The sequence below is a fragment of the Bacillus bingmayongensis genome, assembly GCF_000299035.1.
Lineage (GTDB): Bacteria > Bacillota > Bacilli > Bacillales > Bacillaceae_G > Bacillus_A > Bacillus_A bingmayongensis.
Genome location: NZ_JH921519.1, coordinates 184,089 through 395,012 on the forward strand (window position 1 = coordinate 184,089; position 210,924 = coordinate 395,012).

General features: G+C 37.1%; 195 protein-coding genes, 5 pseudogenes and 1 riboswitch. Of the genes and pseudogenes, 39 read left to right on the plus strand and 161 right to left on the minus strand.

Going from position 1 to position 210,924, the window contains the following annotated elements; all coding sequences use genetic code 11:
- Nucleotides 1–19 precede the first annotated feature (19 nt).
- The 18 genes and pseudogenes from Y7E_RS0122065 to Y7E_RS0122150 form a co-directional block, all read right to left on the minus strand.
- A complete protein-coding gene (locus Y7E_RS0122065) occupies nucleotides 20–331 on the minus strand; it encodes a heavy metal-binding domain-containing protein (protein WP_017153410.1) in 312 nt (103 codons plus the stop codon).
- 139 nt (nucleotides 332–470) lie between these two features.
- A complete protein-coding gene (locus tag Y7E_RS0122070) occupies nucleotides 471–2,186 on the minus strand; it encodes an ABC transporter ATP-binding protein (RefSeq protein ID WP_017153411.1) in 1,716 nt (571 codons plus the stop codon).
- A 235-nt stretch (nucleotides 2,187–2,421) separates the two neighbouring features.
- Nucleotides 2,422–2,826: a GtrA family protein gene (locus tag Y7E_RS0122075; protein ID WP_017153412.1), complete on the minus strand. Its 405-nt coding sequence runs from the start codon at nucleotides 2,824–2,826 to the stop codon at nucleotides 2,422–2,424.
- Between the two features lie 3 nt (nucleotides 2,827–2,829).
- Nucleotides 2,830–3,807, minus strand: coding sequence for a glycosyltransferase family 2 protein (locus tag Y7E_RS0122080; protein WP_017153413.1), 978 nt, complete (start codon nucleotides 3,805–3,807; stop codon nucleotides 2,830–2,832).
- A 246-nt stretch (nucleotides 3,808–4,053) separates the two neighbouring features.
- Nucleotides 4,054–5,256, minus strand: a complete 1,203-nt coding sequence (locus tag Y7E_RS0122085) for a PDZ domain-containing protein (protein WP_081584721.1) — start codon at nucleotides 5,254–5,256, stop codon at nucleotides 4,054–4,056.
- Nucleotides 5,257–5,352: 96 nt separating this feature from the next.
- Nucleotides 5,353–6,789, minus strand: a complete 1,437-nt coding sequence (locus Y7E_RS0122090) for a S41 family peptidase (RefSeq protein ID WP_017153415.1) — start codon at nucleotides 6,787–6,789, stop codon at nucleotides 5,353–5,355.
- A gap of 118 nt (nucleotides 6,790–6,907) precedes the next feature.
- The gene (gene ftsX / locus Y7E_RS0122095; protein WP_017153416.1) at nucleotides 6,908–7,801 is read right to left on the minus strand and encodes a permease-like cell division protein FtsX; all 894 of its coding nucleotides are present in this window, start codon (nucleotides 7,799–7,801) and stop codon (nucleotides 6,908–6,910) included.
- On the minus strand, nucleotides 7,791–8,477 hold the full coding sequence (gene ftsE, locus Y7E_RS0122100) for a cell division ATP-binding protein FtsE (RefSeq protein ID WP_017153417.1): 687 nt from the start codon (nucleotides 8,475–8,477) through the stop codon (nucleotides 7,791–7,793). Before ftsE ends, ftsX begins: the two co-directional genes overlap by 11 nt.
- 633 nt (nucleotides 8,478–9,110) lie before the next feature.
- Nucleotides 9,111–9,434, minus strand: coding sequence for a cytochrome c551 (cccB, locus tag Y7E_RS0122105; RefSeq protein ID WP_017153418.1), 324 nt, complete (start codon nucleotides 9,432–9,434; stop codon nucleotides 9,111–9,113).
- Between the two features lie 607 nt (nucleotides 9,435–10,041).
- Nucleotides 10,042–11,143, minus strand: a protein-coding gene (prfB, locus tag Y7E_RS0122110) for a peptide chain release factor 2 (protein ID WP_154652054.1) whose coding sequence is annotated in 2 segments (ribosomal slippage) — nucleotides 10,042–11,070 and nucleotides 11,072–11,143 — 1,101 coding nt in all. Because the reading frame shifts where the segments join, the coding sequence is not laid out codon by codon here.
- A 164-nt stretch (nucleotides 11,144–11,307) separates the two neighbouring features.
- Nucleotides 11,308–13,818, minus strand: a complete 2,511-nt coding sequence (gene secA / locus Y7E_RS0122115) for a preprotein translocase subunit SecA (RefSeq protein ID WP_017153420.1) — start codon at nucleotides 13,816–13,818, stop codon at nucleotides 11,308–11,310.
- A 450-nt stretch (nucleotides 13,819–14,268) separates the two neighbouring features.
- Entirely contained in the window at nucleotides 14,269–14,811 is a 543-nt protein-coding gene (hpf, locus tag Y7E_RS0122120) for a ribosome hibernation-promoting factor, HPF/YfiA family (protein ID WP_017153421.1), read from the minus strand.
- 513 nt (nucleotides 14,812–15,324) lie between these two features.
- Nucleotides 15,325–15,522 (minus strand): cold shock protein CspC, encoded by a 198-nt coding sequence (gene cspC, locus Y7E_RS0122125; RefSeq protein ID WP_017153422.1) that lies wholly within the window; start codon nucleotides 15,520–15,522, stop codon nucleotides 15,325–15,327.
- 127 nt (nucleotides 15,523–15,649) lie between these two features.
- On the minus strand, nucleotides 15,650–16,354 hold the full coding sequence (locus tag Y7E_RS0122130) for a ComF family protein (RefSeq protein ID WP_069302606.1): 705 nt from the start codon (nucleotides 16,352–16,354) through the stop codon (nucleotides 15,650–15,652).
- Nucleotides 16,354–17,700 carry an ATP-dependent helicase ComFA gene (locus Y7E_RS0122135; RefSeq protein ID WP_017153424.1) on the minus strand — a complete coding sequence of 449 codons (1,347 nt, stop codon included), beginning with the start codon at nucleotides 17,698–17,700 and terminating at the stop codon, nucleotides 16,354–16,356. Before Y7E_RS0122135 ends, Y7E_RS0122130 begins: the two co-directional genes overlap by 1 nt.
- A gap of 128 nt (nucleotides 17,701–17,828) precedes the next feature.
- Nucleotides 17,829–19,299, minus strand: a pseudogene (locus Y7E_RS0122140) (C40 family peptidase).
- Nucleotides 19,300–19,437: 138 nt separating this feature from the next.
- Nucleotides 19,438–19,752 carry a winged helix-turn-helix transcriptional regulator gene (locus tag Y7E_RS0122145; protein WP_016112543.1) on the minus strand — a complete coding sequence of 105 codons (315 nt, stop codon included), beginning with the start codon at nucleotides 19,750–19,752 and terminating at the stop codon, nucleotides 19,438–19,440.
- A 352-nt stretch (nucleotides 19,753–20,104) separates the two neighbouring features.
- On the minus strand, nucleotides 20,105–20,947 hold the full coding sequence (locus Y7E_RS0122150; protein ID WP_017153427.1) for a DegV family protein: 843 nt from the start codon (nucleotides 20,945–20,947) through the stop codon (nucleotides 20,105–20,107).
- 240 nt (nucleotides 20,948–21,187) lie between these two features.
- On the opposite strand from Y7E_RS0122150, the gene Y7E_RS0122155 reads away from it, so the two are divergent.
- Entirely contained in the window at nucleotides 21,188–21,829 is a 642-nt protein-coding gene (locus tag Y7E_RS0122155) for a YigZ family protein (protein WP_017153428.1), read from the plus strand.
- A 25-nt stretch (nucleotides 21,830–21,854) separates the two neighbouring features.
- Entirely contained in the window at nucleotides 21,855–22,967 is a 1,113-nt protein-coding gene (locus Y7E_RS0122160) for an LCP family protein (RefSeq protein WP_017153429.1), read from the plus strand.
- 60 nt (nucleotides 22,968–23,027) lie between these two features.
- Here Y7E_RS0122160 and wecB read toward each other — a convergent pair whose 3' ends face one another.
- Together wecB and Y7E_RS0122170 are read right to left on the minus strand one after the other, a co-directional pair.
- Nucleotides 23,028–24,146, minus strand: coding sequence for a non-hydrolyzing UDP-N-acetylglucosamine 2-epimerase (gene wecB, locus Y7E_RS0122165; protein WP_017153430.1), 1,119 nt, complete (start codon nucleotides 24,144–24,146; stop codon nucleotides 23,028–23,030).
- A 322-nt stretch (nucleotides 24,147–24,468) separates the two neighbouring features.
- Nucleotides 24,469–25,836 (minus strand): UDP-glucose dehydrogenase family protein, encoded by a 1,368-nt coding sequence (locus Y7E_RS0122170; protein ID WP_017153431.1) that lies wholly within the window; start codon nucleotides 25,834–25,836, stop codon nucleotides 24,469–24,471.
- 679 nt (nucleotides 25,837–26,515) lie between these two features.
- Between Y7E_RS0122170 and Y7E_RS0122175 the strand changes: the two genes are divergently transcribed.
- From Y7E_RS0122175 to Y7E_RS0122185, 3 genes are all read left to right on the plus strand, one after another.
- Nucleotides 26,516–27,589 carry a glycosyltransferase family 4 protein gene (locus Y7E_RS0122175; protein ID WP_017153432.1) on the plus strand — a complete coding sequence of 358 codons (1,074 nt, stop codon included), beginning with the start codon at nucleotides 26,516–26,518 and terminating at the stop codon, nucleotides 27,587–27,589.
- A gap of 193 nt (nucleotides 27,590–27,782) precedes the next feature.
- Complete coding sequence (locus tag Y7E_RS0122180) at nucleotides 27,783–28,520, plus strand: polysaccharide deacetylase family protein (protein WP_017153433.1); 738 nt, start codon at nucleotides 27,783–27,785, stop codon at nucleotides 28,518–28,520.
- 103 nt (nucleotides 28,521–28,623) lie between these two features.
- Nucleotides 28,624–31,299: a sigma-54-dependent transcriptional regulator gene (locus Y7E_RS0122185; RefSeq protein ID WP_017153434.1), complete on the plus strand. Its 2,676-nt coding sequence runs from the start codon at nucleotides 28,624–28,626 to the stop codon at nucleotides 31,297–31,299.
- Nucleotides 31,300–31,342: 43 nt separating this feature from the next.
- On the opposite strand, the gene Y7E_RS0122190 is transcribed toward Y7E_RS0122185, so the two are convergent.
- Nucleotides 31,343–31,768, minus strand: coding sequence for a CHRD domain-containing protein (locus Y7E_RS0122190; protein ID WP_017153435.1), 426 nt, complete (start codon nucleotides 31,766–31,768; stop codon nucleotides 31,343–31,345).
- Nucleotides 31,769–32,001: 233 nt separating this feature from the next.
- Here Y7E_RS0122190 and Y7E_RS0122195 point away from each other — a divergent pair, with 233 nt between their 5' ends.
- Complete coding sequence (locus tag Y7E_RS0122195; RefSeq protein WP_017153436.1) at nucleotides 32,002–33,183, plus strand: chromate transporter; 1,182 nt, start codon at nucleotides 32,002–32,004, stop codon at nucleotides 33,181–33,183.
- A 191-nt stretch (nucleotides 33,184–33,374) separates the two neighbouring features.
- On the opposite strand, the gene chbG is transcribed toward Y7E_RS0122195, so the two are convergent.
- From chbG to Y7E_RS0122220, 5 genes are all read right to left on the minus strand, one after another.
- Nucleotides 33,375–34,079, minus strand: coding sequence for a chitin disaccharide deacetylase (gene chbG / locus Y7E_RS0122200; protein WP_017153437.1), 705 nt, complete (start codon nucleotides 34,077–34,079; stop codon nucleotides 33,375–33,377).
- Between the two features lie 50 nt (nucleotides 34,080–34,129).
- Nucleotides 34,130–35,455, minus strand: a complete 1,326-nt coding sequence (gene celF, locus Y7E_RS0122205; protein WP_017153438.1) for a 6-phospho-beta-glucosidase — start codon at nucleotides 35,453–35,455, stop codon at nucleotides 34,130–34,132.
- 3 nt (nucleotides 35,456–35,458) lie between these two features.
- Nucleotides 35,459–35,782 (minus strand): PTS lactose/cellobiose transporter subunit IIA, encoded by a 324-nt coding sequence (locus tag Y7E_RS0122210; protein WP_017153439.1) that lies wholly within the window; start codon nucleotides 35,780–35,782, stop codon nucleotides 35,459–35,461.
- Between the two features lie 183 nt (nucleotides 35,783–35,965).
- Nucleotides 35,966–37,273 carry a PTS cellobiose transporter subunit IIC gene (celB, locus tag Y7E_RS0122215; protein ID WP_017153440.1) on the minus strand — a complete coding sequence of 436 codons (1,308 nt, stop codon included), beginning with the start codon at nucleotides 37,271–37,273 and terminating at the stop codon, nucleotides 35,966–35,968.
- A gap of 16 nt (nucleotides 37,274–37,289) precedes the next feature.
- Nucleotides 37,290–37,592 carry a PTS sugar transporter subunit IIB gene (locus Y7E_RS0122220; RefSeq protein ID WP_017153441.1) on the minus strand — a complete coding sequence of 101 codons (303 nt, stop codon included), beginning with the start codon at nucleotides 37,590–37,592 and terminating at the stop codon, nucleotides 37,290–37,292.
- Between the two features lie 289 nt (nucleotides 37,593–37,881).
- Here Y7E_RS0122220 and Y7E_RS32095 point away from each other — a divergent pair.
- Nucleotides 37,882–38,055 (plus strand): annotated as a pseudogene (locus Y7E_RS32095) (helix-turn-helix domain-containing protein); the annotation flags it as partial.
- 116 nt (nucleotides 38,056–38,171) lie between these two features.
- On the opposite strand, the gene Y7E_RS0122225 reads toward Y7E_RS32095, so the two are convergent.
- The 5 genes from Y7E_RS0122225 to Y7E_RS0122245 form a co-directional block, all read right to left on the minus strand.
- Nucleotides 38,172–38,585 (minus strand): DUF3021 domain-containing protein, encoded by a 414-nt coding sequence (locus Y7E_RS0122225; RefSeq protein ID WP_017153442.1) that lies wholly within the window; start codon nucleotides 38,583–38,585, stop codon nucleotides 38,172–38,174.
- Nucleotides 38,586–38,589: 4 nt separating this feature from the next.
- Nucleotides 38,590–39,039, minus strand: a complete 450-nt coding sequence (locus Y7E_RS0122230) for a LytTR family DNA-binding domain-containing protein (protein WP_017153443.1) — start codon at nucleotides 39,037–39,039, stop codon at nucleotides 38,590–38,592.
- 134 nt (nucleotides 39,040–39,173) lie between these two features.
- A complete protein-coding gene (locus Y7E_RS0122235) occupies nucleotides 39,174–39,491 on the minus strand; it encodes a PTS sugar transporter subunit IIA (protein ID WP_017153444.1) in 318 nt (105 codons plus the stop codon).
- A 9-nt stretch (nucleotides 39,492–39,500) separates the two neighbouring features.
- Entirely contained in the window at nucleotides 39,501–40,802 is a 1,302-nt protein-coding gene (gene celB / locus Y7E_RS0122240) for a PTS cellobiose transporter subunit IIC (protein WP_017153445.1), read from the minus strand.
- Between the two features lie 14 nt (nucleotides 40,803–40,816).
- Nucleotides 40,817–41,119, minus strand: coding sequence for a PTS sugar transporter subunit IIB (locus Y7E_RS0122245; protein ID WP_017153446.1), 303 nt, complete (start codon nucleotides 41,117–41,119; stop codon nucleotides 40,817–40,819).
- Between the two features lie 233 nt (nucleotides 41,120–41,352).
- On the opposite strand from Y7E_RS0122245, the gene Y7E_RS0122250 reads away from it, so the two are divergent.
- Together Y7E_RS0122250 and Y7E_RS0122255 are read left to right on the plus strand one after the other, a co-directional pair.
- Complete coding sequence (locus Y7E_RS0122250) at nucleotides 41,353–42,567, plus strand: dicarboxylate/amino acid:cation symporter (protein WP_017153447.1); 1,215 nt, start codon at nucleotides 41,353–41,355, stop codon at nucleotides 42,565–42,567.
- Between the two features lie 117 nt (nucleotides 42,568–42,684).
- Nucleotides 42,685–43,854, plus strand: a complete 1,170-nt coding sequence (locus Y7E_RS0122255; RefSeq protein WP_081584725.1) for an acyltransferase family protein — start codon at nucleotides 42,685–42,687, stop codon at nucleotides 43,852–43,854.
- A 33-nt stretch (nucleotides 43,855–43,887) separates the two neighbouring features.
- On the opposite strand, the gene Y7E_RS0122260 is transcribed toward Y7E_RS0122255, so the two are convergent.
- Nucleotides 43,888–44,973, minus strand: a complete 1,086-nt coding sequence (locus Y7E_RS0122260) for a hypothetical protein (RefSeq protein ID WP_017153449.1) — start codon at nucleotides 44,971–44,973, stop codon at nucleotides 43,888–43,890.
- A 107-nt stretch (nucleotides 44,974–45,080) separates the two neighbouring features.
- Nucleotides 45,081–45,224 carry a hypothetical protein gene (locus tag Y7E_RS33740; RefSeq protein WP_017153450.1) on the minus strand — a complete coding sequence of 48 codons (144 nt, stop codon included), beginning with the start codon at nucleotides 45,222–45,224 and terminating at the stop codon, nucleotides 45,081–45,083.
- Nucleotides 45,225–45,499: 275 nt separating this feature from the next.
- Between Y7E_RS33740 and Y7E_RS0122270 the strand changes: the two genes are divergently transcribed.
- Both Y7E_RS0122270 and Y7E_RS0122275 read left to right on the plus strand, forming a co-directional pair.
- Entirely contained in the window at nucleotides 45,500–46,855 is a 1,356-nt protein-coding gene (locus tag Y7E_RS0122270; RefSeq protein ID WP_017153451.1) for a cytochrome ubiquinol oxidase subunit I, read from the plus strand.
- Entirely contained in the window at nucleotides 46,848–47,873 is a 1,026-nt protein-coding gene (locus Y7E_RS0122275) for a cytochrome d ubiquinol oxidase subunit II (protein ID WP_017153452.1), read from the plus strand. The genes Y7E_RS0122270 and Y7E_RS0122275 overlap by 8 nt, the downstream gene beginning before the upstream one ends.
- Before the next feature lie 104 nt (nucleotides 47,874–47,977).
- On the opposite strand, the gene thiC is transcribed toward Y7E_RS0122275, so the two are convergent.
- From thiC to Y7E_RS0122360, 17 genes are all read right to left on the minus strand, one after another.
- Nucleotides 47,978–49,738, minus strand: a complete 1,761-nt coding sequence (gene thiC, locus Y7E_RS0122280) for a phosphomethylpyrimidine synthase ThiC (RefSeq protein ID WP_017153453.1) — start codon at nucleotides 49,736–49,738, stop codon at nucleotides 47,978–47,980.
- Between the two features lie 260 nt (nucleotides 49,739–49,998).
- Nucleotides 49,999–50,114, minus strand: a riboswitch (TPP riboswitch).
- 141 nt (nucleotides 50,115–50,255) lie between these two features.
- Nucleotides 50,256–51,107, minus strand: coding sequence for a MurR/RpiR family transcriptional regulator (locus tag Y7E_RS0122290; protein WP_017153455.1), 852 nt, complete (start codon nucleotides 51,105–51,107; stop codon nucleotides 50,256–50,258).
- A gap of 220 nt (nucleotides 51,108–51,327) precedes the next feature.
- On the minus strand, nucleotides 51,328–52,356 hold the full coding sequence (locus Y7E_RS0122295; RefSeq protein ID WP_017153456.1) for a MupG family TIM beta-alpha barrel fold protein: 1,029 nt from the start codon (nucleotides 52,354–52,356) through the stop codon (nucleotides 51,328–51,330).
- Nucleotides 52,357–52,530: 174 nt separating this feature from the next.
- Nucleotides 52,531–53,955, minus strand: coding sequence for a PTS transporter subunit EIIC (locus Y7E_RS0122300; protein ID WP_017153457.1), 1,425 nt, complete (start codon nucleotides 53,953–53,955; stop codon nucleotides 52,531–52,533).
- Nucleotides 53,956–54,056: 101 nt separating this feature from the next.
- Complete coding sequence (gene murQ, locus Y7E_RS0122305; RefSeq protein WP_260632137.1) at nucleotides 54,057–54,953, minus strand: N-acetylmuramic acid 6-phosphate etherase; 897 nt, start codon at nucleotides 54,951–54,953, stop codon at nucleotides 54,057–54,059.
- Between the two features lie 597 nt (nucleotides 54,954–55,550).
- Nucleotides 55,551–56,300 (minus strand): Panacea domain-containing protein, encoded by a 750-nt coding sequence (locus tag Y7E_RS0122310; RefSeq protein ID WP_017153459.1) that lies wholly within the window; start codon nucleotides 56,298–56,300, stop codon nucleotides 55,551–55,553.
- Entirely contained in the window at nucleotides 56,300–57,028 is a 729-nt protein-coding gene (locus Y7E_RS0122315) for a nucleotidyltransferase family protein (protein WP_237741408.1), read from the minus strand. The genes Y7E_RS0122310 and Y7E_RS0122315 overlap by 1 nt, the downstream gene beginning before the upstream one ends.
- Nucleotides 57,029–58,411: 1,383 nt before the next feature.
- Complete coding sequence (locus Y7E_RS0122320) at nucleotides 58,412–59,026, minus strand: hypothetical protein (RefSeq protein WP_017153461.1); 615 nt, start codon at nucleotides 59,024–59,026, stop codon at nucleotides 58,412–58,414.
- Between the two features lie 308 nt (nucleotides 59,027–59,334).
- Nucleotides 59,335–59,886: a hypothetical protein gene (locus tag Y7E_RS0122325; RefSeq protein WP_017153462.1), complete on the minus strand. Its 552-nt coding sequence runs from the start codon at nucleotides 59,884–59,886 to the stop codon at nucleotides 59,335–59,337.
- An 81-nt stretch (nucleotides 59,887–59,967) separates the two neighbouring features.
- Nucleotides 59,968–60,450, minus strand: a complete 483-nt coding sequence (locus Y7E_RS34560; protein ID WP_017153463.1) for a hypothetical protein — start codon at nucleotides 60,448–60,450, stop codon at nucleotides 59,968–59,970.
- A 57-nt stretch (nucleotides 60,451–60,507) separates the two neighbouring features.
- Nucleotides 60,508–60,765, minus strand: coding sequence for a hypothetical protein (locus Y7E_RS34565; RefSeq protein ID WP_017153464.1), 258 nt, complete (start codon nucleotides 60,763–60,765; stop codon nucleotides 60,508–60,510).
- An 82-nt stretch (nucleotides 60,766–60,847) separates the two neighbouring features.
- Complete coding sequence (locus Y7E_RS34830) at nucleotides 60,848–60,979, minus strand: hypothetical protein (RefSeq protein ID WP_017153465.1); 132 nt, start codon at nucleotides 60,977–60,979, stop codon at nucleotides 60,848–60,850.
- Nucleotides 60,976–61,182: a hypothetical protein gene (locus Y7E_RS0122340; RefSeq protein ID WP_017153466.1), complete on the minus strand. Its 207-nt coding sequence runs from the start codon at nucleotides 61,180–61,182 to the stop codon at nucleotides 60,976–60,978. The genes Y7E_RS34830 and Y7E_RS0122340 overlap by 4 nt, the downstream gene beginning before the upstream one ends.
- Before the next feature lie 55 nt (nucleotides 61,183–61,237).
- Entirely contained in the window at nucleotides 61,238–61,435 is a 198-nt protein-coding gene (locus Y7E_RS0122345; RefSeq protein WP_017153467.1) for a hypothetical protein, read from the minus strand.
- 96 nt (nucleotides 61,436–61,531) lie between these two features.
- Nucleotides 61,532–61,825 (minus strand): hypothetical protein, encoded by a 294-nt coding sequence (locus Y7E_RS0122350; protein WP_017153468.1) that lies wholly within the window; start codon nucleotides 61,823–61,825, stop codon nucleotides 61,532–61,534.
- A 270-nt stretch (nucleotides 61,826–62,095) separates the two neighbouring features.
- Nucleotides 62,096–63,664: a YfjI family protein gene (locus Y7E_RS0122355; protein ID WP_017153469.1), complete on the minus strand. Its 1,569-nt coding sequence runs from the start codon at nucleotides 63,662–63,664 to the stop codon at nucleotides 62,096–62,098.
- Nucleotides 63,665–64,270 (minus strand): CHC2 zinc finger domain-containing protein, encoded by a 606-nt coding sequence (locus Y7E_RS0122360; RefSeq protein WP_017153470.1) that lies wholly within the window; start codon nucleotides 64,268–64,270, stop codon nucleotides 63,665–63,667.
- A 177-nt stretch (nucleotides 64,271–64,447) separates the two neighbouring features.
- On the opposite strand from Y7E_RS0122360, the gene Y7E_RS31055 reads away from it, so the two are divergent.
- Nucleotides 64,448–64,660: a helix-turn-helix domain-containing protein gene (locus Y7E_RS31055; protein ID WP_081584727.1), complete on the plus strand. Its 213-nt coding sequence runs from the start codon at nucleotides 64,448–64,450 to the stop codon at nucleotides 64,658–64,660.
- Between the two features lie 206 nt (nucleotides 64,661–64,866).
- On the opposite strand, the gene Y7E_RS0122365 is transcribed toward Y7E_RS31055, so the two are convergent.
- The 3 genes from Y7E_RS0122365 to Y7E_RS0122375 are packed head-to-tail and all read right to left on the minus strand — an operon-like array spanning nucleotide 64,867 to nucleotide 65,680.
- The gene (locus Y7E_RS0122365; RefSeq protein ID WP_154652056.1) at nucleotides 64,867–65,280 is read right to left on the minus strand and encodes a hypothetical protein; all 414 of its coding nucleotides are present in this window, start codon (nucleotides 65,278–65,280) and stop codon (nucleotides 64,867–64,869) included.
- A 14-nt stretch (nucleotides 65,281–65,294) separates the two neighbouring features.
- Complete coding sequence (locus Y7E_RS0122370) at nucleotides 65,295–65,498, minus strand: excisionase family DNA-binding protein (RefSeq protein ID WP_000442411.1); 204 nt, start codon at nucleotides 65,496–65,498, stop codon at nucleotides 65,295–65,297.
- Complete coding sequence (locus tag Y7E_RS0122375; RefSeq protein ID WP_000988922.1) at nucleotides 65,498–65,680, minus strand: hypothetical protein; 183 nt, start codon at nucleotides 65,678–65,680, stop codon at nucleotides 65,498–65,500. The genes Y7E_RS0122370 and Y7E_RS0122375 overlap by 1 nt, the downstream gene beginning before the upstream one ends.
- A 158-nt stretch (nucleotides 65,681–65,838) precedes the next feature.
- Between Y7E_RS0122375 and Y7E_RS0122380 the strand changes: the two genes are divergently transcribed.
- Entirely contained in the window at nucleotides 65,839–66,750 is a 912-nt protein-coding gene (locus Y7E_RS0122380; protein ID WP_017153472.1) for a hypothetical protein, read from the plus strand.
- Nucleotide 66,751: 1 nt separating this feature from the next.
- Entirely contained in the window at nucleotides 66,752–67,894 is a 1,143-nt protein-coding gene (locus tag Y7E_RS0122385; RefSeq protein WP_000678770.1) for a tyrosine-type recombinase/integrase, read from the plus strand.
- Between the two features lie 174 nt (nucleotides 67,895–68,068).
- Here the strand turns inward: Y7E_RS0122385 and Y7E_RS0122390 are convergent, their stop codons facing one another.
- The 4 genes from Y7E_RS0122390 to Y7E_RS0122405 form a co-directional block, all read right to left on the minus strand.
- On the minus strand, nucleotides 68,069–70,066 hold the full coding sequence (locus Y7E_RS0122390; protein ID WP_237741409.1) for a hypothetical protein: 1,998 nt from the start codon (nucleotides 70,064–70,066) through the stop codon (nucleotides 68,069–68,071).
- A 476-nt stretch (nucleotides 70,067–70,542) separates the two neighbouring features.
- Entirely contained in the window at nucleotides 70,543–72,204 is a 1,662-nt protein-coding gene (locus tag Y7E_RS0122395) for a lactate permease LctP family transporter (protein ID WP_017153474.1), read from the minus strand.
- A gap of 445 nt (nucleotides 72,205–72,649) precedes the next feature.
- Nucleotides 72,650–73,147: a metal-binding protein gene (locus Y7E_RS0122400; RefSeq protein WP_017153475.1), complete on the minus strand. Its 498-nt coding sequence runs from the start codon at nucleotides 73,145–73,147 to the stop codon at nucleotides 72,650–72,652.
- A 49-nt stretch (nucleotides 73,148–73,196) separates the two neighbouring features.
- A complete protein-coding gene (locus Y7E_RS0122405) occupies nucleotides 73,197–73,562 on the minus strand; it encodes a YkvA family protein (RefSeq protein WP_016112579.1) in 366 nt (121 codons plus the stop codon).
- Nucleotides 73,563–74,274: 712 nt separating this feature from the next.
- On the opposite strand from Y7E_RS0122405, the gene Y7E_RS0122410 reads away from it, so the two are divergent.
- The 6 genes from Y7E_RS0122410 (at nucleotide 74,275) to Y7E_RS0122435 (ending at nucleotide 83,214) form a co-directional block, all read left to right on the plus strand.
- The gene (locus tag Y7E_RS0122410; protein WP_017153476.1) at nucleotides 74,275–76,203 is read left to right on the plus strand and encodes an LTA synthase family protein; all 1,929 of its coding nucleotides are present in this window, start codon (nucleotides 74,275–74,277) and stop codon (nucleotides 76,201–76,203) included.
- A gap of 533 nt (nucleotides 76,204–76,736) precedes the next feature.
- A complete protein-coding gene (locus tag Y7E_RS0122415; RefSeq protein WP_081584731.1) occupies nucleotides 76,737–77,621 on the plus strand; it encodes a D-amino-acid transaminase in 885 nt (294 codons plus the stop codon).
- A gap of 210 nt (nucleotides 77,622–77,831) precedes the next feature.
- The gene (locus Y7E_RS0122420; RefSeq protein WP_017153478.1) at nucleotides 77,832–79,520 is read left to right on the plus strand and encodes a C40 family peptidase; all 1,689 of its coding nucleotides are present in this window, start codon (nucleotides 77,832–77,834) and stop codon (nucleotides 79,518–79,520) included.
- A gap of 330 nt (nucleotides 79,521–79,850) precedes the next feature.
- Nucleotides 79,851–81,062 (plus strand): NupC/NupG family nucleoside CNT transporter, encoded by a 1,212-nt coding sequence (locus Y7E_RS0122425; RefSeq protein ID WP_017153479.1) that lies wholly within the window; start codon nucleotides 79,851–79,853, stop codon nucleotides 81,060–81,062.
- A gap of 107 nt (nucleotides 81,063–81,169) precedes the next feature.
- On the plus strand, nucleotides 81,170–81,922 hold the full coding sequence (locus Y7E_RS0122430; RefSeq protein ID WP_017153480.1) for an MreC domain-containing protein: 753 nt from the start codon (nucleotides 81,170–81,172) through the stop codon (nucleotides 81,920–81,922).
- On the plus strand, nucleotides 81,919–83,214 hold the full coding sequence (locus Y7E_RS0122435; protein WP_017153481.1) for a glycosyltransferase family 2 protein: 1,296 nt from the start codon (nucleotides 81,919–81,921) through the stop codon (nucleotides 83,212–83,214). Before Y7E_RS0122430 ends, Y7E_RS0122435 begins: the two co-directional genes overlap by 4 nt.
- Before the next feature lie 432 nt (nucleotides 83,215–83,646).
- Here the strand turns inward: Y7E_RS0122435 and Y7E_RS34835 are convergent, their stop codons facing one another.
- Nucleotides 83,647–83,781 carry a hypothetical protein gene (locus Y7E_RS34835; RefSeq protein ID WP_003205060.1) on the minus strand — a complete coding sequence of 45 codons (135 nt, stop codon included), beginning with the start codon at nucleotides 83,779–83,781 and terminating at the stop codon, nucleotides 83,647–83,649.
- A gap of 237 nt (nucleotides 83,782–84,018) precedes the next feature.
- Nucleotides 84,019–85,539: a glycine betaine transporter OpuD gene (gene opuD, locus Y7E_RS0122445; RefSeq protein ID WP_017153482.1), complete on the minus strand. Its 1,521-nt coding sequence runs from the start codon at nucleotides 85,537–85,539 to the stop codon at nucleotides 84,019–84,021.
- A gap of 667 nt (nucleotides 85,540–86,206) precedes the next feature.
- Here opuD and Y7E_RS0122450 point away from each other — a divergent pair.
- Nucleotides 86,207–87,091: a cell wall-binding protein EntA gene (locus Y7E_RS0122450; protein ID WP_017153483.1), complete on the plus strand. Its 885-nt coding sequence runs from the start codon at nucleotides 86,207–86,209 to the stop codon at nucleotides 87,089–87,091.
- 413 nt (nucleotides 87,092–87,504) lie between these two features.
- Nucleotides 87,505–87,777 (plus strand): DUF3910 family protein, encoded by a 273-nt coding sequence (locus tag Y7E_RS0122455; RefSeq protein WP_017153484.1) that lies wholly within the window; start codon nucleotides 87,505–87,507, stop codon nucleotides 87,775–87,777.
- Nucleotides 87,778–88,016: 239 nt separating this feature from the next.
- On the opposite strand, the gene Y7E_RS0122460 is transcribed toward Y7E_RS0122455, so the two are convergent.
- From Y7E_RS0122460 to Y7E_RS0122470, 3 genes are read right to left on the minus strand one after another with little or no spacing between them, the layout of a single operon-like run.
- Nucleotides 88,017–89,408, minus strand: a complete 1,392-nt coding sequence (locus tag Y7E_RS0122460; RefSeq protein WP_017153485.1) for a zinc ribbon domain-containing protein — start codon at nucleotides 89,406–89,408, stop codon at nucleotides 88,017–88,019.
- Nucleotides 89,409–89,421: 13 nt separating this feature from the next.
- Nucleotides 89,422–90,963 (minus strand): hypothetical protein, encoded by a 1,542-nt coding sequence (locus Y7E_RS0122465; protein WP_017153486.1) that lies wholly within the window; start codon nucleotides 90,961–90,963, stop codon nucleotides 89,422–89,424.
- Nucleotides 90,964–90,968: 5 nt separating this feature from the next.
- A complete protein-coding gene (locus Y7E_RS0122470; RefSeq protein WP_017153487.1) occupies nucleotides 90,969–91,460 on the minus strand; it encodes a zinc ribbon domain-containing protein in 492 nt (163 codons plus the stop codon).
- Nucleotides 91,461–91,614: 154 nt separating this feature from the next.
- Between Y7E_RS0122470 and Y7E_RS0122475 the strand changes: the two genes are divergently transcribed.
- Nucleotides 91,615–93,234: an SWIM zinc finger family protein gene (locus Y7E_RS0122475; protein ID WP_017153488.1), complete on the plus strand. Its 1,620-nt coding sequence runs from the start codon at nucleotides 91,615–91,617 to the stop codon at nucleotides 93,232–93,234.
- Nucleotides 93,218–95,974 carry a DEAD/DEAH box helicase gene (locus tag Y7E_RS0122480; protein ID WP_017153489.1) on the plus strand — a complete coding sequence of 919 codons (2,757 nt, stop codon included), beginning with the start codon at nucleotides 93,218–93,220 and terminating at the stop codon, nucleotides 95,972–95,974. The genes Y7E_RS0122475 and Y7E_RS0122480 overlap by 17 nt, the downstream gene beginning before the upstream one ends.
- A 100-nt stretch (nucleotides 95,975–96,074) precedes the next feature.
- On the opposite strand, the gene Y7E_RS0122485 is transcribed toward Y7E_RS0122480, so the two are convergent.
- Nucleotides 96,075–96,560 (minus strand): VanZ family protein, encoded by a 486-nt coding sequence (locus tag Y7E_RS0122485; protein WP_017153490.1) that lies wholly within the window; start codon nucleotides 96,558–96,560, stop codon nucleotides 96,075–96,077.
- Nucleotides 96,561–96,668: 108 nt separating this feature from the next.
- On the opposite strand from Y7E_RS0122485, the gene Y7E_RS0122490 reads away from it, so the two are divergent.
- Both Y7E_RS0122490 and Y7E_RS0122495 read left to right on the plus strand, forming a co-directional pair.
- The gene (locus Y7E_RS0122490) at nucleotides 96,669–96,893 is read left to right on the plus strand and encodes a DUF1659 domain-containing protein (protein WP_017153491.1); all 225 of its coding nucleotides are present in this window, start codon (nucleotides 96,669–96,671) and stop codon (nucleotides 96,891–96,893) included.
- A gap of 28 nt (nucleotides 96,894–96,921) precedes the next feature.
- Entirely contained in the window at nucleotides 96,922–97,137 is a 216-nt protein-coding gene (locus tag Y7E_RS0122495; protein ID WP_017153492.1) for a DUF2922 domain-containing protein, read from the plus strand.
- Between the two features lie 20 nt (nucleotides 97,138–97,157).
- Here the strand turns inward: Y7E_RS0122495 and Y7E_RS0122500 are convergent, their stop codons facing one another.
- A complete protein-coding gene (locus Y7E_RS0122500) occupies nucleotides 97,158–97,559 on the minus strand; it encodes a DUF4359 domain-containing protein (RefSeq protein ID WP_017153493.1) in 402 nt (133 codons plus the stop codon).
- A gap of 192 nt (nucleotides 97,560–97,751) precedes the next feature.
- On the opposite strand from Y7E_RS0122500, the gene Y7E_RS0122505 reads away from it, so the two are divergent.
- On the plus strand, nucleotides 97,752–98,231 hold the full coding sequence (locus tag Y7E_RS0122505; protein ID WP_017153494.1) for a competence protein ComK: 480 nt from the start codon (nucleotides 97,752–97,754) through the stop codon (nucleotides 98,229–98,231).
- A 51-nt stretch (nucleotides 98,232–98,282) separates the two neighbouring features.
- Here Y7E_RS0122505 and Y7E_RS0122510 read toward each other — a convergent pair whose 3' ends face one another.
- The 15 genes from Y7E_RS0122510 to galU form a co-directional block, all read right to left on the minus strand.
- Entirely contained in the window at nucleotides 98,283–98,753 is a 471-nt protein-coding gene (locus tag Y7E_RS0122510) for a sigma-70 family RNA polymerase sigma factor (RefSeq protein WP_017153495.1), read from the minus strand.
- A gap of 217 nt (nucleotides 98,754–98,970) precedes the next feature.
- Nucleotides 98,971–99,645 (minus strand): YknW family membrane protein, encoded by a 675-nt coding sequence (yknW, locus tag Y7E_RS0122515; RefSeq protein ID WP_017153496.1) that lies wholly within the window; start codon nucleotides 99,643–99,645, stop codon nucleotides 98,971–98,973.
- A gap of 132 nt (nucleotides 99,646–99,777) precedes the next feature.
- Nucleotides 99,778–100,977: an ABC transporter permease gene (locus Y7E_RS0122520; RefSeq protein WP_017153497.1), complete on the minus strand. Its 1,200-nt coding sequence runs from the start codon at nucleotides 100,975–100,977 to the stop codon at nucleotides 99,778–99,780.
- The gene (locus tag Y7E_RS0122525; protein ID WP_017153498.1) at nucleotides 100,974–101,654 is read right to left on the minus strand and encodes an ABC transporter ATP-binding protein; all 681 of its coding nucleotides are present in this window, start codon (nucleotides 101,652–101,654) and stop codon (nucleotides 100,974–100,976) included. Before Y7E_RS0122525 ends, Y7E_RS0122520 begins: the two co-directional genes overlap by 4 nt.
- Nucleotides 101,651–102,847 carry an efflux RND transporter periplasmic adaptor subunit gene (locus Y7E_RS0122530; RefSeq protein WP_017153499.1) on the minus strand — a complete coding sequence of 399 codons (1,197 nt, stop codon included), beginning with the start codon at nucleotides 102,845–102,847 and terminating at the stop codon, nucleotides 101,651–101,653. The genes Y7E_RS0122525 and Y7E_RS0122530 overlap by 4 nt, the downstream gene beginning before the upstream one ends.
- A 436-nt stretch (nucleotides 102,848–103,283) precedes the next feature.
- A complete protein-coding gene (locus Y7E_RS0122535) occupies nucleotides 103,284–103,730 on the minus strand; it encodes a hypothetical protein (RefSeq protein ID WP_017153500.1) in 447 nt (148 codons plus the stop codon).
- 196 nt (nucleotides 103,731–103,926) lie between these two features.
- Nucleotides 103,927–105,267 carry an MFS transporter gene (pgtP, locus tag Y7E_RS0122540; protein WP_017153501.1) on the minus strand — a complete coding sequence of 447 codons (1,341 nt, stop codon included), beginning with the start codon at nucleotides 105,265–105,267 and terminating at the stop codon, nucleotides 103,927–103,929.
- Between the two features lie 19 nt (nucleotides 105,268–105,286).
- Nucleotides 105,287–106,321 carry an ABC transporter substrate-binding protein gene (locus tag Y7E_RS0122545; protein ID WP_017153502.1) on the minus strand — a complete coding sequence of 345 codons (1,035 nt, stop codon included), beginning with the start codon at nucleotides 106,319–106,321 and terminating at the stop codon, nucleotides 105,287–105,289.
- Complete coding sequence (locus tag Y7E_RS0122550) at nucleotides 106,318–107,100, minus strand: DUF3919 family protein (RefSeq protein WP_017153503.1); 783 nt, start codon at nucleotides 107,098–107,100, stop codon at nucleotides 106,318–106,320. The genes Y7E_RS0122545 and Y7E_RS0122550 overlap by 4 nt, the downstream gene beginning before the upstream one ends.
- A gap of 66 nt (nucleotides 107,101–107,166) precedes the next feature.
- Nucleotides 107,167–108,597 (minus strand): sensor histidine kinase, encoded by a 1,431-nt coding sequence (locus Y7E_RS0122555; protein ID WP_017153504.1) that lies wholly within the window; start codon nucleotides 108,595–108,597, stop codon nucleotides 107,167–107,169.
- Between the two features lie 11 nt (nucleotides 108,598–108,608).
- Complete coding sequence (locus Y7E_RS0122560; protein WP_017153505.1) at nucleotides 108,609–109,277, minus strand: response regulator transcription factor; 669 nt, start codon at nucleotides 109,275–109,277, stop codon at nucleotides 108,609–108,611.
- A gap of 111 nt (nucleotides 109,278–109,388) precedes the next feature.
- Complete coding sequence (locus Y7E_RS34840) at nucleotides 109,389–109,520, minus strand: hypothetical protein (RefSeq protein WP_272942960.1); 132 nt, start codon at nucleotides 109,518–109,520, stop codon at nucleotides 109,389–109,391.
- 2 nt (nucleotides 109,521–109,522) lie between these two features.
- Nucleotides 109,523–110,431 carry a polyisoprenyl-teichoic acid--peptidoglycan teichoic acid transferase TagU gene (gene tagU / locus Y7E_RS0122565; RefSeq protein ID WP_017153507.1) on the minus strand — a complete coding sequence of 303 codons (909 nt, stop codon included), beginning with the start codon at nucleotides 110,429–110,431 and terminating at the stop codon, nucleotides 109,523–109,525.
- Between the two features lie 266 nt (nucleotides 110,432–110,697).
- Nucleotides 110,698–111,000, minus strand: a complete 303-nt coding sequence (locus Y7E_RS30235; RefSeq protein ID WP_390881312.1) for a sortase — start codon at nucleotides 110,998–111,000, stop codon at nucleotides 110,698–110,700.
- 121 nt (nucleotides 111,001–111,121) lie between these two features.
- Nucleotides 111,122–112,006, minus strand: a complete 885-nt coding sequence (gene galU / locus Y7E_RS0122575) for a UTP--glucose-1-phosphate uridylyltransferase GalU (protein ID WP_017153509.1) — start codon at nucleotides 112,004–112,006, stop codon at nucleotides 111,122–111,124.
- 226 nt (nucleotides 112,007–112,232) lie between these two features.
- Between galU and Y7E_RS32115 the strand changes: the two genes are divergently transcribed.
- A protein-coding gene (locus Y7E_RS32115; RefSeq protein ID WP_087958003.1) for an IS3 family transposase occupies nucleotides 112,233–113,794 on the plus strand; the annotation gives its coding sequence in 2 pieces (ribosomal slippage) (nucleotides 112,233–112,866 and nucleotides 112,866–113,794; 1,563 coding nt in all).
- A 72-nt stretch (nucleotides 113,795–113,866) separates the two neighbouring features.
- Here the strand turns inward: Y7E_RS32115 and tagU (Y7E_RS0122590) are convergent.
- Together tagU (Y7E_RS0122590) and fabZ are read right to left on the minus strand one after the other, a co-directional pair.
- On the minus strand, nucleotides 113,867–114,784 hold the full coding sequence (gene tagU, locus Y7E_RS0122590) for a polyisoprenyl-teichoic acid--peptidoglycan teichoic acid transferase TagU (protein WP_017153512.1): 918 nt from the start codon (nucleotides 114,782–114,784) through the stop codon (nucleotides 113,867–113,869).
- 307 nt (nucleotides 114,785–115,091) lie between these two features.
- Nucleotides 115,092–115,526, minus strand: a complete 435-nt coding sequence (fabZ, locus tag Y7E_RS0122595) for a 3-hydroxyacyl-ACP dehydratase FabZ (RefSeq protein ID WP_000884322.1) — start codon at nucleotides 115,524–115,526, stop codon at nucleotides 115,092–115,094.
- 651 nt (nucleotides 115,527–116,177) lie between these two features.
- On the opposite strand from fabZ, the gene Y7E_RS0122600 reads away from it, so the two are divergent.
- Complete coding sequence (locus Y7E_RS0122600) at nucleotides 116,178–116,975, plus strand: hypothetical protein (protein ID WP_017153513.1); 798 nt, start codon at nucleotides 116,178–116,180, stop codon at nucleotides 116,973–116,975.
- Nucleotides 116,976–117,162: 187 nt separating this feature from the next.
- Here the strand turns inward: Y7E_RS0122600 and Y7E_RS0122605 are convergent, their stop codons facing one another.
- The 32 genes from Y7E_RS0122605 to Y7E_RS0122765 all read right to left on the minus strand — a co-directional run bounded on the left by Y7E_RS0122605 (nucleotide 117,163) and on the right by Y7E_RS0122765 (nucleotide 153,645).
- Entirely contained in the window at nucleotides 117,163–118,374 is a 1,212-nt protein-coding gene (locus Y7E_RS0122605; protein WP_017153514.1) for a glycosyltransferase family 4 protein, read from the minus strand.
- Between the two features lie 14 nt (nucleotides 118,375–118,388).
- Nucleotides 118,389–121,655: a CDP-glycerol glycerophosphotransferase family protein gene (locus Y7E_RS0122610; protein WP_034278959.1), complete on the minus strand. Its 3,267-nt coding sequence runs from the start codon at nucleotides 121,653–121,655 to the stop codon at nucleotides 118,389–118,391.
- A 208-nt stretch (nucleotides 121,656–121,863) separates the two neighbouring features.
- Nucleotides 121,864–123,195, minus strand: a complete 1,332-nt coding sequence (locus Y7E_RS0122615) for a CDP-glycerol glycerophosphotransferase family protein (RefSeq protein ID WP_422666718.1) — start codon at nucleotides 123,193–123,195, stop codon at nucleotides 121,864–121,866.
- 420 nt (nucleotides 123,196–123,615) lie between these two features.
- Complete coding sequence (tagH, locus tag Y7E_RS0122620; RefSeq protein WP_017153517.1) at nucleotides 123,616–125,265, minus strand: teichoic acids export ABC transporter ATP-binding subunit TagH; 1,650 nt, start codon at nucleotides 125,263–125,265, stop codon at nucleotides 123,616–123,618.
- A 15-nt stretch (nucleotides 125,266–125,280) separates the two neighbouring features.
- Complete coding sequence (locus Y7E_RS0122625; protein ID WP_017153518.1) at nucleotides 125,281–126,084, minus strand: ABC transporter permease; 804 nt, start codon at nucleotides 126,082–126,084, stop codon at nucleotides 125,281–125,283.
- 1 nt (nucleotide 126,085) lies between these two features.
- Nucleotides 126,086–127,285, minus strand: coding sequence for a CDP-glycerol glycerophosphotransferase family protein (locus tag Y7E_RS0122630; protein WP_017153519.1), 1,200 nt, complete (start codon nucleotides 127,283–127,285; stop codon nucleotides 126,086–126,088).
- Between the two features lie 148 nt (nucleotides 127,286–127,433).
- Nucleotides 127,434–128,612 carry a CDP-glycerol glycerophosphotransferase family protein gene (locus Y7E_RS0122635; protein ID WP_017153520.1) on the minus strand — a complete coding sequence of 393 codons (1,179 nt, stop codon included), beginning with the start codon at nucleotides 128,610–128,612 and terminating at the stop codon, nucleotides 127,434–127,436.
- Nucleotides 128,613–128,618: 6 nt separating this feature from the next.
- The gene (gene tagD, locus Y7E_RS0122640) at nucleotides 128,619–129,014 is read right to left on the minus strand and encodes a glycerol-3-phosphate cytidylyltransferase (protein ID WP_017153521.1); all 396 of its coding nucleotides are present in this window, start codon (nucleotides 129,012–129,014) and stop codon (nucleotides 128,619–128,621) included.
- 360 nt (nucleotides 129,015–129,374) lie between these two features.
- On the minus strand, nucleotides 129,375–130,376 hold the full coding sequence (mreB, locus tag Y7E_RS0122645) for a rod shape-determining protein (RefSeq protein WP_017153522.1): 1,002 nt from the start codon (nucleotides 130,374–130,376) through the stop codon (nucleotides 129,375–129,377).
- A gap of 162 nt (nucleotides 130,377–130,538) precedes the next feature.
- Complete coding sequence (spoIIID, locus tag Y7E_RS30240; RefSeq protein ID WP_016112657.1) at nucleotides 130,539–130,811, minus strand: sporulation transcriptional regulator SpoIIID; 273 nt, start codon at nucleotides 130,809–130,811, stop codon at nucleotides 130,539–130,541.
- 331 nt (nucleotides 130,812–131,142) lie between these two features.
- The gene (locus Y7E_RS0122655; RefSeq protein WP_017153523.1) at nucleotides 131,143–131,982 is read right to left on the minus strand and encodes a polysaccharide deacetylase family protein; all 840 of its coding nucleotides are present in this window, start codon (nucleotides 131,980–131,982) and stop codon (nucleotides 131,143–131,145) included.
- Between the two features lie 165 nt (nucleotides 131,983–132,147).
- On the minus strand, nucleotides 132,148–132,282 hold the full coding sequence (locus Y7E_RS0122660) for a hypothetical protein (RefSeq protein ID WP_017153524.1): 135 nt from the start codon (nucleotides 132,280–132,282) through the stop codon (nucleotides 132,148–132,150).
- Between the two features lie 141 nt (nucleotides 132,283–132,423).
- Nucleotides 132,424–133,527, minus strand: a complete 1,104-nt coding sequence (locus Y7E_RS0122665; protein ID WP_017153525.1) for a stage II sporulation protein SpoIIQ — start codon at nucleotides 133,525–133,527, stop codon at nucleotides 132,424–132,426.
- A 162-nt stretch (nucleotides 133,528–133,689) separates the two neighbouring features.
- Nucleotides 133,690–134,397 (minus strand): ABC transporter permease, encoded by a 708-nt coding sequence (locus tag Y7E_RS0122670; protein WP_017153526.1) that lies wholly within the window; start codon nucleotides 134,395–134,397, stop codon nucleotides 133,690–133,692.
- The gene (locus tag Y7E_RS0122675; protein ID WP_017153527.1) at nucleotides 134,397–135,239 is read right to left on the minus strand and encodes an ABC transporter ATP-binding protein; all 843 of its coding nucleotides are present in this window, start codon (nucleotides 135,237–135,239) and stop codon (nucleotides 134,397–134,399) included. The genes Y7E_RS0122670 and Y7E_RS0122675 overlap by 1 nt, the downstream gene beginning before the upstream one ends.
- Before the next feature lie 190 nt (nucleotides 135,240–135,429).
- Complete coding sequence (locus Y7E_RS0122680) at nucleotides 135,430–136,437, minus strand: LytTR family transcriptional regulator DNA-binding domain-containing protein (protein ID WP_017153528.1); 1,008 nt, start codon at nucleotides 136,435–136,437, stop codon at nucleotides 135,430–135,432.
- Between the two features lie 158 nt (nucleotides 136,438–136,595).
- Nucleotides 136,596–138,212 carry a long-chain fatty acid--CoA ligase gene (locus Y7E_RS0122685; RefSeq protein WP_017153529.1) on the minus strand — a complete coding sequence of 539 codons (1,617 nt, stop codon included), beginning with the start codon at nucleotides 138,210–138,212 and terminating at the stop codon, nucleotides 136,596–136,598.
- 913 nt (nucleotides 138,213–139,125) lie between these two features.
- Nucleotides 139,126–140,139, minus strand: coding sequence for a stage II sporulation protein D (gene spoIID / locus Y7E_RS0122695; RefSeq protein WP_017153531.1), 1,014 nt, complete (start codon nucleotides 140,137–140,139; stop codon nucleotides 139,126–139,128).
- Between the two features lie 474 nt (nucleotides 140,140–140,613).
- Nucleotides 140,614–141,918 (minus strand): UDP-N-acetylglucosamine 1-carboxyvinyltransferase, encoded by a 1,305-nt coding sequence (gene murA / locus Y7E_RS0122700; protein ID WP_017153532.1) that lies wholly within the window; start codon nucleotides 141,916–141,918, stop codon nucleotides 140,614–140,616.
- A 35-nt stretch (nucleotides 141,919–141,953) separates the two neighbouring features.
- A complete protein-coding gene (locus Y7E_RS0122705) occupies nucleotides 141,954–142,661 on the minus strand; it encodes a YwmB family TATA-box binding protein (RefSeq protein ID WP_017153533.1) in 708 nt (235 codons plus the stop codon).
- 52 nt (nucleotides 142,662–142,713) lie between these two features.
- Nucleotides 142,714–142,950 (minus strand): DUF1146 family protein, encoded by a 237-nt coding sequence (locus Y7E_RS0122710; RefSeq protein WP_017153534.1) that lies wholly within the window; start codon nucleotides 142,948–142,950, stop codon nucleotides 142,714–142,716.
- A 218-nt stretch (nucleotides 142,951–143,168) separates the two neighbouring features.
- Nucleotides 143,169–144,683 carry an NADH-quinone oxidoreductase subunit NuoN gene (nuoN, locus tag Y7E_RS0122715; RefSeq protein WP_026049316.1) on the minus strand — a complete coding sequence of 505 codons (1,515 nt, stop codon included), beginning with the start codon at nucleotides 144,681–144,683 and terminating at the stop codon, nucleotides 143,169–143,171.
- 7 nt (nucleotides 144,684–144,690) lie between these two features.
- Complete coding sequence (locus tag Y7E_RS0122720) at nucleotides 144,691–146,193, minus strand: NADH-quinone oxidoreductase subunit M (protein ID WP_017153536.1); 1,503 nt, start codon at nucleotides 146,191–146,193, stop codon at nucleotides 144,691–144,693.
- Complete coding sequence (gene nuoL, locus Y7E_RS0122725; RefSeq protein WP_017153537.1) at nucleotides 146,190–148,052, minus strand: NADH-quinone oxidoreductase subunit L; 1,863 nt, start codon at nucleotides 148,050–148,052, stop codon at nucleotides 146,190–146,192. The genes Y7E_RS0122720 and nuoL overlap by 4 nt, the downstream gene beginning before the upstream one ends.
- A gap of 27 nt (nucleotides 148,053–148,079) precedes the next feature.
- The gene (nuoK, locus tag Y7E_RS0122730; protein WP_017153538.1) at nucleotides 148,080–148,394 is read right to left on the minus strand and encodes an NADH-quinone oxidoreductase subunit NuoK; all 315 of its coding nucleotides are present in this window, start codon (nucleotides 148,392–148,394) and stop codon (nucleotides 148,080–148,082) included.
- Nucleotides 148,387–148,911: an NADH-quinone oxidoreductase subunit J gene (locus tag Y7E_RS0122735; protein ID WP_017153539.1), complete on the minus strand. Its 525-nt coding sequence runs from the start codon at nucleotides 148,909–148,911 to the stop codon at nucleotides 148,387–148,389. The genes nuoK and Y7E_RS0122735 overlap by 8 nt, the downstream gene beginning before the upstream one ends.
- The gene (gene nuoI / locus Y7E_RS0122740; RefSeq protein WP_017153540.1) at nucleotides 148,908–149,327 is read right to left on the minus strand and encodes an NADH-quinone oxidoreductase subunit NuoI; all 420 of its coding nucleotides are present in this window, start codon (nucleotides 149,325–149,327) and stop codon (nucleotides 148,908–148,910) included. The genes Y7E_RS0122735 and nuoI overlap by 4 nt, the downstream gene beginning before the upstream one ends.
- A 24-nt stretch (nucleotides 149,328–149,351) precedes the next feature.
- The gene (nuoH, locus tag Y7E_RS0122745; RefSeq protein WP_017153541.1) at nucleotides 149,352–150,353 is read right to left on the minus strand and encodes an NADH-quinone oxidoreductase subunit NuoH; all 1,002 of its coding nucleotides are present in this window, start codon (nucleotides 150,351–150,353) and stop codon (nucleotides 149,352–149,354) included.
- Nucleotides 150,353–151,453, minus strand: coding sequence for an NADH-quinone oxidoreductase subunit NuoD (nuoD, locus tag Y7E_RS0122750; protein WP_017153542.1), 1,101 nt, complete (start codon nucleotides 151,451–151,453; stop codon nucleotides 150,353–150,355). Before nuoD ends, nuoH begins: the two co-directional genes overlap by 1 nt.
- A 4-nt stretch (nucleotides 151,454–151,457) precedes the next feature.
- Entirely contained in the window at nucleotides 151,458–152,771 is a 1,314-nt protein-coding gene (locus Y7E_RS0122755; protein ID WP_017153543.1) for an NADH-quinone oxidoreductase subunit C, read from the minus strand.
- Nucleotides 152,768–153,286: an NADH-quinone oxidoreductase subunit NuoB gene (nuoB, locus tag Y7E_RS0122760; protein ID WP_017153544.1), complete on the minus strand. Its 519-nt coding sequence runs from the start codon at nucleotides 153,284–153,286 to the stop codon at nucleotides 152,768–152,770. The genes Y7E_RS0122755 and nuoB overlap by 4 nt, the downstream gene beginning before the upstream one ends.
- Entirely contained in the window at nucleotides 153,277–153,645 is a 369-nt protein-coding gene (locus Y7E_RS0122765) for an NADH-quinone oxidoreductase subunit A (RefSeq protein WP_000024631.1), read from the minus strand. Before Y7E_RS0122765 ends, nuoB begins: the two co-directional genes overlap by 10 nt.
- Nucleotides 153,646–154,086: 441 nt before the next feature.
- On the opposite strand from Y7E_RS0122765, the gene Y7E_RS0122770 reads away from it, so the two are divergent.
- Complete coding sequence (locus Y7E_RS0122770; protein ID WP_051128680.1) at nucleotides 154,087–156,762, plus strand: putative bifunctional diguanylate cyclase/phosphodiesterase; 2,676 nt, start codon at nucleotides 154,087–154,089, stop codon at nucleotides 156,760–156,762.
- A gap of 74 nt (nucleotides 156,763–156,836) precedes the next feature.
- Here the strand turns inward: Y7E_RS0122770 and Y7E_RS0122775 are convergent, their stop codons facing one another.
- The 18 genes from Y7E_RS0122775 to Y7E_RS0122855 all read right to left on the minus strand — a co-directional run bounded on the left by Y7E_RS0122775 (nucleotide 156,837) and on the right by Y7E_RS0122855 (nucleotide 171,062).
- A complete protein-coding gene (locus tag Y7E_RS0122775) occupies nucleotides 156,837–157,628 on the minus strand; it encodes a DUF975 family protein (RefSeq protein WP_017153546.1) in 792 nt (263 codons plus the stop codon).
- Between the two features lie 265 nt (nucleotides 157,629–157,893).
- Nucleotides 157,894–158,295: a F0F1 ATP synthase subunit epsilon gene (gene atpC, locus Y7E_RS0122780; RefSeq protein ID WP_017153547.1), complete on the minus strand. Its 402-nt coding sequence runs from the start codon at nucleotides 158,293–158,295 to the stop codon at nucleotides 157,894–157,896.
- A gap of 20 nt (nucleotides 158,296–158,315) precedes the next feature.
- Nucleotides 158,316–159,710, minus strand: coding sequence for a F0F1 ATP synthase subunit beta (atpD, locus tag Y7E_RS0122785; protein ID WP_017153548.1), 1,395 nt, complete (start codon nucleotides 159,708–159,710; stop codon nucleotides 158,316–158,318).
- Nucleotides 159,711–160,069: 359 nt separating this feature from the next.
- On the minus strand, nucleotides 160,070–160,930 hold the full coding sequence (gene atpG, locus Y7E_RS0122790) for a F0F1 ATP synthase subunit gamma (RefSeq protein ID WP_017153549.1): 861 nt from the start codon (nucleotides 160,928–160,930) through the stop codon (nucleotides 160,070–160,072).
- Nucleotides 160,931–161,141: 211 nt separating this feature from the next.
- On the minus strand, nucleotides 161,142–162,653 hold the full coding sequence (gene atpA, locus Y7E_RS0122795) for a F0F1 ATP synthase subunit alpha (RefSeq protein ID WP_017153550.1): 1,512 nt from the start codon (nucleotides 162,651–162,653) through the stop codon (nucleotides 161,142–161,144).
- A gap of 11 nt (nucleotides 162,654–162,664) precedes the next feature.
- Nucleotides 162,665–163,207: a F0F1 ATP synthase subunit delta gene (locus tag Y7E_RS0122800; RefSeq protein WP_017153551.1), complete on the minus strand. Its 543-nt coding sequence runs from the start codon at nucleotides 163,205–163,207 to the stop codon at nucleotides 162,665–162,667.
- The gene (gene atpF / locus Y7E_RS0122805; RefSeq protein ID WP_017153552.1) at nucleotides 163,204–163,710 is read right to left on the minus strand and encodes a F0F1 ATP synthase subunit B; all 507 of its coding nucleotides are present in this window, start codon (nucleotides 163,708–163,710) and stop codon (nucleotides 163,204–163,206) included. The genes Y7E_RS0122800 and atpF overlap by 4 nt, the downstream gene beginning before the upstream one ends.
- Nucleotides 163,711–163,837: 127 nt before the next feature.
- Nucleotides 163,838–164,056: a F0F1 ATP synthase subunit C gene (gene atpE / locus Y7E_RS0122810; RefSeq protein ID WP_000052064.1), complete on the minus strand. Its 219-nt coding sequence runs from the start codon at nucleotides 164,054–164,056 to the stop codon at nucleotides 163,838–163,840.
- 61 nt (nucleotides 164,057–164,117) lie between these two features.
- Nucleotides 164,118–164,840, minus strand: a complete 723-nt coding sequence (gene atpB / locus Y7E_RS0122815) for a F0F1 ATP synthase subunit A (RefSeq protein WP_017153553.1) — start codon at nucleotides 164,838–164,840, stop codon at nucleotides 164,118–164,120.
- A 7-nt stretch (nucleotides 164,841–164,847) separates the two neighbouring features.
- Nucleotides 164,848–165,240, minus strand: a complete 393-nt coding sequence (locus tag Y7E_RS0122820) for an ATP synthase subunit I (protein ID WP_017153554.1) — start codon at nucleotides 165,238–165,240, stop codon at nucleotides 164,848–164,850.
- Nucleotides 165,240–165,464, minus strand: a complete 225-nt coding sequence (locus Y7E_RS0122825) for an AtpZ/AtpI family protein (RefSeq protein ID WP_001171217.1) — start codon at nucleotides 165,462–165,464, stop codon at nucleotides 165,240–165,242. The genes Y7E_RS0122820 and Y7E_RS0122825 overlap by 1 nt, the downstream gene beginning before the upstream one ends.
- Before the next feature lie 26 nt (nucleotides 165,465–165,490).
- The gene (locus tag Y7E_RS30250) at nucleotides 165,491–165,604 is read right to left on the minus strand and encodes a DUF4024 domain-containing protein (RefSeq protein ID WP_034278971.1); all 114 of its coding nucleotides are present in this window, start codon (nucleotides 165,602–165,604) and stop codon (nucleotides 165,491–165,493) included.
- Between the two features lie 393 nt (nucleotides 165,605–165,997).
- Nucleotides 165,998–166,627, minus strand: a complete 630-nt coding sequence (gene upp / locus Y7E_RS0122830; RefSeq protein ID WP_003202275.1) for a uracil phosphoribosyltransferase — start codon at nucleotides 166,625–166,627, stop codon at nucleotides 165,998–166,000.
- 462 nt (nucleotides 166,628–167,089) lie between these two features.
- Nucleotides 167,090–168,331, minus strand: a complete 1,242-nt coding sequence (gene glyA, locus Y7E_RS0122835) for a serine hydroxymethyltransferase (protein WP_017153555.1) — start codon at nucleotides 168,329–168,331, stop codon at nucleotides 167,090–167,092.
- Nucleotides 168,332–168,589: 258 nt separating this feature from the next.
- Nucleotides 168,590–169,162, minus strand: a complete 573-nt coding sequence (locus Y7E_RS0122840) for a TIGR01440 family protein (protein ID WP_017153556.1) — start codon at nucleotides 169,160–169,162, stop codon at nucleotides 168,590–168,592.
- Nucleotides 169,163–169,228: 66 nt separating this feature from the next.
- On the minus strand, nucleotides 169,229–169,672 hold the full coding sequence (gene rpiB / locus Y7E_RS0122845) for a ribose 5-phosphate isomerase B (RefSeq protein ID WP_017153557.1): 444 nt from the start codon (nucleotides 169,670–169,672) through the stop codon (nucleotides 169,229–169,231).
- A 137-nt stretch (nucleotides 169,673–169,809) separates the two neighbouring features.
- Nucleotides 169,810–170,250 carry a low molecular weight protein arginine phosphatase gene (locus Y7E_RS0122850; RefSeq protein WP_017153558.1) on the minus strand — a complete coding sequence of 147 codons (441 nt, stop codon included), beginning with the start codon at nucleotides 170,248–170,250 and terminating at the stop codon, nucleotides 169,810–169,812.
- A 314-nt stretch (nucleotides 170,251–170,564) separates the two neighbouring features.
- Nucleotides 170,565–171,062: a PTS sugar transporter subunit IIA gene (locus Y7E_RS0122855; protein WP_017153559.1), complete on the minus strand. Its 498-nt coding sequence runs from the start codon at nucleotides 171,060–171,062 to the stop codon at nucleotides 170,565–170,567.
- Nucleotides 171,063–171,452: 390 nt separating this feature from the next.
- Between Y7E_RS0122855 and Y7E_RS0122860 the strand changes: the two genes are divergently transcribed.
- Entirely contained in the window at nucleotides 171,453–171,830 is a 378-nt protein-coding gene (locus Y7E_RS0122860; RefSeq protein ID WP_017153560.1) for a DoxX family protein, read from the plus strand.
- Between the two features lie 185 nt (nucleotides 171,831–172,015).
- Nucleotides 172,016–172,627 carry a flavin reductase family protein gene (locus Y7E_RS0122865; protein ID WP_017153561.1) on the plus strand — a complete coding sequence of 204 codons (612 nt, stop codon included), beginning with the start codon at nucleotides 172,016–172,018 and terminating at the stop codon, nucleotides 172,625–172,627.
- Between the two features lie 651 nt (nucleotides 172,628–173,278).
- On the opposite strand, the pseudogene Y7E_RS30260 reads toward Y7E_RS0122865, so the two are convergent.
- The 15 genes and pseudogenes from Y7E_RS30260 to spo0F all read right to left on the minus strand — a co-directional run bounded on the left by Y7E_RS30260 (nucleotide 173,279) and on the right by spo0F (nucleotide 187,121).
- Nucleotides 173,279–173,554 (minus strand): annotated as a pseudogene (locus Y7E_RS30260) (DUF3935 domain-containing protein).
- Between the two features lie 257 nt (nucleotides 173,555–173,811).
- Complete coding sequence (locus tag Y7E_RS0122890; RefSeq protein ID WP_017153565.1) at nucleotides 173,812–174,360, minus strand: manganese efflux pump MntP; 549 nt, start codon at nucleotides 174,358–174,360, stop codon at nucleotides 173,812–173,814.
- A gap of 332 nt (nucleotides 174,361–174,692) precedes the next feature.
- Nucleotides 174,693–175,736, minus strand: a complete 1,044-nt coding sequence (locus tag Y7E_RS0122895; protein ID WP_017153566.1) for an L-threonylcarbamoyladenylate synthase — start codon at nucleotides 175,734–175,736, stop codon at nucleotides 174,693–174,695.
- 107 nt (nucleotides 175,737–175,843) lie between these two features.
- Nucleotides 175,844–176,302 (minus strand): GNAT family N-acetyltransferase, encoded by a 459-nt coding sequence (locus Y7E_RS0122900; RefSeq protein ID WP_017153567.1) that lies wholly within the window; start codon nucleotides 176,300–176,302, stop codon nucleotides 175,844–175,846.
- A gap of 50 nt (nucleotides 176,303–176,352) precedes the next feature.
- Nucleotides 176,353–177,222: a stage II sporulation protein R gene (spoIIR, locus tag Y7E_RS0122905; protein ID WP_026049318.1), complete on the minus strand. Its 870-nt coding sequence runs from the start codon at nucleotides 177,220–177,222 to the stop codon at nucleotides 176,353–176,355.
- A 293-nt stretch (nucleotides 177,223–177,515) separates the two neighbouring features.
- The gene (gene prmC, locus Y7E_RS0122910) at nucleotides 177,516–178,367 is read right to left on the minus strand and encodes a peptide chain release factor N(5)-glutamine methyltransferase (protein WP_017153570.1); all 852 of its coding nucleotides are present in this window, start codon (nucleotides 178,365–178,367) and stop codon (nucleotides 177,516–177,518) included.
- The gene (gene prfA / locus Y7E_RS0122915; RefSeq protein WP_026049319.1) at nucleotides 178,367–179,434 is read right to left on the minus strand and encodes a peptide chain release factor 1; all 1,068 of its coding nucleotides are present in this window, start codon (nucleotides 179,432–179,434) and stop codon (nucleotides 178,367–178,369) included. The genes prmC and prfA overlap by 1 nt, the downstream gene beginning before the upstream one ends.
- A 517-nt stretch (nucleotides 179,435–179,951) precedes the next feature.
- Nucleotides 179,952–180,536, minus strand: a complete 585-nt coding sequence (locus Y7E_RS0122920) for a thymidine kinase (protein WP_017153572.1) — start codon at nucleotides 180,534–180,536, stop codon at nucleotides 179,952–179,954.
- A gap of 109 nt (nucleotides 180,537–180,645) precedes the next feature.
- Complete coding sequence (locus Y7E_RS0122925; protein ID WP_000643436.1) at nucleotides 180,646–180,891, minus strand: type B 50S ribosomal protein L31; 246 nt, start codon at nucleotides 180,889–180,891, stop codon at nucleotides 180,646–180,648.
- 255 nt (nucleotides 180,892–181,146) lie between these two features.
- Complete coding sequence (rho, locus tag Y7E_RS0122930; RefSeq protein ID WP_017153573.1) at nucleotides 181,147–182,418, minus strand: transcription termination factor Rho; 1,272 nt, start codon at nucleotides 182,416–182,418, stop codon at nucleotides 181,147–181,149.
- A gap of 395 nt (nucleotides 182,419–182,813) precedes the next feature.
- Nucleotides 182,814–183,779 (minus strand): class II fructose-bisphosphatase, encoded by a 966-nt coding sequence (gene glpX, locus Y7E_RS0122940; RefSeq protein ID WP_003209232.1) that lies wholly within the window; start codon nucleotides 183,777–183,779, stop codon nucleotides 182,814–182,816.
- A 15-nt stretch (nucleotides 183,780–183,794) separates the two neighbouring features.
- On the minus strand, nucleotides 183,795–183,950 hold the full coding sequence (locus Y7E_RS34570) for a hypothetical protein (protein ID WP_237741410.1): 156 nt from the start codon (nucleotides 183,948–183,950) through the stop codon (nucleotides 183,795–183,797).
- A 6-nt stretch (nucleotides 183,951–183,956) separates the two neighbouring features.
- Nucleotides 183,957–185,246 (minus strand): UDP-N-acetylglucosamine 1-carboxyvinyltransferase, encoded by a 1,290-nt coding sequence (gene murA, locus Y7E_RS0122945; RefSeq protein ID WP_017153574.1) that lies wholly within the window; start codon nucleotides 185,244–185,246, stop codon nucleotides 183,957–183,959.
- Between the two features lie 437 nt (nucleotides 185,247–185,683).
- Nucleotides 185,684–186,541, minus strand: coding sequence for a class II fructose-bisphosphate aldolase (locus tag Y7E_RS0122950; protein WP_017153575.1), 858 nt, complete (start codon nucleotides 186,539–186,541; stop codon nucleotides 185,684–185,686).
- 211 nt (nucleotides 186,542–186,752) lie between these two features.
- Entirely contained in the window at nucleotides 186,753–187,121 is a 369-nt protein-coding gene (spo0F, locus tag Y7E_RS0122955; protein ID WP_000398590.1) for a sporulation initiation phosphotransferase Spo0F, read from the minus strand.
- A 207-nt stretch (nucleotides 187,122–187,328) separates the two neighbouring features.
- Between spo0F and Y7E_RS0122960 the strand changes: the two genes are divergently transcribed.
- Nucleotides 187,329–187,856, plus strand: a complete 528-nt coding sequence (locus Y7E_RS0122960; protein ID WP_017153576.1) for a DUF2529 domain-containing protein — start codon at nucleotides 187,329–187,331, stop codon at nucleotides 187,854–187,856.
- A 34-nt stretch (nucleotides 187,857–187,890) separates the two neighbouring features.
- On the opposite strand, the gene pyrG is transcribed toward Y7E_RS0122960, so the two are convergent.
- The 8 genes from pyrG to Y7E_RS0123000 all read right to left on the minus strand — a co-directional run bounded on the left by pyrG (nucleotide 187,891) and on the right by Y7E_RS0123000 (nucleotide 197,998).
- Nucleotides 187,891–189,498: a CTP synthase gene (gene pyrG, locus Y7E_RS0122965; RefSeq protein WP_017153577.1), complete on the minus strand. Its 1,608-nt coding sequence runs from the start codon at nucleotides 189,496–189,498 to the stop codon at nucleotides 187,891–187,893.
- Nucleotides 189,499–189,754: 256 nt separating this feature from the next.
- Nucleotides 189,755–190,267 (minus strand): DNA-directed RNA polymerase subunit delta, encoded by a 513-nt coding sequence (gene rpoE / locus Y7E_RS0122970; RefSeq protein ID WP_017153578.1) that lies wholly within the window; start codon nucleotides 190,265–190,267, stop codon nucleotides 189,755–189,757.
- Nucleotides 190,268–190,633: 366 nt separating this feature from the next.
- Nucleotides 190,634–191,263, minus strand: coding sequence for a TetR/AcrR family transcriptional regulator (locus Y7E_RS0122975; RefSeq protein ID WP_017153579.1), 630 nt, complete (start codon nucleotides 191,261–191,263; stop codon nucleotides 190,634–190,636).
- A 63-nt stretch (nucleotides 191,264–191,326) separates the two neighbouring features.
- The gene (gene acdA / locus Y7E_RS0122980) at nucleotides 191,327–192,466 is read right to left on the minus strand and encodes an acyl-CoA dehydrogenase AcdA (RefSeq protein ID WP_017153580.1); all 1,140 of its coding nucleotides are present in this window, start codon (nucleotides 192,464–192,466) and stop codon (nucleotides 191,327–191,329) included.
- Nucleotides 192,467–192,496: 30 nt separating this feature from the next.
- A complete protein-coding gene (locus Y7E_RS0122985) occupies nucleotides 192,497–193,627 on the minus strand; it encodes an acyl-CoA dehydrogenase (protein WP_017153581.1) in 1,131 nt (376 codons plus the stop codon).
- 93 nt (nucleotides 193,628–193,720) lie between these two features.
- The gene (locus Y7E_RS33890; RefSeq protein WP_017153582.1) at nucleotides 193,721–194,572 is read right to left on the minus strand and encodes a 3-hydroxybutyryl-CoA dehydrogenase; all 852 of its coding nucleotides are present in this window, start codon (nucleotides 194,570–194,572) and stop codon (nucleotides 193,721–193,723) included.
- Between the two features lie 18 nt (nucleotides 194,573–194,590).
- A complete protein-coding gene (locus tag Y7E_RS33895; RefSeq protein WP_193352123.1) occupies nucleotides 194,591–195,877 on the minus strand; it encodes an acetyl-CoA C-acetyltransferase in 1,287 nt (428 codons plus the stop codon).
- Between the two features lie 9 nt (nucleotides 195,878–195,886).
- Nucleotides 195,887–197,998, minus strand: coding sequence for a (Fe-S)-binding protein (locus tag Y7E_RS0123000; protein WP_017153584.1), 2,112 nt, complete (start codon nucleotides 197,996–197,998; stop codon nucleotides 195,887–195,889).
- Between the two features lie 204 nt (nucleotides 197,999–198,202).
- On the opposite strand from Y7E_RS0123000, the gene cls reads away from it, so the two are divergent.
- Both cls and uvsE read left to right on the plus strand, forming a co-directional pair.
- Nucleotides 198,203–199,396, plus strand: coding sequence for a cardiolipin synthase (cls, locus tag Y7E_RS0123005; protein ID WP_026049321.1), 1,194 nt, complete (start codon nucleotides 198,203–198,205; stop codon nucleotides 199,394–199,396).
- A gap of 32 nt (nucleotides 199,397–199,428) precedes the next feature.
- Nucleotides 199,429–200,382: a UV DNA damage repair endonuclease UvsE gene (gene uvsE / locus Y7E_RS0123010; protein ID WP_017153586.1), complete on the plus strand. Its 954-nt coding sequence runs from the start codon at nucleotides 199,429–199,431 to the stop codon at nucleotides 200,380–200,382.
- Nucleotides 200,383–200,458: 76 nt separating this feature from the next.
- On the opposite strand, the gene Y7E_RS0123015 is transcribed toward uvsE, so the two are convergent.
- A complete protein-coding gene (locus Y7E_RS0123015; RefSeq protein ID WP_017153587.1) occupies nucleotides 200,459–200,596 on the minus strand; it encodes a quorum-sensing peptide PapR in 138 nt (45 codons plus the stop codon).
- 264 nt (nucleotides 200,597–200,860) lie between these two features.
- On the minus strand, nucleotides 200,861–201,751 hold the full coding sequence (locus Y7E_RS0123020) for a helix-turn-helix domain-containing protein (RefSeq protein ID WP_017153588.1): 891 nt from the start codon (nucleotides 201,749–201,751) through the stop codon (nucleotides 200,861–200,863).
- A gap of 165 nt (nucleotides 201,752–201,916) precedes the next feature.
- Between Y7E_RS0123020 and Y7E_RS34900 the strand changes: the two are divergent.
- Nucleotides 201,917–202,387: pseudogene (locus Y7E_RS34900) on the plus strand (M4 family metallopeptidase); the annotation flags it as partial.
- Between the two features lie 68 nt (nucleotides 202,388–202,455).
- Here the strand turns inward: Y7E_RS34900 and Y7E_RS0123030 are convergent.
- The 4 genes from Y7E_RS0123030 to Y7E_RS0123045 are packed head-to-tail and all read right to left on the minus strand — an operon-like array spanning nucleotide 202,456 to nucleotide 205,820.
- Nucleotides 202,456–203,058: a response regulator transcription factor gene (locus Y7E_RS0123030; protein WP_017153590.1), complete on the minus strand. Its 603-nt coding sequence runs from the start codon at nucleotides 203,056–203,058 to the stop codon at nucleotides 202,456–202,458.
- On the minus strand, nucleotides 203,055–204,185 hold the full coding sequence (locus tag Y7E_RS0123035) for a sensor histidine kinase (protein WP_017153591.1): 1,131 nt from the start codon (nucleotides 204,183–204,185) through the stop codon (nucleotides 203,055–203,057). The genes Y7E_RS0123030 and Y7E_RS0123035 overlap by 4 nt, the downstream gene beginning before the upstream one ends.
- 1 nt (nucleotide 204,186) lies before the next feature.
- Nucleotides 204,187–204,921: an ABC transporter permease gene (locus tag Y7E_RS0123040; protein ID WP_017153592.1), complete on the minus strand. Its 735-nt coding sequence runs from the start codon at nucleotides 204,919–204,921 to the stop codon at nucleotides 204,187–204,189.
- Entirely contained in the window at nucleotides 204,918–205,820 is a 903-nt protein-coding gene (locus Y7E_RS0123045; RefSeq protein ID WP_017153593.1) for an ABC transporter ATP-binding protein, read from the minus strand. Before Y7E_RS0123045 ends, Y7E_RS0123040 begins: the two co-directional genes overlap by 4 nt.
- A 196-nt stretch (nucleotides 205,821–206,016) precedes the next feature.
- Here Y7E_RS0123045 and map point away from each other — a divergent pair, with 196 nt between their 5' ends.
- From map to Y7E_RS34575, 3 genes and pseudogenes are all read left to right on the plus strand, one after another.
- Entirely contained in the window at nucleotides 206,017–206,814 is a 798-nt protein-coding gene (gene map, locus Y7E_RS0123050) for a type I methionyl aminopeptidase (RefSeq protein WP_081584737.1), read from the plus strand.
- A 440-nt stretch (nucleotides 206,815–207,254) separates the two neighbouring features.
- Nucleotides 207,255–208,655, plus strand: coding sequence for a M28 family metallopeptidase (locus Y7E_RS0123055; protein WP_017153596.1), 1,401 nt, complete (start codon nucleotides 207,255–207,257; stop codon nucleotides 208,653–208,655).
- A gap of 247 nt (nucleotides 208,656–208,902) precedes the next feature.
- Nucleotides 208,903–209,059: pseudogene (locus tag Y7E_RS34575) on the plus strand (type I methionyl aminopeptidase); the annotation flags it as partial.
- A 188-nt stretch (nucleotides 209,060–209,247) separates the two neighbouring features.
- Here Y7E_RS34575 and Y7E_RS0123060 read toward each other — a convergent pair.
- Nucleotides 209,248–210,924, minus strand: a 1,677-nt coding sequence (locus tag Y7E_RS0123060; protein ID WP_017153597.1) for a Cna B-type domain-containing protein, incomplete at its 5' end; no start/stop codon positions are given.

The window sequence follows — 210,924 nt, forward strand, 5'->3', positions numbered from 1 at the left end:
GCACGGCTTTTTTGACGCTTTATACACGGACAGCTGTACCGCTGACCGCAACCATTAACATTCCTTCGCGAACTACTTCATAATCCACGTCAATGCCTACAATTGCATTCGCACCTTTTTGCTTCGCAAGAGATTTCATCTCTTCCATCGCAATGTCGCGTGCTTCTTTTAATTTACTTTCATATGCACCAGAACGGCCACCGACAACGTCACGAACAGAAGCGAATAAATCGCGGACGATATTTGCACCCATAATTGCTTCTCCGTTTACAATATCAATATACTCGATAATTTCTTTCCCTTGAATAACAGAAGTTGTTGTTACGATCATCTTTTACAGCCTCCTATATATGTATCTTTTTGTTACCTACCTATATGGTACGCTAATTCTTTTTAAATTACATATACAAGGTCTTTTTATTTGTGACAGCAACCGGAACATTCCGTTTTCTATTTGCCTTATTTCATTCTTAAGAACTAAACTGTGCTTCGTATAACCTGCTATATCCTCCGCTTTGTTCGATTAATTCTTCATGTGAACCTTGTTCCGCAATACCATCCTTATTTACAACGACGATGCGATCTGCATTTTTAATTGTTGCAAGTCTATGCGCGATTACTAATGTTGTGCGGCCAACTGATAATTCAGCAAGTGATTTCTGAATCGCTAGTTCCGTTTCTGTATCAAGCGCAGAAGTTGCTTCATCTAAGATTAATATTGGTGGGTTTTTCAGGAACATACGAGCAATTGCTAGACGTTGTTTTTGTCCTCCTGAAAGTTTCACGCCTCGCTCACCAATGACTGTATCTAACCCGTCTGGCTGCGAGTAAATCAAGTCTTCTAACTGTGCACGCTTGACCGCTTTCCAAATTTCAGCTTCTGAAGCTTGTAAATCTCCGTAAGCGATATTCTCTCGGATTGTTCCAGAGAATAAGAATACATCTTGCTGCACAATTCCAATTTGCTTACGAAGTGATGATAGTATCATGTCCTTTGTATCAATACCATCGATTGTGATGGAACCATCTGCAAGCTCATAGAAACGTGGCAATAAGCTACATAATGTTGTTTTCCCAGCACCCGATGGTCCAACAAAAGCAACCGTTTCTCCCGCATGGATTTTCAAATCAATATTTTTTAAGATCGGCTCTTGTTTGTCATATCCGAAAGTGATGTTCTTATATTCAATATCACCATGTACATGTTGTACTTCGATTGCATCCTTAGAATCTACAATATCAGGTTCTGTTTCAAGAAGTTCTACATATCTTTTAAAACCTGCAATCCCTTTTGGATAGCTTTCAATCACCGCATTAATCTTTTCAATTGGACGGAAGAAAATATTCGTTAATAATACAAAACCAATAAATCCGCCATATGTTAATTCTCCTTGCAATACAAACCAAGTCCCACAGATTAAGACAAACAATGTCACAAGACGCATCAGCATATAACTAATCGATGAATTTAAAGCCATGATTTTATACGCCATCAGCTTTGTCGTACGAAAACGAGCATTATTTACTGCAAATTGCTCTTTCTCAAACTTTTCGTTTCCGAATGCTTGGACAACACGAATTCCGCCAACATTATTTTCAATACACGCATTAAAATCAGCTACATCTGAGAATAAACGTCTAAACGTCCCTGTCATCTTACGATTGAAATAAAGTGCTAACCAAAGTAAGAATGGAATAACTAAGAACGTAAGAAGTGCTAACTTCCAGTTAATGATCATCATAAATGAAAAGGCCCCAATTAAAGTCATAATCGCAATAAATAAGTCCTCTGGTCCATGATGGGCAATTTCACCAATTTCCATTAAATCATTTGTAAGACGTGAAATTAAATGACCTGTCTTGTTATTATCAAAAAATCGAAATGATAGCTTTTGAATATGATTAAATAACTTTTGACGCATATCTGTTTCAATATTAACACCAAGCATATGGCCCCAATATGTAACAATATATTGCAGTCCTGCGTTTAACACATAGATTGCTAATAGACCTATACAAGCCCATAAAATAAGTGTCCAATCTTGTCCTGGCAATAATTTATCAATAAACTGATTCACAATAAGCGGAAACCCAAGTTCAAGTAACCCCGCAATTACAGCACAGGAAAAGTCGAGCACAAATAAGCCTTTATATGGCTTATAGTAAGAAAAAAATCGACGCAGCATAAAGTTCCTCCTTCATTCAAAATAAAAGAACTTTGCATAATAACAAAGCCCTAACAATTGATAAACATTATCAATTACATCATAACAACGTTCACGTTATCTGTCCACGATACTGCTCTTTAAGCAAACAGCTGGTTATTCGATCAGTGAAGTACTCTTACCTACGAATAGCTAAATAAAATAACAAAAAACGCACAGACTCTATACGAGTGCTGTACGCTTTTTGTTATTTACACTATGCTTGTTTAGAATTACTTGTTTGAAATACAATATATTTACTTGCAAAATAATTCATCACAATGACAATACCATTTGCAATAATTTTAGCAATTAAATCATTCCAACCTAACCATTCAATTAAAACAATCATACTCACAATATCAATCACATATGAAAGTCCACGGAAGAATGTAAAAGATGTAAATTCTTTTATTATAGAAATTGCACCTTTTTGTTTGCTATTAAAAACATATAATTTATTCGTGATAAAAGCAAAGATGACAGAAACAATCCAAGCAATTGTTGTTGCCATTTTATAATCCATTTGAAAAGCCTTTGTAAGAAAAGCATAACATCCAATATTAACAAGTGTAGTAAGAACACCAAAAACAAGATAGTTAATCAGTTCTTTTTTCTTCATAACTTATACTCCTCTTTTTTGGGATGCTACTCGCTCTACTTCATTCTGTACTTTTTCATTATTATATTCATTCACAAAGTATAAAGGACGCTTTTTCGTCTCATTGAAAATTCTTCCTAAATATTCTCCAATGATTCCTAATGAAATTAACTGAATACCACCTAAAAACAGGATAGCTGTCATAAGTGATGGATACCCTTGAACAGATTCACCAAATACTAATGTTTTCGTAATGATCCAAATCATATAAATGAATGCAAACACCGAAATCACACAACCAAAAAATGCAGATAGTCTTAAAGGTGCTGTTGTAAATGAAGTAATTCCTTCTATTGCTAAATCAAATAACTTTAAATAATTCCACTTTGTTTCTCCAGCCGCTCTTGGGTCTCGATCAAACAAAATCTCTTTTTTCTGATACCCAATCCAGCTAAACATTCCTTTTGTATATCTTTGTGTCTCACGTAATTGTTTTAAAGCTTCAACGCATCTTCTATCTAACAACCTAAAATCTCCGGTATTTTTTTGAATTTGAATTTTAGTTGTTTTTTGTAGGATTTTATAAAATGTATTGGCAGTCCACTTTTTAAACCATGTTTCTCCTGATCGACTACGACGTCTTGCAAAAACATCGTCATAACCCTCTTCCCAATATTTAATCATTTCTGGGATTAATTCAGGAGGGTCTTGCAAATCTGCATCAAGAATAATAACCGCATCACCTTGTGCATAATCTAAACCTGCAATCATAGCAGTTTCCTTACCGAAGTTTCTAGATAAATCTACATAAGAAATACGCTCATCAAATGCGCGTAAAGATTTAATAATCTGTACTGTATTGTCACGACTTCCGTCATTGACAAATAAAATCTCAAATTCATAATTTGAAATTGAGTTCATCACTTTATTTAATCTATTATAAAGCTGGTCAAGCACTTCTTGTTCATTATAAGCAGGAACGAGAATTGTTATCTTTTTCATACCTTTTCTCCTTTCTAAAAACCTTACTTATTAAACCATCATTACTGTCCACAACCTATACATTATAACAAATCCCGGTCTATCATTGTTATCCTTTTTCATTCTTGTTATATTTCGATTACATTTATTATTCAGTATTCAATAAGGCATTTATTTTCTTCTATACCTACATTCCAAAAAAAACACCCCCTTTCTTTTATCTGCGTAAAAACAAATAAAAATAGGGGATGCTTTTCTAATATCTATTTAAATCGCTTCCGTATCCCACTGATGTTCCTGCTGAACAAACACAATTCCTAATTCATGATGTCCCCCTGCGTACAGTGCATTCTGAACGAGACGAAGCTCACCTTTTGTATCCAGTACTTCTAATTTGCAAAATGCCCCTGTCGTCTTAGACTGCAATGCTTTATAAAACTCTTCTGTACTCCTCGGAATCACACCATTTACTTTCGTAATTACCTCTCCAGGCTTCAAATTCATTTCTGCACCGACTGTATTCGGAATTGTACCTAACACAACCAATCCATCATCGCGCGCTGCAAAGTACGCCGGACGCGTTTCATCAGCTATCCGTTCTCTGATCGCAATAGTAAAACGACCAAGCATTGCAACTCCCATCGCAATAATTGCTAAAACAGACCACCAATAACTGACTACACCTAAAATAAGAACAAGAGCCGCTAATCCAAATATGCGTCTTCCTGTAAATAATAATGCTGTCGTCGGCTCCTCACTTCTAATTGTTCGCATAAAACCAATTAAAAACGGAACAAGGAATAAGGAGTACATTTGTGAACCAACAGAAACGACTGGCCACCACGAAACAAATTGTGTAACAGCATCTCCCGGCACAAGAATAAAAATCGGAACGAGCCATAAACGCTTTGATTCATGCAATCCAATATTTAAACCGCGCTTCCCTTTGCGCATTTTTGGCGTTGAATATCGCACTGCATTTTTCGAAATTAATAATCCTTCTACTACTAACATTAAGCCAAGTAAAACTGCAAGTGATGCAATCGTACTTTCTTCTCCTTCTCCAAACTGTAAGAAAGAGATTGGAAGTTTAGAAGATAATACAGCTGCTACAATCGCTATCCCAAATGTGTAAGCGGCAGATAAATATCTATACCCAGCAGCTAGTCCAAATACTAGTGTCCAAATTAAAATCATCCATATACTCGCTTGCGACAGAACTAGTCCGGCTCCAACTGTTATGATAGATACAATGAATCCATATCCAACTCCTGCAAATAAGGATGTTCGTAATTCAAACAAAACATCATATACTTTAAAAGAAAAATCTTTTCGTTCTCGTAATATACGTAAGTATCCAACAAAAATGCTACTTATCAAAAATACATAGACAGCAGGGTGTAAGAAAAAACGCCCAACTGCTCGCATTATCTCAAAAGACCACGCCTCCACGAACCGATTCACCACCATTTATATAATCATTTCTTTTTATCTTATCACAACTAAACAAACGTTTGTTTAACACGTACAAAAAAAATACAGGCATGTTACTGCCTGTATTTCTTCTTATTTCGCCATTAATTTTAATGCAGCCTGTAATTGTAGATCATTTTCACCAGAGCGAATCTTTTCAATAATTTTATTTTGAATCGCTTCAGCTGTCTTTTTATCAAGCTGACCTGTTACTTCCATTTCATTTGCATTTTGGAATGCTTTTAGCGCTGATTCAGTTTCCTTACTGAAATATCCATCTTCACGTCCGGGTACGTATCCTAAACTTTTCAGCATTTCTTGTGCATGCTTCACTTGTACATCATTTGCATTATAAGAAAGTGTTTTCTCAATTTGAATTGGCGTTGCATGATAGTAATCTGGTTGCTTCACTTCCACTGTTGGAGCAATTCCTTTCTTATGAATCCAATTGCCATCCGGCGTAAGCCATTTAAACATTGTCAGTTTAATATTGCTACCATCTTTAAACGGAACGGCTTGCTGCACAGTACCTTTTCCAAATGTTTTTTCACCAACTAAATCATATCCTTCTCCTTCTTTTAATGCACCTGCTAAAATTTCTGAGGCCGAGGCACTTCCTTTATCAATTAATACGGAAATCGGATATGGTTTTCTCTCTTTTAATGTAGTTGAGAATTTCTTTTTCTCACCATTGCGTTGTTCAACTTGCATCATTGGCTTTTTGTCTGTCATGAGTAATCCTAAAATATCTTGTACGCTATTTAAGTAACCCCCTGGATTACCACGCACATCAATAATAAGACCTGTTATATTTTTCTTTTCAAGTTCTTTTAATTGATCTTTAAATTCTTTCGCTGTATTTTCAGAGAAAGATGTAATTTGCATATAACCAATATTTTTCCCCTTCTCTTCCTTTACAGAACTAAATACAGTGAAAATCGGAATCTTTTCACGCTTAATTTTAAATTCGATTGGATCCGTTACGCCAGGTCGTTTTATTTCAATTGCAACGGTCGTTCCTTTCTTACCACGAATCTTTAAGACTGCCTCTTCACGCGATAAATCTTTTACACTGTTTCCATCTACTGATAAAATTTGATCATTTGGCTTAATGCCTGCTTTTTCTGCTGGTGATCCTTTAATTGGAGAGACAATGATCAGTTTTCCATCCGTTTTGTTCACCTCAGCACCAATACCTTCGAGCTCCGGATCAAGCGACTGTTCAAATTGCTTCGCCGTTTCTTTATCCATATACGTGGAATAAGGGTCCTTCAGTGTAGACAACATTCCTTGTATCGCACCCTCAACTAGCTTGTCGTCCTTCACGTCTTCCACATAACGCGAATCAATCAATGCATACGCTTCATTAATTTTAGCTAAATCCCCTTGCTTCGTGCCGGTACTATCATTTGAAATTGTTTGCGCCATATACGATGGATTGATTCCAAACATATACATACCTGCAAACATTCCGCCAGCACCAATTAAAAATGCAACAACCATTCCAATAATCGCAACTCTACGTTTCAATGCGGAATTCCCCTTTCCAAAACACACAGGTGGTGTAGCAAAAGGCATCACACATTGTGTGATGCCTTTACCTATTTCTACTATATGATAAGCTTGTACGAATTATGTTTGCAACTTTTTATACTTTTAAGAAGCGACGAATTGACATTACACTTCCCCACATACCGATCAATGCACCGATTAATACTAATAAACCGGACAATTGGAATACAAACGGGCTATATGGAAGAAGCTCGAAAATCGTTCCACCAAGCTTTTGGTTAAACATACTTTGAAGTGAGTTATAAATAGATAAAATCACAATAATTGGGAGAATCGAACCGAGTACACCCAAGAATAAACCTTCTAATAAGAATGGCCAACGAATAAACCAGTTTGTCGCTCCAACAAGTTTCATAATTTCAATCTCTGTGCTTCGCGCATAAATTGTAATTTTGATTGTATTAGAGATTAAGAACATTGCTGTGAATAAAAGACCAGCAATTAACACAATCCCAATATTACGACCTGTTTTTACTGTATCAAATAATTTTTCAACTTGACCTTTACCATATTGAACTGTACTTACAAACTGCATTTTTTCAACTTTTTTCGCAATTGTCGCTGTATCTGTTGGTTCTTTCGCTTTTACAATAAATACGTTTTTAAGTGGGTTATCTTGCTCAAATAACTCAAACGTTTTTCCGCTGTCACCTAAACTTTTAATCAAACGTTTTAACTCTTCTTCTTTAGAAGAATATTTAACAGACTCTACTTTTGCAATTTTGCTAAGATCTTCTTCCAATTTCTTTTGATCCGCTTCTTTCGCTGCTGGATCAATGTGTACACGAATTTCTACATCTTGCTCCACTTTCGTTGCGAAGTGGTTCATATTCATAATCGCTGTTAAAAAGACACCTACAAGTAATAATGTAACTGTTACTGCACTTACAGAAGCAAACGTCATCCATCCGTTACGGGATAGATTTTTTACACCTTCTCGTAAATGTCGACTAAGGGTTTTAGTCTTCATATCCGTATCCTCCCTCAATCTCATCTCGAACAATTTTTCCGCCTTCAATCGCAATTACACGATGACGAATTGTATTTACGATATCTGCGTTATGCGTTGCCATAACAATCGTTGTACCACGTTCATTAATGCGTTTAAAGATATTCATAATATCAAGCGCTGTCTCAATATCTAAGTTCCCTGTCGGCTCATCGGCAATTACAACTTTTGGCTTGTTTACAATCGCTCTTGCAATCGCCACACGCTGTTGTTCCCCACCAGAAAGCTCATTTGGAAGCGCATCTGCGCGATCTTCAAGACCTACAAGACCTAATACTTCAGTAACACGTTCACGAATTGCATCAGGTGCTTCTTCAATTACTTCTAAAGCAAACGCTACATTCTCATATACCGTTAATTTAGGTAGCAATTTAAAATCTTGGAAAATTACGCCTAACTGACGACGAAAATATGGTACATCTCGCTCTGCTAACGTTTCAATTATAAGTCCATTCACATTGATAGATCCTGTTGTTGGCTTTTCTTCACGATACATCATCTTAATAAATGTAGATTTTCCGGCTCCACTCGGTCCAACTACGTATACAAATTCACCCTGCTTAATGTTAACTGTGAGCCCATCGATAGCTTTCATACCATTTGGGTACTCCTTATAAACATTCGTCATTCTTATCATTATTTATCACCCAATACTTAATGATTTTTTTCGACATACTTTCTCTGTCTATCTGAACATGAAAGCAAAAGCTTTCACTCTTACTTACACTCTGTTGTACTACAAATCTATAGATGTATTTCTGTTGTTTCAAAGAACAGTGAGAACATTTCCAGCCTATCACTGCTGCTTATGTACATGTTTCAGCAAAATTCTACAAACTACATTGTAACATCATTCGGTTTCCAATTCGGATACAATTTTGTTACAGTTATGTTACAGCATAAAAAGAAACACGAAAAAGCAGCTATCTAGAGCTCTCTTTCATCAATGAAAGGTTCATCTCTATAATCTCTAACTACTATATACTAATCTATAATGCTTTATAAATATTTTCTATTAAAATATAAATCATCTTATAATCTAGCTTTTCATAAAATGAATCAAAAAAACCTTCCGCACAAGAAAGTACAAATCACTTTCTGTGCGAAAGAACCTTAGTCAACGAGGCTAAACAATCGGCTCCGCTTTTCTTTTGTCTAGCTACGGCGGCTAGAATAGTCGGTGGCTTCGCTTCTTCCTACGAGGCAAACTACGCCTCTTCGTCTGAAGCTCCATCCCCCTCACATTCTGAACGAGCCGCTTCCGCTTTTCTTACTTATGTTCTGCTAACCATTCTGATACTTTTTTGGCATCCTCACCTTGGATAAGTCCTGGTGCCATTGTACCGCGACCTTTTTTGATAATATCTTCAATATCCGCCGCGTCGTATTTACCGCCTACTTTTCGTAAATCAGGTCCAGTTGCACCAGATAAATCGTTAGCATGACAACCTGCACAACTTTTTTTGAAAATCTGCTCTGCACTATCTGTACTTGCAGATTGATCAGAAGACTTGCTTTCTTCTTTCTTTCCGCATGCTCCTACAGTAAGAGCTAATGATGTTCCTAATGCAATAGCCAACAATTTTTTTTTCACTTATATCGCTCCCCATTGTTGATATCCTTCTTATTATCGATATAGCTATACTTTCACACAGCTCTCACTTGCCATTATAATAATTTTCCCCTTCTAGAAAAACCAACCTTCATAGGATATTTTTCACAAAAGATATGGGAACCCTACTCATATAAAGCTTTCACCAATTGTTTCAATTCTGTGAACAAATGTAAATTACTATAAAGTGAAACTTTAATCAGTGGGGGTTTTTCTTCATCCCCCCGCTAATTATTAGCCCTCACCAATCGGGCTTTTACAGGCAGCCCGCCTCCCACCTAACTTCTTTGCTCTTGCTGAATTTTGAGATGGTGGTCTCACTGTCCACAAATAGCGAGATGAAGATACTTTTTTTACAAAACAAAAAAGAAAAAAGCCTATCGGGTTTCCTTATCATTTATAGCTTACTTCTTATATTTTCTACTTTTTACAAAACAATATACGACCTTGTATCATAAAACCAAGCCATCAAAAAGAGAAGTTGTCACCCAACTTCTCTTCCTCCTTCTCTTCTCAATACAGACAAGGTATACCTCTTTATACCCTCTATTTCCTCACCGATAGGCCAACAGTCCGTTGGCTTTTTTTCTTAAGAAATACGAGAGCGTAAATACGCATCAATAAATGGATCAATTTCCCCATCCATAACCGCTTGTACATTACCAACTTCCGTATTTGTACGATGGTCTTTCACTAAAGAGTATGGATGGAATACGTAAGAACGAATTTGACTACCCCAGCCAATTTCTTTTTGTTCACCACGGATTTCAGCTAACTCTGCTTGCTGTTCTTCTAATTTCTTTTGATATAATTTCGCCTTTAACATTTTCATCGCATGTTCACGGTTTTTAATTTGTGAACGCTCTGATTGACATGTTACAACCGTATTCGTTGGAGTATGTGTAATACGAACTGCTGAATCCGTCGTATTAACGTGCTGTCCACCTGCACCACTTGCACGGTACGTATCTATTTTTAAATCTTCCGTACGTACTTCAATCTCGACATCATCATTAAATTCAGGTACAACTTCACAAGATACGAACGATGTGTGACGACGACCTGAAGAATCGAACGGTGAAATACGTACAAGACGATGTACACCTTTCTCTGCTTTCAAGTAACCGTAAGCGTTATGACCTTTAATTAATAATGTTACACTTTTGATTCCAGCTTCATCGCCTGGTAAATAATCGACTGTATCTACTTTAAACCCGCGCTTTTCAGCCCAGCGTGTATACATACGTAATAGCATAGAACCCCAGTCTTGTGATTCCGTTCCACCAGCACCTGGATGCAGCTCTAAAATCGCATTATTTTTATCATAAGGATCGCTTAGTAATAGCTGAAGCTCATACTCATTCATTTCTTTAATTAAAGATTTTACTTCAGATTCTAATTCCTCATGTAAATCCTCATCATATTCTTCTTTTAGCAGTTCATGTGTCACTTCTAAATTTTCAAATGTTTCATCTAACTGACGAAACTTCCCAACCATTTCCTTTAACCCATTCGCTTCGTTAATTACTGTTTGCGCACCTTGTTGGTCATCCCAAAAACCTGCACCCATCATTGTTTCTTCTAACTCTGCAATGCGTTTTTCCTTTTCAGGTAGGTCAAAGAGACCCCCTAAAAGCCGCTAATCTCTTAGCCATTTTCTCTAATTCTTGCCTAATTTCCACTAATTCCATGCTCTTCACCTCTATGTAATTGCTTTCGATTTTATATAAAACAAGGGAAACTCCCTCCGCTTGTTACAGAGAGAGTTTGTTCCTTCTTATTATATGAATATTCCTGAAAATTTTCCATTTTGGAAGTGAAACTTTACTGGTTGAACAGTCGGTTCCACTTTTCGTTATTTCCCAATACCACAGCAGTTTTTATATTTTTTACCACTGCCACATTTGCATAGGTCGTTACGTCCGATTTGGTCACCTTTTACGACTGGTTTCTTTTTCGCTTCTTCACCGTCATCTTTTGGATGAACCGCTTCACCTTGAGCTACTTCTTGGCGCTCTAAGTTTTGTTCGATTTCTGCCTTCATAATGTAACGAGAAATTTCTTCTTCAATGGCAGCAATCATTGATTCAAACATTGCGAATCCTTCCATTTGGTATTCACGAAGTGGGTCAATTTGACCGTAAGCACGTAAATGAATACCTTCGCGAAGATGATCCATCGCATCGATATGATCCATCCATTTCGTATCTACAACGCGGAATACAACAACCTTTTCAAATTCACGCATTTGTTCTTCAGGTAGAAGTTTTTCTCTCTCATCATAGCGCTCCATTAACTTCGCAATGATTGGTTCGCTCATTTCCTCTGGCGCAAGACGACGTAATTCCTCTTCTTTTACATCTCCTTCTTCAAGAAGGTTTGTATTTAAGTAGTCAATTAGACCTTTAATGTTCCAATCTTCTTCAATTTCCTCTTGTGTATGAAGGGCAACAGCACGTTCTACAGTAGATTTCATCATACCTTCGATAATGCCACGTAAGTTTTCAGATTCCATTACCTCTTGACGCTGTTTATAAATTACTTCACGTTGTTGACGAAGTACATCGTCATATTGCAGAAGTTGTTTACGTGCATCGTAGTTATTTCCTTCTACGCGTTTTTGTGCAGATTCTACAGCACGAGAAACCATTTTACTTTCGATTGGTTGTGAATCATCCATACCAAGGCGATCCATCATTGCTTTCATATTATCAGAACCAAAGCGGCGCATTAGTTCATCTTCCATTGATAAGTAAAACTGCGTTACACCAGGGTCTCCTTGACGACCAGAACGACCACGTAACTGATTATCAATACGACGGCTTTCATGACGTTCTGTACCGATAACTGCTAGGCCACCAGCTTCTTTTACCCCTTCGCCCAGTTTAATGTCTGTACCACGACCAGCCATGTTTGTCGCAATCGTTACAGAACCTTTAAATCCTGCTTCTGTAATAATATCCGCTTCACGTGCATGGTTTTTCGCATTCAGGACATTATGACGTACACCTTTACGTGTTAACATGTTTGAAATAAGTTCAGATGTTTCAATTGCAACTGTACCAACAAGAACTGGTTGTCCTTTTTTATGGCGTTTTACAATATCCTCAACAACAGCATTGAACTTACCTTCCATCGTTTTAAAAATTAAATCCGCACGGTCATCACGAACAATCGGTCTGTTTGTCGGGATTACAATAACATTCATATTATAAATGTTACGGAATTCCTCTTCTTCCGTTTTCGCAGTACCAGTCATACCTGATAATTTTTCGTACATACGGAAGTAGTTTTGGAACGTAATTGTCGCTAGCGTCATACTTTCATTTTGAATTTCTACGCCTTCTTTTGCTTCAATCGCTTGGTGTAAACCCTCGCTATAACGGCGACCTTTCATAAGGCGGCCAGTGAATTGGTCTACAATTACGATTTCGCCTTCTTGCACAACATAATCTGTATCACGGTGCATAACAACGTGTGCACGAAGTGCCTGATTAATATGGTGAAGAAGTGCAACATGTTTTAAATCGAATAAGTTTTCAATATGGAAAGCTTTCTCTGCCTTCGTAATCCCGTCTTCTGTTAACATGACATTTTTCGTTTTCACGTCAAATGAATAATCCTTCTCATTTTCTAACGTACGAACAAATGCATTTGCAAACATATATAGCTCTGTTGATTTTTGTGCTTGTCCAGAAATGATAAGCGGTGTACGCGCTTCATCGACTAAGATGGAATCGACTTCATCAATAATCGCAAAATGAAGCGGGCGCTGAACGCGTTGCTCCTTATATAGCACCATGTTATCGCGCAAATAGTCAAAACCAAGCTCGTTGTTTGTACTATATGTAATATCAGCAGCGTAAGCAGCTTGCTTTTCCTCACGTGACATACTATTTAAGTTAATTCCTACTGTTAAGCCAAGGAACTCATGTAGTTGTCCCATTTCACCCGCGTCACGCTGTGCTAAGTATTCATTGACTGTAACAACATGAACACCTTTACCTGTTAAAGCATTCAAATAAACCGGTAAAGTAGAAGTTAATGTTTTACCTTCCCCTGTTTTCATCTCCGAGATATTCCCTTCATGTAAGGCAATACCACCCATTAATTGCACAGGATAAGGGCGCATACCAAGAACGCGTGTCGCTGCTTCACGAACAACCGCAAAAGCCTCTGGTAATAGATCGTCTACTGTCTCGCCTTTTGTAAGACGCTCTTTAAATTCAATTGTTTTCCCTTTTAATTGCTCGTCAGTTAACGGTTGAATCGATGATTCTAACGATTCTATTTGATCCACAATTTTCTGCATACGTTTAATTTGGCGCTGGTTTACATCAAACACCTTTTTTAAAATACCGATCATAGGAAATACGCTCCTCTTTTATTAAAATAAAACTTCCGATCGTGCTCTATATTACAGCTCACTAATCAGTCGTTATAAAACGCTAATTTATTTTCTGCTATTTTTTCTCCTAATTAAAAAACAAAAAAGTATAAACCTAATGATAATTGTAACACTTGTTTTATAGCTATGACAACAATCGACCAAATGCATAGTCTAAATTAGCTGAAACTTTGATCAACAGGAGTTTTACTTTCTGTTCAATTATAAGATAGAGGTACCTCTTTCCCAAAATAACAGAGTGAAACATTAGGGAATTTCACATATTTCATCGGTCTACACATAAAATGAAACTTTAATCAGTAGGGGATTTTCTTCACCCCCACTGATTATTAGCCCTTACGAATAGCAGGGTTAAACACTTCATACATATAAAAAAACGCAGCCTTTTACAGCTGCGTTTTCTACTTATTATTTTGTTTCAATTAATCCATATTTTCCATCTTTACGGCCATATACAACATTAGTTTCATTTGTATCAGCATTTGTGAAGACGAAGAAGTTATGTCCTAACATATCCATTTGTAAAATGGCTTCTTCAACGTCCATTGGCTTTAAATCAAATCGTTTTGTACGTACAAGTTCTAGTTCATCCTCTTTTACTTCTTCCAGAGTTGCCGCTGGTTCTGTAAGGATGAGTGCAGTTTTCGGAGAACCTTTTTCACGTAATTTACGATTTACTTTTGTTTTATGTTTACGAATTTGTCGCTCAATTTTATCAACTACTAAGTCAATTGCAGCGTACATATCGCTATGAGTTTCTTCTGCACGAAGTAATAAATCTGTAAATGGAATTGTTACCTCGACACGTTGCTTGTCAGAGTATACTTTTAAATTAACTTTAATCTCTGGAAATGTATCAAAATAACGCTCTAATTTGCTAAGTTTTTTCTCTACATATTCCTTTAATGCTGGAGTTACTTCAATATTTTCACCACGAATGTTGAATTTCATAGATGAATTCCTCCTTTCAAGCCTATGTATACAATTTCGACACTGGCTTAAAAACTCCTGCTAACTTTTAAAAAAGTTAGCGAAATTGAAATTTTTTATCGTTTTTTGCTGAAAAGAAAAGATGCATCGTTTCTATTTACATTTTACCCTATTTACATCGTAAATAACGAATATAAGTATGGACAATTCGTTACAGAAAAGAAACAACTTTTTGACAACTCTTTCTTAATAATAAAAACCCCTGTATAAGCACAAGGGTTTCAAACTATATAAATCCATTTTGATTTTTCAACATACAAGTCGTTGCTATGAAGAACAAAAGGCGACTTACTCTCACTTTCTCTCTTTGTTTTCACTTCGCACGGAGCTGTAAAAGGATCTAATTGCTTCTATGCATAGGCGGATGCTCTCTCCCACCTAAAAAGAAAGGTTTAATATCGGTTCAATTTGTATTTATATATAACGTTGCCACAACCGCAGCTCTATGTTTCTCACAAAACTATTCATTCACAATTATAATTTCACAACATTCGCTGCTTGTGGTCCACGCGCACCATCTACAATGTCAAATTCGACTTTTTGTCCCTCTTCTAACGACTTATATCCATCCTGTTGAATTGCAGAAAAATGAACAAAAACATCCTCACCATCTTCACGCTCGATAAACCCAAATCCTTTTTCTGCATTAAACCATTTCACTCTTCCTTGCATGTTCGTTCCATTCCCTTCACTCTAAAAATAAGGGCATTTGCCCCATAATTTGACTATAACGAATGACAACATATCAAGTCAAAGAAGTTTTGTCGTCTTTTTATTGTATCTTTCGACATGTATAATATTACCCGCGACAAAGAGTAAGACTAGAAACGATTTGAGCACCTGCATCATACAAACACTCTGCAACTTGTCTAACCGTAATCCCTGTCGTATATACATCATCAACGAGCAAAATATGCTGCCCAGCAAACGTTTCTTCCTTTCGAAAGTAAAAGGGATTCTCTACTGAAAGCCTCTCTATACGTTTCTTTTTACTTTGCTTTTCCGTATCTTTTCTCCTGAAAGATGTTTGTAGAACACTGCGTGGTAAACAAGATGCTAACAATTCTGCTTGATTAAAACCACGCTCATATTCTCGCTCCTTACTAAGTGGAATTGGAATAACCGCTTGACAATCTGAAAAATACTTGTGAAATACAGCTATAAAGTTCGCACGAAAAACTTGAACAAGCTCAGCATCCCCTCGAAATTTAAACCGAGCTAACACTTCCCTCATCCAATTATTATAGACGTACACAGATCGATTTTTTATAGGTAGAAACTTCATCTCTTCCTTCCACCTCACACAATCTTTGCAAAAGTTACCTTCTCTATACTCCTCTGCAAGAGACGCAAAAGGCCTGCCGCAATCCTCACAAATTTCTCCTATAATATAGGAAAGTTTTCGTTCACAGCTCTCACATATACACCGCCTGTCAGACTGAATAAAAAAAGAATACCAGGTAATGTTCTCTGAAATAGAATCATCACAAAGTAAACAATGCATTAATCTATCAACCCTTCTTGCTTTGCTCTTTTATTCATAGATTGAATATGCTTTTTCGCGCGTATCATTGCTTCTGTTTTTCCATAATGGAAATAAAAAATATCACCTTCTGGTTTACGATGACTTCTGCCGGCCCTGCCAGCAATTTGTACAAGTGCACTTTCCGAAAAAATAACCTCTTCCGCCCCTAACACAGCGACTTGCAAATTTTCTAGCGTCACGCCGCGCTCCAAAATCGTTGTGGTTACCAATAGTGGAATTTTTCCTTTTCGAAAAGCAGCCACTTTTTCTTTTCGATTTGGATCCTCCGCATGAACACCTTCAATTCGATTATCTAATTCTTTTAGCAATACACTTACTTCATCAATATAGCGCACATGGGGAACAAATAGAAAAATAGGAGATTGTTTGAGAAGATGATACTTTAGCCATTCAAAAACAACATGGGGAATTTTTTTACGCCCTAGTGCCTTTTTCCAATTGCCGCACCACCGGAACCTTGGGACCGGTAAAGGGTGACGATGATAACGCCCTGAAATGATTACACCTTTTTGTTTTCCACTCCATAACTCACGTTTCCATGTTTCTGCCGGAGTTGCAGTTAAATAAATTTGTGCCGCATTATCTTTACTCGCCTGCTCTACTGCATAATGCAGCATCTTGTCCATTGCATACGGAAAGGCATCAATTTCATCCACAATCATGACATCAAATGCTCTATAATAACGAAGCAACTGGTGCGTTGTGGACACGATGAGTCTTGCTTCCTTTTCACGGTCCAAACTACCACCGTATAGCGCAGCAATCGGTACATCTGGAAAAACAGTTTGTAAACGAGGCGTTAGCTCTAACACTACATCGGTCCGCGGCGTTGCAATACAAACCCGCTCTCCTTTTTCGAGTGCCTCTTCAATACCATTAAAAAGCATTTCTGTCTTACCAGCTCCGCATACTGCCCATATAAAAAATGATTCTTTTCGTCGCACCGCTTCCGTTACACCACTTGCTGCCATTTCCTGTCCAGACGATAACTTCCCATTCCACCGTAGAGGACGCGAAAATGACTTCCTTTCTACAGCACCGATTCCCCGAACAATGACTGTACATTCTCCCACTCTCCCCATCGTGATGCATTTTCGGCAATACGTACACATTTGGTTGCATCGTTTACATGAGAATGCAGCAAATAACCGTTGCTCTATATTTCCACAGCGCTGGCATACATAGCGTGAAGATTTCTTGATTACACCTTTTACTAAAGAAATATCTCCTCGTTTTTCTAAAAACTCCAGTTCATCCTTTGATAACGAAAGTTCTTCTAGTAGCATTTGCCTTCCTGCTAGCATAGTAACCCCCCCCCTAGACTTACTATAAGACTTTCTCTCTATCTCGTAAAAACTCAAAAAAGCCGATAACCTACTTTTAAAATAGTAAGCTATCGACTTTATACACATGTTTTATAGAGTTAAAAATCTTATAATCTACCGTAACCTAAGAAATGAGCTTGGTTATAACTGCTACTTAAGCTAGAGTATGCAATACCTTTGTCACCAGCGTGAATCATTTGTCCATTACCAACGTAAATACCGATATGAGATGGACCTGCTTTATATGTGTTTTGGAAGAATACTAAGTCACCAGGTTGTGGGCTACTTACTTTAGAAACTGAGTTCCAGTAACCAGCAACATCTTGACGACCTACACCATAAATGTAAGAAATGAAACCACTGCAGTCAAAACCGCCGTTTGATGGAGATGCACTTCCCCAAACATATGGCATACCAAGATATTTTTGTGCTTTACCGATTACGCCACCTGCATTTCCACTTGGCGCTGGCTCATCTTGTTTTGGTTGCTCTTTTTTAGGCTCTTCTTTTTTAGGCTCTTCTTTCTTAGGCTCTTCTGCTTTAGGCTCTTCTTTCTTAGACTCTTCTGCTTTAGGCTCTTCTTTTTTTGCTGGTGCAACTGCTTCTTTTGTAGCTTCTTGTGCTGGCGCTGCTTGAGCTGCTTGTTGTTTCTGTGCCTCTTCTGCTTGTTTCTTCGCAGCTGCTTCTTGTGCCGCTTTTTCTTGTGCTTCTTGTTCAGCTATACGTTGTAATTGTAACGCTTGCAGCTCAAGCTCTTTTAATTGATCTTCTGTGCTTGTCATGCTGTTTACAACTGTATCCATTTTACCGCTTAAATCAGTTACTGCTTCTTGTTTTTTCGCTTTTTCAGCGTCAAGTTCTTGCTTTGCAGTTTCGATTTTTGCCTGTGCTTCTTTTAATTCTTTTTGTTTTTCTTTTACCGTTTCAACATCTTTTTTCACAGTTGCTTGATCTTCTTGTTGTGTTTTCATGATATCTTCATCAGATTCAAGAATTTTAGAAACAGAAGTTAAACGATCTACTAAATCAGCAATGTTTTTAGAGTTTACAACAACTTCTGTTACAACGTTTGTATTTGGTTGCTCTTGAAGCGCTACTAAACGTTTTCTTAATAAATCTTCACGTTTTGCAATTTTTGTTTGTAAATCTGCGATGTTTTGATTTTTCTTCTCGATTAACGCCTGTGTTTCTTCAACTTGTTTTGTTGTTTCATCAAGCTTTGCTGCATTTTCTTGAACAGACTTATCTAAACCTTCAACCGTTTTATTTAAGTCATTCATTTGTTTTTGAAGCTCATCACGTTCTTGTTGTTGTTTATGTAAAGTGTCATTTTGTGCGTTAATTTCTGTTTTTACGTCCTCAATCTTTTCCGCAAATACATTTGGTGTTACTACTGAAAACATCATAAATCCTGCAGCCAATGCGCAAGACGCCATTTTTAGCTTTTTCATTTTGTTTTTTACACCGCTTTCTTTTTTTCTTTTCCGTATTTAATCTATTAAAATTTATACCATATTTCGGGAGATATTTTATCGATGTTACGCTTTTGTAAAATAAATGTAATATTACGTTTGTAATTTCCTGCCATTATTCTTCTAATCCTGTATTTTCTTGTAGAATCTTAAAAAAATCACACTATTTATTTTTACAATTGTCATACACTTGTTATAAAAAAAGCACAAGGAAACTTCCCTGCGCTTTTCATAGAATCCTCTATTATTTCACCCATTTTTCAGCCCAGTTTTGGACTTCATTCATAACACTTTCTAAAGCTTTTCCTTTGTCTGTTAATCCGTATTCGATTCTAACAGGTACTTCTGGATAAACATTACGTACAACTACACCTTCACTCTCTAATTCCTTTAAACGCTCCGACAACATACGATCACTCATATTTGGGATAATATCCGCAATTTCTCTAAATCGTTTCGGCTCTTCTAACAAAGATTTAATAATTAAACCCGTCCACTTTTTACTAAGCAGTGTAAAAGCCGACTCAAACTTTGGACATAAACAAGAATTATGCTCCATATGTTTCACCTCTCCTTTATTATAAAATAGTTTCTTATAAAAAGTAAGCAATAAAACTTTCCTTATTTTTTTATAAATCCATTTTGATTTTCCAACATATAAATTGTGGCTATGAAGAACACAAGAAAACTTCCACTCATTTTCTCCTTCTGTTTTCACATAACATAGGGCTAAAACCGCTTCTATCCATCAGCGGATCCTCTCTCCCGCCTAAAAGGAATGGTTTTATGTCGGTCTTTCAATCCGTATTTATACAAGTTAAATTTTACCACTTTTAAATATTAACTTGTCAAATAGGCATACATATATCCGTAAAAAAACTCTCTACAAAAAGAGAGCTTTTACACTTTTATTATTTTGTATACCAACCTAGTCCTAATGATCCTTCTCCTAAATGCGTTCCAATTACAGCACCAAAATAACTGATGCGGATTGTAACATGGGGATACTTTTCCTCTAACTCTCGCTGCCACTCTTTCGCTTCTTCTTCACGATTTGCATGAATAATAACAGCTTCCATTGGCATACCTTTACTCGCTTGTTCATCGAAGATTTCAACGATACGCTTTAGCGCCTTTTTGCGCGTGCGAATTTTTTCAAACGGAATAATAACTTTATCTCTAAAATATAAAACCGGCTTTACTTGTAATAAGCTACCGATAAATGCTTGCGCGCTATTTAAACGGCCACCACGTTGCAAATGATGCAAGTCATCCACAACAAAATAAGCATCTATTGTTTGTTTCATTTCATCAAATCTAGCTAAAATTTCTTCTGGCGCTTTTCCTTCGCTCACCATTTTTGCACCTTCACGCACATAAAAACCTTGTACTTCACAACTAATTTCAGAATCATACGTATATACGTCGATCCCTTCGACCATTTGTCCTGCTGTCGTTGCCGTTTGATACGTGCCACTAATTCCACTTGAAAGGTGGATACTAATAACCGCATCGTACTCTTTTGATAATTCTTCAAATAGCTCCACGAATTTTCCAATTGCCGGTTGAGAAGTCTTTGGAAGTTCTTCATGTTCACGTACTTTCACATAAAAATCATCCGCTGTAATTTCTGCTTCTTCTTGATAAGAGTTCGTCCCAAAAATCACATTTAATGGAATCATATGTATATTGAGTTCTTCACGAATATGCTTCGGTATATATGCTGTACTGTCCGTAACAATAGCTGTTCTCATTTTCGTACCTGCCTTATAAAAAAGTTTTTATTTCCTAATTTTACACGAAAATAGGAAAAGGTGCATTAATGTATGAAAAATGCCGGTTTAAGATTATAATCAACACTTGGGCAATTTACAACAAAAACATTATATTTATAATATAATTTGTTATATTTCTACAAAAAATGTTTGAATCTGAAAACTAGCCCTTTTACAATAAAAAGTACTAGTTATTTTGAAAGATAGGGGCGTATACCATTGCTATTACAATATTTAACAATCAAAGGCTACGGTGAGCACGAAATTGTCATTCAAAAGTCACGTTTTATTTGCTACGTGAGCCGAGCGAAAACAGAAGAAGAAGCTCAGGAATTTATTCAAAAAATAAAGAAACAACACTGGAATGCAACGCATAACTGCTCTGCCTATTTAATTGGTGAACGCGATCAGATTCAAAAGGCAAATGATGACGGTGAGCCGAGCGGAACTGCTGGTGTTCCTATTTTAGAAGTATTAAAAAAACGAGGTCTAAAAGATACAGTCGTTGTCGTCACACGTTATTTTGGTGGTATCAAACTTGGTGCTGGCGGTTTAATTCGCGCATATGGAAAATGTACAAGCGAAGGGCTTAACCATGTGGGTATTGTAGAACGAAAACTAATGCGCATTATAAAGACAGAAGTTGATTATACGCTGCTTGGTAAAGTTGAAAATGAATTACGTCACTCAGCCTACGCGATTAAAGATATACATTACCTAGAAAATGTGACATTCGATACTTATGTAGAAGAAAATCAAAAACAAATTTTTACCGACTGGATTATTGAATTAACAAATGGGAAATGTACAATACAAGAAGACAATATGCTGTACTTAGAACAAGACATTTCGCAACAATAACATATAATTTAAAAGGAGATTATGTATGGAAGAGCGTTATCATCATCTCCAGAAGAGAAGAATTAAAAAGAAGCGTCGACGTAGATTTTTCGTCTATCTCATTGTTATAGGCCTAATCAGTAGCGTAGGACTCTTCATGTTTACCTCCTATTCTTCTCTCATGGAGATGTATAGTGGCTTTACTCGTGATAAATCAAATTTACGCGTGGAAGATGTAGAAATTACAAAAGAACCTTTCAGCGTCCTTATTATGGGAATTGAAGATTATGCAACCGATGGACAAAATGGACGAACAGATTCACTTATGTTCGCAACAATTAACCCAAAAACAAAAAATGTTTCACTCATGAGTATTCCACGTGATTCACGTGTTACGATTGCTGGAAAAAATAAAAAAGACAAGATTAACGCAGCACATGCTTATGGCGGAGAAAAAATGGCATTAGAAACAGTCGAGAGTTTTTTACACGTTCCTGTTGACCATTATATTAAAATTGATTTCAAGGGCTTTAAAGGCATTGTTGATGCCGTTGGTGGCATTACAGTTGATGTTCCTTTCGATTTCGAGGAACGATCTGATATAGATTACTACAAGCTGATTCAATTTAAACAAGGAAGACAAGAATTAAATGGTGAAGAAGCACTAGCTTATGTTCGTATGCGAAAACAAGATCCAAATGGAGATTACGGCCGCGCTACAAGACAACGACAAGTACTTGCTGCAGTCGCCCACAAACTAAATTCCACTTCCACAGTCTTTAAGATTAAAGACTTAGCAGAGGTCGTTGGAAAATATGTAAAAACTGATATACCTGTCTCTGATGGGCTTGCCTTATATAATAAGTTATCTGGATTCGACCCTTCTAACATACAAACGCTTAAATTAGAAGGTGAAGATAAAAAACTAAACGGTATTTATTACTTTATTCCAGATGAAGTGAACGTCCAAACTGTTCGTAATGAAATTTTGAAAAACTTAGGACAAGAAACAACAAACACGGATTCTACAACCAATACAGATACAAATTCTAATTCTGATAAGAATTCAACAAATTCATCCTCTAAGAATAAAGGAGAGGAACTTCCGTCTACGGACGCAAACGCGGAATGGTTAATGCGAAATCATCAGCAAAATTAAAGACTGAAAAGAAAAGAGCCACTCCCTCTATCAACAGATATGAGGAGCGGCTCTTTTTACTTACTTTTTATTAAAATATTGTAAAATTGCTTCTACAATACGCTCTGAAGCAAGACCGTCACCGTAAGGATTAGATGCTTGCGCCATTTTGTCATGCGCTTCTTTGTTAGATAACAATTCATCTGCAAGTGTGAAGATTGTTTCTTCGTCTGTACCTGCTAATTTTAACGTACCTGCTTCAATACCTTCTGGACGCTCTGTCGTATCACGAAGAACAAGAACTGGTACACCAAGAGAAGGCGCTTCCTCTTGTACACCACCAGAATCTGTTAGCATTAAATATGAACGTGCTGCAACATTATGGAAATCAATTACATCTAGCGGTTCAATTAAATGAATGCGGTTATGATCTCCCAAAATATCGTTAGCTGTTTCACGTACAACAGGATTCATGTGAACTGGATATACAACTTGTACATCTTCGTACTTTTCAACAAGGCGTTTAATTGCACGGAACATATTGCGCATTGGTTCACCTAAATTTTCACGGCGATGTGCTGTCATAAGTACAAGTCGGTCATTTCCAAGCTTCTCTAGTACTGGATGACTATACTCTTCTTTTACTGTCGTTTTTAAGGCATCAATTGCTGTGTTTCCTGTTACGAAAATACGAGATTCATCTTTATTTTCTTGTTGCAAGTTCGTTGCTGATTTTGCTGTAGGAGAGAAATGAAGATCTGCCATTACACCTGTTAATTGACGGTTCATTTCCTCCGGATATGGAGAATATTTATCCCATGTACGAAGTCCAGCTTCAACATGACCGATTGGAATTTGATTATAGAAAGCAGCAAGGCTCGCAATAAAAGTAGTTGTTGTATCACCATGTACAAGAACGATATGTGGCTTTGCTTCCTTCATTACTTTATCTAAACCCTCTAAACCACGTGTTGTAATATCAATTAATGTTTGACGGTCTTTCATGATATTCAAATCAAAATCTGGCGTAATACCAAAGATATCCAATACTTGATCTAGCATTTGACGATGCTGCGCTGTCACTGTCACAATTGATTCAATTTGCTCAGGATGTTTTTGCAACTCTAACACAAGAGGTGCCATTTTAATCGCTTCTGGACGTGTTCCAAAAATCGTCATTACTTTTAAACGTTCAGTCATTTCACTACCTCTTTTCTTTCACTAGTTACAATATCTGCTATATAAATACAAGTTGAAAAATCGACATAAACCCTTTTTTAGGTGGGAGAGAGCGTCCAGCCATGCATAGAAGCGGTCAGACCCTTTTTTAGCCCCATGCCAAGTGAAAACAAAAGGAGAAAACGAGTAGAGATCTCTTTTTGTTTTCATAACCACGATTTATATGCAAGCAAATCAACATAGATTTATATAGTATTGTTGCACTCACCATTATATATGAGAATACAAAAGGACAAAAGAAAGCGTTCTTAATAAAGTGAAACTTTAATCAGTGGGGGGTTCTTCATTCCCACTGATTATTAGCCCGCACCAATCGAGCTTTTACGGGATAAACGATAGAACATTTCCTATTACGAACGCTTTTTCTCCCAACAGAATAGTAATCCATTCTGTGTTTCTCAACATCCTTCCCAGTATAACAATTTCTCCCATCAAATAAAATAGGTTCACGCATAAGTTTCACATACCTGTCTAATGGATACGTTCGTATACATTCCCAGTCGGTTACAATAAAAACTGCTTCTGCCCCCGTGACTGCCTCGTCTAAATTCGTTGTATATTTTATTTCATCTCTAAACAACTGCTGCACATGCAAAATAGCCTGTGGATCATATGCAATTACATTTGCCCCCATCCCTACTAACTCTTTTATAATAAGAAGAGACGGAGCTTCCCTAATATCATCTGTATTTGGCTTAAAGGCCGTTCCTAACACGGCAACCTGCTTCTCTCTCATATCCATTACGCTTCTCGCTTTCCGAACAAGCAACATTTGTTGTTTGTTATTTACTTCAATTACTGCTTTTAACAACCTAAAATCATGTGCAACATTACCTGCAATTTGGACGAGAGCATTTGTATCTTTTGGAAAACATGATCCTCCATAACCAATACCCGCCTGTAAGAAGTGAGAACCGATTCGCCGATCCATTCCCATGCCACTTGCTACTTCTAACACATCTGCGCCCACTTTCTCACATATGTTAGAAATTTCATTTATGAAACTAATTTTCGTAGCTAAAAAAGCATTTGAAGCATATTTAATCATTTCAGCACTGCGGATGTCTGTAACAAACGTTTCAATTAGCAGCTTACTGTATAACTTCTCTACCTTTTGTGCAATTTCTTCTGTCTCCGCTCCTATAACGATGCGATCACCATGAAAAAAATCATGTATACCAGAACCTTCCCGTAAAAATTCTGGATTAGCTACCATATGTATAATATGTCGCCCTTGCAGCTTCTCCTGAATCCATTCTTTCATTTGATCGTTCGTGCCTACAGGAACCGTACTTTTTGTAATCACAATTACATCTGAATTTGTATATATACCAATGTCATAACAAGCATTGCGAATATATGTTAAATCTGCCATTCCATCCGGTAAAGATGGTGTTCCTACCGCAACAAATATGAAATCTACATGTTTAAATGCCTCTGTTTGACTTGATGTAAATGCTAGCAGCCTTTCTTGGATTGCTGCATCTACTAATTGCCCTAGACCAGGTTCATAAATCGGCATTTCCCCTTGCTTCATTCGCGCGATTTTCTCTTGATCTATATCAAAACAAGTAACATAATGACCTAATGTCGCTAATCCTACCCCAGTAATTAAGCCAACATATCCAGTACCTATCACTGTAATTTTCATTAGATTTTCCGCACAGGATACTTTAAATTTTTATAAGAATATTGTATGAAAGTAGAAAGACAAGAAATGTACATCTTTTGTAATTGAAAACTCTCCTGTGCTTCCCCCTTTCATACTAAAAATGAATATAAGGCAATGTCTTTCACGTACTCTTTTTTCCATATTAAAACAGGAATTTGCTAAATGAGATATCATGCGAGCTCTTACTCCCTATTATATGAGACGTCTGCTCTCTTCTTTTTTAAGATTTTGTAAAATAACGCTCTTCATTTGAACATTTTTCTTTACAAACCGCTTTATTACTGGCGCATTTCATGTTTCCATATTTTAACGCGAAACGTACGTATTTTAACGTGCAACACTTATAGTAAAGAAAACCGGTCACATCCTACCATCCCTACTAGGAAAAGACTTATATGTAAATGTCATAAATTTGTACCACAGTTTAAAAACTATGCGATACAAGTTAATGATAAGATATATTATAACCTTCTTGTACGACATCGTATTTATTATAAATTTGTCATATGTTTTATCTCTTTCCAATTACAGTGAATAGAAAAAAAGATTGAATTCTAATCTTTTTGTGATACCATATGTTATGAGCCTGCAAACAAACATCATAATTTTCAGATAAATTCTTTAAAAACTACGTTAAAATATAAAAGGTGGGGTATTAATGGACTCACAAGTGATTTATGCCGTTTTGGCATCTTTCATTACCGTATTAGTCGTTACTCCTTTCGTCATCAAATTAGCATTTAAAATCGGAGCGACTGATAAGCCAAACGCACGTAAAGTACACCAAAAAATCATGCCTCGTCTAGGTGGACTGGCAATTTTTATTGGTGTAGCTGTTGGATTCTTTGTTAGTGGATTATATGAACAAAGGATGCTATCAATTAGTTTAGGTGCTGTCATCATTGTCATTATCGGTATTTTAGATGACATGTATGAATTATCAGCAAAAGTAAAATTCGGTGGACAACTAGTAGTTGCTGCACTCATCGCAAAGAGTCAATTATTAGTACAAGTGCTGTATATTCCATTCTTAGGAGATACTGAACTGGGAATACTTGCATATCCAATTACAATATTCTGGATTGTAGGTATTACAAATGCGATTAACTTAATTGATGGATTAGATGGACTTTCTGCAGGAATTTCATCCATTGTCCTTGCAACGTTAGCATATATGGCCTTTACTAGTCCGATTGGTACTGGTGCTGTCATTATTCTACCGCTTGCTCTAATTGCACTTGCAAGTACACTTGGATTTTTATTCTATAACTTCCATCCAGCCAAAATTTTCATGGGTGATACAGGAGCATTATTCTTAGGATATTGTATTTCTGTTATATCGTTACTTGGATTATACAAAAGCGTAACGTTATTCAGCTTTATTGTTCCAATTATCATTTTAGGTGTACCGGTCTTCGATACAACATTTGCGATTATCAGACGAATCGTGAATAAAAAACCAATTTCTGCACCAGATAAATCGCACTTACATCATCGTCTATTAGCAATGGGCTTCTCTCATCGCACGACGGTACTTATCATTTACGCATTTGGTATTTTCTTTAGCGTAAATGCAATTATTTTCTCTAGTGCAACATTGTGGTTATCCATTATCCTTCTATTTGCTTTAATTTTCTTTACTGAAATCGTAGCAGAAGTAATCGGTCTTGTGCACGAACGTTACAAACCAATTATTTCCTTCTATAAAAAAGTGAAAAAACGCGAAGAATAACTGTAGTATAGCCTTCACTAGCAAAAAATATTCAAATAGCACTCTTTCTTTTTAGAAAGGGTGCTATTTTTTATTTCCAGAATATAGTTTGTTTGAGAGTTCTTCTATTGGAGAAAGATATAAATATTAAAGAGGATAAGGAGAAAACGATCTTAATTCCTTCTTCATGACTGTTAGACTGAGGGTGAGTATTATGATGAAGCAAATGTTTCAATGTATTATTATATGCTTGAGTATTACTACATGTTCGATATCTTATACTGAAGCAGCCGCTAACTCCCCACTTATACATGACTCTATGATTCAAGACGCGGCTCTTCCGCAAAAAATTGCATACTTAACATTTGATGATGGACCAAACAAGTACACATCACAAATTTTAAACATTTTAAAACAAAAACAGGGAAAGGCAACCTTCTTTGTAATTGGTGGCAAAGTTTCACATTACCCACAAACAATGAAACGTTTAATTAAGGAGGGCCATTATATTGGGCTGCATAGCATGTCTCATGACGTGAAACGTCTATATACTGGTGATCCCTCCGCTTTAATTACCGAAATGGAACAAACCCGTTCAATTGTCCGCCGTACAACAAATTTGAATACACACCTAGTTCGCGTTCCATATGGTAGTATGCCTTATTTAAAAAAGAATTATCGTGATGCACTTGTTTCTGCTCGGTACAAAATGTGGGATTGGACAATCGATACATATGACTGGAAAAGTTATCATAATCCTTCTGCTATACTAGAGCGAGTTATGAACCAAAGCGACGAACAAGTTGAAGTTATTTTAATGCATGAGTCTAGCGTCACAGTGAAAATTCTTCCAAAGGTAATTGACTACCTGAAGGAAAAAGGATACACACTTCTTCCTTATAATCCTTCCTCCCATTTAGAAGTAAACTTCTGGAAGGACACAAGATTGTAACAGCTTTAGTATAATACTGGGGCTGTTTATTCTTTTTCTCTTCCCACACTTCCCATTTTTGTGTAAAATTTTAAATAGTGATGAAGTTTCGAGGTGGAGAAAAATGAAACGAATGGACCTCATTTATAATGCAATGCAAAAGGGAAATTACTCAGAAGGTGTAACAGCATCTGAACTCGCTACACTTCTACAGCTAGATCGTGCAAATGTAAGCAGCGATTTAAATAAACTTGTGAAAGATGGTCGTTTATCTAAAACAGGAACACGACCTGTCCGTTTCTATTTAGGAGCTAATTCTCCTATGGAAACGCATTCACAAAATAGCACTTCACTCGATGTCTTTGCAAGAGAAAACACAAGCCTCAAAATTGCGAGTGAAAAGGCAAAGGCTGCTGTACTCTATCCTCCAAATGGTATGCATACATTACTACTTGGAGAAACAGGTGTCGGGAAATCTATGTTTGCCTCTTTAATGCACGAATATGCGATTGAAGTCAATCAACTCCCAAAAGATGCGCCGTTTATCGTTTTTAACTGCGCGGATTACGCAAATAATCCACAGCTTCTGCTTGGACAACTTTTCGGGATCAAAAAGGGTGCTTACACTGGTGCGAGTGATCAAAAAGGATTAATCGAAAAAGCCCATGAAGGAATTCTCTTTCTGGATGAAGTGCACCGCCTTCCTCCAGAAGGTCAAGAAATGCTATTCACATTTATTGATCGCGGTGTATATCGTCGCCTCGGAGAGACAGAGAACGAGCGCCGAGCACAAGTATTAATTATTACTGCAACAACAGAAGAACCAAACTCCTTTTTACTCAAAACATTTACAAGACGCATTCCGATGACCGTAACGCTTCCACCACTTCGTGAGAGAACGCATCAGGAACGCTTCGCCTTGCTGCAACTCTTTTTTACAAATGAAGCGATTCGTCTGCGAAAAGACATTCATGTCAGTCCGAATGCAATGCGCGCGTTCGTCTTTTATCAATGTCCAAATAACATTGGACAATTAAAAACAGATGTACAAATTGCCTGTGCGAAAGCCTATTCTGACTTCGTAACAAAGAAAAGAGACTATGTCCGCGTTTCTAGCACTGATTTGCCATGGTACATGAAGGAAGGCTTATTTATCGAAAGAAAAAGCCGCCATCTGTATCAAGTGCCAAACGAAACATTTGTATTTACGAGTGACGAAGGATGGAGTAGACATAAAACAGAAGATACACGTTCTTCCATTTATGATTACATTGATCATAAATATGAAGAACTACAAGCACGCGGGATTGAAGAAGAAGAATTAGAGTTATTAATAGACAATGATATCCAAAGCTTTTTCGTCCATTATTTTAATCAAATGTCAAAAAAGACAAATCATGAAAATGTCTTTAAAATTGTCGATCGTAATATTGTTTCCGTGTGTGAAAAAATCGCCGAACTAGCAGAAAAACATTTAGCTAAGATATTCGATGAAAAAGTCTTTCTCGCTTTAAGTTTACATGTACAGACAACTTTACAACGACTACAAAGTGGGAAACAAATTCATCACCCACAGTTGAACCAAATTCGCACAAAATATAAAGAAGCCTTCTCGGTTTCTATGCAGTGTATTCAACTTTTGGAAGAAGAACTGCAAATCACAATGCCAATTGATGAAGCTGGATTTTTAACGATGTTTTTCGTCGTTGATCCCATTCCTGCTTCCCAAACAGAAGTAAAAGTATTAATTTTAGCTCACGGCAATGGTATCGCAACAGAAATGGCAAATGTCGCCAATGAATTGCTCGGTATTGATGAAGTAACAGGAATTGATATGCCGCTTCATGAATCACCGAAAGATTTCTTAGAACGAGTAAAAATGTACATGAAAACGCTAGGACATATAAATGGTCTTCTCTTACTCGTTGATATGGGTTCACTTGCTTATATCGGGGATATACTAGAGACAGAATTTCATATTCCTGTACGCGTTCTCTCTATGACAAGTACGCCGCACGTACTAGAAGCAGCAAGAAAAGCTCAGCTCGGGTACTCATTAGATGCGTTATATGAAACGGTGAAAAACTTAACACCGTTTTACCTGAACGTACAAGAAGAAAAGAAAAAGCCGCTCGCTCCAATGAAATCAGTCATTTTAACAGCTTGTTTAACAGGAGAAGGAAGCGCGCTAGCTATTCAAAAAATGCTTGAAAACTATTTGCGATTCGATAAAGATTTAATAGAAATTATTCCAATTAGTATCGTTCATGAAAAAGATTTAACAAAAATGATTGAAAACATAAAGAAAGAACGCAATATGATTTGTATTGTCACAAACTTTGATGTACAAGTACCATGTTTAACGTATCATTTCCAAGACATTGTAAACTATAAAGCCATTCAGCCAATCCAAGAATTAATTACGTATGAAGAAACATATGCAAAAATGGCTGATATTCTCGGGCAACAAATGCAGCGCAATGATGGAGCACTCATGATTAAAACAATACGGTACGCGCTTAATACAATCCAAGAGCTTATCTCCTTACAGTTAAACCCTGATAGTTTAATGGGAGTTATTTTGCATATGAGCTGTATGATTGACCGGCTTCAAAAGGGAGAAAAGCTCCTCCCTTATCCTGACAAAGAAGCACGTAGACAAGATGAATATTGGATGTACATGAAAGTAAAAAAATCATTGCAACCAATTGAAAACACGTTTGACGTGCAGATTCCAGATGATGAAGTTTTTTATGTAATGGACTTCTTCATAAAGAATCAACCAGAAAAAAAAGAGTAAAGTAAACATGCCCGTGAATGTTAATATTCACGGGCATGTTTATTTATCGGCTCATCGATCGGCTATACTCCTTTACCTTCCCACGAATTTCTCCCTTTGCATATGTCCTTGTATGAACATTTACATATGCATTCACTTCGTCAATTGCCTGCACAAGATTCTCAAACATCTTTCCTTGCAAAGGTCCTTCTAAATCTTCAGCAGACACCACACCTGTTATCGTTCCTTCATTCACGCTAATTCCATGCTTCACAGGTCCATATAAAAACAAAACCACTGGCCCGCTCTGATTCCCTTTCCCTAAATGAATTTGGCAAGATGTTACTTTCTCAATATTTTTCACTATGACCCTATAATGTAGTTTTGTAAAATCTCTATTAAAAATAAGTTCTGCTACCCCATAAGCCTTTGTTTTTACAGGAGGTAATTCATTACCTCCTTTTAGCTTAGCAACGAAATGTTTTGTCATACTAGCAACATTCTCCTTATATAAATTTCAATTTGAATAGCTGGTATCTCTTTAACTAATTTATTGCCGGGACACCATTAATTATGACTCTTTCAGAAGCGATTGTTATAGGGGGCTTATTCCTCTTCGCAAATATTTACAAAAACGTTACATAATAACCATTCCTCATACCACAATGCTTCCTGTATAATGCACGTAGATTCGAAATTTCTTTAGGAGGTTACAACGTTCCTTTGAAGACACTAAAACATTCTTGCCAATTATTAATAGAACTCTTTCTTGTATCACTTAAGTTAGGGCTTACTTCTTTTGGAGGACCTGTAGCTCATCTCGGTTACTTCCATTACGAATACGTACAAAAACGAAAATGGATGGATGAGCGAAGCTATGGGGATTTAGTAGCACTCTGTCAATTTCTTCCCGGTCCTGCAAGCAGCCAAGTTGGAATTGTTATCGGTTTATCGCGTGGAGGATTCCTTGGAGCTATAGTCGCTTGGTCCGGCTTTACACTCCCATCAGTTCTTGTTCTGGTCTTTTTCGCTTCACTACTCCAGCAATTTCATGTGGTGGACGCTGGCTGGATTCATGGTTTAAAGCTTGTAGCAGTAGCAATTGTCGCCCACGCAATATGGGGAATGGCACAGAAATTAACACCTGACCGAAACCGGGCAACAATTGCAGTTTTTACCGCAGCCATTGCTTTATTATTCCCAAGCGTTTGGACTCAAGTATTGCTTATTTTCATTGCTGGTATTGTCGGTTGGTTCTTATACCGTGAGCATGCAATTCCGCCTACTAGCAAAACGCACATTCCTGTTCCACGTATAACAGCTGCCCTGTGTCTCTTACTATTCTTTGGTTTATTATTCTTGTTACCAATATTACGACCATTTTCGCACTGGATTGCCATGTTTGATAGTTTCTATCGCTCTGGCTCACTGGTGTTTGGCGGAGGACACGTCGTTCTTCCTCTTCTTGAAAATGAATTTGTTTTAAATGGCATGATGACAAAAGAACAATTTTTAGCAGGATACGGATTAACACAAGCCGTTCCGGGGCCACTCTTTACATTCGCTTCTTACATAGGAACTGTACTAGGTGGAACACTCGGAGCTACTCTTGCAACAATCGCTATCTTCCTTCCTGCATTCTTACTTGTCATTGGTGTTTTGCCATTTTGGGATTATGTAAGACGCCAGCCTTATATTCAAGGCACACTTCTTGGTATTAACGCCGCCGTTGTCGGTATTTTACTAGCTGCTTTTTACAATCCAATTTGGACAAGCTCCATTATGAGTACCACCCACTTTGTCATTGCCTCGCTCTTATTTTGCCTGTTAGCATTTTGGAAAGTCCCTCCATGGATTGTTGTTGTCCTTGGTGCTTTAAGTGGTTATATCCTTTCCATTATCTAGATATACAAAAAGACGGCCTTAATAAACCGTCTTTTTCACTATATAAATCCATTTTATTTTCTCACCATAAACCTCTGCTAAGCAGAACTAAAAGTGACCTGCTCTCTTTTCTAATTGGCAAGAGGGGCTGACCACCCCTATGCACGATCGGATCCTCTCCCCCTCCTAAAAAGAACGTTTTTAAGTCTTTCTTAAAATTTCACAAGCTCCATACCTTCTGGCAAATCACTTTCCGTTAAAATTCGCAGTTCCTTCACGCGGTCCATTACATAGGAAGAGCGCTTCACAAGCTCTGGATCAATGTAAGCAGGGTGCGCCATAACCTCTACTGTTTTTCCGTCCTGTACACGCTCTTTTAATTTAACAAAGTAATCCTCCTGCACACCATCGCTATAGAAGTCACTATAAAACACATCAGAAAACGGACGCACTGCCCTCTCTTGCTCGCAGCGACGAATTGGCACATTATATTTTTCTGCTAATCTTTCAAGGACATCGTGTAAAATTGGCAAGCTATGCACATGATGATGACTATCTAAATGCGTTGGTGTTAATCCAGAAGATAAAAACTTTTCAATTTGAGCAGTCCACTCTCTTTCAACATCTGTAGGATTTATATTTCCTTCTCTTACAGTACTTTGCTTATGAAAGAAACCATCTTTACTTACAAGAGACGGAACATCTGTAAGAAGCGGTTTTCCCGCAGTTAAAACGAGATGCACCCCTACTCCTAATGACTTATATTCTTTCGCTAAACGGACAGCATGCTCTGTCCCTGGCATGTTCATCATCATTGTCGTAGAATTCACAATCCCATTTACATGTCCTTCAATAATTCCGTAGTTTGTACCTTCTGTAAGACCAAAGTCATCTGCATTTACGATTAATCGAATCATGATTTTCCCTCCTGTTGAATGAAAAAAAGCGGGCTTTATAAGCGCCGCTTTTATTTCTCTACTTTTTTAAAGAACTGCGGAAGATATTCTTTATGAGCTTCCAACATTTCATCTAAAATTTGTTTTGCTACTTTATCTGATGGTACAAGTGGATTAATTGTCATAGCAAGCAGCGCTTTATGATAATCACCTGTGACAGCAGCTTCAATTGATGTGCGCTCGAATGATTTAATTTGCTGAACTAAACCGCGAACCGGAACTGGTAAGTCACCCACCGCAATCGGCTTTGGACCTTCTTTTGTAATTACACAGTTTACTTCAACAGCTGAATCATGCGGCAAGCTTGCAATTGTACCGTTATTTCTTGTATTAACAGGCTGAATATCACCTTTGTTATTATAAATAGATGTAATTAAACTACATGCTGCATCACTGTAATAAGCTCCGCCTCGTTTTTCTAATTGCGGTGGCTTAATATCTAAGTTCGGATCTTTATATAATTCAAATAAGTCTTCTTCTAATTTTTTCACAACTTCTGCACGTGTACCTTTTTCAATAGAAGCTTGTTTTTCTTCTTCTAACATTTCACGTGTTTTATAGTAGTAACGATGATATGGACATGGAATTGCACGAAGCCCCCGAATGAAATCTGGTTCCCAATTCAATGCTGCAATGTTTTCCATCGTAATTTGCTTTTCAGGATCTGTTACAAGATCTAGCACACGATCCAATACACTAACTCCATCTAAATATACATCTAATCCATAAACCATGTGATTTAAACCAGCAAAGTCAACATGAACTCGGCTTGCATCTACTTCAAGCAATTTTGCAAGTCCCATACGAATACCAATCGGAACATTACATAATCCGACTACTTTTTGAATACTTGTATAACGAAGCACAGCCTCTGTTACCATACCAGCAGGGTTCGCAAAGTTAATGAGCCAAGCGTTCGGGCAAAGCTCCTCCATATCTTTACAAATATCCAAAATAACAGGAATCGTTCTCAGCGCCTTGAATAAACCACCAGGACCATTCGTTTCCTGACCAATCACATCATATTTTAATGGAATTGCTTCATCTTTTGCACGTGCCTCTAATAAACCTACGCGAAGCTGTGTTGTTACAAAGTCAGCATCTTTTAATGCTGCGCGGCGATCAAGTGTTAAGTGAATATCAATTGGTAAACCAGCTTTTTTCACCATGCGTTTTGCTAAGTTACCAACGATTTCTAACTTTTCTTTTCCCGCTTCAATATCTACTAACCAAATTTCACGAACTGGAAGTTCATCATAACGCTTAATAAATCCTTCAATTAACTCTGGTGTATAACTAGATCCACCGCCGATTGTAGCAATTTTAATTCCGCTCATACTTTATTCCCCTTTCGCATCAAGCTTTTTATAAAGATCAATAAATTCCGCTGCTAATTCTTTTACAGTCATTGAATTCATTAAATGATCTTGTGCATGAATTAAAAGAACACTAATTTCTGTTTTTTCTCCCCTTGCTTCTGATTGTATGAGCTCTGTTTGGAAATGATGTGCTTCATTGATTGCTTCTTTCGCTTTTGCCATCGCTTCATCTGCTTCTTGCAATTTCCCCTGTTTTGCATATTGCAGTGCTTCCATCGCATAGCTTCTTGCGTTACCGCTGTGTAAAATTAATTGGAATGGGATTTGTTCTACTGTAGTCATCATAATTTACCGCCCTCTCTATATAGTTCAACCGATTGAAATACCCCTTCAGTTTGAACGTGTCTATGAAAATATTATTTTCTTAATTTTGTTTTGGTGTTCTTCTAGATGTATGCCATCTGTCTGAACAGAATATAAAAGCTATTGTTCTCACGGGCTCGTTTTGCCCGTGAGAACATTCATATATTACATAGGTACAGATTGATTATTTCCTTGTGCTGCTGCTTTTTCAGTTTTAACGATAGAACGGTCACATAATACAACGAATGGATAGTAAATTACCATTGCAATTACAAAGTTTAACAACTGTAGAATTGCACCAGAAATGTGTCCGCCTGTTACAAGGTAGCCACTAATGATTGGTGGTGTTGCCCATGGAATCATCGCAACTGTTTTTGGCACAAATCCAAGAGATATAGCTGTATAAGACGTAATTACTAGTACAACTGGTGCCACAATAAACGGAACGAATAAAATTGGGTTTAAAATAATCGGTGTACCAAAGATTACTGGTTCGTTAATGTTAAATGCACCAGGTCCAATTGATAATCGGGATACCCCGCGCAATTGAGCACTTCTTGCTACAATTAATACAACGACTAAGAATGCTAATGTTGCACCAGAACCACCAAGATATACGAAAGTATCAAAGAATGGTTTTGTAATAATGTTTGGCACATCAAATGAAGACACACCATCTTGGAACATCTTGATATTTTTTTCTAATGCTGGTAAGTATAATGGCTCAATAATCCCACCTACAATGTTCGGGCCATGTAAACCAAAGAACCAAAGAACGTGAACAAGAATGACAATTACAATCGCACTTGGTAATGTACCTGCTAAACCTTGTAGTGGTAATTGAATTGTATTAAAGATAAATTCATGAACGCTTGTACCTGCTAATTTCACTGCTAATTGAATACCTGCAACTACTGTTAAAATAACAAATGCTGGTACTAATGCCGCAAATGATCTTAAAACTGCTGGTGGTACTCCGTCTGGCATTTTGAAAGTAATTTCTCTCTGTACAAAGAAACGGAATGCTTCAGTAACAAGAAGTGCGACAATGATTGCTACGAATAAGCCTTGTGCTCCTGTCCAAGCTAAGTTCAATCCGCCCTCTTTCGGTGTTGTTGGTGTAAGAATAATTAACGCACCAAATGAAATAATACCTGCTGACAATCCATCAACACCGTAAGATTTTGCTAAGTTATAACTTGTTGTAAATGCGATGATTAATGCTAAAATTGCGAAAGAACCTGTCCACATCCCACCGCCGACGTCTTTCCAAACTTCTCCAAATGTACCTTTCATGAAGTTTTGGAAAGCTTCAGATGGAAAGCCATTAATCAGTGATGCAAAGGCACCAACTAAAATAAGCGGCATAACTGCAATAAAACCATCACGAATCGCAGCTAAATGACGTTGTGACCCGATTTTACCAGCGACTGGAACAATATATTTTTCCATAAATGCAATAAACTTTTGCATTGTCTTCCCCCCCTAATTATTTTTTAAGTGTTAATGCGTGATCCAAAACTGCCTCTCCATTCATCATGCCGTAATGCATTGGATTAATAACATCGATACCAACGCTATGATCATCCGCAAGCGCTTTCAAAGAAGAAAGCATGTAACGAACTTGTGGTCCTAGTAATAATACGTCTGCCTCATCTATGTTGTTTTTCACTGCATCCCCAGACACAGCCCAAATCTTTCCTTCTAGTCCCCGAGCTTTTGCAGCTGCTTCCATTTTTGTAACTAGTAAACTTGTAGACATTCCTGCTGAACAACAAAGTAAAATATTCATTAATAAGTCCCCCTATGCATGTAAACGATTTTTGTTATTTATTTTTCTTTACGCCTTTTATTAATGCAATTGCCGTGCCAACTTTTTAAATCCCTTTAAAATTAACGTTTTTTCAAGTGTTTTTATTGTGTGTTACCGCTTTCGAATTGTGTGTTACCCAAAATATAGATAGTGTGTTATAAAACAACACGCTTGTAACACATATCTGTATGAAAATAGATTAGTGTTTAGTTGTCTAGTTGTATTTGAAACAAGAAAATAAAATATTTTTATAAAGAAATTTTACTTTTTATTAAAAAACAATAAAATTTATTATAAAACCATTCGCTTTTCTACATTAGAAGCAATCGGTAAAGAACTAGAGTGTCCGCCTGGCGATATTTTGGAATATGTAGAAGAACAAAAACATAGCCATCCGCATCAGCAAAATAGGCCGCTACGGATGGCTATGCTTTTACTATGAACTAGATTGAACTTTTTATAGAAAAATGAATCTCATCCAAAACAACATGATCTCCGTAGCTTTTGACTAAAGTACTCACTTCAATCCCCAACGCTAATAACCGCCTTTTACAATATTCATTTCAACCCATTATTCAGTCCCTCAATTTTCTTCTTCCAATACATTGTCATCGCAAACCATATAATGAAGTAAATAACGATAAAGCTACCCATGCAAATAAGAATCGGAACAGGGCGATTTGGAACCCAGCCAATCCAGATTGCAATCGGTAAGAATGCTCCTAGTAAAATGATAAAGTGAACGATTGTTTGTGTTAAAATGCTCCATTCCTCTCTCTCAAACACAAAGGAAGCAAATGAGAAAATCATCCCCACAATATTTGCTGTTACAAGGTGAGTAAGCAATGTCTTTGTCTCTAATACATCCATTCCATTTGCATAACCAATTCCTAAAAACAATAAGCTATAAACCATCGCCATCGCCATTCCTGCAATAACCTTGGCACATACTCTATCAAACAAAGTAACCATAATTCTAGCCTCCTCCCATATTTAGAGCTTCTTTAATAAGCGGTACATACTTTCTTGAAACGTACTCTTTCATTCCATTTGAAAAGTATGCACACATACTGCCGCTAAAAGACATTTCAAAGCTTGTTACATGCTGTAAATTGGCTAGTGTAGACTTTGAAAATCGTACAAATCGATCACCCTGTAATTTTGTTTCTAGCTCATACAAACGTGATTTCACTTCAAGACTTCCTTTCGTCGTTTGAGCCATTACTTTTCGACCCTCTGCATAAAACCAATAAATATCTTTTGGTTCTAACAAATAATATTGCTGATCCAAAATTCCAACAATTTGCTTCACATTCCCCCCTTCTATCCTTTTTAAAAGATGGTGAATTTCATCTGTTACTTCTTTTGTCTTTACAATAATCTCTATTTCATCTTGTGATGGGTCTAATTCAAGGTGAATCTTCACTACTTTCCACCCCCCTTACACTTTTATTGTTACATATATTTAAAGAAAAGAAATAGATTGATACATAAGTGGTATCGCCTCCGTCATGACTGACACTTTTTCATACATAAAAAAAACCTTGCATAAGCAAGGCCTCATTCTTTTGCTAACATTTTCCTATATAACTCTACAAATTCACTCGCTAATTCCTTCATTGTTATAGCATTCATTAAATGATCTTGTGCATGAACCATAAGCAGTGTAATTTCTGTTTTTTCTCCACCAGCTTCTCTCTGTATTAAATCCGTTTGCAAACGATGTGCCTCTTGCAGTTCTTGCAAGGCTTCTTGCAATTTCGCCTCCGCTTCTTTAAACTCTCCACGTTTTGCATAATCAATTGCTTCCATCGCACTGCTTCTCGCATTTCCTCCATGTAAAATCAAATGAAAAGCCTGCGTCTCTAATGTATCCATCTTAACTCCTTACTCCCCCTTTTCTTCAGCCACTTTTTGCTTATCCCACATCATCAAGAATGGTAAATAAATTAGGAAAGCAATTGCAAAGTTAATTAACTGCAATATAACGCCTGAAATTTTTCCACCTGTTCCTAAATATCCGCTAAAGAAAATTGGCGTTGTCCATGGTACAGCCGCTCCACTTGGCCGAGCAACAATCCCCCATTCCATTGCGAAATAAGAGACAATTGTTAAAACGACTGGCACAAGTATAAATGGAATAAGCAGAAGCGGATTCAGTACAATTGGCATCCCAAATGTAACCATCTCATTAATATTAAAAATACCTGGTGCAATTGATAACCGGCTCAAACTTCTTAATTGCTGACTCCGTGCAAATAATAACATCGCTACAACAAGTGCAAGCGTCGCACCAGATCCACCTGTATAGATCCACAAATCAAAGAATTGTGCTGTTATCGTATTGGGAACATCTTGCCCCGCCTGAAAAGCAATACGGTTTTGATCCATTAGTGATAACCAAATCGGACTCATAACACCGCCCACAATCGCAGCCCCGTGAATCCCACATGCCCAAAGCACATGGACAATAATAACCGCCGCTACTGCACCAAAAAGACTTGCACCAAGTACACTAAGCGGAGCTTGCAAGAGCTGCCCTACAATATTATGAATACTACCGAAAGAGGTGTTTTCCAAAATTAAACGTAGAATCCAAATAACTGTCACAACAATAAATCCTGGAACAAGTGCTGCAAATGAACGTGTTACAGCTGGTGGAACCGTTTCTGGCATTTTAATAATCAACTTTCTTTGGATAATAAACCTGTAAATTTCAGTAGATATAAGTGCTATAATCATCGCCACGAATAATCCTTGACTTCCCATCAGTGCAGCAGGTATAACTCCATCTACAAGTACACTCTCTTTCGTACTAGGTATGATATGCGTCACTTGAAATGGAGTTGCAAGTAAGAATGATACAATTGACAATGCCCCTGCTGCTAATGCATCCACTTTATATTGTTCCCCTAGTCTGTAAGCGATTCCAAAAACGGCTATTAAAGACATTATATTAAATGTTGCGCTAACTGGATACCCTAACGCCTTCTGCCAATTCCCTCCAAATAAACCTTCCATAAAATCATTGTATCCAGGTATTGGCAAAGCACTAATGATAAGGAAAAATGAACCAATAATTAAGAAAGGCATCGTTAAAATAATGCCATCACGAATTGCTTGTAAATGTCGCTGCTGTGCAATTCTCCCTGCTATTGGCATCACATATTTCTCTAAAAACCGGACCATCTACTCCACTCTCCTCATGCTTCCATTGACAATGCTGCTTCCAATACGGCCTCTCCGTTACAAAGGCCATAATGTACAGAGTGAATAATATCAACAGGTATCCCTTTTTCTCCACACATTTCCTTCATCTTCGGTAATAAATAACGCACTTGTGGTCCAAGCAAGAGCACATCCGCTTCATCAATATGATTCCGTATTTCCGAACCCGATACAGCCCAGATTTTTACTTCTAACCCTTTTGCTTGTGCCGCTTTCTCCATTTTCGTTACAAGTAAACTGGTAGACATTCCTGCTGCACAGCAAAGTAAAATGTTCATCAAACTCCCCCCTTATTTTTAATCATGCTGGAATCATATCAACGTTGCTCTTCATATCCACTACTAGATTACCAATATATATGTCTAGATTATTTTTCATATGACGAGCATAAAAACAAAAGTTTCTCCGTTTTCACGCTATTCCATCTATGTGTATTCTCCTAGTAAACAGCCTCACAACTGATTATAATGATTCAGTATGATTTTTTATAAATAGATTGGAGGGTATATATATGAAAGCTTACCGCTTTCCACTTATTTTATTATCTTCCATCCTAATTGGTGGTTTCATTGGTTATTTCATGGGTACCGATGCAGTTGCTTTAAAACCGCTTGGTGACATTTTCTTAAACTTAATGTTTACGATTGTTGTGCCTCTTGTGTTCTTTAGCATTGCTTCATCTATTGCCAATATGGATGGATTAAAACGTTTCGGAAAAATTATGTCTAGCATGGCTGGGACTTTCTTATTTACAAGTATTATTGCTGCAATTTTTATGATTATTGTTGTGAAAATATTCCCACCAGCGCAAGGTGTTGTATTAGAACTAACAAAGCCTGATAAAATTGAAAATATTAGCGTGGCTGATCAAATCGTGGGTATTTTCACCGTATCAGACTTTTCGAAGTTATTATCTCGTGAAAATATGCTAGCGCTTATTTTCTTCTCTATTTTAATGGGGGTAGCAACTTCAGCAGTTGGAGAAAAAGGAAAGCCATTCGCTAGCTTCTTACAATCTGGCGCAGAGATCTCAATGAAAGTTGTATCATTCATTATGTACTATGCTCCAATTGGACTAGCTGCCTACTTCGCAGCTTTAGTTGGAGAATTCGGTCCACAGCTTCTTGGAACGTATTTCCGAGCTGCAATGGTATACTATCCGGCTTCTATCTTATACTTCTTTGTTGCCTTTACATTTTATGCTTACCTTGCAGGGCGCAAACAAGGTGTACAAATTTTTTGGAGAAACATGGTCTCTCCTACAGTTACATCACTTGCAACTTGTAGTAGTGCCGCGAGTATTCCAGCAAACTTAGAAGCAACTAAAAAAATGGGTATTTCTTCTGACATTCGTGAAACAGTTGTTCTTCTTGGTTCTACACTTCATAAAGACGGATCTGTTTTAGGTGGCGTAATTAAAATTGCTTTCTTATTCGGGATTTTCAATATGGAATTCTCAAGTCCAAAAACATTAGCAATCGCTCTTGTTGTTTCCCTATTAGTAGGAACAGTAATGGGTGCTATTCCAGGCGGTGGTATGATTGGTGAAATGTTAATCGTTTCTCTATACGGCTTCCCACCAGAAGCATTGCTAATTATCGCAGCTATTAGTACAATCATCGACCCACCAGCAACGATGTTAAACGTAACAGGTGATAATGTTTGTGCCGTAATGACAGCTCGTCTTGTTGAAGGGAAAGACTGGGTTAAGAATAAATTTGCATAAGAAAAAAGAGCGTTGTTTTTCATAAAACTAACGCTCTTTTTTTCTTTAATCACAAATTTGTTATAACTTTCACAAATTTTCCACAGCCCTTCCCTCTTCTTCGTACTATAATCATGTATGGAAAAGGAGATGGAAATCATGACACAAAATGCCCCAGAATTTAAGGTTTTGCAAAGCATCGCGTTTCTTGCTGTTGTTTTACAAAGTTCTTTACTATATACAATGAATCAAGGAAATATCGCATTAGAACAATCTCTCATTATTGGAATGCTATTCAACCTCGCAAAATTTTCAGCACCAGCATTCATCTTTATCGTTGGATTTCATTTAATTCGGCAGTATACAAAACAAATGGTATATAAAGAATACATATACGAAAAAACTGCACATCTACTTGCACCTTACTTATTCTGGTCTATCATTTACTTATTTACAACAACCCAATTCGTTACGATGCAAAGCGGAATAAAGAGCCTATTACTTGGAACAGCGGCGCCTCATCTTTGGTATGTCATCATGATGTTTCAAATTCATTTGCTATTCCCCTTACTATGTACTTTATTTTATTGGTTTCAAAAACGAACACATAATCAGCAAGACATATATAGATTCATGGTTGCTTTTGCCATCCTATATTTTCTCTTAATGTGGTTCTCTTCCCATTATATTTTTAACGGCGAAGTATTAACTCGTTCAACCATCTTACATTATACAGACCGTTCCTTCTTCTTCTATTCATTCTACTTTGTTATGGGCGGAATTGCAGCGGTAGCACTGCGGGCTTGGCGTTTATTTGTCATGAAGCACATACCGCTTGTGACAATTTTGTTTTTTATTTTCTTCTTATTCATTAATTATGAAATGTTTAGCTTCTATGGTGTAGATTCGATTCATCTCACTGTATCTACATACTTAAAGCCATCCATGTTTTTATACATTGTATGTGAAATACTCATACTTTACGTATTATCTATCATGATTGTTCAGCGGCGAGGAACATTATATAAAACATTGCGTTTTATCGGAAACTACACATACGGAGCTTATTTAGCACACTTTTTCTTCTTACAGCTAAGCACGAAATTACTATCTCTATTTACAGTACAAGCCAATACAATTCTATATAGTCTATTCCTTTTTCTTATGACGGCAACATTCTCTATCATCGCAATGGTTATATGTAGTGTTCTTCCATTCCATACATGGATTACAGGACCTTCTCCTACTCCAATATTAAAATGGCCAGCACTCATACCTACCTTACCGTTATTAAGAGGTAAAAAATAAGAAGAAGCTTATACCCTTTCTAGAATGGCATTTCTATTCCTTATCCATTTTCAATTTCGTCTCAGCTAACAGCGGCAACACATTATCAAAAATATGCGTGTTGCCCTCTTTTCCAGTTACATATCCGCCATAAAATCTGCTGAATACGTTGTCATTCCGGAATTCACTCATACGCTCGTACAATTCCTTAGCAAACTTTATATCTCCCGTTTGTAACACATATAGAATTGTCAGCCCATACGCTGCTGGGGATTCAAAATCTACTACTGGTTTTCCTGTTTCTAAATCATAGCGACCGTATAGCTTCCCATCTTTACGAAATGCCTTTTTAATAAAATCTAAATATGCTTCAGAGGAAATTCCGCCTAAACTGCGATGATAGGCAACATACGATTGATCAATCAAGTTCACCTGGTTTTCAAATGCAAATGTACCATCCTCTTTATATTCTTTCGAGAATGCCCAGCCACGCCTTGGATAATCCGCTAAAAATTGAATCACTTCCTGATACTGCGTTTCTGAGATTTTTCCGTACTTTTTCATATAAGAGAATGCACTTGGATTTATGTAAGATGTCGTTAATATGTTATTTTGCATACCCTTATCTGCGTCATAATAATCAACATACTGTTTCCCTTTCTTATTATAACGAAGCACAGCACCACTCACTTGATCAGCAAGATCTCTATAGCGCTCTTCTTTATACATTTCATAGGCACGATATAGCTGTTCAATAATACGAAGATCATCAATGAGGGCATTCGTGGCAGACTGTCTTTCTCCTGTTTCAGAAATCTTCCATAAAACAATATGGACAGGATGTATAAAATAATTTTGGATCACCTTTACTTGTTCATCAAACAATGATTGATTGTCCATATCAAGCGTATATTGTAGCCATAACCCTGCTGATTCTGATAATGCTTCACGACCGGCTGCCTCGCTCGTTCCTACCTTTGGATCAGCTATTCGATATGTTGCGAGCGTACCATTATCATTGAGCATATGTCTCAAAATAAAATATTCTGTCCGATTCCCTTGTAGTGCAGTCCAAAAAACAATTCCACCTAAAATCACAAATAAAGTTAACGCAATCCATATATACAAACGTTTCCGCACATTTTTTCACCTCTATAATAAGGCTAACCGTAACCTTAGTAGAACATACGGAAACATTAAAAAGACAATCCTTTAGATTGCCCCTCACTTTCTATCCTTTACACACGTTAATTAGCCTCTTTCGCCCTGCGATACAGTGATTGCACAAGGTGATCATATTCACGCCGTGTAATTTCTTTATTGTATAACTTTAATAACAAATCTTTATGCTCTTTCGAAAACGCCATTTTTCTAATGACTTCAGGATACATACAAACATCCCCTCCGTTTCACATGAACTTCCAGCTTGTCCTTCTACAAATGAAACTCTCTGAACAGAACTAACGTTCGTATAAGCATTATAAAAGATTTTGTTCTAAAACACAAATGAAATATTTTTCTCTTTACCTTTCTTATTTTTCTGAAGATTTCAAAATTATAATATCATATTAACTTTTTAAAATACATATGTATTTTTTGGAATTTTTTTGAATAGATTTTCCAGTTCAATCAGAAAATAATGGCAAAAATGAAGAGGAGTAGAATTATGGATACTGTTACATTGTCACGGGCTTTCTTTGGGTCATCACTAGCATTCCACATTATTTTTGCAACCCTTGGGATCGGACTATCTTTAATGATTTTTATAAGCGAAGTATTATATCACTGGAAGAAGGATTCAGATTACGCTGTTATGGCAAAAAGATGGACAAAGGCTTTCGCCATTCTTCTTGGTGTAGCAATTCCAACTGGAACAATCGTTGGTGTACAAATTTCACTCCTTTGGCCCGGGTTCGCCAAAATTGTCGGTCAAGTGATTTCTGTTCCGTTCCAGATTGAGATTTTCGCCTTCTTCTTAGAGGCTTTATTTATGTCCATTTACGTATATGCAGCAGATAAATTACCACCATTTATGAGATTAATCTCACTTTTTTTTGTCATGCTTGGTGCTACTGCATCCGCCGTATTAATTACCTCAGCAAACACATGGATGAATACACCAGCAGGCTTTTCTATGAATCCTGATGGCTCTGTTTTTAACGTTGACCCGTGGAAAGCATTCTTTAATCCTAGCTTTTTCACAAGCTCTTTTCACGTTGTCATTACTGCTTATGCAACGGGAGCGGCAGTCATTGCTTCCATCGCCGGATTTAAATTATTAAAGCGAAATCTGGGTGCACGTGAAATTGCTTATCATAAAAAAGGGCTATTTTTAGGCCTTGTCGTTACATTTATTACCGGCGCAATCATGTGGCTTTCTGGGCATGAATCGGCAATTGCCTTACATGAACATTCTCCGGAAAAATTAGCCGCAGCAGAAGCATTATTTGATACAACATCACATGCTCCTCTTGCAATTGGCGGATTTGTCGATCCGGCAACCCATGAACTACAATACGGGCTTGAAATTCCTAATATGTTAAGTTTGCTAGTTGGATTTAACCCTAACACTGTCGTAAAAGGGTTAAATGAATTTCCACAAGAAACGTGGCCACCATTTTATACCCATACGTTCTTTAATTTAATGGTTGGTACAGCTGTATTCACTTTTGCTGTCGCAGCAATTGCTCTTTTATATTGGTACTTTATTTATCGAAAAAAAGGGGCAGCGTTACCAAAATGGCTTCTATGGGCCACTGCTGCATGTGGGCCGATTATGATGCTCGGCATTGAATTCGGATGGATTTTCAGTTGTAGTGGCCGTCAGCCTTGGACGATTTATGGGATGCAGCGCACAATGGATGCTGCTACGCGCGCTGATTTCGTCGGGCCCTTATTTATTTTATTCATCATTTTATATATCGGGCTTGGCGCTTTAACGATTTTCGTACTACGGACATTCTTTAGAAGACATCCGCTAAAAAATGATTTAAGGCAGCAAGGAGGAGATTCTCGTGCATGAGGCAAGTATTGCGATTATCATTTTATGGGCCCTTATCTTCGTATACAGCATTTTAGGCTCCATTGATTTCGGAGCTGGATTTTGGGGTATGGTATATGCCAAACACCCAACACTTGCTGCAAAGCTTGCCAATCGTTACTTATCACCAACTTGGGAGGTCACAAATACTTTCCTCGTTTTTGTTGTTGTTGCATTTCTTGGCTTCTTTCCGAAAGCGACTTTTACCCTTGCAACAGTCATGTTCGTACCGGTGACATTAATTTTAGTTCTCGTCGCTATTCGTAGTACATTTATGGTGTTTGCTTATTCTGTACCAAAATATGAACATACCTTGCGTTTCATTTCTGGTATTACTGGGCTCTTAATTCCTGCCTTATTAATTACAGTTTTACCCGTGACAGAAGGCGCTTATATTACGACTTCCGGAGGTAAAGAAGTCCTATTATACGGAAAACTTTTATCAAGCCCTGTAATTTATTGCTATATGCTATTCGGATTAACTTCTGAGCTATTCCTGTCCTCTCTTTTTCTAGCTGACTTTGCAAGAGAACAAGGCTCAGAGGATACGTATCGCCTTTATAGACGCAATGCCATCGTACTCGGTCCAGCAACACTTGTTACAGCCATCATCGCCCTTGTTGTCATGGAACCCGAAACACATTGGCTCATGCAAGGGTTAATTAAACAATTCCCATGGTTCACAGTATCTATTATTTTATTTGTAATTGGATATTCTTCTCTTTGGTGGACAAATAAAAAGCATAGTACGCTCGGATGGCCACGGATCGCCGTTTTAGCGGTTGTTGCGCAATATGCATTTGCAAGCTACGCTTACGGCGTCGCGCATTTACCGTATATCATTTATCCAGACGTTACTGTATTCACAAGCTTTACAACGAAGGAAACATTCTATGCCTTACTCATTCTCTATGCAATCGGCATTGCGATCTTACTTCCAGGCTTTATCTTCTTCTGGAATTTATTCTTAAAGGATCGAACGTTCCTAAAGGAAAAATAATAATAGCCCCCTCTGCTACCGTCTTAGCAAAGGGGGCTTCTATATTTAAGTTAAGTACATGTGATCAATCAAGTAAAAAGGTGTTCGGAATGTTACATCCCGTATTATTGATATAAATGACTACCAGCTTCTTTAAATTCTTCTGCCTTCTCTTTCATACCTTGCTCAATTGCTTCTGTTGTTTCTAAATCATTCTCTTTTGCATATTCACGAATATCATGTGAAATTCTCATACTACAGAATTTCGGGCCACACATTGAGCAGAAATGGGCTGTTTTTGCACCTTCTGCAGGTAATGTTTCATCATGGAAATCCATTGCGCGTTCAGGATCTAAAGATAAGTTAAATTGATCGCGCCAGCGGAATTCAAAACGAGCTTTTGAAAGTGCATCATCACGTTGCTGGGCTGTTTTATGTCCTTTCGCAAGGTCCGCTGCATGCGCTGCAATTTTATACGTAATAACCCCTTCACGAACGTCATCTTTGTTTGGCAATCCTAAATGCTCTTTCGGTGTTACATAGCAAAGCATCGCTGTACCAAACCAGCCAATCATTGCTGCGCCAATCGCCGATGTAATATGATCATAACCTGGTGCAATATCCGTTGTTAACGGTCCGAGTGTATAGAACGGTGCACCTTGGCAAATATCAAGTTCTTTATCCATATTTTCTTTAATTAAATGCATTGGTACATGCCCTGGTCCTTCAATCATTACTTGCACATCATGCTTCCAAGCAATTTTCGTTAACTCACCAAGCGTTTCCAGCTCAGAGAATTGCGCTTCATCATTTGCATCCGCAATCGAACCTGGACGTAATCCATCTCCTAAAGAGAAGGAAACATCATATTGTTTCATAATTTCACAAATTTCTTCAAAGTGTGTGTATAGGAAGTTTTCTTTATGATGATATAAACACCACTGCGCCATAATCGAACCACCGCGTGAAACAATTCCTGTTGTACGTTTTGCTGTAATTGGAATGTAACGAAGTAGTACACCTGCATGAATTGTAAAGTAATCCACACCTTGCTCCGCTTGTTCAATTAACGTGTCACGATATACTTCCCAAGTTAAGTCTTCAGCAATACCATTTACTTTTTCTAGCGCTTGATAAATCGGCACTGTTCCAACTGGTACCGGAGCATTACGGATAATCCATTCACGAGTTGTATGAATATTTTTTCCTGTTGATAGATCCATAATTGTATCTGCGCCCCAGCGCGTTGCCCATGTCATCTTCTCTACTTCTTCTGCAATGGAAGAAGATACCGCAGAGTTCCCAATATTCGCATTTACTTTCACATGGAAATTGCGGCCGATAATCATCGGTTCTGCTTCTGGGTGGTTTATGTTTGCTGGTAAAATAGCGCGCCCTTCTGCAATTTCTTTACGAACAAACTCTGGATCTACACCTTCACGAATCGCAACATATTCCATCTCAGATGTAATAATGCCGTTACGAGCATAGTGCATTTGCGTTACATTTGCCCCTTTTTTTGCGCGAAGTGGTTTACGATCCATTTGTGGGAACACAGGTGTATGCTCGGATGCAGCCTTCACACCATCATCTTCCGGTTTGATTTCGCGCCCTTCATACTCTTCCACATCTCCGCGCTCAACAATCCAGCCATGACGAGGCGTTGGAATTCCTTGTTCAAGTTCCACTTTGTATTCTGGATCTGTATAAGGTCCGCTCGTATCATACACGCGAATCGGTGGGTTTGGTACACCGTTTGTATCACTTTGTTCGATCTCACGCATCGGTATTTTCATCCCTTCACGCGGGCCATCAACATAGACTTTCTTACTCCCAGGTAAACTCGACTTCAATTCAATTTGCTCAGCTGAAACAGATTGCTTCATAATTTGTGTTTCCTCCCCTTTATCGTTTCAAGAAACCTTCCTTGCTTGAAATCTCCAACCATCTTCCAAGCAACTTTGATTATCTTGACTCTGAATCCAGCTTCAGTGGCTAGAATGGTCGGTGGCTTCGCTTCTTCCATTCTGATCGAGCCGCTTCCGCCTTACGTGTGACAAGGACGAGAACTAGTGGCCAGCGCATGCCAAAATAAAAAGAGCCAGGTCCATAGTAAAACAAGGACCTGGCTCATAAAGACATAGTTATGTAAAGCCGTTAACTTCCCTACGCTGGTACAAGCCAGATCAGGTCCAGAGGGTTAAGAAGTTCTCGCACTTCTCTCTCAGCCCAAGCTTCTCTTGGGCACCCCTAGTTTATCACTGATTTAATTTTCAATACTTTCTCATCATACACGATAATCAGAAAAATGCAAAGGTATTCTTAAAGATTCCTCCCTGCCTATCACTTGCTACTCCAATGATCACATAACTACTTATTTTTCAACTTTATAACAGAAAAGCTTTATTCACGCAGATTCTGTATAGCATGTTTTGTCTTTTCTAATTGCTTTACTGTGAACTCATATTGAGAAGACGAGTATACAAAGAAAACGACATCGACTACTAATAGTTGAGCAAATCGAGAGCTTGTAGCTGCACTACGAATTTTGGCTTCAGGTGCACGCGCTGTAAATAAAGATACATCTGCTAGCTCAGAAATCTTACTGTTTCCTAAACGAGAAAGGCTAATTGTCTTTAACTTAAGCTCTTTTGCTGTTTTCATTAGCTCTATTACGTCTCTCGTTTCTCCACTATACGAGATTCCCCAAAATAATGCATTTTCTGATTGAGTAGCCATCGCTACCGCTAACAAATGACGATCTGAAATTGCATAAGCCTTTTTACCTAAACGGATCCATTTCTGCGCTACATCCTCTGCAATAAGAAAAGATGCCCCCACTCCATAAATATAAATAACGTCTGTATCTCTTAGGAAATTAACTGCTTCTTCAATAGATTTCGTTTCTAATTGACCCACTGTATCATGAAGCGTTTGTACTGTATTAGATAACGTTTTATCAATAATGGACTGCACTTTTTCATTAGGTTCAATATCAAAATATCCTACATGTTGTATATGCTCTACTTCAGCATATAGACGTGCTTTCAAATCTGGAAAACCAGTTACTCCTAATGATCGACAAAAGCGAACAACAGCCGCACTACTTGCTTCTGCTTCCTTTGCTAATTGATGTATTGTCATCTGTGTTACTTCTTTTGTATAAGAAAGAATATATTCTGCTATCTTTCTCTCTGAGTCAGGTAACTCACCTAAGACTAATTCTATTTGTGTTCGGATACTATTTACCGCCAATTATTTCAGCTTCTTTCCATTTATACTTTTTCTATTTAACTCCAGCGTTTTGCTTCCTGATAAAGTGAAACTTTAATCAGTGGGGGGTTTTCTTCATCCCCCACCTATCTTCTTTGCTTTCGCTGAATTTTGAGGTGAGGGTCTTACTGCCCGCGAATAGCGGGATAAAAATACCTATGACTAGCCGCTTTCCCCTAGTACATAGGTATCATTCCCTTCGTTATTGAAACTTAATTTTAGTTCCTGCTTTCACATAATCTAAAAGGCTTAAATATTCATCGTGTATTTTCCCAACACTATTTACTCGTGGATCCTCTGGCAACTGTTGTTTCATGATTTGAGTTTCACCAATATATCGTAAGTATTCAGCATTATCTACGGTAATCGTTCCAATCAATCTTTTGCCAGGTTTTGTAGTAGTGTACAATTCTTCTTTCTTAGAAAATAGCTCTCTTCCTTGTTCAATTCTTATAACAGCTTCTGATTCATCAGGACGATTGTTATAGATAATGTCTTTTGGAATGTGAGGAGACAATTCACTTGTAGGTAAAGTAATAATTCCTTCTTTTTCAAATCTATTTATCAAATCCAATGTATCATCATCTATTTGAGGATCACCAATAAAAATCCCATCAATATCGTAACCCTGTGATAATTCCACATAACTTACATAAGGGGACTGATTTCGATGTTTTTCAACAGTTGGTAACCCTGCAAAAATTGGACCTCGTAACACTTTATCTCCTGGAATAAACGCCCAAACCTGAATGCCGTATTTTTGGAATATGCGGTTTTTATTGGAAAAGAACTCCATTGATATTCCTGTATACTCCCTTGGATAAAAGTTATGCATGGCTACTACATGCCTCAGATTTAATCCTTTGCCCTGTAATTCGCAAATTTTTTGTTCATCGAGAGTACTAGCATTTAATACAATCCGAAAATGCTTTTGCAGTTCCACAATTTCCTCATCGCTAATTCCAAAGTCAATACGAACTGTCTTTACTCCAAGGTCTTTCATTTCAAGGTAATAATTAACACCAATGACTTGAAGAGTATTAGGTGAAATATCAATAACAACATCTCTATTGTTTTCCTTTGAATCCTCCAAAAAATCTTGGATTATTTGATGAGTCATTTGTTCTTCAGGGATATGGAAGGAAGTGAAAATTGTCTTTACTCCTTTTTGATCCATCTTTTGAATAAAGGACGTATCTAGTTGTGAAAAGTAAATTGAATATCCTAGCATGAGTATCTCTCCTAAAATGAGTTAACGTTTTGTTGTAAAAGTCTAACCATCATTTATGTTGTTGAGATTTTTGGATTTCCTATTTCGATTGCACGAATAGTTGCCATCGTTCTATAAAGTGAAACTTCCATCAGTGGGGATGAAGAACTCCCCACTAATTAAAGTTTCACTTTATTACTCTTGTTCCATCATTGCTTCTTTTGGTATACCGAAGAAATATGTGAGAATAAATCCAGCAGCATATCCTGCTAGTAAGCCAATGATATAGTTAAGCCATAATCCATCAGCAATTAGCGGAATTAATGCCATACCTGATGGTCCAATAGCAATCGCACCGACATGGCCAAGCAACCCAATAACTGCTCCTCCAATACCACCGCCAATACATGCTGTGATAAATGGTTTTCCTAACGGTAATGTTACACCGTAAATTAATGGTTCGCCGATTCCAAGAATACCAACTGGAAGTGCACCTTTAATCATATTTGTTAGAGATTTATTTTTGCGGCAACGAATCCATATTGCGATTGCTGCTCCAACTTGTCCTGCTCCTGCCATTGCAAGAATTGGAAGTAATTGTGTTGCACCTGTTGAATTAATCATCTCAATATGAATTGGTGTTAATACTTGATGCAATCCTAACATAACAAGTGGTAAGAATGCTGCACCAAGAACAAATCCTGAAAATGCACCGCCACGAGCTAATACCCAGTTAATCGAACCGATTAAGTTATCTGAAATAAAACCTGCAAAAGGCATAATTAAGAAAATTGTTACAAGACCTACTACTAATAATGCAATGGTAGGTGTCACAATGATATCAACTGCATCAGGAATCACTTTACGTAATTGCTTTTCCACTAATGCTAAAATCCATACAGCTAATAATACTCCAATTACTCCACCTTGCCCTGCTGATAAAGGTTCACCAGTAAAGATATTATGAATTGGATTGTCTGGTGACATTCCTGTCAATAGCGTCGTTCCACCGATTACCCCACCAAGAGCTGGAGTTGCCTCAAATTCTTTCGCTGCATTAATACCTACATAAATTACTAGATATGCAAAAATTGCATTTTTAATAACATTTAGTATCGTTACATATTGATTCCAAGTATCTCCATCTAAGTTTCCAGCAGTAATATTATTTGACAAAATTGATGCAATACCTGCAATTAACCCTGCTCCAACGAATGCTGGAATAAGAGGAATAAAGATGCTACCAACTTTTCTTAAGAAGTTTTTAAAAGGTGTGTTATTCTTTTTCTTTAATTCTGCTTTCATATCTGCGCCTTTTGCTTTTAATTCTTCTGCAGAAGGAGCCCCTGAAGTACTACCTTTTCCTTTTTCTTCTTCTAGCACAATACCAAATTGTTCTGCTACTTTTGTAACAACGCCTGGTCCGAGAATGATTTGATATGTTTCATCATCAACCGTGCCAAGAACCCCGTTAATTTTCTTCAATGCTTCCTCATTAATTGCGCTACGATTGATAGGTGTCACACGAAGACGTGTCATACAATTTGTATATGAGGCAACGTTCCCGCTACCTCCAATAGCATCTAAAATTTCGGTCGCCATATTTTGGTATTTACTCATGATCTTTCCTCCTTTTATTATCTAAATCCAGCCCCTAACTCCTTAGCAATTCCATTAGTTAAGCTTCGGAGTTAGGCAAGGTTACTAACAACTTTTTCACTTTATTTAATTGCTTGACGAATAAAACCTTGAGTCTCTTCTAATCGTTGCACTGCTTCTTCTTTTGAAAAACCTGCTAAGATCATTACAATTGCAATTTTCGGCTTATTATCAGCCTTTGCTAAATATGATTCAGCTGTTTCGTAGTCACAAGATGTAGCTTCCATTACAATACGTTTTGCACGTTCTACAAGCTTTTCGTTTGTTAATTGTACGTCCACCATTAAATTGCCATATACTTTTCCTAGTCCGACCATAGATGCTGTTGAAAGCATATTACAAATTAATTTTTGAGAAGTACCAGATTTCAATCGAGTAGACCCAGTTAATACCTCTGGTCCATTATTAACTTCAATCGCAATATTTGCCTCTTTTCCAATTGCGGAACCTTTATTACAACTTACTGCTACTGTTTGTGCTCCAATAGAATTCGCATATTCTAAACTGCCAATCACATATGGAGTACGTCCACTCGCCGCAATTCCAACTACAACGTCTGTATTTGTTAGATGAATGTCCTTTAAATCTTGAATTCCTAATTCTTTACTGTCTTCTGCACCTTCTACCGCTTTGATAAAAGCTTTCTCGCCACCAGCAATTAATCCAACTACTTCTTCAGGTTCTGTCCCAAAAGTTGGTGGACATTCAACCGCATCTAGCAAACCAATGCGACCACTTGTTCCAGCACCAATATAGATTAAGCGCCCTCCTTTTCTTTTTGCTTCTACAATTGCTTCTACCGCTTTTGCAATTTGTGGAAGTTCTTGTTTCACACTGTCTGCTACTTTTGCATCCTCTTCGTTCATTACTTTAAGAAATTCTATTATTGACATCTCATCTAAGTTCATCGTTTTTTCATTACGAGTTTCTGTCGTTAAATTTTCTAACATATATATCATCCTTTTTATTGAAATTATTTATAAAAGCATCTTTCGAAAGCGTTTTCTTTATTACAGGTATAGAATAGCATTTGTAAAATATAATTTCAACATGTTTTTATTTATTTTAAAATTAAATTTCAAAAAGAATAAAAAATACCTAATTAAAAAGAGAACTAAATTAATGAGTCTACTGAAAAAGTTCCTATTTTGAGTAAGCAATGAAAATATTATCCATATACAAAAAGAAGATAACCATCTATATACAGTAGGTGGCTATCTTCTTTTTCTCTTTAAATGAACTTTTTCAATGCCCTCAAATTAACTAAGTTTTCTTGTTTTCTATCCCACAATTGGTATTCCATCCATTTACATAATAATATTTTTGAGTATTTTCATTTCATAAAACTCATTACGGTATCATCCACGTTATACGATATTTTTAAACTGTTATAACAGGATTAATTCTTCTTAACACCTGTCGTTACAAAGTTTATACTGTTCCTTAATTGTTTTAAGATGTTCTTTCATGATTCAAAATTACGACGTTCTGCCCCAATCCTGCCCCATTAAAAAAAAGACCACCCAATTATAACGGGTAGTCTTTAATCTCCTAAATTAAGCAGTTACTTCATGATACTTCTGAATCAACTCATCAGTAATCACAGAATTTGCTCCGTGAATAAAAACTTTATGCCACGGACCTCCAGTCTCATGAGTTTTATCAACAAGCTCGAATGCACCAAAGTCTTTATATTTCTTCAATGTATCCAAAACGCTCTTGGCTGCAATTGCCCCATGCTCTGAAGCTATCATCTTCATGCAAGATGGAGTTAAAATCATTTCATCTGTTTTAATACAAAATGATGCATCCTCTTCAAAATCAATTGTAGAAGAACCATGCACTTTATATCTATGGAATATATCTTCTACTACAGGACCATAATTATATGCCACAATCGGCTCTTTAAATAATCTTTTTCCTGTTAATAAAAGAAAATCTGCATACGCATAATACAATAACTTCTGTAATTTCAAATGTGAAGAAGGTACCAATGACAAAATAAATTTAGCTACATCATATACTGATAACTCTTGATCCGCAGAGATTTGAGCAACTAATTTCTCAACATCCTCTGTAACAAATACATCAGCAAAAAAGGAATCTTTCTTTACAACTGACTCCCAAGATACATCAGCAGTAGATAACTTATGAATACCTAATTGAACATTTCCACACTCTCGCTTCACCGAATCTAAGAACCCTTGAATTATTTCAGGGTCAAGCTGTTCTTCCGATGCATAATGCCAGCCAATCCGACGTCCTTCTGCATAATGACTCAATATAGCTATAAAATGAAATGCCATTATGAAACACCTCCTTCAAATTCTTCTTTTGACTCTTTATATGTATTAGGCCAATTTATATATTCACGCTTGTTCTTATGTTCTTTATGGGATTGTTCATTTTGAGATGCATCGACTTCATTCCATATCTGGAGCTCCCACGGAAAATACGAATTACTTTCTCCACGAAAATAAATATGAGTTGCTTTGTAATCACCTTTTGATGAATTCTCTTTTTTTATCTTATGCTCTTCTTGTATAGATTGGCACATTTGATCAAACTCTTTACAATTATGGTCGAAGTCTTTAAGAGTTATTCGAAAGCCTAATAAATCGTTTATACATTTATTAATTGCGACTTTCCCCTCTTCTTTTTTTAACAACCTATAGTATCGTAGTTTGTTAACAATAGATTCCTTTTGCTTAATTCTTAGACGAAAATCCAAGTCAACGTATTGATATTCTAATGTCATTCTTGCTACAAGCTCTACAAGTAATTCTGTATACTCTTGAATCAGTGAAAAAAAAGCTTCACTAATAACTTGTAATTCATCATTGAATATATGCCTAATTTGCTTTTTCTTCAGATTAATTAACGCTAACCCATATCGCTCCATACATTGATGTGAAAACTCATTATGTATCCTATCAATCTCTTTTATGAGAGATATAATAGATTCATAGTACGGATAAGCAGTTGGTATTTCTTCAACACCCTGCACTTCAGAATTCATTTGCAAATCCATCATTCTTTCATTTATGTTTTTTATCTATATGTATATAATATCACACGTTGTCAACAATTCTCATTCATTATGACTACATGAAATAATGTTTACTCATAAATCCGCTCAGTTACAATCATTTGTATTCGCTTCTTACTCCCATTTCAAATTAGCCTTTGTTAGAGTCTGCTTAATCCCTTAAATTTATGCTGATTGAGTTCGTTTGTTTTGTAAAATACTTCCCTCCCCAGGAATGCATTATAGTGAATGCTGATATTGTGAGACGTCGCATGATTTAATAGTAAACCGCGCGAAATGGAGGACGTCCTCTAATTTAAGTTGAGTTGTGTTTGCTTTGAAAAGGGTGCGGTACTACAATGAGCACTACATAAAAAGGGTGCATAGTGTGTGCATTAAAGTAAAGTAGTATTCGTGTTTGTTTTGCAAAGGTAACGATCCTTTTGGGAATGGTAACGTTACTTTTTAAAACTCTCCGTATTTTCCGAGTTTGGAAAAAAGTACTCCATTGAGATCAGAGTAGTATCAACACTTTGAGATAAACGAATAGTATTCGTGTTTGTTTTGTAGTGACAATAAGTTTAAGCAGACAGCCCCTGGGACACTTATAGGTTGTTTTTTAATAAATGGAATGAACCTTATCATTCCTTATCCTCATCGCCAGTTGTGGCGAATCTTTTTCCTAACTTTATGAGAAAGTCCTATGTCGTGTAATAAGACACAGATTATGTCCGTTTAATAGACGGATATGCTCAAATTTGAGTGTATCTTTTTAGGTGTCTAATAAAGGAGGTCTATCGAGTGAAAATGTAGGTGAAATACGTAGTGAAGTTTTCTTTCTTGTATTGATTACTAAGAATAGACGTTGATTTGACGCTTATCTCAACAAATAAAAAGTGTAATAGAGAAATTTCACTTGTTGAGGGAAAAATACCTCGCCTATAATTTCACCGCTCTTTTCACTGGATATTTCACAAATTTACGTTATCCAGAAACACCTGTTATCCAGGGGGAAAAGCCGGATCATAGGATTCCATACTTTGTGAGAATGTTTGGTACACCTCATTCTTATGTATGTGTAGATGGCAATAAAAGAGTATAGATTAGATCGGCAGAAGGACAAACAGAATTTGAAGGATATGTGTTTTATCCAGAACATTATCAAACAATGTTTATTAGTGGAGTTGATTTGAACTATTATATTTTGATGTATGAGACCTCTCTTATGGTAGGTTAGCACAATATCACCACATTCACTACACAAATCAATGAAGCAATAACAGCAGACAACAAAATAAAAAGAGGTGTATCAAAAAGATACAACCCCTCTCAAAATTTTAAGTGAAGATTATTGACAATCAAATATAGTTATTTAATATATTCATTGAATCATAACCCTTTTTTCCCATTCAGTAGGTTAAATAGTTCGACAAATATCTTTGCAAGTGTCATATCCATTTCCAAAATAACTTTATTTCCGTCAAGCAAAGCATATTTGTCTGAGAGTTCGTCTGTAAGCAATCGGATGTTACTCTTTTTCGCGGAAGTCGTGACATCCTTTTTACTTACTTTAATATCCTTTTCTTCTACAATTTGTTTCTTTGGATAAACTTTAGGCATATGAGGAACCTTGTCTGCTAACGCCTGCATTTTTTGATTAAAATCAGGTTTATTTTGCCCTCCTGCTTGGTATACGACCAAATTACATTCTCGTAAATCAAATGGATTTAATGTGAGATTACGAACTTTTTCTTTATCGCCTGTGCATCCCATGATTAGGCGTGTAAGATAGATTATCGATCCACCTTTTGAATCTCTTGCAGAAATCCCTGTATTCAATCTATTCGTACCAGAATTCTTTTTATGATTCCAAGACACATCATATTGCATCAGGAGGGGTAAATTCTTCCGATCTATTACGAATACCGCATCCTTTTTACCGGGAAAATCATAGCAATAAACAGCTGTATAATTCTCATCTAAATGTTCATATCTGTTTCTCAAAACTTCTCACCTCCCTCTACCATTAAGATTATAAATTAAGTAAAGCAGACTCGTAATCCTGTAAAATGTTCCTATGCACCCATGATTTTGAAATCAAAGAAAAGTAACTTTTTCTATGTCATATCCAAATGAACTCCTAAAACATTCCACACTTTCCTTGTCATCAGAAAACCGAATGTAATACTATTACGAGTACTTCGGCAAGGTTAGGTTTTGTGAGGTTATTTTATATGACTACAAATAAACCGAATGATTTCAGGGCATACCAAAAAAGCACCCATCCAATCGGATAAATGCTTTTAGGTATATTATAATGCTCCGTTATATCTCAAATTTGACATAATTTCTGGATTATCATTTTCCACACTATAAAAGAAGGTTTCATCCACGTGATTTTCAATATCCCATTCTTTTATGCCCCACTCATTGGTAGTAATTAATATTACTTTTCTCGATTCAGTACTCTGAATCTCACTCAAGAATTTCTCATATCTTTTAGCATCATCTAATACCGTTTGAACAGGATGAAATAGAGTGAATGTATCTTCATTACCATTTGGGTTAGATTGTGTATGAGTTGCATAACTATTTATATTAACAGCCATCCTCCCTAATTTATAATTAGTTGTTGATTTAACTGTATGCGGTAAAAGCCTCTTATTAAAGGCTTGATTAATATGATTTGATATAGAAGACATAGAACTTGTTCTTATAATCCCCTTGTTAAACTCTCCATTCAAACAAGAAAGAACTACCCTTAACTTAGCATCATTATCATATCCCCTCACCAATAGTGTTCTTTTAGTTCCATCCTGTAAAAACCTCATTACACTTTCAATAGCATTTTGTTCATCGATCATACTAACCCCTCCTCTTTTAGTTATATTCTACAACAAAAATAAACCAATATCTAAATCCGCCTTTCTAGCCAAAACAGTACCCTACAGTCCCCACTGCTCCTTTAAACGATTCACAAACACCATAGCCTTTTCACTATCTTTATTTATATCTGGATGAAACTCTCTCGCCAGCACCCTATAGAATTTCTTAAGAAACTTTTTTTCTTCCTCTGTGTAGTTACTGAATGAAGATGTTTGGTAACTACCACCGCTCGATTCATTGTAGTTGCCATTAAAGTGTTCCTCATAACTACGTTGTTGATATTCCTGTCTTACTTCATATTCATCTTGTAGCTGCTCTTTATACTCTTTATTTCTTACTACTCCAAAGACGTCATAACAACAATCATACGAGCCTTGTTCATATTTACTTTCAAAGGCAGCCTTCCTCTTGCGGTACGTGCCAAGAATCTCACTTTGTTCCTGTGCTATCTTATATTCTTCTGTTTGTTCAAATTCAGCCTTTATCCTATTAATGATAGGATCTAACTTAACATAGACCATATCCCACAGTTGTTTCTCCATGATTCCCATTTCTTCTAACTTTTCATTTAATCTCGTTTGGAGAATGTAATCTCCGATCTAATACTCTAATAAATCATAGTATCCCATAGTAGTAATAACCCACTGCTTCTTTTTAACCTTTCCCTGTTCCCTATAACTATGATGAATACTTATTTTGTAGGCTTTTTTTATTGGTCTCTTGAAACGTTTTCCTGCAGTACGGTAACCATAGATTGTTGGGCCATCACTCCATTTAGTTTCAGTTACCTCTAAATGTTCAGATGTACAACTAATAGACTCTTTTTTCGTTTCAATTTCTTGTATCACACAAAACATATCTACGCTCCTTTCGTGTAGTTACCGTTAGGCGATTCATAGTAACCACATATAAAATAAAGACACGAGATATACCCACGCCTTAATTATTCTTTAGCCATTCTTTTACTATATTTAAATGGTTCATCGCTTGTTCATCGCCACGATGTGCTGCCAATACAATTTTATGTAGCAGTTCTTCGAATTCATGTAAAACCATTTCTACTTCGCTCATAATATTACACCTTCTCCATGTCCCGCTTCTTTAAGCGCTTCATCTACTAATCCTGCCCATTCATCATGACGTTTTTGTTGAATAAGTCTACATAATTCCTCTACTAATTCGAAAGCTTTATTTTCTGAAATACCTTTTAACACACAAGAGTTCACAAATTTTTCTACGATTTGAAATTTATCTTTAGCAACTGTATTTGCCATGAATATTCCTCCAATTGTTATATACATTGTTATTTGTCGCGCTGAATCCCTTTTATCAAGCCTTATAACATAAATCTATTTCTTGATTGATAATTTCAACTAACTGTGATTGTGATGCAGCGTACTCCTTTGTATACATGTCATCTTCAAGTAAATTCAAAGCAATACTCGATAATCTACTCACTAATCTCTTTTTTTCTGCAATTTGTTCTACTTTCTCTGTTTGTGTTAACATATTAATATGTCCTTTCATATATGGATTGAAGAGTAGAGGGAACCGTCATTCCTTCTACTTTATTTATATCTACAAAACTACTTACCAATCTTCCCCCCTCATAAGCTGCATATATTACTGCTTTATTTTCTTAATAAAATCCAAGTAAGACTTTGTTTTCATTAATACATAGTCAAATGTAGCTGCCTTAGCGATTATCTTTGCACTGGAAGGTTGTTTATCAGTATTCCAATGTGTCTCTCTCCAAGCTGTCCAAAAACCATTTATGTAATCGATATACACACAACTGGCCTTACTTAGAGTTAATGTATAGAGTGTTCCGCTCAGTGCTACCATGTAACCTGCTGCCTTTGCTTTTTCATCTCTTTTCTTTGTTTCATCTTGATTCGATGCAGGAGCAATTGGCATGTTTATCGTCTCCTTTATTTCTATTTACATAAAAAGTTCCCCCAGTTCCCCCAATAGGCTGTACCCCTTGTAGCTCTAAGGACAGAAATGTGCCCCTCATTAATCCCACTTGTTCCCGTTTCCCCAGTTTAGTCCCCTTTTTCTCACTAAGTGGGGAACTGGGGAAAAGCGGGATTTTACTATTCCCCACCTCAATCCCTTGTGACCCTAAGGTTCATGACCTTTAGGGGGAACTGGGGGACTATTTCTAAGAAAGTATATTTTTTCTCTTCATAAATAAGGGCTAACAACTATCGTTTCTTTTTTACCCTCTTTATTTTTTTGAATGTAGTTTCGTTCTTCTAACTCATTTAAAATAACTTTCAATTTATCTGATTTAACTCTCTTCTTTGTGGCTTGTTGAATATCTCTATAAGGGATTTGCTCACGATCATTCTTTAAAATATGTTTGAGTACAAACTTAGCATCATCATCCGTATTCCCTTCACTTAGCAAACCAAACGTAGCCATCATATGGTCTATAAAGTATTTAGAAGCGTGTAATGTACTATGGACAGTTTCTTTACTAATTTCGGTCGGAATACTTCCACAATCTGCATGATGTGCTATATGAATAAGTGCAATGATTCTCGCTACTTGTCCGACTAACTTCCCTGCCCAGGATTGAAAGTGGCCATAAGATAACTCATTACCTTCTCTCATGAGTGTTTCTATATGAATGCGGTACTTATTAAATAACACTTGTGCCTCATTACTTAATACCAGAACAACATTTTCACACTGTAAATTTAATAACCTCTTAATCTGTTTGCTATAAAGCAGCTGTACATCTTCTCTTATCTCCGCTGTTTCTATTTTTCGATATCCTATAAAACTCTTAGGAACAGCATATAAAAAGCGGGCCATTAAACCACGGTTATAAAAATACTCCGGTAAACGCTTGATAACATCTAACTGTGCAAACAATCCCACTGTTAAATGTGGATCATCTACCTTTTCCGTTCTTCCTCTACGATCTACTGTTATCTGATCTTGACTAAATCCTTTCAGATACACATCTATGTTAGTATTACTGGAATATCTGCCTTTAATTAGATCAAAGAAGCCCCCTTCTGCTGATAACACTGCCATACGACCAGCATTATTTAACATAAGTGTTATAAGCTGTTCTGGTGTAACATCGTCCGTAAAGTACCGTATAGGATGAACAAACTCTGATTTCTCCATTTCTTCAATCTTGGCGTTTAATTCTCCCTGTATGGCCTCTGCTTCCTCTTCTGATTGGTTTTGCTTAGCTTTGACCAGGTCTTTCTTTAAATCCTCTATGATCCGTTCCAATACATCTTTCTCATGTCTACTTTGCTCTATTGCAATTCGTCTTTCTGTATTCTCTTCATTTTCATGCTCCAACAGCGGAAACGTGAATGCTTTAAATACACTCGACTTTCGATTACTTGGTGGCATAAAGGTAATCAAATATGTATTTAATGGCTCATACCAGCCTTTACTTGGTTGAATGCTGTACCTTTTAGATAAGGCGACTGACAAGACAGATAAGGCCATCATACAGGCCATATCGACAGGTGTTTGCGTCTGTTCTGCTACATCTTCTATATAGTCCCTTAACCATTTTGGGAACACTTCAACAGGAAAAAGAGGTACTTCATATTCATCAAAAGGAATAATCTCTCCCCAATCTTTTGTCGGTCCATTAACTTGCTGTGATTCTGCTGGTATAATCTCATTCGTTGTTACCTCCGAGAGATTAGTTCCTAAAATACTATTTATCTTTTCAGCACCAAGGCTCTTTCTCGCTACTTCAATTGCTTTTAAGTTCATTTACGATTCACTTCCCTCTAAACCCTTAAATAAGCGGTTTACTTCGTCTAAAGCTGTTATCTTCACATATTCGCTATCATCCACTAAGCAATCTAACCAATACTCTATTTGAGGTAAAAGGTGATACATTTCTCCTAATTGTTCTAACTCTTCCATCATTTTTATAGCCTTCATTTGCATTTGAATCGCCTTAGCGAGATCATTTAGATTGTTGATTTGTTCGATAACCTTTTTATTTAGCGCCACAGCAGCTAATGTATTTTCCTTTTTTTGCTTTCTCTTCTGATACAACTTCCGGTTCCCTTCTGCCGTTGGATTCTGTAAGCCGAAATCCTTTGCAAGAGTAGTGATTGCCTCTTTGGCATTAACACTATTCACTAAACGGACAACGTCTATCACATCACCTACACGTCCATCATTACAGCCCGTAAAACATTTGAATGTATTTGTATTTGGATAGATTGCCATCGATGGACTACCATCAGAATGAAACGGACATCTTACACTGATACTTCTACGATTAGGGTTTGTTACTTTTACATGAGTGTATTGCTCTAAAGCTTCAACGATGGAGATATTTTCTTTTATCTGTTCAATGGATATCATTCATATCACACCTTCATCTTCAAGAACATTTTATTTTCATCTGAAAACAAAATGTTTGATTTTCTAAACAAATGATACTACCATTATATTTTATTTGTCAATTATTTTATTTACTTTATCAAACATTTTATTTTATAATTTACTCATAAAGATTACTTTTAGAAAGGATTAGTCATTATGATTAGTTACAAACCACTACTTAAATTGATGATTGATAAAAACACCAACAAAACAGTTTTAAGGAATGAACTCGGTTTTTCTTCATCTACTATGGCTAAATTAAACAAAAACGAGTATGTATCCTTATCTGTCATCGATAAGCTATGTGCATACTTTAATTGCCAGCCGTCTGATCTCATTGAATATATCCCAAGCGAAAATAATGGTTAAAAAATAGCGGTTATGCTCAATTTCATGAGTTAACCGCCACTATTCACATAATATTCCGTATTTTATGCATGCTTTTTTAGCTATCCTTCTGTGCTATTTATGAATAAATTGTGATAGAATCAATTTGATTTGAATATTTTTTTGTTGTCCATATGAAAGTTGGTCCTTTCGTATGGATTTTTTTATTTCTATCACACTTTTCATGATTATTTATTAAACAGTGGTAAATTACGCATGATCTTAGCACGCTTTAATATTTCAGCTGCTCTTTTCTCCAATTTACTCACAGCTTCTTCTTTCTCTTCATTTGTCTTTGGATGATAATATCCACTTCTTCCAATATGATTACTTGAACCTATTAGATAGCCATGTTTTTCTATTAATCTTCTTACAATAGTCCTAATCTCTTCATCACTTCCACCAATCACCGAAATAATCTCTTTAACAGTAATCGCGTTTTCCTTTCCTTGTCCAATGAGTGATAATATTTTATTCTCCCGCTCTGTTAATGTAGTTTTACTATTATCCATATTCAGATCGCCTTCCTTTCTCGTCATTTCCGCCACTTTTAAACTCAATAATGTTTCTTGTTCATTTACTACTGTTAATTGATCTGTCATTTTCATTCTCCCTTTCATAGATTTGTAGCTTGTCCGCCTTCTAAACACTGTAATTCTTTCTTTGTCATCCAGCGATCAAGTGTTTCTTTCCTAAATAGCTTTCTCCTACCAATACGAACACACGGTAACGAGCCATAGATACTTTCTTTATAGACTAAATCTAAAGATATGCCTAAATATGTAGCTGCTTCTTTTGCTGTAAGAGTAGATCGTTCCATTAAACCTTCTCCTTCTTAATTTCTTTTATTACCGTAATAATTCTTTGTTTACGTTCTATAGACAAATCGCTTCTTAACCAACGAATTATAGTATTCTCATGCACTCCTAATTTTTCAGCGATTACCCAATTGGGAATCTTCCCTTTCATACTTTTTATATCTTGATTCCTATTAGTCATCATTTCTATCTCCCTCCTGTTAAATAGTGGTTGTGATGTTAATGATTACATTGTAAAATAAAATTGTTACTAAATACAAAGAAAAATACCCTTTATTTCGTAACAAAAATAAATAAAAAAATATCATTTCGTAACAAATTGATTTTCTTAGGGGGAAGACTATGTTTGATATTTATAATTTAGATAAGAAATTCAGATTAGTATACGATGCTATAAGCTTTATTGACGGAAGCAATATTAAGAATGATGAAATGGTTGTAGACGAATGTATTGATCAATACGAATTATGGAAAGATTACTATGAAGATTGGCGTGAAAATCAAGGATTATCAAGAGAATTACAAGGTATAATAACTGAAATCGATATGGAACCGACATATACAAATGAAATAAAACAAACAAATATGGATAATATTTCTTATGAGTTTATTTCTTTAAAAACTGATGAAGACATTTTACAGTTTGCAAAAAAATACGGAATGCTTGGTCTTCTACCAGATTTTCATTTAGGCGAGTTTACTCTTCAAAGAACTCACTTTGAACCCTTTGAGCTATGGCGTTCAGAAATCAAAAAATTCACTAAAATACTGAAATTGTACAGAGCCTTGTCTACTAATAACGAAAAAACAGAAAATATAATTGAAGACAATATTATAAAGGTTTCTACCGATACAAATTTTGCTGGTTGGTATGAAATTTACTGGTATGATAACACTCCAGTAAGAAAGGCTTTTCCAGAACAAGCGTTACACCAAATGAGTATGATTGATATTGGACGTATAATACTATCTGAGAAACTACAAGAATATACAAAAGGCATAGATTTAAAAATAGATAAAATCATTAAATCTGAAAAAAATAAAATTGGATTCTATATTACCGAAAAAAGAGAAACTCGATATCTAATCACAGCCATTTATTATGACCTTTGGGATAAAATAAATTCAAACGTTCCTGTTAACATTTGTGCTAATCCAAAATGTCAGTTACCATTTATGAAAACAAAACGCCAGAAATATTGTTCTAATGCATGTAAGCAAGAAACTTATAGGCTTAGAAAAGGAGGAGAATAACTTGAAAGGTTCTCTCGAAAAGCATGGCACCAACTGGCGCATGCGCGTAACTGTTGGCTATAACGAAAAAGGTAATCCTATCAGGCGCTCGAGGATGGCTACAGCAAAGAATAAGCGTGAAGCAGAAAAAGAACTCGCTTTGTTTATTGCTGAAATAGAAACAGGCGAATATATACAACCTCAAAAAATGCTATTCAAAGACTTTATTGAAGAATGGCTACAAAAGTATGCAAAAACAAACTTACAAAAAACAACAGTGTCTAATTACATTCATATATTAAATACGCATATCATACCTACACTTGGTCATAAAAAAGTAGAAGATATAAAAACTATCCATTTAGTCACTTTATTCCATGAGAAATTACCAACTAAAGGATTAGCAACTACTACAATAAATTCAATCCATACAAGAGTTAAAATGCTGTTCAAGAAGGCTTGTGAATGGGGATTTATCAAGAAGAACCCTATGGATGGTGTTTCAAAATTAAAAGGAAAGAAACAAGAAATGCAGCCTTACGATCAAAAGGAAATCATTAAAATTTTGGCTTTAACAGAGCAAGAAGAAGAAATGAATAAGATGCTATTCCAATTAGCCATTGTTACCGGCATGCGTAGGGGCGAGCTATTAGGCTTAGAATGGGGACATATTGATTTTGATAATGATATGATTCATATCCAACAAACAGTTGTCAGAGCCGGTAAAGAGATACTATTAAAAGAGCCTAAAACGAGCAAATCAAAAAGAACTATTTCTATCCCTCCTGCTTTTACAACTAAGTTAAAACAATATAAAAAGTACTGTGCTGAAAAACGGATTGCCTGTGGTGATCTATGGGAAGGTGAAGAACATTTCTTCTTATTCTCAACATGGACTGGTAAACCACTTACCCCTGAAAAGGCTAGCAGCAGGTGGCAGTATTTCACCCAAAAGCATGGATTACGTCATATAAAATTACACGGGCTACGTTCCACTCATGCTACCTATTTATTAACGCAAGGTGAAAATTTAAAAGTCATATCAGAACGCTTAGGACATAGTGATATACAGACAACAATGAATATATACGCTCATGTATTAGAAGAAGCAAACAAAAAAGCAAGCAGCCATTTTGAAACGCTACTTGCTCAAACAATATCTTAATTATCCTTAACTGTAGGTATTGTAGGTAACGTACCTACAGTTGAGGGAAACATGAAACACCTTGTCCCACAAAGGATTCAATTTAATGTAGGTAAGAAAACGATAATAAGAATATACTTTATTAGATAAGAAAGAGCCTCCCTCTTTTCCTTTTAAGACAGCCTAAACTTCAACTTATTTTATCCCCGTTTTCAAAGTATAGTTCTCTAACAATTTATAGTAATATTCTTCTTCTGAACGCATAAAAACATTACTTTTCTTTTTATAATATAAAATCCATTTCCGTAATAATAATGGCTTTCTATTTAATTTATCTCCCTCAGCTTTTATATTTTTAAATATTGAAATCCAATAATCAAAATTATATTTTCCTTCTTGATAAAGAGTTGGTGGTTGAATATTTTCAATGGAAACAACAAATATGTTATTACTTGCATAAATGTTTATACATTTTTTATTGGCATTGTATTTAGGGATAAGATTAAGTTCCTTAATGACACTTACTAATCGTCTCAGGTGCTCTTTAAATATTTCTTTTTCTTTCTCTAATGATCCGTTTAATTTATAAACTGTAATTTTAGCCATAATATAATCTAAATTCAGAACTTTCGCTATAACACTTCTATGTGTTCCACCCATCGAGACATAATAACTATCTAACTCCTGGTAATAATCAAAAACAATATCTGATTCCGTTTTTATGAATCTCTTATACTCTTCAATCCCATATTTCTGAACGCTTTCTAAATTCTGCCGCATTCTATTCAAACTATATAATTGATCTAGCCAACTTCCTTCTCTTCGTTTAGAGTTATCAACTCCTTTAAGTTTTTCTAACGGAATCATTGCATATTCACTTTTCAAATCAGTATCAAACCATTTAGTTAAAGGAATTTCCCTAACACTTGTACTTTTCATTTTTTGCAGATGTTCGAATTCAATAAATTGAAGCAAAAAATCCGTTGTATGCACATCTATTTTCTTCGTCTCAATCGGAACGGGTGCCTCTTTTGGCAACTCCTTAGATTTTAAAGGTGGCATTTCCTCAATACTTTTCGGAGTAACTTCGCTTTGCTCTTCTTGATATGCGGGCTTCTTCTTATTTTCTTCAGTCCATTCTGGATAGTTAATTACCTTTTCATTACCTACCTTATCCTTTTGTGCCGGCAGATGTTTTGTCCCTTTAGATTGAGAAACTTGCTCTGTACTATATTCTTTTACTTTATATTTAATATCAATATCTTTTACATTTAACAAAATGATCCTTTTATCTTCATAATAATCAACGATATTCCCTTTTATAAGAGCTAGCTTTCGATTTCCCTCTGTCTTTTTATCAATCCATTCCAGTAAACTTTTCAATGTCCTTTGAAATCTCTTTTTTCCCTTTCCATTATAAATCAGCATAATACGTATTTGATCTGGTTTATTTTTATATAACGGATAAGCAAATCCATACCCTTTTTGCTCTAATTTCTCTAAGTCATTTTTATCTAAAAAACCTTCAACTATAAATGTATGATTAGGCCTTTTTTCCCATAATGATTGATAACTTTCTCTTTTATATAGTTTATTAGTAACATATAATTGCTTTAATACGTTTCTAATAATTAAATCATCTTTACTATGCAGTAATTCAATAAGTTCACCAATAGTTCTAATATATTCATTTCTAACTCCGGAAACCTTCCTCGTAATAATTTTCTCCGGAACTGCTAAAACTTGATTCCTTGCAGATTTTTTCTTTTCTCCAAATTTTATTGCTGTAGTCTGCTTGCTGCTAAACATATCTCGCTCATCTATATCCACTACTAACTTTTTGTCTTTTGGTACATTCCTGAATCGCTCTCTAACTGGAATAGTCTTCAAATTATATGAGCAGCTGTGCCCCTCTCGTCCTTCTGCCTTAGGCATCAAATTAAAAAAGCGATCATCCGGCCCCCTATTTACTACCTTAACCTCAGCATTACAACCAGATTTAAGATGATTTTCACAATATAAAGTATACCCTTTAATATATCCTTGATCTCGTATAGTGATGGCCTCATCAGGCTCTATATATCTTACGGTATCTCCATGTGAATAAATTGCTCTCTGCATTGACTCTGTACTTCTGGCCATTTTAACACCTCGCCTATATTTTTTTTCAGTTCTACCACTTCTATAATTCAATTTTACTATAGATGCTAAAAGTAATAATTTAAAAAATCAGACATTCCAATCATATATAAACCTAAAAATACAATATACTCCAGTAACAAGTACTACTTCTCCTTAAAAGCACTATGCGTTGCATATATGAAATTTCTACTGAGCAATAACGGTTTCTTATTTTTTATACAAATAAAAAAAGCCCAAAATTATTAAAGATGATTCACCGTCTATTTCACTTGTTCTGCCAAGACAAGCTATCTCCAATATTAGAAGAAAGACTTTCTTTAATAAATTGAGCTTTATAAACAACATTTTTCAAATAATTTTATTTAAAAATTATCTTTCTTTTTTTCTGCCCAAAAACGACTTTTTAAAAGTTCCTGCCCCAATCCTGCCCCATAAGTGGTGTTTCATCAATTTTAACAACAAGTTATACAACAGAAAAACATTGTTATATCAACGATTGTAACTATTCATTTTTTCTATAAACACCATCACGGAATCATCCACGTTAAATAATAAGCTTGTACATATGTCATAATACCAACAATGATTACAAAGAATAAACTATGTTTTACGGTAAAACGGAATAAATCAGATTCTTTTCCAGCGAGTCCTACTGCTGCACATGCGATAGCAATTGATTGCGGAGAAATCATTTTACCCGTTACACCACCTGTTGTATTTGCGGCAACAAGCAATACTTCTTTTACACCGACTTGCTGTGCTGTAATAGCTTGCAAATTAGAGAATAGTGCATTTGCCGATGTATCTGATCCTGTTAGGAATACGCCAATCCAGCCAAGGAATGGTGAGAAGAACGGGAATAATTCACCTGTTCCTGCTAATGCTAGTGCGAGTGTTGACGATAAACCAGAATAGTTTGCGATAAATGCAAATCCTAATACGAAACCGATAGATAGAATTGGCATTTTTAATTCTTGTAACGTTTCTGCAAATGTTTCTACTGCTTGTTTTGCACTCATTTTTAAGACAATGATAGAAATAATACATGCAATTAAAATCGCTGTTCCTGTTGCGGATAAAATGTCGAACTTTAATACTGCATCATAAGGTGTTGGTTTATTTACAATCGGTTCTGCCTTCATCACTAAATTATGCAAACCCGGAATTTGAAACTTAAATACAAGACCTTCTAACGCCCCGCCTGGTGCAAATAACGTTTTGAAGAAACCTTGACTCCAAATAACAACCATCACTGTCAAAATTATAAATGGTGACCAAGCCTTTACAACTTTTCCGGCTGTTAATTTCGGCATGGATGAAGCTGTCGTTGTTGCCGCCACTTCAACGTTCGCTTGATTAGATTGATAGATTTCTTTCGGCTGCCATACTTTTAGGAATAACGCTAAACATACTAAGCTGACAAGCGCTGATGTAATATCCGGAAGTTCTGGTCCTAAAAACGTCGCTGTAATAAATTGCGTAATTGCAAAAGAGCCACCTGCTACAAATAGTGCAGGCCATGTTTGTTTGACCCCTTTGAAGCCATCCATTAAAAATACGATAAAAAATGGAACAAACATTGATAAAAACGGCAATTGATGCCCAGCCATTTGTCCAATTTTATGTGGATCAATACCTGTTACTTGTCCCGCAACTGTAATCGGAATCCCCATTGCTCCGAACGCTACCGGCGCTGTATTTGCAATTAAGCAAAGTCCAGCTGCATATAACGGATTTAAACCAAGACCAGCAAGAAGCGCTGCCGTAATTGCTACCGGTGCACCAAATCCAGCTGCCCCTTCCAAAAATGCACCAAATGAAAAACCAATTAAAATAACGAGTAAACGATGATCATTCGTAATCGATAATACCGATGCACGAATCACATCAAACTGTCCTGTTTTGACAGAAATTTTATATAAAAATACCGACATCACAATAATCCACGCAATTGGCCATAACCCATATGCAAAACCATATCCGGTTGCTGCCATCGCCATTGTAAACGGCATTTTATACGCAAATAGCGCAACTAAAATCGTTAATACAACTGTAATAAATCCTGCTACATATCCCTTCATACGAAAGACTGCTAAAGCCAAGAAAAAAAAGATAATTGGAATAAGTGCTACCGCTGCGGAAATCCAAATGTTACCGAACGGATCGTAAACTTGTGTCCATATGCCCATTGTCCTCTCCCTTTCTGTAATCCCCTGTTTTAAAATCCCTATAATCCTATCAATAGGCTATCCGGTCATCATACCTTTGAACCTAAAATAAAAAACGTTTTAAGAAAACGTTTTCAAACATTTGTATTAATACTTTACCATATCATTTTTATTTTAAAAAGATATTTTTGGTGAATTTTCTAATTTTTTAGGCAAATTGTTCACTTTTTATAAAGTGAAACTTTAATCAGTGGGGGTCTTACTGCCCGCAAATAGCGGGATAAATTTATAATAGAAAAAAAGTCGGTTTCATTCTTCCCTCATTATTTTAAACAAACGTTTGATTAATAAAAGAAAAGGCTGTCACCCTGGCGTATTTCACTTTAAACAAACGTTTGATTAAAAGTCTCATGCCTCGTTCAGCACAATACAAAAAAAGAAAAAGCACTCGCAATTTGCAAGTGCCCTACCTTCTTCTTCGGCTTCTTTTCTTTCGTCTCATAAGCTTTTTTCGGCGCGTATTTAATCGATCCGCTATAATGTGGAGTGCACTCGCAGCGATAACTCCAATTACAAATGTCGTTAAAGCAACATCATGTTCCTTTGCAATCTCAAGTAATCTTCCGTCTAGTACCGTTTTATTTAATATGTATAGGAATGGAGAAAAGACAAGAAGCATATACAATATACGAATAAGATCACCGATTACAATCGTATGTGTTAAAAAAGAACGATGCGGCATCACACATTGATACGGATACCAAAAAATACGAAGCAATCCCCATTTATTATAGGCGTTACTATGAATATCCAAATCTGGTGTTAAGAAAAACGTGCCGATTAAAAATCCTATCGCAAAAGTGAGTAAAAAATCAAAATTTGTTAGTCCATACGAAACAAGCATAAACAAAACAATCGGGAGAGAAAGTAAGTTTATTTTCGTATGTGTTTTTCCTGATGGCATAGTACACTTCCTCGCTTATGTTTGCCCTGCCATTTCTGACAGTTCTCACCTATTGATCTAATTTTTGATCGATAAACGATGTGTCTATATCCGAACCAAACCAATCCGCTAATTTCATCTGTGCTTTTTCTTTTACATCTTCATTTACATACATGGATGCTTGCAAAAGTGCAGCTGTTAATGCACCTAAATCATCCGTATAGCCAATCCCAGCTATAAAATCTGGAATCGCATCAATTGGAGCAATAAAGTAGGCAAGTGCTCCGATAATGGTTGCCTTTACTCGCTTTGGAACATCCGGTCTTTGCATAACGTAAAACAGCAATAAGCTCGCATAAATAACCGATTGTCCTGCTTGTTTCGCTACATGTTTCACTTTATTCCAAAACGCTTCGACTGAAAATTTTCGTTCCATATAAAGAGCCCCCATGTTTTGTTTTTTTCATTATACGCAAAAAGTAGATGTGCTTCAAAAAGAAGGAACTAGCTCCATTAGTCAATTAAACGTTCATGAAATATACACATAACCTATCAATAAAAACTTATTGTAACAGACAACAGCAAAAAGAACAAGTGTTCGACGTTATTTCCCGCTATTTACTTTAATTACAATAAGATTTTTCATATATAAATCACGGCTGTGAAAACAAAAGAAGACCTGCTCTCATTTTCTCCCTTTGTTTTAAAATCGGCATGGGGCAGCTTCTATGCTTGGGCGGACGCTCTCTCCCCTCTAAAAAGAAATGGTTTATATATTTTCTATCAATATTTCTCAATATAAAATATCGGATTTCTCTTAACATTCTCTTTTATCTTTGTTATATTTTCTAGTTGACGAGCATATAAACCAATGTTAAAGTTTTCTCTGGCAGCAACAATAAAAAATACAAAAACTGTAAAACGTTATAGTGTTTCTAAGAATTGAATTTTGTTGTATAATACAGAAATGACGTTATGCTTATGGATCAACAAAAGAAACGGCAGGAAACCAAATGAGTATGCATAGTTAAAGTCGTATATGGGTGATATAGGAAACTCTACTCATGGCCTAGAAAACTATGTATTTTTTATTTTAGCATTTTTCGCTCCAAAATCGACCAAGCCTGATAGAGAAAGGGTGGAAATGGATGAAGGAATCTTTAAAATCACAATTTCAAAATGTGCGTTTTACTTTGTTCGTTGCTTTGGCCTTATGGCTAAAAACTTACATCATAACGCGTACGAGCTTTGATTTGAAACTTGAATCTTTCATGCAAGAATTTATCTTATTTATTAGTCCATTGGCAGCATCATTACTGCTTGTGGGTCTTGCATTATTCGCAAAAGGAAAGAAACGTAATTATATAGCACTTGGAATTGATTTTGTTTTAACAATCGTTCTTGTTGGTAACGTAATGTTCTACGGATTCTATAATGACTTCGTTACTTTACCCGTACTTGGGCAAACATCCAACTTTGGACAGTTAGGATCCAGTGTAAAAGAACTATTTAACTACAAAATCATCGTTGCATTTGCTGATATTGTTATCTTTTCGGTTCTATTAAAGAAAAAGAAAAACTTTGCAAAAACGGAGCGCGTATCACGTCCGATGCGTTCTTTGTACTTCGTATCAACGGTTGCTATTTTCTTCGCAAACTTAGGGCTTGCAGAAACTGAGCGTCCGGAACTATTAACACGTTCATTTGACCGCGTTATGCTTGTGAAAAACTTAGGTTTATATGCTCACCAAGTATATGATCTTGGCTTACAAGCAAAATCAAGTTCACAAAAAGCATTTGCTGATGGTAGCAAATTACAAGAAACAGAAAACTATGTGAAGACAATACAAAGTAAACCAGATCCAAATATGTTTGGCGCGGCAAAAGGGAAAAACGTAATTGTCGTTTCTCTTGAATCACTACAAACGTTCTTAATTGGTGCAAAAGTCGGCGATCAGGAAGTTACACCATTCTTAAACCAATTTGCAAAAGAAAGTTATTACTTCGATAACTTCTTCCACCAAACTGGTCAAGGAAAAACTTCAGATGCTGAATTCTTAGTAGATACATCATTATATCCATTAGACCGCGGTGCTGTATTCTTTACACACGGTAACAATGAATATACTGCAACACCAGAAATTCTGCGTCAGCAAGGGTATTACACAGCTGTATTCCATGCAAACAACGCAACATTCTGGAACCGCAACATCATGTATCCAGCACTTGGTTATGATCGTTATTACAACGAACTTGACTATAAAATTACTCCAGAAACAAAATTAAACTGGGGATTAAAAGATATCGAGTACTTTAATCAATCAGTGGATATGTTAAAACAAGTGAAGCAACCATTCTACACTCGCTTCCTTAGTTTAACCAATCACTATCCATTTACGTATGATGACGATACAAAATTAATTGAGCCTTACAACTCTGGTGACCGCGTATTTGACGATTACATGGTAACAGCTCGTTACTTAGACGAAGCACTGAAAAACTTTATTGAACGTCTAAAAGCAGAAGGTATTTATGATAACTCTGTTATCGTATTCTATGGTGACCACTATGGTATTTCTGAAAACCATAACCGTGCAATGGCACAATTCTTAGGAAAAGAAGAAATTACAACATTTGATCATATGAATTTACAACGTACACCAATGTTCATTCATGTTCCAGGTCAAACAGAAGGTCAAACAATTTCAAAACCAACTGGTGAAATTGATATTAAACCAACAATTCTAAACTTACTTGGTGTTGATTCGAGCGATGACGTTCGTTTTGGTCATGATGTATTCTCACCGGATAATAAAGGATTCGTTGTTCTTCGTGACGGTAGTTTTGTTACAGAGAAGCATATGTATGCAAACAGGACATTCTATGACCGTACAACTGGTGAAGTCGTAGAGGTACCAAAAGAAGAAGCTCAAGCAATGATCGATCGTGCTCAAAATGAACTGCGCATGTCTGATAAACTCATTGAGGGAGACTTACTTCGCTTCTCTGAAAGCAACAAAATTAAAACGGGCCAAGTAAAAACAATTATTAAAGAAGACCCAAAAGACGCTGAGTAATCTCAGCGTCTTTTTTATGTACACCATTTAAAAAATGGAGGTTCTTACTGCCCGCGAATAGCGGGATAAAATTACACAATCTTCACCAAATATTTACATGAAATTCATGAAACATCTCTATAATAGAATTTGTAAACAATGTTCTGTCCATTCCCCACCTATCAGTTCACAACTTTGCGTTAGGTCCCCATGGGGAATACCAGAATCATTTGTGTAACAATGCCTTTGATGTTACTGAGTAGTAACATCCATTGTCTTAGTAAAGTAAGTCCGTCCGGTTTACTGGTCACCTTACTAGGCTATACCGAGACAATATCCCTATGAAACAAGCTACCCTCCTTATGCAACATTGTTGCAAGCAACGTTCTATATGAATGTTGCTTTTTTTTATTTCTAAAAAGCAGGATTCTCATTTCTCATTTGCGAATTTGTATATGCAAAATACAATAAATTGAAGTTTCTGTAGGTGAGATAACTTTACACTTATCGCCCACAAAAGAACCACCACTCATCATTCAAACAATTAAGAAAGGATGGGAAGTAAAATGGCATACGAAAGATTTGTATTATGGAATGATAAAATTATTGATACAAATAAAAAAGAGCCGTACATACAATTAGAAGAACGTGGCTTACAATTTGGAGATGGTGTCTATGAAGTAATCCGTATTTATAAAGGAACCATCCACTTATTAGATCCACATTTAACTCGGTTATACCGTTCAATGGATGAAATAGAATTAACACTACCTTTCTCTAAAGCAGAACTCATTACACTACTTTATAAATTACTCGAAAATAATACATTCCAAGAAGATGGTATCATCTACCTACAAGTTTCTCGTGGAGTACAACACCGTACACATGCATTTCCCTTTGATGTACCCCCAACAATTTATGCTTATATCTCAAAAAAAGAACGACCCGCTTTATGGATTGAATACGGGATACGTGCCATATCAGAGCCAGATGTACGTTGGCTCCGCTGTGATATTAAGTCCCTAAATTTATTACCAAACATATTAGCTGCTACAAAAGCAGAACGCAAAGGTTGTAAAGAAGCACTTCTCGTTCGTAATGGAATCGTTACAGAAGGAAGTCACTCTAACTTTTTTCTTGTAAAAAACGGGACTCTTTATACTCATCCTGCTAATCATCTAATCCTAAACGGGATTATCCGCCAATATATTCTTTCTTTAGCTAATAAACTACAGATTCCTGTTCAGGAAGAATTATTCAGCATTCGTGATGTTTATCATGCTGATGAATGTTTTTTTACAGGAACAACTGTAGAAGTGCTCCCGATGACGCATCTTGATGGCACCGCCATCCAAAATGGTCAAGTTGGGAGGGTCACCAAATTACTACAAAAAACATTTGTCCAAAGCTTTTCAACTTCTGACATCTCACCACTTTAAATACGAACATTTTTATTTCAAACACTTCTGAATATATGTTTTTTCATTTAAAATCAAGGTGGAGCATGCGCCTTGATTTTTTTTTGTAATATTTTTGACATATTCAGATTCCCGCATAAACCTTGACAGTAATCGACATGCCTTTTAGAATTTTTAACAGTTGGTAAATATTTCATCACTATATTACAGACAGAAAGGAATCGACAAAACATGAAAAAATATCTTGCCGGTCTTGCGGCAGTGTCTGTAGCAGGAGGAGCAGCCCCGACATTAGATAGCGTTCAAGCTGCACCTGAAAATACACAAAAACCTGCTGCACAAACTGTTCAAGCTGCACCACAAAACAATTCCAATTACACAGTTACTGCCGACGTATTACACGTTCGCTCAGGAGCTAGTACTTCTCACGACATCATCTCTCGCGTATATGAGGATCAAACATTAAACGTAATCAGCGAAGAAAACGGTTGGTTTAAAATTAATCATAATGGTAAAACTGGTTACGTTAGTGGACAATTTGTCTCAAAAAATGGTTCAACAACAAATGTTAGCACAGGTGGAAAAAACAAAGTAACTGCTGACGTATTACGCGTTCGTACAAGCCCAAATGCTTCTAGTTCTATTATGGGGCGCGTATATGAAGGTCAAACATTACAAGTTATTGGAGAAGAAAACGGATGGGTTAAAATTAACCATAACGGCAAAACTGGTTACGTTAGTGGACAATTCGTATCTGGCGTTTCTTCAAATAACGAATCAAATGTTCAAGAAGCAAGCGGAAACTATACAGTAAATGTATCTTCCCTTCGCGTTCGTACAGGCCCTAGCACCTCTCATACAGTTTTAGGCTCTGTTCATAAAGGACAAGTTGTACAAGTTGTTGGCGAAGTTCAAGATTGGTTCAAAATTAACTATGCCGGACAAACTGCTTACCTTAGCAAGGACTACGTAACAAAAGGTGGTTCTAGTAACAATGTTGACGAAGGAAATAACAACACAACTGTTCAAACTGGCGGTACTTATGTTGTTAATGCAACATCATTACGTGTTCGTACAGGCCCAGCTACATACCACGGTGTACTTGGTGGCGTATTAAATGGTCAAACATTAAACGTAATTGGTGTAGAAAATGGTTGGTACAAAATTAATCACCATGGTAAAACTGGTTATGTAAGCAGCGAATTTGTTAAATTTGTTACGGGTGGCACAACGACACCTGAACAACCAGAAGCAGCTGTTGGTGAATACTACGTTAATGCATCTGCATTAAATGTACGTAGTGGCGCAGGTACAAATTACAGCGTAATCGGTGCTCTTCCACAAGGTCAAAAAGTACAAGTTATTTCTGAACATTATGGGTGGAGCAAAATTAATTACAACGGTCGTACTGGTTATGTAGGAACTCGTTTCCTATCTAAAACACCAGTTGGTGGCAGTGAAGGCAATAACAACAACAACAACAACAACAATAATAACAATAATAACAATAATAACAATAATAACAATAATAACAATAATAATACTGGCAACAACAGCGGTGATACATCATCTATTCTTGCATATGCAAAATCAATGCAAGGCGTACCATATGTATGGGGCGGCACTTCTGCTAATGGCGTTGACTGCAGTGGTTACATTTTCCACGTATTTAACAAATTCGGTCACAACATTAGCCGTCAAAGTGTAGCAGGATATTGGAGCAGTCTACCAAAAACTTCAAATCCACAACCAGGCGATTTAATCTATTTCCAAAACACTTATAAGCCAGGTCCTTCTCACATGGGTATCTACCTTGGTGGCGGATCATTTATTCAAGCTGGTGACAGCGGAGTTAAAATTGTTTCAATGAATAACTCTTACTGGAGCAGCCACTTCTTAGGATATACAAAAGCACCTTAAGTCATAGTTTCAGAGTCTTCTAGATTACTAGAAGGCTCTTTTTTATAGATTTAAATATGTTTCGATTCTCTTATTTCATACACTATATTCTATAAAAACAGTTCATAACGTTACAATAATGAATATATTTCCGCTAAAAAACATAACCTATTTTGTCCCCATAAGATCGATATGTGTTTTCTTAACGAATTTTCTTTCTATTTAAACTTTTCAATAGACGTTTGACCTCTGATGTCCGGTATGATAAGTTACTTAAGATGTTATTTTCGTAGAAGTATAGACATCTGTTAATTATACTTCTTTTACTATGAGAGAGGAGAGTTACACTGCATGAATGTTTTATGGGGAATTGGCGGCGTAATTGGAATTTTAGCAGTTGCATTTTTACTATCTTCCAACCGCAAAGCTGTAAATTGGCGCACAATTTTAATCGCGCTAGCATTACAAATTACATTTTCTTTCATCGTGTTACGATGGGATGCCGGAAAAGCTGGCTTAAAAATTGCCTCTGACGGGGTTCAAGGCTTAATCAACTTTTCTTATGAGGGAATTAAATTCGTCTCTGGTAACTTATTAGATAAAGATGGTCCTTGGGGATTTATTTTTGTAATTCAAGCACTACTTCCAATTGTATTTATTAGTTCATTAGTAGCAATATTATATTATTTAGGTATTATGCAATGGTTCGTTAGTATCGTTGGTGGTGCATTAAGCAAACTTCTTGGAACTTCTAAAGCAGAGAGCTTAAATGCAGTAACAACTGTTTTCTTAGGACAAACAGAAGCACCAATTTTAATTAAACCGTACTTAACACGTTTAACAAACAGTGAATTCTTTACGATTATGGTAAGCGGTATGACAGCCGTTGCCGGATCAGTTCTTGTCGGTTATGCAGCAATGGGAATTCCGCTAGAACACTTATTAGCAGCTGCTATTATGGCAGCACCATCAAGCTTATTAATTGCAAAACTAATTATGCCAGAAACCGAAACACCGGATAACAATGTAAAACTTTCTACAGAACGTGAAGATGCTAACGTTATCGACGCAGCAGCACGCGGAGCTTCTGAAGGAATGCAGCTTGTTATTAACGTAGCAGCAATGTTAATGGCATTCATCGCGTTAATCGCTGTATTAAACGGCCTACTAGGATGGATTGGATCTTGGTTCGATATTAAACTTAGCCTTGATTTAATCTTTGGATATATTTTATCTCCATTTGCTATCCTAATCGGTGTTTCACCAAACGAAGCTGTACAAGCAGCTGGCTTTATCGGACAAAAACTTGCAATCAACGAATTCGTTGCTTATGCAAACTTAGGTTCACACATGTCAGAGCTATCTGATAAAACAAATATGATCTTAACATTTGCAATTTGCGGATTTGCAAACTTCTCTTCTATCGCAATTCAATTAGGTGTAACAGGAACTCTTGCTCCTTCTCGCCGTAAACAAATTGCACAGCTAGGGATTAAAGCAGTAATCGCTGGTACATTAGCGAACTTCTTAAACGCAGCAGTTGCAGGTATGATGTTCTTATAATAAAAATCGAGCTGATCCGAACTTTCGGATCAGCTTTTTTTATGAATGCATATCTCCCCTTCTAGCACATATTACATATAACAACCTATTTGTTAGGAGGTCAGTTGATGAAGCAGACGCCCAATCAAATCATACTATTATGGATTATACAAATTTTATTTTATTTCACCACAGTTCATATGAGCTCATTTCCCTATGCTTTTTTCTTCACGATCATTTATGTACTCATCAACTTACTATTTCTATTCATTTCAAATAAATTCGCTTTCACTTTGTTTATTGCCGGAACTCTCCTCTCCGTCTTCTATTTATTTTATGAAGCATGGTTATATTTATGGAGTACTTCCACACAACTTACCTATATCATCGTTCATTTCCTAGCAATCGCGAATTTCTTTCTTATTTACATATCGACCTATATGTTAAAAAAACTCTTGGATGAAAATATCCGCTTACGAAAACAAGTCCAAACACTTGAACAATACATTGGCGAAACAAAGCTATTAACAAGACAGGAATTTGAAAGACGCGGTTTATTGCTCGAAGCAGCTATGAAAAGACGGGGCGAAACAGGCATGCTCGTCTATTTTTCGTTCACCTCTTTTAGCAGCTATACGAAGCGTAGCGTCATGGATCGCGTCGCCTCCCTCCTACTCGATACAGTGCGGCGTGATTTTGATTTAGTTGGAAAATATGATGATAATACATTGGTCATTTTACTCCAAAATACAAATGAAGCTGGGGTTAATATTGTTATGATGCGTCTTGAGCATACATGGCAAGAGTGGTTAACGGAAGAGGCCCTTTCAAAAATCATAATTAAACAAGAACAACTTGGGGAGCGGGTGTTAACGACATGATGACACTTATTCTTCTCCTGTTATTTCTTCTATTTTGCTTGCTTGTTTTTTGGATTAGTATAATTTTTTCTATTAAATATGTGCTTATTTTTACAGCTTTCTTATTTTCCGGTTTGCTCATCTACTATTCTTTACTAACGCTTGCCGGTCTTGTTCATCGAAATCGCAAGCTAAAAAAGCGGACATTAGAACACTATCCAAGCGTAGATATACTGATTCCTGCCCATAATGAAGGCGTTGTGATTATGGATACGTTAGCCGCGATGGCAAATATTGAATATCCCGGAAAACTTACTATTTATTTATTAAATGATAATTCACAAGATGAAACTGGGGAAATTGGCGATGAATACGATAAAGCCTATGCTCATATAAGACATATTCGCGTACCACCTGGGGAACCAAAAGGAAAATCACGTGTATTAAACTATGGACTCAGCGTTTCTAATGGAGAATATTTTTGTGTATATGATGCTGATAACCAACCAGAACCTCACGCCCTCCGCATGCTGGTTGAATATGCGGAAACGACAGAAGATGCTGTCGGTGCTGTTGGCCATGTCCGTACTGTTAACGAAAAACGAAACTGGCTAACAAGGATGATTTCCCTTGAGTTTCAGATTTTCCAGCTACTCATGCAATCTGGCCGTTGGCTCTTATTCCAAACCGGTTCATTAACAGGAACCAATATGCTTCTGCGCCGCTCCGCACTTGAAGAACTTGGCGGTTACGATCCATATGCGATCGCCGAAGATGCCGAGCTTACATTACGAATTACGCAAAAAGGCTATTTATTGCCTATTGTTCCTGAATCCATCACATGGGAACAAGAACCAGAACATTTAAAAGTTCTTATTAAACAACGAACGCGCTGGCTTCAAGGAAACCTATACATTTTAGAAAAAATGTTTTCCTCCTTCAGCTTCTTTAAAGGAAAACTACTCGTTCATTCACTGCAACAAGTATTGGTATACGTCGTCTTTTGGCTGTTCCTAATCATTTCAAATGTATGGTTTATCATCGGTCTACTCGGCCTCTTTCAAATTAACTATACAATCCCGCTGCTATTTATGTGGTACGTCGCCTATATTACGTACTCCTCGCAGCTCTTTAGTGCACAAAGCATTGAAAATACATTCACACCAACCAACATATTTATCAGTATCATCATGTATTTCACATACGCCCAGCTCTTCACGTACCTGTTCGTCCGAAGCCTTATATTATACTTACATGCGAAAAGTAAAAAACAAATTATCGGATGGGATAAAACAGTACGGTTTAAAAAATAAAAGCGGAAGCGGCTCGTTTAGAATGTGAGGGGGATGGAGCTTCTGACATAGAGGCGATTTTTGCCTCGGCGGAAGAAGCGAAGCCACCGAACATTCTTGCCGCTGGAGCTGGATACCAATAAAAGCAGAGGTGGCTCGTTTAGCTCTGACCGGCTAAGGTTCTCTCGCACAAAAGGTGCTTTTTACCTTTAGTGCGGGAGGTTCTTAGACGCGAAGAGCTTGCCACTGGAGCTGGATACCAATAAAAGCGGAAGCGACTCGTTCAAAATTAAACAAACGTTTGATTAAAAAAATAAGCACAGAGCGCCGTATGCTCTGTGCTTATTTTTACCGTAAAATCTATATATCGGACAATACCCCTTAGCCGAAAGCTATTTCACGTCCATCCCCCAACGAACGATCTACTTTCATTTATATACGAAAAAGTGACTGCTATTTTTGTAAAACCAATTGCTTCTCTTGTTGTTCTTTAGATACCTCAGTCTTTGGTTCCGTGTTTTCTTGGACACTACGATGTGCCACACGTTTCAAACAAATATGCTTCCACTTTCTTTCGTAACGTTTCATTATTCTAGTTGTCCCCCTTGAATACACTTAAAAACTATTTGAAATCGCTTACAAGAAATAATATAGCACATATAGATAAAAGTGACAACACATTTCCGACATATTTTTGACAAAAATTTGGATTACTTTTGACAATATATCGGCGATTCGACACCTTGCGACAACTGACAACTACTAGAAACTCGTCCATCTACAAAAAAAGAGCTGATTCTAAATCAGCTCTTTCCTTCTATATTATTATTTATGATGATGGTGATGCTGAACTTCTTTTTGTAATTCTTTAAATAAGGAAGCTGCCATAAAGAAAATAACAAATACAAACGGGAATGCTGCGATAATTGAAGCTGTTTGTAGTGCCTCTAATCCGCCTACATATAATAATATTGCTGCTAACGCTGCTTGAACAAGACCCCAGACCATTTTAATACGATTTGGTGGGTTTAAACTACCATGTGTGGTTAACATACCAAGAACAAATGTCGCAGAATCTGCTGATGTAATAAAGAATGTTGCAATCAGTAGAATCGCAAGGACAGATAAAGCTGGACCTATACTACCCATATGATCTAACACAGCAAATAATCCTATCTCTGTGCCCATCTCTTTAATTTGTGCTTGAATATTTGCTCCATCAAACAACTCCATGTGAATGCCTGTTCCTCCAAATACTGAGAACCAAAGTGCACCAATGATTGTTGGCACGAGCAACACACCAATAATAAACTCACGAATTGTACGTCCGCGTGACACACGGGCAATGAATGTACCAACAAATGGTGACCATGCAATCCACCATGCCCAATAGAAAATTGTCCATGATTGAATCCACTGGTTTCCACCCTCATCTAATGGGCTTAAACGGAAACTCATACTCGGTAACTCTTGAATGTATGAACCAATTGTCGAAGTGAAGTAGTTCATAATAAAGTTTGTTGGACCTGCAAATAATAAAATTATCATGAGTGCAAAGGCTAAAATAATATTTGTATTACTTAAATACTTAATTCCTTTATCTAGTCCTGTTTGTGCAGATAACATATATAGAACCGTGACGACCCCAATAATAACTAACTGTGTTGTTAATGAGTTCGGAATAGATGTTAAGTAGCTAACGCCGCCTGCAATTTGTTTTGCCCCAAGCCCTAATGAAGTTGCAACACCGAATACTGTCGCAAATACAGCTAACACATCAAACGTATGTGCAATACGACTATGTTCTCCGTTCTTAAATAATGAACCAACTGCCGCACTAATTGTACTTGGCTTCCCTTTTCGGAATGTAAAATAGGCGATACAAAGTGCCACAAGCGCATATAACCCCCACGGATGTAATCCCCAGTGGAAGAATGAAAAACGAAGTGCGAGACGTGCACTCTCCTCTGTTGCACTTTCTCCATACGGTGGTGTATATAGATGATTTAAAGGTTCCGCAACTCCCCAGAAAACCAAACCGATTCCCATACCAGCACTAAATAACATGGCAAACCATGTCATATAACTATAATCAGGTTCATCATCATCTTTACCTAAACGAATAGAACCGTACTTTGAAAAGATTAAAAAGATAGTTAAACCTAAGAAAACAGAAACAGAAATGATATAGAACCACCCAAATTTACTAACTAATGCAGTTTGAATTGCAGTGGTCACATTTCCTAAGCTACCTTTTCCAATTATAGATTCGGGAATAATCCCCCAAATTGTAAATGCGATACATAATGTTAATGAGACAATAAATGTTTTTGTCAGTTTCCTCATAAAATCCCCCTTTTGTAGGTTTCTTTTTCGTAAAATAACCCTAATCCCGATATGTTAAATCGGATAAAGTGAAATGCTTTTTGCGGTGATTTTCTTCAAGCTCTCTAAAATCAACCTTCACTAATTAGAATTCTTATGGACAGTTCATCTTCCATATAACCGTTCGGATTATAAAATGAAGATGCTACCGCCAAATCGTGCGAGATAGATGCGGATGGGAGTGTATTTTCCCAAAAAATGGTGCGTTACAGTTGTAAAAAAGGGCAAATATATCGATTGCCACTCTTTCTTTTTGTAACAATTATGCGGTTGTTTTGTCAGGATATCGTACGTATTTATAAATGCACAAACAAAATGTTTATGTTTATATAACTATTTTAGGCATAATTCGGTAAAATCCTCAAGGAATGTAACACCTTAGTAAACCTTTTGTAATGTCACTGCAATAATTTTATCTTTATCGAAAAATATCTGTTGTAATAAAAAAATAGATATATGACATAAACCTTCTAAAAACACGGATTAAAAAACGCTTTCTATAATTCCTTTCTATATTACAGCGTGTTAATGATTTATTACGAATGGTTTGTAATTGTGTGTTTTCCCAAATTCCCAAAAAAACTGTTGCTATAATGAGGACACGAAAACAAACGCAATGGAGGCTATCATGAAAAAATTAATTGGTATAGCAACAGCAGCAGTTTTTGGTCTTGGGATTTTCACTACTTCTGCACAAGCAGAAACTGTTGTAACAACAGACGTATTAAATGTACGCGAGAACCCAACTACTGAATCACAAGTTGTAGGCAAATTATTAAATGGTCATAAATTAGATGTTACAAATACAGAAAACGGATGGTCACAAATCAAATTAAATGATAAAGACGTATTCGTAAGCTCTGAATTTACAAAAAGCATCTACTACGTAACAGCAAACGTATTAAACGTACGTGCTGAAGCGAACACAAACTCAGAAATTCTTGGTACGCTTAAGAAAGACGATATGATTGAAACAACGAACCAAGTACAAAATGGGTGGTTACAATTCGAATATAACGGGAAAACGGCTTATGTTCATGTTCCTTTCTTAACAGGTACAGCACCTGTTATTGAAAAACAAGAAACGCCAGCTCCAGCTAAAGCTGAAGCACCGGTTAAAGCTCAAACTCAAGCGCCAGTAGCACAAGAAAAACCAGCTACTAAGCCAGCAGTAAAAGCAGCAACAACAAATGCTCCTGCAGGTGGCCGTGAGCTAACAGTTGAAGCTACAGCATATACAGCTCATCCGAGCGAAAATGGCGGCACATATGGCGGTCGTGTATTAACTGCAATGGGTCATGACCTAACAGCGAATCCAAACATGAAAATGATCGCTGTTGACCCGAAAGTGATTCCACTAGGATCAAAAGTATGGGTAGAAGGATATGGGGAAGCAATCGCTGGTGATACTGGTGGTGCTATTAAAGGTAACCGTATCGACGTTCTAGTTGGCTCTGACGCAGCTGCTAACAAATGGGGACGTAAATCTGTTAAAGTGAAAATTTTAAAATAATCAATTACTGCTAAAAATTCAGCCAGTTCTCATATATTGAGAGCTGGCTTTTATGCTTCTATATAAACACACCTAAAAAAACAATTTTTTAGGTGAGAGAGCATCCGCCCATGGAAAGAAGCGGCCAGGACCTTTTTTAGCCCCATACCATGTTTAAAACAAAGAAAGAAAATGAGTAGAGGTTTGCTTTTACTTTCAAAGCCGCAGCTTATATACATACAAATTGAAAAACTGACATAAAATCTTTCTTTTTAAATGGGAGAGATTATCTAGCCATGTATAGAAACGGTCCGATCCTCTTCCTGCCCTCTACAAAGTAAAAACAAGTGCAAATCCTTTTGTTCTTCCTCGCACCAACTTATATGTTGGAAAAGCAAAATAAATATATATAATGACAATAAGGAGGTGTTAATATGAACCTGAATGCAAAAATAGACTGGATTGGCACACCTAAACCCTACAACGACGGGGCCACAATTGATTTTTCACTTGAACATGATGACAATCGCTATAAATTGATTGTGCTCAAGCACGATCAATCCGTTCAATATAAATTTGTGCAATACGGAACAAAGCCAGGATCACAAAAACCATTTCCAATTGATATACCATTTCAAGAAGAAATGCTCCCGTTAGTAGAAAGAATTCTACAAGATCCCTATGTAGAAGCTTTTCGTATTTTGTAGAATCGCCGATATATCCATACAAGGGATCGATATATCATAAAGTGAAACTTTAATCAGTGGAGGTTTTCTTCATCCCCCACTGATTATTAGCCCTCACCAATCGGGCTTCTACGGGCTGCCCACCTCCCACCTAACTTCTTTACTTTTGCTAAATTTTGAGGTGGGGGTCTCAATGCCCACAAATAGCGAAAAAAAATACTACCTCTTTATATAAAAGAGATAGTATTTTTTTTCGCATTTTAATGTGTTGGACCAGATATTTCTTCTGATTTCAATGTATTATTTGCACCGAGTGAATGATATAATATTTTTCCATCTTCATTCACTGTAACAATATGCTCATTGCTAAAGCTTTTGAACTTCATAGATCCATCGCCATAGCGAATATTGTATTCTTCATATGTCGTTACTTTATATTTCGTAGAACTTTGGCGTTCAACGTTACGGACTTCAAATTTTAATAAATCCTCCGTAATTCCTTTTTCCTTTAAATATTGCAGATAATCGCGGTCTTCTTTATATGATTTTCCGCTCTTATCGTAGTCATTTTCAATTAAGCTAAAGTCATTTAAAGAAATGGCACGCACGTTGTTATAAATGTGATTTCGAACGAAATCACCAACCGCAGTATCGGATGTTTGTTTTGGGAATTTTAAATAATAAGAGCTTTGATCCCCAATTTTTACACTTTCAGATTTCACAGTTCCAAAATCTGTTTGTTTCTCTAAATATACCTCTACCGTTTCATCTGTCGGTACAGGGCCTAGTTTATAACTGCCGTAATCTAATTTCCCACGCTTTTTGCCATTTACAATGACATTAGCACTATTTTCATCAGAAGAGATTGTTACGTAGTTTCCTTCAAGTGGTAACTTCACATCCACTTTCCCTTCTTTTTCTCCAGCTAACTCAACTTCCTTTTCCGTTTCCAGTTCAGTAAGATCTGCCTTCGCCTTTGCTTTTACAACATACGTCCCAGGGAAATAAGGTCCGATTTCTTTAGAAGATTTTTCACTAGAAATATCAGTCGTTTTTTTATCATTTACATATACTTCCGCAGTTTTTGCAGTTGTGCTGACTGTCATGAAATACGACTTAATACTGAACTTATATTTCGGATATAAGAACCACTCTTTCCCATCTTCTACAATTTGTCCGTCCACAAAGCCTTCTTTATCAACGAGCTTTGCATCAACCGTTTGCTTTTGTAAGTAAGACAATAATTCTTTATTGTACGAAGGATTATCCTTTAAATAACGTAAATAAGATTTAATATCTTCTGTTTTAATTTTCAAACCTGGATCATCCGATTTTACAAAAGAGTCAATTGTATTTATATCTTTTTTATTGAAAGCGTCAATTAATATATTGATTTGCTTCTCTTTCGAAAATTTATATGCACCGAATTTATATGCACCAAACAGTAAAGCTGCTAATACAACGAATCCAATGAAGAGAATGATATTTTTCTTACTCTTCTTCGGATGTACTTCCTGATGATATACTTCTCTTGGTACATTAGCTTTCGAAGCAGCTACATTTTCTTCAATCACATCTACTTTACTTCCACATTCAGAACAAAAGTTTAGGTGATCTGCAACTTGTTTTTTACACGTTCCACAAAACTTCACAATGCTTCCCCCCCTATTTTCTTGCCAATTTCATTCCAGCGAAAGCGGCCACATATGTCAGAATAAAGCTACCGAGTATTAAATACATCCAGCTGCCCTGCATAGAGAGCATCGTTCCACTCATTCCAAACATACTTGTCAAAGTCCCTGAAATATCAATTTGAAACTTGGAAAGAATATTTACTAAGAGCATCATAAATGTATAAGCACCACTACATACAGCGAGTGTTACATATATATTTGCTGTTTGTATTCTCGCTAATTTTTGTCCTACTCTAAACATAAAGAAAAACGGAATAATAAGCAGTAACAATCCATAATGGAATGTACTATTTACATCTTCTATTTCTGCAAGATCTTCTGGCCCTGCTCCTTCAGCAATTGCAAGATCTTTTAACCCTGTTCCATTAAATGACATGCCGGATACGAATGAAAACTGCATCTCATTGTCTTTTCCTTTGTTACCCTTACCTGAAAAACCTTTTTCAAAAACAGGACTTTTCACTTCTACTGGTGCAAGATGCGCCATATTCCATACTTGCGGCGTTACCTGCAGTGTTAACATTATACGCTGCGACGTTGTAGACGTGAACTCTTTCATCGGTTTCACACTATCTTCTTTCATAAAGAGGGCTGTTACACATAAAATAACAGCTGTTAGCAAAAAGCCCTTTACCATTGCTACTGCTCCGTAATAAAGTGATGCTCCATATGGAAGTAGCTCACGGAATGCTTCGGCCATATTGTTTTGGCTTGTATGAGCAATCATTCCCAATAAACTAAAAATCGTTCCACATATAAACCCGCTCACTAAACTTTTAAAGGAAGAAAATCCAACTAATACTGTTACAGTATCCATTCCTGGAATAGAGATTGATTTAGATGCAATGAAGCTAATAATAAATAAAAATAGACCATAAATAATACCCACTGTAGCTGCCATTGTCACCTGTTCACCAATTGTATTGGCAACACGTTGCTTTCCAATCCATATACCTGTTCCGCCTAAAATAATAAATGGAATTAATAATAATAGTAGAAATGGAGTATGCCAATATAAAGAAAGGATCATTCCATCTGCATCCTCAGCTGAAACCCCAAGTAAATGGTAGTTTAATAGTGTGGCTGTTGCTCCATTATAAAAACCTGATAGCATATCTAATTCACGCGCAAACTTATGAAGAAATTCTTCCGTCATTGCTGCAAATACTAAGCTTCCAATCCATCCCGCAAGTAACATAAGAACACTCGCAATAGCTCCGCCAATTACACCGGTTCTTAAGCCGTTTTTATGTAATCCTAATTCTACTTTAGGACCTTTTTCCATGCTAGGTAACTTTACGATCTGTTCTTTTTTCTTCACGGTAAATAAAGAATGACCGCACTTTTGACAGTACAGGTTTTGCTGGGCATTTTCACCACCACAACCGCGGCAATATTTCGAGTTATCTTGTTCGAGGATTACGCTGTCTGTAGCCACTATTGCCATACTTCCTTCGTTAGGACAGTAGTTCGCTTCTTCTCCATGTTGATTCCCACACATGCGACAATACATCTTACTCACTCCCCACCTTGCTTAATGCCACAAACCGGACAAAAGATGGAGTCTTTTGCAATGCGCTCATTACATGATACACATGCAATCTTTTCCTCGCTAGTCTCTACTGCTAGCATTGGATTTGGTTTCCCGCATGACCCGCAAAACTTATCACTGATTGATAGAGAGCCACCACATTCACATGTCACTTTCTCTCCCTGTTGCTTTTGCAGTTCAACAATTCGCTTTCGTGCCTGATAAATGGCAACATCAAATGCTTGAATTGGAGCAACTAATTGCTTTAATGATTCTTCCTTTACTCCAGTATCTCGAAGTTGAACATACACCTTTTGCCCAAGATCTAATAAAACTTCTGTCTTTTTATGGAGCTGCACTTGTATTTCCTTCTTCAGTTGTGCAATCTCTTGTGCAACTTGCAGCTTCATCTTTCCCTGTTCAATTCCTTCTTGCAGCTTATTCATACCGCTACCCAGTTTCGTCTGCAAATCTGACAAATCTAATCTCCTCCTAAATAAAAAAACATATATTTAACCAAATATATCTTACCATATTTTTCTATTTTTTGGATAAGCAAATTCATTTTTTCTGTTTTCACAGCTTTTTGTTTATAATGGTAGAGGAAATAAATCTTTTGTACGGAGGAAAATTATGCTGCAACATTCAATTACGAAAGATGAAATTATGATGATCGCGAATGAATTTGTTCAAGGACTCGATCCGCAGCAAGCCGCCGATCAAGAACACGTTGCTACTGCTCGTCACTTGTATCGTAGCGGCCTTGTCTACAACGTTGATTTTGATGGCTATACGTTATCAGGTACCGTAGATGCTGAAGGAAACGTGTATAGCGTTCATATTCCGATTCGTAATATCGCAGAAAGCTATTGTGATTGCTTTGCGCCAACGCAATGTGAGCACATGCTCGCTGTTTTACTATCCGCCGCTTCTAGCTTCGGACAAGTGGGAGAAGTATTAACATTATTTAAAAATAAAACGAAACCATCACTCCCTCCGATTCGAACAGCAAGACAAGTATTACAATCGTCTGCGTTTGAAGAAACGGACTTTAAAAGTTGGCATGCATATTTTGAATCTGAATATGACGCATTTAAAAAAGAACAAGCACGGCTCTCATATAGACAAATGTATTTTCTTATGAGTATCTTTACAGACTTTTATATGAAATTAGAACGCAAAGCACCGCGCGTCGTTGCCATACATGAATTGTTCAAATTACATGGCGCACTTTTTAGCTTTCAAAAGTTATTAGAAGAAATCACGGACTTTGAGACAAACAAAACGTACTCCTATCACCAACCAATTAACGTTGTCCGTCTATTTGTCGATAAAGTTGAATCACTTGTACGTGACTTGAAATCAGAATCGATCCCGGATGAATGTGAACCGATTTTGAAAGAAACAGTTCGCCAAGTACATGGTATTTTCTTCTCTACCGATTCCTATATGCAGGAGAGGTTCTTTATTTACCGCCATATATGGGGAGAATTACTAGCAGAAGAATCTTGGATACAAGAAGAAGAAAAACGAATTGATGCGAAGATGAATCCAATCTCGAAAGCACTTGCCTCTTCTCACCTATTCTTCTTAAAACAAGAAGATAATGCTGCTATGGACTTGCTCGAAACACAACCGGCGCAAGTTGTCGGCCTTTATTTCGACTGGCTCGAAGAATTACTGAGCACAATGCAATGGGAACGCGCCAAAAATTGGCTGTCTTTCACCTATAAACAAGTGAAGAAAACAATGAATGATCAGGCCAATCCCCTTTTTGTAAAAGATATCGTTCGTTTGTTTGTCATGATGTATGAAACATATGCAACGCACACAAATGAACAAGCAGGTCTTGAGATGATTTTGCAAGAACTATTGCCATACAGCTTCACAAACTACGAGCAATATGTACTAGCAAAAAAACAATATCATGCATGGACAGAACTTCATCTCTTATATGGATTTGAAGCAATTGAATTGCTAAAAGAGCCACTGAAAGAAATCGAAAAAGAAGCACCAGAAGCAGCTCTTCCGCTCTATCATTTCGCAGCAGTGCAAGCAATTGAAGAACGGAATCGTAAGTCATACCGCCGTGCAGTCCGCTACTTAAAGAAATTGCGTATGCTCTATAAACGGCTCAAGCGAACAGATGAATGGCACATTTTCATTGTCCAAATCGCTAACTTACATTCACGCCTAAGAGCACTGCAGGAAGAACTGCGGAAAGGAAAGTTAATCGATGATCACACAAACTGAAGTAACAATTCGGCTCCAGCACGTAAGTCAAGGTTGGTTCCTTTGGGGAGAAGATGAAACCGGCAATCCTTTACCTGCAATAAATTGGAAGCAAAATGCCTTCACATGGCACACGACGTCCTTCTTTGGTACCTTTTTAAAAGAAGCTACACATGAAGGACGAAGCGGCTTCATGTTAACAAACGTTCAAGCGTTTGAGTATATTGCAAAAAAACCAATGAACTCCTTTGCTGGATTGCAAATAAACGGCCCTGTGACTGCGCTTATGCCAAACGCAAAAGAGCTGTGGGATCACTTTGCGACTGGAAACTTTGTACCCGATATCAAACGTTGGAGTGATTATCCATCATGGAAAGCCATCGATGTTTCAATCCAAGATGAAACGCTTGCATCACTTTTCTCCCATGCGATTAATGAAACGATTCGGCAAGACGCTCGTTCTAGCGATGGCTGGGAAAATGCCAAACGATTATATGAACACTACGACTTTACGAAAAGACAATTAGAAACAGCACTTCATGAAGAAGATTGGTTCAGAAAGATTGGTTACATTGAAGACGATCTTCCGTTTACAATCGGACTTCGCCTCCAAGAACCACAAGATGATTTTGAACTGTGGAAGCTTGAAACGATCATCACTACAAAACGCGGAGCACATCGGATATATGTATATGACGGCATCGATTCACTACCAAAAAGATGGCATAGCTATGAAGAGCGTATTAAAGAAACGCAGGAAGGATTCGGCAAGCTAGTCCCATGGCTTCAGGAAGATGGACACTTTCGAGCTGAGCTCTATGAAACAGAAGCATGGAACTTCTTAACGGAAGCGAGTAACGAATTATTAGCAGCCGGCGTTGATATTTTACTACCGTCTTGGTGGCAAAATTTAAAAGCAACGAAACCGAAATTACGTGTTCAATTGAAGCAAAGTACGAATCAAACGCAGTCCTTCTTCGGCATGAACACTCTCGTCGATTTCGACTGGCGCGTTTCTACAGATGGTATTGATCTATCAGAAAGTGAATTTTTTGACCTAGTCGAACAAAATAAACGACTCTTCAATTTAAATGGGCAATGGATGAGACTCGACCCTGCCTTTATTGAAGAAGTGAAAAAACTAATGAAACGCGCTGATAAATATGGTCTTGAAATGAAGGATGTCTTGCAGCAGCACTTATCAAGCTCTGCCGAAGCAGAGCTTGTAGAAGAAGACAATCCATTTACAGATATTGAAATTGAGCTAGATGGCTATTACGAAGAGCTCTTCCAAAAGCTACTCCATATCGGAGACATTCCAAAAGTTCCAATACCATCATCCTTGCAAGCCACACTTCGCCCGTACCAAAAGCACGGTGTAGAGTGGCTCTTATACTTACGAGAACTCGGATTTGGAGCGTTGCTAGCGGATGATATGGGTCTTGGAAAAAGCATCCAAACCATTACTTACTTATTATATGTGAAAGAAAATCGCCTCCAAACAGGTCCGGCGCTAATCGTAGCACCAACGTCTGTTCTTGGAAATTGGCAGAAAGAATTTGAACGCTTTGTGCCGAATTTACAGGTTCAATTACATTATGGAAGCAACCGTTCAAAAGGCGATTCATTTAAGGACTTTCTTCAAGGTACAGATGTTGTATTAACTTCTTATGCTTTAGCACAACTTGATGAAGAAGAGTTAAACGCGCAGTGCTGGGATGCGATCATTCTGGATGAGGCTCAGAATATTAAGAACCCGCAAACGAAACAATCTAGAGCGGTTCGTAATTTACGAGCAAATCACAAAATCGCTTTAACTGGTACGCCAATGGAAAACCGTTTAGCAGAGTTATGGTCTATTTTTGACTTCTTAAATCACGGATATCTTGGTAGCCTAGGACAGTTTCAGCGCCGCTTCGTAACACCGATTGAAAAAGATCGTGATGAAGCGAAAATTCAGCAAGTACAAAGATTCATCTCACCGTTCTTACTGCGCCGGACAAAGCAAGATCAAACAGTCGCATTAAACTTACCGGAAAAACAAGAACAGAAAGCATACTGTCCGCTAACAGGTGAGCAAGCATCACTATATGAACAGCTCGTACAAGATACGCTGCAAAACGTTGAAGGCTTAACAGGCATTGAAAGACGCGGCTTTATTTTAATGATGCTCAGTAAGCTAAAGCAAATTTGTAATCATCCTGCTCTTTACTTAAAAGAAGAGGTGCCAAAAGATATTGTGCAGCGTTCCATGAAGACCCAAACATTAATGGATCTCATTGAAAATATAAAAGATCAAAATGAAAGCTGCTTAATTTTTACGCAATATATCGGGATGGGCAATATGTTACAGAAAATATTAGAGGAGAAATTCGGTCAGCGTGTTCTCTTCCTAAACGGTAGTGTACCAAAAACAGAACGTGATAAGATGATCGAACAGTTCCAAAATGGAACATATGACATCTTCATCCTATCCTTAAAGGCTGGCGGCACAGGTCTAAATTTAACTGCCGCAAACCATGTCATTCACTATGATCGCTGGTGGAATCCAGCTGTAGAAAATCAAGCAACAGATCGCGCTTATCGCATCGGTCAAAAGCGATTTGTACACGTTCATAAACTCATTACAACAGGTACACTTGAAGAAAAAATCGATGAAATGCTAGAGCGGAAACAATCGCTAAGTAGCGCCATTATCACAAGTGACAGCTGGATGACCGAACTATCAACAGACGAATTGAAAGAACTACTCGGTGTATAACACCACGTCGTATATTGTCGGACGGTCGATACATTTTGGAAACCGCCGATACACGCGACAAGATACGATCAGTATATGAAAAAGGAGCTATCCCGATGGGTTAGCTCCTTTTTCTATGCCAAAACCAATTGCTGATTATAATTCCTGTCAGTCCGCCCGACGTATCTAAAACAGAATCTTGCCACATCGGTGTACGGTCACCTGTAAACCCTTGATGAATTTCATCGAATGTTGCATATCCAGCAACAATGAGAAGCGCGAATACGAAGGAACGCATTCTTGAACAACCAGAGCGATGCAATGCATAATACGAAAGCATGCCAAGAATCAAGAATACTGTGAAGTGAGCTCCTTTACGAAGGAAGAACTCAACAAAACCCCCAACACCTTTATTTTCAATGCTAACTGGTGTCCCTCCACCATAGTCAATCGATACACCAGAGAATTTTTCTTCCACAAATTGAGACGGAACATACTTTTCAATATCTGAACGCATATCCTGCTTCTTATAAGGCTGTGCTGAAGAATAAAAAATAATCCCCATCCATAACAAAACGGGAATCCAGAATAACCATTTACGATTCATCTTTAGAAACTCCTCTCTTATTCTTCTAAGAGTACCAAAAAAAAGAAAAAATTTCACGCCAAAACATGACCATTCCTCCTATATATATGACGAAAAGGGGGTGAAAAAATGGCGATCGAAACGATTGTAACTGATTTAAGCTTGCGCCTTGTCCTAAACGGCGGCACAGACACAAATGGGAAAGCAATTCTAAAAAACAAACAGTTTAAACGAGTAAACTCAAATGCCGATGTAGCAAAGGTTCATGAAGTAGGACTTGCTCTTGCTTCATTACAAGAATTAAAGCTTCATGCTGTTCAGCTTTTAAGCACATCTGATATCTCGAATCCGTAAAATTTTAATGAAAAGGAGGTAACCGTCAATGACAGTACTCGAGCTAATTTTCTTGAAAGAGGATGGAAAAACCGTCGTCTTTTCTATCGACAATCCGATTACACCTGTGAATGAACAAATCATTAACCAAGTGATGGACACGATTCTCTCCTCTGCAATTTTCTTATCGCTTAATGGGAACACTCGTAAAAAGGGAGCACGTCTTGTTGAAAAGACAGTATCAGAAGTAACGCTTGCTCCTTAAACAAAAAGGACGAAGCCGTATTACTTTGCAGCTTCGTCTTTTTTCTTCGGCATTTCAATTGGAATAAAAATGTGAGAAAATCCAACCGAAACATATCTATAATTTTCCTTCCCGATTGTAAGTTCTGTCGTATAAGTCGAGAAGAAAACATAATCGCTTCGCTTTGTATAATGGTTAATCAACACATCAACTTGTGGCTCTACATATTTGTTTGCTAACTTCTTACCAATTGTCGCAAGCTCACCAATAAGTCCATCTGGATCTTCTTCTTCAACCTCTGTTAACTTTTTACTAATATCATTGCGATTCATAAATTGCTTTGCTGCCCACTCTGTATATTCTCCTTTACTCGGGTTACTGTTTGCTAAATACACAAAAAGAACAACAACAAGTGCCATAATAATAATATATTTCTTTTTCATACTTTATCACCGCCTAACTGTTTCTATTTTCATATATATGTACAAGCGATGCAAATTAGAAAACTTGCCGTTTATAAAATAACTCAAAACCTACATAAAATTTACAAATATTTACAAATAATTAAAGTTATTTTTATATTTGATCTATATACTAAAATATGAAAACTAATAATTTTAAAGGAGGCTTTTCTGTTGGACGCTCCAGCTAATCTTCATGCTATTTCTAGTACTGTAATGATGCTGCTGCCTTACGAAGATCCTTTTTATCGTACTCAAATTCATACTACAAAAGGCATTCTTTACTCACCGAAAACGCCATTGGAAACAATAAAAGAATTAATCATCACACTCAATTATTCCACATACGAAGGAAGAAGAAAAGTAATTATTAAAAAGTGGGATATACAGCAAAATACACCGATTCCAATTAAACATCGTCGCTTCATTTGTGCCATCCCGACAAAATCACCTGCCGCTTGGGATTGTATCTGGGTCTTCTACAAAAGTATTAAATCAATAAAAGAAGACGTGAATAAACAAGCTATACTACATTTTTATAATGGAGAAACAGCAGTTCTTCCTATAACTCACTATAAAATGACACAACAATGGAGAAAAGCTGGTAATATTATCGCTCAAATGATGCTCGATGATTTTCATAATGATTTTTAATATAGACGATAAAATGGAGACAAGGTATATCCCCCTGCCTCCATTTTATTTTCACTCTATCTCAGCACGCATCTTCTCCAGCGCCTGCCGATATATCCATCTCACTTGATGATACGTCATTCCCTTTTCTTCGGCAATTTCATGTATCTTCTTTCCCGCATAAAAACGTTCCGAAATAATATATTTCTCTTTCTCATCTAACAAACTCATATAATCCTGAACTTCTGACAATACTTCTGCCCCGCATACATTTTGCAAAATTTCCTGTCCGGCAAATGTATGCCGCTTTTGAAATCGATTTTCTTTCTTTAACTTCTCTAACAAATATCCACGAACTGTTACGAATGCATATGCTGAAAAAGTGCCTTTCTCCTCCTCATACCTTTCATATGCCATCCAAAGTCCAATTAAGCCGCATTGATAATATTCATCATAATCCCGATACAAACAAAGCTTTTTCATTTGATTTTTAATCATCTTTCCATACAAGGTAACTGCTTCAGTAAAAGTGGCCGGTTTCATATTATACCTGTTTCTAAAAGGTATACCTCTTTGTTATTCCGCGGTACCTTTACAATAAAAGAGAATAAGAGAGATTTCATGGAAGGTTATTTGAAATTCTGTATAGAGAATTTCAAATATGTGTAGGGGAAATTTGAAATATGGGGTCTAGTATTTCAAGTACATACAAAAATAAAAAACGGCTCCATATGAGCCGTTTTCATGAATATGTCTTATATTACGCTTTCGGGAACATACCGCCGATTGCACTGAATCCCAATGTTAAAATAAAGAATACAACAACAAGAATAGTTGCTTGTTTCTTACTTAAACCAGCCGTAATGTGTAATCCTAATCCAGTTACGACTAATGCCCAAATTGCAAATACCTCAAATTGTTTTAGGACGCCATATACAACGCCACCAGTAGAAGCGAATAACGGCCCTAAACCTGTATACATTTCTTGACCATTCCCACCAAGAATAAACGCCAGGATCATATTTATAATTCCACCAAGAGTACTAATAATACTAGAATACACTGTAATTGCTAATAACTTTTTATAAGGAGTATCATTGCTCATAAACATCATTAACACTTTATACACAACTGTACCAAGAAAGAATGTAAGCATTATAACAAGAGCTGAAAAGAGAAAGCCGCCACCTAAAGTAAATGCCAATGGCACTTCAATACCAAGCTCTTTATTGGCCGCCATAGACGCAGGATCTTGAGAATATAAGTACGCCGCAAGAGCCCCCATAATACCGCCTAATACGGTCATTAACCAAAATGCACCCCATACTGCATTACTATTCTTCATTCTCTCAAACTGCAAACCTGGAGATGTAATCATTCCTAGTAACGATGGTTTTTCCCCGCCAACCTTTTGCGTATTAACATTCGGTTCCATTCTAACAACCTCCTTGTATTTATATAACCCGTTCTAACGGGCGGTTCACATCCTCACTACTCGAGGCGGCGAACCGCCCACTAGAACAAGATATATGTGTAGTAGAGAGACTCTCTCTACTACACTAATAACCTATTCATAACGAAGTGCTTCAATTGGATCTAATTTCGCTGCTTTATTCGCTGGAATTAATCCGAAGATAATACCAAGCGTCATCGAGAATAACACACCGCCAACGACAACTTCCCATGAAACGAGCGGTGGCCATTTCGCAAATGTTGAAACAATATATGCGCCTCCATAGCCAAGACCGATTCCAATTAATCCACCAAGCAGCGTTAACATAACGGCTTCAATTAAGAATTGCAGTAAGATTTTACTGCGCGTTGCTCCCAGTGCTTTACGTACCCCAATTTCACGAGTACGCTCTGTTACAGACACAAGCATAATATTCATAACACCAATACCACCAACGACTAATGAAATACCAGCGATACCGCCGATGATCATCGTCATGATGCTTGTCATTTTTGAAATACCTTCTTGAATTTCTTTTAAATTCATCACTTCGTATTTACCAGACGCATCACTTGGCTTGCGACTATTTAATACATCAGCGGCTTTTTTACCCGCTTTTTCTAAATCATCTACATTTTTCGCTTGAACAGAGATACTTTGAATCTCGTCTTTTCCATATAAGGTTGGCCATAATGTAATTGGAATTAAAGCTTCCGATGGCCCCATTCCCATAAACTCATTATCTGATTTATAGACACCGATAATTTGCATCGGCTGTCCTTTCATCTCAATAATTTTGCCAACTGGATTCTCCTTTTTAAAGACCTTTTCTTCCATACTCTTACTTATCATCACGACGTTATTACCTTGCGTAATATCTGATTCTTGTAAAGAGCGGCCTTTTAATACTTTCACTTTATTTACCGCGAAGTACTCACTATCTAAACCTGTAATACTCACCATCTCTTTTTTATCCTCTATATCGAGTGGTTCCATACTTGAATTCGTTGTAAGAACATGCGCAATCTCTGGAAGTTTTTTTATTTCAAAAATATCTTCCTCAGTTAACTTCGGCTGTTCCATTATTTCCATACCAAACGGATCATTTATATCCGCACTATAGTGAATTGGGATTACGTTATTACCAGATCCAACGAACTGCGACTTCAGCGCCGCTTCCCCGCCTTGCCCAATCGCAACAACAGTAATAATGGAACCGACGCCGATAATAATTCCGAGCATCGTAAGTGCTGAGCGCAGTTTATGAGCTAGAATAGAAGATAGGGCCATTTTTATACTATCTAGTAAACTCATACCGCACACCTTCTATCTTCTGTAATTTTTCCGTCTCTTAGCACGATTCGGCGCGAAGAATACGCAGCAACTTCCTCTTCATGCGTAACCATAACGATTGTCGTACCTTCTGCGTTTAACTTTGTGAAAATGTCCATTACCTGTTCCCCAGATTTTGTATCAAGAGCACCGGTTGGCTCATCGGCCATAATAAATGTCGGATCATTTGCAATCGATCTTGCAATCGCCACACGCTGCTTTTGCCCACCTGAAAGTTCACTCGGCAGGTGATGCACGCGGTCGGACAATCCGACTTTCCCAAGTGCTTCAAGGGCTCTCTGGCGGCGCTCAGCTTTCTTCACACCACCGTATATAAGTGGAAGTTCTACATTTTCTACTGCTGAAAGACGTGGCAGTAAGTTAAAATGCTGAAATACAAAGCCAATATATTCATTACGAATGAGGGCAAGTTTCGCCTCGTCTGCTGTTAAGATATTCACATCGTTTAACATATATTCGCCTTCTGTTGGACGATCTAAACAACCGATAATATTCATGAGCGTCGATTTCCCTGAACCAGATGGTCCCATAATCGAAACAAACTCACCGCTTTGAATCGCTAAACTAATCCCATGCAAAATCGGTACCGCCAGTTTCCCTTGATAATATGTTTTATGAATATTGTTTAACGTAATCATTTTTCTTTCACTTCCATTCCGTCATACACGTTGTCGGAAGGATTTTTAACCACCTTTTGCCCCACTGTTACGCCTTCAAGAACTTCTGTCCAATCTCCATCAGTAGAACCTTTTTTCACATTTTGTTTACGAAGTTTTCCTTTTTCTTCTACATAAACAAATGGATCACCATCTTTTTCTACAATGCTCTTACTAGGAACAGCAATCATCTTCTTGTTTTCTAGGTTTACTTGTAGAGATACATGATAGCCTGGAGATAAACCCTCTTGTCCATCTAAACTAGCTTTATATGTATACTGAGACATACTTTGTGTTCCCTCACCAGCACCAGCTGCTTGAGCCATCTCTGCACTTGTCGGGAATTCACTTACTTCTGTAATTTTACCTGTCCATTTCTTCTTACCATTTGCTTTTGCAGTTGCAGTAAATGTTTGGTCTTGTTGGATTTGTGATTTTTGAAGTTCTGTTAACGTCCCTTGAATTTGGAATGGATCTTTAGATGCAATTTGTAAAAATGCTTTTCCTTGTCCGCCCATCGCCTGCGCTGAACTTTGCGCTGCATCTTTATCTAACTTTTGTACAACACCAGCAAAATTACTATAAATTGTGAGTTCACCTTGTTTTTTCTTTAATTCTTCTGCTTGTAATTGACCTTTTTCTTTCTCAAGGTCAGTTGTTTTTTGCTGTATTTCTAGTTCACTTACTTGCTCTTCTAACGGATCTGTTACTTCTTTCCCAGCACCGCTATCTTTTGCTTTCTTAATCTCTTTCTTTAGTGAATCTATTTTCTTTTGCCCTTGATCATAGCGCATAGTCGCCATTCTTTGATCAAGCTCAGCTTGCTTAATTTGTAGATTGATTTCTTCATTATCGTACGAGAATAATTTCGTTCCCTTTTCTACTTCTTGTCCTTCTTTCACCGCAATATCCTTCACTTTTCCTTTTGTTGAATCTGCGTAGAAGCTTTCAATATTCCCAGGTTTTACTTGTCCGGAAATCAACTTTGTATTATTGAGTGTACGTTCTGTTACTTTCTCAAAACTAACAGCGTCAGCGCCTCCCTTTGCTACACCCTTTTCCTTCCCTTGCATCACAAAAATATTGACGGCTACAATGGCGACAATTAATACAATAGCCCCAGCGATGATCCATTTCTTCTTTTTGTTTGGAGTACGAACGGTATTTGGTAACATATTCTCGCTCCTTCTATATCTTTATATAATGGTTTTTCAATTGCATAAAACTTTCAGAAAACTGTAACTATATAAATCCAAATTAAAAAACTGACATAAACCCTTTCCTTTTAGGCGGGAGAGAATATTCGGTCATGCATAGAAGCGGTCAAATCTTCTTCCGGCCCCATGCGAAATTCAAACAGAGAAAGCCAACGGGTGCAAGTCACCTTTCTCCTTCTTAGTAGCGACTTATACGCTGAAAAATCAAAATGGATTTATATATACTTTTACATTATTACGCTTTCTTTACAAAGTTTTACACCATCACTTATATTGTAACAAAAATACCAATGTTTAGAAATATAACTACTTATCTTTTAAGCAAGTTTTAAGAAACCTAAAAGATATATGAAAAGATGGTAGCTTTCATACTATAAGTTCTAAAAAAACCGCCTTACATAAGGCGGTTTGGACGTTTCCTCCAAGTACTCGACTTTGCTTGATCCAAATCATACTCTAACGGAAGAGTTGTCACGTCTTTCCTCATCTCACGCGGAATATTCTTTTCTACCGTTTGAAATGCTGCATATTCATCAGTTCGCATTGCCCTTTGAACAATGCCCTCTGGATTATCACCTTGCTTGTCCAACATCCACCCAGTTTCACTATTTAACTGTTTGCGAAATTCTTCTTTTGCCTCTTCATCTGGAAACATACTTCCGTTCACTTTCAAATATGTTTCAACTCTCATCGGAAGCCACTCTACTTCATAATCTTCTATTAAGCAAATCCCAATCCCTATCGGTGTACTACGAACGACAAAATCAAATGTACAATCTTGCTGTGTGACTGTTGCGGAACAGAATAAAAATGTTTCTACTTCTGATACAAAAATCCCCACTTTTCAGCATCTCCTTTATACATATTAATTTGCCTTGCTAATTTCTTCTAAATTTTAACATTTTTGTTTGAAGATATTGTAAAATGAATGTTAAGTTTCTATATATGATGGATAAATAATTTCATTCTACTGTTTACACAAACATTTGATAAAAAAAGAGAACCTATCAATTGATAGATTCTCCTTCCATAGACTATTATGCAATTTTACCTTCAGGACCTTTTCTCTCGTGTCCACGTTGAACGATCAATAGGAATAATGTTGATAAAATACCACCTGCTAATAGTAAGATGAAGCAACCGTCCCAACCAGAGCTATCAACCATGAATCCAATGATTAGGTTTGCTGTAAGACTTCCCCCTACATAAGCGAATAAACCACACATACCAACTGTTGTACCTACTGCAAATTTCGGCACTAATTCCATTGCGCTTAAACCAATTAGGAACTGAGGTACATAAATTAAACAACCAATGATAGAAACCGCAATACTCACTACAAGTACGCTAGATGCTTGCCAATATACAAACGTGCCAATAACAACACCTACCATACTGATAACACATAATGGCATACGTTTTCCTTTAAATAATTTATCACTTAAGAAACCAACGATTAAGGAACTTGGAATCGCCATTCCTTCAAAAATAGAGTACGCTGCATGTGACTGTGCTTGCGTAAACCCTTTAACAGTTGTTAAGTAAATTGGTACCCAGTTAATAACACCGAAACGAATTAAGTAAACAAATGCGTTCGCAATACATAAATACCAAACAAATTTGTTTTTCACTACATATTTCATCAAAATTTCTTTTGGTGACATTTTGTTTGCATTGTCTGCTTTTTCAAGATTTTCATAGTCATTACGATATTCTTCAATTGGTGGAAGACCGACAGATTCTGGTGTATCCTTTGCATTCATCCACATAAGAACTGAAATTACCATTGCAATTATCGCCGGGAAGATAAACACGCCGGCTTGCCAATGATTTTCACCGAAAATACCTACACCGATACCAACAAGTGGTGGTACAAGCATTCCGCCGACATTATGTGAAATATTCCAAAGCCCTGTTTTTGTACCACGCTCTTTCTTCGAGAACCACTTTGTCATTACGGTACTACAAGGCGGTGCCCCCATTCCTTGAAAAATATTATTGAAAACTAATAATGTTAAAATCATTCCAAATGAAGATGCAAACCCAAAACAAATATTTATAATTGCTGATAAGAATAAACCAACCGCAATAAAACGCTGAGCATACGCTTTATCTGATAAATTCCCCATAAAGAACTTACTTAGTCCATACACAATCGCCACAACGGAACCTAATAAACCAATTTCCGTTGTACTAAAACCGTATTCTTTCATTAAATACGTACTAGATAACGTAAAGTTACTACGAACTAAATAATACGCTGCATATCCAACTGAAATACCGATTAACATACGAATACGAAGGAGTCTGTATACTTTATCAATCATATTCGCTGGCAATCTTTCTACCATTGGTGCTGGTTTCAACCACTTAAACATCCCATCTCTTCTCCTTTTCTCATTTCTGAGAGAGACGTTGCCTATTCCATATCTCGATGACTCTACTATTTGATATATCCTCGTTTGTTCTTCTAACAGGCTGACCTTCTATTTCTTTCTCGTTCTTCGCAAGCATCGTTGGTACGCCAAACGAAACCTTTTCTAAAATATGCCCCGCTTCTTCTGATAAACAATAATCAATAAATAAATCCGCTATAATACCACTCGGTGCATGTTTCAGTTTCGAAATCGCATTGACAGATAATCCTGTCTGCGCTGGAACTTTGCTTACCATCGGAAAGCCTTGTTTTTGAAGCATCCGTTGATCTCCCATAAAATTAATACCGATCATATATTCACCGCTCGCAACATACTCTGCAGGCATGTAACCATTCATCGTTACTTCTGCCACTTGCCTAGCAAGACTCTTTATATAACCTTTAGCCTCTTCTTCGCCGAACATATCAATAAACGACCCAAAAAACGTATATGCTGTTCCTGATATATTTGGGTCAGGCATGACAATCTTTCCGGCATATGCGGGGTTTAATAAGTCTTTCCACTCTGATGGGTAGGAAAGACCTAGCGGCTCTATTTCCTGCTTCCACCGCTCTTTATTTATAGCAATGGCAAGCTGTTCCACTTCATAGCCATACCAAAAACTATCCTTGTCTTTAACAGTTTTTGAAATGCTAGTTGCATGCTTACTTGTAACAGGAATCGATAAGTCCTTTTGCTTCATCATTTGATGTGCATCTACTGTGCCGCCGATGATAATATCCGCCTTCGGGTTTCCTGCTTCCCCTTCTACTCTCCTAAGAATCTCTTCTGTAGAAAGACGAATAAATTCATACGTGCACCCACGTGATTTACAAAACGATGATAAAAGCGCTTCACCGACTTCTTCACGCGCTGCTACATACGCAATAAGGTGGCGATCTTTTAAATTTGGAAGACCATCTTTATTATATTTAATAGAGGTAGTATCTCGAGAGCAACTAGACATCGCTCCTCCAATTACTAGCAAAAAGAAGAAAAAGGCTATCTTTCTCATGAAACATTCTCCTTTACAAATAGATTTGCTAGGGAGCCTTTCATATACATCACATTCCCATTATTATCGCCAAGGTATTGAACGACAAAGTAAGAAGGATATACAGAAATCGTTAAAATATCCTCGCGTTCATTCTTCACATGCTTACCATTTTGATAAGCGGTAATATAGACGATTGGATCCTTCTGTGATTGCAGCAATTTCTGAATTTCTCCGTAGTCTGTAATTTGCTTCGCTTGCCGAATAGAATCAAGTATTGGCGCAAGATTCATAGTACGCACTACATCGCCTTGCCGCACTATGACCTCCTTCGCCTCTGCAAAAAAATTGCTAATAGACTCCGGCGTATAATACAAGCTCAGCAAATACGTTTGAAATGCGGAAATCATTGGGTCCATGCCTTGCTTTCCGTATACATTTGCCCCGTACTGGAACAAGTCACCTACTGCAAAAGTACGCCTATGCCCATTCAAGTACGTTACTTCTCCAGTAAATACTTGTTCGCGTGCCTTCGCTTCTGTTTGTTCCATTCGAATCTTATCAAAGAATGCAACAATCGCATGTAGACGAACTTCATCTGTTACAACTACTTCTCCCCACTTCTCATGTCTTACTCTCACTTCAGTAGGAAGAGATTCACTTGCTCTTTCTAAAACGACCTGCTTGTCATCCAAGATTGTCACGCGGTTATACAATTGCTTCTCTATGGCATAAAACAAAATAAGAGCAGCAATCGTACAAAAGACAAACAAGAGAATTTGAAATGATAGCCTTTTCATTTCTGCCTACCTCCACAATAAAAAAACGTTGTTTCGAAAATACCGCATAATTGTTTCATAAATGTATCATTTAACCGCTTTCAAGTTTTTTATATCTTCCATGCGTCTCGGTAGCAAAAATGTGATAGCAATCATCGTTCCCATTTCCTCACTACTTTCAATTCGCATGCTTCCGCCTTGCTTGTTCATAATCTCCTGGCAAATGAACAAACCGTATCCATTTCCATAACTAGAAGAGAGTATTGTTCCTTTCGGAGAACGATTCCATTCTGCAAGTATCGCTTCATCCATACCAATCCCATCATCATGGATGAGAACTTTCGCTTCCTCTTCATTTACAACGACATTCATCCTCATTTGCGTAGCATCACTATATTTAATCGCATTATCAAATACATTTAAGAAAATCTGCTTCGTCTTATCAAAATCAGCAACAACATGTGCCTCTGTTAATTCATTTATAACTTTTATCTCATATTGCTGAAGACGAGGCTTCACAATTGAAATTGCTTCTTCCGCAATTTTCTTTATATCTACAATCGTCGGAGAGACTTCAAACGTACTCGTTCCATACTTCGAAGATTGTAACAATTCCTCAACGAGTGATAATAGACGATGGCTTTCAATTGAAACATAATGAAGACTTTCCTCTACGTCCCGCGTAGACTCGAGTTTCGGAATTAAATCTACATATCCAATAATCGCAGTAAGTGGTGTTTTCAGCTCGTGCGTAATTCGGTCTAAGAAATCCTTTTGCTTCTCTTTCTCTTCCTTTAGCTGCGTTATATGCAGTTCAATCGCATCAGCCATCGCATTGAAAGACGCTGATAACTGAGCAACTTCTACATACTCATTTAGCTCAATTTTACTTTTATAATCCCCATTTGCGAGCCGCTTTGCCATTTGCCTTAACTGATCAATTGGCTTATGAAGAGACTTTGCTAAACGAATCGCAAAGAAAATCCCGCCACTTGCTAAACAAATCGATGTAATAAGAAATGTCCAGCTTACATTTGTTAAAACTTCTTTCTCATCTTGCAATTCATTGATAAAACGAATGGATCCGATGACATCGCTTCCATAATAAACCGGACTAGAAAATAAAAGAAGTGGTGCTGGATCACCATTTTCAAACACATATGCCTTTTTTCCACGTAATGATTGGTCAATATCTACATTCTTATGAAGCAAGGCTCCTTTTTCTGTATCGGCAACAACATCCCCATTCTTCCCAATCATCTGTACACGAACGTCCATCCGCTTTGCTAAATAAGAAGCAATTAAGAGTGAGCTCGGTCCGAGTGTCTCCATATCCGCTTCCTTCTCTAAATAGTTCATCGTATAAATTTGTGCTTCTACACTTAACTTTTCTAAAGAGCCTGCAGCATTATGATACATATTCTTTTCCAGTGCAATGTAAATCACCGTATAAAGAAGAAACAAAATCGGAATCAATAGCCCTACTATACCCAATACCATATTTCGTTTTAACGACATCTTATCACCTTTTAACACTCTAATTTATACCCAACGCCATAAATCGTCTTAATACTTTCACCGCTTGCCCCAAGCTTCTTCCGAAGACGCTGCACCATAATATCAACCGCTCTCGTATTTCCTGTGTACTCAAAACCCCATACTTTCTCTAATAGCTCATCACGCATAAACACGCGCTGTGGATGTGAAGCAAATAATTGGCATAAATTAAACTCACGATACGTTAAATCAATTTCCTTCTCATTCACGTACACTTTCCGCTCTTTCGGATAAATGACGAGCTCACCAGTGCGAATCACTTCTTGCTGACGCCCCCCTTGCTTCGCCATGCGCCGGGCCATATTTTTCACCCGGAGAATTAACTCTGCATGATTAAACGGCTTCGTCACATAATCATCCGCACCAAGCTGAAGTCCGAGCAACTTATCATTCATTTGACTCTTCGCTGTTAACATAAGTACAGGAATATCTCGATCCTTCTCCCTGAACAACCGAAGCAGTTCATAACCATCCGTATCCGGAAGCATCACATCTAAAATCAATACATCCGGCTCCTCGTCCCATCTTCGCAAAGCTTCATTTCCATCAGCTGCAGTAAGCACTTCATATCCTTCCATCTCTAGTTGCATACGAATTAAATTTCGAATGCTCGATTCATCATCGACTACAAGTATTTTCATAATCACCCTCCTTTCGCAGTACATTTTAGTATAGCAAATATCTTATACAAAAAGAGAGTGTATTGTCGAACATATGTTGAACGACAATACACTCTCTTTTATAATTCATTCTTACCTCGCATATCCATGCGGCTTACTTTGATGCCAATTCCATGCATGTTCAATAATTGTTTTTACATTTGTATATACATCAAAAAGGCCCAATTTCCCTTGCAGGATAATTAGGCCTCTTATTATACTCATTGCTATTTTGTTAACTCTAAATGAGCTTTTAACTTATTAGACAAGTCTTGACGATCTTTATCTGGCACGAAATAGTACCAAACACCATTCTGCTTACGACCATCACCAGGAATTTGAATCTCTTCTTTCTTATTCATCGCAGCTTTATAGTTACTTTGAAGATCCCACATTTGATCCTGATTTAAATTTGTTTTTACGTTTTTCTCAACTGCTCCTAACATCGTACCAAGTTTTGTAACGGAAGATATATTCGCACCTTTACTAATAACTGCCTCAAGTACTTGACGCTGACGCATTTGACGACCGAAATCACCACGTGCGTCCTGCTTACGCATACGTGTATATTTCAGTGCTTGTTCACCATTTAAATGGATATTTCCTTTTTCAAATGACATCCCTTCAAGTGTAAATGCTATATCATTATACACATCAACGCCGCCAACAGCGTCTACAATATCACGGAAACCTTCCATATTGACTTCAATATAATAATCAACTGGCACATCTAAGAAATTCTCAACCGTCTTCACAGACATATCAATTCCGCCAAATGCATATGCATGGTTGATTTTATCTTTCTTACCTTTACCCACAATCTCGGTATATGTATCACGAGGAATACTTACCATCTTCATGGAACTATCTTTCGGATTTAGCGTTAACAACATAATCGAATCTGAACGACCTTTATCCGCACCGCGCTCATCTGCACCTAATAATAAAATAGAAACAGGTTGTTTATTTCCTAACTTTACATCCGTAGATCTTTTTTCAGAATGATCTCTCTCAAGCGGCTTATAGACTTTATCGAGTGTTCCCGTAACAGATGAGTACATATAATACGCATAACCGCCACCCGCAATGATGAGAACACCAATAATACCCAGTATCCAAAATAGAATTTTCTTCATTATGTGACCTTCTTTCTTAAATCAGCTATATAGGTTTATTAAAGAATAAAGTACCAAATTCATTATACATGGAACTAGAGTTACTCATCAAATGATGCTATGTTTCATATCTAACATCTAACTTATATATTTCCTCATATAACCTCTTATCTATACAAGAAAGGAACTCTCCGTCTTATCCATGTACTGAATAAGACAGAGAGTTCCTTTTACTAATACAAAGAAAGCCCAATTGCACAAATTGCAATTGGGCTTTCCTTCTCAAACTAAGATTGTTTCTCTAAATCCGGCTTAGACACAAGCTTCGTATACACAATAAAGCGATCCGGCGCATCACCGATATAATCAAACGGATAACATGTTGTTAACGTTAGCGTCTCATAATCAGTTGGAACAATAATTGTCTCATCGTTTGCTCCCGTAATTTTAAAGTCTGTTATTTCATACACAAACTCACCATACGGCGTTGCGAATTTAATTTGATCACCCTTCTTCACATCTTCCAGCTTACGAAAACTCTTGTCCAAAAAAATATTTCCATTATGAATATTGATTTTGTTTTTCTTAATTTTTCAACATCATTTTCAGACTTTATTTGATAAGTTTTTTTGAAAATCCCCTACATTTTTTAATCAAACGTTTATTTAAAAAAAGAGAATCCATCCATCGACAGATTCTCTTACTTTTCTTCTATTTCGCAACAATAAGCTCATTTTCTACAAGCTTCTTCATATAATTTAGAATATCTTGTTTTAACTCTTCGTGTTGCATCGCCATTTCAATTGTTGTTTGAATAAACCCTAGTTTTTCTCCAACGTCGTAACGTTTTCCTTCAAAATCATATGCGAATACACGTTGTGTTTCATTTAAACGTTGGATTGCATCTGTTAATTGAATTTCGCCACCAGCACCAGTCTGTTGTCCCTCTAGTAAAGCAAAAATTTCTGAGGTTAAGATATAGCGGCCCATAATTGCTAGGTTCGATGGAGCTGTTCCTTGCGCTGGTTTCTCCACAAACGTTCTTACTTGGTAACGACGATCTTGTTGCTCTAATGGATTAATGATACCGTAACGATGTGTTTCGTTTTCTGGTACCGTTTGTACACCAATTACAGATGCTTTCGTTTTATCATATTCATCCATTAATTGACGTAAGCAAGGTTTGTCCGCTTGTACAATATCATCACCAAGTAAAACGGCGAACGGCTCATTGCCAATAAACTTACGAGCACACCAAACAGCATGTCCTAAGCCTTTTGGTTCTTTTTGACGAATATAATGTATATTAATTTTTGATGATTCTTGTACTTTTGCAAGAAGCTCAAATTTCTCTTTTGCTAATAAGTTTTCTTCTAATTCAAAGGAATGGTCGAAGTGGTCTTCAATTGCACGCTTCCCTTTTCCTGTAACAATAATAATATCTTCAATCCCAGATTCGATTGCCTCTTCAACAATATATTGAATTGTTGGCTTATCAACAATCGGTAACATTTCCTTTGGCATTGCCTTTGTTGCAGGTAAAAAACGCGTCCCTAGACCTGCCGCTGGAATAATGGCTTTTCTTACTTTTTTCAAAACTAATCACCCTATCCTCATAATATTTCTCTCTAATTATACAACCTATAACAGATTTACTCTTTTAATGATTTAATGGTAAAATTCTGATTAATTTGTAAATAAAATGGAAATACCATTCTTCTAATTAATCTAAGAAAAGAATTCGATTGCTAATAATGATATGCTCCCCATTAGGTAGACAGATAAAAAATAAAAATCCGTTTATCTAAGGGGAGTATTTTTTATGGCTCGAATGAAATATTCTAAAGCTGAAAAATTGGCTATTTTAGCTCTTTATAAAGATGGTCATCATTCAATAGCTGACATTACTGCTAAATTTTTTGTTGATCCTGGGACGATTAGAGATTGGAAGAGAAGGTATGAAGTGAATGGTGAAGATGGCTTAGAAGAAGCGATTTCTTGGAAGCGTTATTTAAAAGAGTTAAAGTTAGCAGCCGTCAATGATTATCTATCAGGACACTATTCGTTAAACAAGGTTATCCAAAAATACAATATATCCAGTACTGCGGTTTTGAGAAAATGGATTAAAAAGTATAATAGTCATAGAGAATTAAATGATACCGGTAAAGGAATGACAAACTCTATGACAAATAGAAGAAAAACAATATTAGAAGAACGAATTCGAATTGGAAATTACTGTCTACAACACCAGAAAAACTATCAGCTCGCAGCCGAAAGCTACGAAGTTTCTTACCAACAGGTATATCAATGGGTCAAGAAGTTTGAAGCAAATAGTGAAGAAGCACTACAAGATAAACGCGGTCGAAAGAAAGAGGAATATGAATTAACAGCTGAAGAAAAGTTTAAGCTGGAAATGAAACGTTTAGAGCGAGAAAATGAACGATTGCGTGCAGAAAATGCTTTTTTAAAAAAGTTAGAGGAACTCGAAAGGAGGCGTCGTTAACAAGCGTTCGTCTACAAAATAAATATAAAGCGATTCAAGATTTACATGCGAATGAAAATCTGCCAGTAATCCTTTTATGTGAAATTGCCGGTGTATCTCGTGCTGCTTATTATAAATGGCTACAGCGTACGCCAACAGCTAAAGAATTAGAGAATGAAGCAATTCTTCAGGATATTCAAGCTATTTATGCACGAGTAGGAGGCATTTATGGGTACCGAAGAATGAATTTAAATATTAATAGGATATATCATAAAAAGTTTAATCACAAACGTATTTATCGTTTAATGCACATCGCTGGATTACAGTCCGTGATTCGTCGGAAAAGAAAGCGCTATGTTCCCTCATCTGCGCAATATGTCGCTGAAAATCGACTTAATCGTGAATTTACTGCCGGCAAGCCCAATGAAAAATGGGTAACAGATGTCACGAAGTTCAAATTAGGAAACGGAAGGAAAACGTATTTAAGTGCCATTTTAGATCTTTACGATGGCTCCATTATTAGTTATGTATTGGGACATTCAAACAATAATAAATTGGTATTTCGAACATTGGATCAAGCTATCACTATATTAAAAGAGAATGAACATCCATTGATTCATAGTGATCGAGGGTATCAATATACGTCACATGGGTTTAAGAGAAAAATAGAAAAAGCAAAAATGATTCATAGCATGTCACGTGTAGGAAAATGTATAGATAATGGACCAATGGAATCGTTTTGGGGGACCTTGAAGTGTGAAAAGTATTACCTACATAAGTATGAGACATTTGAATCGTTACAACAAGCGATAGATGATTATATCCAATTTTACAATAACGAACGTTACCAAGAAAGATTAAACGGCTTAAGCCCATTAGAATACAGGGTTCAAGCCGCTTAAAGTATTTTTATTATTTCCACTGTCTACTTGACAGGGAGCTGTTCATAAAACAATTGGATTCTTTTCTTAGATTTAATTTCCTTTTATCTCAAGGTGTTCTCGCAGTTTATTTGATAAACTTTGACGATCCTGATCAGATACAAAGTAATACCAAATACCATCTTCTGCTTTGTGCCCATCACCTTTAATTTGAATTTCTTCTTTATTTTTCATTGCATCTTTATAATTCTTTTGCATATCAAACATTTGATCTTGTGTTAAGTTTGTTTTTACATTTTTCTCAATTGCTTTTAAAACATCACCATAGTTTGCAAGAGAAGATAAATTTGCTCCTTTACTAATAACGGCTTGTAGTACTTGACGCTGACGCATTTGACGCCCAAAATCTCCACGTGGGTCTTTCTTTCTCATACGTGTATATTTTAATGCTTCTTCGCCTGTTAAATGAATATTTCCCTTTGCAAAATGTGTACGATCTTGTGTAAAGTCTAAATCATTGTTCACATCTACACCGCCAACCGCATCAACAATATCTTTAAATCCTTCCATATTTACTTCAATATAATAATCAATTGGCGTATCCAAGAAGTTTTCTACAGTATCAACGGACATATTAATACCACCAAATGCATATGCATGGTTAATCTTATCCTTTTTACCTTTCCCAACAATCTCTGTATATGTATCACGAGGAATACTTAATAGTTTCATTGATTTTTGTTTCGGATTTAAAGTAATTACCATTAGCGAATCAGAACGCCCTTGGTCGCCTGCACGCTCATCTGCACCCATTAATAGGATGGATACCGGTTTTGAATCTGCTACTTTTACTTCTTCTGTACGTTTCTTAGAATGGTCACGATCTAACGGTTTATGAACTTTATCTAACGTATTTGAAACAGACGAATAAATACTATATGCATAAACACCTGTGCCAATTATAAGTACACCTACAATTCCTAAAACCCAGAGTAGGATTTTCTTTTTCATCTCTTCAGCCCTCTTTCTATCTATACACGAGCAATTTTTGCAATAATAAATTCTCTGTATATTGATTCACCTTTTCGTAGTTCAAAACTATTATACGATATATTCAGTTTTTTACCAGTCGTCCTCCTATTGTTTACTCCTTACATAGAGTAGAACTCTAGTCAGTGGAAGATCTCATCCCCATCTAACTTCCTGGCTTTTGCTGAAGTTTGAAATAAGCGATGAAACAAAAAAGACGAATGACAATAGGTATGAAATCCCTTTTGCCATTCATCCACTAAAACAAGAACCTTTTTATACATAGTTCCTATTCTTTTTTATCACCAAGCGCAAATGTAATTTCAGCTTCACATGCAATTTCACCATTTACAGTCGCAACAGCTTTTCCTTTTCCGATTGGTCCACGTACACGCGTCATTTCTACTTCTAAGCGAAGCTGGTCGCCTGGGCGCACTTGACGCTTAAAGCGACAGTTATCAATCCCAGCAAAGAATGCAAGACGTCCACGATTCTCTTCTTTCTTCAGTACAGCAACCGCACCAACTTGTGCTAATGCTTCTACAATTAGAACACCTGGCATTACGGGATAATCAGGAAAGTGCCCATTGAAGTATTCTTCATTCGCTGTTACATTTTTAATTCCAACTGCACGCTTGCCTTCTTCTACTTCTAGAATTTGATCGACAAGTAGAAATGGATAGCGATGCGGGATAATTTCTTTAATTTGCTGTATATCTAACATATCATTCTCTCCTTATACATTAAATTGGTCATACCACCAAAACACTGTCCTTATTATCCCATTCTCTCATAATTTTGTCACGAAAAACAAAAAAACACTTTCAACTGAAAGTGTCTAAATATAAAATCCTTATAAAAAAGATACACCCTTTTTCCTTCACTAATATTGACATAACAAAATAATAGCATTTGACACGGAGGTTGGAAAAAGAGTGTATATCAAGTTAGGGAAAGGTAATATGCATTAAGCATACTCTACCTTTAGTGTCGTATTCACGATTTATTATAAAGGACATAAATAAGAAAGAAAAACCTAATATTTTTCGTTTTTCTCCTTTATTCCCTAAGATTACTACGAATTTCTCTTTTTATCTCATATTATCTTAAATGTTATATTTAGAAATTCAAATTATCAAAGAGGACTATATTTTTTTAGTAATCTGCTGTTCAAATTGATACACTCTCTGTTCCTTTTCTAAATATTCCTATTCGTTGTTTATATAGTTTAAAGACTGTATAATTATTACGGTATTTATATACTACCATTATTACATTTACAATCTTCTCATCAATTATTTGTGTTTATTTATTATGTTGCTAAATAAATATAATCAGTAACAGCAGTGTTAAATTTACTATAAGGAGTACAACTATGAGCGGTAAAATCGAAGTCCATTATAAAGCTAAAAACGGTGTTGAACTAACCTATATGGAAGACCCTTATCCAATTCAAAACTTTAAAGGTGAAAGGAAATTATTAGTTATTTTCCAATCCCTAGGGAACGAAAATTCTGATGATGCTAGGCAGCGTTATCCCTATACTTTAATTGACGGTTTAAAATTTTATAACTGCAGAAAAATTTATATTAAAGATGATATAGGACATGTTGGGAGTTACTATTTAGGTCTAAATGGAAAATTTGATGTTCGCGATGCAGTGCTTGAATTTTTAAAATTAAAAATCAATGAATATAAAATTCTAAAAGAAGACATTATTTTCTTCGGCCCTTCTAAAGGCGGTTATGCTGCATTAAATTTCGGATATGAATTAGGTGTCAAAAATATATTAACTGCAGTTCCGCAATATCATCTTTATAACTTTATTGAGCAATACAAAAGCTTCTTAACATATATTTTACCTGAAAATATTACAGAGGAAACAAAAGCATTTTATAATAATTATCTAGGTAATGTAATTAAAAAAAGTCGACATAAACCAAATGTTTATTTAGTTACATCACAACACGACAACTTATATGACGATCATATTGTTCCGTTAGTAGATGCAATAAATGAAAACGGATCTAATCTATTTATTTATGAAAATAATGAAACGTATGTTACTAGACATAATAATGTTGTTGTAAATACAATGAATGAAATACTAGCTATTTTAAGTATGCTTTTGTGCGATGATACAATAAAAACGTTTTTTAATCCGCAAGCGTAACAACTGCACAATATACAGAAATGAAGAAGCCTCCAAAAATTATTATTTTTAAGAGGCTTCTTCATTTTTGCCAAACATCGACTATATAGATTTATCAAAATCATTTGTAATTACATAAAAAAGAACTGACTCTAGTCAATAGTTCTTTATCAACTTTGCGAGTCAGCTTCTTTTATATTAAATTATTTTATACAGATGTCTGCACGAGCATTTCTTTTACGTTCTTTTTTGACTTTTTTTGTACTTGTTCTTCTAATATATGATCCCATTTTCCGCCAACAACATTAAATGTATACTTTTCAACATTCTTTCTTGCCATCTGACCATACTCTTTTCGTAATTCTTCAGATTCAATTAAAGTCATTAATGAATTAGCTAGTTCTTCTACATTGCCCTCTTCTACTAGAATACCATCTTCTTTATGTGTAATGACTTCCCTAGGACCTGTACATGCAAAACCTACACAAGGAACCCCAACAGACATTGCTTCAATAATTACCATTCCAAAGGATTCATATCTAGAACTTAAAGCATATATAGAAGAATTGCGCATTTCACCGATAATATTATTTGTCTTTTGCATAAGGAAAATATTATTATACGCTTTTTCCTTAAAGATTTTTTCGCGAAGTGCCTCTTCCTCTACTCCAGATCCAAAAATTTTCAGCTTCCAATCAGGATGTTTTTTTATAACTTTAGAAAAAGCTGGAATTAAGAGATCAAATCCCTTTTCAGGAGCATAACGTCCAGCTGCAATGACTACTTTTTTATCCAGCTTTGCTGTTTCTTCTGGAATATCTGTTGCATTTTCTACTTTGTATAAATCTACTTTACTTCCTTTTAATAATTGCTCATAGTCATTAATTTCGGAATCCGTTAAACATGTTAGAGCATCTAACTTTTTATAATGTTTCTTTATTTTATTTTGCAATCCTGGTGCATGACCAGCGAAATACAGATGCTCTTGCCCAATTTTTATTACATCTTTCTTCACAAACTTTGTAGCTAAAATGTTAAAGGAAGGTATCGTCGTAATTAAAATCCCTTTGTTTATCTTTTTGAGTGCTGCAATAATTTTAAGATCTACAAATAGATTAAACATCTTGTATAAGTCTTCGCTTTTATCTATAAAGACACTAGGGATTTTCATTAACATCCTTTTAATAATCTTTTGATATAGCGGTGTGTTTCTACCAAATAATTTCCCCCTTCTTGCATCAAAAATCGGGGTGATTTTTACTTTTTTATCGATATCAAACATCGGCTCGGCACTTGTTCTTCTCACACTAATAATTTCTACTTCATGGTTTTTAGCGGCGAAGTAATTCGCTGTATTTACAACAGTTCTTACCGTTCCGCCCATTCCATAAATATTATATACAAGAAATGTAACTTTCATTTTTCTTCACCTCACTATTTAGTCGTTGTTTTATTAGATAATTTCTTAATTTCGTTATAAATTCGTTCAAAGTTATGCTTATCATGATAAGCATAATATTTTTTAGAATTTATATTATATTTCGGTTTATACTTAAAGTCATTTTTAGCATAATCGCTCACATATTTAATAACTTCATCTCTTGTCAGTGCAATATCCCCAACTAGGTCTTTTCTTAAATCTACATAGGAACCTCTATGTTTCAAATAATCATTTACATCAAAATGATAGAAAACTGTTGGCTTTTTCAAATAGTTAAAGTCAAATACAACACTTGAATAATCCGTAATCATTAAAGAACTGTTTTGCATCAATTCTTTTACACTTTCTTCACCCAATTTAACAACGTGTATTCTTTCATTTAAAGATGCAAATTCATCCTTATATTTTTTTTGAATTTCAATGTGCGGGAAGAACTTAAGCACTAAATCATGCTTTTCAAGCAAATCATGTAATTTCTTGTCTTGTAATAATCCATGGTAATGTACAAAGAAATCAGAAGCTAAAAACCCTTCTCTTGAGCCAATAACCCATTCTCTCCATGTAGGCATAAGAAGAATTTCTCTCGTTTTCTTATCCTTACTTTTATCTACTAATGAATCAAACCTAGCTAAGCCAGTAACCATGATTTGCTTCTCTTTAAAGTTCATTTCATTGATCATGATATTTTTTTCATGTTCGGAAGAAACAACAAACTTTTTAATCATTCCATTATATGAATTTCTATTAAACTGCAATTTTTTCATCGCAATAATACCATGTTGCAAATAGATAACTTTCTTTGTATTACTCGCCATCTTATTATGAACAACACTTGGAATAACATCCCTAATTCCATGACTTACAATTGTATATTCACTTAAGTAGTATAAAACAAGATGTTTAAAGCTATCGTATCGCAGAACTTTATCTTTATATGGTAAAAGATTGTCCATATTTTTATTATTTTTCTTACTCACATAGTACGTCTCTTCTTGGATATTCTTCTTAATACAAGATTCGAAAAAGGCAAATCCGTTATCTTGTGCAACTTCTCCTAAATTTTCACCAATAAGCCATACTGGTTTTTTTCTAAACTTGCTCCATACTTTAGCAACACCTCTTGCCGCTAAAAGTCTTATCTTTTCACTTGGTTTCTCATGGGCTCTTAAGTTACGCGTTTCAAGTGACATTACTCTGCTCTTTTTATCAAAGAAAATTGACATATATAACTCATCTACTACTTTTATCGCATTTGATTTAAAGGTCGAATTCTTATTAATAATATCTAAATCCTTACCAAATAATTTTGCTTGGACGATATTATTATTTACACGTGCAGAAAAATAAATGTCCCATCTACCTTGTTCATATGATTCAATAGATTTGATAAATGCTCGTTCCATATTACATACATATTCATTTGCACTATTCGACTGAAGCTGCTGTTTTACCATTTCTTTTGTTTGACTATGCTTCAAGACTAATTCTGCGTCTTGCAATACAAACTGGTCTTGTATTGTTAGCTGAATTGTAAATTTCATGTGCGTTTTCTTTACATCCATCGTGGTACAATGTGCTTGAAGAGAGTTCCGTATTGAAACAGACAATTCATTTCTATTTGTATAGTAAGGGCGAATTTGTATTGGATATCCATTAGCATCTTTGTTTAATGGTGGATAAATCATTACCTTTGATTTATTTTTAATATCATCTAAATTAGAGGCTAATCTAAACTCAATATTATTTCCATTACTCTCAACGTGAACCATAAATTTGAAATTCACTTCACCAATTTTATCAATATCAAATGAATCCCAATCATATGAGCTACTAAAATAGTAGCCACCATCTCCTTTTGAAAATTCATTTGTACACTTCATTTTCAAATTTAAAGATTCTTCATAAAGATATACGTCTTTTAAAACATAATTGATATCTGGGATGCTTACAAAACCTTTTACGATTAACTTACTCGCTTCATAGTCAACTCTGATGACATCACAGTATACTCCTTCATTTCTAATTAATACTGCTAAATTATTATCTAAAGTTACGTATGGGCGAATTCTTTTTATAGCACCAGATTTGTTATAAACTGTCTTAGGTATAATTACAAAGTCTGCTTTTGAATCCGGGTTAGAACCTAGATTTAATGGCACCTTATTTCTGATTCCTTGCACTTTAAAGCTTACGAATACATCCCAGATTCCTTTTTCTTCAAAGAAGTCGCCTTCTTCAAAAGCAATTGTCTTTTTAAAGGAATCATTCATTATACTGATAGGATGAGATTGTTCTCTTTTCGTATCTCGTTGAATAAATAGTAGCTCTACCATTTGGTTTTCCATATCTACCATACGATTAAATTGAACTGAGCCTTCGATAGTAAGCTTATTCTGATCTAAACTTACAGTTTCAATTTTAGTAGAGGCCATTCGCTCTGTATTCCTTTTAATATTCATAACGAACTCATGCTTATCATTACGAGAAAACATATGATAATGTAATTGATCATTATAACTAAAATAACTACCAGCTACTTTTCTTTCTTGTTTATTTTTAACTTTTATTAATGCAGGTTTCCCATTAAGCGCTCCTGCACAAAATAGTTCCCAATTCCCTTCATATAAAGGGTCTCCCTTTAATTTCAGTGTTACTTGATATTCATTTATGCTATCATTCACTTTTAAATCCGTTAGTTTTCTAACTTCTTTTGTAAGGTTATTTTTCAAGAAAAACTCTTTTAAACGAACTTCCTTACGTTTAAACTCTGGAGAGAATCTCCCTTGTATAATAAAATCCTTCTCTTTATTTTCAAAAATTTTATTTGCAGATACAGCAATACTTACAGAATCTTTTCTGCTAAATTCAGCAAGTTTTCCAACTGAATCACTCGCGTTCACTTGAAAAATTGTATTATCAGGACATATAAAGAAACTCTTCTTCAAATTGTTATATACATGAAGAAGAATAATATCTTTATCTAGTTGTAAAGAAACTTTTAATTTTCCGTAATTCATTATTTCAGAAAGTCCCGAAATTGGTAGAACAAATATAACCCTATCTTTATGGATTTTCATGCTAGATAGTGATAACTGTTTTTTAGAATTTCCTTTATGAATATATAATCCCTTTACTCTCTCATAAACACCTTTCGTATTTTCATCTGTTTGTATCGAGATTTCAAGTTCGATGCTTTTATTTTGAGTAATTTTCATTTCTTCCAGTAACATTTTTACTTTCAATTCAATCTCACCTTTCATCTATTAACAGTTAAATTCACTATCCTACTACTTTTAGTTCATTCTTCGATTTACAATTTATGTTTTACAGCTTATATAAAAAACCATTCTTTCTACCATAATTAAGAAGAAAGACTATAATTATATTTAAATAGGGCAAGCATAGTATACCTATTTATTTAATTAACAATATAGCAAAACACTCCCAATTAATTGAAAAGAGGCGAATTTAGTTTTTCAGTTGCTCTCTCTTTGAAAAGATGCCTTGGACAATTCTCTTTGAATTATTTTGATCGACATATGAAAATAAACGATTTCTAAGCAATTTATACTTTTCTTTTTCCTCAAATCCATTATTTATATAAAAAGTTAATAATTGGACCAGTTTATCTACATGTTTACATGTATCTCCAAATAATTCATGCTCTACATCCAAATAACCATTCACTATATGATCAAATTGAAAAAAAATAATTGGTTTTTTTAAATAATACATGTCCCAAGAAACACTAGAATAATCTGTTATAAGCAATGAAGATTCCATTATTAACTCATTAATTTTCATATCTCCATATTTAACAAACTGTACATTGGGATTATTACACTGAAAATAATGAATAGAATTATGAATTCTTGGATGCATATAAAACTTTAAAATAACGTTATGTTTTTCTAGTTGTTCAGCAAGATTTGTATTATTTAGTAGCCTTTCATATTGCCTATAAAATTGACTATTTAAAAACTCTTCCTCTGACACCTCATCTAGCCATTCTCGCCATGTCGGTAGTAATAGAATCTGTTTTTGTTTCCCATTCTTATTTTGCAAATGATCCCACCTTGCTAATCCACTCACAATAATTTCATCTTCTGTATAATTAAAAAATTTTTTTACAATTTCTTTTTCATATTCCGAAGATACACAAAATAAATTCGTTCCATTCGGACTCCCCTTTTTAAAAATTGAATCCACCTTTTTCAAGCCTAGTACACCGTGTTGTAAAAAAACGTGCTTTTTAGCATGGATAACTTTCTTTAACATCCCTCTGTTTTCTTTCCATATATAACAGTGTGCTTTTGACTCAGAAGATATCATAAATCTACTAGCAAGGAGATAAATCATATGCTTGATGCTCATAAAATCGATAACTTGATTCTCATATTGATCAAGCATCTTATAGTCATTAGACTTTTTATTAATTACATAATATAGATTAGGAATTTGCTTATGATCATAGCAATACTTAAAGAAATAATAAGAATTATCTTGTGCAGTTTGGCTAAATTTCTCATATATTAATACAATGCCTTTCCGATCCCAATACCATTTAAATGTATAGTATACAATTAATGCTAACTTTTCTTTCAAGGCATATTTTAACTGATCATAAGTTCCCCTTCTTCGATAATGTAAACTGAGTCCACCTTTAACGGTCACATATGGATATACTACATACCCATCTTTGGTATGGTCACGCTGTAAACGATTGTTTATTTTTCTATTAACAATATAGCTAGGATGTTTAATTCGATAACTTTTAAGTTCATCGGATTTCAGATGCACATAAAAATCCCAAAAAAACGGACCTAACTCGAGTTGACTCAGTTCTACTTCAAAGACAACCTTTTTTTCAAATTCACTTATGTTACTTTCCTGATACGGGATTTGATAAACTTTATCTCCGTTCCTTTTTTTTAAAGTTATACCATGTGTCGTACATTTATCTCTACATTTTATTCTAATAGTAAACTGCCACTTTTCTTTTCTCTTCTTGAACGATGTTATTCGTATTTTAGCAATTAATTTTCCGGAGGATTTTACCATTCGCTTCACTCTTTCCTCAGCATTTCAATGAATTAAATTCATATAGTTAAATATACGCTACGTACCTTAGATTTCTAAGCAATTTGTATGTTATAACTCAACTATGAGCGATGTACGAAGGTTTTAATTCCACCGTAATCATGCAAATACTTCATCAATTTAATTAACATGTAAAAATACAGATATCTGATCGATCGTTATACCATCTACGGATGAAAATTTAAAATCATATTTATCAGAGCGGTATATAAATGATGCTCCGTCTTCACTTATTAATTGTGCTTGACCTAATTTCTCTAACATCGCCGCTTTAGGGATAGACGTATTCTGTATTGTAATCTGTTTTACAGTGGATTGTTGGTTATATAAAACAGTGATGTTTTTGTAACTATTTACTGTCCCTTCTAGTAGATCTTCTATATCATTTGGTTGCCCTATTATACTTTGTACATCTTGTTGTTTTTTTCCTAATAAGGATATACCACTTTCAAAATCTTGATTTGAACCTGATAACTCCTTTAACTTGTTAAAGATATCGTCATACTGTAAAGCTGCGTTAAAAGGAATCGCACTAGACACACCCTCACTAATCCATCCTTCTGTTCCATCTTCATATACAAGTTTTAACCAATTTATATCGTTGTTTTCATCTTTTTGCTGCGCTTTGACAATAAATGGTGTACCGAACTCTATCATGTTTATTTGCTTACCATTTAAACTTGGCACATTTCTAATACGTGCTTTTGCTGTTTTCACATATCTAACATCTAATTCTGCTAATGGATTTTTTTTCTTTTCACTAGATGTTGTTTTCTTTTTACTTACCGCTTCCGCTGGTTGGGACTCAAAGAATAGGTCTTTTTTCAAGTAAGCTGTACTCCCTAATCCTATACATAAAGCTAATCCAGCCACAGCAATCATAGTTTTTTTCTTTTTCTTACTTTTCCTTCGATTTAATGCAGTATATTCGTATACAGGTGGCCCAATATTTATGCTTTTAGTCTCTTCTTGCTTAATCTCCTCACCGGCCTGTTTTCGTTGTGCCTCTTCTTTAAACTTTTGTTGCTCCTCTTTACTCATAGCACGGTATTCTCTTAAAAACTGTTCGTATTTAGGCATTACATCTTGCATCAGCCCATAATCCTTAATTTCACCATATTCCAGCCATAACGCTTTTGTACAAAACTGCTTCACTTGTCCTAATGAATGACTCACGAAAAAGATTGTTTTCCCTTGTTCTTTAAATTCATTCATTCGCTTTAAACACTTATCTGTAAATGTTTGATCACCTACGGACAAGGCTTCATCAATAACTAAAACATCCGGATTAATATTTACAGAAATTGCAAAACCAAGGCGAGATTTCATACCACTAGAATATTTTTTTACAGGCATATCAATAAACTTACCAATATCGGCAAACTCGATAATTTCTGGTGTTAATGTATCAATCTCATCTTTACTTAATCCCATCATCAAGCATTTCAATTCAATATTTTCTCGGCCCGTTAACTGGTTATTAAGTCCGGCAGCTATAGCAATAAGTGCTATTTTACCCTTTATATCAATAGTTCCTGTCGTAGGTGGTGTAATACCAGCAATTAAATTAGACATTGTTGATTTACCAGACCCATTTACGCCAATAATACCTATTACATCTCCTTTTTGAGCCTCAAAACTTAAATTTCTTAACGCGTAAAAATCTTCACCAAATCCACCCGGATATATAATATCCTTTAACTTATCAGAACTTTTACTATGCATTTTATATTTTTTTGTTACATTATGAAACTTCACTGAATAATTCATTTTTTACAATCCTCATTATAGGTAGTCTACAAAATGTTTTCTAAATTTCACATGTACTGCTGTACCAATCAATAGCATAAAGAACACAATGCCCCAGAAATAGAGTGCATACTTTATATCTTCATAAAACCAACCTGTGCCTAAAAAAGCTTTTCGATAACCTTCGACAATGTAGCATAATGGATTAAGTTGCATAATCTTTTGTAAAGCGAGCGGTAACTTCTCAGGAGTCCATAAAATAGGAGTTAAATAGAGTAGCATCCGCATTAAAGATTGCACTATCATTTGTACATCACGCACAATTGTAGATAACGTAGAAGTAATTAAAGAAAACGCAAAAATGATCATAACTGTAGCAAACATATAATAGATCAATTGAATATAATGGATTGAAATCCCTTGACCCGATACTAAAAATATAAAAGTAACAATGCCTACTAATATTAGATGTTGATATAAGTTAGACATAATTACATAACTAGGAATGACGCTCATTGGAAAGCTCATCTTTGAAATCATATTCAACCTTGTATAAATAGATTTAGAAGCTTGCAAAGTTGCAGGATTAATGAAGAACCATACTGATACACCAGAAATCAACCAATATACAAATGGAACACCATTAACACCTGAACCACCTCTTATTGCAATTCCAAAAACAAACCAATAAATGCTCATTTGAATTAAAGGGTTTAACATTTCCCAAACAATGCCTAGATAATTATCTTTATTTGTACTTTTAACTTGATAAATAGACAGACGTTTAATTAAATAGAGACTATTTATCTGTTCTTTTAATACCATAATCATTGCATTCATTTTATTGTGCCTCTCCAAAAAACACTTTCTCTACTACACGTTTAGATGCAAAACCATCTTCCAAATAACAGTAGTTATTATAGAAAGTATCATATTTTTTTTCAAATTCGCCTAACCCATTCCTTGCAAATTTCATAATCTCTTCTAACACACCTTCAGTGGTTGAAACAACTGATCCAGGGGCTTCTTTTTCTAAATCAAAATAAAAACCTCTTAGTTTATCACGATATGAATCGATATCATACGTATAAAAAATAATAGGTCTTTTCAAGTTTGCATAATCAAAAAAGACAGAAGAATAATCTGTAATTAGCAAATCGGATAACACGTATAATTCATTAATATCTACATGATGAGAAAAATCATAAACAAAGCCTTTATATGGTGTTAAATCAAATTGTTCTGCTACTAGATAATGCATCCTTAACAAAATGATATAATCAGAACCTAATTTTTGTTGTAAAAGGCTTAAATTCAATTGCAAGTCTAATTTGTAACGCCCTTTACCATAGAATTGATCATCTCTCCATGTTGGAGCATATAGAATGATTTTTTTATCTACAGGTAAACCATTCTTTTTCTTTAACTCTTCAATCTTCTTACAATTATTGTTTACATATAAAAAGTCATTTCGAGGATATCCAGCTTCAATTACATTTTTCTTAAATTGAAACGCCCTTTGAAAAATTACTGTTGAATATGCATTAGGTGATAATAAATAATCCCAATTTTGCGCTTCTCTTTTAAAATTCTCTTTATATTTTTCTGTAGTTGTTCCTGGCATATAAACTTCTTTCATATCCATAGCTAATTTCTTTAATGGTGTACCATGCCAAGTTTGTACATAAGTGGTGTGCTTCGGTTTTGGAAGCCACAACGGCATGCGGCTATTTGTAATCCAATACTGTGCACGTGCCATTGAAACAAACCAGCGAAGAGAAAAACGTTTCATATATGGGATGTTTTCTTTTTCAAACCGTTCTGTATAATTTTTATTTACACTCCAAATCAATTGGAATTCTTCATTTTGCTGTTTCATATACTCGTATATCGCACGTGGATTACAACTATACTGTTTCCCAGAGAAGCTTTCAAAAACAACTAAATTTTTTTGAGCAGGTAAGTAGCTACAAATAACAAATATTGCCTTACAAAGAAACTTTACGATCCGATGATTTTTTATTCTTTTCAATACACTCATATTATTAATACACCTTCTAACTACAATTAGCCATTTTATAAATTATTTCTCTTTTAAACAACATACGAACAATTACACTCTTATATAAATAAAAAAGCTAAGTAATTTTCATGAACCTCACCTAGCCTTTTCCCTCTTACAACATGATTTAAAGCTCGACTTCATTTTGACTAAATAAGTAATTTACCAAATTCCTACTTGAATTCCCATTTGAATATTGATTCCAATGTACATTAAATTGCTTCATTTTTTCGGTATCAAAGGAATAATTTTGTATCGTCTCAATGACTTCAGCTGAACTATATACAACAGGCCCAGGGGCATTGGATATAAAACCTTCTATGATTCCTCTTTTTTTCGCATATTTCTTTAAATCATATGTGAAAAATATCATTGGCTTATTTAGTAAACAAAATTCAAAAGGTACAGAGGAATAATCTGTTATTAAAATATCTGTTACTAAAAACAAATCATTTATATTAGGATATAAAGAATAGTCATATAAAAAATTTTTATATGTTTCCTTGTATTCCATTTTATTTCTGATAGCAGGATGTAATTTAATGACAAGTATATATTCGTCTTTTAAAGCTTCATACATTGCATCAATATTTAAATGTAAATCAAAATCTTCCAACTCTTTATCTCTAAAAGTCGGAGCATATAAAATTACTTTTTTCTGTTTTAACTCCGGATTACTACAAACAAGATTATTAATAATGTGTGTTTGATTGTCTTTATTAAAAAATAAATCCGTGCGTGGAATACCTGTTTTTAATATATTTTCGGGGGTGATTCCAAATGCATTTATATAAATTTCTGCTAATGCATCTGATCCTACAACAATCTTATGAAAATTGTTATATACTCTTAAGAATCTATTTTGAGCATATTTACTTCTCCTTTTAAATGAAGGAGCTAATAATCCAAACTTTTTAATGGCACCTGCCGCATGCCAAATTTGAATACACTCTACGCCGCTTCTAAATTGCACTGTAGATAGAGATCCAAAATAATTATCAATAATAACACGTTGAGATGTTGCTAAATGATATATTGCTTGTACCGTTTGTACTATGTTTTTTGTTTCAAATGCGAATGACTTTACATCCGGATAACTTTTCACTTCATACTTACAAGTTGATTTATATAAAAAAACAACTTCACAATCTATATGTTGCCTCTTCATCTCTTCATAGATAAAGATAAGGTTTTCCCCATACGACATAATAAAGGTTACCTTTTTTTTAAGAGGAAATAACTTTGCTATACTAAATAGGATTTTGAATACAATTAGATATACTGTTATAATAAATTCTCGAAACATACTATACTACCTAGCAACTAGCACTAGCTCCTGTTTAATTTTAGTCGTAGAAATTCCAATTGTTCTTGGTAAATAAACAACTTCACAGTGTTCTTTTAAGAAATCGAACTGCCCTTCCCAGTCATCACCCATTACAAAGATATCTACATCTTGTTCTTGTACATCTCGTACTTTTTGTTCCCAATGATTTTCAGGAATTACCTCATCTACATAACGAACTGCTTCTAAAATCATTTTACGATTTTCATAACTATGATAAGACTTTTTATTCTTTAATTTATTAAACTCATCTGAAGAAACAGCAACGATTAAATAATCTCCTAGATCTTTCGCTCTCTTCAACAAGTTAATATGTCCCCAGTGCAATAAATCGAAAGTGCCATATGTAATAACCTTTTTCATAATCATGCCCCCTGTGAAGTATTCTTGTTTTATAATTATTTTGTTTAAAAATATCTTTAAATTAGGGATTCTCCTACACATCTGAATGGTAAGAAAAACTCAATTTTACCAACGTAAATCTAACAAAAATTTACATTATATTTACATTAAGTTCACACGAAATTCACAAGAGTGATTATAACATAATTTTTATTGACAAACTATGACAACCATCTAACAATTCTTGTCATATTCAGTCGATAAAAGCGTTTTTTTGTCTAATATTACAACCCTTTACGTATCTTCTTGTATTTACAAAAAAAGTGCCAAGAAAATATTCCCTTGGCACTTTTTTACTATTTCTTTTATAAATTTTTAATTTTACTTCAACATACGACGTGGCAATTTATCAATATTCTCTAACATAATACCTGTACCAACAGCAACACAGTGCATTGGATTTTCAGCGATTAGTACTGGTACTTTTAATTCTTCTGCTAGAAGCATGTCGATACCGTGTAGTAATGCGCCGCCGCCTGTTAAGATAACACCGCGGTCAATGATGTCTGCAGATAGTTCTGGTGGTGTACGCTCTAATACACCTTTTGCAGCTTGTACAATGATAGAAGCGTTTTCTTTTAGTGCTTCCGTAATTTCTTCTGAACATACTGTGATTGTACGTGGTAAGCCTGTTACCATGTCACGTCCACGAATTTCAAGTTCTTCACTACGTGCACCTGGGAATACTGTACCGACTTTAATTTTAATATCTTCTGATGTACGTTCCCCGATTAATAACTTATACTTGCGTTTAATATAGTTTAGGATCTCCATATCAAACTTGTCACCGGCCATTTTGATAGAGGAGGAGGTAACAATATCACCCATTGAAAGTACGGCAATATCTGTTGTACCCCCGCCGATATCAACAACCATATTTCCGCTCGGTTGGAAGATTTCCATACCAGCACCAACAGCAGATACTTTTGGTTCTTCTTCTAAGAATACTGTTTTACCACCTGAACGTTCAGCAGCTTCACGAATTGCTTTTTGTTCGACAGATGTGATATTTGTTGGACAACAAATTAAAATGCGAGGTTTTGAAAAGAAGCTCTTCACGTCCAGTTTGTTAATAAAATACTTTAACATTGCTTCTGTAATTTCAAAATCTGCGATTACACCATCTTTAAGCGGACGAATCGCTACAATATTACCAGGTGTACGTCCTACCATACTTCTTGCTTCTTCACCTACCGCTAATACTTTTCCAGTATTGCGATCAATTGCTACAACAGACGGTTCGTTTAAAACGATCCCTTTACCCTTTACATGAATTAATACGTTAGCCGTGCCTAGGTCAATTCCGATATCTCTCGCAAACATTCCTGTTTTTTCCTCCTTGATATTCAAAATCAGGTTGTACCCGAATTCTATTACACCTAATTCCTGATTTTATCATAATTTTAACGGAAACGTAATATTTGAAAAGATAATTCTTCTGAAAAATGTTCCGTAATAATCAAGGAATGTTTGCCATATCATAAATTATTGCCGCACGATTTTTTCTGTATCTTCTTTTCGATACTTCTGCTTCGTCGCTTCCCCGCCTCTTAGATGGCGAATCGACTTATGATAATCTAGAATTTCTTTCACTTCATTTGCGAGCTCTGGATTAATTTCTGGTAAACGTTCTGTCAAATCTTTATGAACTGTACTCTTTGATACTCCAAACTCTTTCGCAATCACACGAACTGTTTTTCTTGTCTCCACGATATACTTGCCAATCTTGATAGTTCTCTCTTTGATGTAATCGTGCACACCACTCGCCTCCCTATATTGGATGTGAGAAGTGTGAAATGAGACTCGCTGCATATGACTAAGAAGTAAATTCGAGTGCTGTTTGTAAGCGTTAAGCATTCTGGAATTTATAATGAAATGATTCACGATTTCTCACCTCAAACACTCTCTTTGCATTGGTTTATATCATTGTATTGCTCGCATTACTGATATATGCTACAAGTTGAGTATTTTTGAGGACTAAGATGACAAAAATTTATTTTTTAAATAAAAAAACACATAAAAAGCTTTATATAAACTTCTCATGTGTTTTTGGTATCTCATAAAAATGAATCAATTCATTTTTAATATATTATTTTTTAGTAGCTTTCTGCTCACCGGAAACAATTTTGGAAAATTGATTCATTGTGGTATCCGTAGAAATGGACCAACGCTTAATTTCTAATGGATCCTGTTCTGATGTTGCATAACCTTGCGAACTAGTAAATGCTAAAGACATTTTCAATTCCTTTAACACTTCAATAGTCTCTTTATTGTATTTCCCTAATGGATATGACATATATTTTGTTTTTAAGATTTGTTGACTCTTTGCCATATCATTTTTAACTTCATTTTTTGTTTTACTTGTTAAAGCTGGTGAACCATTAACATCATCACGCAGATTATGTGTGTGACTTCCAAATTCAAAGACATCTTTCATTTTATTCATTTCCACTTTACTTAATGGTTGGACTTTTTGAACATTCAATTTTTGTTCTTTGTCTACGATTTTAGAAGTAACCGCAAACGAAACTGCATGCATTTTATATTTTTTCAAAACAGGATATGCATATACATAATTTGATTTTGATGAATTATCAAAAGTAATTAAAACACTTTTTTCAGGAAGTTTCTTTTTTTCTTTCATAAACTCATTAAATTCTTTTAATGTAAGAGCATGATACTTATTATCAGCCAAATATTTCATTTGCTTTTCAAACATTTCAACAGATAAAGCTGTGTTCCGATTTTTCAGTTCTGGGCTTACCTTTTTATCTTTATCCTTTGATAAATAATAATAAGTCAAAACTGGGATTTTTTGTTCTTCACTACCTTTACTAAAAACAGCAAATAAGATTCCACCAATCAACACAACTGCTGCAGCAATAAAAATAAATAATTTTTTTGAACCTTTACTCTCTCTAGCTTTCAATCTAAAACTCCCCCTCAAACACAACAAAAAACGCAGTATTTTTAAAATTACACTGCACCTCAATATTGCTTTCTTATGTAAAAATCACAATTAGTATTATACGTTTAAAAGTTGGAAATTCCAATAGGTGTATAAAAAGAAAGACACCCGCTAATTATAGGAGTGTCATTCTTCTCGATCACATTCTTCTTCTAGTAATTGATGGTGGGGAACTTCTTTCTTACTAGCAATGTAATAATATAAAGTAAATAAAATAAACAATAAAATAAGAGCAATCGACAGAACAAATAAAAATGACACAGAATCCCCTCCTTTTCTTAATATATATTCGAGAATTCTGTCCAATTTCCTTGTTATTGCTATTTTTTCCGAAAAACGAATTATTTTTATATAATAGTAAAAAAATCAGTCCCCCTAGTAAGAACTGATTTTTTCATTTTACTATTCTTGCGTAGAAGAAGAATCGCTAGATGATTCCGTAGAACCATTTGTTGATTTCTCTTCTTTCTGCTGCTTGTCTTCTGTTTGGCTGTTTGTTGCCTTTTCATCAGCAGAACCATTTGTTGATTTCTCTTCCTTCTGCTGCTTGTCTTCTGTTTGGCTGTTTGTTGCCTTTTCATCAGCAGAACCATTTGTTGATTTCTCTTCTTTCTGCTGCTTGTCTTCTGTTTGGCTGTTTGTTGCCTTTTCATCAGCAGAACCATTTGTTGATTTCTCTTCTTTCTGCTGCTTGTCTTCTGTTTGGCTGTTTGTTGCCTTTTCATCAGCAGAACCGTTTGTTGACTTCTCTTCCTTCTGCTGCTTGTCTTCTGTTTGGCTGTTTGTTGCCTTTTCATCAGCAGAACCATTTGTCGCTTTTGCTGCTCCTGCTTCTGCTTTTACATCTGTCGCAAGTTTGTTAAGGTAACGCTCTGGATTGACAGCTACATTATCTTTACGTACTTCAAAGTGTACATGGGAACCTGCTTCCTTATTCATTGCGCTTAAGCCGGATTTTCCTAACACTTCACCTTGTGCAACTTTTGCACCTTTTTCTACTTTTACACTGCCTAAGCTTTGATAAGATGTCGCAAGACCATTTCCATTATCAACTGTTATAACATAACCGAGAAGTGAATCTTTTTCCGCTTTTGTTACTGTACCGCTTAAAGCAGCTGTAACATCAAATTCTTTCCCATTTTTCGCAGCAATATCGATTCCTTTATTAGGAGAATATGTGTTGTTATAAAAGACAAGTGCTTGTTCTTGCTCCTCCTCTGTTGCTGCATCCTCATAAAACTTCTTCTTCACAACAACTTCTGCATTCGCTGCAGCTGGCATTTTCACAACTTCTGAAGACTTCGTTACCGGTATTCCTGGATCTTCCGTTTGGCTATACGGCGTTGCTTGCTCTTTATTAGGCGCTTTCTTTGGATTAGCTGCCTGGAACCATAGAGCAACCGTCAAGATTACCGCTGCACATGCAATATAGATTGCCGGAAATACCCACCGTTTTTGAAATAAATGAACTACTTTTCGCGACTTTTTATTATTCCTTCCTCGCATTCTATCATCACCTCAGCAATCATTTTGAACAATATTCATTCATCCTATACAACCTATAACTAATTACTTTTCGACAAAATATGTAAATATATGTATAGAAATTACAAAATTTCCGAGGAAATGATAGAAAAAAGAAAAAACTGAGCGCTTTGGCTCAGTTTTTTAGTCTAGTTGTTTCTTTTTGTAAACGAAGAGGCATACAAGTAAAGCAATTACAAACCAAACGAGTATATTCAACAGATCACCACTAATACTGCTAAATCCATTACCTTTTACTAAACTTTGAAGTGCCTTATCAATATGAAAGGTTGGAAGATATCCGATCACCGTTTTTATTGTTTTATTTTCAACAAGTGGCTCAAATTGGACCGCTAAATAAAGCGTCATTAAAATTGGCATTCCAATAAGTGATGTTTGCGGTACAGATGAAGCAAGTAGCCCAATTATTGTACCGATTATGATAAATAGGAGTGTTCCACATAGAAACAGAAAACCTAATAACGGAAGATTTCCATCTAACTGATCTAGAATGAATAAGTTCGCAATACAAATGACAACCGTAATACATACTGTTAATATACTTTTTCCAATGAGTACTTCAGACGAAGACGCTGGGGATAACATTAACACACGTAACGTATGTTTCTCTTTCTCTTCTGCAATAACCATAGATTGAACAAATCCCGCAACAAATAGAAACGTCATAAGTATAATTGTTCCTAAACCGGCTCCAGATCCTTGACCAAACCGGCTAAATATGAAAGCAAATACAAGTGGCATTGCCGCCATTAACAATACTTGTGAATTTGACTTAAAATCCTGTACCTCTTTCCGAAAAATTGCTGATACACGTCTCATTGAAAATGTCATTATAATCCCCTCCCAGTTACTTCAATAAAAATATCCCCCAAAGTCGGCTCATGCGAATGAATCGATAATAATTCACCTTTTTTCATCCATTCTGAAATCCGTTTTGCCCCTAATTCATCTTTTTGCACGGTTTCTTTTTTCTTATCTTTTAAAACAACTTCAATTTTGTTTTTTGCATATTGTAAACGGAGATTTTCTGGTGTATCAAGCGCTACAATTTCTCCGCCGCATAAGAAGGCAATGCGGTCGCAAAGTGTTTCTGCTTCATCCATGTTGTGCGTTGTTAAGAAGATTGTTGTTCCTTCTTTATTTAAATCTCTTAAGATATTATGAATGTTTTGAACGTTCACTGGATCAAGCGCGGACGTTGGTTCATCTAAGAAGAGCATATCTGGTTTATGCAGGATTGCTCGTGCTAACGTAACACGTTGCTTCATCCCCTTTGATAATTTTTTGACTGATGTTTTTTTATCTTCTAATAGATTCACTTGCGATAGCACTTCATCAATTCGTTCTTTTTTGCAGTCGTATAAGTCACAAAATAATAGTAAGTTATCATAAATGCTAAGTCTTTCATATAAACCGCTATTATCTGTTAAAATGCCAATTCGTTTATAATCGATGCTGCTTGGTCCTGTAATATCCTTTCCTAGTACTCTCACTTTTCCAACACTATGAAGCAATTGGGAAGTTAAAATTTTCACTGTTGTTGTTTTTCCTGATCCACTCGGTCCAAGAAACCCGAAGATCTCCCCTTGCTTTACTTCAATATTTACATTTCGAAGTGCCGTTTTCTCATTAAAGGTTTTCATTACATCCTTCATTTCAATTGCCAATGTCATTTCGTCATCCCCTTTGTTTTTTCTTCTATAGATAAAATTAGCTTCAGCGACTCGTTTGCCGCCTCGGCTTGTTGTGTTTGCTTTTCTTGACTCAATCATATGAAAAACAAAGGGATTACGCAGTAAAATACCGGTAAAAGGCGTATTTTTACCGGTGAATGAATCCTATTTCTGTCCCACTAGCGCATAATTACAGTCCAATAACATCTTTTAATTCATCCATTCGACCTTTCGAAAGTGGAATGGAACTTTTTCGTTCATCATCTAAAATTAAACTAAAGCTATTACGAGTCCAAGTGATAACTTCTCGTACACGCTGTAAGTTAACAAGGTAAGAACGATGACATCTAAAAAATCCAAATCCTTTTAATCTCTCTTCTAATTCACTTAATGTTAACGCACAAACAAAGTCCCCTTCGCGAACATGAATATGCGTCGTTCCATTTTGCGTTTCGATAAAGTGAATCTCCGTTGGATCAAGTAAAATGATTTTATCGCTCACTTTTGCCGGGATTCTTTCAAGCTTCATTTGCGGAATCATTTGGACAACTTTTTCTGGATCTATCTCTTCATCTTCTTCCTGCTCAATTTCTACTTTTTTAACGCCATCTTGATTTAATATATACACATCTTCTGTTAAAGAGAGTGCATCCGACAAAAAGGATGATGTAATAAAGATGGCCTTCCCTTGTTCTTTCAACCGCATGATTGCTTTTCGAATGATAATTGTACTTTCGATATCTACATTTTGTTCGGGTTCTTCAAAAATGATTAGATCTGGGTTATGAATGATAACCCGGCCAATATGAAGACGACGTTTTTCGGAAAAGGAAAGCTTTTCGATTTTGACATTCATCTTATCGAGTAAACCAACATGTTGGACAACTTCTTCTATGCTAATATTCGATTCATATAATCCGGATAAAAAAGCAAAATATTCTTTCACTTTCAAACGATCATATGCTTCATCTTTTAAAAAACAAAAACCAATGCGCGAGTAAACTTTCTTTCCCATTGGCTCCCCATCAAATAAGACACTCCCTGCAGACGCTTCTTCTTCACCAATCATAATGCGGTGCAAAACTTTCGCAGTATGATTGTTACATTGCAGCACAACACATTGTCCTTTTTCAATTTCTAGCTGAACCATCGGTAACTGATTTGTCTTCCCCAATTGTTTTAGCTCCAGTAACGCCATTCTTTCTCCTCCAGATGAGTTTTTATTTCATTATACCAAATACCAAACAACTAACGGAAAATTATGGTATTCATCCCAAAAACAAAAAGGAGCTAATTCAGATTAGCTCCTTTTTTGTCGAATCGCCGATAAATACAAAAACAAGCGACATACAATCGTTATTTCTGCTTCACCATATAGCTCTTCAACTGATCACGAAGCGCTCTTTTCAAAAACTTTCCGACAGATGTTTTTGGAATCTCCTCGACAAATAAGATATCATCTGGCAGCCACCATTTTGGGAACTGGTCTTCTAATAATGCATAGAGCTCTTCTTGTTCTACTGTTTGTCCTTCTTTTAATACAGCACAAGCAACAGGACGTTCTTGCCATTTTTCATGCGGCACGGCAACGACGGATGCTTCTAATACTTTGTCATGTGCCATTAAGGCGTTTTCTAAATCAACGGAGGAAATCCATTCGCCGCCACTTTTAATTAAGTCTTTCGTACGGTCAGCAATTTTAATAAACCCTTCCGGATCGACTGTTACAATGTCTCCTGTATGCAGCCATCCGTCTTTCATCGATTCTTCAGTCCGTTCATCATTATAGTAGCTTCCAGCGATCCATGGTCCGCGCAAGCAAAGCTCGCCCATTTCTTCACCATCCCACTTGATTTCCCCTTCTGGACCAATGACTTTCATTTCAAGACCTGGGAATAAGTAACCTTGGCGGGAGCGTAACTCATAATATTCTTCTTTCGGTAAATCACGCTGATATGATTTTGGGCAGTTAATGACAACAGCTGGACTTGTTTCGGTCATCCCATATATTTGCCTAAAAGCAATTCCGTATTTCTCCTCATATGTGCGAATCATACTTCTCGGTGCTGCTGATCCACCTGACCAAATCGTACGAATACTACTAATATCATACGAATACTTTTCAAGCTCTTGTAATAGGCCAATCCAAATTGTTGGTACGCCAGCGGTAATCGTCACCTTCTCACGTTCAATAAGCTGTGCTAAAATTTCCGGAGTAAAGTGTGGCCCTGGTAAGACGAGCGTTGTTCCAAACCATGTACCAGCAAAAGGAAGTCCCCATGCGTTTACATGGAACATCGGAACGACAGGCATACAAATGTCTACTTCTGATATATTACCGCCGTCTACAAGGCCGAGCGTATAACTATGGAGTGCTATACTACGGTGTGTATACACCACGCCTTTCGGTTTTCCCGTCGTTGCAGAAGTGTAGCACATACCTGCAGGTTCTTTTTCATCTAAGTCTGTTATAAATGGAAATGTTTCGTCGCCTTCTTCAAGTAGTTTATCGTAATGATATGCTGGTGATAGTGTTGTGTGAGGTAGTTCTTGATCATCTGTCATAATAATAAATGCTTTCACATGAGGAATTTCGTGTTGAATGCTTTCTAATACAGGAACCATATCTTCATCAACAAGAATGATTTTATCTTCGGCGTGGTTAATGATATAAGAAATGTGATCTGCAGAGAGCCGTAAGTTAATCGTATGTAACACCGCCCCAATTCCTGGAATCGCAAAATACGCCTCTAAATGGCGGTGATGGTTCCAAGCGATTGTTCCAACTTTGTCCCCTCTATCAATCCCCATTTTACTTAGTACACTAGCAAGCCGTCTTGTCCGCTTCGCAATCTCTCCGTACGTCAATGTTTGAATACGAGATGCAGTGCGCGAGACAACTTCCTTTTTTGAAAAATACTTCTCCGCCCGTTCCATCATCGCTGGAATGAGGAGTGGTACATCCATCATCATATTTCATGCCCCCTGTTATTATTTTATATATACACATACATCTGTATTATAACACGGCAGTACTAGACAAAATATGGTAAGCTTTCTTTTGTTTTCTACAAAAAATGACATCTTATTATCTAACTTTCTTACCTTCAAAAAACAAGGAGATATCCACAAGTAGCTGAATAGCTACTTGTGGATATCTCCTTCCTTCGACTTGAACTACCTTAATAATTTGCGTATTAAAATCCTAATTCCCTCTACTATACGTAAATACATCCTATAAAACAGAATCATTTATTTTTACAAGATTGTCAGTATACACATACAAGAGAGACTAAAGCTAAGTTTTAAAATCAATTCTGCTTTATAGAACGCATCCACAAGTAATATTTTACCACATGAATTATTTATTATTTGATTTCTAATTCATTATGCAAAATTGCATTTAAAAACACATTGATAAAATCGAAAGCGCTTACTATAATCAGAGTATCGAGATTTTAGATATTTTAATATTTAAACAAACAGGAGGTAATCATATGGAAATCACAATGGCTGTATTAAAATTTATCGGTGGCGTAATCCCATTAGTACAAGAACTTTTAAAAGCAGTAATGTAAGTTCATTACTCCGCAATTATTTTAATATTTATTATACAAATGATCTGCATATCAAAGTGTTTTTGATATGCAGATCATTTGTATGAGCAAAATTTGTTAAAGAAAAAGAATCCTATAGGCATAAGAGGACTCTTTTTCTTTATGAGCTTATTCATTTATGAATATCACATTATTCCTTAGTAGATAAAATACGGATTAAAAAGAATAACTCTATGCAATCATCCATATGAAGCAAGTAAAAAGAGTAATTTTCATCATTAGCTAGAAAAAAGTCCATCTAGTATGATGGACTCAGTACTACTTCTTATTTAGTTCTTCGCCATTAACTTTCCTTCATAATCGTTGAGCGTTTTAATTTCGATACCTTTATAGTAATGAGCAACAATTTCTGTATACCCTTTTCCCTCTTTCGCCATTCCGTTGGCACCGTACTGGCTCATACCAACACCATGACCATATCCTTTCGTTGTGACGACAATGCTCTTTCCTTGTTGTTTCCATGTAAAGTCAGAAGAACGTAAAGCTAATTTGTCGCGCACTTCTTTTCCTGTTAACGTTTTTCCTTGAAACTCTACATCCTTCACCCGTTTTCCTTCTGTACGTTCTTTAATATTACCGACTTTCCCATTCGCAAGCACCTTTACGCCAAGACGCTTTTGAAAATCATCTACAGTAAATGTTTGTTCACTCGCAAACTTTGGAGCAGTTTGATCCCATGGACTGTCTACACTTTTCAAATATGGTAAGTCCCTTCCCCAGTAGTCTGCAGCATTTTCCGTATAGCCGTTACTTGTTGAGAAGAAGGACGCTGTAATGGGAGTACCTTCATAAGTTAAAACTTGTCCGGCTGTTTTAGACACAGCTTCTTCAATCTTCTTCAAGTTTTTCTCATAATCTTTGCCCCATGTTTTCTTTAACTCTTCTTTACTATGGTAGACTTGATCACCCACCGTATCTGTCACATCCGCATTATTTTTCTTACTTCCACTTAGCATAAGCTGTACAATAAATGTCCTTGCCGCTAATGCCTGTGCCTTTAATGCCTCTATTTCAAAGCTAGCATTCATCTCAGAAGCTACTACACCTGCAACATACTCTTCCATCGGCACTGTTTCTACCTTCTTTTGCTGACTGCGATACACAGCAACTTGCACAGCAGTATTTACCTTTGCAGGAGCTGGCACATTTTGAACGGCTGGAGGATTTTGAGGCGACTGACTTATCTTCTCTTTCGTAAACGGAATGACAAGTACGGTCGGTACAATAATGACGAGCGCCACTAAGAGCGCTACTGTAATGAAAAGTGGCTTTGAAATTTTCATCTTTTTCCCTCCGATATAAAGTGAAACCTTAATCAGCCCGTACCAATTGGGCTCTTACGGGTAGCCCGTCTCCCACCTAACTTCTTTAGAAAAGCGGAAGCGGCTCGCTCAGAATCGCAAGACGTTGGAGCTCCCGACAGAGAGGCGCTTTTTGCCTCGTCTGAGAGGGCGAAAAGACCAGAGATTCTAGCCGCTAGAGCTGGACAATGCTTTTGCTGAATTTTGAGGTGGGAGTCTTACTGCCCTAAAATAGCGGGATAAATTGGATTCATTTCATTCTTATGGAGCATAGCGAGCTTTTAGAACATATCGGGAGGAAGTTCTTCTAATAGCAAGTAGCAGCAAAGCTTCTTTTCAAACAAACGAATTTTCGAAATATTTTTACTGAAACGTGCATAAGTTGGGTGTTTCTTGACTATAACAGTAATAGAAAAAAAATCGCCCCTATGTCAAAAGACATAGAGACGATTTCAATTAAGCGTGAAGATCAGAAATTTGTTGTTCTTTCACTTCTTCTACTTTTTCGTTTACACGTTCAATTGTTGCACCTAATGCAGCTAATTTCTCATGGAAGTTTACATATCCACGATCAAGGTGTTTTAATTCTGTTACACGTGTGTAACCGTCTGATACTAAACCAGCTAGAATTAATGCCGCTGCAGCACGTAAGTCAGTTGCTGCTACTTCTGCACCTTGTAAGTTGTTAGGTCCATTCATAATAACAGAACGACCTTCAATTTTAATATCTGCATTCATACGACGGAATTCTTCAACATGCATGAAGCGGTTTTCAAATACCGTTTCTGTGATCATGCTTGTTCCATCAGCATGTAATAACAATGCCATCATTTGTGATTGCATGTCTGTTGGGAAACCAGGATGAGGCATTGTTTTAATATCAACGGCTTTTAATTTACTTGGGCCGATAACACGTACGCCTTCATTTTCCTCAATAACCTTAACACCCATTTCTTCCATTTTCGCTGTGATAGAACGTAAATGTTCTGGTACAGCATTTTCAATTAAGATGTCTCCACCAGTAATTGCTGCTGCAACCATAAACGTCCCTGCTTCAATACGGTCAGGAATAATAGAATGGTGTGCACCATATAATTTATCAACGCCCTCGATACGAATCGTTCCAGTTCCAGCTCCGCGTACTTTTGCTCCCATTGCATTTAAGAAGTTAGCTAAGTCAACGATTTCTGGTTCTTTCGCTGCGTTTTCAAGTATTGTTGTCCCTTTTGCTAATGTAGCAGCAGACATAATGTTTTCTGTTGCACCTACACTTGGGAAGTCTAAGTAAATTTTCGCGCCTTGTAATTGTCCATCTACATAAGCTTCAACAAATCCATTACCAACTTTTACTTTCGCTCCCATTGCTTCAAAGCCTTTTAAATGTTGGTCAATTGGACGTGAACCAATTGCACATCCACCAGGAAGTGCAATACGAGCACGGCCATTACGTGCTAATAGTGGTCCCATTACTTGAACGGACGCACGCATTTTACGTACATATTCAAATGGTGCTTCAATATTTAAATCCTTTGAAGCATCAATCGTTACTTGGTTATTTTCAAATACGACTTCAGCATTTAAATGACGTAATACCTCATTAATTGTGTATACATCAGACAAAACTGGTACTTCAGATAGTACATTCTTTCCATCACTCGCTAATAGGGCTGCAGCGATTATTGGTAATACAGCATTTTTCGCGCCCTCAACACGCACTGTGCCGTTCAACCGCTTTCCGCCACGGACGATGATTTTTTCCAATTTATTCCCCTCCGTGTCCTTTTTTCAATATCTATTCAATACTCAGAAGTTATGATCGGTGTGCCAACCACAATTGTATCTTTGTTGTCTGTAGAACGTATTGCTATTTGCACATTGATTTTCTCTCTATTTGTTGAAAGAGCGTCATTCCACTTTTTATTATATGCCGAGACTGACACAAATGCTCTTTCTTCTATCTCTTCGATCGCTCTTGCTGAAAGATCTTTCAAAACCTGATTGGTTTTATTTTGCAAAACACCTTCAATCTTATCATCCAGTACACCTTGAACACAAGTGTAAATTTTAGGTTTTGTACTAAAAATTTTATCCATTTTTTGAATATTTTTAGGATCCCATTTTGCCCCACTCACTTCAAAGATAATGAAAGTGTTTTCTTTAGTATTTTCATTACTCCAAGTGACTACTATTCGTTCTTCATGAGAAGAAAATTTGTTGTATGCTGTGGCTTTATATCCGTTATGAGATTGCTCCAATTCCCATTTTTGAACATTCGCTTTTTCTTTCAATTCATTTAACAATTTTTGAAACGTATGTATGTTAGAAATGGTTTTGGTTTCTCGTGCTAACCATGACCACCGCTCTACCTCTGTTCCGTTTTTTTCAAGAGCTGCGATCATACTCTCCATTTTCTCTTCGTCACTTACGGGCTTTATCTCTTTATACCCGACCAAGAATACGACAATACTTACGACAACAATAAGAATTGTTTTCAAGGTTTTCAAGTTTCATCCCCTCCTATCCCCATTGTTAACGGAGATATGAGGTTCTATACACTTACTTTACTAAATACGTTAAACTCTTCGAATACCCTAAATAATCAAGGAAAAAGTTGCTGACAGATGTCCCGATTGCGATCGTAACAAGAATGAGTAAAACCCTCGTCTGCAATACCTTTCCAGATTTCATCAGGCGTTCGATATGGATACCTTGTAAGGCCCACCACGTAATGGTAATAAACAATAAATGCGAAACAATCGCAATCAGTGCTTGTTGCCCTAAAAGTTGCGCCAAAAAAATCGACTCCTTTTGTTTGGCTTACCATCACTTAGGATGCAAAACGATCCCATACAAATGGAAACCACACTTTTTCCTGCCTAAATAGGCAGTATAAAGTTTTCCCTTCGAAAGAAGCTAAAGGGGCACTACCTATTTTGCTTGGAACATCTCTCGTACTAATAGAGCTCCACAATAAAAAGCGTAGAGCAGTAACTCTACACTTTTTATTTTCACTATTGTACCACGTTCCCAGTAAAGAAGAAATCTTTCATTAATGGAAAATATTCATAGAAGAAATTGTAACCAATTGCCGGTAGAATCCCGAGTAATACGGTTGCAATTGCGCAAAAACTAATAACAACTTTCAAGTTGAACGGTAAGTGTACCGGGTCTTCTTCACTACTCTTTCGAAAGAACATTTGCTGCAAAATGCGGAAATAATATACGAATGAGATAACCGTTGTGCCCATCATGACTGATGCTAGCACGTAATGAGCTGGACTCGCTGTAAAGGCGCTTAAGAAAATGTTAACCTTTCCGATAAAACCAGCTGTTCCTGGAATTCCTGCCAAAGATAGAATAAAAATAGTCATCGCTGCGGCGCCAAACGGAGAGCGTTTGTATAAACCGGAGAAAATTGTTATATTTTCCTTTCCGCTTTGTAAGATTAATCCATGGATGACTGCAAAAGCTCCTATATTCATCAGCACGTATGCCAGCATATAAAACCACATACTATCCATCGTAAATGGCGATAACGCTACAAGCGGAACGAGTAAATATCCAGCATGTGCTATGCCAGAATAGGCAAACAGACGCTTCACGCTGTATTGCTTTAACGCTACGACATTACCTATGATCATCGTAATAATGGCCAGTACAGCAATATATACGCTCATATTAGAGAATACTGATTGCTCACTTCCATGAACCGGTATAGCGCCGAATACCATAAGGAACAATCTTATCATCATAATAAACCCAGCGATTTTAGAGATTGTCCCGAGGAAAGCTGTAACAGGTACCGCGGACCCTTCATATACATCCGGTGCCCACATATGAAACGGCACTGTCGCAATTTTAAAGGATAAACCAACAAACAGAAGCAAGAAAGCAAGTGATAACAAAAGCCCGATGCTCCCATCCACGCCTTGCATGAGAACTTCCTGCATAGCAACTATATTAGTCGATCCCGTAATACCATATAAATAGCTCATTCCAAAGAGCGTAATGGCCGTCCCAATTCCGCCATTAATGACATATTTCATCCCCGCTTCATTCGAAGCACGATTTTTCTTTCGAATCCCCACTAAAATATACGAAGACAGTGATAACAACTCTAGGCCAATAAAGAGCGTAATAAAATCGACGCTAGACGCCATGAACATCGCCCCGAGAACTGCCATTAGAAATAAGTAATAATATTCTCCTTTATCTTGAATCGGCTCTTTTTTATCATCGCTCATCGCCATACATAAAACGAGGATTGCTCCAATTAATAGTAACGTTTTAAACCCTTTTGCAAACCCATCTAGTACAAACGAGCCACTTAAAATGTCCCCAGCTGGTTCACTATATAGTGTAATTAATGCGATAAGTGATAACACCGCAGCTCCAATCGCACCAATCCCTAAATACTTACGATCAAACCTTAGAAATAAATCAAGAAGCGAGAGAAGGATGGCCGCCCCAAGAATGATGAACTCCGGTACCATTAAGTGCCAAGATAAGATAAGTAATGTATTCATATCCATCCTATCTCACCCCCAATATTTTCACTGTGTATTGTAGTGGCGCCCCGAGCAACTCTGGCATAACACCGATTGCGATAATACAAGTAAAGAGGAGCACAATCGGAATGTATTCCCAGCCGCGAACATCCGGCCTCGCTTCCAATTCCTTCTTCCCAAATGTCACTTGAAGCGTCGCTCTTAAGACATATACTGCTGTTAAAATGATGCCGAGTGCACCAATTGCTGCGATGATTGGCTTCCCTTGAAATAGTCCGAGGAATGCGAGAAACTCACTAACAAATCCAGACATTCCTGGGAGGCCAAGCGAAGCCATACTTCCTGCTAATAAGAAACCACTTAACACCGGAACTTGTTTTGCGAGGCCGCCAAGCTTCGTAATGTCAGAAGTGCCGAAGCGCTGCTCAATCATGCCGAGCAAGAAAAATAGTAAGGCTGCAATTAAGCCGTGGGATACGACTTGAAATAGCGCTCCCTTCATGCCGGGTTCGTTAAGTGCCGCAAGTCCCATTAACACGATTCCCATATGCGAAATACTGGAGTAGGCGAGTACCTTTCGGAAATCTGTTTGAATCATCGCCAGAAAAGCACCGTACAGCAAATTGATTACTCCTAAAATCGCCATAAACGTTGCAAAGTCATGAAACTGCTCCGGGAATAGCCCTTTCCCAAAGCGAACAATGCCGTATGCCCCGATTTTGAGCAGAACACCTGCATGGAGCATCACCGCTGCAGGATGGGCCTCTACATGCACGTTCACCATCCAGCGATGCAAAGGAAATACCGGTAGCTTAATAGCAAAGGCAATCATAAGGGCAATGAATAATCCAAGCTGCAATGAATTTGAAATATCGCCTAGGAGCGATGTTTCCGCCCCAGTCAAAATATCTTTTAACGCTGTAATATTTGTTGTACCCGTTTTTGCAAAGAGGATAGAGAAAACGATGAGTAAAATTGCTGATCCAATTCCGTTATAAATCAAATAACTATAGGAGGCTTTTTCACTTTTCAATTTCCCCCACTTTCCGATAAGCAAAAACATCGGTGGTAATGTAATTTCAAAGAAGACAAAGAATAGAAGTAAATTTTCTGCTGCAAAGACACCAAGCATCCCAATTTCAAGTGTTAATAAGAGCATATAAAAGCCTTTTATATTTTTTTGAATGGAAAAGGCAGCAATTGCCGCAAGTGTTGCTAAAAGCGCTGTGAGCATCATCATTACAAGCGAAAACCCATCGATGCCAAGCTCATAATAAATAGAAAACAACTTTTCATCTACGTTCAGAAAGCTTCCAAATTGAATCCATTTCACCTTTTCAGCAAAGATCGTTAAGCTCTTTCCGGAAGCGTATGTACTAACTAAAACAATCGCGATGCCAAGCGGAAGAATTGTTCCGAACAAACCGAGGCCTCGCACTGCACGCACTTCCGTTTTCGGTGTTAACATAAGTAAGAGAATCCCTAGAAGCGGGGAGAAAATGAAGAACGATAATAAGAATGCATTCATTGCCAATACCCCCCTGTATATAACAGAATGACAACTAATGCCGCCAAAGAAACAGCTACCGCGGTTCCGTATACTTGTACGTTTCCGTTTTGAAGTTTAGAACCCGCAGTGCTTGCTCCTCTCACAATACCTACGATTAACCGGGCGATTCCTTCCACAATATATACTTCACATAAGCGAAGCACATAAGCGATTCCTTTTACGAGTGGGAGCACAGTCACATTATATATTTCATCTACATAATATTTTTCCTTAAGGAGGCTATATAAGACTGTTTCTCTTCCGCCAGCCCACTCTCTAGAGATGGAGCGTTTTCCATAGATGAGATATGCCAAGAAAATGCCCGCAAACGAAACGAGTGTCGCAATAATCATAATCCACACAGGACCATGACCTTGCTCTACTTGAAACGGGACATTCTTTGTAAGCCAGTCCCCAAGGAATGTTCCAAACCATGGCGTATTGATGTAACCTGCCAAAACTGCAAGAATACCAAGGACAATCATCGGGAATGTCATGACGCGCGGAGATTCATGCACATTCGCTTCTTTCTTTTCTTCTCCTGTAAAAACGAGAAAGTATAACCGGAACATGTAGAATGCCGTTAAGAATGCCGCGATAACCGCGAGGACAAACAACACATAATTGCCGTGCATCCACGCCCTAGCCAAAATTTCATCTTTACTAAAAAAACCTGAGAAAAGGGGAACACCACTAATTGCTAGCGTGCCGATTAAGAAAAGTATCCCCGTCACTTTCATTTTCTTCTGCAATCCGCCCATTTCATTAATGTTTTGCGTATGCACTGCATGAATGACGCTTCCGGCCGCTAAGAAAAGCAATGCTTTAAAGAAAGCATGTGTCGTTAAATGAAAGACGCCAGCCACGTATCCTGCCGAGCCAAGCGCGAGCATCATATAGCCGAGCTGGCTTACTGTTGAATATGCGAGGACTCTTTTTATATCCGTTTGTACGAGACCAATGGACGCAGCAAAGATTGCGGTAAAGGCGCCAACAATCGCGACTGTTTGCATCGCCACAGGACTTGCCGAGAATAGCGGAAACATCGTTGCCACTAAGTACACACCTGCCGCGACCATCGTTGCCGCGTGAATGAGTGCCGACACAGGCGTTGGCCCTTCCATCGCATCTGGTAACCACGTATGAAGCGGAAATTGCCCTGATTTCCCCATAGCACCAATAAAGATTAAAATTGCCGTGAGTGTTATCATGGTAGGTGATATATCTCCCATCTTCATCGCTTTAAAGATAACTTCATATTCGAAGCTACCAGCCTGCCAGAAGAGTAAAATCATCCCAATAAATAAACCGACATCTCCAATACGCGTCATAATAAACGCTTTTTTCGCAGCAGCCTTTGCTTCTTCTTTAAAGAAATAAAAGCCAATTAGTAAAAATGATCCAAGTCCAACTAATTCCCAAAATATATAGAGCTGTAGTAAATTCGTTGAGATGACAAGCCCAAGCATCGCAAATGTAAAGAGCCCTAAATACGCATAAAAGGTGGGCAACCTCTCATCGCCATGCATATATCCTTTTGAATACACATGTACAAGGAAACTAACGAGTGTCACAATAAAAAGCATCAAAGCATTTAATGCGTTAATCTCAAAACCAAACGAAAGATCTACATCACCAATTCGGAGCCATAACCACTGATGCTTTACTGTCTCCGATGAAAACCGTTCTATTAATACAGTCGCCGCACCCACAAAGGAAAGAAATGTGAGAAAGATGCCAAGTAAGCTGCTTCCTTCTCTCAATTTTTCCCCAAACATAACGAGCAAAAAAAACGAGGCAAGCGGGAAAAGCGGTATGAGCCATGCATAATCGATCATCGTTTCCTTCCCCCTTTTCGGTCACAATTAACCTTTCAGCGAATCCATTTCATCTACGTTAACTGTTGTACGATTACGATATAACGCAATTAATATTGCAAGTCCAACTGCCGCTTCAGCTGCCGCAACGGACATCGTAAACAGTGAAAAGATTTGTCCTGTTAAATTCGGAAAAAAGCCTAATTTACTAAAAGCAACTAAGTTTAAGTTCGCCGCATTTAACATCAGTTCAATACAAACTAAGACAATGACCGTATTCCGCTTTGTTAAAGCCCCGAATAAACCGATGCAAAATAAAATAATTGCAAGAGCTAAGTAGGCGGAAGCTGGAACACTACTCATTGGAATCCCCCTCTTTCTCATCCTTCTTCGCAAGTACAATTGCCCCAACAAGCGCAACAAGTAGAATAACCGACGTTAATTCAAATGGAATGACATATTTCGAATACAAGAGTGTGCCAATTTGAAGTGTATTTTGTTCATGAAGCGGTAAGCTTCCTTGTACACTTCGATTTGTAAAGTCTATATTATTAACAGCAAAGTACATCACCGTGCCAAACGCTACTACTGCAAAAAAGATAAGCAATTTACGAAAACTAAAACTAGATTCACTTTCAGCGTCATGTTTCGTTAGCATAATGCCGAAAATCATAATAATCGTAATTGCCCCAGAATAAATTAAAATTTGCGCGATTCCAACAAACTCTGCCGATAAGAGAAAGTACAACCCCGCAATGCTAAGAAACGTAAACACAAGGGCGAGCATCATGTGCATAACTTTCGTTAAGTTCAGCATAAGAATCCCGCCGATGATCGCCGTTAAGGACAAGGCAAAAAATGCTACCAACTCGCCGTTCATGCTTTATTCTCCTTTCTGACGTTCTCATCATTTTCATCTAGCCACTGCAAATTTTTAAACAAATCATCACGCGTATACTCCGCTAGCTCAAAATTGTTTGTCATAACAATCGCCTCGGTTGGACAAACCTCTGTACATAAATCGCAAAGGATACAAATTTCAAAATTAATATCGTACGTATCAATGATTTTTCCTTTTTTCGTAGGGTCCGGATGCTTCTTTCCTGTTAGTTGAATACAATCAGTGGGGCAAATGTTGGCACATTGATTACAAACAATACATTTTTCTGGATAAAACTTTTGAATCCCTCGAAAGCGATCTGGTAGTGGCAATGGTTGATTGGGATAATCGTAGGTTACTTTTTTCTTGCTTAAGTTGCTGAGTGTATACTTTAATCCTTTAAATAGTCCTTTCATATCTTAGTGGCACCCCCTTTTAGATTAGAAGAACAATTCTTTAATCAATGCCGTTAAGAAAATATTTGCAAGCGCGATTGGCAATAATACCTTCCAGCCAAACTCCATCAATTGATCGCCTCGCAGGCGTGGGAACGTGACGCGGAACCAAATAAGCAGAAAAACTACCGCGCTAAACTTTAAGGCAAACCATACAGCTCCAGGAATAAAGCCAAGGAACATAACTGGATTCCATCCTCCTAGAAAGAGCACCGTAATGAGCGAAGCCATGCCAAAGAAGTATACGTATTCAGAAAGCATAAAGAATGCCCAGCGAAACCCTGAATATTCCGTATGATATCCAGAAACAAGTTCCGATTCCGCCTCTGGTAAGTCAAACGGCGTCCGGTTGAGCTCTGCAACCGCTGCGATTAAGAAAATCACAAAGCCGATTGGCTGCGCAAAAATGTACCAAACCTTCTCCTGCGCTGCTACGATTTCATTTAAATTAAGGCTGCCAGCTAATAAGACCACGCCAATTACGCTCATTACAAGCGGAATTTCATAGGAAATCATTTGCGCCGCCGCACGCATCCCGCCTAAAAGTGAATATTTATTGTTTGATGCCCATCCCCCGGTCACAACACCAATCGTTGTAATACCTGATACAGCGATATAGTAAAGAAGCCCTACTCCAATATCTGCAAACTGAAATTTATCCGTAAATGGAATGACCGCAAGCACCATAAAAGCTGGTGCAAATGCGATAACAGGCGCCAATATAAACAGCGGCTTATCTGCAGCTTTCGGAATGCTGTCTTCTTTTAATAAAAGCTTTAAAACGTCAGCAACTGTTTGCAGTAAACCGAATCTGCCGCCGACCTGATTCGGACCAATCCGCCCTTGCATAAATCCCATCACCTTTCGCTCTGCTAAAATCCCATATGTAACAAATCCAAGGACGGCAAATAGTAGGAGGACCGCTAATCCGAAAAAAATGAAAAAATTTGTCCAACTCGCCGATGACTCTAAGAGACGCTCCATCATCACCCATCAACCTCCCCAAGCACAATATCAACGCCACCTAAAATCGTAATTAAGTTCGCGATATTTTCGCCCTTCAAAAGCTTCGGTAAAATTTGAAGGTTGTAGAAAGATGGCCTGCGAAATTTTAAGCGATACGGTTCTTTCTTCCCTTCACTAGCAATATAACAGCCAATTTCTCCGCGCGGTGACTCGATGCGGACAAATGCCTCTCCCTTTGGCGCCTTAATAATTTTTGGCACTTTCGCCAGTACTTGCCCTTCTGCTGGGAATTGCTCAGCCGCTTGTTCAATAATTTTGAGGGATTCCTCAATTTCCTCCATTCGGCAAACGTAACGATCCCATGCATCTCCGACCGTACCTACCGGAACATCAAAATCAAAGCGCTCATAAATAGAGTACGGCTCATCCTTACGAAGATCCCACTTCACGCCTGTGCAGCGTAAATTCGCCCCGCTCAGCGAATAAGAAAGTGCATCTTCCGCGCTGTATATTCCGACGCCCTTCACACGATTTAAGAAAATTTCATTTCCGCTCACAAGGTCGTGATAGCCTTTCAATTGTTCTCTCATATATGGAACAAACTCCCGAACCTTCTCAATCCAACCATCCGGTGCATCCCACTTTACACCACCCACTCGCATGTAATTGAACGTTAGCCGCGCACCACAAAGTTCATTTAAGAGATTGATAATCATCTCTCGCTCCCGGAATGCGTATAGAAACGGGCTAACCGCTCCAATATCAAGAAGGTTTGTTCCCCACCAGACGAGGTGACTCGCAACGCGGCCAAGTTCCATCGCAAGTACTCTTAAATATTCTGCACGCTCTGGAATTTCAAGGCCCATCATCGTCTCAACAGCGTGACAGATCACATAGTTATTTGTCATCGCTGATAAATAGTCCATTCGGTCTGTATAAGGGATAATTTGTGTATACTGCAAGCTCTCTGCGATTTTCTCTGTTCCGCGGTGTAAATAACCAATGACAGGTGTAGCTTCCTTAATAATTTCCCCATCAATTTTAATAACAAGCCGAAATACACCGTGCGTACTCGGGTGCTGTGGTCCTACATTTAAAAGCATTTCTTCTGTACGGATCATATTGCTACACCTCCACATCGAGCGGCTCATAATCTTTTCGAAGCGGATGTCCCGCCCAATCATCTGGCATTAAAATACGCGTTAAATTCGGATGCCCTTCAAAGACAACACCAAGTAAATCATACGCTTCTCGCTCCGGCCAATTCGCCCCGTTCCATAGCGGCGCAATCGATGCCACCTGCGGCGCTTCCCTATCCAGCTTCACCTTCACCGCCACAGACTGTTTCTTACCATACGAAAACAAGTGAACATACACTTCCATATGTGTAACAAAGTCCGTCGCATGCAGCTCCGACATATAATCAAAGGCAAGTCCTTCATGGCACTTTAATAATTCCATCACTTCGTAGTAACTTTCCGGCTTAATAACAAGCGTTGGCACATCCTTTGAAAGTTTATTAATATGGTAATCTTCTAATAAATGTTCACCCATTTTCTCCTGAATAATCTCTACATAAGCATCCAAATATGGCTGATTCGGTGATGGTTCTTCCTGATTCGGTTCTTCTTCTTTCTTGCCTACAGCACCTCTTGCCTTGGCAGCTGCTGCTGCGATTGCCTTCGCCTTTTCATCGTCAGATGGTGCTCCACCTTCTGACGTTTTCTGCTTTGCTAGCGCGGCCGCTTTTGCTTTCGCCGCTGCAACTGCCTTCGCTTTCGCTTTTCCCTTCTCCTCTTCCGATGTCGCTCCGCCTTCTGATGCTTTCTGCTTTGCTAGCGCGGCTACTTTTGCTTTCGCCGCTGCGGCTGCCTTTGCCTTCGCTTTTGCCTTCTCCTCTTCCGATGTCGCTCCGCCTTCTGACGCTTTCTGCTTTGCTAGCGCGGCCGCTTTTGCTTTCGCCGCTGCGGCTGCCTTCGCCTTCGCTTTTGCCTTCTCCTCTTCCGATGTCGCTCCGCCTTCTGACGCTTTCTGCTTTGCTAGCGCGGCCGCTTTTGCTTTCGCCGCTGCGGCTGCCTTCGCCTTCGCTTTTGCCTTCTCCTCTTCCGATGTCGCTCCGCCTTCTGACGCTTTCTGCTTTGCTAGCGCGGCCGCTTTTGCTTTCGCCGCTGCGGCTGCCTTTGCCTTCGCTTTTGCCTTCTCCTCTTCCGATATCTCTCCGCCTTCTGACACTTTTTGCTTTGCTGATGTGGCTGCTTTCAATTCCTCTATACTTAACTCACCATCTTTTGGTAGCGCTTTCTCTTTTACTTTTTCTTGTACCTCATCTGTAGACATTTCCGCCTCATGTTTAGCAGCAAGCCGTTTCCGCGCTTCTTCTCTTGCATGTCTTGCGGCCTCTTTTTTCATATCCTCTATCTCTTTATTTGGATCGCTCATCTATTCGTCACCTGCTTTCCAGTCTTTGCTTCGTAACGAATCTTCTCTTTTAATTTATTAATCCCGTAAATTAAAGCAGCCGGGTTTGGGGGACAACCTGGAATGTACACATCTACCGGTACGATTTGGTCCACTCCTTTCACAACAGCGTACGAGTTCACATACGGGCCACCAGCTGTCGCGCAGGACCCCATCGCAATAACCCACTTCGGTTCTGGCATTTGATCGTATAAACGACGCACAATTGGTGCCATTTTCTTTGTCACTGTTCCTGAAACAATCATGACATCTGATTGTCTCGGCGATGTCCGGAAAAATGATCCAAACCGGTCTAAATCATAGTGAGACGAACCTACTCCCATCATTTCAATCGCGCAGCATGCAAGTCCAAATGTCATCGGCCATAAAGAATTACTACGCGCCCATCCCTTCACCTGCTCTAATGTTGTAAAGAAGATATTTCTCTCTAATTCCGCCCGTTCCTGTGGATGTAGCTCTTCGAAATTTATAGCCATTGTAACACCTTCTTTTTCCAAGCATACGCCAAACCAACGAGTAGCATAATGACAAAAATCAACATTTCAACAAGTGCGAACAAGCCAAGCTTGTCATATGCAACGGCCCACGGATATAAAAATACGGTTTCCACATCAAAAATGACAAACAATAATGCAAAAATATAATAACGAGCATGAAAACGAACATTTGCATCATGATAAGGCTCAATTCCACTTTCATACGTCGTTGCCTTCGCTGCACTTGGTTTATGTGGGCGCAGCAGCTTCCCTAACGTAAGAGCCACTACCGGCAGCAATATGCCCAATAGTAAAAAGATACCAACAATCATATAACTATTTTCATATACATTCGCCACCCTGAAACCCTCCCCTCTAAATTAAGAACAAGTTCACTTAGTAAACAATATGTCTCACCTGCATTATTTATTATTTTTAAATTTTTCTAAATAATGCAACTATTATCATCATTATAGCAAACTTCAAATTCCTATGTCGATATATTGGGAAAAAGAAAAACCAAGTAACATATGATAGGGTTACTCCTTTTAGTTACTTGGTGTACAGTAATTTAAACTAGTTAAATGATCACTTAAATCTTCTTCATTTTTACAATGCATCTTAAATGTGTAAGATAAAATATGACAACTGCAAATATTTTTCAAGTATTTCTCCAAAGACAAGATGCAATATATAAAGAAAAGGATAATATATACTCATCTATATTGCAGGTGAACTCAGTGAAGTCAAAAAAAAGCAAACATGTAACCATCCTTATAGGATTTGTATCCCTATATCTGATGGTACACTATATCTCTTTACTCTTTTTGTCTGGATACTCGTTTTCATTTCAAATAATATCGAGCACAACTACCATTCTCCTCGATGTAATAATGTGTAGTTATTTATTCTACTTTTCATTGCGTGCAGATAAACATCCTTCTAAAATTTGGATATTATTTACAATCGGTATAATCTTTTATAGTATTGGCGATATTATCGTTTCCTATCAGAGGCTAATTCTGCGTGACTATTATACGTTTGTTGATCCATCTGATATTTTTTATTTATTATTTATAATAAGTTTCGTATCCGCCTTTTTATACAAAATGATGTATAACAAAAATATATGGGAGAAACTCTTTACTATATGTGATATTTGCATCATTGTGACCGCCCAATTCACTTTAAGTTATTACCTTCTCATTGAACAAGCCATTCATATAGTTACCTTATCTCTTATCAACATGGGTATTCAAATTATGTATCCGATGGCAAATTTATTATTTCTATTGATAGGAATTAACTTATTATTTCGGTCACTATCACTTATTTCAAAACAGGTTTCGCTACTACTTGGAAGTTCTCTTATTTTGTATGCAAGTATAGATTCTATTTATGCGTACATTAAATATTTCACACCAGGGTATTCCATGTTTACGGTCTCACCACTTTACCAAGCTGTACTAATGATGATTACGATTGCATGTGTACTTCACACAAAAAGTATTAAGGAACATGAGCAAGTGCTTGTAACACCACAAGCCGGTAAAGCAATCCGTTTATTGCTACCATATATATCTGTTATTGCACTTAGTATATTTATATTAGTGGAGCACGTCTTTACACCCGCTTTAGTAACTGGGCTTATTGTTACATTTTTCTTTGTATTGATTCGTCATATGTTAGTACGAAGACAAAATAGAATGCTTTTACTAAAACAACTGCATTTCAGTCTAGAACTAGAAAAACAAATTGAATTGCGCACAGAAGATTTAGTGGATCAAAAAAATAAATTGTTTCAAAGTAAGCAAATGTTTCAATCTTTATATGAACATCATCCAGATCCAATTTTTACATTGGATTTATATGGTAATTTTTTAAATGTTAATAATGCTGGAACTACATTGCTTGGCTATCAAACAAATGAGCTATTACTAAGACCCTGTCATTCCCTTGTTTATGAAAAGGATGCCCAAAAAGTAATTGATACTCTTCGTTATGTAAAACAAGGACATTCTACTTCTTTAGATATACGAGCATACCATAAAAACAGAGACATTTATTATTTACACGTTACAGCTGTTCCTATTATTTTAAAGGAACATATTACAGGAATTTATCTGATGATTAAAGACATCACAGAAAGCAAACAACAACAAGAGCAAATTAACTTCCTAGCATATCATGATACATTAACTGAACTAGCAAATCGCCGCGCTTTCCAGGAATACCTTGAATCTGCCATTATAAGAGCGAAAAAAGAAAAAAGTTCCTTTGCAGTTATGTTTCTTGACTTAGATCGCTTTAAAATTATAAATGATACCCTTGGACATCGGGTAGGAGACCTTCTCTTAATTGCTGTCGCAAAACGATTGCAACAAATTTCAAAACCAAATGTGAAGATTGCAAGGCTTGCTGGAGATGAGTTTACACTTCTCGCAGAAGACTATGAGGAAGACTCTGAAGTACAAAGAATTGCAGATAACATTTTATCGTCGATGAATGAACCATTTGAAATTGAAAATCATCTACTGCAAATCTCACCAAGTATCGGTATCGCTATCTATCCAGAAGATGGTGAAGATGCAATGTCTATTTTGCAGCACGCTGATATGGCGATGTATGAAACAAAACATAAAGGAAAAAATGGTAGTTCTTTTTATACGAAAGAACTATATGAGAAGATGGAGCGAAGAGCTAGAATTGAAAAAGACTTACCGCTTGCCTTAGCAAATCATGAATTCTCTATCGTCTATCAGCCACAAATTGATATCGTCACAAAAAAGATAATTGGTGCAGAGGCGTTAATTCGTTGGCAACATCCGGAACTAGGAATGATTTCTCCGTGTGAGTTCATCCCAATAGCGGAAGAAACGATACAAATGATACCACTCAGTCACTGGATGTTAAAACAAGCTTGTCAACAACTACAAGTGTGGCATAGATTCGGTTATTGCGATTTAAACATGAGCGTTAATTTATCAGCCAAAGAATTTCAGCAGGATAACTTAATTGATGTAATTCTAAATATACTGCAAGAAGCAAACTTAGAGCCCAAATTCTTAACACTCGAATTAACGGAACGAATTGCAATGATAGATGAAGAAGAAACTTTATTAAAGCTAAGACAATTAAAAGAATACGGAATTCAAACATCAATAGATGACTTTGGTACAGGCTACTCATCACTTGCCTATCTATCTCTTTACCCAATTGATACATTAAAAGTACCAAGAGAATTTACACAAATGGCTAAACATCGCGAAGAAGAAAAAGCGATTGTATCAACAATTCTTTCACTTGCCAATACATTAAAGTTCTCTGTTGTTGCAGAAGGAATTGAAACAAAAGAACAACTCCAATTCTTACAAAACAATGGTTGTAAATATATGCAAGGCTATTACTTTAGCAAGCCGCTAAGCGGTAAAGAATTTATGAAATTCCTACAAAAAACCCCAAGCATGAACAATTAATGTTTATGCTTGGGGTTTTCATCATTCAAAAAAATGAGGTACATATGTGCATCTCGTTTCCATATGTACTCCTATCATAATTCTTTATTTGATATATGTTGATAAAAATGTGCCGTTGTTGTTGTAAAATATGGACATAACCAAAGGAATCCTATTCCCAAAGTAAACATAGCTAACACTGCCCAACCAATGAAGCTCAGCCATAAAAGAAATAAATCCATTTTATGTCCTTTCATAATTGCCTTACTTTCTTTCATTGCTTGTAAAGCACCATATTCCGGATTGTCTATCATAACATAATAAGTCATCGAATATGAAAAATAAGCAATAATCATGACAATAAATGAAATAAATAATAAAACAAAAAATGCGATTGCTGATCCTTCCCCAGCACCTCTTGTCTCATCTCCTAACAAACCAACAATAATCATTAATACGAATGGAATCCATATTCCGGAATATAAAGAGATTAAGAGCATCGCCTTCGCAGCATTCATCATTCTTTTAAAACCACGAAATCCTTCAAATAAGGCATCTATTGTAGCACCTTGTCTCCTGCTAATATTTAAAAACACATTCGTGTAACCATACGCTGTAATACCATATGTTCCAAGATTCACAAGTATCATAAGAACATAAAAAATAACGAAAGTAACAATAAAACCAATTGTCGCTGTTTCCTCTTCAAATAAATTAATAGAACTACCAAGTGACATAAATACAAGTACAAAAGGAATAATAACAATTAAAGTTGCCACTAATGAGACAATATAACTTAAAATGCCATATAAAATTGTCGAACCTACACCCAGTCCCCATTTTCCCTTCAATGATTGTAAAGCTTCTCGTTTCATTTCACTAATCAATTTCTCATCCCCTTTTTCAATCAAAGCTGTAAAATTATCGTATTCATTACAACCTATAAGATTACTATTTTTTCATAATTCGCTCTAGGCAGAAACACAATAATTATACCATTTTTGGAAAAAATTTTGGGATACATAGTTTCCATTTTTATTTAAAACGTTGATTGCGAAGAATTTTTATCTCTACTCAATCCCTTTTCTTTTACAGTACTTTAACATCACAATATAAAAAAATCCGTAAAGGAATGAACCTTTACGGATTTTTTTATTTCATATCGGAAACGTTCAAACGGTTTACTGCACGCTGCAGCGCCAGCTCGGCACGCTTGAAGTCAACATGTACTTGTTTATCTTGCATACGTTGCTCAGCACGACGCTTCGCTTCGTTTGCACGATGAATATCGATATGGTTTGCTTCTTCAGCAGATGGTGCTAATACTGTTACTTTATCTGGACGAACTTCGATAAAGCCACCGCTTACCGCTACATAATCAGTGTGACCGCCATTTTTCAAACGAACCGCACTAATTTTCAGCGGTGCAACAGTTGGAATGTGACCTGGTAAGATCCCCATTTCCCCACTTTCTGCTTTCACGCTTACCATTTCTACTTCTTTTTCGTAAACCGGTCCATCAGGAGTTACAATACTGACTGGAAATGTCTTCATAATTCGTCCCTCCTAAGGCCTTACGCCATCATTTTCTTCGCGTTTTCGATAACTTCTTCAATACCACCAACAAGACGGAATGCATCTTCTGGAAGGTCATCATATTTTCCTTCTAGAATTTCTTTGAAACCACGAACTGTTTCTTTTACAGGTACATAAGAACCTTTTTGACCTGTAAATTGCTCCGCTACGTGGAAGTTTTGTGATAAGAAGAACTGAATGCGACGAGCACGTTGTACAACTAACTTATCTTCTTCAGAGATCTCATCCATACCTAAGATAGCGATGATATCTTGAAGCTCTTTATAACGTTGAAGAGTTTGCTGTACTTGACGAGCTACTTCATAATGCTCTTCTCCTACGATTTCTGGAGAAAGTGCACGAGATGTAGATGCCAATGGATCTACCGCTGGGTAAATACCCATTTGTGTTAAACGACGCTCTAAGTTTGTTGTTGCATCTAAGTGAGCGAACGTTGTAGCTGGTGCTGGGTCAGTATAGTCATCGGCTGGTACATATACCGCTTGGATAGACGTGATAGACCCTTTATTTGTAGATGTAATACGTTCTTGTAATTGACCCATTTCTGTTGCAAGTGTTGGTTGGTAACCTACCGCAGATGGCATACGACCAAGAAGGGCAGATACTTCAGAACCTGCTTGCGTGAAACGGAAGATGTTATCGATGAACAATAGTACGTCTTGTCCTTGCTCATCACGGAAATGTTCAGCCATTGTTAAACCTGTTAATGCAACACGTTGACGTGCACCAGGTGGCTCGTTCATTTGTCCGAATACCATCGCTGTTTTCTTGATTACGCCAGAATCGCTCATTTCGTGATATAAGTCGTTACCTTCACGAGTACGCTCACCTACACCAGCGAATACAGAAATACCACCGTGCTCTTGTGCGATGTTATTAATTAACTCCTGGATTAATACTGTTTTACCTACACCGGCACCACCGAATAGACCGATTTTACCACCTTTAATGTATGGTGCAAGTAAGTCTACTACTTTAATACCAGTTTCAAGAATTTCTACTTTTGTAGATAACTCTTCGAATGCAGGTGCTTGACGGTGAATTGGATCACGGCGTACATCCGCTGCAACTTCACCATCTAAATCAATTGCATCACCTAATACGTTAAATACACGACCAAGTGTTGCATCACCAACCGGAACAGAGATTGGTTTACCAGTATCTTCTACTTCTGTACCGCGAACAAGTCCGTCTGTGGAAGACATCGCAACTGTACGAACTGTATCATCACCTAAGTGAAGCGCAACTTCTAAAGTTAAGTTAACTGCGTCTTGTTTAATTCTAAGGGCATTGTAGATTTCAGGTAGCTTTCCGCCGTCAAACTTAACGTCTACAACCGGACCCATGATTTGCGTAACGCGCCCTTTATTCATCGGGTTCCCTCCTAGCTTTCTTTAAATTAGCCAGCTTTCTATGAGAGTCGGCTTTCATTTTTTATTAGTGTAGCTTGAGCGGCTCTTCCGAGAGAACCGCTTCCGCTTTTTATTAATCTAGCTCCGGCGGCTAGAACAGTCGGTCGTTTCGCACCTTCCTGCGAGGCAAAGAACGCCTCTTCGTCAGGAGCTCCAACGCCCTCCTGTTCTGGACAAGCCGCCTCCGCTTTTTACTGAATCCAGCTACAGCGGTTAGAATGTTCGGTGGCTTCGCTTTTTCCTGCGAGGCAAAGAACGCCTCTACGTCAAAAGCTCCATCCCCCTCTCATTCTGAACGAACCGCTTCCGCCTTTTTAATACTATTCTAACGCTGCCGCTCCACCAACGATTTCTGTAATTTCTTGCGTAATCGCTGCTTGACGAGCACGGTTGAATGAAAGTGTAAGTGAATCGATAACTTCCATCGCGTTGTCTGTAGCACTCTTCATTGCTGTCATACGCGCTGCGTGTTCACTTGCTTTACCATCTAGTAATGCACCGTACACTAAGCTTTCTGCGTATTGAGGCAATAATACTTTTAAGATATCTTCTTCAGAAGGTTCAAATTCATAAGCTGTTGTCGGTTTGTCAGACGTCACTTCCGTAAGCGGTAAAATTTTGTTTTCCGTTACTTCTTGTGAAATTTTACTTACAAAATGGTTGTAGTAAATATACAGCTCATCATAAGCACCATCTGCAAACATCGCGATTGCTCGAGAAGCAAGATCTTTAATATCTGTAAATGATGGGTGGTCAGATAATCCAACTACTTCATCAATAATATTAAAGCCACGACGTTTTAAATAATCACGTCCTAGTCGTCCAAGCACAATAATTGAATATTGGTTTGAATCCATATTATGACGTTCACGAATTACGTTACTTACCGTACGTAATACGTTACTGTTATAACCACCTGCTAGTCCGCGATCAGATGTAATAACGATGTATCCTGTACGTTTTACAGGACGCGCTGTTAGCATTGGATGATTAATCCCTTTGCTACCTTGTGCAATGCTCGCTACTACTTCTTGAATTTTTTCCATATACGGAACGAAAGATTTAGCATTTTGCTCTGCACGACTTAACTTCGATGCAGATACCATCTCCATCGCTTTCGTAATTTGACTCGTTTTCTTTGTCGAGTTAATTTTCGCTTTTATATCGCGTAAAGATGCCACAGGTTTTCACCACCTTTTTCCGGAAGTTGGCACGATTAGTAAGAATCCTTTTGGTTCATCTTCCTAATCTACGTTGCAAGATATTCTTGCTCATGATTGAAGGAAAAGAATAGGTGCACCTACTCTTTTCCTCTACATAACCGTCAGCAATTCCCGTAAGAGTTGCCTATTTATATAATCTAGCTCCAGCGGCACAAGCCGCTTCCGCTTTTTATGCTTCAGAAGCTACGAATACTTTCTTAAATCCATTGATTGCTGCAGCAAATTTTTCGTCATCCGCAAGTTTCTTTGTTGTGCGAATTTCGCTTAATAACTCAGCTGCATTTGAATCTAACCAAGCATGGAATTCTTCTTCAAAACGAGTGATATCTGCTACTGGGATATCATCTAGGAATCCACGTGTTAGAGCGTAAAGAATAATAACTTGTTTCTCTACTCGTAACGGTTTGTGTAATCCTTGTTTTAATACTTCAACTGTGCGAGCACCACGATTTAATTTCGCTTGTGTTGCTTTATCAAGGTCAGAACCGAACTGAGCGAACGCTTCTAACTCACGATAAGATGCAAGGTCAAGACGAAGTGTACCTGATACTTTACTCATCGCTTTAATCTGAGCAGATCCACCAACACGAGATACTGAAGTACCTGCATCAATTGCTGGACGTACGCCAGAGAAGAATAAATCAGATTGTAAGAAGATTTGTCCATCTGTGATAGAGATTACGTTTGTTGGGATGTAAGCTGATACGTCCCCTGCTTGTGTTTCGATGAAAGGTAGAGCTGTTAAAGAACCGCCGCCTTTTGCATCACTTAATTTTGCTGCACGCTCCAGTAAGCGAGAATGTAAGTAGAATACATCCCCTGGATACGCTTCACGACCTGGAGGACGACGTAATAGTAATGAAAGCTCACGATAAGCAGCTGCTTGTTTTGATAAGTCATCATATACTACTAATACGTGTTTTCCGTTGTACATGAACTCTTCACCCATTGTTACACCAGCGTAAGGAGCTAAGTATAATAATGGAGCTGGTTGAGAAGCTGATGCTGTTACAACGATTGTGTATTCTAATGCACCGTGCTTACGTAGTGTTTCTACTACGTTACGTACTGTAGATTCTTTTTGTCCGATTGCAACATAGATACAAATCATATCTTCATCTTTTTGATTCAAGATTGTATCAAGTGCAACTGCTGTTTTACCAGTTTGACGGTCACCGATGATTAACTCACGTTGACCACGACCAATTGGTACAAGAGCATCGATCGCTTTAATACCTGTTTGAAGTGGCTCATGAACAGATTTACGATCCATTACACCTGGTGCTGGGCTTTCGATTGGACGAGTGCTTGTTGTATTGATTGGGCCTAAACCATCTACTGGTTGACCTAATGGATTTACAACACGACCGATTAGTTCTTTTCCTACTGGTACTTGCATGATGCGACCAGTACGACGAACTTCGTCACCTTCACGGATTTCTGTGTAAGGTCCTAAAATAATGATACCTACGTTATTTTCCTCTAAGTTTTGTGCTAGTCCCATAACGCCGTTAGAGAACTCTACAAGTTCACCAGCCATAACGTTATCAAGACCATGAGCACGTGCGATACCGTCACCAACTTGGATAACTGTACCAACATCACTAACTTCGATTTCAGACTGATAGTTCTCGATTTGTTGCTTTATCAGTGCGCTAATTTCTTCAGCTCTGATGCTCATGTGCTTCACCCCTATCTATTCTTCATAAGTTCACGCTGAATACGTGCTAACTTTCCTTGTAAACTACCGTCATAAATGCGATTTCCGATGCGTACTTTAATGCCGCCTAGTAAATCTTCATCTACAACATTTTTAATACGAATTGCATCTTTTCCTGTTCTTTTTGCAAATGCTTCTGCAATGTTAAGCTTTTCCTCTTCAGATAGAGGACGAGTCGAATATACAGTTGCATCTGCTACGTTACGTTCTTCATTAGCAAGAACAACATATTCATTTGCAATTTCAGGTAGAATTTCAATGCGTTTGTTATCAACTAAAATATATAACGTATTTAAAATTGATTCAGAAACAGAAGAGAATACGTTAGAAAGGAACGTTTTTTTCTGCTCCTTTGAAATGTTTGGTTGTGTTAAAAAGCTATGTAGTTCTCCGTTCTTTACAAAAACGTTTTGTACAAGGCGTAATTCCTCTTCAAACATTTCTAATACGTGTTTTTCTTTTGCAATTTGAAAAAGAGCGACAGCATAACGTTTTGCTACAATCTCATTGCTCATCGCGCTTCTCCTACTTCTTTAATATAATCGCGAATTAATTTCACTTGATCTTCTTCTTTTAATTCTTTTTCAATTACTTTAGAAGCAATTTGAACAGATAAAGAAGCGACTTGTTCTTGCAGAGCAGCAATTGCTTGCTCTTTTTCGCGTTGAATTTCTTGTACGGCAGATGCTTTAATAGATTCTGCTTCTTCTTTTGCAGCAGCAACAATAACATCTTTTTGATCTTCTGCTTGCTTTTTCGCTCTTTCGATTAACTCTTGTGCTTCAACACGTGATTGTTTTAACATTTCACGTTGTTCTTCTACTAACTTTTTCGCCTCTGCATTGCTTTGTTCTGCAGCGTCGATTTCACTAGCAACATGCTCTTCACGTTCCTTCATAATTCCCATCAAAGGACCCCAAGCAAATTTACGTAGCATGATTAATAAAATTAGGAAAACGACCAATGTATAAGCGATCGTTCCAAATGGAATGGCAGCTCCTAAAATTAAAGTTGGCACAAGGATTCACTCCCTTCGTGATATCTAAATTTACTATATGAAAAAAAAAGACATACATTTCGTTCATAAAGCAATGGCGAAGAAAGTCTAAAAACACTCTTCGCCATCTATGTAAGGGGAGTCTCCCTTATTTGTTCATTACGATGAATGCGATAACTACACCGATGATTGGAAGTGCCTCAACTAATGCAACCCCGATGAACATAATTGTTTGAAGTGCGCCTTTTAATTCTGGTTGACGAGCAACACCTTCAATTGTACGTGATACGATAAGACCGTTACCAATACCTGCACCTAATGCTGATAAACCAATTGCAATTGCAGCTGCGATTACACCTAAACTCATTTAATTTGTCCTCCTTTGTATTATAAAAAAATAGATTTTTTTACTTACTTATTAAAGTATATTAATGGTCATGACTTACTTTATGAGCCATATAAACCATCGTTAACATTGTAAAGATAAACGCTTGGATTGAACCAACGAATACACTGAATCCCATCCACGCTAACATCGGCACAATAGCACCGAATGCTCCAAGTACTGCTCCACTTCCACCTAATTTAGCAAGTAATCCTAATAAAATCTCACCTGCATAGATGTTACCGAAAAGACGAAGACCTAACGTTAAAGTGTTAGCAAATTCCTCAATAACCTTTAAAGGAAATAAGAACTTCATAGGTTGGAAATAACCTTTTAAATATTCTTTTGTACCCTTCATCTTAATTCCATAATAATGGGTGAGGGTAACTACCATCACGGCTAATGTTAATGTAACTGCTGGGTCAGACGTTGGCGATCTCCACCATGCAATATGTTCACCAGCCTCAGTTGTTGAATACATGAATGGTAGACCGAGCATGTTTGATACAAAGATAAACATCATAAGCGTAACGCCAAGTGTTAAGAAGCGTCCACCTGTTTTCCAGTCCATCGTACTGTTAATGATCCCTTTCACGAAGTCTAAAATCCATTCAAGGAAGTTTTGCATTCCTGTTGGACGAAGAGCTAAGCTGCGAGTCCCGATAACAGCGATTATGAAAACAATAAGTGCTGCAACAGTAACCATCATAACTGAGGATAAATCGAACGTTAAACCTAGAAATTCAACTAATTTACCGTGTTCCACTAGTAATTCACCTCTCTTCCCTGCTCTTATACTCTAAATAAAGAAAATCTATGATCATGACAAGATATCCTGTCAGCAATCCTACACCTAAGCTCCACATCGCAATTAAATACTGATATTTCGCTGCAAATAAAATTAATAACCCAATCGTGGCAAATCTTGAATATGTACTGACAGCTGTCGCTTTAAATTTCACGTTCTCTCCATTGGTAACGCGATCTAATAGCTTGTCTGTTCTACGTGCAATGATGCGCAAACTAAGAAAACTGAAAATCGTTCCGATAATCAGTCCAAGAAATACATCCTTGTAAGAGGTGAAGCCCCATCCTAGTACAAAAAGCGCAAGCAAGTAGTACATATATTTCTTTTGTCTTTGGACAAGTCCATGTACGTCTATCATCATTGCTCTCCCGAATAATAATGTCGAATGAGTCGAATCATTGCGTAAATCCCTGTTCCTAATCCTAGTAATAAACCTATAATAAGAAACAACGGAAACGTTCCAACCTTACTATCAATCCATTGCCCACCAAAGATTCCAACAAGAATGGAACCGACTAATTGAGCAAGAATTCCTGACATTAAAGCATAAGCTTTTACTGGGTTGCGATCGTTTTTTTGCAAGGATTCATCCCTCCAATATGTAACCCTCATTCACGATGTGTTAATAATAACTCATTTTTTTGCATAAATCCTATACAAAATAAAAAGTTTACTTTTTCGTCACGGAATAGATGCAATTTTGTCACTGAAAGCCCTACCATCTATCCCCGTTGTTAGCATACAATAGGGTATTAGCAGTGTCAACGAGAAATCGTAAAAAATCAAAAAATTTGAGTATTAGTCATTTCTTCCCAAAAATGAAAACGTTCCCCTTCTAAATACTGGTGAAATATATGCAATTTCTAGAAGTTTTCTCTTTATAATGGAAGGAAAAGTTCACAAGTTTGTCACTATTATATTTTTACGATATAACGTTTTTCTTCTATAATATAGTGTTCCTCAGACGTTAGACTTCTATAGTATATGTGATGTATATGCAAGTTATGTTGCATATACAAAAAATACCATCTACATACACCTTCACCTTCACCTCCCCCACTCTCCTTATTTACATATAAAAAAGACGAGTAGGGAAATCCCTCTCGTCTGTTGTCTTACTTCGTACCAAATAAACGGTCACCAGCATCGCCAAGACCTGGAACAACATAGCCATGGTCATTTAATTTTTCATCTAATGCCGCTACATAAATATCAACATCAGGATGCTCTTCTTGTACTACTTTTACTCCTTCTGGGGCAGCTACGATACACATTAATTTAATTTGCTTCGCACCGCGCTTTTTCAGAGAGTTAATTGCTTCAGCTGCAGAACCACCTGTTGCTAACATTGGATCAAGTACGATAAAGTCACGTTCTTCTACATCCGTTGGAAGTTTCACATAGTATTCTACCGGTTGCAATGTTTTCGGGTCACGGTATAAACCAACGTGTCCTACTTTTGCTGCTGGAATTAATTTTAGAATTCCGTCTACCATTCCTAAGCCTGCACGTAAAATTGGAATTAGACCAAGCTTTTTACCAGCGATCACTTTTGTTTTCGCTTTGCTTACAGGTGTTTCAATTTCGATTTCTTCAAGTGGAAGATCGCGTGTAATTTCAAATGCCATTAAGCTTGCTACTTCATCCACTAATTCACGAAATTCTTTTGTACCTGTATTTTTATCGCGAATATATGTAATCTTATGTTGAATTAACGGGTGATCAAATACATACAGTTTTCCCATGTGAATCTCTCCTTCAGATGATATTCATGCGTGTGTACACGCCGTTTTGCACTATTTACGATTGTAAAGAAAACGCTACTAATATTCAAGGGCAAATTTGGAAAAATATTAAATTCATCATAAACCCATCTTATATCTTTACCAATTATGGAAGTCATATCCTTCATTATATATCCAGAATTTATTCACGATTTGTATACATACTTAAGAAGCGATATATGTCCTATCTTATCTACCATGCTCTCCTATGTGGAAATCCCCAAAAAATCTACTATCTAAGTGTTCCTTTCCGACTATTTATCCTGTTATTCGCAGGCCGGGAAAACTGCAGTTCCCCATCTTTCATATTAAAGACTATGATTTATAGAAAGTATGCTAAAAAACTATCTATTGAAAGTTTGTGGTTCAAATTAAAAAGAGACTGCTGAAACACTATATGCTTCAGCAGTCTCTTTCAATTCATTATAAATCTGTATACATTGGGAACTTATCTGTTAATGCTTCTACACGCTTACGTGCTTCTTCTAATGCAGCCTCATTTTCATGATTTTTTAAAGTATGAGCAATAATTGCTGCAATTTCATCCATTTCTTCTAAACCGAAACCACGAGATGTTACCGCTGCTGTACCGATACGTACACCACTTGTCACAAATGGGCTTGCTGTTTCAAATGGAATTGTGTTTTTGTTCACTGTAATACCAACTTCATCTAATACGTGCTCAGCAACTTTACCTGTAATATCTAAGTTACGAACATCAATTAAGATAAGATGGTTGTCCGTTCCGCCAGAAACAAGTGTAAGTCCTTCTTTTTGAAGACCTTCCGCTAAGCGGTTTGCATTATTAATGATGTTTTGTGCATATGTTTTAAAGTCTTCTTGTAAGGCTTCACCAAATGCAACAGCTTTCGCTGCAATTACGTGCATTAATGGTCCACCTTGAATACCAGGGAAGATTGATTTATCAATTTGCTTCGCAAATTTCTCTTCACATAAAATCATACCGCCGCGTGGGCCACGTAATGTTTTATGTGTTGTTGTTGTAACGAAATGTGCATGTGGCACTGGGTTTGGATGTAAGCCTGCTGCAACTAAACCTGCAATATGTGCCATATCTACCATTAAATATGCACCAACTTCGTCTGCGATTTCACGGAATCTCTTGAAATCGATCACACGAGGATACGCACTTGCACCTGCAACGATTAGTTTTGGCTTATGTTCTTTTGCTTTTGCTAACACATCATCATAATTGATGCGGTGTGAGTCTGCATCAACGCCATATTCTACGAAATTATATTGTACTCCACTGAAGTTAACAGGGCTTCCGTGTGTTAAATGACCACCGTGGGATAAGTTCATACCAAGTACTGTATCGCCATGCTCTAAAATCGTGAAGTATACAGCCATGTTCGCTTGTGCACCAGAGTGTGGTTGAACGTTCACATGCTCTGCACCAAAGATTTCTTTTACGCGATCACGTGCGATATCCTCTACCACGTCTACATGTTCACAGCCACCATAGTAACGTTTGCCAGGATATCCTTCTGCATACTTGTTTGTTAAAACAGAACCTTGTGCTTCCATTACAGCTTCACTTACGAAGTTTTCTGAAGCAATCAGCTCAATTTTTGAACGTTGTCTTCCTAGTTCTGCTTCAATTGCAGCAAATACCTTTTCATCTTGACGTTTTAAATGATCCACCAAAATCCCCCTTTTCTGAACGAATTACACCGATTCCCGATAGTTTTTTCTCATTTATCTAGAAAAAAAACGAAAATTCAAGTTGTAATTCTTTCGAACCTTCATGTTTTCAACTACATTCTAACATGACTTTCTATATCATAAAAGAAAAAAAAGACCGAGTTCGGTCTTTTCTTTTTATCCTTTATGAAGTCAGACTACATACCTCTTTACATATTATATAAAGATACGATGCATTTCTCGGTTTCTTCTCTACTTTTAGCTACAAGTAACAGTTTCTTCTACCGCCGCATATACAGCACGTGCCCCGCCAATAAGTTTCGCACGTGTTTTAGCCATCGTCACATGCGCATTTCCGATTTCTTTTACACGCGTACGAATTGGAACTGCAACATGTTTTAGATGCATACCAATAAACGTATCACCAATATCTATGCCCGCATCTGCCTTTATAAATTCTACCACTACAGGGTCTGTTAAATTGTGGTAGGCATACGTTGCTAAAGCACCACCTGCTGATCTAACAGGCGTAACGGTTACAATTTCAAATTGATATTTCATCGCTACTTCTCTCTCTACTACTAAAGCACGATTTAAATGCTCACAACATTGAAATGCCAACTCTATACTAGTTTGCTTTTGAAATTGTTTTAGCTCAGAAAAAATTGCTTCCGCCACTTCCATCGTTCCTGATGTTCCAATTCTCTCCCCTAGCACTTCACTCGTGCTACAGCCCACTACAAAAATTTGACCGCTTTGTAAAGAAGTTTGCTCTTGAAAATCAGAAAGCGATGTTTGTAGCTGCTCTTTCACTTTTACTATTTCCGTCATTACGCCTCTTCCTTTCACAGGTTGGTTCAACAAATTATATTACTTCTCAATAGAAGTTAAAATCTATTACTTCGCTTCGTATGTTTTAATTTTCCCTACGCGATTTTCGTGACGTCCACCTTCATAATCAGTTGTTAACCAAATTTTCGCAATGTCACGTGCTAAACCAGCACCAATTACGCGCTCACCCATCGCTAACATGTTAGTATCATTATGTTCTCTTGTCGCTCTTGCACTAAACGTATCATGTACTAGTGCACAACGAATACCGTGCACTTTATTTGCTGCAATTGACATACCAATACCTGTTCCACAAATTAAAATCCCACGGTCTACTTCACCATTTGCAACCATTTCTGCCGCTGGAAATGCAAAATCAGGATAATCAACAGAACCTGCTTCACATTCACATCCTAAATCAATATATTCAATATTCAATTCTTCTAATAAACTTACGATTTCTTTGCGGATATTCATTCCACCATGATCAGATGCTACTACTACTTTCATTTTAACCCCTCCAAAATTTTAGTACACCTTCTAGCAGTAGAGGCTTTCATCCCCACTGCTAAATTGCTATCTAAGCTTGACGCTTACTTGCTTATTCCAAGCAAGATTATCTCCAATATCGTATTATACACGAAACATTAACCTTCTGAATGTTTTTCCACTAAAGTTTGTACAAGTTTTTCCATCTCTACTAACGTCGATTGATAAATAGATAGAGAACCGCCAAACGGGTCTGAAATATCTTTACTTGTACCTTCTACAAATTCATATAATGTATGCACTTTCTCTTTTGTACTTGGATAGTGCCCAAGCACAAGTTGTTTATGGCTTTCCGTCATCGCGAGTACCATATCAGCCCACTCAAGTAATTCTTCCGTTATTTGCTGCGAAGCATGCAGAATTGGGATTCCCTTTTCTTCTAACGCATCTTTCGCATGCGAAGATGCATCACTTCCAGGGGATGCAAAAACACCAGCAGATTTCACTTCAAATTTCCCTTTCCCATAATGACGAAGTAACGCCTCTGCCATCGGACTACGACATGTATTTCCAGTACAAACAAACAACACTCGCTTCATCCAAAATCACTCCTTATGGTGAATGTCTACATTCATCATAACGTACATTACAATGGAACAAAAGGAATGTGAATATACAAAAAGCGCATTTCTCCTTTATTTTTCCTAAGAGAAATACGCCTTATCCACATATATGTGAAACCCTAGTTCCAAGTGCCCTAAATATAATAACATACGTGACTAAAACATCCACGCGAAAAGTCCCATCATGAAATAAAGTGAAACTTTAATCAGCGGGGGTCTTACTGCCCGCAAATAGCGGGATAAAATAAGGAATCCATTTCATATGAAACGAATTCCTTATCCAAAAACAATTATTTCATTGTAACTTTCATTACTTCTGTTGCACCTTTTGTAGCTGAAACACCTACCGTTGTGTTAATAGATTCAGCTGCATCTGTATTTGTAATAACTACTGGTGTAATTGTGCTTTTTGCTTTTTCACGAATTAATTCTAAATCGAAAGAAATTAATTTGTCGCCAGCTTTCACAGCTTGTCCTTCAGATACGTGAGCTTCAAAACCTTCGCCTTCCATTTTTACAGTTTCTAAACCAACGTGGATTAAAATTTCTGTACCGTTTTTCGTTTTAATTCCAACAGCATGTTTTGTATGGAATAATTGTACGATTTCACCGTCTACTGGTGATACAACTACACCTTCAGTTGGAACGATTGCAACACCGTCACCCATCATACGACCAGCGAATACTGGATCTGGTACTTCTTCGATATTTTTCACTTCTCCAGTTAATGGAGCTAAGATTGTTTCTGCATTTGTTTTTGAACCAAGACCGAATAATTTTTTAAACATAGGATAGTCCTCCTTATAATTAACTTGAAAATGTATAGGGCAATCTCTAGTAAAGATTGCGATACATGTAAGACTTCATACTTCAAATATTATATTGTAAAAACGCTTTCGAAATGAAGTACGTGATTACCAATAGAATCTTATTGTATCGCTTTGTAAAATTCCAGTCAATTCAGATTGTCTGAATAACAATAATGCGAATTAACTTCTTAACTTATATTTTCTCTTTTTTTCTCCTACTTGTCTAGAGGTCTTTACGGCATTTTATTTTTTGTTATTGATTTGTAAAATTCTCTTCATATTTTTCCCGAAAGTTACTTACCTTAAGTAAGTAACTGATTTATTATTACTTACTTAAGGTAAGTTAATAACTTTTTGGAGGTTTTATAAATGATGAACATCGGTCTTCTTATTATTCGTCTTATTATCGGAATTACATTCATGGGTCATGGTACTCAAAAATTATTTGGTTGGTTTGGTGGTCACGGCCTTAAAGGAACAGGCGGCTGGATGGAATCAATCGGCTTACGCCCTGGCGTATTTATGGCTGGTGCAACTGAGTTATTAGGTGGTTTCTTATTCGCAGCAGGTATCTTAACTTGGGTTGATTCACTATTTATAGTTGGTACAATGCTAGTAGCAATCTTTACTGTACACGGCAAAAATGGCTACTGGGTAACACAAAACGGATTTGAATATAACATGATCTTAATTGCTATTGCGGTTGGTGTTGCATTAACTGGACCTGGCGCTTACGTTTTACTTTAATCAACAATCTCAGTTTCAAGACATTTATTAAGAAAAGGAGTAGGTTTCAGTTTGAAACCTACTCCTTTTCTTTTTTCACTCATTTACAAAAAACGTCAAAAAAATATTTTTTTAGCAGGAGTTTCCCTTCATTATCTTGTAAACAAACAAAGAAGTATTCATATCAAGGAAGGGAGATTACAAATATGCTATCGATTAATCCAAATGAACAAACAGAAAAAGATAATTACAAATTATTAACAGGGAGTATTATTCCGCGTCCAGTAGCATTCGTTACTTCTGTTACAAAAGACGGAGTTTTAAATGGTGCTCCATATAGCTACTTTAATATCGTTGCTGCCAATCCACCGCTCATCTCTGTTTCAGTGCAACGAAAAGAAGGAGAGCGAAAGGATACTTCTCGAAACGCAATTGAAAAAGGTGAATTTGTTGTACATATTTCCGATGAATCCTACGTGGGGGCCATCAACAAGACTGCTGCAAATCTTCCCCCAAATCAAAGTGAAATTGAATTAGCTAAACTAACTCCTATCGAAAGCGATGTTATCTCAGTACCGGGCGTAAAAGAAGCGAATATTCGAATGGAATGCATACTAGAACGCGCTATTCCACTAGGTGGAACAGAAGACTCTCCAGCGTGCGACCTATTAATCGGCCGCGTTGTTCGCTTCCACGTTGCAGAACATTTATATGAAAATGGACGCATTCACGCAGAAGGGTTAAAACCAGTAAGCCGACTAGCAGGACACAACTACGCAAAATTAGGAGAACAATTTGAGCTTGTAAGGCCTATTTAAAAGTGGAAGCGGCTCGTTCAGAATGGGAGGAGGATGGAGCTTCTGACGTAGAGGCGCTTTTTGCCTCGCAGGAAGATACGAAGCCGCCGACCATTCTTGCTGGATATCTTTAAAAGTGGAAGTGGCTCGTTCAGAATGGGAGGAGGATGGAGCTTCTGACGGAGAGGCGCTTTTTGCCTCGTAGGAAGACGCGAAGCCACCGACCGTTCTTGCCCCTGGAGCTGGATATCTTTAAAAGCGGAATTGGCTCGTTCAGAATGGGAGGAGGATGGAGCTTCTGCCGTAGAGGCGCTTTTTGCCTCGTAGGAAGACGCGAAGCCACCGACCGTTCTTGCCCCTGGAGCTGGATATCTTTAAAAGCGGAATTGGCTCGTTCAGAATGGGAGGAGGATGGAGCTTCTGCCGTAGAGGCGCTTTTTGCCTCGTAGGAAGACGCGAAGCCACCGACCGTTCTTGCCCCTGGAGCTGGATATCTTTAAAAGCGGAATTGGCTCGTTCATTTAATAGCATAAAGAAGCCCAGCTTAAGCATCACCCAAGCTGGACTTCTTTTGTCCAATAAAAAATCCCCGCTATTATAAGTTGGTAATTCATGAAGGGAAAAGATTTAAAAATATTTCTTAATGATTTCTATCCCTTTTTCATTTAAAACTTAGGCTTCTTTTCGTTTCTTTCTAAAAAAAGGAACCTTATATTGCTTTAGCATTCCAAGTTTGATAACAAAGAAATATAAGGAAAGAAGTGTAATAACAAATACGATAAAGAGTGGTTAAGGTGAATAGAACATACGGGCATCCTCTGTTTTCCCTGCAATAAATTTCAAAGAATCTATATTAAAAAAATCAGCAAACATTTGTATGCCAAGCATACTAAACCAAAAAACGAAAAAGCTAATAATAATACCAAAAATTTGTTTTACTCTTGTCATTCATATCATCCTTTCTATATATATGGGTGATTTTTATTATAATGAATATGAATAGAAATAATATTTTGCACAGAAAGGAATTTATCTTTACTATTCACGAATCAATTTAATCCAGCCGAGAACTGCAATTTGTAGAATAACACCCTACATAATTAACCTCCCTAGCCACCTCAAAAAAATGTCATCAAACGAACGTACAATTTTAATAAGGTCTCCACGCTTCATATCTCCTGTCACTTCTTTACATCATAACAAAATTATATTGGAAAAAGAAGGGTGAGCCCAAAACCAACAAGAATGATACCACCGAGCACTTCACCATACATACCAAGCAAACGCTTTGCATGCCTCCCAATCAGCAAACCGCCCCATGCTAGTATCATGCTAACCAATCCAAATAGCAAGATCGTTACAATCATTTGCGCTCCGTAAATTCCTAGGCTGAGCCCAACTGAAAAACTATCAATACTCACACTAAACGCAAATACCAGTAAACTTATCCCTACCGGAGCGGATCTTGTCTCTTCCCCTTCTAAAATTGCAGAGTACACAATATAAAAACCTAATCCAATTAACAAAATAGCCCCAGCTACAGTGGCAATATGACCAAATTTCTCTGATAAAAAACGACCTAGTATCATACCGAGAAACGGCATGACGATATGAAATATCCCTATTGTTATACCTATATAAAAGATCTGCCGCATTTTTAACGTTACCATACCCATGCCGAGGCTTACAGAAAATGCATCCATTCCTAAGGCAAGTGCCATGATAATCAAAGGTACTAGTTGTTCAATTGTCATCTCGACCCTCCTCGGACTTGCTACTTCACAATATGCTCATCCGAGGAAAAATAGAATCTATGAAATTTTTCTATATAAGGTGAAACTTTAATCAGTGAAGGGCTTCATCCCCACTGATTATTAGCCCTCACCAATCGGGCTTTTATGGGATACATCCATTTTAATTGTTCAACATTCACATTACAGGCTATGAAAAGCAAGTGGTGACCCGCACTCATTTTCTCTCTTTGTTTTCACTCGGCATGATTGGACCCTCTCTTCTACCTAAAAAGAAAGATTTTTATACCGTTTTTTAATTTATCTTCCTATAGAAAGACGAGTTGCATGCTCATCTACTCTTCAATAATAATATGATGTCCTGCCGCTTTCGTTAAACGGTTCATAATCGCATTCCCAATTCCTTCATTCGGAAACGACTCACTAAAAATAACATCTACTTCACTTGCATCAAATGTTCTTAGCACATCGTATAATTTGGTTGCAACGCTCGCCAAATCGTTTCGCACACCACAAGACAATACAACATCTGCTTTATACACATGTTGATACTCTTCTGTAGTTAATACACCAACTGTATATCCTTCACTTTTCTTCTTATCCACAAGCTGTTGAATAAAATCACGAGATCCTTCAACAATACTAAGTGGTGCTTTCGGTGCATAATGTGTATATTTCATTCCCGGTGCCTTTGGTTTTTCTTTTTCATCCTTTAATGCAGGGTCTAACGAAACAATTCCAATCACTTCTTCTAATTGCTCCTTCGTAATTCCGCCTGGACGTAAAATTGTTGGTACTTCACTTGTACAATCAATTACCGTTGATTCAACTCCAACACCCGTTGCACCGCCATCAACAATACCAGCAATTCTCCCATTTAAATCTTCATATACGTGAGATGCTAAAGTTGGACTCGGACGCCCAGAACGATTGGCACTCGGTGCTGCAACCGGTACATTCGCTTCTTCAATAAGAGCAAGTGCCACTGGATGATCCGGCATTCTAACTCCAACTGTATCTAAACCGGCCGTAACCTTTTCGGAAATACCCTCTTTTTTCGGTAAGATAATTGTTAAAGGTCCCGGCCAAAAGTGTTTCATCAAGACTTCTGCAACCTTTGGTATTTCCCTAACAATTCCTTTTAACTGAGATTTTGCACCAATGTGGACAATCAATGGATTATCACTTGGTCTTCCTTTCGCTTCAAAAATTTTCGCAATCGCTTCATCATTCATTGCATTTGCCCCTAGCCCATATACCGTTTCTGTAGGGAAGGCAATCGCTTCATTTTCCTTTAGTAATCTTGCTGCTTCTTGTAATTGTGGATAATCTTTTTTTATTTCCACAACATTATCCACAACCCACATATTTGTATGCATTTTTTTCCACGTCCTTTTTTTCCATGAAATACTGTCTATATTTAGTTTACTATGAGATTTATCCAAAAGACAAACAAGGTTTATCCACAAAATGTGGATAAACCTGATTAATCAGTGGATAACTTTGTGAATAGCTGACAATTTAGTATTATTACATTCTGCTGTTTTATATTTTCACAAAAATGTTCTAGCTGCTGAATATCCTCTGGAACTTTATCTTTTTCCACAGTTGTAAAGTGAAAAAACTGAAAGATCGTCACAGATTGTGGATGATTTGTGAGTAAATACAATTGTTGAATATTTTTCTCTTTCATATACTGCAAAAACATTTCAAAAAAATATAGGAAAGTCTTGTTATCCACAGTAGGTGTGAACAAACAAGAACGAACAAGCGCATTGTCTCCTTTTTGTTCATAACCAACTACAGCCTGTATTTCCCCTTCATCTTCCAATATCATAAATTGCTCATATAACTCATTTATTTTATCATCTTTTTTATTAGCTTGTCCGAAAAAAGAATATAATCTTTCAACATCATTTTTTGTAGCAAAGTAAGTCTTTTTCACGATCAATCCCCCCTCACTTCTATATATGAGGAGGGATAAGAAAATAGTACTTATTTAGAAAATAAAGAAGAGAATGCTTCTACAATAAACAATTTTACTTCCGGTTCTTCCTCTTGCTCTTCTACTTCTACTTCTACTATTTCATTTGTTTTTTCTTGTTTCTTTTCCACAGGTTTTATTTCTTCCTGTTTCACACGTTTTTCTTGCTTTGACTCCTCTTTTGTCTCTTTCACATTTTTTTGTTCTTTAGGAGTAACCTCTTTTTTCGATACTTCTTTTCCAGGTGCTTGTTTGGAAACTATTTCTTTATTTTTATTTTCAACCGCTGCTTCTTTTTCTTTCTGCACTGTCACTGGTTGTTCTTCATCCTCAATAGATTCAGCTTTCGCAACATGCTCTTCTTTTTTTACAGCTGATCCACTAGAGAAATCTAGAAAACACATCGGCGGGAATAACACACACCACCAATTTGCTCCTTCACCTTTACCAATTGAAATAAGTACTGCTTCATATTCCCCTGCGGGATAAATAAAGTTCCCATATACTTTTGTAGGAAATTTAATATTTTTACCAAATGTAACTTGAAATGATTCCTTACTTCCTTCTCGTTTTAATGTTTTCGCAACTGTTTTTTCAATTTCCGGGATGTGACTTTGAATGACACGACGTGCATCCTCAAACGATTTCAAATCTGCTACCCATCCATCAATTTGTGCCTTTACTTCATCGCGCACTTTCCGCTTTAGCGCTTGATCTTTATCTGAATCACTATTTGCTAAAATACGTAATCGAACAGCTTCTTTCGGAATAACGGTATTTCCCTTTGCATCAGCTTTCATATATCCAAACTGCACAAGTAGCTGTGCACCAATTAATAATAAAAGAAAATAGGCAATCGCTTGTTTTTTCATCTCTTGCACCGTCCCTTCTGTCAACAGTGTAGACACACTTCTCTTTTTCTAAACTATTAAATTCTAAATCTATAGAAAAACTTTCAAGTATATAAAGTGAAAAACTGATATAAAACATTTCTTTTTAGATAGAAGAGAGCATCTAGCCATGCATGGAAGCGGTCAGGGCCCTTTTCTGCCCCCTCTCAAGTTAGAACAGAGTGAGGAAACGAGCGTTTTATATCTTTTTCACTTCTTGGCAGCGACTTATATGCTGAAAAGTCAAAGTGGATTTATATAAAAAAAAGGAGTAAGGTTCTACCTTACTCCATCTCCGCAAAGACCATACGATCTTTTCCGTTAATATCAAAAACAACTTCTACATGGGCATGTGGAAATGTCTGCTGCAATAATCCTTTCACATCTTCACCTTGCCCTATACCTACTTCAAAAGCAACAATTGCTTTTCTTTGCAAGACGTTTGGCAACTCTTCCATAAAACGGCGATAAAAATCAAGCCCATCCTCTCCACCAACAAGCGCACGCTTTGGTTCATGCTCCTTTACAACTGGAGAAAGACCTCTCCAGTCTTCTTCTGGAATATACGGAGGGTTGGAAACAACAACATCTAATTTTTGCCCCGTTTCATAAAACGGCGATAATAAATCACCATGATAGAACGTTACATTTGCGCCCAATGCTTTTGCATTTTCTTTCGCAACTTCAATAGATTCCTGTGCAATATCTACTGTATATACATGAAAATTTTGGTTTTCTAAAGCAAGCGTAATGGAAATTGCTCCACTTCCCGTACCAATATCAGCTACATGAAGTTCCCGCTTACCAAACATACGCTGGATTCTATCTAATACGCCTACTATGAGCTCTTCTGTTTCTGGTCTTGGTATTAATACTTCCTCATTTACAAAAAACGAACGACCATAAAACATTTCATATCCAATCATATATTGAACAGGAATCCCACCTACATGTTTGTGGATAAATCTCGTAAACGTCTTTTCTTGTTCTTCAGATATTTCTTCACGCATGTTCATCATTAAACCTGTTCGGTTCGTCTTTAATACATGACAAAGGACGATTTCTCCCGCATTTTCATCTCGTCCATTTTCCTGTAAAAAAGAAGAAGCCCATTTCAGGGCTTCATAGACGCGCATTACTCAGCTGCCTCCATCTTTTGCGCTTGATCTTCCATCACTAAGGCATTGATGAAATCATCTAACTTACCTTGTAAGATTTGATCTAGCTTCTGAATCGTTAAACCAATTCGATGGTCTGTAACACGGTTTTGCGGGAAGTTATACGTACGGATACGCTCTGAACGGTCTCCCGTACCAACAGCTTGTTTACGGTTTTGATCGTACTCAGCTTGCGCTTCTTGTCTAAATTTATCATAAACACGTGCACGTAATACTTTCATTGCTTTTTCTTTGTTCTTAATTTGTGATTTTTCATCCTGACAAGATACAACTACACCAGTCGGTAAATGAGTTAAACGTACCGCTGACATCGTTGTATTAACACTTTGTCCACCAGGACCACTAGAAGCAAACGTATCAACACGAACATCTTTTTCATGAATATCGATTTCTACTTCTTCTGCTTCCGGTAATACAGCTACAGTTGCTGTAGAAGTATGGATACGTCCTCCAGACTCTGTTTCCGGAACACGTTGCACACGGTGTGCACCATTTTCAAATTTCAATTTTGCGAAAGCGCCTTTACCGTTAATCATAAAGATAATCTCTTTATATCCACCTAATTCTGTATAGCTCGCTTCGATAATTTCAGTTTTCCAACCTTGCACCTCAGCATAACGGCTATACATACGGTATAAATCACCAGCAAATAAAGCAGCCTCATCGCCACCAGCAGCACCACGCACCTCCACGATAACGTTTTTATCATCGTTCGGGTCTTTTGGAACAAGTAAAATTTTCAGACGCTCTGATAATTCCTTCTCTTGTCCTTCTAGTTCAGAAACTTCTTCCTTTACCATGTCACGCATGTCAGCATCTAACTTATCTTCTAACATTGCTTTTGCATCTCGTAATTGCTCACGAACATCTTTATATTCACGATACACTTCTACCGTTTCTTGAATATCAGATTGTTCCTTTGAATACTCACGAAGCTTATTCGAATCACTAATAACTTCCGGATCACTTAACAGCTCGTTCAACTTCTCATAACGATCTTCTACAGCTTGCAAACGATCTAACACATCATTCACCTCAACATCCTAGTATCTAATACAAATAGTATATGGTACTTAATCAAAAAAACGCAAATTATATTTAAAAGTGGAGGTGGCTCGCTCAGCTCTGACCGGCTAAGGTTCTCTCGCACAAAAGGTGCTTTTTACCTTTAGTGCGGGAGGTTCTTAGACGTGAAGAGCTTGCCACCGGAACTAGATATTATTTTAAAAGCGAAGGCGGCTCGCTCAGAATGAGAGGGGGATGGAGCTTTTAACGTAGAGGCGCCCTTTGCCTCGCAGGAAGAAGCTAAGCCACCGACCATTCTTGCCGCCGGAGCTAGATATACTTAAAAGCGAAGACGGCTCGCTCAGCTCTGACCAGCTAAGGTTCTTTCGCACACAAGGCGCTTCTTTGCCTTTTGTGCGGAAGGTTCTTAGATGCGAAGAGCTTGCCTCCGGAGCTAGATATACCTAAAAGTAAAGACGGCTCGCCCCACTCTTCATCTATTTTCGAAAAAAACCCGCTCTATGTAGCGAGTTTTACTTATCTTTGTTTTGTAGGTACAGCATGACAATGACGGCAACGCGGTTCATATGACTCTGAAGCTCCAACTAAAATAATTGGATCATCAAAAGAAGCTGGTTCATCATCAATTAAACGCTGTGTACGACTTGCTGGAGATCCGCATACAGAACAAACTGCTTGCAGCTTCGTTACATACTCGGCAATCGCCATCAGCTGAGGAACTTGTCCAAATGGTAGACCACGGAAATCTTGGTCTAAACCGGCTACAATGACACGATAGCCACGATTTGCCAATATTTGCACCACTTCCACAATGTCCCCATCAAAGAATTGCACCTCATCAATTGCAATAACGTCCATTTCTTCTGTTATATGATTAAATATATCTTTTGAAGCTGAAACAGGAACTGCTTTTACCTTTAATCCATTATGTGATACAACATCTTCTTCACTATAACGATTATCAATACATGGTTTAAATACAATTGCATGTTGCTTTGCAAATTGTGTACGGCGTATGCGGCGGATGAGCTCTTCTGATTTTCCAGAAAACATACTCCCGCAAATCACTTCAATCCAACCGTTTTGATTTATTAAGTACATGGAGCTCTCCTTTCAGCTACTTTTTTATCCAAAGTAGGGTAAAGGTTTAATATTTTCGCAAAAAAAACAGACAAGCGAATAGATACACTTGCCTGTTTTATGTTTTTTATTACTTAAGACCGTATTTCTTATTGAAGCGGTCAACACGTCCGTCTGCAGTAGCAAACTTCTGACGTCCAGTGTAGAATGGGTGAGAATCAGAACTGATCTCAACTTTTAGTAATGGATAAGTGTTTCCATCTTCCCACTCAACCGTTTCGCTAGATCCTTTAGTAGATCCGCTTAAGAATTTGAAGCCTGTGTTTGTGTCCATGAATACAACTTTCTTGTAATCCGGATGAATTCCTGCTTTCATTCTTTTCATCTCCTTCCGCCCTGAATCATTTTCGAAACAGAGTTTTTCATCTTTAGCTGCAATCACAACTATAATGATGAAACACATATGATGAAATTATAACAAGGCTAACTTCATTTTGCAACTACCTGTTTTTGTCTTTTTAAAATAAAAACGCAAGCGGCTCGTTCAGCTCCGACCGGCTAAGGTTCTCTCACAAAAAAGCATGAAAAAACTCGCTTAGCATAAAAATAAGCGAGTCATCACCGTTTCCCTTTACTTCGTTGTTACATATCTTTTGGAATCTGCAACAATGTTTTGTAAAAATTCTTCATTTGTTTTCGTTTGACGCAGCTTGCGTAAGAAACTTTCAACGAAGTCTGGTGTATCACGCATTGTTTTGCGAATACCCCATAGCTTGTCTAAATGTTCTTTCGGAATTAATAGATCTTCTTTACGCGTACCAGAACGGCGAATATCAATCGCTGGGAAGATACGACGCTCAGCTAACGAACGATCTAAATGAAGTTCCATATTACCTGTTCCTTTAAACTCTTCATAAATCACATCATCCATACGAGATCCTGTATCAACAAGTGCCGTTGCCAAAATTGTTAAGCTACCGCCTTCTTCAATGTTACGAGCTGCCCCAAAGAATCGCTTTGGTCTATGGAATGCAGCTGGATCAATACCACCTGACAATGTACGTCCACTTGGTGGAATAACGAGGTTGTAAGCACGCGCTAAACGGGTAATACTATCCATTAAAATGATAACGTCTTTTTTATGTTCTACAAGACGCATCGCACGTTCTAATACAAGTTCAGCTACTTTAATATGATTTTCTGGAACTTCATCGAAAGTAGAGCTTACAACATCACCTTTAACGGAACGTTCGATATCAGTTACTTCCTCTGGACGTTCGTCGATTAAAAGTACGATTAATTCTGCTTCTGGATGGTTCGTTGTGATACTATGAGCAATTTCTTTTAATAGTATCGTTTTACCAGCCTTTGGAGGCGCAACAATTAAACCACGTTGTCCAAATCCAACTGGTGCAATTAAATCCATGATGCGTGTTGATAGCTTCTTCGGCTCCGTCTCCAATTTCATTTGACGATTTGGATATAACGGTGTTAATGCAGGGAAATGCACACGCTCTTTTGCAGATTCTGGGTCATCCCCATTTACTGCTTCAACCTGTAGCAATCCAAAATAGCGTTCATTTTCTTTCGGCGGGCGTACTTTACCAGAAACCTTATCTCCATTACGCAAATCAAAACGACGAATTTGCGAAGCTGAAATATAAATATCTTCTGAGCTTGGAGAATAGTTGATTGGACGTAGGAACCCAAATCCTTCTGATTGAATAATTTCGAGTACACCTTCCATAAAGAAGAAACCTTCTTTTTCTGCACGAGCTTTTAATATAGCAAAAATTAACTCTTTCTTTGTTAATTTGCTGTAATACGAAATCTTAAATTCTTTCGCAAGCTCATATAACTCTTTTAACTTCATGTTTTCTAATGCTGCAATTGACAAATTCATTCAGACACCACACTTTAACGTTATTCTCTTTTCACATGGGTAAAGGGAAAATATACGGAAGGCAAATACATAATAATGAAAGGCAATAAGTTCAAGTAGGGTAATATTCACTATTGTAACCCTTTTGTCTAGTTTTAATCAATACGTTGTAACACAAATACAAGAAGCGAAGACAAGAAAAGTTGTCTCCGCTTTTATATCGCTTCCGTTTCTCTCTATTTATAGCATGTGGATAAGGGCTAGATCAGAGCTGATTAAGCCACCTCCGCTTTTTATTACAATCCAGTTCCAGCAGCTAGAATGGCCGGTGGCTTCGCGTCTTCCTACGAGGCAAAAAGCGCCTCTTCGTCAGAAGCTCCATCCCCCTCCCATTCTGAACGAGCTGCTTCCACTTTTTATTTAATAACCAAATTCGGTTTTTTGTTTAAGCTATGACGTCCGTCGACGAAACGAACTGTACCGGATTTTGCACGCATAACAAGAGATTCTGTTGTACCAACGCTGCCTTTAAATTGAACACCGCGTAGTAATTCTCCATCTGTTACACCTGTTGCTGCAAAGATCGCATCGTCACCTTTCACTAAGTCTTCCATACGAAGAATACGATTTATATCTTCAATGCCCATTTTTTTGCAACGAGCTAACTCTGCTTCGTTTTGAGGAAGAAGCTTCCCGTGAATTTCTCCACCTAAGCATTTTAATGCAACTGCTGCAAGAACGCCTTCAGGTGCACCACCAGAACCGAATAAAATATCAACACCTGTACGATCAAATGCTGTATTAATCGCTCCAGCTACATCGCCATCATTAATCAATTTAATACGAGCGCCAGCTTTACGAATTTCTTCAATAATCGCTTGGTGACGTGGTCGGTTTAGAACTGTTGCAACAACATCTTCAATATCTTTATTCTTTGCCTTTGCAACGGCACGTAAGTTATCAATAATAGGTGCGTCAATATCAACTGCACCAACCGCTTCTGGTCCAACCGCAATTTTATCCATGTACATGTCAGGAGCATGTAACAAATTACCATGATCCGCAATCGCAATAACAGCAAGTGCATTCCAGCCCCCAGCTGCCACGATATTTGTTCCTTCTAACGGATCAACTGCAACATCGACACGTGGGCCGTATCCCGTACCTAATTTCTCCCCGATGTATAGCATTGGCGCTTCATCCATTTCTCCTTCGCCAATTACAACTGTACCTTTCATCGGAATTGTATCGAATACATCACGCATTGCTGATGTTGCTGCACCATCAGCCTCATCTTTCTTTCCGCGTCCCATCCAACGCGCTGATGATAATGCTGCAGCCTCTGTTACACGTACTAACTCCATAGATAAACTTCTTTCCAAAATAATCCCTCTCCTTTAAGTCTTAATATTTATGCCGTATTTTGTGAACCGTTTCTTTCTATAAAGTGTCGCTTCCGTCAGCAGTGACTCTTCGTCCCCCATTAACGGAAGCACCACCACTTCATCTTTATTTTTGCAATAACAAGCAAAAAACACATTGCTATCAATCATTGCACCTTATGCATTTTTCATTTCTTCAATCTCTTGCTGCGTCATTTGTTCTCGCCAAATGTTTGCACCAAGACCTTTAAGCTTGTCTACTATATTTTCATAGCCTCGGTCAATATGTTCGAGCCCTGTCACTTCTGTAATTCCGTCAGCCATTAATCCTGCAATTACAAGTGCAGCACCTGCTCGTAAGTCGCTCGCTTTTACCTTTGCTCCTTGTAACGGCACAGGCCCTGTCACAATAGCCGAACGGCCTTCTACCTTAATTTGCGCATTCATCCGGCGCAATTCATCAATATGTTTAAAACGAGCACCGTAAATTGTATCTGTTACAACTCCTGTTCCATGCGCCTTTGTTAAAAGAGTTGTAAAAGGTTGCTGCAAATCTGTTGGAAATCCCGGATACACAAGTGTTTTTATATCGACTATCTTTAACTTACGATCCCCATTTACTGTAATTTGATCATCGTTCGTCTCGACTTGTACACCAGCTTCTCGTAATTTTGCAGTGATTGACTCTAAATGTTGCGGGATTACATTATCAACTGTTACTTCTCCACCAGACGCCGCTCCTAAAATCATATACGTACCCGCTTCAATTCGGTCTGGAATAATAGAATGGTGGCATCCGTGCAGAGAATTCACACCATCAATACGAATCACATCTGTACCAGCACCTTTAATTCTCGCTCCCATACTTGTTAGTAACGTCGCCACATCAATAATTTCTGGTTCTTTCGCAGCATTTTCAATCACTGTTCTACCTTTTGCACGCACAGCTGCTAGCATAATGTTAATTGTTGCTCCTACACTAACAACATCTAAATAAATACGAGCTCCTCGTAATTCATCCGCTCTTAAATAGATTGCACCTTGCTCATTTGTCACATGTGCACCTAATGCTTCAAATCCTTTAATGTGCTGATCGATTGGTCTTGGTCCTAAGTGACATCCACCAGGAAGCCCAATTACAGCTTTTTTAAAACGGCCAAGCATAGCGCCCATCAAGTAATAAGAAGCACGTAATTTTTTTACCTTCCCATTTGGCAAGGGCATCGCAACCATTTTGGAAGGATTAACTGTCATCTCTTCCTCCTGACCATACGTTACAACTCCTCCAATTTCCTCTAATAGGTCCCCTAACATCTTCACATCTGAAATGTTAGGTACACCACCGATGGTAACTGGAGTATCAGCTAAAATGGTCGCTGGAATTAGAGCAACCGCACTGTTCTTTGCACCGCTCACGCGAATTGATCCATTTAAAGGTCGTCCACCTTCAATCAGCAACTTTTCCATGTTGAGCTCCCTTCTTGTGAATGTATTTACTTTCAGTTTCTCCTTCTAATAAGGAAAACAGAAAGCCTTTCCTTAAGAATCTCATTCGTTCAGCAAACTATCAACAAAAATATTCTTTTCTTTCTTCCCTGGCCTGAACTTAACAAGCAGTAAGACCTCACCTAAAAATAGTTATACTTTAAGTGAGTAGATGAAGACTAACTGCCTGTCAAGATTTGTTCATCGATTGCTCTAGATACGTTATTACATTTATTAATAGGACTATGCACATTATGTTCCACTTTTATATTGAAAAGGAGTAGAGAACTCCCTTCACATATAGATAATACGAAGAAATGTAGAAATTTAATTAATCTTAAGATTTGTTCACGCTTTCATTATACAACGAAAGGAAACCGTCTAAAAGAGTAGACGGTTTCCAAAACGGAATTTTATTCTTACGCTTTACCGTTAGAACCGAATTCGCGAATTTTACCAATAACAGTTGCTTTGATAGCTTCGCGGCCAGGTCCGATAAATTTACGAGGATCGTAAACTTCTTGGTCTTTGTTTAATACTTCACGAACAGCTTTTGTAAACTCGATTTGGTTCTCAGTGTTTACGTTGATTTTTGAAGTACCTAAAGAAATAGCTTTTGTGATGTCAGCAGTTGGGATACCAGTACCACCGTGAAGTACTAAAGGTACACCAGTGAAGTCACGAACTTGTTCCATTTCTTTAAATCCTAAGTTAGGCTCACCTTTGTAAGGACCGTGTACAGAACCTAAAGCTGGAGCTAGGCAATCGATACCTGTTGCTTCAACAAGGTGTTTACACTCTTCAGGATCAGCGTAGATAACGCCTTCAGCGATTACGTCGTCTTCTTGTCCGCCAACTGTTCCAAGCTCAGCTTCTACAGATACGTTACGAGCGTGTGCGTATTCTACTACTTTTTTAGTAGTTTCAACGTTTTCTTCGAATGGGTGGTGAGAAGCGTCGATCATTACAGATGTGAAACCTGCATCGATTGCTTCTTTACATTTTTCGAAGCTTGAACCATGGTCAAGGTGAATCGCTACAGGAACAGTGATGTTCATTTCTTCGATTAAAGCTTTAACCATAGCTACAACTGTTTTGAAACCAGTCATATGACGAGCTGCACCCTCAGATACACCTAAGATTACAGGAGATTTTTCTTCTTCCGCAGCAGCTAAGATAGCTTGAGTCCACTCTAAGTTGTTCATGTTGAATTGACCAACTGCGTATTTTCCTTCTAGTGCTTTGTTTAGCATTTCTTTCATGGAAACTAAAGGCATGGTGAATCCTCCTAAAAAACGTTTTTTGTATCCGATAAGTTCTTATCGCTGGTAGTATGACCAGAATAAGGTAAAACATGTATATTTACATACCGGACTTTTTTCTACACTCAATAGGATAACAACTTGTACTCAAAAACTCAACTGTATTCACCTGCTCATCAGTCCATGTAAACGCTTTTTTTCATATTTTTTATAAAAAATTCATTTTTTAAGCCTCTACAGCGATTTCATTTCGTACCGCTTGACGAATTTCATCAATATCAAATGGCTTAGCAAAGTGCATTAAAGCTCCTAAATCTTTCGCTTCTTGAATCATATCAAGCTCTCCATAAGCAGTCATTAAAATAACTTTAATATCTTCATTAATTTCTTTTACATGTTTTAAAATCTCTATACCATCCATACCTGGAATTTTCATATCTAAGATAACTAAATCTGGATTATCCTTTTTCACGATATCTAAAGCTTGAAATCCATTTGCTGCTTGAAACGTTTGATAACCTTCTTTTTGGAACACTTCATGCAATAAAACACGAATGCCATATTGATCATCAACGATTAAAATTTTCCCTTCCATAATCCCCAACCTTTCTATAGTAAATACAAGATTAAAAGCTTCTTATATCTATATCGATATTTATTTTCGCTATTCATCACCAAATTCCTTCCTATTCTTTCTTATTTTACCGCCTACTATTTTGTTATGCTAGCCCTATTACTTCGCCTTTCTGAAAAAATAGGCTATAATGAAAGCCGCCCTAACATACTCGAAAGGAGCAACACGATGTTAAAAATTTTTTCTACTCAACTGAGCGGCTATTTCACAAGAATTTCTCAAAAAGAAGAGATGAACATAGAAGATAGTGCCCGTCTACTTGCCCAAGCGTTAGTTGGTGATGGCATCGTCTATTTACACGGTACAAAAGAAATGGAAGGCGTTGTTTCAGAAGCATTGCACGGCGCAGAGCCACTAAAACAAGCAAAGCGCTTAATAGAAAATGGTAATCAAGCAGAGGTTACCTCCGCAGACCGCGTACTTCTTATCAGTCGTTTTTCAACAGATGAAAATATCATTTCATTGGCGAAAGGGCTGCAAGAAGAAGGGCACTCCATTGTTGGTATTTCAGCTATCCAAAATAGCGAAATCTCGCTAGAGCAATTCACAGATGTACATATTGATACAAAATTGCTCAAAGGTTTAATCCCCGATGATGAAGGTAACCGTTATGGATTCCCAAGTTTAATCTTATCTCTATTTGCTTATCACGGATTAAAATTTACAATTGATGAAATAATAAACGAATATGAGTAAAGGAAAAAGGCGTCCAAATTTGGACGCCTTTTTATTACTTGCTTTCTTTGTTCGTAATAGAAGCTTTTACGAAATCATGGAACAATGGTTGTGGACGATTTGGACGAGATACAAGTTCTGGGTGGAACTGTGCTGCCACGAACCAAGGGTGATCTTGTAATTCAATGATTTCTACTAAGCGACCATCTGGGCTTGTACCAGAGAAGATGAAGCCTGCGTTTTCCATGTCTTGACGGAATTGGTTGTTGAACTCATAACGATGACGATGACGCTCATATACAACCGGCTCGTTATACGCATTGTAAGCATTTGTTTCTGGCGTAAGCTTACATGGGTATAGACCAAGACGAAGTGTGCCACCTAAGTCTTCTACATCTTTTTGTTCTGGTAATAAATCGATAATTGCGTAAGGTGTGTCAGGATTAATTTCAGAAGAGTTAGCACCTTCTAATCCTACTACGTTACGTGCAAATTCGATTGATGCAAGTTGCATCCCTAAGCAAATTCCTAAGAATGGAACTTTATTTTCACGTGCATATTGAATTGCAACGATTTTTCCTTCTACACCGCGATCGCCGAAGCCACCTGGTACTAGGATACCGTCTGTGTCACCAACTAATTCTTGTACGTTTTCTGCTGTTACGTGCTCAGCGTTTACCCATTTCACTTCTACATCTGTATCAAATGAATAACCTGCATGGCGAAGTGCTTCTACAACAGAGATGTATGCATCTTGAAGCTCTACATATTTACCAACAAGAGCAATTTTTGTTTTCTTAGAAAGGTTACGTACTTTTTCTACTAATGCTGTCCACTCTGTCATATCCGCAGCTGGATTATCTAGTTTTAAGTGATCGCAAACGATTTGGTCCATATTTTGCTCTTGAAGAGATAATGGAACCGCATATAAAGTATCTGCATCGCGCGCTTCGATAACTGCTTTTGTATCGATGTCACAGAATAATGCAAGCTTGTCTTTCATATCTTGAGAAACAGGCATTTCTGTACGAACAACGATAATATTTGGCTGGATACCTAAGCTACGGAGTTCTTTAACGCTATGTTGCGTTGGTTTTGTTTTCATTTCACCCGCTGCTTTTAAGTACGGGATTAATGTACAGTGAATGTACATTACGTTGTCACGACCAATATCGCTCTTAATTTGGCGAATTGCTTCTAGGAATGGTAGAGACTCGATGTCACCAACAGTTCCCCCGATTTCTGTAATAACAACGTCCGCATTTGTTTCACGGCCTGAACGATATACACGTTCTTTAATTTCATTTGTAATGTGAGGAATAACTTGAACTGTTCCTCCTAAATATTCACCACGACGCTCTTTTTGAAGAACAGAAGAGTAAATTTTACCTGTTGTTACGTTGCTGTATTTGTTTAAGTTAATATCAATGAAACGCTCATAGTGACCAAGGTCTAAGTCTGTTTCTGCGCCATCATCTGTTACGAATACCTCACCGTGTTGGTATGGGCTCATTGTCCCTGGGTCTACGTTAATGTATGGGTCAAACTTTTGAATTGTTACGTTTAAACCACGATTTTTTAAAAGTCTTCCAAGAGAAGCTGCTGTAATCCCTTTCCCTAAAGAAGATACTACACCGCCTGTTACGAAAATATACTTAGTCATGAAAGTACTCCCTTCTACTTTGTTGTTATATAATCACCGTTGCAAAGCGCAACGTATGTAGATAACACGTATCTATCTTATTGTTAGACTCTTTTTATTTTCTAAACAAAAAACAAAAAAGAAAATTGCTCCCCTCATCACCAAAAGTAATAAGTAGGGAGCAATTTTCTTTTATATTTACACTTTAAAAGTATTATCGTCCTGTTTTAAAGAGCCCAAAAATGATTCTACATGGACGATAATGAAAAGTCAAGAACTACAGTTCTTCCTCTTCTGTTTCATCATACTCGAGTTCTTCGTCAGCGAATTCTTCTTCCTCTTCTTCTTCTAAATCATCAAGATCATCGTCGTCCTCAAGAACCTCGTCCAAATCTTCTACATCATCGTCATCGCTGTCGTCTTCACTATCGAAGTCGTCTTCGTCTTCTTCAATGTAGTCATCAAAATCTTCTTCCTCTTCAACCTTACGTTTTTTCTTAGGCTTTGGTTGAGGTAAGATTTCTTCATCGATTTGCTCATATGGGTACCAGCTGCGTAATCCCCAACGGTTTTCTCCTAAATTGATGAAACGTCCATCAATGTTTAAATCTGTATAGAATTGTGCGATCTTCGCAGCAACTTGCTCTTGAGATAGTCCCAGCACTTGAGCGATTTCTTGAACTAAATCCTGGAATGACGTTGCTTGTCTTTTATCCTCTAAAACACTATGTACAACTTCAATCATGGAAAATTCTTTTAGCTCTTCTGGTGAATATTGCTTAAAATCCACTTATGCGGCACTTCCTTTCTTAAAATATAATCCTATATATAACGGCCTGTTTAAAAAAATCCATACTATTCATTATAAACAAAACTCCAACAAATATGCTACAAAAAAAAACGGGAAACTTTTATGAGGAATCGATAAAAGTGATTACAGACTATTATTTACGAGATTAACCTGTAGAGACTATATAAATTCATTGTGATTTTTCGACATGTAAGTCACTGTTATGAGGAACTAAAGGTAACCTGCATTCGTTTCCTCTCTCTGTTTTCACTTGGGATGAGGCAGAAAGGTAATCTGACCGCTTCTATGCTCAGACGGACGCTCTCTCCCACCTAAAAAAGGTTGTTTTTATATTTATATAGCTTTTTATTTCGGCACCATATGTGCTCCATGTAAGACATACCGAATTTGCATTTCTGTATATTCCTCTAACGTATACAGTTTTTGCAAAGCCCAGCGTCTAAATCCCCACATTTGTCCTTGAATGAAAATATTATGAGCGAGCAGCTGTATTTCCTTTTTCATTAATGTAAATGTTCCATTTTTCGTGCACTGTTCTAAAATATTTTCAAACATCCCCACCATTTGAAACTCTTTTTCTAGCACATACGGAAGAGATTCTTTCGGTAAAAAGCGAACTTCTTGATACATAATCAACACTTCTTCTTGCAATTCATCCATTACTTTAAAGTAATTTGTTATCGCCACTCTTAAACTTTCAACGCTCCCTATCTCTGTGCATACCACTTCTTCTAGTCGCTCTTTTACATGTTCATAAATACTATCGCATACTAAATACAACACATCATCTTTCGTACGGATATATTCGTAAAGTGTCCCAATGCTGAACCCGGCAGCTTTTGCAATTTCCCTCGTCGTTGTACGAGGAAATCCCTTTTGCTTAAAAAGCTGCACAGCTCCTTTAATCATCTGCTCGCGCCTTAGTGCAACCAACTTCTCATCTTTTACAGACGCATGCACATTATGCTTAACCATCCTCTTCACCTCTCTCTAACATTTGGAAGGAAAAAGCGTAGGAAAATCCCTACGCTTTTTCTCTTATTTCGTTAACATACGAGAAATTACAAGTCTTTGAATCTCTTGTGTTCCCTCATAAATTTGCGTAATCTTTGCATCGCGCATAAAGCGTTCTACCGGGTAATCTTTCGTATAACCGTAACCACCAAATACTTGCACTGCTTCAGTCGTTACTTTCATCGCTGTATCCCCAGCAAACACCTTCGACATCGCTGATTCTTTTCCGTATGGAAGTCCTTCTGATTCTAGCCAAGCAGCTTGATATGTTAATAGGCGCGCTGCCTCTACATTTGTCGCCATATCCGCCAATTTAAAACCAATTCCTTGCTGGGCGGCAATTGGCTTCCCAAACTGATGCCGTTCTCTCGCATACTCCACAGAAGCATCTAAAGCTCCTTGCGCGATACCAACAGCCTGCGCCGCAATGCCATTACGTCCACCGTCTAATGTTTGCATTGCAATTTTGAAACCTTGTCCTTCTTCGCCAAGTAAATTCTCAGCAGGAATACGGCAGTCTTCAAACATGATTTCTGTTGTTGGTGAAGAGCGGATTCCAAGCTTACTCTCTTTCTTACCAACTGAAAATCCTGGTGCATCACTTTCTACAATGAATGCACTTGTACCGCGCTGCTTTGATTCTGGATCAGTCAATGCGAAGACAACATAAATATCAGCTATACCACCGTTTGTAATAAAAATCTTGGAACCATTTAAAATGTAATGGTCTCCATCACGCTTCGCCGTCGTTCTCATTCCACCCGCATCTGAACCAGAACCTGGTTCCGTTAAGCCGTATGCACCAATTTTCTTTCCTTCCGCCATCGGACGTAAAAATTTTTGCTTTTGTTCCTCTGTTCCAAATTTAAAAATAGGCCAGCCAGCAAGCGAAGTATGAGCAGATAACGTGACACCTGTAGAAGCGCAAACACGAGATAACTCTTCTACAGCAATCACATATGCTAAGTAATCGCTTCCAATCCCGCCGTATTCTTCAGGCCACGGAATCCCTGTTAAACCAAGGTCTGCCATTTGATCAAATAAAGCGCGGTCAAATCGTTCTTCTTCATCGCGTTCTGCCGCTGTCGGTGCCACTTCATTTCTCGCAAAATCTCGAACCATTTTTCTTATCATTTCATGTTCTTCTGATAATTTGAAATGCATGTTTTCTTCCTCCCCACTCTCTTCCCTCTCCTATAGTGCGCGGCTAATAACAAGCCGCTGTATTTCACTCGTTCCCTCATAAATCTCACAAATTTTCGCATCACGGAAAAATCTCTCAACTGGATAATCTTTCGTATAACCATAACCACCAAATACTTGCACCGCTTCAATTGCGACATCCACCGCCGTTTTCGAAGCGAATAGCTTTGCGATAGATGCTTCCTTTCCGCACGGAAGTCCTTGTGCTCTAAGCGATGCCGCTCTATATACAAGTAACCTTGCCGCTTCTACGTTCGTAGCCATATCCGCTAGTTTAAAGCCAAGTCCTTGCTGCGCGGCAATCGGCTTTCCAAATTGCTGACGCTCCTTCGCATAATCCACTGCACACGCTAGCGCTGCCTCGGCGATTCCGAGTGCCTGTGCTCCAATACCAATACGGCCAACATCTAAATTCGCCATCGCTACTTTAAAACCTTGTCCTTCTTCGCCAAGCAGATTTTCTGCTGGCACTTTCATATCTTCAAATGTTAGCTGCACTGTACGAGATCCAAGCAGTCCCATCTTATGTTCATCTTTCCCAACGATTAATCCTGGTGTATCTTTCTCTACAATAAACGCGGAAATCCCACTTTTCCCTGCATCTGGATTCGTAGAAGCAAATACGATATATGTATCCGCCTCGCCTCCATTTGTAATAAATACTTTTGATCCGTTAATGACATAGTGGTCACCTTGCTTTACAGCCTTTGATTTTAAGCTACCTGCATCTGAACCTGCATTCGGCTCCGTTAAAGCAAATGCCCCTAAATATTCACCCGTTGCTAGTTTGGAAACATATTTTTGCTTTTGTTCTTCTGTTCCAAAATATAAAATAGGGTTTGTTCCAACCGATGTATGTACCGCCAAAATAACACCAATTGTCGCACTCACCTTTGATAATTCTTCGATAGCTAAAATGTAAGAAATGAAATCCATTTCTGCACCGCCATATTTCGCTGGTGCTGGAATTCCCATAAGTCCAAGCTCACCCATTTTCGTCAAAATCTCTCTAGGAAACACCCCTTGTTCCATACTTGGAACAAAGGGAGCAATTTCCTTTTGTGCAAAATCTCGAACCATCTTCCTCATCATTTGCTGCTCTTCTGTAAAATGAAAATTCATATGCCCCGCCTCCATTTGCTATATATCTTTTTCAATCACCTGGTAAGACCACTACTTTGTAAAAAAAGAGGGAGACCTACCTTGCCTTGCTTCTTATTCGTATACGTAGAAGCCGCGACCTGTTTTTCGTCCTAGCCAACCAGCATTTACATACTTACGTAATAATGGACATGGACGATACTTACTATCTCCTAGTCCTTCATGCAGAACTTCCATAATGTATAAACACGTATCTAAACCGATAAAATCCGCTAACGTTAGTGGTCCCATCGGATGATTCATACCGAGCTTCATTACTTCATCAATTGCTTCTTTCGTTGCTACACCTTCATATAGCGTATAAACCGCTTCATTGATCATCGGTAATAAAATACGGTTAGAAACAAATCCAGGGAAGTCATTCACTTCAACAGGTACTTTTCCAATTTTCTTTGTAATATCTTCAATTGTTTCGTATACTGCATCGTCTGTTGCAAGTCCGCGGATAATTTCAACAAGTTTCATAACCGGAACCGGATTCATAAAGTGCATACCAATTACTTTCTCTGGACGCTTTGTTACCGCTGCGATTTCCGTAATTGGTAAAGAAGAGGTATTTGTCGCCAAAATTGCATGTTCTGGTGCAATTTCATCTAAATTCGCGAAAATTTTCTTTTTAATATCCATTTTTTCAACAGCTGCCTCGATGACAAGATCTGCTTCTTTTACACAATCTAATTCAAGCGTTGCTGTAAGACGATTTAAAGTCGATTCTTTAACGTCTTCATCCATGCGGCCTTTTTCTACTTGCCTAGCTAAATTTTTCGTAATAATGGATAATCCCCGATCTAATTGTTCTTGCTTCAAATCTTGCATATACACGTTATATCCTGCCATTGCACAAACCTGTGCAATGCCGGAACCCATTTGCCCAGCGCCAATTACAACAATTTTTTGTACACTCATTTTTTCTCCCCCTTTTAATCAATGAACCTCAATCATAATCGCGTCGCCTTGACCACCGCCGCTGCAAATCGAAGCAATTCCAATTCCGCCGCCGCGCTGCTTCAGCGCATGAATAAGCGTTACAATAATCCGTGCTCCACTTGCTCCAATTGGATGTCCCATCGCAACCGCGCCACCGTTTACGTTAATTTTTTCCGGATCAATTCCAGCAATATTTGCACTCGCAATTGCAACTGCTGCAAAAGCTTCATTGATTTCGAATAAATCAATTTCATCCACTGTCTTACCTGTTTTTTTCAAAAGTTCATTAATTACATAACCTGGCGTTCTCGGAAAATCTTTCGCTTCTACTGCAATTGCTGTATGCGCTAAAATCGTTGCTAACGGCTTTCTTCCTTCTTGCTGCGCTCTGTCCTCGCTCATTAATACAAGTGCTGCCCCGCCGTCATTTAGTCCTGGTGCATTCCCAGCTGTTACTGCCGCTGTTTTATCAAATACAGGTTTTAATTTTGCTAGCTTTTCAATTGTTGTATCTTCACGCGGCGCTTCATCTTTCGCTACAACAATTGGGTCTCCTTTTCGCTGTGGTACAGATACAGTTACGATTTCCTCTTCAAATCGCCCTTCTTTTTGCGCAGCAACCGCACGCTGATGACTGCGATACGCCCATTCATCTTGCGCTTCGCGAGAGATCCCATCTTCCTTCGCGACTTCCCCACCATACACGCCCATATGTATGCCAGAAAATGAACACGTTAAGCCATCTACTACATTTAAATCAGCAACTTCATTATGTCCCATCCGGTATCCCCAGCGCGCACCTTGTAAAATATAAGGACTATTACTCATCGATTCCATTCCGCCCGCTACAATAAGCGTTTGATCTCCGGTACGAATAATTTGGTCCGCTAACGTCACGGAGCGAAGCCCGGATGCACAAACTTTATTCACTGTTTCTGTACGAGTTTCCCAAGGAATCCCTGCTTCTCTCGCCGCTTGGCGCGAAGGAATTTGTCCCTGTCCTCCTTGAACCACCGCTCCAAATATAACTTCTTCAACATCGTTTGCAGCAACATCTGCTCGCTCAAGCGCAGCTTTAATCGCAATTCCTCCAAGTTCCGTTGCTTTTACATCCTTTAAAGATCCCCCAAACTTTCCAACCGGTGTTCTTGCAGCACTTAAAATAACTGTTCTTACCAAGTTTCTTTCCCCCATTTCTTTTTTTTTCGGCGCTGAGCGCCCGCTCGGTACTCCTACGTTGAGAAGAGGTGCAAATCTTGCACCTCTTTCTAAAGTTGTATGGATTCTTACGTATTACATAGCTTCTTTCTTAGACCCAATTACAGAGCGTTCTAAAATCTCTGTTACATCAAGTGTCTGAACTTGTTCTTCTACCTCTTTTGCTTTCGTACCGTCACTAATCATCGTTAAACAGTACGGACATCCCGTACCAATGATTGACGGTTTCACAGCAAGCGCTTGCTCTGTACGTGCAACGTTAATGCGCGAGCCTGTCGTTTCTTCCATCCACATAAGCCCGCCACCTGCGCCGCAGCACATGCCCGTTTCACGGTTACGTTCCATTTCAACAACTTTTACACCTGGAATTGCTTTTAAAATACTGCGCGGTGCTTCATATACTTCGTTGTATCTTCCTAAATAACAGGAATCATGATACGTAATCGTTTCTTCAATACGGTGAACCGGCTCTAATCGCCCTTCTTTCACCCACTGTGCTAATAATTCTGTATGATGATAGACTTCTGCTTGTAGGCCAAAGTCTGGATACTCATTTTTAAATGTGTTATAGGCATGCGGATCAATCGTAACGATTTTCTTCACACCTGCTTTTTCAAACTCCTCAATATTCTTAGTTGCCATCTCTTGGAACACGAATTCATTTCCGAGGCGGCGCGGCGTATCTCCAGAGTTCTTTTCTTTGTTACCAAGAATCGCAAATGATATGCCAGCTTTATTCATCAGCTTCGCAAATGATATTGCAATTTTCTGACTGCGATTATCATACGATCCCATTGATCCAACCCAGAATAAATATTCAAATTCTTCGCCAGCTTTTGTTTTCTCTTTTACAGTCGGAACTGTTACTTCATCATCGCCTTGGCGCCATGTTTCACGCTCTTTACGATTCAGCCCCCACGGGTTCCCTTGGCGTTCAATATTTGTCATTGCACGCTGCGCTTCTGGATCCATCTTTCCTTCTGTTAAAACGAGATAACGGCGTAAATCAATGACTTTGTCGACGTGCTCATTCATAACTGGGCACTGATCTTCACAGTTACGGCACGTTGTACATGCCCAAATTTCTTCTTCTGTAATGACGTCCCCAATCAAGCTTGGATCATAAGCAAGTGCCGTTGCAGCCGATTCTTGTTGTCCTTGCCCCGCTGCCATCATCGCTAACTGATTTCCTTGTGTATTGTTAAAGGCAACTGCCGGAACCCATGGTACCTTTGATGTCACCGCTGCCCCTTTATCTGTCAAATGATCGCGAAGCTTTACAATTAAATCCATTGGTGACAACATCTTGCCCGTCCCTGTTGCCGGGCACATATTTGTACAGCGGCCGCACTCTACACAAGCGTATAAATCAATGAGCTGAGTCTGTCTAAAGTCTTCAATTTTTCCAACACCAAATGTTTCTTGTGTTTCATCTTCAAAATCAATCTTTTCAAGCTTTCCTGGATTAGAAAGACGACTAAAGAATACATTGGCCGGTCCAGCAATTAAATGTGCATGTTTTGACTGTGGTACATAAACTAAGAACGTTAACAAAATAAGTAGATGCACCCACCAAGAGAAATAGAACACCGAAATGGCTACGGTTTCATTTATCCCTGAAAAAACGTAAGCAATTCCAGAAGCAATCGGTTCGCTCCATGAAAGCTCCTCCCCGTGCCATATAATGCCCATACCGTTACCAAGTAGTACAGAAAGCATTAAGCCCCCGATAAAAATAAGAACAAGGCCTGATTTAAAATTACGTTTTAAACGAACAAGCTTTTCAACGTATCTTCTATGAAAAGCCCAAAATACTGCGATTAAAATCATTAGTGTGACAATTTCCTGGAAGAATGTAAATGCAGGGTATAGTGGTCCAAGTGGAAGATGTGATCCTGGTGCAAGTCCTTTCCAAATGAAGTCAATTGCTCCAAATTGGACAAGAATAAATCCATAAAAAAACATAACGTGCATGATACCGCTTTTTTTATCTTTCAGCAACTTCTTCTGACCGAAAACGTTAACCTTCAGAAGATCCCATCGTTCTTTAAAGCGGCGATCAAATTCTACTTTTTTTCCTAATTGTATGTAGGCCATCCTCGTTCGTATAAGATATACAAACAAATACCCCGCATAAGCAATAACAGCAATGGCAGCCAGCCAATTCATGATCAGTAAGCTATTCATTTTTATGCTACCCCTCTCTTTGTAAGCCCTCTTTCTTTTAGAATCTTCGAAAATAAATAATTTTCTGAATTATATCCCCTATCCCCATTATATAATGAGTGAGCATTCAGTCAACAGTTTTTTGTTATACAACAACACATTTTTTCATAAAGCTGTTTATTTGGGTGAAAATATAAGAATGAATTCTTAGGAGGTAATTTGATTATGCTCTTTTTATCTCTCTTACTAATATGTTTTGTCATATGGGTCCTACTCGACTTTTTATTTGGAAGGAAACATCATTTAAAAAAAATAAGGCCCCGCTCTTTTCCTTTAAGACGAAGCAATTTTAAATTGTATACATGGGGAACCAATTTATACAATGATTTATTTATGGATATACAACAAGCAAATCATCATATACATATTTTATTTTTCATTGTCAAAAATGATGAAATTAGTCAAAATTTTTTACAGCTTCTCACTGAAAAAGCAAAGCAAGGTATACAAGTACGTCTTCTACTCGATCGTATAGGAAGTCATCATTTATCGGATGAATCTATTCGTTCACTGCGAGAGCACGGTGTATCTTTTTCATATTGTCATAAAATCAAATTTCCTTTTCTCTTTTTTTCCGCAAATCAAAGAAACCATCGCAAAATTACGATTATTGATGGGAAAATTGGTTATATCGGCGGATTCAATATCGGAGAGGAATATTTAGGGCATAATCCTAAATTGGGTTTGTGGCGCGATTATCATTTGCGCCTAACCGGAGAAGGCGTGCAAGATTTACAAAAACAATTTTTACACGATTGGCGTGATGATACAAATGAAGATTTACTAGAAGAAGCGTCATTTTTTCCTAAACAAGCACCAGGTCCTATGCTACAACGCTTTATCCCAACAGACGGTGCTTATTTACAGGAAACATTTGTATCACTTATTGAAAGTGCAAAAGAAGAACTCTACATTGGCACACCCTATTTCATTCCGGGAAAAGTAGTAATGAATGCTTTATTACAAGCGAAAAAACGTGGTGTTCACATTACAATTCTTGTACCCCAAAAAGCAGATCACCCACTCGTTCGCGAAGCTAAATTACCATACTGCCGGAAATTGATGAAAGCAGGCTGTAACATTTATGAATTTCAGCAAGGGTTCTTTCACGCAAAAATTATTATGGTAGATGACCATACTTGTGATATTGGAACAGCTAATGTTGACATGAGAAGTTTATATATCAATCACGAAATAAATTGTCTCTTATATGATTCAGCTTTTATACAAGAAATTAAAACGAAAATTAATGAAGACATAGAAGGATCTGTACTACTTTCTTGGAAAGATGTTTCCTCCCTATCTTTTATTGATAAAGGAAAGGAATGGATTGGGACATTGCTGGCGTTTTTCTTATAACACAACTTACAAAGTAACGAGGTGTTTCATACATGATCATACGCTTTGGATATGTCTCACATGCAGTCGCATTGTGGGACTGTTCTCCTGCCAAAACAATGACATTTACAACGTGGAGCAAGCTAGGAAAACAAGAACGAGAAGAAAAATTATATAACATTACAATACAAAATCTTATGCATACATTACGTATCCTTCATTACAATATCGCACATGAAATTCCATTATACCGATTATCATCTTCCATTGTTCCACTAGCAACCCATCCTGAAGTCGATTTTGATTATATCAATATCTTTAAACCACTTTGGCATAAGATAGGGGAATTAATTCGAGAGCATAACTTACGGGTTAGCTTTCATCCAAACCAGTTCACATTATTTACAAGTGAAAAATCTCATATCACAGACAATGCTGTGTTAGATATGACATATCACTATAATGTATTAGATGCAATGAGTTTAGCGGATTCTTCTTATATTAATATTCATGTAGGTGGTGCATATGGTAACAAAGAAAAAGCAATTCTGCGCTTTCATGAGAATATAAAAAAGCTTCCATCACCTATCAAACAGCAAATGACACTTGAAAATGATGATAAAACATATACAGCTTCTGAAACATTAGCTATTTGCCAGGAAGAAAGAATTCCTTTTGTCTTTGATTATCATCATCACATAGCAAATATTTGTGATGAACCGTTAGAGGAACTACTACCAGTTATTTTCGAAACGTGGAATCATACACATACAGTTCCTAAAGTCCATATTTCTTCACCGAGGTCAGAAAAGGAATTCAGAGCTCACGCTGACTATATTGATGCTGCATTTATAAAACCTTTTTTACACATTGCCAAGGTCATGAATCAGGACTTCGATATCATGATTGAGAGCAAACAAAAAGATTTAGCACTGTTTCAGTTAGTCGATGAGCTTGCTTCTATAAGAGGAATAAAACGGACAAGCGGTGCAACGTTACAATGGTAATTGTAACGTTCAGGCTGTGGAGAAAGTCTTATCCACAACCTGAAAAAAGAACCCATCAATGGGTTCTTTTTCTATCTTAATGTTCAAATGGTAAATCTGAGGCTAATTGTACTTGTTCCTGTTGATTTGTTAATGCGTGATCTTGACTCACTCCGAACGCAACACCAGCGAGCATTGCTATCGCCATTAAACCACATGCAAGAAATTTTTTCATCACTTATCACCCTATGTGCTATTTTTTCTAAATATATCATGAAATAATTTCTTAAAAAAATGCAATTATGCATATTCTCGTATGATTTCATTATTTAAAAATATAAAGTGAAACTTCCATCAGCGGGGGGTTCTTAATCCTACACTGATGGCTAACTCTCGCCGATTAGGCATTTACGGAAAATTATCTTTCACCTATCTTCCTCATTTCTCCCTGAATCTTGAGGTGGGAGTCCTACTGCCCGCGAATAGCGGATAAATTTAATTAGTGAGAGAATATTGTCCGTTCATTACGACCAGCTAAGTCCTTTTTTGCTAACAATGTTTCTTTGTAAGAATGTAAATCTAGTAAATCAAAAAATAATAAAGCCTTTTCATAAACAAATGTAATTTCACTCGGCGGATGGATTAATTTCTCTAAGCACTCTCCCTTTTGGTAGTACAGTTGTCCAAGAAGCTTCATACTCCCAATAAGACGCGACGTTTCAATTGCTTTGTCTACTTGCTGGAGCGATTTTTCATATTCATTATTTAAATATAGAGATTTTGCATAATTATATCGAACTTTAACAACAAAATCCTGATCACTCTGTAATGACTCAAGCTGTTTTAAAATATCTTGAAATAATGTAATCGCTTTTTCTAAATGGTTATTTTCTGCATAAATACTAGCAATCGAATTTTCAATATATAAATTTTGAAACACATCCACCCCGCCATACTGCTGATGAATTATATTTTTCAGCTCTGAAATGCAATATTCAAAATTAACCTTCTTTAAAGCATAAGCAGATAAATGATAATACCATAGAAGAAACTGCTTAAATTCAGGGTGACTTTCTTCTTTCTTAAGCTCTTCTGAAACAATTTTGTGGATTTCAGCATATTGCTTCTTCTTACACAATATTTGAATTTGATCCTTAAACTGCTTCTTTCTTTCAATATCAGAATAAATGAGAACTTCATAAAAATGAATGATGGGAACTTGTAATTTCGCTGCAATCCCTTGAAGTATATCCATACTTGGATATACTGCTCCTGACTCAATCCTGCTTACTTCTGATTGATGACATATATTATCAGACAACTGCTTTTGTGTTAAACCTCTTAACATTCTAATTTTCTTTATTTCAGCTCCCAGCTTTTCTGCGTGCATAATAGCTCACCATCCCATTACAGAAATCTAACTTTTCAAGTTGTCATACCACTAGAATAATGGTTTTTCGACATTTTTAGACATGAAATATTGCATAATATGTATCATTTAGCAAACTTTTCTTGTAAATTATCTTATACAAATACAATACTCTAAGTGTTAGAGATAAGTGATAGAAAAGTTGCTAGTACATTCCTTACTTTTGTTCTACTGTATCCTTTATCAATAGAAGTAATTTTCGTGTCCCAAAATTGATAAAAGTGAAGTGAATGTTGAAGTTACTCAACCTAGTTTGATAATTAGTAAATAAAATGAACCACAAAACGTCAAAGTAGGAAATATTGCTAAAACTACTTAAAAGGTGAAGTACAAGAGGCTAACGCGTAACAAAAACAAGTTACCACTGAAAAAATGTTGATTTTCAACTTACAAGAAAACCAAACCAAAGTATATCTTTTCCAAATATATAAAAATGACAAAGTATATGGTCAAGACATCATTGTTAAAGTAGATAAACATGAGGTAATTAAAACTGTTAGTGGTAAAATTCACAAAAATATAGAACAGCAACCTATTCTTACTATAACAAATTTTTTGTCGAAAAATGAAGCAAAATCTATATTATGTCATACACTTTAAATTCTAGTGATAGAGATTCAAAAAAGAAAAAAAGATGTTTACCACTATAAATGGTAAACATCTTTTTATATCCATCCCTTTTCTTCTGCAATCGAAATGGCTTCAATTCTATTTTTAGCATTTAATTTCGTTAATACCTCTGAAATATAATTGCGTACTGTACCAGGAGAAAGATAAAGGGCCTTCGCAATTTCATTCGCTGTTTTCCCTTCTTTCGCCAATTGAAGCACTTCTTTCTCACGATCTGATAACGGGTTTTGCTCTTGCCATAGTCCAAACATTAATTCCGGAGAAATCTCTCGCTTTCCCTTCATTACATTACGAATTGCTGCCGCTAAATCTTCACTTGGACTATCTTTTAATAAATAGCCATGAACACCAGCCTTCATCGCTCTTTCAAAATAACCTGGTCGTGCAAACGTTGTTAAAATCATTACCCTACATGATAATTTTTTCTTCTGTAATGTTTCAGCAACATCCAATCCACTTTGAATCGGCATTTCAATATCCATAATACTTACATCTGGCTGCAGTTTTTCAATTAATTTTAAAGCTTCTTCCCCATTCTCTGCTTGCCCAACCACTTCAATATCTTCTTCTAAATCAAGTAGAGCACCTAACGCCCCGCGCAACATTCGTTGATCTTCAGCAATAATAATTCGAATCATGCTCTCACCTCATCTTTTCCTGTTCTAATTACAATTGGAACTTTCACCGTTAACATCGTTCCACGATTGATTCCATCTAACTCTAGCGTCCCATCAATAAGAGCGAGTCGTTCCCTCATACCTAATATGCCATTTCCATCTTTACCTTGCACTTGTAACCCTACTCCATTATCCTGAACCTGCAAAGTCAGTTCTCCTTGTGTTTCAAATAAAGAAACTGTACATGCCGTTGCCTTACTATGTTTGACAACATTCGTTACCGCTTCCCGCAAACACATCCCTAAAATATTTTGCTCAAGTGGTGATAATGCACCAGAACTCGCCTTTTGCTCTACCTCTAGTGAAATATTAGCAGCTTGTAAGATAGCCTTTATTTGTTCAAGCTCTTCTTCCACAGTAATCATCCGCATATCAGAAATTAACTCCCGAAGTTGCTTTAAAGCTGTACGCGACGTCTGTGTAATTTCCTTTGCCTCAAGACTTGCACGTTCTGGATTTTTCACAATCAGTTTCTCAACAAGCTGACTTTTTAAAGTAATAAGAGATAATGTATGCCCTAATGTATCGTGGAGGTCCCTTGCAATTCGCTGACGTTCTTCACGTTTTACTAGGTCTTTAATTTGTTCATTGGCTTCACTTAACTGATGTCTTAATATCTTTTTTTGGTTGAAATTCCGCATAGCAAATGGTGTAATAAGCATTAAAATAAACATCGGTAAAGATCCGAATATAGATGTTAATGTAAAGTTCTTGCTATACACCAATACAAAAGTAACAAGCATTGTTCCTAAAAAAAGTACTAGTAGACGGAAGGCTTTTTTCGTTGGTGTAAATCCTATTGCATTTGCTGTAAAAAATCCTAAATAGATAAAATACGGATTGTAAAAAACCCCAAATAAAAATACAATCACCATCTGAGTACATGCCCATAAAATAAATGTCTTTTCTACAAAATAAAGCTGACGATATGCAATGACAAAGACCACTAACATACCGCTTCCTAATATTAGTTTCCATCCTGATTCATTAGATAAACCGTATATTGGAAACGCCAAGTATACAAACCACATATATGGGAAGAATCCCATATGTTTTGGAAAAAGTTCAAACTGCTTCTTCTCTATCATGTTATACCGCTTCCTGTCTTTTTCTTATATATATTGATATTACAACAAACATAAGGAAATAACCTCCTAAAATCGCAATATTCTCCCAGCCTATAGATTTGCCTGCTACAATATCCCATGCACCGCTTCCGAAATGATATGTCGGTGTCCATTCTCCAATAGATCTTAATACCTTCGGAAACACTTCAATCGGCATCCATAAACCGCCTAGTACTGCTAAACTCATATTTAAAATATTAGCGAGCCCAGCAGCTGCATCTGCTTTCTTAATTGAACCTACAACCGTTCCAAGTGCTAAAAATGGTGTCACACCTAGTAATAGCCATAATCCCGCGCCAATCCATTGTCCAATTGTTAATTCCACGTTATTAATTAATATGCCTGCAACAAAGATTACAAGTATTGAAAAAGCATTTACCACTGTTTGGGCAATAATCTTAGCTGTTAAATATGCACCCTCTGGAAGTGGTGTAATTTTCAAAAGATGTGTCCATCCTTGCCCCTTTTCTTGAGAAAGTCTCACACCAAAACTAAAAAGCGCTGTTCCTACAATACTGAAAGTAGCCATCGAAATTAAATAATGTGCTTTCCAAGCATCTCCATTTTGTGGTACTTGAATGACATTCGTAAAAATGTAATAGAACATAACTGGCATTAATAGTGAGAAAAAGATAAATAATTTATTGCGGAATGTACGTAAAATCTCTATTTTGCATTGCATCCATAATGCTTTCATGCGATTCCCTCCTTCTGATTTGCGATAAACTGTTCAAACGCTTCATCAAGACTTCCACGCTCAACTGAAATATCTGTAACAGGTAAATTCTCTTTATAAATTGCTTGCAACGTAGCATCCGTATCATCTGTTGTGAGAATAACGCGCTGTTCATGGAACTGTACTCCTGTTACATGCGGTAACTCCTTCAGCAAGCCTGTAGGAATTTTTTCTTTTGGATAAAATGAAATGGTTTTTCGAGAAATCGTCGCTTTCATTTCCTCAGGTGTACCATCTGCAATGATTTTTCCATTTGCAAATAATAAAATACGATCCGCTAGTGCATCAGCTTCTTCTAAATAATGCGTTGTTAAAATAATCGTTTTCCCTTCACTCGCTAACTTTCGAATCGTTTCCCAGAAGGTCTTTCTAGACGTAATATCCATTCCTACAGTCGGTTCATCTAAAAATAATAAATCCGGATTTCCAGCAAGTGCGAGCGCAAAATTTAAACGTCTTTTCTGACCACCAGATAGTTTTTCACATCGTTGCTTTATTTCTGACTCTAAGTTTGATAACTGAAGCAATGTTTCTTTTGCAACCAGATTCGTATAATAACTACGAAACAGATCAATTGCCTCGCCAACTGATATACTATCAATCACACTTACCTCTTGTAACATTGCGCCAAGACGATTACGAACATCTCGATGCTTGGGACTCTTCCCAAATATAGAAACACTTCCTTCTGATGGATCTTTTAATCCTAGCATCATTGAGATTGTTGTTGTTTTTCCCGCACCATTTGGCCCAAGGAGTGCAACAATTTGCCCTTTCTCCACATGAAATGAAACTTTATTTACAGCCTTTTTATGTTTAAATGTTTTCGAAACACCATTTACTTCAATAATCTTTTCCATCTCTCCACCTCCGTCATTCCTTATATTTACATTGTATAAATTGGAAGAGATGGAAAACAGTAAGATACGTCATGATATGCATATGACAGTTGTCATGAAATTCTTATGAAATGAGTCACACTACTATGTTCTATACCTCTGCAAATCCTTTATAGAGAGGAGCTAATAGCACGCAAGTAGCAGGACAAAAACAAACATGATACAATCGTGTAAGATATACATTCGAGGAAGGACAGTGGTTTTTTTTATGATCATTCGTAATGAACAAGATTTAGAAGGTTTACGAAAAATCGGCCGCGTTGTTGCGCTCGCACGTGAAGAAATGAAAAAGCAAGCGAAACCAGGCATGACAACGAAGGAACTTGATTTGATCGGCAAAAAAGTATTAGACGAGCACGGTGCCATTTCTGCACCTGAAAAAGAATATGATTTCCCAGGTGTAACTTGTATTAGTGTCAATGAAGAAGTTGCTCATGGTATTCCAAAAGATCAAGTATTAAAAGAAGGCGACTTAGTAAATGTGGATGTATCTGCGGCACTTGACGGTTACTATGCAGATACAGGTATTTCTTTTGTTCTTGGGCAAGATGAAGAAAAAGAAAAACTTTGCCAAGCTGCAGTAGACGCGTTTTGGGCAGCAATGAAAAAAGTAAAAGCTGGTTCAAAACAAAACCAAATCGGTCGTGCGGTTTCCAATTTTGCACATAAAAATGGCTATGCAGTCATCCAAAACTTAACAGGACACGGCATTGGGCTTAGCTTACACGAAGCACCAAACCATATTTTAAGCTATTATGATCCAATGGATAATGCGCTTCTGAAAGACGGCCTTGTTATCGCTGTAGAACCATTTATCTCCATGAAAGCTGATCACATCATTGAACGCGGCGATGATGGCTGGACATTTGTAACACCAGATAAAAGCCTTGTTGCACAATGTGAACATACAGTTGTCGTAACACGTGATGAACCAATTATTTTAACTCAGCTATAAGAAATAAAAGGAATGCACATAGCATTCCTTTTTCTATACAAAAAAAAGAGAAATCAACCGTGATTTCTCTTTTTTCATATGGATATCTTACAGCTTCTAATGATTACCATGAAATGTGGAAACATGACAATCCTCTTGTTCAAAAGGTTCAAGCATGAGAAAAAGAAATCCCACCCTGAATTTCTTTTTCTCTACATAATCTAAAGCTTGGGTACACTAGATTCATGCAATTTAGGGGCCTTCAATTTGAAAGCGAACCTTTCTCTAGAATAATAGCACATACATCCCTTCTAAAAATATGCAAATATGCATACAGAATTATTCTCACTTTTATTTCTCAACTTTAATTAATTGAAAATACAAAAAATAAAAGATAGAATAGAGTCGTTATCCGTCTTCTTTTGTCAGTCAGATAGAATAGAAGAATGGGAGAGGAATATATGAAGAGAACATTGAAACAAAAAATAGTAAGCTCTTTGCTTGCTGCAACACTCGCTGTCAGTTTAGCTCCAATTGGACAAGCAAAAGCTGATTCTCCATCAGAAACTATTAAAACTCCATCTATTACAGAGCAAGTTGATGCTAACCGCGCAATCGAACATGTCCGTTTTTTATCAGAAACAATTGGTCCCCGTCCTGGTGGAACACAATCAGAACAATGGGCTTCTCGCTATGTTGGAATGAAATTAAAGTCAATGGGATATGAAGTAGAATACCAACCATTTGCTGTACCCGATCAATATGTAGGGTTCATTGAATCACCGTTGTCCAAATCGCGAAATTGGCAAGCCGGCGCTGCTCCAAATTCCCTTATTTCAACTGAAGCTGTTACGGCTCCCCTCATTTTTGTGCCAAATGGGACAAAGTTAGACGAAATTCCAAATGAAGTAAATGGAAAAATTGTCTTATTTGAAAGAGGCGCAACAGTAGCAGATTACAACAAACAAGTAGAAAATGCTGTAGCAAAAGGTGCAAAAGGCGTTCTCTTATATAGTTTAATTGGTGGGCGCGGCAACTATGGACAAACGTTCAATCCAAGATTAACGAAAAAACAATCAATCCCTGTATTTGGTCTTGCTTATGCACAAGGAAATGCCTTCAAAGAGGAATTGGCAAAAAAAGGTGATACAATTCTTTCTTTAAAAGCACGACATGAATCAAACTTACAATCTCTAAATGTTATCGCGAAAAAGAAACCAAAAAACAGCACTGGAAATGAAAAAGCTGTTATTGTAAGTTCCCACTATGATAGCGTAATCGGAGCACCTGGAGCGAATGACAATGCTTCTGGAACAGGATTAGTATTAGAATTAGCTCGCGCGTTTCAAAATGTAGAAACCGATAAAGAAATCCGCTTTATTGCTTTTGGCTCAGAGGAGATGGGTCTACTTGGCTCTGAACACTACGTTGACAACTTATCAAAGCAAGAACGTGATCGTATTTTAGGTGTTTTCAATGCTGATATGGTTGCTACAAGCTATGATAAAGCGAAAAATTTATACGCAATGACGCCAGATGGTTCTACGAATCTTGTAACAGATGCTACACTAAATGCTGCTAAACAATTAAATAATAATCTTGTGCTGCAAGGAAAATTCGGTTCTAGTGACCATGTGCCATTTGCTTACGCGGGCATTCCTGCAGCTCTATTCATTTGGATGGGAGTAGATAGTTGGGATCCACTTATCTATCACATTGAAAAGGTATACCACACACCACAAGATAACATTCTAGAAAACATGTCATCTGAGCGTATGAAAATGGCGTTAGATGTCATTGGTACTGGTGTTTATGATGTTATTCAAAAGCCAGCTGCAAGCCAAGGACAGAGAGCCGCCTAATCATATTCAAAGCCACCGTTTACAATTAATCGGTGGCTTTTTATTGAGAAAAAATAAATATGCATAAAAGCATATTTATTACAAGGTATTATCATGTAGAATACCAAATGTAACAATAACTATTATTCCTAAATAAGAATGTATTTCTATTATGAAAAAACGATTCCTGCAGATGCATTAACTTTTGTTGGATTAACAAGAACTACTGCCTTTGTTTCAGAAACAAAAGCTAACTCTGCAATCATTTAAGAACAAAGTTTTACAAAATACTATTTCTAACTTCGCCGTAAAGATGGCTATGCAGTCATTCAAAACTTAATGGAACATGGCATTCGCTTCTTAAAGAGAGTTTTATTATCACTTTAAAGCCGTTCATCTCTATGAAAGCTGACCATATTATTGAGCTGCTGATTGAGTCCACTTTGAAAGCGCCCTCTTTTTCCGATAAAAAAGACTCCCTTCAGGTTGCATTCTTTTCTTCACCTTATCATGAAGTTTTTTTGAATATCTACCTAAAGGGAGTACTATCAATAGTAATTTTTTAATTTGTCCACTACTCAGATTACAGTGTAATCAATAATCTAAAGCTTTTTTATTCTTTTATTCTTTGACGAGCGAATAGAATTCCACCTAAAAGGAATAATACCATACCTCCAACAATTGAAATCATTTCCGATGATGTTCCTCCTGTGTTAGGAAGTAATGCTGTCGGCTTATCATTTTCTTTAGTAGGTGGAACTTTGGCATCGTTATTTGAGTTTGTACCTGGCTCTTTACCTGGATCTGTGCCTGGTTCTTTACCTGGATCTGTGCCTGGTTCTTTACCTGGATCTGTAGGAACTTCACCTGTTCCGTCCTTGATTTTTGTATTCGTGATGTCATAACCGTTTACTTCGGATTGGTATCCATCTACCGGTTGTTCTTTCACTTCATACTTATATGCTTTGCCTTCTGCATCGTAGGCTGCTAAATCTGTAAACACATATTTCCAACCTGTTGCTTCGCTCACTTCTTGTGTTGCGATCACTTTACCATTTTGTAGTAAGTCTACTTTGATCATTTCCGGACGATCTTTCGCATTGTCGTCTTTCCATGTTTTCGTTCCTTCTACTTTTGTTTGACCTACTTTTGTATTCGTGATGTCATAACCGTTTATTTTTGATTCATATCCGTCTACTGCTTGTTCTTTCACTTCATACTTGTATGCCTTACCTTCGGCATCATATGCCGCTAAATCTTTGAATTCATACTTCCAACCGCTTACCTCTGTTACTTCTTGCGTTGCGATCACTTGGCCATTTTGTAGTAAGTCTACTTTAATCATTTCCGGACGATCTGTTGCGTTATCGTCTTTCCATGTTTTCGTTCCTTCTACTTTTGTTTGACCTACTTTTGTGTTCGTAATGTCATAACCGTTTACTTTTGATTCATATCCGTTTACGGCTTGTTCTTTCACTTCATACTTGTATGCCTTACCTTCGGCATCGTATGCCGCTAAATCTTTAAATTCATATTTCCAATCGCTTGCTTTACTTACTTCTTGCGTTGCGATCACTTCGCCATTTTGTAGTAAGTCTACTTTAATCATCGTCGGACGATCTTTCTCGTTATCGTCTTTCCATGTTTTCGTTCCTTCTACTTTTGTTTGACCTACTTTTGTGTTCGTAATGTCATAACCGTTTACTTTTGATTCATATCCGTCTACCGGTTGTTCTTTCACTTCATACTTGTATGCCTTACCTTCGGCATCGTATGCCGCTAAATCTTTAAATTCATATTTCCAATCGCTTGCTTTACTTACTTCTTGCGTTGCGATCACTTCGCCATTTTGTAGTAAGTCTACTTTAATCATCGTCGGACGATCTTTCTCGTTATCGTCTTTCCATGTTTTCGTTCCTTCTACTTTTGTTTGACCTACTTTTGTGTTCGTAATGTCATAACCGTTTACTTTTGATTCATATCCGTCTACCGGTTGTTCTTTCACTTCATACTTGTATGCCTTACCTTCGGCATCGTATGCCGCTAAATCTTTGAATTCATACTTCCAATCGCTCGCCTTACTTACTTCTTGCGTTGCGATCACTTCGCCATTTTGTAGTAAGTCTACTTTGATTGTTTTTGGACGATCTTTCGCATTGTCGTCCTTCCACGTTTTTGTTCCTTCTACTTTTGTTTGCGCCACTTTTGTATTTGTAATGTCATAACCATGTACTTCTGTTTGATATCCATCTACGGCTTGTTCTTTCACTTCATACTTATATGCTTTTCC

Bases quoted from the DNA above. Each gene is read 5' to 3' on its own strand.
- Y7E_RS0122065 (WP_017153410.1), bottom strand. From the start codon at position 331: ATGATCGTAACAACAACTTCTGTTATTCAAGGGAAAGAAATTATCGAG.
- Y7E_RS0122070 (WP_017153411.1), bottom strand. From the start codon at position 2,186: ATGCTGCGTCGATTTTTTTCTTACTATAAGCCATATAAAGGCTTATTT.
- Y7E_RS0122075 (WP_017153412.1), bottom strand. From the start codon at position 2,826: ATGAAGAAAAAAGAACTGATTAACTATCTTGTTTTTGGTGTTCTTACT.
- Y7E_RS0122080 (WP_017153413.1), bottom strand. From the start codon at position 3,807: ATGAAAAAGATAACAATTCTCGTTCCTGCTTATAATGAACAAGAAGTG.
- Y7E_RS0122085 (WP_081584721.1), bottom strand. From the start codon at position 5,256: ATGGTGGTGAATCGGTTCGTGGAGGCGTGGTCTTTTGAGATAATGCGA.
- ftsX (WP_017153416.1), bottom strand. From the start codon at position 7,801: ATGAAGACTAAAACCCTTAGTCGACATTTACGAGAAGGTGTAAAAAAT.
- ftsE (WP_017153417.1), bottom strand. From the start codon at position 8,477: ATGATAAGAATGACGAATGTTTATAAGGAGTACCCAAATGGTATGAAA.
- secA (WP_017153420.1), bottom strand. From the start codon at position 13,818: ATGATCGGTATTTTAAAAAAGGTGTTTGATGTAAACCAGCGCCAAATT.
- hpf (WP_017153421.1), bottom strand. From the start codon at position 14,811: ATGAAATTCAACATTCGTGGTGAAAATATTGAAGTAACTCCAGCATTA.
- cspC (WP_017153422.1), bottom strand. From the start codon at position 15,522: ATGCAAGGAAGAGTGAAATGGTTTAATGCAGAAAAAGGATTTGGGTTT.
- Y7E_RS0122130 (WP_069302606.1), bottom strand. From the start codon at position 16,354: ATGCATTGTTTACTTTGTGATGATTCTATTTCAGAGAACATTACCTGG.
- Y7E_RS0122135 (WP_017153424.1), bottom strand. From the start codon at position 17,700: ATGCTAGCAGGAAGGCAAATGCTACTAGAAGAACTTTCGTTATCAAAG.
- Y7E_RS0122145 (WP_016112543.1), bottom strand. From the start codon at position 19,752: ATGGAGCATAATTCTTGTTTATGTCCAAAGTTTGAGTCGGCTTTTACA.
- Y7E_RS0122150 (WP_017153427.1), bottom strand. From the start codon at position 20,947: ATGAGAACAGCTATTGTTACGGACAGTACAGCATATATACCGAAGCAT.
- Y7E_RS0122160 (WP_017153429.1), top strand. From the start codon at position 21,855: ATGGAAGAGCGTTATCATCATCTCCAGAAGAGAAGAATTAAAAAGAAG.
- wecB (WP_017153430.1), bottom strand. From the start codon at position 24,146: ATGACTGAACGTTTAAAAGTAATGACGATTTTTGGAACACGTCCAGAA.
- Y7E_RS0122170 (WP_017153431.1), bottom strand. From the start codon at position 25,836: ATGAAAATTACAGTGATAGGTACTGGATATGTTGGCTTAATTACTGGG.
- Y7E_RS0122175 (WP_017153432.1), top strand. From the start codon at position 26,516: ATGGACTCACAAGTGATTTATGCCGTTTTGGCATCTTTCATTACCGTA.
- Y7E_RS0122180 (WP_017153433.1), top strand. From the start codon at position 27,783: ATGATGAAGCAAATGTTTCAATGTATTATTATATGCTTGAGTATTACT.
- Y7E_RS0122185 (WP_017153434.1), top strand. From the start codon at position 28,624: ATGAAACGAATGGACCTCATTTATAATGCAATGCAAAAGGGAAATTAC.
- Y7E_RS0122190 (WP_017153435.1), bottom strand. From the start codon at position 31,768: ATGACAAAACATTTCGTTGCTAAGCTAAAAGGAGGTAATGAATTACCT.
- chbG (WP_017153437.1), bottom strand. From the start codon at position 34,079: ATGATTCGATTAATCGTAAATGCAGATGACTTTGGTCTTACAGAAGGT.
- celF (WP_017153438.1), bottom strand. From the start codon at position 35,455: ATGAGCGGAATTAAAATTGCTACAATCGGCGGTGGATCTAGTTATACA.
- Y7E_RS0122210 (WP_017153439.1), bottom strand. From the start codon at position 35,782: ATGATGACTACAGTAGAACAAATCCCATTCCAATTAATTTTACACAGC.
- celB (WP_017153440.1), bottom strand. From the start codon at position 37,273: ATGCAAAAGTTTATTGCATTTATGGAAAAATATATTGTTCCAGTCGCT.
- Y7E_RS0122220 (WP_017153441.1), bottom strand. From the start codon at position 37,592: ATGAATATTTTACTTTGTTGTTCAGCAGGAATGTCTACAAGTTTACTA.
- Y7E_RS0122225 (WP_017153442.1), bottom strand. From the start codon at position 38,585: ATGGTTACTTTGTTTGATAGAGTATGTGCCAAGGTTATTGCAGGAATG.
- Y7E_RS0122235 (WP_017153444.1), bottom strand. From the start codon at position 39,491: ATGGATACATTAGAGACGCAGGCTTTTCATTTGATTTTACATGGAGGA.
- celB (WP_017153445.1), bottom strand. From the start codon at position 40,802: ATGGTCCGGTTTTTAGAGAAATATGTGATGCCAATAGCAGGGAGAATT.
- Y7E_RS0122245 (WP_017153446.1), bottom strand. From the start codon at position 41,119: ATGAACATTTTACTTTGCTGTGCAGCAGGAATGTCTACCAGTTTACTT.
- Y7E_RS0122250 (WP_017153447.1), top strand. From the start codon at position 41,353: ATGAAAGCTTACCGCTTTCCACTTATTTTATTATCTTCCATCCTAATT.
- Y7E_RS0122255 (WP_081584725.1), top strand. From the start codon at position 42,685: ATGGAAAAGGAGATGGAAATCATGACACAAAATGCCCCAGAATTTAAG.
- Y7E_RS33740 (WP_017153450.1), bottom strand. From the start codon at position 45,224: ATGTATCCTGAAGTCATTAGAAAAATGGCGTTTTCGAAAGAGCATAAA.
- Y7E_RS0122270 (WP_017153451.1), top strand. From the start codon at position 45,500: ATGGATACTGTTACATTGTCACGGGCTTTCTTTGGGTCATCACTAGCA.
- thiC (WP_017153453.1), bottom strand. From the start codon at position 49,738: ATGAAGCAATCTGTTTCAGCTGAGCAAATTGAATTGAAGTCGAGTTTA.
- Y7E_RS0122295 (WP_017153456.1), bottom strand. From the start codon at position 52,356: ATGCTAGGATATTCAATTTACTTTTCACAACTAGATACGTCCTTTATT.
- Y7E_RS0122300 (WP_017153457.1), bottom strand. From the start codon at position 53,955: ATGAGTAAATACCAAAATATGGCGACCGAAATTTTAGATGCTATTGGA.
- murQ (WP_260632137.1), bottom strand. From the start codon at position 54,953: ATGATATATATGTTAGAAAATTTAACGACAGAAACTCGTAATGAAAAA.
- Y7E_RS0122310 (WP_017153459.1), bottom strand. From the start codon at position 56,300: ATGGCATTTCATTTTATAGCTATATTGAGTCATTATGCAGAAGGACGT.
- Y7E_RS0122315 (WP_237741408.1), bottom strand. From the start codon at position 57,028: ATGATGGATTTGCAAATGAATTCTGAAGTGCAGGGTGTTGAAGAAATA.
- Y7E_RS0122325 (WP_017153462.1), bottom strand. From the start codon at position 59,886: ATGATCGATGAACAAAATGCTATTGAAAGTGTAATGAGGTTTTTACAG.
- Y7E_RS34560 (WP_017153463.1), bottom strand. From the start codon at position 60,450: ATGGAGAAACAACTGTGGGATATGGTCTATGTTAAGTTAGATCCTATC.
- Y7E_RS34565 (WP_017153464.1), bottom strand. From the start codon at position 60,765: ATGTTTTGTGTGATACAAGAAATTGAAACGAAAAAAGAGTCTATTAGT.
- Y7E_RS34830 (WP_017153465.1), bottom strand. From the start codon at position 60,979: ATGAGCGAAGTAGAAATGGTTTTACATGAATTCGAAGAACTGCTACAT.
- Y7E_RS0122340 (WP_017153466.1), bottom strand. From the start codon at position 61,182: ATGGCAAATACAGTTGCTAAAGATAAATTTCAAATCGTAGAAAAATTT.
- Y7E_RS0122345 (WP_017153467.1), bottom strand. From the start codon at position 61,435: ATGAAAGGACATATTAATATGTTAACACAAACAGAGAAAGTAGAACAA.
- Y7E_RS0122350 (WP_017153468.1), bottom strand. From the start codon at position 61,825: ATGCCAATTGCTCCTGCATCGAATCAAGATGAAACAAAGAAAAGAGAT.
- Y7E_RS0122355 (WP_017153469.1), bottom strand. From the start codon at position 63,664: ATGAACTTAAAAGCAATTGAAGTAGCGAGAAAGAGCCTTGGTGCTGAA.
- Y7E_RS0122360 (WP_017153470.1), bottom strand. From the start codon at position 64,270: ATGATATCCATTGAACAGATAAAAGAAAATATCTCCATCGTTGAAGCT.
- Y7E_RS31055 (WP_081584727.1), top strand. From the start codon at position 64,448: ATGATTAGTTACAAACCACTACTTAAATTGATGATTGATAAAAACACC.
- Y7E_RS0122365 (WP_154652056.1), bottom strand. From the start codon at position 65,280: ATGACAGATCAATTAACAGTAGTAAATGAACAAGAAACATTATTGAGT.
- Y7E_RS0122370 (WP_000442411.1), bottom strand. From the start codon at position 65,498: ATGGAACGATCTACTCTTACAGCAAAAGAAGCAGCTACATATTTAGGC.
- Y7E_RS0122375 (WP_000988922.1), bottom strand. From the start codon at position 65,680: ATGATGACTAATAGGAATCAAGATATAAAAAGTATGAAAGGGAAGATT.
- Y7E_RS0122380 (WP_017153472.1), top strand. From the start codon at position 65,839: ATGTTTGATATTTATAATTTAGATAAGAAATTCAGATTAGTATACGAT.
- Y7E_RS0122395 (WP_017153474.1), bottom strand. From the start codon at position 72,204: ATGGGCATATGGACACAAGTTTACGATCCGTTCGGTAACATTTGGATT.
- Y7E_RS0122400 (WP_017153475.1), bottom strand. From the start codon at position 73,147: ATGCCATCAGGAAAAACACATACGAAAATAAACTTACTTTCTCTCCCG.
- Y7E_RS0122405 (WP_016112579.1), bottom strand. From the start codon at position 73,562: ATGGAACGAAAATTTTCAGTCGAAGCGTTTTGGAATAAAGTGAAACAT.
- Y7E_RS0122410 (WP_017153476.1), top strand. From the start codon at position 74,275: ATGAAGGAATCTTTAAAATCACAATTTCAAAATGTGCGTTTTACTTTG.
- Y7E_RS0122415 (WP_081584731.1), top strand. From the start codon at position 76,737: ATGGGAAGTAAAATGGCATACGAAAGATTTGTATTATGGAATGATAAA.
- Y7E_RS0122420 (WP_017153478.1), top strand. From the start codon at position 77,832: ATGAAAAAATATCTTGCCGGTCTTGCGGCAGTGTCTGTAGCAGGAGGA.
- Y7E_RS0122425 (WP_017153479.1), top strand. From the start codon at position 79,851: ATGAATGTTTTATGGGGAATTGGCGGCGTAATTGGAATTTTAGCAGTT.
- Y7E_RS0122430 (WP_017153480.1), top strand. From the start codon at position 81,170: ATGAAGCAGACGCCCAATCAAATCATACTATTATGGATTATACAAATT.
- Y7E_RS0122435 (WP_017153481.1), top strand. From the start codon at position 81,919: ATGATGACACTTATTCTTCTCCTGTTATTTCTTCTATTTTGCTTGCTT.
- Y7E_RS34835 (WP_003205060.1), bottom strand. From the start codon at position 83,781: ATGAAACGTTACGAAAGAAAGTGGAAGCATATTTGTTTGAAACGTGTG.
- opuD (WP_017153482.1), bottom strand. From the start codon at position 85,539: ATGAGGAAACTGACAAAAACATTTATTGTCTCATTAACATTATGTATC.
- Y7E_RS0122450 (WP_017153483.1), top strand. From the start codon at position 86,207: ATGAAAAAATTAATTGGTATAGCAACAGCAGCAGTTTTTGGTCTTGGG.
- Y7E_RS0122455 (WP_017153484.1), top strand. From the start codon at position 87,505: ATGAACCTGAATGCAAAAATAGACTGGATTGGCACACCTAAACCCTAC.
- Y7E_RS0122465 (WP_017153486.1), bottom strand. From the start codon at position 90,963: ATGTATTGTCGCATGTGTGGGAATCAACATGGAGAAGAAGCGAACTAC.
- Y7E_RS0122475 (WP_017153488.1), top strand. From the start codon at position 91,615: ATGCTGCAACATTCAATTACGAAAGATGAAATTATGATGATCGCGAAT.
- Y7E_RS0122480 (WP_017153489.1), top strand. From the start codon at position 93,218: ATGATCACACAAACTGAAGTAACAATTCGGCTCCAGCACGTAAGTCAA.
- Y7E_RS0122485 (WP_017153490.1), bottom strand. From the start codon at position 96,560: ATGAATCGTAAATGGTTATTCTGGATTCCCGTTTTGTTATGGATGGGG.
- Y7E_RS0122490 (WP_017153491.1), top strand. From the start codon at position 96,669: ATGGCGATCGAAACGATTGTAACTGATTTAAGCTTGCGCCTTGTCCTA.
- Y7E_RS0122495 (WP_017153492.1), top strand. From the start codon at position 96,922: ATGACAGTACTCGAGCTAATTTTCTTGAAAGAGGATGGAAAAACCGTC.
- Y7E_RS0122500 (WP_017153493.1), bottom strand. From the start codon at position 97,559: ATGAAAAAGAAATATATTATTATTATGGCACTTGTTGTTGTTCTTTTT.
- Y7E_RS0122510 (WP_017153495.1), bottom strand. From the start codon at position 98,753: ATGAAACCGGCCACTTTTACTGAAGCAGTTACCTTGTATGGAAAGATG.
- yknW (WP_017153496.1), bottom strand. From the start codon at position 99,645: ATGGAACCGAATGTTAATACGCAAAAGGTTGGCGGGGAAAAACCATCG.
- Y7E_RS0122520 (WP_017153497.1), bottom strand. From the start codon at position 100,977: ATGAGTTTACTAGATAGTATAAAAATGGCCCTATCTTCTATTCTAGCT.
- Y7E_RS0122525 (WP_017153498.1), bottom strand. From the start codon at position 101,654: ATGATTACGTTAAACAATATTCATAAAACATATTATCAAGGGAAACTG.
- Y7E_RS0122530 (WP_017153499.1), bottom strand. From the start codon at position 102,847: ATGTTACCAAATACCGTTCGTACTCCAAACAAAAAGAAGAAATGGATC.
- pgtP (WP_017153501.1), bottom strand. From the start codon at position 105,267: ATGTTTAAGTGGTTGAAACCAGCACCAATGGTAGAAAGATTGCCAGCG.
- Y7E_RS0122545 (WP_017153502.1), bottom strand. From the start codon at position 106,321: ATGAGAAAGATAGCCTTTTTCTTCTTTTTGCTAGTAATTGGAGGAGCG.
- Y7E_RS0122550 (WP_017153503.1), bottom strand. From the start codon at position 107,100: ATGAAAAGGCTATCATTTCAAATTCTCTTGTTTGTCTTTTGTACGATT.
- Y7E_RS0122555 (WP_017153504.1), bottom strand. From the start codon at position 108,597: ATGTCGTTAAAACGAAATATGGTATTGGGTATAGTAGGGCTATTGATT.
- Y7E_RS0122560 (WP_017153505.1), bottom strand. From the start codon at position 109,277: ATGAAAATACTTGTAGTCGATGATGAATCGAGCATTCGAAATTTAATT.
- Y7E_RS34840 (WP_272942960.1), bottom strand. From the start codon at position 109,520: ATGAGTATAATAAGAGGCCTAATTATCCTGCAAGGGAAATTGGGCCTT.
- tagU (WP_017153507.1), bottom strand. From the start codon at position 110,431: ATGAAGAAAATTCTATTTTGGATACTGGGTATTATTGGTGTTCTCATC.
- tagU (WP_017153512.1), bottom strand. From the start codon at position 114,784: ATGAAAAAGAAAATCCTACTCTGGGTTTTAGGAATTGTAGGTGTACTT.
- fabZ (WP_000884322.1), bottom strand. From the start codon at position 115,526: ATGTTAGATATACAGCAAATTAAAGAAATTATCCCGCATCGCTATCCA.
- Y7E_RS0122600 (WP_017153513.1), top strand. From the start codon at position 116,178: ATGAGCGGTAAAATCGAAGTCCATTATAAAGCTAAAAACGGTGTTGAA.
- Y7E_RS0122605 (WP_017153514.1), bottom strand. From the start codon at position 118,374: ATGAAAGTTACATTTCTTGTATATAATATTTATGGAATGGGCGGAACG.
- Y7E_RS0122610 (WP_034278959.1), bottom strand. From the start codon at position 121,655: ATGAAAGGTGAGATTGAATTGAAAGTAAAAATGTTACTGGAAGAAATG.
- tagH (WP_017153517.1), bottom strand. From the start codon at position 125,265: ATGAATTATTCAGTGAAGTTTCATAATGTAACAAAAAAATATAAAATG.
- Y7E_RS0122625 (WP_017153518.1), bottom strand. From the start codon at position 126,084: ATGAATGCAATGATTATGGTATTAAAAGAACAGATAAATAGTCTCTAT.
- Y7E_RS0122630 (WP_017153519.1), bottom strand. From the start codon at position 127,285: ATGAGTGTATTGAAAAGAATAAAAAATCATCGGATCGTAAAGTTTCTT.
- Y7E_RS0122635 (WP_017153520.1), bottom strand. From the start codon at position 128,612: ATGTTTCGAGAATTTATTATAACAGTATATCTAATTGTATTCAAAATC.
- tagD (WP_017153521.1), bottom strand. From the start codon at position 129,014: ATGAAAAAGGTTATTACATATGGCACTTTCGATTTATTGCACTGGGGA.
- mreB (WP_017153522.1), bottom strand. From the start codon at position 130,376: ATGTTTGCGAGAGATATCGGAATTGACCTAGGCACGGCTAACGTATTA.
- Y7E_RS0122665 (WP_017153525.1), bottom strand. From the start codon at position 133,527: ATGCGAGGAAGGAATAATAAAAAGTCGCGAAAAGTAGTTCATTTATTT.
- Y7E_RS0122670 (WP_017153526.1), bottom strand. From the start codon at position 134,397: ATGACATTTTCAATGAGACGTGTATCAGCAATTTTTCGGAAAGAGGTA.
- Y7E_RS0122675 (WP_017153527.1), bottom strand. From the start codon at position 135,239: ATGACATTGGCAATTGAAATGAAGGATGTAATGAAAACCTTTAATGAG.
- Y7E_RS0122680 (WP_017153528.1), bottom strand. From the start codon at position 136,437: ATGGCGTTACTGGAGCTAAAACAATTGGGGAAGACAAATCAGTTACCG.
- Y7E_RS0122685 (WP_017153529.1), bottom strand. From the start codon at position 138,212: ATGATGATGGATGTACCACTCCTCATTCCAGCGATGATGGAACGGGCG.
- spoIID (WP_017153531.1), bottom strand. From the start codon at position 140,139: ATGAAAATTTCAAAGCCACTTTTCATTACAGTAGCGCTCTTAGTGGCG.
- nuoN (WP_026049316.1), bottom strand. From the start codon at position 144,683: ATGAATACATTACTTATCTTATCTTGGCACTTAATGGTACCGGAGTTC.
- Y7E_RS0122720 (WP_017153536.1), bottom strand. From the start codon at position 146,193: ATGAATGCATTCTTATTATCGTTCTTCATTTTCTCCCCGCTTCTAGGG.
- nuoL (WP_017153537.1), bottom strand. From the start codon at position 148,052: ATGATCGATTATGCATGGCTCATACCGCTTTTCCCGCTTGCCTCGTTT.
- nuoK (WP_017153538.1), bottom strand. From the start codon at position 148,394: ATGAGTAGTGTTCCAGCTTCCGCCTACTTAGCTCTTGCAATTATTTTA.
- Y7E_RS0122735 (WP_017153539.1), bottom strand. From the start codon at position 148,911: ATGAACGGCGAGTTGGTAGCATTTTTTGCCTTGTCCTTAACGGCGATC.
- nuoI (WP_017153540.1), bottom strand. From the start codon at position 149,327: ATGAAAGGACTATTTAAAGGATTAAAGTATACACTCAGCAACTTAAGC.
- nuoH (WP_017153541.1), bottom strand. From the start codon at position 150,353: ATGATGGAGCGTCTCTTAGAGTCATCGGCGAGTTGGACAAATTTTTTC.
- nuoD (WP_017153542.1), bottom strand. From the start codon at position 151,453: ATGATCCGTACAGAAGAAATGCTTTTAAATGTAGGACCACAGCACCCG.
- Y7E_RS0122755 (WP_017153543.1), bottom strand. From the start codon at position 152,771: ATGAGCGATCCAAATAAAGAGATAGAGGATATGAAAAAAGAGGCCGCA.
- nuoB (WP_017153544.1), bottom strand. From the start codon at position 153,286: ATGGCTATAAATTTCGAAGAGCTACATCCACAGGAACGGGCGGAATTA.
- Y7E_RS0122770 (WP_051128680.1), top strand. From the start codon at position 154,087: ATGGTACACTATATCTCTTTACTCTTTTTGTCTGGATACTCGTTTTCA.
- atpC (WP_017153547.1), bottom strand. From the start codon at position 158,295: ATGAAGACATTTCCAGTCAGTATTGTAACTCCTGATGGACCGGTTTAC.
- atpD (WP_017153548.1), bottom strand. From the start codon at position 159,710: ATGAATAAAGGGCGCGTTACGCAAATCATGGGTCCGGTTGTAGACGTT.
- atpA (WP_017153550.1), bottom strand. From the start codon at position 162,653: ATGAGCATCAGAGCTGAAGAAATTAGCGCACTGATAAAGCAACAAATC.
- Y7E_RS0122800 (WP_017153551.1), bottom strand. From the start codon at position 163,207: ATGAGCAATGAGATTGTAGCAAAACGTTATGCTGTCGCTCTTTTTCAA.
- atpE (WP_000052064.1), bottom strand. From the start codon at position 164,056: ATGAGTTTAGGTGTAATCGCAGCTGCAATTGCAATTGGTTTATCAGCA.
- Y7E_RS0122820 (WP_017153554.1), bottom strand. From the start codon at position 165,240: ATGATAGACGTACATGGACTTGTCCAAAGACAAAAGAAATATATGTAC.
- Y7E_RS30250 (WP_034278971.1), bottom strand. From the start codon at position 165,604: ATGGTAGGGCTTTCAGTGACAAAATTGCATCTATTCCGTGACGAAAAA.
- upp (WP_003202275.1), bottom strand. From the start codon at position 166,627: ATGGGAAAACTGTATGTATTTGATCACCCGTTAATTCAACATAAGATT.
- Y7E_RS0122840 (WP_017153556.1), bottom strand. From the start codon at position 169,162: ATGACGGAAATAGTAAAAGTGAAAGAGCAGCTACAAACATCGCTTTCT.
- rpiB (WP_017153557.1), bottom strand. From the start codon at position 169,672: ATGAAAGTAGTAGTAGCATCTGATCATGGTGGAATGAATATCCGCAAA.
- Y7E_RS0122850 (WP_017153558.1), bottom strand. From the start codon at position 170,250: ATGAAGCGAGTGTTGTTTGTTTGTACTGGAAATACATGTCGTAGTCCG.
- Y7E_RS0122855 (WP_017153559.1), bottom strand. From the start codon at position 171,062: ATGTTTAAAAAATTATTCGGTCTTGGTTCAAAAACAAATGCAGAAACA.
- Y7E_RS0122860 (WP_017153560.1), top strand. From the start codon at position 171,453: ATGATGAACATCGGTCTTCTTATTATTCGTCTTATTATCGGAATTACA.
- Y7E_RS0122865 (WP_017153561.1), top strand. From the start codon at position 172,016: ATGCTATCGATTAATCCAAATGAACAAACAGAAAAAGATAATTACAAA.
- Y7E_RS0122890 (WP_017153565.1), bottom strand. From the start codon at position 174,360: ATGACAATTGAACAACTAGTACCTTTGATTATCATGGCACTTGCCTTA.
- Y7E_RS0122895 (WP_017153566.1), bottom strand. From the start codon at position 175,736: ATGCATACAAATATGTGGGTTGTGGATAATGTTGTGGAAATAAAAAAA.
- prmC (WP_017153570.1), bottom strand. From the start codon at position 178,367: ATGCGCGTCTATGAAGCCCTGAAATGGGCTTCTTCTTTTTTACAGGAA.
- Y7E_RS0122920 (WP_017153572.1), bottom strand. From the start codon at position 180,536: ATGTACTTAATAAATCAAAACGGTTGGATTGAAGTGATTTGCGGGAGT.
- Y7E_RS0122925 (WP_000643436.1), bottom strand. From the start codon at position 180,891: ATGAAAGCAGGAATTCATCCGGATTACAAGAAAGTTGTATTCATGGAC.
- rho (WP_017153573.1), bottom strand. From the start codon at position 182,418: ATGAATTTGTCAATTGCAGCATTAGAAAACATGAAGTTAAAAGAGTTA.
- Y7E_RS34570 (WP_237741410.1), bottom strand. From the start codon at position 183,950: ATGATTGATAGCAATGTGTTTTTTGCTTGTTATTGCAAAAATAAAGAT.
- murA (WP_017153574.1), bottom strand. From the start codon at position 185,246: ATGGAAAAGTTGCTGATTGAAGGTGGACGACCTTTAAATGGATCAATT.
- Y7E_RS0122950 (WP_017153575.1), bottom strand. From the start codon at position 186,541: ATGCCTTTAGTTTCCATGAAAGAAATGCTAAACAAAGCACTAGAAGGA.
- spo0F (WP_000398590.1), bottom strand. From the start codon at position 187,121: ATGGAAGGGAAAATTTTAATCGTTGATGATCAATATGGCATTCGTGTT.
- Y7E_RS0122960 (WP_017153576.1), top strand. From the start codon at position 187,329: ATGTTAAAAATTTTTTCTACTCAACTGAGCGGCTATTTCACAAGAATT.
- pyrG (WP_017153577.1), bottom strand. From the start codon at position 189,498: ATGACTAAGTATATTTTCGTAACAGGCGGTGTAGTATCTTCTTTAGGG.
- Y7E_RS0122975 (WP_017153579.1), bottom strand. From the start codon at position 191,263: ATGGTTAAGCATAATGTGCATGCGTCTGTAAAAGATGAGAAGTTGGTT.
- acdA (WP_017153580.1), bottom strand. From the start codon at position 192,466: ATGCATTTCAAATTATCAGAAGAACATGAAATGATAAGAAAAATGGTT.
- Y7E_RS0122985 (WP_017153581.1), bottom strand. From the start codon at position 193,627: ATGAATTTTCATTTTACAGAAGAGCAGCAAATGATGAGGAAGATGGTT.
- Y7E_RS33890 (WP_017153582.1), bottom strand. From the start codon at position 194,572: ATGAGTGTACAAAAAATTGTTGTAATTGGCGCTGGGCAAATGGGTTCC.
- Y7E_RS0123000 (WP_017153584.1), bottom strand. From the start codon at position 197,998: ATGAATAGCTTACTGATCATGAATTGGCTGGCTGCCATTGCTGTTATT.
- cls (WP_026049321.1), top strand. From the start codon at position 198,203: ATGCTCTTTTTATCTCTCTTACTAATATGTTTTGTCATATGGGTCCTA.
- uvsE (WP_017153586.1), top strand. From the start codon at position 199,429: ATGATCATACGCTTTGGATATGTCTCACATGCAGTCGCATTGTGGGAC.
- Y7E_RS0123015 (WP_017153587.1), bottom strand. From the start codon at position 200,596: ATGAAAAAATTTCTTGCATGTGGTTTAATGGCGATAGCAATGCTCGCT.
- Y7E_RS0123020 (WP_017153588.1), bottom strand. From the start codon at position 201,751: ATGCACGCAGAAAAGCTGGGAGCTGAAATAAAGAAAATTAGAATGTTA.
- Y7E_RS0123030 (WP_017153590.1), bottom strand. From the start codon at position 203,058: ATGATTCGAATTATTATTGCTGAAGATCAACGAATGTTGCGCGGGGCG.
- Y7E_RS0123035 (WP_017153591.1), bottom strand. From the start codon at position 204,185: ATGATAGAGAAGAAGCAGTTTGAACTTTTTCCAAAACATATGGGATTC.
- Y7E_RS0123040 (WP_017153592.1), bottom strand. From the start codon at position 204,921: ATGAAAGCATTATGGATGCAATGCAAAATAGAGATTTTACGTACATTC.
- Y7E_RS0123045 (WP_017153593.1), bottom strand. From the start codon at position 205,820: ATGGAAAAGATTATTGAAGTAAATGGTGTTTCGAAAACATTTAAACAT.
- map (WP_081584737.1), top strand. From the start codon at position 206,017: ATGATACAATCGTGTAAGATATACATTCGAGGAAGGACAGTGGTTTTT.
- Y7E_RS0123055 (WP_017153596.1), top strand. From the start codon at position 207,255: ATGAAGAGAACATTGAAACAAAAAATAGTAAGCTCTTTGCTTGCTGCA.